Origin of the sequence: Paractinoplanes maris (assembly GCF_023544465.1) — a bacterium.
GTDB lineage: Bacteria > Actinomycetota > Actinomycetes > Mycobacteriales > Micromonosporaceae > Actinoplanes > Actinoplanes maris.
Map to the genome: position 1 here is coordinate 230,687 of NZ_JALPVL010000006.1, position 230,686 is coordinate 461,372.

Below are 230,686 nucleotides of genomic sequence, written 5' to 3' on the forward strand. Positions count from 1 at the left end.
CGCGCAGCGCCGCCGAAGGCATGCCGCTTCCTCCAGAGTTGTGGCAGCGGATCGAGTATCTGTTCGTGGCCGACAGAGGTTGATCAGGAAGCCACCGGTGGTGAACCGCCACGGAACCGACCGGCTTGATCAGCGGCGTCCATGGCACTTTCCAGCAGAGCGATGTTGTTCAAAGTCAGCTGGTCCCGGATCCGGTCCACCGCCGCACGCCACTGCTTGGTGAGTTGCGACCGGCTGTCCAACGACTCCCAGAGAGGCGAGAGCGCTGCTTCGATGCGGGCGCCGGGCATCCACAGATGCAGGAGGAAGTCGACCGCCGGATGCAGCTTCGCGAGCGCCCGGGCCCGGCTGACCGGCGCGTCGATGCTCCGGTCGAGCATCGACAGGACGGTGGTCAACAACCAGTCGTGCCGGGCCAGATCCGCACAGAACGCGAGCATGTCGTCGTTGGTGAACTCGCCGGCCGACTGGGCTCCGACGTGCAGTAACAAGGTGCGCACGGTTCTGGAGTCGATGCTGAACGTGGCGCTGTTCGTACCGTCCGGCGCGGGGAGAACCGCCCAGCGCAGTATCGTGCGGCTGCTGCGGAACGGCCGCTTCCGATCGAGCAGAGCCGAGGTCTGGATCTCGTCCAGCGCCCGGCCGCTGATCGCTCCCATGTCCAACGCGCCGGGCCGACGGGCACCGTCGAGGAATCCGTGGGCCACGTCGGCCAGGTCAGCCTTGCCGAGCAGCTCCAACTCGCCGGGGCGGGCGAGGTAGTGCGACCAGGGAAGGCGTTGCCCGTGCCGCTGCACCGGCGTGACGGTGACGTGGGCCGAGCCCTGAGCGAGGTGCCCACCGGTGACCGAGACGCGGTGGATGACCGTACCGATGCCCCGGGTGTTCCGCCGGGTGGCGGACGGCATCAGGCAATCCACGCCGGCCAGCTGATCCGGCGAGACGGCGTGCGCGATCGGACGCTCGAAGCGGCGCACACGCTCGCCAACGACAAGATCCAGAAGAGCGGAGACCGGCTCGCTCGACAGCGCGGTCGAGTTCTGCAGCAGTCCGGTGTGGATCTCGCCGAAGGTCAGCACGCCGGTCCGCACCGATGCGGCATTCGTAAGATCACCGATCCTCTCGCCGTCAGCCGTATCCGATTGCATCTCATTGCCGTGTTCTTCCACAACCACTACCCATGACTTGTCATCCTGGTGGCACCTTGCCGCCGGCCGTGCGGGCCACAACAATCTCGCCGTCCGGCCGTATCGCTGAAAGGGCGGGACCATGAGCACGAACTGGGACGCCTTCGAACCACATGCGTACTGGAAGCAGAACTATGCGTCCCTTCGAGGCGACGACCGCAGTCTTCTCAGCCTGACGAGGGACTTCTTCGGCTATGAGCAGACCCCGACGGACGGCCGGCGTCGTGGCATCGACGTCGGCACGGGCGCGAATCTCTACCCCGTCCTGGCGATGCTGCCGCTGTGCGACGAGATCACGCTTCTGGAGTACGGTGCCCGGAACTGCGAATGGCTCAGTGGCGAGATCCAGCGTTACTCGCCCGGCTGGGATCCCTACTGGCGAACGCTCTGCCAGCACCCGGCCTACTCACATTTCGGCTATGACGTCCGCCGGCGGGTCGCTCGCACGGCCAAGGTCGAGCGTGGCAGCGTCTACGAGCTCCCCGAGCAGAGATACCACGTCGGCACCATGTTCTTCGTGGCCGAGTCGATCACCACTGACATCGGGCAGTTCCATCAGGCGATCCACAAATTCGTCAACTGCCTGGTCCCCGGTGCGCCCTTCGCCGCGGCATTCATGCGGAACTCACGTGGCTACACGGTGGCCGGTCAGGACCTTCCCGCGCTCGCGGTCACCGAGGACCAGGTCGCTGACTGCCTGATCGATCGGACCTTGGATCTCGTCGTGTCGACGGTCGACTCCCGCGCCCAGTTCACCGATCGGGAGAACGCCGCGTCCATGCCCCTGAACAAGCAGTTGCGCTCGGGCTACGACGGCATGATCCTGGCTTGCGGCCGTTCGAAATAGGACGGTCACTCGGTCTGCCGGACGCCGCGCACCACGAGATCCGCGGCGAGCCGGCCCGGCCGCCGGAGCCCTGGTCAGTCTTCTCGACTGGTCGTCAGGACCATGCGATAGCGGGCGGCGCCGGTGAGCATGCGGTCGTAGGCGGACTGGACGTCGGCCAGCGGGCGCGTCTCGGTGCGGGGGCGGATGCCGGTGAGCGCGGCGAAACGCAGCGTCTCCTCGACGTCGCGGGCCGTGCCGGAGGGGTGGCCGTGGACCGTACGGGAAGTCGAGATGATCTGGAACGGGCTCACCTCGATCGGGGCCGGGTCGGCGCCGACGACGATCAGCTCGCCGTTCGCGGTCAGGCCGTCGATGGTGGCGCTCATCGCGGCCGAACTGCCGGCCGCGGCCAGCACGACCCGGGCGCCGCCCAGCGCCTGCAGCCGCGCCGCCACGTCACCGGCCTCGCTGTCCAGGTAGTGGTGGGCGCCCAGCTCGGCCGCGGCCGTCGCCTTGCCGGTGCCACGCGCCACCGCGACCGTCTCGAAGCCCATCTTGGCCGCGAACTGGACGGCCAGGTGCCCGAGGCCACCCAGTCCCAGCACCGCCACCAGGTCGCCCGGGCGGGCCGCCGATCGGCGCAGGCCGTTGAACGTGGCGACCCCCGCGCATCCCATCGGGGCGGCCTCGACCGCGCTGATCGCGTCGGGGATCCGGGCCAGCGCGGTCGCCGGCACGGTCAGCGCCTCGGCATAACCGCCCGGATAGGCCCATCCGGGGACCTGCACCCGTACGCAATGAATGAAGTCACCGGCCCGGCAGGGCACACAGACGCCGCAGTTGCCGCCGAACCAGCCGACGGCCACGCGATCGCTGGGCTGCCAGCCGGACACGTCGTCGCCGACGGCGTCCACCCGCCCGGCGATCTCGTGACCGGTGACGAGCGGGAAGGACACCGGGAACGCGGCGTCGACGAAGGCGGCGTCGGTCCGGCACACGCCGCAGGCCTCGACGGCGACGCGCACCTGGCCGCGGCCGGGGGCCGCCAGCTCACTTTCGACGATGCGGAACGGCGCGCCGGGGGCCGGGATCTGAGCGGAACGGAATGTTGTCATGACCGAATTCCACTCCGGCTGAGCCCTTGCCGAGCTGCCTAAACAGGTGCGGTTCAGCCTAGGAACAGCGGTACCAGCTTCAGCCCTGGACGCCCGCCCGCTCGCGCCGATACTTGGTGGCATGGCGCACAACGGTGACCTCAAGGAGTTCCTCCGCTCGCGGCGTGCGCGCCTGCGGCCCGAGGGCGACACCGCCGGCATCCGCCGGGTCCCGGGGTTGCGCCGTGAGGAGCTGGCCGCGCTCGCCGGGGTGAGCGTCGACTATTACGTCCGCCTCGAGCAGGGTCGCAATCTCAACCCCTCGGAGGCGGTGCTCGACGCGATCGCCCGCGCGCTGCGACTCGACGACACCGAGCGCGGTCACTTCTTCGAGCTGGCCCGGCCGCGGGCGGCCCGGCGCCGGCCGCCGCGCCGCCCGCAGCGGGTCGCCCCGGCGACCTATCAGTTGCTGGAGACGCTCGACGAGGCCGCGGCACCCGCCTTCATCGTGGGCCGGCGCATGGACGTGCTGGCGATCAACCACTCCGCGCGCGCCCTGATCTGCGACTTCAACGCGTTGCCGGCCCGCGAGCGCAATTACGCGCGGTTCATCTTCCTCGACGAGAACGCCCGCGATCTGCATCCCGACTGGGCCGTCATCGCGGCCGAGACCGTGGCCACGCTGCGGGTCGACGCCGGCCGGCATCCCGACGATCCCGACCTGTCCGCCCTGGTGGGCGAGCTCTCGGTGCGGAGCGAGGAGTTCCGGCGCTGGTGGGCCGACCACCAGGTGCTGGCCCGCACGAGCGGCACCAAGCGCTTCCGTCATCCGATCGTCGGCGACCTCACCATCACCTATCAGGCACTGGCCATGCCCGGTGACGCCGAGCAGACGATGTTCGTCTACACCGCACCGGCCGGCACGCCCGATCAGCACGCTCTGCGGCTGCTGCACCTGCGGGAGGGCGATCAAGCTCACCCTGATATGTCCGGGACGACGGGGTATCTGTCTGCTCAGGCAGGCAACGGGCACGGACGGGCGAGAGGATGACCATGAGCACTCTGGGCAGCAGCGGCATCGAGGTGTTCCCGCTCAATCTCGGCGGCAACGTCTTCGGCTGGACCAGCGACGAGGCGACCTCCCACCGGGTCCTGGACGCCTTCACCGGGGCCGGCGGCAACTTCATCGACACCGCGGACGGTTACTCGGCCTGGGTGCCGGGCAACTCGGGCGGCGAATCCGAGACGATCATCGGCCGGTGGCTGGCCGCGCGGGGCAACCGGGACCGCGTCGTCGTGGCCACCAAGGTCAGCCAGCACCCGCAGTTCCGGGGCCTGGCCGCCGCGAACGTCGCGGCCGCGGCGGACGCGTCCCTGGCCCGCCTCGGCACCGATTACATCGACCTCTACTACGCGCACTACGACGACGAGAGCACCCCGCTCGAGGAGACCGCGGGCGCCTTCGACGCGCTGGTCAAGGCGGGCAAGGTCCGCGCCGTCGGGGTCTCCAACTACACCGCCGGCCGCATCCGCGAGTGGTTCGAGGTCGCACGCCGCAACAACTTCGTGCTCCCCGTGGCTGTGCAGCCGCACTACAACCTGGTCGCCCGCAAGGCGTACGAGGGGAACATCGCCCCCGTGGCGGCCGAGGAAGGCCTGGCCGTGCTGCCCTACTACGCGCTGGCCAGCGGCTTCCTCACCGGCAAATACCGGACGACCGAGGACCTGGCCCGGGGGCCGCGCGGCGGTGGCGCCAAGACCTACCTCAACGAGGACGGCCTGGCCGTGATCAAGGTGCTGACCGACATCGCCGCCGGCCACGACGTCGAACCAGCCTCGGTGGCGCTCGCCTGGTTGCGCTCGCGGCCGCAGGTGGCCGCCCCGATCGCGAGCGCCCGCACCGTCGAGCAACTACCGGCCCTTCTGGCCTCGGCGACGCTCGAGCTGACCGCGGACGAGATCACCGCGCTCGACGAGGTCTCGGGCCGCGCTTTCTAAAGCTGGTAGGTCGCCACCGTGCTCTGCAGGTCGGCCGCCGTGCGGGCCAGGTCGGAGGCCGTCCGGCCTCATTGGCGCTGTTCGAGATCTCCCGGATCGAGAGGCCCATCTCCTCGGCCCCGGCGGCCACGGCCTGAACGCCCTCGGAGACCTGGCCGGCCGATTGCGACACCGTGGTGACCTGGGCCGACGTCTGTTCGGCGGAGGCGGCCAGCTGCGACGAGACCGATGACAGCTCCTCGGAGGCGGACGCCAGCAGGTCGGAGTTGGCGTGCACCCGCCCGACCGTGCCGGCCATGGCCTCGGCGGTCTGATTCAGCGTGCGCGCCATCTCGCCCACCTCGTCGGCGCTGTCCACCTGCACCCGTACGGTCAGATCGCCGGTGCCGACCCGCTTGAGCGCTCGCACGCAGCGCGAACGGGCCTCGGCGATGTGCTGCTGCGCGGCCGGGGACTGCACGGTGACCTCGGCCAGCCGGGCCAGCGGGATGCGCAGCGCGGCCATGGCATCGGTGACCGGGCCGCTTGTAGGGCCGCCCGGGCTTTGGTCCGCGCCGCATCGTCCACGGCCAATCCGCGATTCCGCCGACTCCAGCGAACATGAAACGGCTTTTCGCACCCGGGAAACCACAAAGACAAGTGCCGCCTTCCGGCGACACTTGTCTTCTGGAGCAGGGTTCAGCAGCTCAGGTTGTTACCGGTGGGCACGCCGAGAATGCCGGCGAAGCGGTTGTAGTTGTTGATCCGGCTCTGCACCTGGTCGGGGTGCGCGCCATTGCATTCGATGCTGTTGATGGCTTTGATCGTCGTGCCGAAGCCCTGCCCGCCGACCATCGCGTTGTGCGAGGTGGTGCCGGCGGCGCCGGTCCCGGTCATCCAATACCAGAGGCCGGTCTGCCACGAGATCGACGAGTTGGTGGCGACCAGGTTCGGGTTGTTCAGCAGGTCGACGCCGAGCGCGTTGCCGGCCGCGTAGTAATTGAAGTTCCAGCTCAGCTGAATCGGGCCGCGACCGTGATAGGCCGACTGACCGGCCGGGCACCCGTACGGCTGTGAATAGTCGCAGTAGTGCGGCCAGTTGGCCTGGTTGGTCTCGTCGATGAAGACCAGGCCGCCGGTCTCGTGTCCGACGTTGGCCAGGAAGGCCGCGGCTTCCTGCTTCTTCACGACGTCATCGCCGGAGGTGGCGAACGAGGGGAACTTCCTCATCGCGTCGGTGAGACCGGCGTACGTGTAGAAGCCGTTCCGCCCCGGGAACATCGCGTTGAACTGCGCCTCACTGACGACGAATCCGCCGGTGCTCCCGCCACCGTTGTTCCCGCCGCCGCCCCCACTGCAGGAGTAGGGCGACCAGTACCAGGTGCTGATGACCGGGTCGAAGCCCGGATTCTCATGCGATGCCTGGTAGTACTGCCCGTTCGTGTACCGCACGATGGCGCCGGCCGCGTAGTTCTGACCCGCCACCCAGTTCGGGTAGTTGCACGTGGTTCCACCGCCGGTGCCGCCACCACCGCTGTTGCCGTCACAGGCACCGTTGTCCTGCCAGACGTTCGAGCCGGCGGTGCTGGGCGCCTCGTTCTGCGTCCACCATTTCGCGGTCCAGTTCCGGCCGCTGTAGGACGCGGTCTGCCCACTGGTGTAGACCGCATTGTTGTTGTACGGGGTAACGCACGCGGCGGCCGCTTCCGAGGCCACCACCGGCACTACCGCGCCGACCACGCCCAGCCCGAGCGCAGCCAGCATCATCAGCAGACGTTTTGTTCTCATGGCGGACCTTTCGAGCGCCGAGGGGGATGAGCGCCGCGCAGCACATAGACCACACCAAATGTCTGCCTGATCCGTCAAGCAATCTGTAAACAAACTTTAGTCATTCTCTGAACCCTGCCTTTCCCACCCCGGCGGCGATCCCTTTCGCTCGGGGCCGGACCGTCACGCGGGTCCAGGGAAAGTGCCGGCCTGAACCGCGTCTCCGCGGTTCAGGCCGGCAATGTTCGGGTCAGGCGGCGTTCCGGGCCGGGACGCGCCACAGCCGGACCTTGTTGTCCGCGCCGGCGCTGATCACGCGCTTGCCGTCCGGGGTGATCCGCAGCGCCCAGACCGGCCGGTTGTGCCCGGTCAGCGGCGAGCCCTGGAGGTTCCCGGTCGTCGCGTTCCACACCCGTACGGTCCCGTCGTCACTGCCGGTGGCCAGGAGCTTCCCGTTCGGGCTGAACCGCATCGCGCGCACCGGGCCGGTGTGACCGGTCAGGGGTCCGGCGGCGGGCTGCCGGGTCGCCACGTTCCACAGCTGCACGGTGTTGTCGCCGCCGGACGAGGTGGCCAGCAGCTTTCCACCACGGCTGAACGTGATCGCGTACACCGGGCCGGAACTGGCGGTGAGCGGTTCGCCGGCCGGCCGGCCGGTGGCCGGGTCCCACAGCCGTACGGTGTTGCCGCCACCCGAGGTGGCCAGCAGCCGGCCGTTGGGGCTGAAAGTCATCGCGTACACCGGGCCGGGGCTCACGGTCAGGGCCGCGCCGACCGGCCGGCCGGTGCTGGTCTCCCACAGCCGGACGGTGTTGTCGTCGTCGGCGCCGGCGGTCACGAGGAGCTCGCCGTCCGGGCTGAACACGACGAAGCGTACGGCTCCGGTGTGACCGTTCAGGGTGCGCACCAGACGCCCGGTGGCGATGTTCCAGAGGCGGGCCGTGCCGTCGTCGCCCGCCGTGGCCATCAGCTGACCGGCCGGGCTGAACGCCACCGAGCGCACCGGTCCGACGTGTCCGGCCAGCGGATCACCGGACCGCTGCCCGGTGGTGGGATCCCACAGCGACACCTGACGGTCGCCGGCCACCGCCAGCAGCTTGCCGTCCGGGCTGAACCCGATGGAGTTGATCGGCCCGGCCTTGGCGGCGAGCGGCGGCCCAGCCCGGCGGCCGGTCGCCGTGTTCCACTGCCGGACCGTCGCGCGGCTGACGGTGGCGAAGACCTTGCCGTCCGGGCGCAGGGCGATGAGCCCGGCCATGCCGGGCAGAACGGTGCGGGCCCGCGCGGCGGCTCCGGTGGCGGTGTCCGCGATCCGGCTGTGCGCGACGAGTTCCCGGGGCGCGGAGAGCGTGGATTGCGGGTTGGCGCGCGCAGCGGTGATGGCGGTGAGCGCGAGCAGCCCGGTCAGGGCCACGGCAACGGCCCAACCGGCGCGACGACGTCGGCCACCGACCGTATAGTCACTGCTCGTGCCTTTACGATCTCTCTTGGTAGTCACTCCCGCACGGTAACGATCATGCGCGGGGCATTTCCGGGCTGTTGGCCGCGGTTCATCCGGCCGGGTTGCACCTCGCACAACGACCGCAGCGAGATCCACCGACGCCGGTGGATCCCGCCGCGGCAGTGATCAACCGATTCCGTACGCCCGGAAGACGGTGGCCTCGGTGTACGCGCCGCCGGCGACCGTGGCGCGAACCTTGAGCGCCACGGCGCTGGTCTTCGGGTTGGTGACGATCGCGTACCAGGTGCCGCCGACCTTCTGAACCGGGACGGTGCGCCACGTGTTGCCGCTGTCCGGCGACATCTGCGCGGTCATCTTGCTGACCTTCGGGTCGATGCCCCGCTTGGCGTCCGGGTCGACCGCGCCGCGGAGCAGCTTGATCGCGACCTTGGTGGTGGTGCCGGGCTTCGCCTTGTTCGTCATGCTGAGACCGGCCGGAGAAAGGTGCACGGAGTAGACCCCGGCCAGCGCACTGGCATTCGGCTTGGTCTGGAACCGGTACGTCACCCGGCTGGTCGTCGACAACATCCCGGACGGGAAGGTGATCTCCGGGTAGTAGCGGGTGGCGGTGTTCGTGAGCGTGTACCAGCCGGCCTTCTTGACCGTGTAATACATGTAGGTGCTTTCCGGCTCCCAGCCCTTGTCCTGCTTGACGGCGACTGCCTTCCCGCCGAAGCTCAGGGCGGCCGAGGCCTTGTCGCCCCCCTCGACCGAGCCGTCGCGGGGGAACGCCGGGTCGCTGAACATGTCGTTCAGGCCGAACTGGACCACGCCGCGGATCGTGACCGGCAGCTGCGCGCCCGGACCCCAGGCGGAGTTGAAGAAGCTCAGGTTGTACGTCTTCCCGGCGCTCACCGTGCGCTTCGCGAAGTAGCCGCCGATGTTCCAGGTCTCGCCGGACTTCGTGGCCGCCGACGAGTCGACCCGGACGTCCCAGGTGCCGGGCGAGACGAGCACGTTGCTGATGGTCGGCTTGTCGGTGCCGCCCAGGCCCGCGTACAGGCTGTCGCCGCACCCGCTGGTGACCGCCTGCATCGCCAGGCCGGAGTAGATGGAGCCGGACGGGCCGCGCTTCTGGACCACCCGCAGCGTGGCCAGCTGACCCCGGCTGAAGGTCCGCCCCAGTCCACCCGGCACGCCGTTGGCCTGGTGGAGCACCGTGTAGCTGGTGGAGGTGCCGGAGTTGTCACTCCACGAACCGAGCGCGGCGAAACCGAGATACTTCGAGGACTGCGGGACGACGTACAGCTTCGTACCGAAGGACCCGGACGCCTCGATCCCGTCACTCGCGCTGGTCCGGGTGCAGATGCGCATGCTGAGGGAGTGCTCGAGGCCCTTGGGGGCGGGGCTCAGCCCGAGCCCCACCGGCTTGCCCTGCCGGGCGTCGATCGTCAGCTTGGCCGAACCGGAGACGTTCACGGTCTTGCCGGACAGGGTGATCGTGTTACCGGTCGTCACGGAGGTGAGGACGGCGTACGTGCCCTTGGGCAGCTTCTTGGCGGTGCCGGAGCGCATCGAGTACGACGTGCTGCTCAGCACCTCGACCAGCTTCACGCCCGCGTTGACCTTGGCGCCGTTGCGGTTCACCACGGTGACGGTGAGCGTGTGAGTGGCGGCCACGGCGGCACCGCCCATGCCCAGCAGCAAAGCCGGGACCACGGCCAGGGCCAGCCCGCGGCCGAGGTGGGCGCGCTTGACGAAAGAGAGCATGGACGATCCCTCGCGGCGAAAGGAGAGGTATGGAGCCGCGATCATGCCATAGACGACGGTACGGTGTCGTCCCCTTGTCAGCGCTCAGAACAACTCGATGATCGGCGTATCGTCGGCCACGGCCGCCCCACCGCCGTGATCGCCGTGCGTGACCCGCTGCCGCGACATGACATGCCGGGCGCGCAGGTCGTCGACCGAGATGGCCCGTTCCCGCACGGTCTCCGCCGGCACCGAGCCTTCGGCGTAGCCGATCACATCTTCGGTCGCCTGTTTCACCTGGCCGACGGCGTCGCTGACGTGTTCCAGCAACTGCCGGGTGATGTCCTGGAACTGCACGTGCCCGACCGCTCCGGTGGTCTCCGCGGTGAGCGCGCCGGCGCTCTGCTCGACGTCGCGGAGCGCTTCCATCGTGTCGTGCAGGACTCCACTCACCATCTGCGACAACGCGCGCTGGGCATCGGCGATCCCGGTGAGCCGGCGGGTCATCGCGGTGTCCGCGCTCTCCACCGCGGCGCTCGTCGTGTCCTTCTCGAACGACGAGTCGTCAGACAACACCGTGTCGAGCCGGCCGGTCAGGTCGGCGATGCTGCTGCCGATGCCGTGCGCGGCCTTGGCCGAGCGGTCGGCCAGCTTGCGCACCTCGTCGGCGACGACCGCGAACCCCTCACCGGCGTCCCCGGCCCGCATCGCCTCGATCATGGCGTTCAACGCGAGGATGTTGGTGGCCCGGCTGACCTCCTCGATCTGGGCGACGTGCTGCTTGAGGCCGCGCATCTCGTCGACCAGCCCCCGGATCTGCTCATCGCGGTACAGGAAGTACCGCACCAGCCGATCCACCAGCTGGTCGTTCGACGAGGTGGCCTGACCCAGTTCGGATTCCGTACGCCCCAGCGTGCCGGCGAGCCGGGCGACGTCGGCCGCCGTCTGCTCGGCCAGCCCGTCGACCTTGATCATTTGCTCGACGATCGACTCGGCGGCCTCTCCGGTCTGCTCGATCACATCGCTGAGATGCGCGCCGACGACCTCGCAGCAGGCCGGCACGTCCTTCAGCCCGGTGGCCACAACGTCCGTCCGCACCCGCGAATCCATGGGTGCGGACGGCGCCGGCTGTCGGCGGAGAAGGCGGGACATCGGAACCTCCAGGAGGGCGCCGTCAGGCGCCGGGAACGACCTGCTTGATCACACCGAGGAGCTGGTCGGGCGCGACCGGCTTGACCAGCCAGCCGGTGGCGCCGGCGGTCTTGGCCTCGTTCCGCTTGGTCTGCTCGGACTCGGTGGTCAGCATCAGCATCGGGGTGAAACGCATCCCGGGCGCCTTGCGCGCCTCGCGGACGAACGTGATCCCGTCCATCTGCGGCATGTTGACGTCGCTGATGATCAGGTTGGGCTTGACGCCCTTGGCCAGCTTGTCCATGGCTTCCTTGCCGTGCCCGGCCGTCTCGACGGTGTAGCCGGCCTTGGTCAGGATCGACTTCAGGCTCATGAGCATGGTGGCGGAGTCGTCGACGAGCATCACAGTGGTCATGGAGGTTCACTCTCTGGTAGAACGGGCCCCCCACTGCTCCCCCTGAGCAGTGGCAGCACCTGCGTAGCCAAGAAGGCGTCCGTTGGTGACGAGGTAATCCTCGGCTGGAAAAGCAGCAGGGCCTGGAGCGCGCCGGTATGCAAATGGTTGCATCGCCGCAGATTGACCTTGGGTTTGATGGTGGTCCGGAGCCACGCCACCAGCGGCTCCACCTCGTCGACGGTCACGACGTCACTCAGGGTCGCGGTTGTCTCATTGAGCTCGAGCGGCAAGGCTGAGCACCTCCTTCATGTTGAGTACCAGGAGCACCAGACCGTCACCGAGCAGGGCCGTCCCGGAGAACTCGTCCGCGTAGGCGAGCAGTCCCTCCATCGGCTTGAGGATCACGTCGACCTCGCGGTGGAACTGCTCCACGAGCAGGCCGACGCGTTGGCCATGCATGCTGACGATGAGAATCGCGCGGTCGGCGGCCGGGTCGGCGGTCCACGGCATGTCGAGGGCCCGGGCCAGGTCGATGACCGGGACCACCTCGCCGCGGAGCACCACCACGTCCTGATGCAGCACCCGGCCGAGCTCCCCGGACGGCACCCGGACGGTTTCCACGACCAGGTCGACCGGAATCCCGAAGCGTTGCCCGGCGACGCTGACCACCATCACCTGGGTCACCGCCATCGAGAGGGGCAACCGCAGCCGGGTGGACGTTCCGCGCCCGAGCTGGGAACGCATGGTGACGGCGCCCCCCAGCTTCTCGACGCTGGCCCGCACCGCGTCCATGCCGACGCCACGGCCGGAGAGGTCGGACACCTGATCAGCGGTCGAGAAACCGGGCCGGAACACCAGGTCGACGGCGTCCGAGTCGGTGAGGGTCTCCAGCTCCTCCTCGCTGATCAGACCCTTCTCGTACGCCTTGCGCTTGACCTTGTCCGGGTCGATCCCCCGTCCGTCGTCGGCGATCTCGACGATCACGGCATCCCCGTCGGCCACCGCCGTGAGAGTGATCCGGGCGGCCGGCGCCTTACCGGCGGCCTGCCGGTCGGCGGAGGTCTCGATCCCGTGGTCGAGGCTGTTGCGCACCAGGTGGACGAGGGGGTCGCCGAGGGCCTCGATCACATCCTTGTCGGCCATCGTGTCCTCGCCCTCGGTGACCAGCTCGACGGTCTTCCCGAGCCGGCGGGAGAGGTCACGAATCAGGCGCGGGAACCGGGAGAACGCCACCGACAAGGGCAGCATGCGCACGTCCATCACGGCGGCCTGGAGTTCCTCCGCGATCCGGTGCAAGCCGGAGTACTGGTCCTTGATCCGGCGGCTGAGCACCCGGCTGCCGAACTCCTCCTCGGCCGCGTCGGCCAGGAAGGTCAGGCCGTTCTTGGCGACGTTGAGCTCGCCGACCAGCTCCATCAGGTGGTCGACCTTCTCCTGGTCGACCTTGAGGATGCGGGTGCCGACCTGGCCGCCGGGATCGTCGGCGCGGCCACGGTCGACGGGGGCCGCCCGCTCAACCGGCGGCGGGGGCGGCGGAGTCTCGTCGGGAGTGGGCCGAGCCTCGGTCAGCAGGCTGGTGAGCTGGGCGTTGAGCGTTTCGGCGTCCGGGTCGGCGGTCTCGACCGGAACGCCGAGCGCGGCCGCGGCGGCGGCGACCGAACGGGCCACCGCACTGAGCCGGACACCGGTCAGGGACTCGCCGAAGGTCAGCGAGCGCTGGGCGGCGGTGAGGATCGCGTACGCGTCGCGGGCGAGTTCGAGGTTCTCGGCTTGCGACTGCGCCGCGGCGGCGACCGCCGACTCGTCGGCCCGAGGCTCGGGCGGTTCCTCCCCGGTGAGGTGGCGGCGGATCGCGTCACCGTTCAGCTCGACGATCTCGATCTGGTCGGGAACGTACCGGAAGAGGTAGTCGAGTTCACCCCTCGCGGCCCGCGTCGCCAGCACGAAGCCGATCAGGCAGGCGTATTCGTCGTACTCCTCCGGTGGTGGCCACTCGAAAGGCTGGATCAGATCCAGCTGGGCCAGCGCCGGCACCTGGCTGACCAGGTGCAGCGGATCCTCGGCGCGGAAGAAGCAGCCCTGGTCGGGGGTGAACCGTATAAAACGCATCGTGGCCGAGGTCGAGCTCAGCCAGGTCGCACTCTTCTCCAGCCACTCCTCGTCGAACAGGGACAGCCAATCCGGCGCCCGGTCGATCACCGGTCCGGCGGGCACCGTGGCCGCGGACGGGTTCACCGTCGCCTGCTCACCGCCGAGCGGACCACGAAGCTTGACGATCAGGCTCTGCCCGGCCGGCCCGGCCGTCGCGGGCAGTCGCTCGTGGGTGGTCACGTACGCGAGCCAGCCGCGGATGAGATCGAACGCGGCCAGCAGATCGTCGGTCATGCCCGAGTCGAGCGAGAGCTTTCCGGAGCGTACGGCGTCGAGAAGGTCCTCGGCGGCGTGTGTGAGACGGGTCAGCTCCGGGAAGTCGAACAGGCCCGACGAACCCTTGAACGTGTGGGCCGCCCGGAACACCTCGTTGACCAATTCCGGGTCGCTCGGGTCGCGTTCGAGTTGCAGCAACCCCTCGTCGACCTGGCTGAGCAGATCGGCCGCCTCGGCGAGGAACTGGGCGAGAAGCGGGTTCATGCGGCGACGCCGGCCGTGAGCATCCGCGCGACCCGGGCCAGCCGTTCCGCGTTGACCGGCTTGACCAGGTAGAGATTCGCCCCGGCGGCGTACGCCCGGTCGGCGTCTCCCGGGCGGTCCTCGGTGCTGATCATCAAGACCGGTGCCGGTGTGCCCACCGTCTCCGACCGCAGGGTCTCGACGCAGGTGTAGCCGTTCATCTTCGGCATGTTGACATCGACCACGAACAGGTCGAAGGCGGTGGACAGGGCCGCCTCGACCGCCTCGAGCCCGTTGGCCGCCTCGGCGACCTCGAAGCCGGCCTCGTCCAGCAGCGTCCTGTGATAGAGCCGCACCGTCGCGGCGTCGTCGACCACCAGCACCTTGGGACGGTTGTCGGTCATCGGTTGGCTCCGATCGGTCGTTGATAGACGATGCCCTCGGGCAGGCGCGTCGGCGTGAAGATCGGCGAGATGCGGCTCATCGACTCGGAATGGCCGAGGAAGAGGTAACCGCCGGGGCGCATGGCGCCGTACAGGTTCTCGGCCGCCCGCCGGCTGGACAATTCGTCGAAGTAGATCAGCACGTTGCGGCAGAAGATCACGTCGAACTCCCGGAACGGCCGCATCGCGAGGGTGTCGCATATGTTGACCTGGTGCAGCGTGACAGCGCCACGGATACCTTCGTCGAGCTGAAAGCGACCCGCGCCGAGTGGGGTGAAGTACTTCTCGCGCCACTTCGCCGGCACCCGTTGCAGCGAGCGCTCACCGTAGCTGGCGTGCCGGGCGCGTGAGAGCACGTCGCTGTCGATGTCGGCGCCGTGGATCTCCACGTCGATCCGGTCGATCAGATCCCACTCCTCGAGCAACCGCAGAGCGATCGAATACGGCTCCTCACCGGTGGAGCACGGCAAGGAAAGGATCTTGAGTGGACCGACGATGCGGTTCGGCCCGCCTCGCAGCGCGAGCACGTCCGGCAGCACAGTTCGCAGCATCGAGTCGAACTGGTAGTCCTCCCGCAGGAAATACGTCTCGTTGACGGTGAGCTGGTTGATCAGTTCCTGCAGCAGGTCGGACCGGTCGTTGAGACGCAGCGCCGCGAACCAGGAGGTGAAGGTGTCGAACTGCGAATTGCGGATGCACGCGTCGATGCGCTTGTCGACGAAGTAGCGCTTGGCCGAGGTGAACTGGATCCCGGTGCGCTTGTAGAAGTAGTCCCGGAATTTCTCGAAGTCGGCCTGGCTCAGCCCGGCACCGGTCGTGGCCGCACTGGTCATCGCAGGGCCGCCTCGACCGTGAATCGCAGGAACGGGTCGTCCGGGAACCGCTGCACGGCGGCGCGCAGCAGGTCGTGGTGCTCGAGCTCGAGCGACGGGAGCAGCGCGTCGATCGCCGCGGTGACCACGTTCGGGTGGTCGTCCTCGGCGATCATCTGCGCCAGCCAGGTCTGCGACCCGGGATGCGGCAGGTCGGCCAGCACCATCGCGGTCATCACCCGGACGTCATGGTCGGGGTCGGCGAGCAGGCCCGGGATGATCGCCGGCACCGAGACCGGCATGGTGGCCAGGGCCTCGGCCGCGGCCGTCCGCAAACCGGCGTCATCGCTGGCCAGGTGTCCGCCGAGGCCGGTGGCGACCGCCGCGGTGTCGTGCGCCGCGAGGGTGGTCAGCACGGCGTCACGTACGAGGGGATCGGTCTCGGCGGCGACCCGGCGCAGCAGCGCGGGCACTGCCTCGGCGACACCTCCCAAACCGAGCGCCGCTTCGCGGCGGCAGTCCGGGTCGGCGTCGTCGAGCTGACGCATCAAGGTACCGGTGGTCGGCGGCGCGGCCGTCTCCTCGGGCGGTGGCGCGTTGCGGCGGACGAGTCCCACGGTGTCTCCCCTCTGTTCTTGTTGTCAGCGGACCCAGTCCGCGAGGCGCTCCGCGATGTCGTACGAGGGCAGGGTGACAGTCGCTCCGCCCCGCCGGTGCAGCTCGCCCGGCATGCCCCAGACCACGGCCGTCTCCTCGGACTCGGCGATCGTCCGGCCGCCACCGGCGTGCACCTCGGCCATCTCGGTCGCACCGTCGTCGCCCATGCCGGTCAGCAGGGTGCAGACCAGACGCTCGGCCGGCACGTGCCGCCGGGCCGAGCTGACCAGGCGGTCCACGCTCGGATGCCACCGATACTCGGCGCCGGCGGGCACGCTCTTGACGATCAGACCGTCCGTGCGCCGCGCCACGACCACGTCGTTGCTGCCCCGGCCCAGATAGATGTGGCCGCGTTCCACGTTCATGATCCGGTCGACTTCGTGCACCCGCAGCTGGCAGAGATCGTCCAGCCGGCGCGCCAGGGTGGCGGTGAACGACGCCGGGATGTGCTGCGCGACGACCACCGGGGCACCCAGGGTGGCCGGCAGTCGCGGCAACAGGTCGGCGAGCAGGTTGGGACCGCCGGTCGACGAGCCGATCAGCACCAGGTCGACCTCGCCCGCCTGGCCGGGCCGGGTTGCCGCCGGTCGTACGGGGGCGGACCGGAGCCGCTCGCGCAGGCCGCGGACCCGGCTGATCCGCGCCGTCGCCGCGGCGCGCACCTTGCTGACGATCTCGGCGGCGACCTCGTCGATGTTGAGCGAGACCGTGCCGCCCGGCTTGGCCACGTAATCGACCGCACCGAGCTCGAGCGCCTCGAACGTGATCAAGGCGTTCTTCTCGGTCAGCGACGACAGCATGACGACCGGGGTGGGCTGCTCCGCCATGATCTTGGCGAGGCAGGTCATGCCGTCCATCTCCGGCATGTTGATGTCGAGGGTCACGACATCCGGCCGTACGCGGGTCAGTTGCTCGAGGGCATCGACGCCGTTGCGGGCGGTGTGGACGTCGAAGCCGTCGTCCTCGAGGATGCCCTTGACCGCCCGGCGCATCAACGCCGAATCGTCGACGACCAGGACGGATGTGGTTGCCACGCGCATTCTCCGCTCAGACGGCGACAAGGTCGTCGATGGGAACGACTTCGGTCAGCGCGGCCTCCTCCAGGACCGCCGCCTGCTCGGCCGCCAGCAGCTGGTCGACCTGCACCAGCAGCAGCATCCGCTTCTGCTCGGGCAGGTTCGCGACCCGCGACACCAGGCGGGCCTGCTCGGCCGAGAGTTGCGGCGCCGGCTCCAGCACCTGCCGGCCGACCCGGGCCACCTCGGCCACCGAGTCCACGATGAAGCCGGTGCGCACCCCGCCGATGATCAGCACGACGATGCGCTGACGCTCGTCGCGCTCCCCGCGCGGCAGGCCCAGCCGGGTCCGCAGGTCGACCACCGGCAGAACCGTGCCGCGCAGGTTGACCAGGCCTTCCACGAAATCGAACGACTTCGGCACCCGGATCAGCGCCTCCGGGACCCGGATGATCTCCTGGACGGTGTCGACGTCGACGGCATACTCCTCGTCGTCCAACCGGAACACGACGAACAGCTCCTCGTCGCCCCTGCCGTCATCGGCCATGCCCTGCTCCTCACCCGTCTGTGGTGGGTCCTCGTGCCCCTGGTGCTCGGCGATCTCGTTGCGCACCTCCGGGGAATCGAACATCCGGTTGACGCTCAGCACGGACACCAGGCGCTTGCCGTCCTCGAGCCGGCAGACCGACTCCACCTCGCTCTTGCGGCCGTCGCCGGCCATGAACCCCGGCAGCGGCGCCACCAGCTGGTGCGGGACGCGGAGAACCTCGCGGACCGTGTCCATCACGACGCCGACCACGCCACCGTCGATCGAGACCACGACGATCCGGTTCTGCGGCTCCAGCGGCGTGACCGGCAGGCCGAACACCCGCCGCATGCTCACCACCGGCAACAGCCGTCCCCGTAGGTCGACCACACCGAGCACGCGGCTGCCGGCGTTCGGCACGTGGCTGATCGACTCGGGCGCCTGCACGATCTCCTGAACCTGGTCGATCGGCAGCGCGTACTCCTGACCCTGCACCGCGAAGCTGACCAGCTCGAGCGTGTCGTCCAGCTCGGCGTCCGCGTCGTCGCGCTCGCTCATCGGCCGGCTCACCGCCGCCTTGTCCGTGCCCCGGACTCGGGACTCCAGATGGGCGAACTGGCTGCCCACGAGACGGTCCACGTCGAGGATCGTCGTCATGTCGCCGCCGTCCGCCTTGATCACGCCGACCAGCACATCGGAGCGGACGGTGGACTGCACCGACTCGCCCGACTCCATCGCGGCCGGGTCGACGCTGATCACGCTGGCCACCCGGTCGACCACGAAACCGAGCGGCACGCCGCCGTCCACCACGATCACTCGGGTGGTCTCGTCGTGGGCCGCCTGCTCCATGTCGCAGCAGTCCCGCAGGCTCACCACCGGCAGCACACGGCCCCGCAGGTTGGCCAGGCCCTCCAGCGAGGGCGGGCCGAGCGGCACCTTCACCACGGCGGGCATCCGGATGATCTCCTGTACCCGGCTCATCGGGAAGGCGTACCGCTCCCCGGCCATGTCGAACGTGACGTAGCCGTTGTCGCCATCGATGGCTTCCTCGCCGGCTGTCAGATCGTCGTCGCTGCTCATCAGTGCGTCCCCTTGCCTAGGAGCCGACGTTCTGCAACTCGTCGGCGAGGGCGGCGATCTCCTCGACCGCGGCGGCCAGCTCCTCGGCGCCCTGCGCCTGCTCGCGGGCCGCGGTCGAAGCCTGCGCGGCCAGTTGCTCGGCCTCGCTGGCCGCCGTGGAGATCTGCTCGAGGCCGGTCTTCACCTCACCGAGCACGTCGGCGATCTGCTCGGCCGACTCCTTCACCTCCGAGTTCCCGGCCCGGACCTGCTGCATGTCACGTTCGATCTCCTCCAGCCGGGCCGTCGTGGCCTTGGCCGCCTCCGCCTCGGCCAACGCCTGGCGGCTGGTCTCCTCCAGGTCGCCCCGGACCTCGACGATCCGGTCCTGGACCGCCTTGACCAGGTCCTTGATGCGGTCCGCGTTGTCCGCGGAGTCCCGAGCCAGGTTGCGGATGTCCGTGGAGACCACCGCGAAGCCCTTGCCGAACTCGCCGGCCCGCGCCGACTCGACCGACCCGTTGACGGCCAGCATGTTGGTCTGGATGGACACGTTCGCGATGGCGTCCACGATCTTGTCGATCCGGCGGGAGATCTGCTCCAGCTCGCTGACCCGGCGGACGTTCTCGATGCCGTCCCGGGCCGCCGTCCCGATCGCCTCGATCATCGAGTCGACCGCTGACTTGTTCTCGCCGAGCGACTGGAGAATGATGTCCGACCGCTCGACCGCTGCGCCGCCGCGACGCGAGGAGAGCTGGGCACCCTGCTCGATCTGGTTGACCGCCTCAGCGGTCTGCTGACCCTTCTCGGCGGCCGTGCGGGCGCCCGTATTGATCTGGGTGATCGCCGTGTTGATCTGGGTGGCCGCGCGGTTGATCTCCTCGACCGCGGCTGACAGCTCCTCGGCCGCGGCCGCGACCTCCTCGGCGCTCTTGTTGATGTCGGTGCTGCTTCGCAGGCCCTCAGAGATCTCCGACAGCTCCTCCGCGGCCTGCTCGCTCTGCCGCAACGCCTGGGTCTGCTGGCCGACCGTCTGCAGGGACTCCTCGCACGCGGCGGACTGCTGTTCCGCCGCCGCCGCGATCTGCTCGGACAGGCTCTTCGCCATGCCCGCGGCGCGCCGTGACTCCTGCGCCGCGGTCGCCATCTCGGTGGCACCCGTCATGATCGTGCCCATGTCGGCCCGGATGCCCTCCAGCTGCGAGGTGATGGACTTGCCCTTCTCCACCTCGCCGCGGGACGTGTCGGCCGACTGCTGCACACCGGTAGCGATCGCGGTGACCCCCTCGCGGACCTCGTCGATGAGGTCCCGGATCTGCCGCGCGCTGCGCTCGCTGGTCTCGGCCAGAGTGCGCACCTCGTCCGCCACCACGGCGAAGCCCTTGCCGTGCTGACGCGCCCGAGCTGCCTCGATCGCGGCGTTCAGGGCGAGCAGATTCGTCTGGTCGGCGATGTGCGCGACCGTCTTGACGATCTCGCCGATCTCGTCCGCCTGCTTCTCCAGCTCGGTGATCGTCACGACGGAGGTGCTCTGGCGGGTGGCGGCACTGTCCACGTTAGCCAGCAGGCCGTTGATCCCCGTGCGGGTCTCGTTGAGCAGGTTCTGCAGCGCCTGACTGAGTTGGGCGATCTCCTGGGTGGTCTGCTCCTGGCGCCCGACCCGCTCCTCGACCTGATTCATCGCGGCGAGGCTCTGCTGAGTCGCGCCCGACGCCTCCTCGGCGCCGGCCGAGATCTGCTGCATCGACTCGGTGAGCTGGCGGGAGGCCTCGGCGGCCTCGGCGTTCTGGGCGGAGATCTCGGCGGTGGCGGCGGCGATCCGTTCGGCTGCCTGCTGTTGTTTCGCCACCGAACGGGCCTGGCGCCGGTTCGCGTCGGTGTCACCGCCGTGGGACGCCTTGGTCGCGACCGGCGCCGACGCGGGCCGGGTGGTTCGCGCGTGATCGGTGACCCGCCCGTTGGCGGAGCTCGTCGTCAATGGCATGGGGGTGGTCTCCCCTCTCTTGTAACTGCCGTACGCATACGCGTCATGGACATCCGGAGTCGGGGAAAAACCGCTGGTAGACGGGCCTTCCTCACCTACGGGAATCCTGGCATCGGCAGCCACCGGGGAGAGGCGATATAGAACTACTTCAACGGAAACCAGCTTCGGCCCAGCGACACACTTCTATTCCTGCCGATGGGCGCGGAATGTCGTGGTGTGGGCGAGCATTTCGTGGCGAGGAGCGACCAGGACGATCGCGCGACTCAGCACAAAAAGAGGCCGTGACCCGGGTATCCGTCGGTCACGGCCTTGGGGGAACGTGCGCCCGAGGGGACTCGAACGCCTAACTTCTTCTATCCGTGGTCCCGGGCGAAGCCCAACAGTCGTCCGGCGGCTCGACCGGGCCCCGGGCCGGTGACGACATGGTCGCCTGACCCGGGCCGACGTTGATCAGCTCTTGGCGCCGTAGTTCATGGTGTCGGGGTTTGCCCCCGTGCGTCCCTTGTCACCGCGGTCGAGGGCGGTGATGCTGCCCATCGCGCCGCCGTCGAGCTCGAAATCGAAGATCTCGAAATTCTCGCGGACCCGCTCGGCCGTCTTCGACTTCGGGAAGATGATGTCGCCGCGCTGGATGTGCCAGCGCAGCACTACCTGCGCCGGGCTCTTGCCGGCCTGGCGGGCGATCTCAGTGATCACCGGATCGGTGAGGACCTCGCCCTGGGCGATCGGGGAGTACGCCTCCGTCGCGATCTCGTTCTCCGTGTTGTACGTCCGGAGGGCGTCGTTGGTCAGGTACGGGTGCACCTCGATCTGGTTGACCGCCGGGCGGACCTGGGTCTCGGCGCGCAGCCGGCCCAGGTGGTGCTGGGTGAAGTTCGAGACGCCGATCGAGCGGGCCCGGCCCTCGCGGTAGAACTCCTCGAGGGTGTTCCAGGTCTGCACGAAGTCACCGCCGTAGCTGGCCGGCATAGGCCAGTGGATCAGGAACAGGTCGACGTAGTCGGTGCCGAGCGCCTTGAGGGTGTCGTCGAACGCGCTGCGGGCGTCGTCGGGCTCGTGGAAGCCGTTGTTGAGCTTGCTGGTGATGAAGAACTCGCTGCGGTCCAGGCCGGAGTTGTTCACGGCCTCGCCCACGCCGGCCTCGTTGCCGTACATCTGAGCGGTGTCGATGTGCCGGTAGCCGATCTCGATGGCCGTCTCGACCGCCGCGCGGGTCTCTTCCGGCGGCACCTGGAAGACGCCGAAGCCCAGCTGCGGGATGGTACGGCCGTCGTTGAGCGGAATGGTCGGTACTGCGGAACTCATGGTTCTCCTCGTGCTCGTCGAAGGTGCCGTACCCCCGACATACCCGCTGAGCGGGCCGATCCACCGGTTTCGCCGTGTGCGTCTCTGTGATCGACGGGACTCGAAACCGTGACGACATCCGATCGCCACCGGATCACCACGCGATCACATCACTCGGCACGGAACCGCAGACCAGCGCGACGCCCTCGCGGCCTCACTCACGACTCTCGCTACTTGAATCGTCATGGTTCCAGGGACGAGCGACCATGATCATGACGCCTTCGTTCGTCTTCCGTCCCCGCGCAGACCTTCCCCGCGCAAACCTCGCAGAAGGCTCCGCCCATCACCAAAGACCGGAAGGATGAAGATGACGTGGGCCAGGTAACACCAAGCCAAGGAACGGTCCAACGGTGAAAACCACAGTATGAGCCCGACGGCCAGACACGAGGCGGGGCCGGCGACCGCAACCCAGGCGACCTGACGTCCGGTCATCGTGCCGATAGGGATCACGGAGAATTTGAGGAAACTTCGATCGACTGCCACGTGAGTGACAGTGCTGATGCGCTTGAGGACGAGTGCATGTGCGGATTCATGCAGCACGAACGATGCGAGCAACCCGACGATGGCAAACTTGGACAGGCCCCAGGCGAGCGTCGCTGGACCGCTTGATCCGGAGACGGCGGACCAAACAAGCCCAGCGGCCAGGACGAGGCCGAAAAACAACAGCAGGAACCAGACCTGGGCGGCAACAGCAAATGCTACTGCCCGTACTGGACGGCCACTGCGGGCGTAAACCTTAAGCTGAGATATCGGACCGCTCCATCAGATGCGCACGGCGTTGCTTCAACGACCTGAAGACGACCTGCGTAGCGGCGATGAAGAGTGCGAGGACCAAGAAGACCAGGAAGAGCCTGAGGGGGCTTTCTACGCCTGCGGTCAGCCCTAGGCCACCATTTGACAACTTGTCGATCTCGACTACGACCGAGCCGAACAGGCCCTCCCGCCGAACTCCCTCGTCATCCGTCGAGAACATGAGGTAGAGCAACACTGCTACTGCGCTCACCGCGGTTAAAATTATGGCTCCGACTGCGGAGCTCACCGCCAACTTTACCTTTGACATTCCTTCTCCTCATCTCACTTTCCTTGATTGCGTACACGCCGTACCACACCAGAAGCAACAGGATTCCGGCGAAGCTGAACGCTATCGCGACTGGCGGCAGTTGAAGGAGCCCCACACTGATGACGGCCAAGGCAAGAAGCGCACCGACGAGCGACATGCCGACGAACACGGAGAAGGGATTGTCTTTCTCCGACGGGAAGATGATGCCGACGCAGGTAGTTATCAGGACGCCGCTCACGCATCCCAGCAAGGCTGTCGAGCCCTGGCCCAGGGCTTGCGCATCAACGATCCAGAGGATGGCGATTCCCGGCAGGGCGAACAGTGCGAGAAGGATGAGCTGCGCTCGAATCAAGAGGCCGTAGATGCGCCAGTGGGACGACGTGGTGCCGACGAGAACCCGGAGCGGCTGAGTGGCCGCGAACTGGTACAGGCCACCCACCGACAGGATGGCGAAGCTCCAAATCGGATTGATCTTCGAGTCGAAGAGCAGATAGACGAAGAGCACCAACGTGGTCGTCGCGTTGACCATCGTCTGAGAACTTCGGAGAAGGCACCAGTCATACGGGCCGAGCAATCGGCGCGCCCACCGGCCGGCGGGGACATCTATGTACCGGGAATGACGAATGTAGCGGCTCGGAGCCAGCCGGATCACGAGGAAGAACACGGCGATGGCGAGGGCCGTGGCGGCGCCGATCGCGGCAGGCGCCCCGTACTGATGGGCCACCCATGAGACGGCCGTCGCCCACGCGAATTTCTCGTCCTTGTTCAAATATGCTTGGCTTGCCTCGAGTACCAGTCCCTGCATCCTGCTCGAATAGAACACCAGGAGCACGAAGAGAGCCAGGATGAGGAGAACGTTCTCGATCGACCGCAGCCTGAGGAAGCCGACCACCCGGGCGAGGATCTGGTAGATCGCGCTCAACAGGAGATAGGCCAGGACCACGGGCAGGATGATGGAAACAAGCAACTGGGGAATCGCGGCCGGCCCGAGCACCAGCAGCGCGGCTACTGAGAAGGAGAAGGCTCCGAGGGCTACCACGATCCCGGTCATGCTTATTTCGTAGATCATGAAAGCAACCGAACGCTCCCGATTCGTGACCGGAAGCTGGAAGCTCAGTTCGAGTATCTCTTCGGAGTTCATGAAAAGGATCTTCACGATGAGGAATGCGATTTGCACCCAAAGGATGAGGGATACGGTGGAGACCTCGAAGAGAAAACGCCAGATCTCGGTATCGCCGCCCACATCCTTCAGGAAGGAATAAGCCACAGCAGCGCCCATCACCAGCAAGGCGACGAGGCCGACTGCGACCGCGAGCCGGACCGGAGCGGCCCGCAGGGCGCCCTTCCGCAGGACTCTGCGGCTGAAGAAGAGCATGAGCATCCGAGCCAGCGCGAGCGAGTGCTTCAGTCTCACGGGCATCGCACGTCCGATTCGAGATATTCGAACACCATAGTGGCGAGCGAACCGTGCTCGGCGACCAGATCCGCCGTGGGATCATCGAATACCATTTGGCCGTGATCCAGGAAGACGATGTGATCCGCGAGGCGCTCGAGAAGAGAGAAATCGTGGGTGCACAGGACGATTGACCGACCCTCGTCACGGATGCGCCGGAATTCTTTTTCTGCCAAGTAGAGCGCCTCCAGGTCGATCCCGTTGAGGGTCTCGTCGATCACTGTCAGCGGCCGGCGCATGAGAAGTGCTGAGACCAGCTGTGTCTTCTTACGCATGCCGTGCGAGTAGTTCTCGATGAGGTGGTCGTATCGACCCTCCATCGAGAACATGGTGAAGAGCTCAGCTGCTTTCGCGTGGTCGACGTTCACCTCGAACAGCTTGGCCATGAGGGCGACATACTCACGAGCGCTGAGGAACTCAGGAAGGTAATCGTTGCTCGCCAGGTAGATGGCTTGCTTCATCGCCTCCGGGGAGGTGTGTTCGTGCCCGCTGAGCCGAATGGAGCCCGACTGGAGCCGAAGCAGATCGAAAGTGTTCTTGATCAAGGTTGACTTACCCGAGCCGTTAGGGCCGATGAGTCCGACAATCGCACCTTGTTCGACCGTTAGTGAGACGTCTTCGACCACGTTGAAGCGACCGTCGTAAGAGTATCTCAGGTGCTCGATTTCCAGCGGCTTCATGATCATCTTAGTTTCTTCCGTGGTCGATGGTTGGCATAAGGGATCCAGCTGGTCCGGACCAGCCGGGCCCAGCTGGAAACCTTACGCCAGGCCAACCTCCGGGTTAGACCCGATTTAGACGCACTCGAGGCGGACCTTGAGGCCGAAGTTCTTGTACTGCCAGCTGCCCGTGAAGGACATTCCCTTCTTGACGAGGCAGTAGACAGCCATTCCCGCGAGCAGAGTCGCACCCAGAACGAGAATCACAGCGATAACGACGAGGAACCAGGCGTCGAACCGAACGAGTGCACGATCGATCTTGCTCTGAGCCATGGTGGTCACATAGCTGACCTCGGGAGAGTTCAGCAGCGGCTGTGACAGTGTGGCAATGGACATTTGTTCTCCTCGAACTGGAAGATGCGGCCGACCGGCCAAAAACCGGAACGTTTCCGCTCTGATATCGATGAGCGTAGCGATGCCCAATGAGCTTGTCGACCCCGCTACTTAACTGAATCGATCGACAAACAACATTCTCGATCTTGCTGCCTTCTCCATTGAGCCGTTTTCCAGCGGACTCGCAGCTCAGGGTGGGTGGGGGTGTCCACCGCGTTCTGCGGGCCGCTCGCTTCCGGAAAAGACAGCTACCGGTCGGCCGCCTGGACCAGCCGGCCCCAGCTGGAAACGTTACGCCAGGCCGAACTCCGGGTCAGACCCGATTTAGACGCACTCGAGGCGGACCTTGAGGCCGAAGTTCTTGTACTGCCAGCTTCCCGTGAAGGACATGCCCTTCTTGACGATGCAGTAGACAGCCATTCCGGCAAGCAGGGTCGCACCCAGAACGAGAATCACGGCAATAACGACGAGGAACCAGGCGTCGAACCGAACGAGTGCACGATCGATCTTGTTCTGAGCCATGGTGGTCACATAGCTGACCTCGGGAGAGTTCAGCAGCGGCTGTGACAGCGTGGCAATTGACATTTGTTCTCCTTGAACTAGAAAGATGCGGCCGATCGGCCAGAATCGGAACGCTTTGGCTCCGATATCGATGAGCGTAGCGACGCCTTATGGGCTTGTCGACCCCGCTACTTACCTATATCGATCGGCAAACAACATTCTCGATCCTGCTGCCTTCTCCATTGAGCCGATTTCAAGCGGGTTTGCAGCTCAGGGCGGGTGGAGATGTACACGGTGTTCTGGGCGCCGCCCACTTCCAGATAAGACAGCTGTCGGCCGGCCGGCAGTTTCCTTGGTGCTGACGGCGCGCACCGGCAGGCTATTGCCCCTCATCAGAGCGCACTGTAGTCCGCGGACGGCCAGAGCAAAAAGGCCAATTCCGCCCGGATTTTGCACACACTATTGCGTTCCGGAATGGCGACCGAGATCTGCCGGGCCCATATGAACGCCGTTTCACCGCCGCAGCGAGAGAGCCGCTCCGCTCTCGACGAGAGCCCCGTTCACCGGCGCACCTGATCACTATCCGCCGCGCTCGCTACTTCACCGCTCGATGGTCACGGTGGCCGGCCGACACCAGCACAGAACTGGGAACGAGCCACTTCCCGTGAAGATGCAGCAGATGAAGGGGCGGCAGCTGTGGTGACAGGTCACCGGACCTGTTCGAATGCGGCCCGCCTCCGCGGCCCCAGATGCGGTACGCGGGTCAGCGCCGGCACCATCAACCGTTCTCGCGAGCCGCTTGTCCCGCCGGCGGGACACGCGAGATCCCCGGTGACCTCACTGTTTCGTCGCGGTGGTCAGTCCCACCTGCGCGTATGAGGGGCGTGTATGCCGACCCGTATGTGACGGAACCTCTCTGGCTTCGTTCGCTCAGGTACCGCTCTGGCTTCGTTCACTCAGGTACCGCTCTGGCTTCGTTCACTCAGGTACCGCGACTGTGAGCCCTTCCTGCAGATCGGGGCCGGAGACCTCGGTCCGCGCCGCGGTGAAAAGACCCACCTCCACCGGAACGACACGGCGGTCCGTTCCCGTGATCAGTTCCAGTCCATACCCGCCCTCAGCGAGCGCGAGCAGAGCGGAAACTGGCACGGTCAGTACGTTCTTGCGCTCCTTGGCCACATAGCTGACGTCGATCCGGCCGAGCTCCACGTCGCGGAGCGCCGCCTGGTCAGCAACATCAACGGTGATCGTCACCGTCTCGGCACTGGCCTCAGCGTCATCAGACGCGGCCGACTCGGCCTCCGGCTCGGTCGGCGTGGCCTGCACCTTGCTGACCTTCCCCTTGGCGCTTCCACCGTCCGGGAGCGAGACCCGGACCCCTAAGCCTTTCTTCGCCCAGCTCGCCTTTTCCGCATTTGCCTCGACGACGACACGCCGGCGCTGGCCGGTGTAGGTCAGCACGTCCCCGCCTGCGGGTGAGCCCGGCCGCGCCAGGTGGGCCGCCACCCGGATCGGGCTGTGCAGGTAGACGACGGCCCCGGGCACGATCGACCCGGATTCCAGCGTCCCCATCCACCTCTGCCAGCGCTTGACCGCCTCGGCGGTGCTCGCTGTGTACTCCTCATCGACAGTGAACCCGCGGTACCCGAGCGCCCTGAGGTTCACCTCGAACTGTTCGACGTCGCGACCTTCGGTCCCCTCGGCCAGCGGCCGGTACATCGGTATCTCGCCGTACAAGAGCACCACGGGCTGGTCGTCAACCCGGAGCAGCGCCTGTCCACGGCGGACAGGAGCTCCCACTGACGGCAGCCAAGTGACCATTCCCGATCCCGGCGCGGTCACCGGTGCCGGCGCTCCGTAATCCAGGCGTCCGGCCACCACCACCTTCTCGGTCAGGGTCTCCCGCAGGATCGGAGTCGTCGTAACGGCCTTCGGCGTCGTGGCCGCCGGTTGCTTGTCGTTGAGACGCCACCAGGCCACCACGCCCGCGCCGCCAAGCACGAGGGCCACGAGCACCACAGCCAGCGCCTTCCTGGCCCGGCGAGGCCGGCGGACAGGTGCGAGGGTCTCCGACCACGAGTCCGGCGTCCTGGGGGACACAGCGGTGTCGGTCCCCTGAACAGTCTCGATTTTGTTCATACAGCCCTCCATGCCGCCGATCAAAACAGCGGACAACCCTCAGAGATACGCGCAGAAATGGTGACGGGCGCCCACCTTCACCGGTGGATCGCCCGTCACTTCTCACTTCGTCCGTAAATGCACTTCACGCCACGCGGCTCGCCATCGTCACCAAGCCGGCCTGCAAGCGAGAGTCCACATCGAGTTTGGCCAGAATGCGCCCGACGTGCGTTTTGACGGTGCGATCGGCAAGGTTCAACCGGCCCGCGATGGCGTGGTTTGACAAGCCGTCACCGATAAGGTTCAGCACTTCACGCTCTCGCGAGCTGAGCAGTGCCATCCGTTCTATCGGGTCTCGCCAGCGGGCATCAATTCTCGCCGCCCGGCTCTCGACTGACGTGGACGGATTCCCTGCGGCGGCGGCCCAGGGGCGGCCCGCGAGAACCGCGGTATCGATGACCACTACGTCTGGCGTGTGAGCGAGGAGGCTGTCGTGCCCCAGTCGCAGGTCCTCGGCCTCGCCGATCACCGTCACTGCAGCAGAACTCAGAGCCGCTGCGATGCCTTTGCGAACAATCGCTCTCTCCGCGATTACCGCCGCCCGGATCATAGGGCGTCTGAATTAGCCGTGGAGGTAGGTGTCGAATCGCAGTCCGGCCCTGACGACCGGTCCACCAACGGTGGGCCAGATGCAGTATAAGTGCACATTGAGTCATCCCCGCTGATCGTGAGAGCTCGACAATAATCGTATTAGCCGATTACTTCGTCAATCTTCGATATCGACCCTACAGGAACGATCGAACGTTTGGTGTCCCATACCGTGGGGCTCCACAGCGATACGGCGTCACGCCACCGGATGCGACACTCGATCATGGAGCGGTCAATGCCTCCGTCGGAGAAAGACGCGAGGCCCGGACCGCCGGATAGAGGCCGGCGACGACGCCGACGAGCCCGGTGCCGGCGACAGCGCTCAGCAACGCCCACGTGGGCACGACCGGTGGCCAGTCCCGGCTGAAGGCGTACGCCACCGTCAGGAGCCACCCCAGGGCGGCACCGGCCGCACCACCGAACAGCGAAAGCAGAAGGGACTCGCTCAGGAACTGGATCCTGATGTGCCCACGGGTCGCGCCCATCGAGCGGCGGAGACCGATCTCGGCTCGGCGCTCGAGCACCCCTACCACCATCGTGTTGGCCACACCGATACCTCCGACGAGCAGGGCCACTGCTCCGATGCCGACCAGCAGCCCGGAGAACGCCTGATCGGTCGCACGCTGGGCGGCCAACGCGTCCGACGGCCGGGAGACGAGTACCTCGTTGGGCGCCGCGGGATTCGCCGTACCGGCCAGCACCGACCGAACCGCCTCGACCTGACTCTCCTCCGAGCGGCAGTACAAGGTCGTCGGATGGCCGTCGAATCCGATGTCACGAGCGGCGTCCCAGCCGATCAGCACCGCCGAGTCCAGTTCCGGGGCCAACGGCACCGGAGCGAGGATCCCCGTGACGCTGAACCACCGCTGTCCCAGCCAGATCCGATTCCCGGCCCGTTCCAAGCCGAGTCGGCGGGCGGCGGCGCTCCCCAGCACGGCCGTCGGCAAACGTGCCGCCGCCGGGTTCAACCAGTCACCGGCATGGACCTGCCCGCCGACCGTGGCCGGAAGGTTCAGGTCAGCAGCCAGTACGGCGATGCCTCCGCTGAGCGCGGTCGGCACACGGTCGGTGCGGTAGACCTTCGCCGTGACCGCCCCGGTCGCGGCCGCCGCCGTCACCGGGCCGATCCGCCGGACCATGGCGGTGGCTTTCATCGGAAGTTCGGCGCGCTTCCCCGTCAGGTTCTGGCCGGGGCCAACCGTTAACAGGTTCGTGCCGAGCAACTGCAGCGTACGGTCTATTTCGGCCCGGCTCGACGCAGAGACGCCCATGACGGCCACCATCGCGGCGATACCGAGCGCGACCCCGAGGGCGGACAGGAATGCTCGCAGCGGTCGGGCCCGCATGCCGGTCACGGCGACGCGCGCCATGTCCGAGAGGCGCAGGCCGGCGGGCCGTAGCTGTACCGTCATGCCGGCACTCCGGTGTCGATCCGTCCGTCCAGCATCGATATCTGCCGGGGAAGACTCTCCGCGATCTCGCGGTCGTGGGTGATCACCACCACCGTCGTACCCCCCTGATGCAACTCGCGAAGCAGATGCATGACCTGGGCCCCGGAGACCGAGTCGAGATTTCCGGTCGGCTCGTCCGCCAGCAGCAATCTCGGGTTGCCGGCTACTGCCCGGGCGATGGCGACCCGTTGCCGTTCACCACCGGACAGCTCGTGCGGCCGGTGGTGAAGGCGATGACCAAGACCCACCCGGCGCAGTGCGATCCGGGCGCGTTCTTCCCGATCTCGGCGGGCCAGCCCCGAATAGAGCAGGCCGTCCGCCGCGTTGCGCAGGATCGGCACGTTCGGCGCAAGATGAAACTGCTGGAAGATGAATCCGATGGCGCTGGATCGCAACGCCGCCAAGCTCCGGTCGCTCAGGCGGGACACGTCATGGTTGGCGATCCGCACCGTTCCGGTCGACGGCCGGTCCAGCGTCCCGATCAGATGCAGCATCGTGGACTTGCCGGAGCCACTCGGCCCGACGATTGCCACGAACTCACCATGGTGGATGGTCAACGAGACGTCACGGAGCGCCGCGACGCCGCCGGCATAGACCTTCGAAACCCGGTCCATCTCCACGACGGATTCGGCGCTGTCGCGCATGCGAGTCTCCTGCCCGTCGGTCACTGCCATCCAGCGTGCCGCTGAAGCGTATGGGCCCAGCCGGAACAACGCCACAATGGAGACGTGCCCAGCGGCAGTTTCGTGCGTCGTCGACACCGCGGACGCCCAGTAATCGTACTTTCGGCATAGTGATGCCATCCTCGGTAGTCATTTAGTACCGGGTTGTTGACGGGGCCCGAGCAGGCTTGAATATTGACGTGCAGTCACGCCGCCCGACCGCGCCGCGACCCGCGGCCAAAAGCGCACTGCGCGGGAATACGGCGACTCACGGCGGAGGCCGCACGCGTCACCGGGCGCTGACGAAGGAGCGATAGTGCGTAGGTTCACCATTGTATTGTTGTCCACGGTGGCGCTGGTGCTCACCGGATGCGCGGCCGAAGACGCCGAGCCAGGTGTCGCCACGGCTGGTCGGCCGGCTTCCGCGGTGGCCTCTTCGGCCGGCGAGGCGAAAGGCGACCGGCAAAAGTTCGAGAAATGCATGTCCGAGTCCGGTGTGGACCGCAATAACGCCACTGAAGTCGACGACGCCGTCATCACGAAGGCGGCGGAGAAGTGCAATCAGTTCCTGCCCAACGGCGGTGAGCTGCCGAAATTGGACCCCCAGGACGTCGAAAAGATGCGGGGATTCTCGAAGTGCATGCGCGAGGCCGGATTCCCGGAGTTCCCCGATCCTGGACCGGACGGCAGCATTCCCGCCGACTACGCCCCGTCCCCGTCTGAACGAGAAAAGATGCGGCCGGCATACGAGACCTGCTCGAAAGAACTAACCGGCATCGCCAAATAGGCGACCAGCCCGCACACGGCAGAAGGAGCGACAATGCGCAAGGAAACACTGCAGGGCATGGCGGTGGCAGCGGCCGCGATCGGCGCCGGCCTGGCGTTCGCCGCAACTCCGGCGAACGCTGCCACCACCGCCGACGTGTTGCCGATGCCCTGGCAGCTGTCGTGGGGTGGTGCCAAGGCCAGCGGCACGTTCAGCACGACCCAGGCGCCACTCGGTCTCGGCCGTACCTACACGCTCAAAGGCGTCGTCCGGACCGTGACCGAACAGTGCCACTTCGTTCGGGCAACCGACACTCTGACCGGTAAGATTTACAACTCACCGGCCAGCTGCGGCTCAGCCGCGGCCACGTTCACCACCACGGCGACCCAGTCCCGCGCCGCCGCGATCACCGTGAAGCTGTGCCGTGGCAACGTCACCGCCACCGCATGCAGCCCCGCCATCACGCTGAACTGATCAGCTCTCACTGTCAGCGTCACTCGCGTATCCATATCGCCTGGTGAGTGACTCCACGCGCGTGCAGCCCGGCTCGGGCGTTCACGCGCTGAATGCGCATCGGTCGGCGGGTTGTGCTGAGCCCGCCCCGCCGACCGTCGACAGCTGGTGCGGCATCTGGCCGGGCTGGTCGCCTTGCGCAGCGAGCTGAAAGCCTCCTTGCATGGTGTGCGGGCCAACAAGGCCCGCACCCACAGATGACGGTCCGTTCGGCCTCGACGGCCGGCAATGGTTGAGGACGGTGCTTCGCCAGTCCGGCGCACCTGAGCTCGTGGTCCGAGTTGACGCCCGAGCATCGTGAGCCGACACCGACATGCGGCGCGGGCCCATCACCGAACAAGGCTCGATGCCGGTGCGGTGCGCCGCGGTCGAACCAGCCCCACGGCGCCCGCCCTTCAGACTCGTGCCTGCCACCGGGACCGGAGACGGGCTTGGACCCACCCATTCAAGATCGCGTGGGCGCTCATTTCCGCATCAGTGTTCTTCAAGGGCCTGCTCGCGATCGAAAGCCATCTCGGCCTGCCGGTCCAGGGATCCGACTATCCATTCCTGGAGCGTCACGCTGGAGTGCTCAGCGGCCTGGCGCCACCGCTCCAGCCGAATGTGATCTGCGGCCAGTCTGGGCAGGACAACCTTCTGCGATGCCTCTTGTTCGCCGTTCCGCGCCTCACGGATACTTTGGCGCAACCGGGTGCGCGACCAACCTTCGGCTTCCGCACGGCCGAGCCAGTAATCCTGTCGCTCATGTGGCATGGACGCGACCTCAGCATGATGTTGGAAGCTCAGGTTCGCTCGGCGCCGGTGGATCTCGATCTTCCGTGCCACCCAGGCGTAGTTGCGAATCGTCTGGTAGTCCAGACCGACCGCGTTGATACATTCCCGGTAACGATCTGCGTACCGGGTCTCGCCGTAATTGATCCAGTCACCTAAGCACCAGGAGGAGGACGAGGCGACTTCGGCTATCCGCCGACCGGCGTTCATCCACCGCTCCATAGTCAACCCCGGATCCATTTGGAGTCCCACTTGGGTGACCAATACCGCGCCTGAATCCCCTCGCTGGTTGCCCTTGGTTGCCAGCGCAAGAGGTGTTTCTGCCGAAACACCCATCTTGCTACCAGCGGAACCCTTCTCGGATCGCACCTCGGTCAGCCCTTCAGACATGAGAATCTCGCGTTTCACCTTGGCTTCTTCACACATGCCCGCAGCGGGCCCTCCTCGCGGACCGGACCAGCGCGACATATGGTGGAAGCGTCGAGTTGAAGCACAGAAAAGTAATCCGTTTGATGCTGTAGCTCAGCGCATCTCCGCCTTTCTGTCCCGCGATCCGCTCAGCCGAAGCGGATGTGCAGGAGCAGCCGGCGCTGACCACGCTTGAGCGAGAAATTCCGCGGACACATGTCCGGCCGTCCATTCCAGTGCCGGGCGGCAACCGGGTGGGAGCATCCTCGGTTGCAATTCAGGCCGGCGGCACCGGGAATGGCCATTGACGCGTCTCACGGGCGAGCGCGGGCCCGGCCGTCCCCCCGGAGGAGGTGGCGCTGAGCGCCATGACATGGTCGCGCCGGGAAGCCGGGCCAGCGAACTGCCCGCGTAGCGACGCTTGCCCAACTCCCTCGTTGGAGACGCCCGGTGGTGCTCCGGCCACGACGAAGCGGCGGCGTTGACGCTGATCTGTGACGCAATGATGTAGGGCTTCAGGTACCGCGGCAGATGCCGGATCCAGCTCCTGGCGATGCCGGCTACGGACCTTTCTACAGCCCAATGTTCGGCTTTCCTCAAGCTCACCTCCCCCGAGGTGATCCACCAGAGCCAGGGGGCTCCGACTCCGGTGGACACCCGCGTCCGGCAGACGATCCGCCGGGATGCGGCACTACTGTGTTGGTCGATCACCCAGACTTCACTACAGTGACGTCCTGCCGGAGTATAGATTTACAGGTACCGATAGCAACAGGGGCTCGCGAAATGTTGACCGCCGCCGCCGGACCCGGGGCATCTTCGGTCAGCCCGGCAACGGCTTCTGCGACGACGGCGCGGTAGCCGTGGCCTGGCCCGACGCAGAGATCTGCCCGACGGCATCGACATCGTGGAGCGCTTGATCGGCACCAGGCTGTCGCATCGCTGACAGCGAGGGGCAACGCTCGATGAGCGGCTGCCTACCTGGTCTCATCCCAAGGTCAACTGCTCAGCGTCGAGGGTTCCGGCCAACCTCGTCGGTGATCGCGTCTCGAGTGGTGTCGCGTTCCTTGTCGATCAGCAGCTCAACCAGGTGCGCGATCGCTTCAACTCCGTTGCTGCTCAGGTTGAGCATCCGGGTGGCCAGTTGCTCCACGTCAGCGCGCTGCATGGCGCGCTTCAGCTTCAGCATGCTGCGCAAGCGTTCCAGCTGCTGGTCGATGCGCTCGGCAGCGTCGTCATCGGCGGTGAAGTAGACGACCGGCACGCCGAAGAACTTCGCGAGTGCCTCAGCGTTCTGCAGGGTCGGATTGTCCCGTTCTCCCCTGATCAGATACCCGATGTACGACGGTGACAGACCAGTCCCGGCCGCCACCTCGGCGTTGGTGAAGCTGTCGCCACGTTCCGATTTGACCGTCTCCAGCAGGTACCGCAGCTTCTCCGCCAACGTGCGCGCCATCGGATCGGTTCCCCTCTCTCTGGAAGTCAGTATCACTGCGGCCATGCTGGTGGCGCCTCATCCCGAGGATCAATTGTTGGTGACAATCGGCATCGGCGGCAGGCATCACGTGTCGGCGCTCGGGAAGGAAAGCCCAACTCGATCTCGCAGCCAGGGGGCTGGGCAGGTGACACCGCGGTGCGCCACAACGAGATACGCCCTGAGTCGCTTACCCGACGGGAGCGAACTGCCTCCGCGTCATCTGCGGATCACGGACCGAGGTCGGGACGGGTATCCTCAGTGACCGATGTAGATGGCGATGCAGTCCACGTAAGAACGGGGGTCGACGTGGGCAAGCGAAGCATAATCCAGTGGCCGGGAGTGACCTCCTGGCCACCTCATCCTCAGCTCGCACAACGGCACATGTCCGGTGTCCGCCGCTGGTTCAAGCCGATGGCGGCGGGACCAGCCACGGAGCACCGCTTGCGGAGCCGTCGCTCGCCGGGGCGGAATCTCGGAGTCGACCGGGTGGTGGACGCCTCGGGTCGCACCTCACTCAGGCCGCAGTGGCCGGCTGTGATCGACCACGCGTCACCGTCGGAGCAGCGACCAAGGGCAACGCTGACAAGCACCCCGGTGCGATAGCGCCTGCCAGAGGCCATCCGGCGACGCCACGAGTAACTGAGCCGTTTCCCGACCGGACGCCACAGTTGCTCAAGCGGTTCTGGGGCCTGTTGACCTGCTCGCTCCACCCACCTCGCACGGCCGTCGATCCCCTTCCGGGTCCCGGCCTGCGCTCTTAACCCGGCGGCATGCGCGCCGGCGGCCTTCGCAGAGAACACGACACCAGGCTCTGTGTCGCCCGCCCGGCCGAGACGACGGTCCACGACGAGGAGTTGTAGGAGCCATGCGCCTGAAGGAAGTACGCCGCCGCTGCCGGAAAACCATCAGCAGGCTGGACATTCCGGAACCGTTCGACTTGCAGGAGCTCTGCCGCCGCATCGCGGCGAGCCGCGGGCGACCCATCGACCTGGTGCCAACGGTTATGCCGCTGCACGGCCCGACAGGCGTATGGATCGCGACCAGCGGACGCGACTACATCCTCTACGAGCAGAACACCGTGACCCTTCACCAGGAACACATCATCGTCCACGAACTCGGCCATCTTCTCGATGATCACGGAGGTACCGGCCTGCTGACCTCTGACATAGCGCGACTGTTGCTACCGGATCTCGATGGGCAAATGGTCAGCCGCGTCCTCGGCCGAACCGCATATTCCGACGAGCAGGAGCTCATAGCCGAGACGATTGCAACCATGATCTTGGAGGCGGTGAATCGGTGGAAACCGCTGTCCGAATGGGAAGCTCCGGCCAGCGGCGCCGGAGCGCGGCACCGAATTCACCTTACCGTCGAGCCCTCCACCGAGCGATGGCCACAGTGAGAGCTGCCATCTTCCTGCCCATGGCCGTCGGCTGCATGGCCTCCCTTGCCCTCCGGGTCGACAGCCTGCGGCGAGATCCACACAATCCGTTCCTCAGGTCCGTGTGCGTGGTGCTGGCGCTGACAACGACGGGGGCGATCGCCGGAATCCCAGCTGTCGCAACCCCACTGGAGACCTCGAGCGGAATAGTCGCGGTGTGGATCCTCGTCCCGGTCACAGCGGCCGGCGCCGCGGTCTGGTCAATGTTCTTGCTGTGGACGTACCCCTTGTCCCGGGCCGCCGGCAAAATACGCGCCGGCCTGGTCTTCTACGTGATCGCCATCGCCGTCATCATCGCGCTGACCGTCGAATCCCAGGGCAGCATCACTGCTGAGGAGATCATCCGCAACGAGGAGGAGCCCGAGTCGTTGTGGGCTGTCACTCCGTACGTCCGAGACGCTTATCTGATTTACACCGCCGTCACGGGTTTCATATGGGCTAATGCTGCCGTCAGCTCAGTACTCCTCGTTCGTCTCGTCGATCGACGCTGGCTACGGCGGGGGCTCTGGACGCTGTTCAGCGCCTACGTTCTTTTCTTCCTGCACGCCGCATCAGTGGCTGGCTACTTCATCAGTGTGCGAGTGGGGAGTGACATACCCGTACTGCGAGACGCCGGCCTGATTTGCGCCGGTCTCGCCGGCATCCTCAGCACAGCCGGGGTTGTACTACCAACCCTCGGCCCTCGCTGGGACCGCCTGTTGTGGTATCGACGCCTCGAGCCGCTGTGGTCAGCCATTTACGAAACCGTGCCCCACGTGGCCCTGGAAAGGCCGGGCACGACGAGGCTTGATGGTTGGAATCCCTGGGGGTCCGACTTCCGCGTTTACCGCCGGGTCATTGAGATCCGCGACGGAATCCTCGCGCTACGCGCCCACTTCGATCGCGAGGTGGGCGCCCTTGCCAGGCACCTCGGGCATGCAGCCGGCCAGACCGGGTCCGAACTCGACGCGACCGTCATGGCTGCCCAGCTGACAGCAGCGATCCGCGACAAACAGAACGGGCTTTCCCCTCATCGACAGGACATCACCGAAAATCCGCCGCGCTCAGGAGGTCACGACCTCGACTCAGAAATCGACCTCCTCCTCCCGCTCACCAAGGCGTTTTCCACATCGCAGATCGTCAGGACGGCAACAGCAGCCAGGCCCCGGCTGGGAGGGCCGGCATTGATGGCCGTCAACGATGAGGAAGACCAAGAAGCCGATGGCGCTGTGCCGGCCAGGTGAGCATCCCAGCGCCGTGCCGATCGACGTCCGGCCTGAGGTGTGAGTGGAGGGCGGGTCCCGGCCGCGACGATCTTCGATGTGTCCGACCCGCCGCGGCCGGTGAACCTTGGCCATAGTCGCTATGCTGTCCGGGTGGAGATTTCGCCGGTTCCCGAGCGTGAGTCCTTTCCCCACGATGATGGCGTGCCTACTGATGACGAGCGACAGAGCACTGTGGACACGCTGCAACATGCCGCCGGCGCGGGCCGGTTGACGTTGGCGGAGTTCACGGACCGGGTCGATGTCGCCTTGGCCGCCGAAACCCGCACGGAGATGCGGCAGGCGTTGCAAGGACTCCCCAAGGAATCGCCGATTGTCGGGGCCACCGCTTCGCCGCCGGCGTTCAGCCTTTTTGGCAACGTCCGAGCACGAGGCCGTTGGCGGCTTCACAGGCGCAATCGCGCGATCACCATCTTCGGTGACATCCAGTTCGACCTGAGAGACAGCGTCTGCAGTGAATCCGAGGTCTGGATCGAGGGACGGACCCTCTTCGGTAACGTCGAGGTCATCGTCCCGGAGGGCATCGAGGCGGAGCTGACGGGGTTCACGATCTTTGGTGACCGCCGGCTTGAGCTGGCTGCAGTGCCACGCAGCCCGCAGACGCCCACGGTCCACGTGCACGGTATGACGGTGTTCGGAGACCTGCGCATTCGCAGCCTCGCTCCGGGAGAGTCAGGTTCCGCCTGGCGCCGGATGTTGGACCGGTGGCGCGGCGCCCCACCATCGGCTAAACAACTGCCGCACCGTCCGCCCTCACCGGGCTCTGCCAAGAGTTCCGACTAGTTTTCGTCGCCGCCGCCATCACGGCGAGATCATCCAGCGTGATCCGCGTCGGCATCTGCGCACCCACGGCGCCCGCACGCGGAGACTTGACCAAAGCGCCGCAGGAGATCACCGTCGAGCCATAGGTTCGAGTGTTCCGCAGTCACACCGTGGTTCAGGACGTCTTGGTGCAGGAGCTGAAGGTCGCCGGCATCGTCCGGGTCATGGGTAGCGGCGCCGGACCAGCCCAGCGACCGGTCGAGCGTCACTGTCCCCCTGCGAGGGCCGCGTCGCTCTACTCTTCGCGACGGTCGAGTCGTCCGCGAATGACGATGGTGAACCTGAAAGCACTGGACAGCCCCGGCCCAGAGAAACGGCGGAGCGCCATCGGAGCACCACGGTCCCCTAAGCCGGGAAGCCTGCCACCGAATATGGGGCCGCAAAAGGCCGCCACCGGCGTTTCCGCTGGTGACGGCCTGGACAATGCTGTGCGCCCGAAGGGACTCGAACCCCTAACCTTCTGATCCGTAGTCAGATGCTCTATCCATTGAGCTACGGGCGCCCGGTGCTTTGCCAGCATACACACCGGCTCTGCACGCGGAGACTCCGGGATTCGAACCCGGGAGGGGCTATAAAACCCCAACCGCATTAGCAGTGCGGCGCCATAGACCGGACTAGGCGAAGTCTCCCCGGCAGCCCGTGAAGGCCGCCGACAGTTGAGGATACCGGACCGGCTCGGCACGACACAAAGGGGTTGCCATCCTGCGCCCGGCGGGCGGGTCGCAGGCGTCTCCAACAGGTGAAATGTCGTGACTGCGGCTAGGCTGCTGCGGCATGGAGGAGATCCCGCCCACCGAGCCCCGCAAGGATTCGCGCGCCCGTGCACCGCGCGCTCCGTTCAATGCGCCCGGTGAGACGCCGCCGGGCGGGTCACCCGAGGGAAGTACGCCGCGCCGGCCCCCGAAACCCGCGCCGCCGGTCACCTTCCAGCCTCCCAGTGCGGAAGGTCACCCGGAGGAGGGTGGGGCTTCGACCGAGGCTCGCCCTTCCCGCCGTACGGGCGTGAGGCGCCCCACAGACCCGGCCGGCCCTACGCCCGCCGAGCCCGCCGCGGCCGTCCCTCCCCGCAAAACCCCACCGCGCAAGCAGCGAGCCCAGAAGTCCACCGCAGCCGACGCGACCACACCGCCGGCAAAGGCAGCCGAGGCGACCACACCGCCGGCAAAGGCAGCCGAGGCGACGACAGCGCCGGCAAAGGCAGCACCACCGGCCAAGAAGACCGCCCCAGCCAAAAAGGCCAGCCCCGAGCCCCAGCCGACCGGCCGGCCAGACCAGCCCACCCCGGCCGAGGACGTGGCACCGGCAGCTCAAGCGACACCGACGAGCCGAGCGCGCCCGGCAAGGAAAGCCCCGCGCCCGACCCGCGCCACCCCACCAAGCACCAACACGCCGACCAGCCAGGCGGACCAGGCCCCGCCGGCTGCCTCGGCGAGCCCGGAAACGATGCCCAGCTCCGCGCGCCAAGCCACCCCAGCGCGTCAAGCCACGCCGGCTGGCCCGACGAGCCCGGCAACGATGCCCAGCCCAGCGGGCCCGGCAACCCCTGCGGGCCGGACCACGCCGGGTCGCCCGGCCAGTCCGGCGAGTCCGGCGAGTCCGGCGAAGAAAGCAGCCACAGCGAGCTCGGCCAGCCCTGAGGATCAGGCGGATTCGAGAGTTCAGGCTCCCGCGGCAAGCCGGGCCACACCTCCGACACAGGGCGTTCAGGCGGAAAGCGTCGCTCCGGCGGTAGCGACGCCTGCCCCGAGCAGCCGGAAGACTGATCAAGGGTCGAGGCCGCCAGTCGAGTCGTCCTCGCCCACCGCCCTGGAGAGGAACAAGGAGTCGAGTGCGGAGACGGCTACCGCGACGCCCTCGACCAGTGCGACATCCCCGGCGAGCATGGGCCCCGCGATAAGCACGGCGGCCGAACCCGCTGAACCAGCCCAAGTAGCCAAGCCAAGCGAAGCGGCCAACCCAGCCGAAGCAGCCCAGCCGACCGAAGCGGCAGAAGGGGCTGAAGTAGCCGTGGGAACGTCGGGGAACGTCGACACCGCTGTTCCGGGGGCCGATGGGCTCATTCCGGACCGGTGGGCCAAGCTCATCTCGGACCCGGCGCATGCCCCCGAGTTGCTCGCTCTGGCGGCCGTCGAGACGATCGGGCCGCGCGCTCGGGAATGGGCCGCCGCCACCAGCGCCGCCTATCCCACGGCTACTCCGCAGGCACTCGGCCGGCTGGCGGCCCGGCAGTTCGGGCGTTTCGGTGCTGTTGCCAGCGTCTTCGGGGCGGTCGCCGGGTCGTACGCCGCTCTGGCCCTTGTGGCCACCCGGGCGCTGACCGATGCCGAGCTGATCCTGCACCTTGCGGCGGCCCATGGGATCGACCCGACGGACCCGCGGCGCGCGATCGACCTGCTGGTGATCACCCGGGTGCATGAGACGGCGGCCGAGGCGGAGGCGGCTCTGGCTGCCGTGCGCGGTGACCTTCCGGCCGACGGCAGCGGCGATGCTCTCTGGCGGCTGGGCCGCATGATCGCGCCTCAGGTCGTGGCCTGGACGGCACTTCGGTCTCTCAACCGCGCCTATCCCGGCGCGAGTCTGCTGGCGGCCGTTCTCACCAGTGCCACCGCGGCTCAGGGCACCGCGGCCCGCGCCACGACCTATTACCGGAACAGTTGAATCCGTCGGCCGGTCCCGGACCCGGGACCGGCATCGCGGACCCGTTCGTCATGGCACCGACGAGGTTCGCGGAAGCGCTGTCGGTGTTGACGCGAGCAATTCAGGCGTGTTCGGGACGTCTGCCGAGCGAGGCACGCGGTCGGAGCGAGGCACATAGCTCGGAGGGCTGGCAAGGGACGCGCGAGAACTAGACCCAGTTGAGCCAGGAGTCGGGCAGCGCGGTGTAGCCGACGAAGGCGACCACGTCGAGCAGCGTGTGCGCCACGATCAAGGGCATCACCCGCTTGTAGCGCAGGAAGAACAGCGCGAACACCACGCCCATCACCGCATTGCCGACGAAGGCACCGAAGCCCTGGTAGAGGTGGTAGGACCCGCGTAGCAGCGCCGAGCAGGCGATGATCGCGACGGTCGACATCCCCCACTGGCGCAGGCGGGTCATCAGGTAGCCGACGACGATCACTTCTTCGAGCACGGCGTTCTTGACCGCGGCCAGGATGAGCACCGGCACCGCCCACCAGACCGGCTGCAGGGCGGCCGGCACGATGTCCGCGTTGATGCCGAGCAGCTTGGCCACGTACACCAGAAGCAGCCCGGGAATCCCGATGCCCGCGGCCAGCAACGCACCCCAGCCCCAGTCGAAGCCGGGGCGATCGGCCGACAGGCCGAGCTCGCGCCGCGGCGAGATGCGATCACGCAGCAGCAGATAGAGCACCAGCACGACCGGCATCAGATCGAAAGCGATGCCCAGCAGCTGGTAGGTGAGGTCGAGGTAGGGCCGCGGCGAGCGGGACGCGTTGAGGACCGCCGCCTGCTGCGACAGCGGCTGGTCGGCCGTCAGCTTGGCGATGATCGAGACCACCGAATAGATCGCACTCTGCCCGAGCGACAACAGCAGCACGATGACGATCTCGGCGGTGAGGATCGGCCGGGTGGCCTGCTGGCGCTCTAAAGTCACGCGCCAACTCTAAGGCGGTCACCCGGTTGAGGCTGCAGCCGTGAATCTAAACGGACTTATCGGGGCAAGCGTCACGGGATGAATTGAGATGAGTCGCACGGCCCGTGCGTCGCCTATCCGACTCTGCTGAGCACCCTGAAGACATGGGAGACCTCGGACGCATGCTCAAGGAGAGCTGGAGCCTCGTCGAGGAGCATCAGGACAAGGTGGCCGGCTATTTCTACGCCCGCATGTTCCTGTCCCACCCGGATCTGCGAGACCTCTTCCCGGTGCACATGGACGTGCAGCGCGCGCGGCTGCTCAACGCGATCGTGACGGCCGTGCAGACTCTCGAGGACCCGGAGAAGTTCGAGGAGTGGCTGCGCGCGCTCGGCCGGGACCACCGCAAGTTCCACGTGGAACCAGAACACTACGAGGTCGTGGGGGGCGCCTTGATCGAGGCGATGCGGACCTACGCCGGCGAGCAGTGGAGTGTCGAGTACGACCAGGCCTGGGCGGACGCCTACGCGAAGATCGCCTCGGTGATGCTGAAGGGCGCGGAGGCCGACACCAATCCGCCCTACTGGTATGCCGAGGTGGTCGGGCACGAACGGCGGGCCAGCGACATCGCGGTGTTCACGGTGCAGCCGATGCAGCCGCTGGACTTCCGCGCCGGACAGTACGTCAGCATCGAGTGCCCCCGAATACAGCCGCGACTGTGGCGCACCTATTCGATCGCGAACGCGCCGCGGCGGGACAACACCCTCGAGTTCCACGTGCGGTCGGTCGGCGCCGGCTGGGTATCCAGTGCCCTCGTACGCCGTCTGGAGGTCGGCGACATGGTCCGGGTGGCCTCGCCGATGGGCACCATGAACCTCGACCGGCGCTCCACCCGGGACACCGTCTTCGTCGCCGGTGGCACCGGTCTGGCGCCGATCAAGTCACTGCTCGAGGAGCTCACCCGATACAACCGCACCCGCTGGGTGCACGTCTTCTTCGGCGCCCGCACCCGCGAGGACCTCTACGACCTGGCCGAGCTGAACCGGCTGGCCGCGCGGTACCCGTGGCTGTCGGTGGTCACGGCGTGCAGCGACGACCCCACCTATCCGGGTGAGCAGGGCAACATCTCGGACGTGGTCGCCCGGTACGGCCCGTGGAGTGAGCACGACTTCTTCGTCTCGGGGTCGGGCCCGATGGTCAAGGACACCCTCAAGACCCTGGCCGAGCTGCAGGTGCCGTCGATCCGCGTGAAGTACGACAGCTTCTCGGACTTCTAGTACAGCCAGGGCCGCCCGCTCTGCCGGTAGTCCGGGACGAGGCTGGACTCGGCGTTCATCCGGTCGACGTAGAGCCGGCCCTCCAGGTGGTCGATCTCGTGCGCCACCAGCCGGGCCAAGGCGCGCTCGAACGTCGTGATCACCCGCGTGCCGTCGTACCGGGCGTGCTCGACCGCGAGGCTGAGCGGCCGTTGCACCAGCCCGCGGTAGTCGAAGAACGACAGACAGCCCTCGTACTGCTCGTCGCGTCGCCCCGACTCGCGGACCACTCGCGGGTTGATGAGCACCTGCGGCTGGGCCCCCGGGTCGGCCGAGCGCACCACGGCGACCGCGACCGACCGGCCGATCTGCGGCGCTGACAACCCCACTCCCTTGGTGAAGTCGTGCACCTGCTCCAACCGGGTCAGCGCCGCGTGCAGCGCCGCCACGACCTCGCGGGCCTCGGCTTCCTCCCGCGGCAGCTGGAAGTGCCGGGCCCGCTGCCGCAGCAACTCGGAACCGCGCTGCACGATCCCGATGCCGCGCATCTGGCCCGACGCCCGGGGCTGGCCGTTGCCGTTCACCGGTGGCGCGAGCGACGGGAAGGGCGGAGCCCCGATGCCCCGGAACCGCCACTCCAACCGGTAGCGCGCGTTCAGCTGCGGTGTGTCGGTCGACCACTCGAAGACCGCCCGGCCGTCGTCGTCGTGCCGCTCCATCGGGGTGCGCACCGGCACCTCGGCCGCGAGCGACGTCTCGACCCCCCAGACCTGCGGGTCGAACGAGGCCGGGAAGTCGAGCCGGACGGTGAGCCGGCGGGTGGGCAGCCGGACCGCGCGCTGGAACCACTGGCCCCACTTCTCCACGCCGACCGTGTATTCGTACTCGATGGTGGTCCGCTCGCCCGGATAGAGCGCGAACTGGCCGCCGTCGTTCGCGAACAGCAGCCAGACCTCCTTGGACGCGTCCCGGTCGAGCTTGATCCGCCAGTCCATCGGCTCGACCGCGTCACCCTCGCCGGCGCACGCGGTGAACGTCATCTCCTCGAAGCTCAGCGGGTGCTCACGATGGTGCAGGTTGGAGCCGGTCGGGTCGTTCGGGTAGCGGTCGACGGCGATCTTCACGAGGTAGCGGGTCACGGGCTCGGAGCCGGCGTTGTAGAGAGCTCGGCTCACCCGGCAGCGATAGGAACCGTCGGCATACCGCAGCTCGGCGACCTCACGCTCCACGATCAGTCCGGTGCCGGGCGGCAGCCACTGCACGGGTACGGGGGGATCGCGGTGCAGGGCCGTGCTGCGCGCATGCCGCAGTTCGTCGTACTCCTGGAAGCGCTGCCAGATCACCCCGCCCGCACCGAGGACGGCCTCGGCGCGGCGCGCGAAGTCCTCGGTGGGCTTGTGCCGTCGTCCCTCGACATGACTGACGTACGAGGGATCGAATCCCATACGCGCGGCGAGCTGCTTCTTGCTCATGCCGCGTTCGACCCGCCAGTGCGCCAGCGCTGTCACGAATTGGTCAGCGGCCCGCTCGACGGGCGAGGTGGTCATCATCGATGTCCCCTTCGCGACGAGAATTTCAGTGTCGCCGCCGCTCGTGTCCGGTTGGTGCTAGTAGCGAGTACACGACAGATACCTTGACGAACCAGGCAACGCTCGCGCTGTGGGTCAGGTAACCCTTGCGGAGGGTATTCGTCCGAAAGTTCTGCTTGGTTAGCCTACCCTTAGAGGTGTACGGTGGGTCGTCGTCACGGCGGCGTTTCGACCACCGTGAAACCGTTCTATTCGGCGAGGTGAATGCGGTGACCCAGCTCACGACGGCACCGCAGGGTGGATACGTCCAGTGACCACTGCCCTCGACCGCGCAGCGACACGCACCGTCACCTCGCCCCAGCCGCTGGGCCCGGTCACGGCGACCCTGCGAGCGATGTTCGGCACCAGCACCGAGCTCCCCGGCGTCGCCCCCGACCTCCTCGTCCACGACCAGGCCGGCTGGCTCCCCGCCCGCGCCCTGACCGGCGACCACCTGGACACCCTCCTCGACTCGGCCGGCCGCCGCTGGAACGCCCAGCCCCACGCCGCGGCCGCCCTGGCGTGGAAGGCCTACACGTACTGGCTGGCGCTTCCGGCCGTGCTCGGCTGGGCCTCGGCCCGCCGCGTCCCGCTGCTCACCGCCGACGACGTCCTCGTGCACTTCACCGATCCGCGCCCGCTGGTCACCCTGGGCCTGCGCGCCGACATCCCGGTCGCGGTCCTGCCCGGCGACCCGATCGCGCTGGCCGGCCACTCCCAGGTCCGCGTCGTCGCCGACGAGGCCGCACTGCTGGCCGAGCTGCGCCGTTCCCTGCTCGACGACCACCTGACCCCGCTGCTCGACGCCATCCACGACCGCGTACGCCTGGGCAAGCGCACCCTGCTGGGCTCCCTGTCCTCCGGAGTGGCCTACGGCGTCCTGCGCTCGGCCGACGTCCTGCCCGGCCCCTCCGCCGCAACGATCGCCCAGCTGCTGGGCGCCCTCGACGTCGACGACCTGATCGAGCTGGTCCCCGGCCCCACCGGCAAACTCGACGTCCAGCGCAAGACCTGCTGCCTGGCCTTCACCCTCCCCCAGCCCAAGGTCTGCCAGGGCTGCTGCATCAAGTCCTGAAACGCGGTTCAGCCGGGTGCATCCCGCCACGGCAGCGGGTGCGGGATGCGACGCCACCACCACTCGCCGCTCGTTAGAGCTCCGGTCGCGGTGGCCAGGGCCCGCCCGGCATCATCGTCGGTCAGCCCGACGATGCGCGCGTCGACCGCGGCCAGGGCCCCGACGGCCTCGTCCCGGACGGCGTCCGGCAGCGTCCCGACGACGGCCTCCAGGTCGTCGCGAACCTGAAGGTCCTCGCGGTAGTACTCGGCGGGATACCAGCCGTCCGGTGGCCAGCCCCGGGCAAGCCGGCTCGCCATCCCTTCCCAGGCGCCGAGCCACATGACGAAGTCCCGCACGGCCGGATCTCCGAGCCAGGGCTGAAATCGCTCGTCCAGCCGATCACGAGCCGGCGTCGGCATGCGATATTCGGGATCACCTCAGGAATCGCCGCCACGGGCAGGTCCGGAAGGGCGGCCAGGGAATGCTCGACGGCATCGATCCGGAACGCGGCGGGGCTGTCAGCATCCTGATAAATCCGAGCCCGCGTACGGATACCGTCGGGACCGACCAGATAGAAGGCGCTGGGCGGTGCGGGCAGTGCCTGATAGGCCACGACCGTACGCAGCCGCCCGGCGAGCCAGCCCGCAGCGACCGGCTCACGGCTCATACGTCCCGTCGTGGACGGCCTTGGCTTTTGCCACCGCTTCAGGGTTGGCGGTGAAACGTGGATTCCTGCACCCGCCACCAGCGCCGCCTGGGCGAGCCCTCCGAGGGTGGCCCGTGCGGCCGCGACTTAGCCATGGCGAGCGCCGTCCCGACGTCCGGAAGCAGAAATCGTCACCGTATCGACAACTGTCGACTCCCAGGAGTCGCGGAAGGAAAACCCTTCCCGCCGTACGGTCTCCGGCCGACCGATCGATGCCGATCATCAGTCGGCGGTGACAAACTCTCGCCCAGGCGGCGGGAGGAGCAGGCGATGGGGTTGGGAGCGACTGCCCTCGTGGTGTCGTTGATCGGGGCGACCGCCACATTTGTCGTCGGGCTGCTCAACTATCGGCGGCAGGGACAGACCATCGCGCTGCAGCAGGAATATCAGGTGCGGCAGGTCGAGCTGCTTTATTCGGCGCAGGTCGCCGATCGGTTCAACCGGGCCGTGGCCCACCTCGGCAGCGACAATCTGCACCTGCGGCTGGGCGGCATCTACGCCCTGGAGTGGATCGCCCGGGATTCGCCCGAGCACCGGCAATATGTCGCGGCCACGCTGGCTGCCTTCATCCGTACGTCGTTGCCGACCGACAAGATCGGTGTCGGCGGGGCCGTGCCGATTTTGCGGCTCCACAAGGCGGATGCCCAGGCTGCGCTCACCGTCGTCTGCCGCTCTCCCGTGGCTGACGCGGGACCAGTCGATTTGTCGCGCACTGATCTGCGGAGGGCCTACCTCCGCGACGCCCTTCTGGAGGGCGCTGATCTGTATGCGTCCCGGCTGGAGGGTTCCGACCTGCGCGGAGCACGCCTGGTCGGGAGCAGCCTCAAGGAGGCGAACGTCGGCCGGGTCGATTCCGGCAATCCGGCCTTCCGCAAAGGCACCGATCTGCGGGGGGCCGACCTGACCGGGGCGGAATTCGGCCGTCTCTACAACGCGGATCAAGCAGTCACCGACGCGACGACCCGGGGCTGGCCCTAGGCGTCGTGGAAGGGCGACGGCTCGGCCGGGATCTGCTGGGACATCAGGCAGAACTCGTTGCCCTCCGGATCTTGCAGGACGATCCAGGAGCCGCTGGCCGTGATTGTTGAGGGTCGCGCGCCCAGGGTGAGGAGGCGGTCGAGCTCGTCGGACTGGGTGCGGTCGGTGGGGCAGATGTCGAAGTGCAGGCGGTTCTTGGCCGGCTTGGGCTCGGGGACCCGGATGAAGAGGATGTCGGGGCTGGTGGTGGCGCCGCGGATGGCTACGCCGGTCTCGTCGCGGGCGAAGATGCGGTAGTTCAGCGCTTCGCTCCAGAAGGCGGCCATCAGCTCCGGATCCGCACAGTCGATGACCATGTCCCCGATCCGGCTCGCCATTCCGGGAAGCCTAAGGCGTCATGCCACGAGGGGTGGCATGACGCCGTCGGAACGGTCAGCCGATGTCGGGGCCGGTGAGCACCGCGGTGGGGTCGTCGACCAGGGGGCGGACGTCCCAGACCCAGGCGCCGCCGGTCCACGTCGGCTGGAAGCCCAGCAGGCCGGTCATGGCGCGCAGCATTTCGATGTCCCGCACCTGGGGGGTCAGGACCACAGCGCCGGCTTTCCAGTAGCGCAGGTCGGCCAGGGTCATCTCGCGGCGGGTGTCGTTGATCTCGGGGATCGGGTTGCCCTGGCGGATCGAGGCCATCAGGCCGCTGGTCGGGCGCCACGGCGGTGAGAACAGCGCCGTGCGGTCGCTCGGGTTCAGCGGGTTCTGGTTGGGGAGCAGGGCGTACGCGCCGGCGATGCGCATGTCCTGGCCGGTGGTGGCCGTCCAGCGCAGCGGGTCGGGGTAGCTCGAGTCGGGCAGCGGCAGCGTGACGACGGTGTGGTTGTCGTCGACGAACTGCTTCCAGGCGCCGGACGTCACGAACTCGGGGACCGGCGCCATCGGCGCGGTCTTCAACTGCACCGGTACGAGCGGGACGAGCGCCATGGCGATCGCCGTGATCATGGCGACGCGGACCGGCCCGCGGGCGGCCGGCTGCGAGCGCACCAGGTCGATGGCCCGCTGGACGCCCAGCGCGAGCAGGATGCCGACGACCGGCGCGATGGCCATCGCCCAGCGGGTCGGCACCGCCGAGTTGAGCACCGGAACACTGTGCAGAACCGCCCAGATGCCGGGGATGCCGGTGTTGATGCCGTTGAGGAAAATTCGCGGTCCGAGTGACATCGCCGCGAAGAGCAGGGCCAGCGACCCGAGCGCGAGAACCGTCACCGAGCGGCGCATCCAGACCAGCAGCCCGACGAAGAGAATCACCAGACCCCAGCCGAAGAATGCGTTCTCCTCGGCCGGGTTTTGCGCGAGCCGCTCGGCGGTCATCGTATTGCCGGCGACCGAGTGGCTCGAATACGCGGTGAACGAGGCGAGGTCGGCGCCGAAGTTCCGGACGAACTGCGGCAGGCCGTGATAGCTCTGCGGGCCGAAGAACTGCACCGACAGCGGGTAGGCCAGCACGGCCAGTGTCACGATGCCGGCGACGGCCAGGCCCTGGAGGAAACGCCGGGCCTCACCGCGGTGGGCCCTACGCCGCGCGACGGCCATGACCAGGCAGAACACGCCCAGCCCGACCGCGGTCATGAAGAGGACCTCGAGATTGATGAACGCCTGCCAGATCAGCAGGGCGGCCATGATCAGCCCGTTGCGGACGGCCCGGCCGGGCTGACGCAGCCGCAGCGTGCGCCAGATGATCAGCGGGACCAGGAATTGCGAGACGATGTTGGGGTGACCACCGGCGTGCGACACCATGCTCGGCGCGAAGGTGCAGAAGAGCGCACCGATCCAGGCCGCGAGTCGCGACGATACGAACTGGCGGGAGAGCACGAAATACCACGAGATACCGGTGAGTGCCAACGCCAGAGTGAGAAATACGTTGAATGACACATGGGGGCCGAAGAGCAGAGTGACCGGCGTCATCGGCAGCGATATGGCCAGCACCGAGGTGTTGGCCATCATGTTCACCCCATCGGGGTAATTCATGCGATCGGAGAAGAACGGATATGCGCCATCGGTGAGCACGCGAGCACCATGCGCCAGCATCCACTCAAAGAAAGCCTGATCCTGTGGATCGTCTCGCAACTGCTGATCGAGATTGAGCCACAACGGCGCGGTGAGGTAGAGCGCGACAACGACGAACGTCACTGCCGCCAGGACGTCGCGCCAGTCCGGCCGGCGCCTCCACCACCGCGTTGACGGCTTCCCGACCTGCTCAGGGGCGGCCTCGACGTCGGGTATGACGGTCGTCGGAGCGGTCGTCGTGGTGTCTGTCCCGAGCGCTATCAGCTCGGCCTCGAGATCCTCGGCCTCGGTCACTTGACCGGGCGGCAGCACGTTCCCGCCGGCCGACTGGCCTGTCGAGTCAATACCCGTAATCGTCATAGCGAGGGCGAGCTTAACCGAGGTTGGTAACAGCGCAGTGACGAGCGGCCCATGCGTGATCGACCCGATATGAACGGTGTATTAGGGCCCCGCAAGAGAAGCAACCCGCCCGGGTACCCGTCGTACTATGTCTCAATCAGGCAAATAAAGAGGGCCCGGCACCGCCTCAACTTTCGGTTGGGCAGCAGAGATGGTTAACTCTTCCGGTCCCGCTGTCAGCTCGGATCGGCAAGACGAGGGAACCTTACATATGGCAGACATCACTGGAGACCAGCGGATCCAGTCCGAAGTGCTCGAGGGCCTCGCCATGGCCGTGAACCACCGCCGGTGGTTCGTCGAGCTCGCTCTTCCGTACCTCGGGGACAACCCGATCGAGGTCGGCAGCGGCCTCGGCGATTACGCGATCGAGTGGGCGGAACACCTTCCGCGGTTCACGGCGACCGAAGCCGACCCGGACCGGCTCGTGCTGCTCAAGGAGCGCATGGCCGACTACCCGAACATCGACGTGCGGCAGATGCTGCTCCCGTCGCCCGACGCCAACGGTGAGTACAGCGCCGCGGTGTCGTACAACGTGCTCGAGCACATCGAGGACCACGTCGGCGCGCTGCGGAGCATGGCCGACCTGGTGCGCCCGGGCGGTCGAGTGATCATCATCGTGCCGGCGTTCATGTTCGCGATGAGCAACGTCGACATCGCGACCGGCCACATCCGGCGCTACACGAAGAAGACGATGCGCGCCGCGATGGAGGGCGCCGGTCTGCAGATCGAGAAGATGCATTACGCGAACGCGCTCGGCCTGATCGGCTACTACGGCGCGACCAGCATCTTCAAGCTCGCCCCGAAGGAGGGCCCGATGGTCAAGGTGTACGACTCGATCGTGCTGCCGGTGACCAAGGCCGCCGAGAGCATCGTGAAGCCGCCGTTCGGCCAGTCGGTCTTCGTCGTGGCGCGCACGCCGGCCGCCTGACCCAGACAGCAGAAAGGGCCGCCGGGTGATCCGGCGGCCCTTTTTTCGTCCGGCAGTCAGCCCTTGACCTGGAAGGTCGGCCGGATCGTGGCCCGGGCCAGCGTGTGGAACGCCAGGTTGAAGCCGACGTAGGCGGGCGACGCCTCCGGCGGGACCTCGAGCTTGTCGACGTCGATCGCGTGCACCGCGAAGACGTAGCGGTGCGGGCGGTCGCCGGGCGGCGGCGCGGACCCGCCGTAGTTGCTCTCGCCGTAGTCGTTGCGCACGCAGAACGCGTCAGCCGGCAGCGGGTCGACGCCGCGCGGCAGCTCGGTCGTGCCGACCGGCAGGTTGACCAGCACCCAGTGCCAGAACCCGCTGCCGGTGGGTGCGTCGGGATCGAAGCACGTCACCACGAAGCCGCGTGTCTCGTCGGGGAAACCCGACCACGCGAGCTGCGGCGACAGGTTCTTACCGCCCACGCTGGTGTGGGCGAACAACTCGTCGAGCGGCCGGCCGTCGGTCACGTCCGTGCTGGTCACCGTGAAGGACGGGACCGGGGGCAGGAGATCGTACGGATCCGGGGCGACGGCGCGTTCGAGACTCATCGTGATGTCCTCCGGCGGGAAACGGACCTTCTCCGCACGAAGAGTAGTCCGTTCCCGTATCGCCCGCCTTTCGCTCGGGTGACGTGCGCTGTCACCCGATCGGGCGGACGCACAGCCGGTGCGTATACCAACGCGGCGGCCGGGTGATGATTCTGTCCGACATCCGACCGGGTGCGCGTGGCCGAGATCCCCGTGCCTGGTGGTGATAGGTCGCTGAGGACGCGACAAGCGACCGGCAAGTCGGCACCCGCCTCGAGGCGGGTGCCGACTGCTGTCCGGGCAGAACGCAGTAGCGGTCCAAGGATTCCGGCCATATCGGTCGCCGCGGGTGAGACGATCGACGGATGAGGGCGCCTTTGCCTCCCGACGAGGTGGGCCGGCTCGCGGCCCTGCACGACGCTCAGGTGCTCGACACCGGGCCGGAGGAGGATTTCGACGACATCGCCCTGCTCGCCTCGCAGATCTGCGGGACGCCGGTGGGTCTGGTGAGCCTCGTCGACCGCGACCGCCAGTGGCTCAAGGCCAAGGTCGGCACCGAGCTCGACGGGGTGCCGCGCGACCTTTCCTTCTGCGCGCACACGATCATGTCGCACGACCTGCTCGAGGTACCGGACTCGGCCGCCGACGCCCGGTTCGCCGACAACCCGGGGGCCCAGTCGCTGGGCATCCGGTTCTACGCCGCGGCGCCGGTGGTGCTCGACGCGACGTACGCGGTCGGCACAGTCTGTGTCATCGACCACGAGCCGCGGGTGCTCACCGCCGCGCAGAGGCGGGCCCTGCGCAGCCTGGCCCGGCACGCGTCGGTGCAGCTGGAGCTGCGGCGCTATGCCCGGCACGCGGCGGAGATCGCCGACCAGATGCGCCAGGTCGACCGGATGAAGGACTCGTTCCTGGCCACGGTCAGCCACGAGCTGCGGACGCCGCTGTCGACCATCCGCGGCTATCTGGAGATGCTGCTCGAGGACGACTTCGACGCCGAGACCTCGCGCCGGTTCCTGTCGGTCATGTCCCGCAATTCCGACCGGCTGCTCCGGCTCATCGACGAGCTGCTGATGGTGGCCAAGATGACCGACAACCGGATTCAGCTCGACGTGGCCGAGGTCGACCTGGCCGACCTGGCCCACCAGGCGGTCGCGGCGTGCCGGGGACTGGCCGACCTTCGCGGGGTCAAGCTGAGCGACCGCACCCTGCGCCCGGCGCCGGCCCGGGGCGACGCCAAGCGGCTGGCCCAGGTGCTCAACCACCTGCTGGTCAACGCGATCAAGTTCACCCACCCGGACGGTGAGATCACGGTCGACTCGACCGCCGAGGGCGAGCCGGAGCTGATCATCACCGACAACGGGGTGGGCATCGCGGCCGAGGAACTGCCGCATGTCTTCGACCGGTTCTATCGGTGCGCCGCGGCCGAGGTGATGGCGGCCCAGGGGCCGGGGCTCGGCCTGGCCATCGTCAAGTCGATCGTCGACGCCCACCACGGCAGCGTGCACCTGGAGAGCGAGCCCGGCCGGGGTACGAGCGTGCGGCTGACCCTGCCGCGCTGAGAGAGCGCGGCAGGGTCGATCCGCTATCGGGCGAGCCGGGCGACCCGGAGGCCGCCGTACACCTTGCGGTAGACCACACCCGTACGGTGGTTTCCCGCGTCGATCATCATGCCGCGGCCCATGTAGATGCCCACGTGCCCGGGACCGACGACCAGGTCGCCGGGACGGGCCTGCGACCGCGAGACCGACCGGGACCGGGCGGCCTGCGCTCCGGACGAGTGCGGCAGCCGGATGCCGGCCATCGCGTACGCCCGCTTGGTGAACCCGGAGCAGTCGAAACCACCCGGACCCAGGCCACCGGTGACATACCGCTTGCCGACCTGCGAGCGGGCGAACGCGATGACCGCGGTCATCCCGTTGCCCAGCGGCATGACCCGCTGGCCGCGCTTGACGGTCGCGTGCTTGACGGCGACCGACCGCCGGTGGCGCGGTGCGACCCGGTCGTACGTCCGGTCCGAGCTCCGGTCGTCCATGCGGTCCGAGCTCCGGTCGTCCGTCCGGTCCCAGCTCCGGTCGTACGTCGAGGTGTCCGTCTGCGGGCTCCCGGTGGCGATCGCAGCGGTTCGCTGCGCCTCCCGGAGGGCGCGCAGCTTGGCCTTGCGGATCTGCAAGGCCCGGCGGGCGGCCAGCTCGCGAGCGGTCTTCTCAGCCGCGGCGAGCAGGGCCTCGTTGCCGTCCACGACCTCGCCGGGCAGGACGTCGTCCAGCTCGGCCGGGTCGCCCCGCAACTGGTCGCGTACCTCGACCGCGGCCAGCGTCTCGACGGTGCGCAACGCCTCCCGCTCGTCGACGACGGCCAGTTCCACGGCTGCCCGCAGGGCTTGGCCGCCGTCCGGGAGGGCGAACGGATTGGTCAGGGCCCGGGCCGCGGGAGCGGCGTGACGGGCCAGGGAGAAGCGCCGGGGGGCGGCGCGGGAAGCAGGCTCGGCTGTGGTGCTGCGCTCCTCGATCCTCAGATTCTCGGCGGTATCGGGACCGACCGGGTTGGCAGGGGGCACGGCCTCGGCAACGTGCTCGACAGGGTCTAGAGCCGGTGAGATGACGGCCAGCGCGATAGCGCCGGCGGTGAGTGCCCGGCTCGGGGACGGACAGTGCAGTGTTGCCTCCGACATCGGTCCGGGGCACTCGCGCGAATCCCTTCGACGTGGCAATAGCGTGCGCCACGCCGTCGCCGCCCTATGACGGACAGCAATGGGAACCCGGACTACTCGTTAATTCCGTCGACCATGCCAACACAGAACAGGAATGTTTCGGGGCCGAAATCGCACAATCACCCTCGCCCATCGGCAGAAAGAATGCGATTCACGCACTCGATCGGTGATCGTGGATCTCGAAATATGCCTGGGATCAGGACAACGACACCCGGACGCCCGCACTGTGTGGCGACTTGTGCAGCTGGAAGGCTGCCAGCCGGATCCCCTTCGGCACGTCGAACGGGACCACGCCGTGCCGGGTCGCGCCCGGCGGGATCTCGTCGAGAAGCGACGGATCCTGGTCGTTCATCAGCACTGCGGCCTGTTCGGCCACCCTATGGGAACGGCCGTGCTCGTCGACCGCGCGCTGGGCGCCCGGATCGAGCAGGCGAGGCTCCTTCCCGGTGTTCTGCACAGTCATCGTGACCAGGCAGAACTCACCTTCGGCGGGGAGCGGGAGGTCGGCCGGGCCAACCTCCGTCACCCCGCACTCGGTCTTGCTGATGGAAATCGCGAGAGTTCCCTCGGAGGCCGTGACCGCCGCCTGAGCCGGGACAGCATCCCGCGTCACCGCGGCGATGTCGCCGGCCGTGGCGGTGAGCGTCGGCGGGACCCGAGATTCAGCCGGTGTCCGGTACGCGAAATATGTCCCTACCCCGGCCAGCAGCAGCACAAACGCTCCACCCGCAACCCACGGCACTTTCCCGCGCCGGGGTGTTCGCGGGGCCGGCGCTCGAGGCGCAGCCCGCGCGGGACGCAGCGGCGTATTGGTCACGAGACCTCCCGGTGTTGCCCGGCCGATCGCTCGGCCGGAGTCACACCATGCTGGGCAGTCCGCCGACGCAAACCGTGTCGCCGCGCCGCAAAAAAGCGGACAAAGTCGCAGTAACCTCCTTTTTATTCACTCCAAAGCGTGAGTTTGAATCACGGAGTCAGGAGAATTTTGCCCAGATGGTCGCTCGACTCCATCAGTTTGTGCGCCTCGGCCGCGTCGGCCAGCGGCATCGTGGTCTCGATGATCGGCCGGATCGCCCCGGCCTCGATCAGCGGCCAGACCGCGCGGGTCACCCCGGCGACGATCCGCGCCTTGTCGGCCGGTGGTCGGGCCCGCAGGCTGGTCGACGAGACGGATCCGCGCTTGGCCATCAGCGCGCCCAGGTCGAGCTCAGCCTGGCGGCCGCCCTGCATGCCGATCACCGAGAGCCGGCCGTCCGGGGCGAGCGCCTCGATGTTGCGGCTCAGGTATTTCGCCCCGACGATGTCGAGGATCACGTCGGCCCCCCGGCCGTTGAAGTCGCGGGTGGCCGCCACGAAGTCGTCGGTGGTGTAGTCGATCACCAGGTCGGCCCCCAGACGGCGCAGGACGTCGTGCTTGCTCGCCCGGGCGGTTGTGACCACCGAGGCCCCGAGGGCGTGGCCGAGCTGGATCGCGAACGTGCCGATCCCGCTGCCCCCGCCGTGCACCAGCAGCGTCTGCCCCTTGCGGAGACGGTCCCGGTCGACCACGTTCGACCACACTGTGCAGGCGACCTCGGGCAGCGCGGCCGTCTCGGTCAGCGAGAGCCCGGCCGGCACCGGCAGCAGCTGCCCGGCCGGCACCGCGACCCGCTCGGCGTAACCACCGCCGGCGAGCAGCGCGCCGACCCGCTCACCGACGTGCCGGCCGGTCACCCCCGGGCCGACCGCACTGATCACCCCGGCGCACTCGAGACCCGGATAGGGCGAGGAGCCGGGCGGTGGCGGATAGTGGCCCTGACGCTGGGCGACGTCGGCCCGGTTGACCCCCGCGGCGGTGACGTCGACGACGACCTCGCCCGCCCCGGCCTCGGGGTCGGGCACCTCACGCGGAACCAGCTGCTTGTCCTCGATCACGATCGCTTGCATGGGTCCAGCTTGCCCGACCGGTACGACGAAAAGCGGCGGAGCGCGAAGGCTCCGCCGTTTCCCTCATCGAACGATCAGGGTGTCGCCCACTTCTGGTTCGCGGCCCCGGTGCAGGTCCAGAGCTGCAGTTTCGCGCCGTTGGCGCTGCTGTTGTCCTTGACGTCGAGGCACTTGCCCGAGGCGGTGTTCACGATGTCCCGCGCCGCGGTCACCGTCCACTTCTGACTGGCCACCGAGCCGATGCAGTCCCATTGATGGACCACCGCGCTGTCGGCCGTCGAGTTGCCGGCCACGTCGAGGCACTTGCCCAGGCCGCGGATCGTGCCGTCGGTGCTTACCGTCCACTGCTGGTTGGTGTTGCCCGCGGTGCAGTCCCACAGCTGCGGCAGGGTGCCGTTGGTGGTCGAGCCGCCGGTCACGTCGAGGCACTTGCCGCCCAGACCGGTGATCGTGCCGGTCCGGCCGCTGCCCCCGCCGCCGGTGCCCGACTGGGAGCCGCTCCACGTGAAGGTGGCCGAGGTGCGCGCGGGCAGGTTGTGGACGAACGACTGCCCGCCCCAGTTGACCTTCACGCTCTGCGCGCTCCCACTGCTGTTGTACGCGATCAGGGCCTTCGATCCATCGGTGTTCCGGAAGGCCACGTTGGGCACCGTGCCGTTCGCGCTCGAGTCGATGCGTACGGCTCCCGGGCGCACGAACTTGGTCAGGTGACCCATCGTGTAGTACTCGATGGTGTAGTCGACCTGCCCGTTCCGGCTACCACCGCGATGCACGGTCACCAGCCCGGTGCAGGTGCCGCAGCCGCCGTTGTGCGGACCCATGTTCTGGTCCACGGCGAGCGACCACTTCGTCCACGCGCGGCCCCAGTTGCGGAAGTACTCGATGAGGTCGCCCATGTCCTCGGCGTGCTGGTCGGTCACCCAGGTGCCGCCGGAGTGCTCGGTCATGTACATGTTCACCGACGGGAACTGGTTGTGCACCGTCGAAGCGGTCGACGGGTTGCCGCCGTAGTCGTGCCAGGCGATGCCGCCGAAGTTCGGGTGGTTGCGGATCGCGCTGTCGTTCACGAGCGGGGCGACCCACTGGTCGTACGTGTCGAAGTTCCAGTCTCCGATGAGGAGCTTGGTGGTGAGCCCGGCGCCCTGCAGAGCCGGCATCAGGTCGTTCTTGGCGAACGACTGCAGACCCGAGACCGGCCACTGCATCGACGGGTAGCCGGGGCAGCAGCCCGGCTCGTTCTGCGAGGTGACATACCGGATCGGCACGCCCTGGGCCTGGTAACCCTGGATGTAGCGGACGAAGTACTGGGCGTACGCCTTGTAGTACTGCGCCTGCAGATAGCCCTGGCTGTAGGCGTTGTTGTCCTTCATCCAGGGCGGGGCCGACCACGGCGAGGCCATCACGAAGCCGGCCGGGTTGAGGCCGACCGCCTGCTTGGTCAGCGCCATGACGTCGGCGTCGCGGGTCAGCGAGAAGTCGTTCAGGTCGCAGCACGTCGTGTCGTACGAGAAGTTGTTCTGCGCCAGGTCGGACGAGCCGATGACGTTGCGGATCGCACTCACCCCGATGCCGGCGGTGGGGCTGAACAACTTGGTCATCACGTCGTTCTGGGTGGCCGCGGAGAGCGCGCCGCTACCCCGGATGTTGAAGGCCGCGGTGTCGGTGATCGACGCCCCGGCCCCCTCGAACTGCTGGTAGGTGCTGTTCTCGTTGACCGTGATGGTCTGGTTGGCCGACCCGCTGCTGCTCGCGAACGCGATCGGGGACTGCTGCTGGAGACCGCGGGTGACGGTGCGGCCGCCGCTGTCGCTGGTCGTTGTCAGATAGACGTTCACCGACTCGTTGGCGGCGAACGCCGCGGGTGCGCTCAGGACGGTCGACGACACGACCGCGGCCGCTGTCGCGACCCACCCGATCTTTCTGGGGATGGACATGACGGGGGACTCCCTTGCCGGAGGTGGGGGCCTTGGCCGGGATGGGTTAAGGCTCTGAACCATAAACACGAACATCGATGTTGTGTCAACGCCTGTAAATGTTCCAGAGAGCGCGTTCCAGCAGCTCATAGCCCTGTTAAGAGTCTTAATACAAGTTTCCTCGCGGCTCCTCGCCGACGTGCTCATGCCGTCTGGCAGACTATGAACGCACCATCAGGAGGGCTCGCCTAGTGGCCGATGGCGCCGGTCTTGAAAACCGGTAAGGGGAAACTCTTCGTGGGTTCGAATCCCACGCCCTCCGCTCAAGCACGGAAAAGGGCCCCGCTGACCTGCGACTACGCTCGTTTGCGCAGCACCATCACGGCGATCGCCAAGATCCACCAGACCGCGGCGGTGAAGAGTCCGAGGCGCAGCGAGTCGGCGCCGTGAAACAACGGGCTGGCGTAGCCGCCGCCGACCGCGTTGTTGGTGGCGTGCAGCAGCATGGCGATGAGTACGCTCTGCCGCGCCGACTGGAAGACGCCGGCGATGACGACGCTGGCCGCGATGATCGTCAGGACGTCCGTGAACAGGATCTGCCCGGCCAGGAACAGCGGCAGGTGCCAGGCCACCCAGAACGCGCCGAGCAGCAACGGGCCGGCGAAGATGCCGAAGCGGCGTTCGAGCCGGGGTAGCGCATAACCGCGGAAGCCGGGTTCCTCCCAGGCGCCGCCGATTCCGGGGATGAGCAGGATGAGCACCAAGGTCGCCGGGATCGCCGTCCAGTCTGCCGCCGCCGCGGCGTCCGGGCTGCCGCCGGTCATGATGACGGCGGCGATCGCGGCGCCACTGGCCAGGGCGGGCACGCCGAGCGCGGCCGCGTATGCCCACGGCGACACCCGCCAGCGCACCATGCTGCGCAGCAGCCGGCCGATCCCGGCCCGCCCCTCGGTCCACCCGAGCACGGCCAGCGCGGCCAGGAACGGGCCGAACCCGGCGATCGGCAGCGACGACCACCCGGCCATGTAGAGCAGGCCGGGCCACCAGGACAGCGCGCAGGCCAGGACGAAGAAGGTCAGCAACGGGCGGCGGCGGGCGAAGAGCCGGACGGAGCCGGGCTCAGCGGTAGGCCTCAATACGGTCATGGCCCCACGATCGCCGGGACCGGCCGGCTCGTCGTCGGTCCCCGGACCCGCGCTTCTCCTCCTCGAGACCATGCCTCATCTCGTTCTGCAGACCGACGTTTGCGGTGCCTGCCCGGCACTACGGTGAACGCGCCGGCCGAGTGAGGGAGGGAGTCAGGATGTCCGTCGTCACGACCCGGGCCCAGCGCGGCTGGGATCTCGTCATCGCGCTCGGCTGCGCGGTGGCGGCGGTGGCGATCCACGTCACCGGCATCGACGCGGTGCCGGCCAATCGCGCTCCGGACGTGGTGTCGGTGCTGCTCACCGTGGCCGCGGTGGTCCCGCTGGCCGTACGCCGGCGGGCGCCGCTGGTCGCCCTGGCGGCGTGCTTTCCCGGGTTCCTCGGCCTGATCGGCGCCCGGTATTCCGTGGGGGCGGTGCCGATCGGCGTGCTCGTCGCCTTCTACACCGTCGTCGCCTGGGACACCCGCCGCGCGGCCCGGCTCGCCGTCGCCCTCGCCCTCGTGGGGTATGCGCTGGCCCTGGCGCTGCGCCCGATCGACCTCAGCGTCGAGGGCGCGGTGGTCCAGCTCGCCCTGCTCGTCGCCGGCGGCGTGATCGGCACCGGCGTCCGGGAGCGGCGTGAGTCGCACGCGGCGCAGGCGGCCGAGTCCGGCCGCCAGCTCGATCTGGCCCGGGAACGAGCGGCGCACGCCGCCACCGAGGAACGGTTGCGGATCAGCCGGGAGCTGCACGACATTCTCGGCCACGCCTTCAGCGTCATGGTCGTGCAGGCCGGGGTGGCCGAGCACCTGATCGACAGCAGCCCCGCCGACGCGCGTCAGGCCCTGGCAGAGCTGCGCGGCACCGGGCGCACCTCCCTCGCCGAGATGCGACGGCTGCTGAACGTGCTCCGGGAGGCCGACGGCACCGCCTCGGAGCGGGAACCGGCGCCGGCCCTGGCCGACCTGCCCGCGCTCGTGGCCCGCGTCGAGGCCGCGGGCCTGCCGGTCGAGCTGCGGGTGAGCGGCACGCCGGCGGCCGTGTCGGCCGGCCTGGAACTGGCCGCGTACCGGGTCGTCCAGGAGGCCCTGACCAACACGATCAAACACGCGGACGCGCGGCGGGCCCGGGTGCTGCTCACCTACGCACCCGGGAGGCTGGCGATCGAGGTCAGCGATGACGGCCGGGCGAGGCCGGCGGGCGGGGCGCCGCCGGCAGGCCACGGCCTGACCGGCATGCGGGAACGGGTCGCGATGTACGGCGGCGAGTTCACCGCCGGGCCGACACCGGCCGGCTACCTGGTCACCGCCACGCTCGTGATCGAGCCGCTCGAGGCGTGGACGGGAACCCCGTGATCCGGGTCCTGGTCGCCGACGACCAGCCCCTGCTGCGCAGCGGCTTCTCGTTGATCCTCAACTCCGACCCGGACATCGAGGTGGCCGGCCAGGCCGCGGACGGCGTACAGGCCCTGGCCGCGGCCCGGGTGCTGCGGCCCGACCTGGTGCTGATGGACATCCGGATGCCGGAGATGGACGGCATCGAGGCGACCCGGCACCTGACCACCAGCCCGCAGACGGCCGGCGTCCGGGTGCTGGTGCTCACCACATTCGACACCGACGAGTACGTCTATCACGCGCTACGGGCCGGTGCGAGCGGCTTCCTGCTCAAGGACGTCGCGCCGGTCGACCTGATCGCCGCGGTCAAGACGGTGGCTCGCGGCGAGGCGTTGCTGTCACCGCACCTGACCCGCCGGCTCATCGAGCACTACGTCGGCCGCGATCCCGGCACACCGCAGAACGAGCGCCCGGCATCGCCGACGTTGCCCGGGCTGACCCAGCGAGAGCTGGACGTGCTGGCCGCCGTCGCCCGCGGACTGTCCAACATGGAGATCTCCGCGGAGATGTACGTCAGCTATTCCACCGTGAAGACCCACGTAAGCCACCTGCTGACCAAGCTGGGCGCCCGGGACCGCGCGCAACTCGTGATGCTCGCCTACCGCTCCGGGCTGATCCGCCCCTGACCGGACCCGTCCGGTCGCCGTCGCCGCCCGTACCGGTCCGGCCCTCAGCCGGCCGGATCGAGCAGGATCCGCGCTCCCGGGCCGTCGCCGGCCAGGCGGTCGTCCGGGTTGATCAGTTTGCACCGGTGCAGGGACAGGCAGCCGCAGCCGATGCAGCCGGAGAGATCGTCGCGCAGGCGCTGCATCAGGGCGATCTTCTCCTCGAGCCGGTGCCGCCACCGGTCCGACAGCCGGGCCCAGTCGGCCCGGGTCGGCGTGCGGTTCTCGGGCAGCTCGGCCAGCGCGGCGCGGATCTCGTCGAGCGAGACGCCGACCTGCTGGGCGATCCGGATGAACGCGACCCGCCGCAGCTCGGTCCGCTCGTACCGTCGCTGGTTGCCCGACGTGCGGGCCGAGCGGATCAGGCCTTCACGCTCGTAATATCGCAAAGCAGACGGCGCCACCCCGCTGCGAGCCGCGAAGTCACCTATGGTGAGCGTCTCCATCGTTTCCCTTGAGTTGAAGTGAACTTCAACTTGCAGCCTATCTCCATGACAGCGACAGCAGTGCAATCCGGCCTCGGTCCCCTGCTGCACAGGCTGACCGGGGACGAGAAACACGCACCGAGCGCGCACTCGACGCTGGACGTGCTCTGGGTGCTCTACGACCGCGTCCTGCGGGTCAGCCCGGAGACCGCCGACGCGCCCGGCCGCGACCGGTTCCTGCTCTCCAAAGGGCACGGCCCGGCCGCCTACTACGCCGTACTGGCCGCGAAGGGCTTCTTTCCCGAGCAGTGGCTGGACGACCTCGGTGGCTGGGACAGCCCGCTGGGCCATCATCCCGACCGGGTGCGCATCCCCGGGGTCGAGGCCGGCACGGGATCGCTCGGGCACGGTCTCGGGCTGAGCATCGGCGTCGCGCTCGGCCTGCGGGCCCAGGGCTTCACCCGGACGAGGACCTTCGTGCTCCTGGGCGATGCCGAGCTCGACGAGGGTTCCAACCACGAGGGCATCGCGTACGCCGCCGCGACGCGCCTGCCCATCACGGCGATCGTCATCGACAACCAGTCGTCGACGCACGGCTGGCCCGGCGGGATCGCCGCCCGGTTCCCCGGCTGGGACGTCTCCGTCGTGGGTGGACGCGATCGCGACCGGCTGGAACACGCGCTGAAGCCCCGCCACAACCGCCCCAATCTGATCGTCGCCACCGTCGAACGCAAGGGGAGCTGAGCCCGATGATGCGGGAGAGTTTCATCGCCACCACGACCGAGCTGCTCGACGACGACCCGCGGACGGCCCTGGTGCTGGCCGACATCTCGGCCGAACCGTTCGCCCCGGCCCGAAGCCGGCATCCGGAGCGGGTGCTCAACGTGGGCATCCGCGAGCAGCTGATGGCGAGCGTCGCGGGCGGGCTCGCGCTCACCGGGATGCGGCCCTATCTGCACTCGTATGCGCCGTTCGCCGTCGACCGGGCCTACGAGCAGCTCAAGCTCGACCTGGGACACCAGGACGTGGGCGCGGTCGTGGTCACCATCGGCGGGTCGTACGACGCCTCGGCCGAGGGCTACACGCATCAGTCACCGGGTGACGTCGCGCTGCTCGACACGCTGGAGGGCTGGACTGTCCACGTGCCCGGGCACCATGACGAGGTGCCGGCGATGCTGCGCGAGGCGGCCCGGCACGACGACCGGGTCTATGTGCGCCTGGGGCTGCAGGAGAACGACCGCGCCCACCCGGACGCCGGGCGGCTGGTCGTGTTGCGCCGCGGCGGGCCCCTCGTGGTCGCGGTCGGGCCGATGCTCGACCCGGTGCTCGAGGCGACGACCGGGCTCGACGTGACGGTGGCCTACACCAACCGGCCGCGCCCGTTCGACGCCGAGGGGCTGCGGGCGCTCACCGGGGGCGAAGTGGTCGTCGTCGAGCCGTATCTGGCCGGCACATCCGCGGCCGCGGTCAGCGCCGCTCTGGAAGGCGTGCCGCATCGGGCCCTGCACCTGGGTGTCGGCCGTCGTGAGGTCCGGCGGTACGGCTCGTGGCGCGACCACGCGCGCGAGCACGGCCTCGACGCCCCGGGCCTCCGAGCGTCGATCATGGACTTCTTGAGCTGAGCTACGCCGCGAGCGCGTGCTTGGTGTGGAAGACCTCACGCAGCAGGCCGTCCATGTGCCAGACGGTCTCAGGGTTGCCGAGCCGCATCCGGAACCGCTCGCGCACCCCGTCGACCGCGGTCGCCGCGATGTCCAGCGCCGTCCGGGAGGTGGTCGGGCTCCACGTGACGTTGCTCAGGTGCCGCAGGTTGGCGTTGAGATGCAGCCGCAGCCGGTGCAGCACCTTGGTCTCCTGGGTGACCACGAGCCGGCGATGCGTGAGCACCAGCATGAATTCGCCGGCCAGCGGCGCTTCGGGGCGCAGACATCGCCCGACCAGCACGGTGGTCTCGTCGGACTCGACGCAGCGGCGCACGACGGGCAGGTGCCGGCTGACGGTCGGGAGGGCGACACCGGCCTCGGCGGCAGCGGGAAGGAACGTACGGGAGAACACGTCCATGTGGCGTTTAACGGTGGCCTCCCGGGGAAGACGCTGCCGCCGGGTGATGAATGTCGAGTTACAAAGCTTCGACGATCGTCGCATTGGCCATGCCTGCCCCCTCACACATGGTTTGCAGGCCATATCGCACGCCGGACTGTCGCATGTGGTGCAGCATCGTCGTCATGATGCGGGCGCCGGATGCCCCGAGCGGGTGACCGAGGGCGATCGCCCCACCGCGCGGGTTCAGCCGGGCGCGGTCGGCCCCGGTCTCGGCCAGCCAGGCCAGCGGCACCGGCGCGAACGCCTCGTTCACCTCGTAGACGCCGAGGTCGTCGATCGACAACCCCGACCGGGCGAGGGCCTTGGCCGTGGCGGGCATGGGGGCGGTCAGCACGATCACCGGATCGGCGGCGGCGATGACGGCGGTGTGCACCCGGGCCAGCGGCCGGAGCCCGTGCGCGGCGGCCCACTCCGAGGTGGTGACGGCCAGGGCCGCGGCGCCGTCCGAGATCTGGGAGGCGGTGCCGGCGGTGATCCGGCCGTCGGTCTTGAACGGTGTCCGCAGCGTGGCCAGCTTCTCCGAGGTCGTGTCGCGGCGGATGCCCTCGTCCTGCTTCACCCCCGCGATCGGCTCGATCTCGGCGTCGAACTCGCCGGAATCCTGCGCGCGGGCGGCCGCGGCATGGCTGGACAGCGCGAACTCCTCCAGCTGGGCCCGCGAGAAGCCCCAGCGCTCGGCGACCATCTCGGCGCCCACACCCTGGTCGAACGAGTCGACGCCGTATCTCGTGCGCACACTTTCGCCGTACGGGTCGGCGCCCTGCCCGCTCGAGCCCATCGGCACCCGGGTCATCGACTCGACCCCGCCCGCCACCACCAGGTCGGCCTGGCCCGAGATGACCGTCGCGGCGGCGAAGTGCAGCGCCTGCTGGCTGGAGCCGCACTGCCGGTCGATGGTCGTGCCCGGGACCGACTCGGGCCACCCGGCCGCCAGCACGGCGTTACGCCCGATGTTCCAGGACTGCTCGGCGACCTGGGACACGCAGCCCCAGTGCACGTCGTCGACGTCGGCCGGCTCGAATCCGCTGCGCTCGGCCAGCGCCCGCAGGACGTGGGCCGACAACTCCACCGGGTGCACACCGGCCAGACCACCGCCCCGCCGGCCGATCGGGGTCCGCACCGCTCCGACGATCACCGCATCACGCATGGATCGACGGTAACTCGCGCTGCCATAGTGAGGGGTATGCAGTGGCGTATCAAGCCGGTTCTGCCGGTCAGCAAGCTCATCGGGGTGGTCGCCGTCGTCGTGCTGGCGTTCGCGTTCGCCGGGCGGGACCCGGTGCGCTGGGTGCTCGCCGCCGCGGTCGTGGCTGGGCTGCTCGGCTGGGCGCTGCGCGACCTGCTGCGGCCGGTCCGCCTGGCGGCGGACGCCGAGGGCGTCACGGTCGTGACCGGCTTCGCGGGTCGCCGGCGGCTGGCCTGGGAGCAGATCGAGCGCGTACGGGTCGATCGCCGCACCCACCGGGGCCTGCGCAGCGAGACGCTCGAGCTCGACGCGGGCGACGCCATCTATTTGTTCAGCGCGAACGATCTGGGCGCCCTGCCCGACGACGTGGCCGCCGCCCTGGCCGACCTGCGGGTGTCAGCCCAGTAAGGCCTGGGTTCTGATCACCGCGGCGATCAGCAGGACCACGAAGACGGCCGCGCAGCCGAGTCCCTGGATCAGGCTACGTCGCTGACTCGGGGCGTAGGCCAGGACGAAGGCGACGATGCCGCCGAAGACCAGCCCGCCGATGTGACCGGCGACCGACACGTTGGGCACGCTGAACGTGAAGAGCAGGTTGATCACCAGCAGCGGGATCAGCTGGCTGATGTCGAGCCGCAGCCGCCGGTTGACGATGATCATCGCCAGCACCAGGCCGAAGATCGAGGTCGAGGCGCCGGCCGCCTGGGCGTTGGGGGCGGTGAAGATGTACGCCGCCACGTTGCCGCCGATGCCGGCCAGCAGATAGAGCCCGGCGAAGCGCAGCGGGCCCAGCTTCTCCTCGAGATAGCGGCCCAGCTGCCAGAGCAGCCACATGTTGAGCAGCAGGTGCAGGGCGCCGTAGTGCAGGAACATGGCCGTCACCAGGCGATACCACTCGCCGGCGGCGATGCCGTGCGGCTCGCCCCCGGCCACGTAGGGCGCATAGCCCAGCACCGAGCCCCAGCGGGTGACCGAGGTGCCCTCGCCCATCAGGCCGAACCAGCCGCCGGCACCGGCGATCGCCCGGCCGCCGCCGACGGCCGCCGACACGGCGAAGAAGGCCACGTTGATGGCGATCAACGCCTTGGTCACGTAACCCGCCTGGCCGGCGGTGCTGCCGCCGAAGGCGGTGCGGGCCTGACGCTGGGTGCGGCGTCCCTCGGCGACGCACTCCGGGCACTGGTGACCGACCGAGGCCTCATTCATGCAGTCAGGGCAGATCGGCCGGTCACACCGTGTGCACCGGATGTAGGTCTCCTTGGACGGATGGCGGTAGCAGACCGGAGCCGTCGACGGAGCCTCACTCATACGTCAAAGGTACTTCAGTCGTTCACGCGCTCGATTTCCACGCGCTCGATGACGACGTCCTCGCGCGGGCGGTCGCCCGGGCCGGTCGGCGTGGTGGCGATCGAGTCGACGACCTTGGCCGACTGCTCGTCGGCGACCTGGCCGAAGATCGTGTGCCGCCGGTTGAGGTGCGGGGTCGGCGCCACCGTGACGAAGAACTGCGAGCCGTTGGTGCCCGGCCCGGCGTTCGCCATGGCCAGCAGGTACGGCCGGTCGAAGGCCAGCTCCGGGTGGAACTCGTCGGCGAACTGGAAGCCCGGGCCGCCGCGGCCGGTGCCGGTCGGGTCGCCCAGCTGGATCATGAAGCCGGCGATGACGCGGTGCGAGATGGTGCCGTCGTAGTAGGGACCACTGCCCTTCTGCCCGGTGCGCGGGTCGGTGTAGTCCTTCGTGCCCTCAGCGAGCTCCACGAAGTTACGCACGGTCGCCGGGGCGTGATCCGGGAAGAGCTGGAGCCGGATCGGGCCGTGGTTGGTGTGCAGGGTGGCGTAAAGCTTCTCGGCCACGGGTACTCCTGTCTGTGTCGCGGTCGCCCCGCGGGTACCACTCGTGGGGGCGATTGGACAGTTCATTGCAGTTCGGATCCTCCCCCATGTGTCTGAAGCAGCAGCGCGGGGGTACCGATAGAAGGCACCATGACGTGACACAGACTCAGGAGGTGGGCACCGGTGATCGCAACTTTGCGCCGTAAGAGCCGTAGCCAGCGGATGAAGAACGAGCTCGGTCAGAGCGTCGACCACTTCAAGCGCGCGGCATCCCTCGCGGCCGCGGAGACCAGCGCGACTGTGGGGCCGACGCTGAACGCTGCGGTCGACCGGGTGCAGCCGGCCGCGGTGAAGGCGAAGGACGTGGCGTCAAGCGGCTGGGAGAGCGCTGTGGCGACTATCACTCCGCTCGTCGCGTCCGCGAGCGAGACGGCGCGCCAGGCCGGCAAGGTGAGCAAGCGCTCGGCCAAGAAGGCGGCCAAGGACAGCGAGAAGGCCGCCAAGGAGAACCGGAAGGCGGCTGAGAAGCTGCAGAAGCGGGCGAGCAAGTCGGTCGGCCGCAAGAAGCAGCGGGGCCGTGGTTCCAAGCTGTTCGGCTTCGCGCTGCTCGGTGCCGCGATCGGCATCGGTGCGGCGTACGCGGCGAAGCGCCGCCAGGCCGCGCAGTGGGACGAGTACGACCCGGCCGCCCCGATCACCTCGACGACGGCGCCGCTCGGTGCCGACGACGCGGCGTTCGAGCCGGAGACGGTCGAGCCGGAGAACCGTCAGGCTCTCGGTTCGCAGAACGGCACGGTGCCCAACACCGCGCCGAACACCCCTCGGTAAGCATCCAACGCCCGATCGGGTGGGTCGTCGTCCTGGACGACCCGCCCTATTGGGGTGCCGTCTGGCGGGCCTTCGCCGGATCGAGCGGGGGTCCGGCCGGCATGAGCGAGATCAGCTCGGACGGGATCTGCTGCAGCTTGACGTTGCCGTAGCCGAGCTTGGTCACCAGGTCCCGGCTCGCCAGCGGGTATTGCCGACCGGTGTCGGTGACCACGCTGACCGTGCCGGTGCCGGCCGGTGCGCGCGGCGAGGCGGCCGAGACGGTGACCGCGCCACGACCGCGCGCCACGTGCACCAGATCGGCCTGCACGGTGCCGGTCGCCCGGCCGCCGACGCCGGCGACCGCCTCACCGGCCGGAATCGTCGGATCGATCCGGATGCCATCCCCCGCCTTGTCGACCGGGAGGGTGATGCAGGCCCGTGTCGGAGCGCCGTCGATCAGTTGCGGCACCACCGGCGGCAGGCCCTGGGCGTCGCCCGCGTCGCTGATCCGGGTCTGCGACGTCGGCAGGCCGATGAAATCGTTCCCGATGTCGGCCGGCCGCTCCACGCCCTGGACGGTGCGCATCAGCCGGGCCTGCATGTCGGTCAGCGCCGCCTTGCCGTCGGCCAGGATCACCGCGACCTGCTGACCGTCGGTCACCAACTGCCCCACCCGCAGGTTGCCGGCCACCGACTCCCGGCCGAGGCCGGGGATCGACGGGGGCACCAGGTCGGGCCCGGCCGGCACCGCGTTGAACCAGGCCAGGGAGACCGGCCAGGGCCGGCTGCTGCTGTAACCGAGTGCGGTCAGCGTGGCGTCGTTGCGTGAGATCGGGATGGCGAAGCGCCGGTTGCCGACCACCAGGGCGTTGCGGCCGTTGGGGTCGCGGATCAGCAGGGCCCGACCGGCCTTGGCCAGGACCGCGCCGTCGGTGAGCCGGTCACCCACCAGCAACGTGCTGCGTGCGGTGCTGTTCGCCCCCTGGTTGTCGGTGCAGACCGACCAGCGGTCGGTGAGCAGCGCACCCTTGGCCGGCAGCGAGTCGGGGGCGTCGGGGATGCCGAGCGGATCACCGAGCGGCACCGCGGCCAGTTTGCCGGCCGACACGCTCTTGAGCGACGGGGTCGGGGCCGAGGCGAGCAGCAGGCCGGAGGTGAAGTTGAGCACCGGGTGCAGCCGGCCGTCGGACTCGAGATAGACGAACCGGGCGCCGGTGCCCTTCTCCTGAAAGACCACATTCGGATCGCGCGGGTTGGCGCTGCTGTTGCCGGTGAGCAGGCCGTAGATCGCCGCGGCGGCCACCAGCAGGCTGGCCACCAGCAGGCTGACCAGGGCGGTCATCCCGGCCCGGCGCAGCGGCGACCGCTGCGGATCGGGGTCGTGCGTGACCAGCGCGGCCACCACCCGCTGAAGCGAGTACTGGTACGAGTGGAGCTGATCCTGACGCGACGGCACCTAAGTCACTGTAGGGGCCACCGTCGATGCCCGGGGGACGCCCTCGTCACAGCCAGCCGCTGCGCCGGAACACCCGGTAGAGCAGCACCGAGACGATCAAGATGATCAGCCACCACGACGCGTAGCCGTACTTCCAGGTCAGCTCGGGCATGAAGCTGAAGTTCATGCCGTAGATGCCGGCGCCCGCCGTCCACACCGTGGCGATGGCCGCCCACGCCGCGATCTTGCGCATGTCGTTGTTCTGGTCGACCGTGACCTGCGCGAGCCGGGCCTGCAGGATCGAGTTGAGCAGGTCGTCGAAGGACGAGACCTGCTCGACCGTCCGGGTGAGGTGGTCCTGCACGTCGCGGAAGTATTTGCCGATCCGCTTGGGCACGATGGCCACGATCATCGCCAGCGGGCGCTGCAGGGGCACCACTGCCCGCCGGAATTCCACCAGCTCCCGCTTCATCTGATAGATCGCCGGGATCGGGCTGGCGTGGTCGCGCGAGAAGACGCCCTCCTCGATCAGGTCGAGATCGGACTCCACCTGGTCGGCCACCCCGACGTAGTGGTCGACCACCCGGTCGGTCACCGCGTAGGCCACCGCCCACGGGCCCTGCTCGATCAGATCGGCCCGCTGGGCCTCCAGGTCGGCCCGCACCGACCCCAGCTCGGACGCGTCGCCGTGGCGCACGGTGATCACGAACTGCTCACCGACAAAGATCATCATCTGGCCGGTCTCGACCACCTGCGAGCTCTCGGTGATCTCGCGGTGCGGCACGTAGCGGGCGGTGCGCATGGCCAGGAAGTGCACCGAGCCGAACTGCTCGAGCTTGGGCCGCTGCTCGGCCTTCACCGCGTCCTCCACGGCCAGCTCGTGCAGGCCGTAGGTATGGGCGATGGCGGTCATCTCCTCCTCGCCCGGCTCGTGCAGGCCGAGCCAGACGAACGCGTCGTCGCGCGCGCACGCGGTCTTCAGCGCCTCGTCGGGGGAGAAGTCGCCGGGCAGCCGATGACCGGCGGCGTAGACCGCGCAGTCGACGACGCCGCTGCCGGCCCGCCGGGGGCCGGCATCCGGGCTGCCGTCGGTCGTGCCGAGGATGCGGTTCATCGCTCGGACCGGCGCGGCGAGGGCTCGCGACAACGGCCGGTGCCTGTTCCGATCGCTCACCATGACCTCCTCGCCGGACGAGCAAACCGCCCGAGGCTACTGCACTCGAAAAGCCGGCGCCGGACAGGCGGTCGTCTACCCGTCCGGCGCCGTCTCACTGCTGTGGCGTCAGCCGCGTACCTCTTCGATCGCCTCGGCGAGGCGGCGCACGCCCTCGTCGATCTGCTCGACGGTGACCGCCGAGTAGGCGAGCCGGACCGAGCTGTGACCGCCCTCGAGCAGGAAGTCGCTGCCCTTGACGACAGCCACGCCCTTTTTCATCGCGGCCGGGAAGAGCTTGTCGACGTCGACGTCGGCGGGCAGGTCGACCCAGAGGAAGTAGCCGCCGTCGGGCTCGGTGAAGGTGGCACCCGGAATGTGCTTGCGCAGCGACTCACCCAGCACCCGGGCACGCTCGCCGAGCGCGGCACTCACGGTCGCGACCGAGCGGTCGATGTCACCGGAGACGCAGAACTGGTGCACGATCGCCTCGGAGACCATACCGGGCGAGATGTAGAGGTTCGTGGCCTTCTTGGCGATCGCGTCGATCAGCGCGGCCGGACCGACCAGGTAACCGACCCGCACGCCCGGGCAGACCGTCTTGGTGAAGCTGGAGGCGTGGACGACCAGGTTGTCCGAGTCCATCGACAGCATCGAGGGCAGGGCGTCGCCGCGGAACCGGATGTCCACGTACGGGTCGTCCTCGAAGATCGTGAACTCGTACTGAGCGGCGAGCTCGAGCAGCACCCGGCGCTTCTCGACGGACAGCGTGATGCCGGCCGGGTTCTGATAGTTCGGGATGATGTGGGCGAGCTTGGGACGGACGCCCGACTCGAGCAGCGCGCGCAGCTCATCGACGTCGATGCCGTCGGGCCGCAGCGTGACCTGGTGCACCTTGGCCCCGAGGTTCTGCAGGCTGAGCAGCGTGCGGTCGTACGTCGGCTTCTCGACCACCACGTCGTCACCGGGGTGCACGAGGTGGTTGAAGAGGAACGCGTCGGCCTGCAGCGAGCCGTTCGTCACAATGACCTGGTCGGCCGACACGCCGTGCTTCCCGGCGATCCACTTGCGCAGCGGGACGTAACCGACGGAAGTACCGTAGGCGGTCACACCAGCCGGATCGGCGTCGAAGGCGCGCGTGGCGGCGGCCTTGAGGCCCTCGACGTCGATGATGTCCAGCGACGGAGCGCCCCGGGCGAAAGAGATCAGCTGCTCAGCGGTCATGGCCACCAGCTTACGAGCCGCCTCCATTCGATTTTCGTCTGCCTCGTCCGGTCCGGGCTGTGGGACACCACCCGTTATTCTCGCGGAGTTCACCTATTAGATGGAGAGACCCCGATGATCGGTCTGATACTCGCCGCCGGAGCCGGACGCAGGCTTCGTCCGTACACGGACACCCTGCCCAAGGCTCTCGTCCCGGTCGACGGGGAGACCACGATCATGGACATCTCCCTGCGCAACCTGGCCGCGGCCGGGCTGACCGACGTGACCATCGTGGTGGGCTACCGGGCCGGCGCGGTCGAGGAGCGCCAGGCCGGGTTCGAGAGCAAGTACGGCGTCAAGATCTCCCTGGTGCACAACGACAAGGCCGAGGAGTGGAACAACGCGTATTCGCTCTGGCTGGCCCGTGACCACTTCGCGCAGGGAGCGTTGATGGTCAATGGCGACACGGTGCACCCGGTCAGCGTCGAGGAGACCCTTCTCGCCCAGCGCGGCCCGAGCATCCTGCTGGCCATCGACAACGTGAAGAAGCTGGCCGAGGAGGAGATGAAGACGGTCTTCGGCGACGACGGCCAGCTCACCCGGATCACGAAGCTGATGGATCCGGCCGACGCCTTCGGCGAGTACATCGGCGCCAACATCATCGAGGCCTCGGCCGCCGCCGGCCTGGCCGACGCGCTCAAGACGACCTGGGAGCGCAACCCCGACCTGTACTACGAGGACGGCTTCGGAGAGTACGCCAACCGGGGTGGCCAGGTGCGGGCGGCGACCATCGGCGAAGTCGACTGGGTCGAGGTCGACAACCACGACGACCTGGCCAAGGCGCGGGACATCGCATGCCGCTACTAGCCCGCAGCGTCCAGGCGCCGCTGCACATCCACGTCCGCCGGGGCGCGGTGGCCGACCTGGGCCGGATCCTGGCCGATGGGCGGATCTCGGCCGGTGGCGACGTGGCGGTGGTGGTCGGGCCCGGGCTGGGCGAGCGGATCGCCGAGCTGATCCGGCCCTCACTGTCCACGGCCGACGTCTTCACCACGACCGGCGGCACCCTCGACGCGGCGCTGGAGCTGGCCGACAAGCTGCGATCCCGGCCGTACGACGCGGTGGTCGGCATCGGTGGCGGCACGACGGTCGACGCGGCGAAGTACGCGGCCAGCCGCTGGGGCCTGCCGATGATCTCGGTCGCCACCAGCCTGGCCAACGACGGTTTCGCCTCCCCGGTGGCCAGCCTGATCAACCAGGGGGTCAAGGGCTCGTACGGGGTGCACATCCCGTTCGGGGTGATCGTCGACCTCGATTTTGTCGAGACCGGCCCCGACCGGGTCAACCGCGGGGGCATCGGCGACGCCATCAGCAACATCAGCGCGCTGGCCGACTGGGAGCTCGCTCGCCAGATGCGCAACGAGCCGGTCGACGGCCTGGCCGCCTCGCTGGCCCGGATGGGCGCCGAGGCGGTCCTCACCATGCCCGGTGACCTGCACGACGACGCCTTCGTCACGGTCCTGGCCGAGGCGCTGATCTCCAGTGGCCTGGCCATGGCGGTGTGCGGCAGCAGTCGCCCGGCCAGTGGCGGCTGCCACGAGATCATGCACGCGATCGACTCGCTCTATCCCGGCACCGCCTCGCACGGTGAGCTGGCCGGGCTGGGCGCGCTGTTCTGCACGTTCCTGCGGGGCGACGAGCGCCGCTTCGCCCAGATGGCCGACTGCCTGGCCCGGCACCAGCTGCCCCGCCTGCCGTCGGATGTCGGGCTCAGCGCCGAGCAGTTCGTCGAGGCCGTCGATTTCGCGCCGCGGACCCGGCCCGACCGCTTCACGATCCTCGAGCACCTCGCGATGACCCCTGACGAGATCAACGGAAAGCTGGCGCACTATGTCGACGCCGTCGCCGGCCGCTGACCCCCGCACCGCGCCCAGCGCGGCCGACTATTACGCGGTCAACCGTGGTGGTGGCCTGTTCAGCGAGGCGATCAGCCAGCGGATCGGCGCGCGCATCGCGGTCAGCGCCCACAAGCACCGGCTCGCACCGACCGTCCTGACCGTGTTCAACCTGGGCATCGGCGGTCTGGTCTCGATCGTGGTCATCGGGGCCGCCGAGCCGATCGCCGACGGCCGCGTCTGGGCCTGGCCGATCGGTCTGCTCGCGCTGGTCGGCTGGCAGCTGGCGTACGCGTTCGACTGCGCCGACGGTCAGCTGGCCCGGGTCACCGGGCAGACCAGCGCGGCCGGCGCCCGCCTCGACGTGCTGTGTGACGTGGCCGTCCAGATCTCGCTGGTGGCCGCCCTGGCCGCGACGGCCGAGGCGCAGGTGCCGGACACCCCGGCCTGGCTGCTGGCCGCGTTCGCCGGCACCTGGATGGTCAACCTGGTGACCTCGGTGATGCAGACGGGCGACAAGGGGGCCAGCATGGTGACCAGCCGCTCGCTGCCGGTGCGACTGGTCAAGCTGGTCCGCGACTACGGCGCGGTGATCGCGCTGGCCGGCGTGGTGCTCACGGTCATGCCGGAGTGGACGATCTGGTTCATCGGGCTCTTCACCCTGGTCAACGCGGCCTTCCTCGCGGCCAGCGTGATGTTCTCGGCCCGCGAGGCCCTGCGCGACTGAGAGCGGCCCGGCTCAGGTCTTGAGGCCGCGGTCGATGAAGTCGATCAGCCACTCGAAACTCTTGTCGACGTCGGTGTCCATCTCGAAGCCGCCTGCCGCCTCGATCGTGGCGAAGCCGTGGAACAGGCTGCGCAGCAGTCTCAGGGCGTGCACGGTGTCGGCCGGGTCGATGTCGTAGCCGGCCAGCACGGCCGCGAGCGAGTCGAGCACCCGCGCTCCCCCGATGGCGATCGGGTCGTCCGGACCCTGCGGGTTGAGCGGCAGGGTGGCCGAGTATCGCCCGGGGTGCTCGACGACGTACGACCGCAGCGTGCGGGCCGCCGCGGCCAGCGCGTCCCGCCCGGCCCGTCCCTGCAGCGCGTCGCGCAGGGCGTCACCCACCTCGGCCAGGGCCAGCGCGGCGATCCGGCGGTTGAGGTCGGCCTGCCCGGTGACGTGCTTGTAGAGCGACGGCGTGCGGACCCCGAGCCGCTCGGCGACCAGCCCCATGGTCACGTTGGCCAGCCCGATCTCGTCGGCCAGCCCGGCGGCCGCCGCGGTGACCGCCGCCGGGTCGAGCCCCGCCCTAGGCACGGGCGTGCGCCTTCAGGAACGGCAGCAGCGCGGCGACGGTCTCGCCCGGGAACTGGGTGTGCGGGTAGTGCCCGGCGCCCTCGATCACCTCGAGCGTGCCCAGCCCGGCCGGCAGCGCGGCCACGATCGCCTCACCCTCGGCGCGCGGGTTGCCCCAGTCGGGGTCGAGCGAGCCCTCGATGATGAGCACCGGGCAGCGGACGTTGGCCAGCTGGGCGCCGGCGTCGGTGGCGGGTGTCTGCCCCATCTTCTGCAGCGCCTTCATCCGGCCCGGCTCGGCCAGGCTCTCGGCGTTGCGCCGCAGCTGGTCGTCCCAGTCGGCCGGCTTGCGCCCGGGGAACGCGCCGTCGAGGTATTTGTGCCACCACTTCACGCTGCCCAGCATGGCCATCATCAGCAGCCGCACCATGCCGGCCCGGTAACTGCTGGCCTTGAGGTCGCCCATCGAGATGGCCAGTTTCCGGGTGAACGGCGCGATCTCGATGATGCCCTCGACCAGGTCGGGAGCCTGCGCGGCGGCGATGGTGACCGCGCCGCCCGAGATCGACTGCCCGACCAGCACGGCCGGGCCGCCGAGGTGGCGCACCACCGCGAGCAGGTCGCCGGCGATGTCGGTGCGGGTGTAGGACGGCCACACCGCGCTCGACTCACCGCAGCCACGGAGGTCGACGCTGGCGACGCGATAGCCGGCCGCGACCAGCTGCGGCACGACGAACCGGTAGGACTCGCGGGTGTCACCCATGCCGTGGGCCAGGACGACCAGCGGGCCGCTGCCGGTCACCTCGTAGGCGATGGTGCCACCGTCGACGGTGAGGAACTCGGTCATGACTGCCTCCAGGCTTTGGCTAATTCCGTTAGCTAAAAGCTAATGGAGTTAGCCAGCCATGTCAACAGGGCTGCGTCACACCCGTACCGGAATCGCCGACGAGGCGCCGAGGACCTTTCCGCTCGCGTCCAGAGCCTCGGCCACGACGTACTCCGGAGTGCCGGAGATGGTCAGCGTCGTCTCGAAGCCGGACCGGGCCTCCTCGACCGCGCCGCCGGCCAGCGCCCCCGGCTGGGTGCCCCAGCGGGCCCGCCACCGCGCGACTCTCGTCGCGCCGTTCCAGCTGGCCGACACGATCACGTTGCCGCCGTCGACGCGCAGGCCGAGGGCGGGCTGATCGGGCGGTGTGCCCGTCCACTCGGCCTTGTAGGCGCGGTAGGACTGGTTGTCGAGCGGCAGATGCCCGGCCAGCCGCACCGAGCCGTCGGCGTTGTGCTCGGTGAAGTGCGGCATCTGTCCCCAGCCGACGAACGAGCCGCCGTCGGCCAGCTCCCGGAAGCTGCCCTGGGTCGGCGCCGACAGCCGCTCGGGATGCAGATACTCCGCGACAAAGGTGGTCGTCCGCGCCGCCTCGTCCACCTTGAACACGACGCCCCGCGAGTAGTCACGCTCCTTGGTCACCCCGGCGCCGTTGTCGAAGAGGCCGTACGAGCCGTCGCGCCGTTGCCGGAAATCGTGCTGCCAGGAGAAGGACGTCCGCTCGTCGACCCGGAAGTCGGACTTCTTGCCACCGATCCGCCAGCGGACGTCGCCGCTCCTCCGATCGATCTTGTAGACCGTCCAGGTGTGGCGCGCGGACGCGATGAGGTGACCGTCGGCCGACAGCCCGATCGAGTTGGCGTGGAAGTAGTCGTACGGAAGGTGGGCCGAATCCCCCACCGGGAGCGGCGCGTACGACTCGTCCAGGCCCACGTGGTCGCTCGAGCGCCACTCGAACACCCGCCGCCCGGTCGCGATGTCGATCTCCTGGATGACGCCCTCGTGCAGCACCCCGTCCTTCGGACCGCCGACCGGGCTCAGGTCGTACGGGATCGGGTCGTAGACCCAGAAGAGCGCGGTGTTCCGCGGCGTGATCACCAGGTCGTGCTGGTCGGCCTGCTCGGTGCCGGCCGCGCGGACCCGGGCGATCTCCCGGTACGACCGGTCGGCGATCACGAACTCGCCCTGGCCGACACCCTGCCCGCCGGTGCCGCCGATGGTCCCCTCCCACCAGGTGAGGACCGGCTGGCCACGGTAGGTCTGGGCCTTCAGGTCGATGGCCACGGTGGCCGGGTCGGGCACCTTCTTGAACCACACCGGTGACCCCTGCTCATCGACGACCAGGGGACCCCACAGGCCCGTACCGGAAGCCGGGGTCAGAAAGATCGAGCCGGCCACCGTGCCGTTGGCCGGCGTCGTGATCGTGACGTCGGGCAGCGTGCGCAGGTCGGGCCGGGAGCGGTATTTCGGATCAGCGGCCGGCGCGGCGACCGGATCCGTGGGCCCGGCCGGCTCGTCGCGGCGGCCGATCGCATAGCCGGCACCGCCACCGGCGACACCGGTCAGCACGGCACCGCCGACACCGAACAGAACATTTCTGCGGGAGAGACTCACTTTCCGAGCCTTCCCCGGTACGGAGAAATCTATCTAGGTAAGTGATCAGAGTTGGCTGTGAGCCCGGCGTAGATCTCGATCAGCCGGGGGGTGAGCACGTCCGGATGGAAATGCTCCAGATATCGCGCCCGGGCGGCCGGCGCGCGAACGGCGGCCTCGGCCCGGGCCACCGGCAGGGCCGCGGCCAGCGCCGCCGGATCGGGCTCGACAACCCAGCCCGCGTCGTCACCGACCAGGTAGGGGATGCCGCCCACGGCCGTGCCGAGCACCGGCCGGCCCGAGGCCATGGCCTCCAGGATCACCGTGGGCAGGACGTCGTTCCAGGTCGGCACGGCGATCACCACGGACGACGCGTCCCGGACCTCGCGCATCCCCTCGCGATCGAGGACGCCGAGGTAGTGCACGTCGGAACGCTCCGCCGCGGCCGCCTCGGCCAGCGGGCGCAACTCGCCGTCGCCGGCGATCCGGAGCGGGCCGAGAGACCCGTCCGGGTGCCGCCGCCAGGCGTCGAGCAGCAGGCCCAGGCCCTTCTCGGGGGAGAGCCGGGCGCCGTACAGGAAGCCGTCACCCAGCGGAAGAGGCTCGCCCGGGTCGGGCAGGCCGTTGGGCTTGACCACGATCCGCTCGTCCGGGATGCCGTAATCGCGCAGGTGGGCGGCTATCCGGTCGGTGAGCGCGATGAACCGGTCGACCGAGCGCCAGGTGGGCCGGTGCACGGCCAGCGTGGTCGCCATCAGGGCGCTCTGGGCGGCCGAGCCGCGGTAGCACTTGTGCTGCACGGCCGGCCACCCGATCAGCTTGCCGCGGCAGTCCTGGCAGTTGTGGCCGTCGCGGAAATAGAGACCCGACGAGCAGACCTGCCGGTAGTTGTGCACGGTCTGCACCACCGGGACGTTGTGCTTGTGGGCGGTCCGCACGACCCAGGGCGAGAGCAACGGGTACGGGTTGTGCAGGTGCAGCACATCCGGGCGCTCGGCCTCGAGCAGCTGGGACAGGTCCCGCTGGGCCGCCCGGCCATAGATCGGGGAGAGCGGCAGCAGCGCCTTCTCGGCCAGGGGCAACTCGCCGATCGAGTCGGAGCTGCGCTGGAACGGCAGCACCTCGACCCCGGCCGCGCGCAGCTGGATGATCTCGGTATCCACGATGACGTTCTCGCCGGAGGGGATCGCTTCCCGGTACCGGTTGTGCGCAACGACGACCTTCACGCCGTTGAACGCTACCGTTGACACCGTGCCCGAACTTCCCGAGGTCGAGGCGCTCGCGGCCTACCTGCGCGAGCGTGCGGTCGGCCACACCGTCGAGCGCTTCGAGGTGTCCTCGTTCAGCGCGCTCAAGACCTTCGACCCGCCGCCCACCGCCGTCAACGGCCAGGTCGTCACCTCGGCCGGCCGGCACGGCAAGTTCCTCGACGTCGGCCTCGGCGCCGACCTCCACCTGGTGGTCCACCTGGCCCGCGCCGGCTGGCTGCACTACCGCGACGCGTTCAAGTCGCCGGCCCCGCTCAAGCCGGGCAGCGGGCCGATCGCCATCCGGGTGCGCCTCGACGACGGCTCGGGGTTCGACCTGACCGAGGCCGGCACCCAGAAATCGCTGGCCGCCTACCTGGTCCGGGACCCGGCCACCGTGCCCGGCGTCTCCCGGCTCGGGCCGGACGCGCTGGCCGTGTCCCGCGACGAGTTCGCCGAGCGGCTCAAGGGCCGCAACGGGCAGGTCAAGGGCGTCCTGGTCGACCAGGAGGTGCTGGCCGGCATCGGCAACGCCTACTCCGACGAGATCCTGCACGTGGCCAAGCTCTCCCCGTTCGCGCTCACCGGCAAGCTGACCGACGAGCAGATCGACACCCTCTACGCCGCGATGCGGGAGGTCGAGACCGACGCCGTCGCCCGGTCGGTGGGTCAGCGAGCGGCCGAGCTCAAGGGTGAGAAGCGGGCCGGCATGCGGGTACACGCTCGGACCGGCCTGCCCTGCCCGGTCTGCGGCGACACTGTGCGTGAGGTGTCGTTCGCCGACAAGAGCCTGCAATATTGCGCGACCTGTCAGACCGGGGGCAAGCCGCTGGCCGATCGACGCCTGTCCAAGTTGATCCGATAGCGGCGTTCCGATCACGGTAAGTACACAGTCGGGAAAGCGGCTAGTACGTCCGCTTCTTTCCTCCCGATCCATCGGTATAGTGGCCCGGTCCCAAGGTTTTCGCGACGCGGTCCACACCCGGCCTCGTGGCGGTGCGTAATCTTTTCCGGATGCGGGAGGACGTAGGCGAGGTGACAGCTAGCCTGCATCGCCCGGCTACCGACAGCAGCCGGAGCAGACCCGTGCCCTACGACAGCTTCGAGTGGCAGCAAGAGCCGCCACCGAGTAACGGCGTCCCCCGATCCGCGTGGAACAGGCAGCACAAGCGCATCTCGCGCTGGCACCGGCCGTACACCCTGGCTCTGCTCGTCCTCGACCTGATCTCGGCCGTCGCCGCGAGCCACCTGGCCGCCACCGTTCTCGAGAAATCGCGGTCCGGGTTCGCCGGCAAGAGCCTCGGCTTCCTCCACAACGAGGCGCTCTTCGTCTTCTTCGCCTACTTCGTGCTCCCGGTCGGCTGGCTGGTGCTGCTGTGGGCGGGCGGCGCCTACGACCGCCGCTACCTGGGCCTGGGCAGCGAAGAGTTCAAACGCATCGTGCGCACCTCGGTCACCGTGGTCGCCTGTGTGTCGCTGCTCGCGTTCGCCACCAAGACCGGCCTCTCCCGCGGCACGGTCGCCCTGGTCTCGCTGAGCGCCCTGGCGTTCCTGCTCTGCGGTCGCGTGCTGGCCCGCCAGGTGCTGCATTTCACCCGCCGCAAGACCGGTCACGGCGCGCACCGCATGATCCTGGTCGGCACGCTGCCCGAGGCGCTCGAGGTCTACACCGCGGTCACCCGCAGCCCGGCCGCCGGCCTGATCCCGGTGGCCATCCACATCACCGACGGATACGCGGCGGCTCGCGGCATCGAGACGCCGGTGCCGGTCTACGCGGCCCGCGACGTGCTCGCGCTGGTGCGCGAGGTCGGCGCCGACACGATCGCGGTCTGCGGCTCGGCCAGCGCCGAGCCGGGCGAGCTGCGCCGCCTGGCCTGGCAGCTCGAGGGCACCGGGGTCGACCTGGTCGTCGCTCCCCAGCTCACCGACATCGCCGGCCCCCGGGTCCACATCCGTCCGATCGAGGGCCTCCCGCTGCTGCACGTCGAGGAGCCCACCCTCTCCGGCCCCGGCTGGCTGGTGAAAAACCTGATCGACCGGGTCGCCGCCGGCCTCGGCCTGCTGCTGATCAGCCCGATCCTGCTGGCCATCGCGCTGGGCATCCGCCTCTCCGACCCCGGCCCGGTGTTCTTCCGCCAGCCGCGCGTCGGCCACGAGGGCCGCACGTTCCGGGTGTGGAAATTCCGGACGATGTATGTGGATGCCGAGGAGCGCAAGCGCACGCTGGAGGAGCTCAACGAGTCCGACGGCATGCTCTTCAAGATGAAGAACGACCCGCGGATCTTCTCGTTCGGCGCCAAGCTGCGGGCCACCTCGCTCGACGAGCTGCCTCAGCTGATCAACGTGCTCAAGGGCGAGATGTCGCTGGTCGGCCCGCGGCCGCTGCCCGCCGACGACGGCGACTACCTGGGCGACGTGCGCCGGCGGCTGCTGGTCCGGCCGGGCATCACGGGTCTGTGGCAGGTCTCGGGCCGGTCCGACCTGTCGTGGGACGAGGCCGTGCGGCTCGACCTCTACTACGTCGACAACTGGTCGCTGACCTACGACCTGAGCATCCTGTGGCGCACGATCTGGGTCGTCCTGAGGCGCAAGGGCGCCTACTGACCCGCGGCGCCCGGCAGACCGGACGCCGCGTGCTCAGTACGGGAGAAGCTCAGGAGTGCGGGCAGGTGTCGCGGTATTCCTGGATCGCCGAGCCCGAGGGCGCCGGGCACAGGAACTGCTCGTAGCGGGTGTCGTTGTCGATGAAGCGCTTGAGCCAGCTGATGCTGTATTTCGCCACGGTCACGTTGGTCGAGGTCGGGGCCGAGTGCGAGGCGTTGTTGAGCTCGAGGTACGCCTTGTCGAGGGTGCCGGGCAGGCTGGTGTAGAACGGCTCGGAGTGCGACGACACCGGCGCCACGGTGTCGCTCTCGGCGCCGATGATCAGGGTCGGCACCCGGTCCGACGACCAGCTCTTGGTGCCGTGCCAGGGCGTCAGCGGGATGGCCGCCTGCAGTGACGGCCGGCTGACCGAGGCCGACAGGCTGCCGCCGCCGCCCATCGAGTGACCCATGACGCCCAGCCGGGTGGCGTCGATGCGGGTGCGCACGCTGCTCGTCCGGGTCAGGTAGTCGAGCGCGGCCAGCAGCTGGGAGCCGCGCGAGGCGGGCTGGTCGAGGGTGCTCAGCGTGTCGATCGTGATGATCACGAAGCCCTGCGAGGCGAGGCGGGGGCCCAGCCACGAGACGCTGGACTGGGAGGCGGTGAAGCCGGGCGAGATCGCGATCGCGCCGAACGTGCCCGCCGTCGTGCTGGTCGGGTAGTAGATCGTGCCGCCGCCGAAGCCGCGGACCGCGGACCGGGCGACGGTCGTCTGGGCGAACGCGAACGAGCCGCGGGACGCCTCGATGCTGCTGGTGGTGGGGGCGGGGCCGCGCTCGTACGGGTTGGCGGCGAGGGCCCGGCCGGCGGCGAGGACGGGATCGGCCGCGAGAGCCGGCGCGGCGGGGGCGGCCGCGACGAGGGTGACGGTCGCGGCGATCGCGGCCAGGCCGGTGCGGATTCTGGAGACGGACATGGGGCGCTCCCTGGGGTATGGGTGAGCCTTGTATCGACTTAAGTCAATCTTTGATCCACTCGTTACCGGCCGGTAATCCCAATTGGCACCCTGCCAATACGGTATGACGGCTGGACGGCGGCCCTCGCAGCGACCACTATCTGCTGCGTGGCGGGACAGGTGGGCAGCGTGCTGGCGGTCGTCGCGGTCCTGGCCGCGCTGGCCGCCGCGGTCGTGGCCGTGGTGCGCCTCCGTGCCCGCCGCGGCATCGCCACGGCCATGCAACGAGCCACGTACGACGTTCTGCACACCGCCGCCCTCGCCGCCGACCCGCTCCGGGCCGGCCTGAGCCCCAGCACCGCCGCCAAGGCCGCCCGGCACCTTCGCACGCTGGTCGGGGCGGCCGGCCTCACCATCGCCGACGCCGAGCGGTGCCTGGCCTTCGACGGCCGCGGCGGCCACCACAGCGAGCAGTTCACCGCGGCGGCCGCCCGGGCCATCGACACGCACCGCTCGATCGTGCTCACCGCCAAGGACCTGCCCTGCGACCGGGTCGACTGCGTCGTCCGCGGCGCCGTCGTCGCGCCCCTCTCCGGCCGGGCCACGGCGGCCCTGGTGGCGATCGCCGACGATCAGCCCGCCCCGGGCCTGGTGCAGGCGACGCTGGAGACCGCCCGCTGGGCCGGATCGCAGGTGGCGCTGGCCGAGCTCGACTCCTCCCGCGAGCGGCTGGCCCGGGCCGAGGTGCGCGCGTTGCGGGCCCAGATCAGTCCGCACTTCATCTACAACGCGCTGACCGCGATCGCCTCGTTCGTGCGCACCGACCCCGAGCGGGCCCGCGAGCTGATCCTCGAGTTCGCCGAGTTCACCCGGTACTCGTTCCGCGCACACGGCGACTTCACGACCCTCGCCGAGGAGCTGCGGTCGATCGACCGCTATCTGACCATCGAGCGCGCCCGGTTCGGCGACCGCCTTCAGGTACGCCTGCAGATCGCCCCCGAGGTGCTGCCGGTCGGCCTGCCCTTCCTGTGCCTGCAGCCGCTGGTCGAGAACGCCGTCCGGCACGGACTCTCCCGGAAACCCGGCGTCGGTATGGTGAGCATCGAGGCCCGGGACGCGGGCGCCGAGTGCCACATCTCGGTCGAGGACGACGGGGTCGGCATGGACCCGGCACTGTTCGCGGCCGGGATGTCCGAGACCGACGACGGGCAACACGTGGGCCTGGCGAATGTGGACGAGCGGCTGCGCTCGGTCTTCGGCGACCACTTCGGCCTGGTCGTCGAGACAGCGCCCGGCGCCGGGACGAAGGTGAGCATGCGAGTGCCGAAATTCCACCCGGGGGTCCGGGCATGACGAGCCTGGTCGTGCTGGCTGTGGACGACGAGCCGCCCGCCCTCGACGAGCTGGCCTACCTGCTCAACGCGGACGGCCGGGTCGCCCACGTGCACCGGGCCGGCGACGCGACCGAGGCGTTGCGGGTGCTGCGCGACACCGAGGTCGACGCGGTCTTCCTGGACATCCGGATGCCCGGCCTCGACGGCATGGAGCTGGCCCGCATCCTGCGGCGGTTCGCCCGGCCGCCGGCGATCGTCTTCGTGACCGCGTACGACGACGGGGCCGTGGACGCCTTCGACCTGGGCGTCACCGACTACGTCCGCAAGCCGGTGCGCGCCGAGCGCCTGGGTGAGTCGCTGCGCCGGGTGGCCGGCACCCGTCCGGTCCCGGCGGCAGTCCCGGCCCAGCCGGCCGACGAGCCCGCCATCCCGGTCGAGCTGGCCGGCACCACCCGCATGCTGCCGCGCTCCTCGGTGCGCTGGGTGGAGGCCCAGGGCGACTACGCCCGCCTGCACACCGCTGACGCTTCCCATCTCGTCCGGGTCTCGCTGGCCACCCTGGCCGAACGCTGGGCCGACGCCGGCTTCGTCCGCATTCACCGCTCCTACCTGGTGCAGATCCGCCTGATCGCCGAGCTCCGCCTGACCAATTCCGGCTACGTGGTCTCGGTCGACGGCATCGAGCTCCCGGTCAGCCGCCGCCACACCCGTGAACTGAAGGATCGCCTGATCAGAGCAGCCAAACACGACTGGACCCGGTGACCCCCAGCCCCACCCGTCCACACAGTTGTCCACAGCCTCACAGCCTTTTCCACAGAGTTATCCACAGGCCCCCCGCTTCCTGTTGATCCCGCCCTGGGCTCCTACCGTCAACCCGGAAACCGAGGTCGGCGGCCCAAGACAAGATCGACGAAACCGTACGATGCCGTTTCGTGGGAACCGATATCTACGGTGCGATCGAGGTCTGTGACCGGATCCGCGTCGCGGCACTCGACGATCTGCTCGGCATCGCCTCTTCGGATGAGGAGCCGTGGACGCACGGCATCGATCTCCATCCGCTCTATCCCGGTGGCGACTACTCGCCGCTGGGCTGCCTGTTCGGCATCCGCAACTGGAACGGTTGGGAGCCTGTCGCCGAAGGCCGTGGGCTACCGCCCGACGTGTCGGAGGCCGTTCGCCAGAACTACGAGCACCTCGCGCAAGTCGATGCGGCGATCGGCCGCAGCACCTGGGTGTCCTGGCCTGAACTGCGCGACCTCGACATGACCATCACGCCATTGGCACGGGGGGTGCTCGACGTCAACAAGAACGGATCCAGCCTCCACCACTGCTACCGCGTCGAGGACGAGTGGCCGGCCGAGGTCGTCGCCGAGTTCGGGCCGCTCCCGGTCGGCGAGTCCCCGGTCAGTGCCGCATATGGCACTTGGCAGCACGGCACCACCACGCTCGTCTACAAACAAGTGACCCGCAACGACGTGCTCGGACCCGGAACGGGCTGGGAACACGTCTTCGCCGTCATGCGAGTCCTGGCACAACGCTTCGGAGAAGAAGGCGTACGACTCGTCGCCTGGTTCGACTGACAACGCTCGCCCCGGCGCCGCCAGGCGGGTGATCTCCACAAGTCGTTCACAAAGTCAGCGCCGGGGCTGCACCGGTGGTCAATAGGCTGCGGCTCGAAGGCCGGTGGCCACGGGGGTGCACCGGCACCGGGTGGGGTCGGCGCGGGAGGTGTGGCGTGGAGACAGAACGGCGCGTTCTCGTGGTCGAGGATGAGCGGACCATCGCGGAGGCGGTGGCGGCTCGGCTGCGGGCCGAGGGGTTCACGGTGGAGGTCGCCGGGGACGGGCCGTCGGCGGTCGCGGCCGCGAAACGGACGCCGCCGGACGCGGTGGTGCTCGACGTGATGCTGCCGGGGTTCGACGGTCTCGAGGTGTGCCGGCGGCTGCAGGCCGAGCGGCCGGTGCCGATCCTCATGCTCACCGCCCGCGACGACGAGACCGATCTGCTCGTCGGGCTCGCGGTCGGGGCCGACGACTACATGGTGAAGCCGTTCTCGATGCGCGAGCTGGCCGCCCGCGTGCATGCCCTGTTGCGCCGAGCGGCCAAGGTCGCCGTCGTACCGAGCGGGCCGCCGACGCTGCGGTTCGGGGATCTGGAGATCAACCAGGCCGAGCGGCGGGTGCTGCGGGCCGGCATCGAGGCTCAGCTGACGCCGACCGAGTTCGACCTGCTGGTTCACCTGGCCGCCCACCCGCGCACGGTCCTGCCGCGGGAGAGGCTGCTGGCCGACGTCTGGGGCTGGGCCGACGCCTCCGGCACGCGCACGGTCGACAGCCACATCAAGGGCCTGCGCCGCAAGCTCGGGGCCGACCTGATCCGTACGGTCCACGGCGTCGGTTATGCCCTGGAGGTCGAGCGATGAGGGAGCGCGTCGCCCGGGCGCTCGCCTGGCTGCCGCGCCCGCTCGATCCGGTGCGGTCGATCAAGATGAAGATCATCATGGTGCTGCTGGCCGGTGGCGGCAGCGGGCTGATCTGGTTCTACCTCTGGCTGGGCTGGTTCCCGTTCTGGACCGGGGTCACGGCCACGGTCATCGGGGTGACCATCGTCCAGTTCCTGGCCCGCGGCATGACCTCGCCGCTGCGGGAGATGACCGCGGCCGCCCGCGACATGGCCCAGGGTGACTACACCCGGCGCGTCCGGGCCACCTCGGCCGACGAGGTCGGCGAGCTGGCCGTCGCCTTCAACCAGATGGCCGGCGACCTGGCCGCGGCCGACCGGCAGCGGCGCGAGCTGATCGCCAATGTCTCGCACGAATTGCGTACGCCGATCACGGCCCTCCAGGGCCTGCTGGAGAACATCGTCGACGGGGTCGCCGCGGCCGAACCGGCGATGATGCAGACCGCCCTGGCCCAGACCGAACGTCTCGGCCGCCTGGTCACCGAGCTGCTCGACCTCTCCCGCATCGAGGCCGGGGTCGCCCCGCTGATCCGCCGGCCGATCGACGTGCCGTCCTTTCTGGACGACGTCGTCCGCGAGGCCGAGGTCAACGCGGCCGGATCGGGCCGTGATGTCCGGTTCAAGGTCGCCTGTCCGCACGTCGTCGTCATCGGCGACCGGGAGCGGCTGCATCAGGTCTTCGCCAACCTGCTCGACAACGCGGCCCGGCACAGCCCGCCCGGCGGCACGGTCGAGGTGCGGGCCGGGCGCCGGGACGACCACCTGCTCATCGCCGTCTCCGACGAGGGCGAGGGCATCCCGCCGGCCGAGCGTCACCGGGTGTTCGAGCGGTTCACCCGCGGCGAGCGGCCCGGTGGTGGCGGCACCGGCCTGGGCCTGGCCATCGCCCGCTGGGTCGTCCAGCTCCACAAGGGCACGATCGCCGCGGTCGACCCCGAGCCCCGCGGCTGCCTCATCCACGTCACCCTGCCGCTGACCAGCCCTGAACCACGCCAACCGGCCGCTCACAAGGCCTGAACCACGACATCCGCCGCTCCCCGGAGCTGAGCCTCGCCACCTTGCCGCTCACCAGAGCCTGACCACGCCAGATCGCCGCTGACCAAGCATTCCCTCGCGGGCCGCCGAGCAACGACGGCCCAGTCGACCCTGCCCTCCGGAGGTGTTTCCGTGTCCATAGCACCGCCTCAGAAACCCGGCACCACCCAGCGCCCGCTCCCGATCCTGCACGGACCGTGGCCGTCCACCGCACCCTGGTCGAGGCACTGGCCCGGCCCGGTCCGGCCGGCCTCGGCCATCACCGTCACGGCGGTCGCGGGGGCCGCCGTGGTCGCCGCTCTCAGCCTGCCGCTCGACCAGACCGGCGTGGGCTGGCTGATCACCACCCTGGCCGGCCTGGTCGCGGTGATCGCGGCCGGACCGGTGCCTCCACTCGGCGGCCCGCCCCCGCTGGTGGTCCGCCCCCGATACCGGCCGGGCCCGGAACGGCTCGCCTGGGGTGTGGCCTCGGTCGCCCTGGTCGCCGTCGGCACGTTCCGCTCGGCCGGCTGGCTCTTCGCGCTCTGCCTGGTGACAGCCACCCTCACCGGCGCGCTGGCCCTGGCCGGCGGCCGCTCGATGCGCAGCATCGCCGCCGGTTACCCGATGCCGTTCATCGGCGCCTTCCGCTCGGTGCCGTGGCTGACCCGCGGCCTGCGGAGGATCAGCCGGCCCGCCGGCGGCACCGGGGTCCGGGTCGCGGCCACCGCCGGCGTCTCGATCGTGCTGCTCACCGCGTTCGGGGCACTGCTCGCCTCGGCTGATCTCCACTTCGCCATCGCGCTCGAGAGCCTCGTACCCGATCTGGGGGTCGACACGGTCTTCCGCTGGGTCTTCGTCGGCGGGTTCACCGCGATGGCCGTCGGTTCCGCGGCCTACCTGCGCTCGGCGCCGCCCGATCTGTCCACGCTGGACGCGACCGAGGGCCGCAAGGTGCACCGCTGGGAGTGGGCCGTCCCGCTCGGCCTGCTGGTTCTGTTGTTCGCGGCGTTCGGGATCGTGCAGGCCCGCGTCCTGGTCCGCGGGGACGAGCCCGTGCGCGCCTTCGCCGACGAGGCCCGGCAGGGATTCTGGCAGCTCAGCTTCGTCGTCGGCCTGACCCTGCTGGTGCTGGCCGGTGCGGCCCGCTGGGCCCCGCGCGACAAGCCCGCCGACCGGCTGCTGATCCGCGTCATCCTGGGCACCCTGACCGTCCTCACCCTGGTCATCGCCGCGACCGCGCTGCACCGCATCAACCTCTACACCGACGAGTACGGCCTGACCCGCCTGCGTCTGCTGGTGTTCTGCTGCGAGCTGTGGTTCGTCTTCGTGCTGCTGCTGATCCTGATCGCCGGCCGGAACCTGCGGGCACCGTGGCTGCCCCGGGTCGCGATCGCGGCCGGGGTCCTCGCGTTGATCGGTCTGGCCGTGGCCAACCCCGACGGGGTGATCGCCGAGCACAACATGCAGCCCCGCAACCACCCGATCGACCTGGTCTATCTGGGCAACCTCTCGCCCGACGCGATTCCGGCTCTGACCGGTCTGCCGCCGGCGCAGCGCGGCTGCGTGCTCGGCCACATCGGGCTCGACCTCGGCCGGGAGCCCGCCGACTGGCGCGCCTGGAACCTGGGCCGCGAGCGGGCCCGCGCGATCATCGGCAGCCAATCGGACCTCCGATCGTGGCGGTGTGACTAGCCGGACTTGACTTCTGGTCGTCGGCGGTCAGAATCCCGGCATGGCCGCCGACGACCCGATCGAGCCGAGCTCCGCCGACGGCGGTGCCGCTCCCCGGCGTACGCGGGTCGTCCTGGGCGAGGCCGCGGCCCGTCGCCGCCCCGCCGACCGGGCCCGGGCCGACCTCGCGGAGCAGACGCCCGTCGGTGAGGCGCTGGTCAAGGGCCTGGTCCGCGCCCAGCTGGCGCTCGCCCTGCGGCTGGCGCTGGTCGTCGTGATCGCGCTCGGCGCTCTGCCGCTGCTCTTCGCGGTCGCCCCGGGTGTGGCCGGCGTCAAGGTCCTGGGCGTCTATCTGCCCTGGCTCCTGCTCGGTCTGCTGTCGTTCCCGTTCCTGATCGGCGTCGGCTGGGCCTATGTGCGCTGGGCGGAACGCAACGAGCAGGACTTCATCGCGTTGATCCGCCGGCCCGAGCAGTGAACCCCTACCTCGTCCCGGGTCTGATCGTCGTGATCCTGGTGACCGTCGGCATCGGCGTGTACGGCCTGCGGTTCGCCCGCACCACCTCGGACTTCCTGGTCGCCTCGCGGTCGGTGAGCCCGGCCTGGAACGCGGCGGCGATCAGCGGCGAATACCTCTCGGCCGCCTCGTTCCTGGGCGTCGCCGGGCTGATCCTGCGTTACGGCGTCGACGTGCTCTGGTATCCGGTCGGCTTCGCCGCGGGTTACCTGGCTCTGCTGCTCTTCGTGGCCGCCCCGCTGCGCCGCTCGGGGGCCTTCACGCTGCCCGATTTCTGCCAGGTCCGCCTCGGCTCACCCCTGCTGCGCGGTCTGGCCAGCGTCTTCGTCGTCTTCATCGGCTGTCTCTACCTGGTGCCCCAGTTGCAGGGGGCCGGCCTGACCTTCACCACGGTCACCGGCGGCTCCTACGCGTGGGGTGCCCTGCTGGTCGGCGTGGTGGTGACCGCGAACGTCGCCCTCGGCGGCATGCGCGCGATCACTTTTGTGCAGGCGTTCCAGTACTGGCTCAAGCTGACCGCGCTGGCTGTGCCGGTGATCTTCCTGGCGCTGCAGTGGCAGTCGGACGGCCGCCCGCCCGTCACTCCCGAGGCCGGGGCCACGTTCCAGGTGGCCACCACGGTGGTGATCGAGCAGGACGCGACGGTCGACGGCATCCCGGTCGAGAAGGGTCAGCAGCTCACCTTCGCCGCGGGCGACCCGGTGCCGCCGGTCAGCACGGTGGACGCCCGGTTCAGCGCCGACTGGCTGCTGCCGGGCGACGACGGCACCCTCTTCGCGACGTACTCCCTGATCCTCGCGACCTTCCTCGGCACCATGGGTCTGCCCCATGTGCTCGTGCGCTTCTACACCAATCCGGATGGCGCGTCGGCCCGGCGCACGACCCTGGTGGTTCTCGGGCTGGTCGGCACCTTTTATCTGTTACCGACGCTCTATGGCGTGCTCGGACGGATATATACCCCGCAACTGCTGATGACCGGACGGACCGACGCCGTCGTCCTGTTGCTGCCCGAGGCCGCGCTCGGTGGTGGTCATCTCGGCCGGCTGCTGGGCGCCCTGGTCACCGCGGGCGCGCTGGCCGCCTTCCTGTCCACCTCGTCGGGCCTGCTCACCAGCGTCGCCGGGGTGGTCTTCACCGACGTGCTGCGGGCCGGCCGCAGCGGCTCGATCCGCGATTTCCGGCTGGCCACCGTGCTCGCCGCGTGTCTTCCGGTGCTGCTCTCGCTGTATGTCTCCAACATGGACGTCTCGCGCGTGGTCGGCCTGGCGTTCGCGGTCGCCGCGTCCAGCTTCTGCCCGCTGCTGGTGCTGGGCATCTGGTGGCGCCGGCTGACCGACGTCGGCGCGATCGCCGGGGTCCTGGCCGGGGGTGGCGCCTCGATGGCGGCGGTGCTGATCACGGTGCTCGGGCCGCCGCTGCACGGCTGGCCGGCCGACGCCGTGGGACAGCCCGCCGCCTGGACCGTCCCGCTCGCCTTCCTGGTGATGGTCGTCGGCTCGCTGCTGACCAGCCGGCGGGTGCCGGCCGACGTCGGCGCGACCATGTTGCGGCTGCACGCGCCGGAAGCGCTGCGCGTTTGAACGTGCTGGTCAGGCGGGGCACCAGCCGTTAGGTTCGGACCCATGACGGTGCCGGCGCCACGCGAGGGGGATCAGGCCGCGGCGATGTCGCTGCGCGGGCTGGTCAAGCAATTCGACACGAAGCTCGCGGTCTCGCAGGTGAGCCTCGAGGTGCCGGCCGGCTCCTTCTACGGCCTGCTCGGCCCCAACGGGGCCGGCAAGACCACGACCCTCTCGATGGCCGTCGGCCTGCTGCGGCCCGACGCGGGTCAGGCTTTCCTGCTGGGGTACGACGTGTGGGCCGACCCGGCCGCGGCCAAGTCCCGCCTCGGCGTGCTTCCCGACGGCGTACGTCTTTTCGACCGCCTCACCGGCCCGGAGCTCCTGGCCTATCACGGCCTGTTGCGCGGCATGGACGCCGCCACCGTCGACCAGCGGTCCCGCGAACTGCTCGACGTGCTCGAGCTCGGCACCGGCAACCGCACCCTGGTCGTCGACTACTCGGCCGGCATGCGCAAGAAGATCGGGCTGGCCTGCGCGCTGCTGCACGCGCCCCGGCTGCTGGTGCTGGACGAGCCGTTCGAGGCGGTCGACCCGGTCTCGGCCGCCCGCATCCGCGAGATCCTCCAGCGCTACGTCGCCGGCGGCGGCACGGTCGTCTTCTCCAGCCACGTGATGGAGGTCGTCGAGCGCCTCTGCTCGCACGTCGCGATCATCTCCGACGGTGTGCTGCGCGTCCACGGCACACTCGCTGCCGTCCGCGGTGACCGCTCGCTGGAGGACGTTTTCGTCCAGGTGGTCGGCGGCCGGGTCAGCACCGGCTCGGAGCTCGCGTGGCTCTGACCGTCGTCCAGCGGCCGCCCCGCTCCCCGTGGCCGTTCGTCAAGCTCAAGCTGCGCCTGATCGCCGGCGGTCTGCGCGGCCGCCCGTCCCGGATCACCCTGTTCGTCCTCGGGGTGGTGATGGCCGGCATCTTCGCGGTCACCGGTTACGCCGTCTTCGCGGTCCCCGGCGTGGTCGGCGACGATCGCGCGGCCGGCATGTTGTTCCAGCTCGGCGGGTCGGCGCTGGTGCTGGGCTGGGTGGTGCTCCCCCTGCTCTTCTTCGGGGTGGACGAGTCGCTCGACCCGGCCCGTTTCGCGTTGCTGCCACTGCCGCGCCGCACGCTGATCGTCGGCCTGTTCGCCGCCGCGCTGGCCGGGTTGCCCGCATTGTCCACATTGGCGGCCACGGCGGGCATGGTGAGCACGGCGGCCGATCTCGGCGGGACCGGGGCGGCGGTGGCGCAGCTCGGCGGCATCGTCGGCGGCCTGCTGATCTGTGTGGCGGTGAGCCGCGCGGTGACCAGTGCGTTCGCCACCGGGCTGCGGTCGCGCCGATCGCGTGACCTGGCCGTGGTGCTGTTCGCGGTGCTGGCCGCGCTGCTCGGGCCGCTGCAGCTCGCTTTACTGGCCGGGGCCGAGCGCGCCGACTGGGACGCGTTCGCGGTGCTGGCCGACGTGCTCGGCTGGACGCCGCTGGCCGCCCCGTGGTCGCTGGGCCTCGACGTGGCCGACGGGCGCCTGTGGGCCGTACCGGTAAAGCTCTTGATCGTCGCCGGCACCCTGGTCGGTCTGCTCTGGTGGTGGAGCGCGACGCTGGAGCGGGCGATGCTCGGCGCCGCCTCGACCGGGTCGAAGGCCGGGCACAAGGACGTCGGCTCACCCACCGGCCTGCTGCTCGGGCGCCGGCTGCCCCGCACCCGCTTCGGCGCGCTGGTCGCCCGCGAGGCCCGGTACTGGTGGCGGGAGACCCGGCGGCGGGCCGCGCTGATCACCTTCACCGTCGCCGGATTGTTCCTGCCCCTCTCGATCTCGATCAGCGGCGGGTCGGCCGGGCCGGTGGCCGCGTTCGTCGGGCTGATCGCGGTGATCGCGCTGGCCAACCAGTTCGGCTACGAGGGCAACGCCTACGCGGCCAACATCACCGCCGGTGTCCCGGGCCGGGTCGAGATCCACTCCCGGGTCGTGGCGCACGCCCTCTTCGTGCTGCCGCTCCTGCTGGTCATCGCCGTCGTGTCGGGGCTGGTCGCGGGCCGGTCCGAGCACATCCCGGGCAACCTCGGCCTGATGATCGCGACCTACGGCGTGGGTCTCGGGCTGGTGCTGCCGGTGTCGGTCCGGGCCGCCTTCGCGTTGCCCGAGTCGACCAGTCCGTTCGCCATGTCGTCGGGCGGCGGGATGGCCAAGGGTCTGCTCACCGTCGGGGTCATGCTCGGCACCCTGATCGCGAGCGTGCCCCTGCAGATCCTGGCCTTCGTGCTCGGCGACGTGTGGCTGTGGATCGGACTGCCGGTGGGTGCGGCGTACGGCTGCGCGGCCTACCTGATCGGTTCCGGGGTGGCCGGCGACTGGCTCGACCGGCGCATGCCCGAGGTGCTGGCCGCGGTCAGCCCCGGCCGTTGACGGCGGCCGTGCGCAACCCGTCACGGCGGACGAAGACACGCCGGCGCTGCATCGCGACGCCGGTCGCGCTGAGCACATAGCCCTCGAGCCACAGCCAGCCGTCATAGGTGCTGCGCGCGTCGACCCGGATCAGCCGGAAGGTCAACGCCCTGGCGCCCGCGAACTGCACGCTGGCCTCGCCGTCGATGTGCAGCACCTCACCGGGGTTCAGCCGCACTTGCGGATGCACGGGACCTCCTTCCGGAACGAAGATAGTTCCTGATCAATGCGGCGACCAGAGTCGTGCACCATCTGCGCGGAAAGCGAGAATGGACTGGTGACCATTCACTCCACCGATCCCTTCGCCACTCCGGACGAGGAGAAGTCGGCCGTGCGCCGGCTGCGCGGGCGACTCGCCTCCCCGGTCACGCTCTGGACCACGGCCGGGCCGGCCGGGCTCACGGTGTCGTCGACGGTGGTGGCCGACGGCGATCCCGGCCGCGTGCTCGGGCTGATCGACGACGAGAGCGACTTCTGGGCGGCGCTCGAGGCCAGTGGGCGCTTCGCGGTGGTCACCCTCACGCCGGCCGACCGGCAGCTGGCCGACCGCTTCGCCGGCCTGATGCCCGCGCCGGGCGGGCTGTTCGCCGGCGACGGCTGGACCGAGACCGAGTACGGCCCGGTGCCGGTCGGCGGGGACACCTGGGCCGGCTGCCGGCTCGAGTCCTCCCGGGTGCTGGGCTGGGCACTTCTGGTCGAGGCGGTGATCGAGACGGTGGAGCTGGGGCCGTCGCCGCGACCGCTTCTCCACTATCGCGGTCGATATCACGTACTGGAGTAGCAGGCCCCGCCCCGCTCAGCGCAGTCAGACCACCACTCGGCGCACGGGCCGACCGGTCGCCCTCGGGCGGCCTCTGGTCTTCGTACGTTGCCGGAAAGTCCGCCCCACCCCGAAGGTGGTGAACTCCGGTGACAACCGAAGTGCCCTCGTCCTCCACCGAGAGGTATCGGGCCGTCCAAGATTCCGAGGAATTCGGCCGGCTGCGCCGCACGGTGCGCAGTTTCGTCTTCCCGATGACGGTCGCGTTCTTCCTCTGGTATGCGCTCTATGTCCTTCTCTCCGCCTATGCGCGCGGCTTCATGGGCGCCAAGATCATCGGCAACATCAATGTCGCGCTGATCTTCGGTCTGCTCCAGTTCGTCACGACGTTCCTGATCGCCTGGTACTACTCGCGCTACGCGGCCCAGAAGATCGACCCGCTGGCCGACGCGGTCCACGCCGAGCTCACGGCGGGCGACACCCCCGCTTCCCCGGCCGGCACCGACGCCTCCGCTGACAAGAAGAGCGAGGACTGATGGAACCCCACTTCCTTGCGGCCGAGGTATCGACCTCGACGTCGCGCGGTCTGACGATCACGCTCTTCCTGGTCTTCGTGGCCATCACGCTGGCCATCACGATCTGGGCCAGCCGGCAGACCAAGACGGCCACCGACTTCTACGCCGGCGGCCGCCAGTTCTCCGGCTTCCAGAACGGCATGGCGATCGGCGGCGACTACATGTCGGCGGCGTCGTTCCTGGGCATCGCCGGCCTGATCGCGCTCTACGGCTACGACGGCTTCCTCTACTCGATCGGCTTCCTGGTCGCCTGGCTGGTCGCGCTGCTGCTGGTCGCCGAATACCTGCGGAACGCGGGCCGTTACACGATGGCCGACGTGCTGGCCTTCCGGATGCGCCAGCGTCCGGTGCGCACCGCGGCCAGCGTCTCCACCATCGTGGTCTCGATCTTCTATCTGATCGCCCAGATGGTCGGCGCGGGCGCCCTGGTCTCGCTGCTGCTGGGCATCAAGCCGGGCACCACGTTCCTCGGCATGGGTGCGGACACCGCGAAGATCGCCACCATCATCATGGTCGGCGCTCTGATGATCGTCTACGTGATCGTCGGCGGCATGAAGGGCACCACCTACGTCCAGATCGTCAAGGCGTTCATGCTCATGACCGGCGCCCTGCTGATGACGATCCTGGTGCTGGCCCACTACAAGTTCAACCTCTCCCAGCTGCTCGGTGACGCGGCCGCCCAGTCGGGCAAGGGGGACGCCTTCCTCGAGCCCGGGCTGCGCTACGGCGTCGAGTCGGCGAGCGCGTCGGCCACCTTCTACAGCAAGATGGACCTGCTCTCGCTGGGTATCGCTCTGGTGCTCGGCACGGCCGGCCTGCCGCACATCCTGACCCGGTTCTACACGGTGCCGACCAGCAAGATCGCCCGCAAGAGCGTGCTCTGGGCGATCGGCATCATCGGCACGTTCTACCTGTTCACCCTGGCCCTCGGCTTCGGCGCGGCGGCTCTGGTGGGCGGCGCGAACATCACCGCGCAGGACAAGGCCGGCAACACGGCCGCGCCGCAGCTGGCCCAGGCCCTCGGGGTCGACTACTTCGGCGGTGAGACCGGCGGCGCGGTGCTGCTGGCCATCATCGCCGCCGTCGCCTTCGCCACGATCCTCGCGGTGGTGGCGGGTCTGACCCTGGCGTCGTCGTCGAGCGTGGCGCACGACTTCTACGCCAACGTCATGCGCCGCGGCACCGCGTCGGAGCGCGACGAGGTGCGGGTCGCCCGCATCTCGGCTCTGGTCATCGGTGCGGTGGCGATCGCCCTGTCGATCTTCGCGCAGAGCCTCAACGTGGCCTTCCTGGTCGCGCTGGCCTTCGCGGTGGCCGCCTCGGCCAACCTGCCGGCGATCCTCTACAGCCTGTTCTGGAAGCGGTTCAACACCTCCGGCGCGCTGTGGTCGATCTACGGCGGTCTGGTCGCCGCCGTGGTCCTGGTGTTCTTCTCGCCGGTGGTGTCCGGTTCGGCGACCGCCATGTTCCCGGACCACGACTGGCACTTCTTCCCGCTCTCCAACCCGGGCATCATCTCGATCCCGATCGGCTTCCTGTGCGGCTGGATCGGCACGGTGATCTCGAAGGAGGACGACACCGCCAAGTACGCCGAACTCGAGGTCCGGTCGCTGACCGGACACGGCGCGCACTAAGTCTGGATTAATTCGACATGCGGGGCCGGCCACCGCCGGCCCCGCATTTTCCCTGCTGGGGGTTCTCCCCACTTCGTGCCGTGTCGGTTTGATGGCAGGGAGTTGGTGCGCCGGGTACGTAATCTTGTTTTCATGTCAGCGCCCACGTCCCCCCACGGGGGTTCCGGTTCCGGTCGAGCCTCTGTCCCGTCGTCGGGCCGGGCGTCGGCCCGCCCCTCTGGTGCCTACCGCGGCTCGTCGTCAGCACAGCGCGACGACTGGCCGGCCCGCGGAAGTGGATCCGGGGGCGGTGGCGGATACGGTGGTGGCCCCGGCGGTCCCGGTGGCCCCGGCGGTCCGGGCCGCGGCAATTCCTACCGCGGGCGCCGGCCCAAGCCGCGCTGGGGCCGCATCGCCCTGCTGGCCGGCCTGTCCGTCCTGATCATCGCGATCATCGCCGGCATCTCGCTCTACGGATACGCCTCGGGTCTCGACAAGGACCTCAAGCGCACCGACGCCTTCTCCGGCATCAACGCCGACCGGCCGGCCAAGGCCATCGAGGGCGCGCAGAACATCCTGCTCGTGGGCAGCGACTCGCGCGATCCCGACGCCCAGGACGACGGGGCCGGCAAGTGGCGCGCCGACACGCTGATCCTCATGCACGTCCCCGAGGACCACAAGAGCGCCCAGCTGATCTCGATCCCGCGTGACCTGTGGGTCGTCATCCCGCGCAGCAACGAGGCGGAGTGCGGCGACGGCAGCCGAGCCAAGATCAACGCGGCCTTCGCCTTCGGTGGCCTGCCCCGCGCGGTGCACACGGTCGAGTGCCTGACCGACGTCAAGGTCGACCACGTCATGGCGATCGACTTCGGCGGCTTCAAGGAGGTCACCGACGCGCTCGGCGGTGTCGACCTGCCGGTGGAGAAGACGGTCAAGTCGATCCACAAGCCGTTCCGCACGTTCACCAAGGGCACCATGCACATGAACGGGGCCGAGGCGCTCGACTGGGTTCGCCAGCGCAAGCAGTTCGCCCGGGGCGACTTCGCCCGCATGCAGCACCAGCAGGACTTCCTCAAGGCGCTGATGAACAAGGCGGCGAGCAGCGGCACGATCACCAACCCGGCCAAGCTCAACTCGTTCCTCAAGGCGGTCACCGCCGCGGTCACCGTCGACAACGACTTCTCGCTGACCGACATGGCGAGCGAGCTGCGCGGCGTCCGGGGCAACAACCTGACCTTCATCACCAGCCCCAACAAGGGCAGCGACACCATCGACGGCCAGTCCGTGGTGGTCTCGGACAAGGAGAAGGCCCTGGCCCTCTTCAAGGCGGTGGCGGCCGACGAGATGGACACCTGGATGGCGGCCAACCTCAAGAAGGGGTCGGCCGCCGCGGCCGGCAACTGACCGTCGTACGCTGGTGGTCGTGTTCGGACCCCAGGTACCCAGCGTGACCCCCGCCGAGGTCGGCGACGACGCCTATCTGCTCGACGTGCGCGAGCCTGACGAGTGGACGGCCGGGCACGCCCCCGGCGCGCACCACGTGCCGATGATGGAGATCCCGGCCCGCATGGCTGAGGTGCCGGCAGACGCCGAGGTGGTTGTCGTCTGCCGGTCCGGCGGCCGGTCCGGCCAGGTCGTGTCCTACCTGATGGGCAACGGCTGGGACAACGTCCGCAATCTCGACGGCGGCATGCAGACCTGGGCCGCCTCGGGCCGTGAAGTCGTCAGTGAGAACGGGCAACCGGCGCGGGTGCTGTAGGCAGCAGGCCCGGTGAGTACCTACCGTCCCTTGGTGTTCGCGCATCGTGGTGGCGCGGACGCACTCCCCGAGCACACGCTCGGCGCCTACCTCCGCGCGCTGGAGGACGGCGTCGACGGGCTCGAGTGCGATGTCCGGCTCACCCGCGACGGCCACCTGGTCTGCGTGCACGACCGCCGGCTGAACCGCACGAGCAACGGCCGCGGCCGGGTCAGCACCAAGACCCTGGCCGAGCTGGACTCACTGGATTACGGCTCCTGGCACCCCCGCTATCCGGGGGACGAGGAGCCGTTGCCGGAGCTCTCCCGGCTGCTGACCCTCGACCGGCTGCTCGGAGCGGTGTGTGACAGCGGCCGGCCCGTTCGGTTACTGATCGAGACCAAGCACCCGACACGGTACGGCGCCGAGGTCGAGCGGCGGCTGATCCGGACGCTGCAGCGCTTCGGGCTGGCCGATCCCCGGCCGGAGAGCCCGGTCCAGGTCACCGTGATGTCGTTCGCGGCGCTCGCGCTGCGCCGGGTCCGGGTCCAGGCGCCGGCGATCCCGACGGTCTACCTGGTCGAGCTGCTGCCGCCCGGGGTGGGCCGGGGCAAGCTGCCGTTCGGCGCGCGGATCGCCGGACCCGGGGTGGGGCTGGTGCGGGCCCGGCCCGGGCTGATCCCGGCGATCCGGGCCGCGGGGCATCAGGCGTACGTCTGGACCGTCAACGACAAGGCCGATCTCGACCTGGTCCTGGAGAATCAGGTGGACGGGGTCATCACCGACCGGCCGCGCTTCGTGCTCGACCACCTTGCCGCCCTGTGACGTGAGTCACTATCTACGTCACGGGAAGCGAGGCAGACTCGCACCATGGCCGACCGTCCCGACTATGCCGCGCTGACCCGGGGGCAGATCGCGATCCTCGACCGGATCAATGCCGGCGAGGCGGGACTCCCCGTGCTCCAGCACGTCGTCCGCCTGGCTCAGGAGACACTGGGCGGCCGCGGGGCCGGCTTCGCCGAGTATGCGGCCGACCACGGCCGCATCATCGCCGCCACCGGCGTCTGCAGCGCCGCGATCGGCCGCCGGGTCGACCGCTCCGACACCCGCCTGCGCGACGGCCGTACCCTGCTCATCCCGCTCGACTCGGTCAACGACGAGTTCGCCAAGCAGGTCGAGGGCGGCGACGTGCGGCGCATGCTCGGTGCCCGCTGCGAGGTCGGCGACACGATCGTCGGCTCGCTGCACGTCTATTTCGGCGACGGCGACGGTGAGCCCGGCCCCGAGCACCACGCCGTCCTGGAGCTGCTGGCCGGGCACGTCGGGCGGCTCTACGCCGCCCGCGCCGGCCTGCCTGCCCACAGCGCCCGCCGCCTGGACGGCCGGGACCTCTGGGTGGCCGTCACGAGCCACGAGCTGCGCACCCCGGTCACGGTGATCAAGGGGTATGCCGACACGCTGACCAACCACTGGGAGTCGCTCGGCGACACCGGCCGGCACGAGGCCGTGCACATCATCGGCACCCGCGCGGGCGAGCTGGCCCGGCTGGTCGACCGCCTGCTCTCGGCGGCCACCGAGGACGGTGAGATCGGCGCGACCCCGGCCGGCCCGTTCGACCTGGCCGAGACGCTGCGGACCGCCGTCGAGGAGCTGCCGGCCGACCTGCGCCGCCGCATCGTGCTGGAAAACCTGCCCGGTGAGCTGCCGAAGGCGTTCGGCGAGCGGGACTCGATCCCCACCATCCTGACCGAGCTGGCCACCAACGCCGAGAAACACTCACCGCCCGGCTCGATGGTCGAGCTGTGCGCCGGGGCCGACGCCGAGACGCTGCGGTTCCGGCTCTCCGACCGCGGGGTGGGGATCCGGCCCGAGCACGTCGAGCGGGCTTTCGAGCGTTACTGGCAGGCCGAGGGCGGCGACCAGCGGCACCATCCGGGGGCCGGGCTGGGGCTCTACCTGGTGCGCCGGCTGGTCGAACGACAGCACGGCTGGGTGTCGCTGCGCCCCCGCGAGGGTGGCGGCACGACCGCCGAGGTCCGCCTTCCCCGCGCCTGAGTGGCTCACCCGTCAGTCCTCTCGAGGGTGGCGGGTGGGGGCGGTCGGAAGGTCGACACGGCGACGGGGTTGTCCCTTTCGGGCGGTCAGCGCCTAGGCTGTCTCGCCGTGAGCAAGCGTCGTAACCAACGCCCGTCCGCACCCAAGCGCGAAAAGGTGCGGGACATCTTCGTGGCCCGCCCCTTCGAGGGCCTGGCCGACGAACCGGAGTGGATCGCGCTGCGCGAGCTGGTGCCCGCGGCCAGCGCGCCGCTCACGCTCCGGCCCGAGATCGTCGAGGAGTACGGGGACCGTCCGGTCACCCTTTCGACAGTGCTGCCGATGGCCTGGCCGGCTATGACCCGCAAGGACGGCCGGGTGTTCATCGGCCTCCAGCGGCACGTGCAGTCGGGCGACGTCTCGCGCGACCTCGCGGTGGCGATCCTGAGCGCCCTGCGCACCGACCCGGGCGACACGGTCTCGGTGCCCGCGCTGCCCGGCGAGGGCCCGCGCCTGCAGGACGTGCTGGTCGACGGCCCGCTCGACATCACCATGCACAAGGGCTTCGAATACTGGCTCGACGCCGAGCAGGCCGAGGACCCGACCGTGAAGGCGTCACTCGAACGAGCGAACGCCTCGATCTATCCGACCGTGCGGCTGGCCGCGGGCCGGGCGGCGTACTGGTGCCGGGTGGCGCCGGACAAGGGTCACGTGCGCTGGGTGCTCCCGGACACCGAGGACCGCGCTCTCGACACGCTGGCCCGCCTGTCGGCCGGGCACGATCTGCGGCTGGGCGAGCAGACCAAGTTCGCCGGCATGTTCCGCGCGCACGGCCTGCTGGTGCCGGTCTGGGACATCCCCGGCGAGTCCGAGGCAGCCGAGTGGGAGGCGCCGCTGGCCGATTTCGCCAAGCGCTACGCCGACACGCTGGCCGAGACCGGCCCGCTCGACGCCGACGCCCGCCGCGCCAAGCAGGGCCTGATCGGCCGCCAGCTCACGCTCCGATGACGGCCACGCCTCCGCTCGGGGGGCCTGGCGGGTGGGCGGCGGTGGCCGGAGCCGGCGCATGATCCTCGACGAGCGGTTCGACCACGAGCTCGACCGCTCCGTCTGGGTGCCGTGGTATCTGCCGCAGTGGAGTTCGCGCGCCGCGTCCGAGGCGACCTACGAGGTGGGCGGCGGGGAACTGCGCCTGAGCATCCCCGCCGACCAGCCGCTGTGGGCCGAGGGGGTGCACGAGACGCCGCTGCGGGTGTCGGGCATCCAGAGCGCCAACTTCTCCGGCCCGGTCGGCAGCACGATCGGCGGACAGCCCTTCCGGCCCGGTCAGCGGGTGCGCGAGGAGCAGGGCGAGTTCTGGGGTTACACGCCGCTCTACGGCGACCTCGAGATTCGTCTGCGAGGCACGATCACGCCCCGGTCGATGATCGCGTTCTGGCTCGCCGGCCTCGAGGATGTGCCCGAGCGGTCCGGCGAGATCTGCGTGATGGAGGTCTTCGGCACCGATCCCCAGGCGATCGGGATGGGGTTGCACCGCTTCCGCGACCCGCGCCTCACCGAGCAGTGGTCGGCGGTCACCCTCCCGATCGACGTTTCCGCTTTTCACACGTACGGCGTGAGCTGGCGCCCCGATTCACTCGTGTTCACCGTCGACGGCGAGGCCGTCCAGCGCGTCGGCCAGGCCCCGGACTACCCCGTCCAGCTGCAGCTCGCGGTCTTCGACTTCCCCGACCGGGCGCACCTGGTCGACGGCGCGGTGCCCGTCCCCGAGCTGATCGTCTCGCACGTGACCGGTCACCCGGCCGCGTGAATCGCGCCTTCACGCGGGGAGCGGCTCGCGCTCGATCGGGCAGCTCATGCAGCGCGGACCGCCGCGGCCGCTGCCGAGCTCGGAACCGCTGATCCGGACGACCTCGATGCCGGCCCGCTCGAGCTGGGCGTTGGTCTCCACGTTGCGCTCGTAGGCCACGCACAGCCGCGGCCCGATGGCCAGCGTGTTGTTGCCGTCGTCCCACTGCTCACGCTCGGCGGTGACCGGGTCGAGACCGGTGTCGATGATCCGCAGCCGGTCGATCCGCATCGCCTCGGCGGCCGCGTCGAGGAACGGCCGCGGCGCGGAGGCCCGGGGCTCCCCGTCGGCGTCGGCGACCACCGTGTAGGCCTGCAGCGTGTCGGCGATGTTGGGATACATCACCACCGCGTCGACGTCGACCATCGTGCACACGGTGTCCAGGTGCATGGTGGCGCGTTCCTGGGCGATCGGCACGGCCAGGATCGTGCGGGCCAGCCCGGCCGCGAAGACCCGGCGGGCCAGCCGCTCGGCCCCGGCCGGGGTGGTGCGCTCGCCCACCCCGATGGCCAGCACCTCGGGCGCCAGCACGAGCACGTCGCCGCCCTCGAGGCGCTCCAGACCCGGGTCGTAGAGCAGCGGGGAGCCGGCGAAGCGTGGGTGATGGCTGTAGATGGCCCGGGTCAGCGTCGTCTCGCGGCTGCGGGCCGGCATGGCCAGGCTGGTCACCGCCACCTGGTCGCGCACCCAGACCGACGAGTCGCGGGTGAACAACAGGTTGGGCAACGGGTCGATCACGAAGTCGAGGCGGTTCATCATCTCGTAGACCAGGCCGCCCGGGCCCGGCTTGAGCTCCTCGTGGGCCAGCCCGGCCATCAGCACCTCGGCCAGGCGCCGCGGATCCTGGTCGGCCAGGTAGCGCCCGACGCTGTCGCGCAAGGTGTCGCCCAGCCGGCGGTCGGCCAGCACGGTCTCGGTCAGCTCGGCCCGTGCCTCGGCCACGGCCAGCGTCTCGGCCAGCAGCTCACCGAGATAGAGCACCTCGACGCCGCGGTCGCGCAGGGCGGCCGCGAAGGCGTCGTGCTCCTCCTGGGCCCGGCTCACCCACGGAATGCCGTCGAAGAGCAGGCTGTCGTTGTTTCTCGGGGTCAGCCTGGCCAATTCGGCACCGGGACGATGCAGCAGCACAGTGCGCAGCCGTCCCACTTCACTGTCGACGTAGTGCACCACCTGCCGACCGTAGCCCACTCGTCGATCTCTCGGCACCCGTCGGGCACACCGAGCGATCGGTCGATGACGTTCTGCCTAGATCATGAGACATCTGTGCACAAGCGCGACGGGCCGACTAGCTTTGTCCGTGGAAACTGTCGAACAGGGGAACAGGCGCCGAGATGCACCATCCGCAAGAAGTCGCGATGCGTGAATGCGGCATTCATCCCCTCTCATTCCACTTTCTTTCCACCCCGGTGTCTTGCTTCCGTATGGGGTCGAGCACTTACGGTAGTGAAAAGAGAGCCCGAAGGACCTTTTGCCGGAGGTCGCAGTGACTGTCTTCCCAGCACGCCCCGCTCTACCGTCCACCGCGAAGCCGTCGACCGCGAGACCCGCCCCCTCCACCAGTCAGCGGATCGACCGTCGCCTGGGCAGCCCCGCCGCTCTCGAGGCCCCGCCCCGTGGCGTCGGACCCGCCGAGTGGGCTCGCCGCCGCCGCGCCGATCGGGACGCCCGCCGCCTCGAGGCTGCCGGTGCCCGTGCGCTGACCCGCCTCGACCGCCTCGGACCCAACTGGCACATCGTGGACTGGCCGCGCACCGACGCGCTGGGCTACTACGAGCCCGACCCCGCCGACGACCGCGCCGGGTTCCTGGCGATCGGCCCCGGTGGCGTCTATGCGGTGACCGTGGCCGACCACGGGCGGGCCCGCGTGCTCATCGCCGGTGACGTGGTGCAGATCAATGGCAAGCGTCCGCAATACATCGCCGAGGCCCGCCGTGAGGCCCGCCGGGCGAGCAAGGCCCTGTCCGCCGCGGTCGGCCTCAGCGTGCCGGTGACGCCCGTCCTGACCTTCGTCGGTTCCGGCGTCATCAGCGTCCACGGCCTCCCCAAAGAGGTGCTCGTCGCCACCGACAAGGAGCTTGACAGGCTCCTGATCGCGGGGGGCGCACGCATCTCGCCGGCCACCGCGGGCAAGCTCTCGTCCGTGGCCAACCACCCCGCCACCTGGGCCAACGCCCCTTATCGGCCGGCCGGCGACTACCGGTGGCACGCTGACGGACAAACGGCCGCTGACAAGCGGACAGCACGCCGGTAACGTTCCTTCCGGTTGTAGTCGACGGCTTCACCGCCGCGGCCGCCGCCCGGGAGACCGGGCCCGGTCGCGGCGAGCCGTCGATCCGCAGGAGCGAGGAGGATCGGGTGGCTCACGTCGAACTCTCACTCTCGGGAGCGTTCGTGCCGCAGGCGCGCACTCCGTCCGAGGCCGAGTTCGTTCCGAGTCTCGATCGGTGGACGTCGACCGTCGCCTCGGCCGCGGAGCCCTGCCTGATCATCGACACGACGACCGCGATCGTCGCCGTCTCGGTCTCGTGCGGCGAGCTGCTCGGCCTGGGCAAGCCGCCCGAGGTGATCGGCAAGCCGCTCGGCTCGGTGCTCCACCTGATCGACTTCACGGCCGGCGCGGCCGAGCTCGAGGAGTCCGACGCCGACAAGATCCCGCCGCTGCTGGCACTGCGCAGCGAGCGCCTGGCCCGCGGACTGCTGCGGGTCGTGCCCGAGCCCGGTTCGACACCCCTGACCATCGACGCGATCGCCACGCCGCTGTTCGACAACGAGCACGTGGCCGGCGCGATGACCTTCTTCTCCGCGGTCCGCTACTGAGCCGGCCCCGTTACGGTGGCGTGTCCGGGCTGTGGCGTTTGCCGCACCCCCGGGGCATTGGGCAACCCTGATCTCGAACCGTAGTCTGCCCTCATGCTCGATCTAGATCTCCTGCCTGCGGAGTACGCGGTGTGCCGGCTGCCGGCCGGTTCCCCGATCCCGGCTTCGCTGACCGTGGGTTCGGACGAGAAAAGCGTGATCTCGCTCAGCTGGGACGCCGACGAGTTCTCGATCATCTGCCCGGCCGAGCGGGTGCCCGAGGGCGCCGAGGTCGACACCGCGTGGCGCTGCCTGCGCGTGGTCGGGCCGCTCGATCTCGCGCTGACCGGCGTGCTGGCCTCGCTGATCGGGCCGCTGGCCAACGCCCGGGTCAACATCGTCACCTTCTCGACGTATTCGACCGATTATCTGCTGGTGCCGACCGTGCGGCTCAACGAGGCGATCGACACCCTGCGCGCGGCGGGTCATCGCATCGCGTCCTGAGACTGGTCACCTCGCGACCGGCGGGACATAGCATGGCCGCGTGTCCCCCCGCACACGTCTTGTTCCGCTGGTGCTTGCCACCGCCCTCGCCGGCGCCTGTGGCGAGCCACCGCAGCCGCTGCCCACCTCACCGCCGTACGTGTCACCCAGCGCCGCCCCGATCTCGCTGGGCCCATCGCCCGGCCTGCCACTGCCGACGGTGACCGCCGCGCCCCTGCCGACCAGCACAACCACCCTCCCGACGGTGCCGGCCTATCCCACCGGCCGCCCGGCACCGACGGTGACCGTGACGACGACGGCGCCCGAGACGGTGCCGGCGACCTCCCGGCCGCCGCACGCGGCCAAGTGCACCGGGCAACCGGCCAAGGCCCAGATCCTGGCGCTCATCAAGGGCCGGCCGGGTGTCCCGGACAAGCCGTTGCGGGTCCACGAGGGCCCGTACTGCTCGGGCACCTGGTCGTTCGCCACGGTCGAGGTGACCGGCGAGAGCGCCGACGACCTCGAGCCGTTGATGGTGGTCGCGACCGGCACCGGCACGACGCTCACTTTGATCGCGGCCGGGTCGGACGTCTGCATCGACCGGGTGCAGACCTCGGCCCCACCCGGCATCAGAGTGCTGGCCTGTGGTTTCTGAGGCTTCCGTAGACTGCCCCCATGCCGGGAACGCCGCCCACGCGCTTTGTCTACCTCGGTCCGGAGGGCACCTTCACCGAGGCCGCGCTGCGCACCATTTCCGCGGCCGAGCACGGCCTGCGCACGCCCGCCCGCAGCGTGCCCGAGGCGCTCGAGGCCGTCCGGGCCGGTGAGGCCGACGCCGCCCTCGTGCCCCTGGAGAACTCGGTGGGCGGGGCCGTCCCGGTCACGCTCGACGAGCTGGTCACCGGCAGCCCGCTGATCATCACGCGCGAGGTCGTGCTGCCGGTCGAGTTCGTGCTGGCCGCCCGCACGCTCACCCCGCTGGCCGGGATCCGGTCGATCGCCGCCCACCCGCAGGCGTCGGCCCAGTGCCGCAACTGGCTGCTGGCCAATGTGCCCGACGCGGTGGTCGTCGACGTCCTGTCCAACGCGGCCGCCGCGATCAGCGCGGCCCAGGGCGAGCACGACGCGGCGCTGTGCGCGCCGATCGGGGTCGGTCGTAACGGGCTGACCGTGCTGGCCGGCAAGGTGGCCGATCACGCCGACGCGGTGACCCGCTTCGCCCTGCTGACCCGCCCCGGGCCGCCGGCCGAGCCGACCGGCGACGACGTCACCTCGCTGGCCGTCTCGATCCGCCACGACCAGGTCGGCGCGCTGCTGTCGGTGCTGACCGAGCTGGCGGTCCGCGGCATCAACCTGTCCCGCATCGAGTCCCGGCCGACCGGCGAGCAGCTGGGGACGTACGTCTTCTTCCTGGACTGCACCGGCCACGTCGCCGAGCCCCGGTTCGGCGAGGCTCTGCAGGGCCTGCGGCGGATCTGTGCCGACGTGCGTTTCCTGGGCAGTTATCCGCGCCACCGGCTCCAGCCGGAGGCCCCGGTCGCGTCCCCCCGAGGCCTCTCCACCACCGATTTCGCCGACTCGGCAGCCTGGCTCGCCCGCATCCGATCCGGCGATTTCTCGTAGCTAGTTGCCGAAGATGTTGCCGAGGATGCCGCCCTCTTGCTGCTGACCGCCGGCCGCACCGGCGAGACCCCCGGGCGGCTCCTCGGAGGGCTGCACGACCACGAAGCCCTGACCGGCGAAGCTCATCGTGAACCGCTCACCGGTCGTCCGGCCCATCAGCGTGCTCAGACCCATCTGCTCCGCGCGGTGGTAGCCGGTCTGCAGGTTCGCCGACCAGCAGATCGCGGCCTGCGGGTCGACATAGGTGGGCTGGTCGACGCTGAGCACCACGGGGGTGCCCTTGGTGGTGACGGCGATCCGGCCGTGACCGGAGAAGACGCAGTTGAACAGGCCGGCGTTGGACATCATGCCCGCGCCCTGCACCATCTTGATGTCGTACTGCAGCGTCGAGTCGAAGGCGAGCACGTTGGCGCCGTTGATCGAGAGTGCGTCGCCCGGCTCGAGGTCGATCAGGTGGATGTCGGCGGCGTTCTCGGCGAGGAAGACGTCTCCCTGACCGCGGACGCGCATCAGCGGGACACCCTCACCGGTGAGCTTCTGCTTGAGGAACTTGCCGATGCCGCCGGAGCCCAGCGCCTCGAACCGCACCTGTCCCTGGTAGGCGACCATCGAGCCGACCCGCGCCATGAAGTCGCCGTTCAGCTCGACCTTGAGCAGCTTCGAGTTCTGCAGCCGGAGGCCGGGTTGCGCCGACTCCTTCTCGAGGTTGTCGGCGGAAAAGAGCTCGCTGCGCATGCACGCCTCCTGCTTGATGATGTGCACTCAGCGTAGGAGGAGCCGACAACCCGCGTACGGTCCTTCAGCCCCAGCCCAGCTCGTGCAAACGGTGGTCGTCGATGCCGAAGTGGTGCGCGATCTCGTGGACCACGGTGATCGCCACCTCGTCGATGACATCCGTCTCGGTGTCACACACCCGCAGCGTGGGGTTGCGATAGATGGTGATGCGGTCGGGCAGCACCCCGGCGTAATCCCAGCCGCGGTCGGTGAGCGCCGTGCCCTCGTAAAGGCCGAGCAGGTCCTCGCCGCCGGGTGGATCGTCCTCGACGACGATGACCACGTTGTCCATGACCTTCAGGAGCTCGGCGGGCACCTCGTCGAGGGCCTCACCGACAAATTCCTCGAAGCGTTCCCGACTCATCTCGACCGGCACAGATGCCATTGTGCCCCGGACGCTCACAAGCGGCCGGGGCACGGACGGCGTGAATCAGGCGAGCTTGGCGCTCAGGGTGATCTCGGCGCCCGGGGAGAGCAGCCGCGAGATCGGGCAGTTCGCCTTGGCGTCCTCGGCGATCTTCTGGAACGTGCCGTCGTCGACACCCGGGACGTCACCCTGGGTCTCGAGGTCGATGCGGGTGACGCTGAATCCGGCGTCGGTCTTGTCCATGTGGACCTTGGCCACGGTGTCGACCGAGGTCGGCGTGAAGCCGGCGTCGGACAGCGCCTTCGAGAAGGCCATCGAGTAGCAGCCGGCGTGTGCGGCGCCGATCAGCTCCTCGGGGTTCGTCCCCTCGCCCTCCTCGAAACGGGACTTGAACGAGTAGTTCCCCTGGATTCCGCCCTTGCCGGTCTTGATGGTGCCGGAGCCCTCAGTGAGGTTCCCCTGCCAGCGAGCGGTTGCGGTGCGAATAGGCATGACCAGAACGCTAGTCCATGCGGCGTCTGCTGGCCGCTCGACCTGGCACAGGGCACCATGGTTCCCATGCCCGCGCCGCACCAGCCGCCGCCGCCGCTCGAGATCGACGTGACCCCGCCCGAGGCGGTGGTCGAGTTCGGCTCCGAGCCCGCTCCCCGCCGGTCGCGCTTCACCACCTCCGGTCTCGGCCGTGACCTGCTGGCCGACCGGCGCACGGTGCCGCTCGCGGCGGCTCTGGCCGCGCTGGCCGGGCTGGTCTCGCTGATCTCCGAGTGGCAGGTCACCACGCTCAACGCGAGCGCCCTCGGCCCCGGTGGGGGCGAGCGGGTGCTACCCAGCGGCATCGACGATCTCGGCGCGCTCGGCATCGGCTTCGTGCTGAGTGTCTTCCTCGTGGTGCCGGCCGTGGTGCTGACCCTGTTCGGCCCGTCCACCGGCCGTCGCTACGCGCGCCTGGCCGGTCTCAGCGTGGCCGGCACCCAGCTCGCCCTGCTCTTCGCCGTGGCCACCACGCTGGGCACCGAGAGCTACGTGATCAACCCGATCTTCCGGGTCAACCTCGACGAGGGGGAGACCACGATCGCGTACGGGCGAGGGCTCTGGTGCGCCTTCGCCGGGGTGCTCCTGGTCCTGGCCGCGCTCTACCTGGCCGGTCGCCACCTGCCGGCCGGCCCGCCGCCGGTCACCGGGGCCGGTCCGGCGACGGTCGACGACGAATCGGATCCGGTGTGGTCCTGGCGGCGCCCCCAGGCCCGCGAGGCCGACCGTTCCGAGGACGAGCCGCTCGACCTCACCGTCGCGCCCTCCCAGCCGTTCACGTCGCTGCACGACGACCGCGACCGCCCGAACTGACCACCTCGGGGATATCCGTGTGCTGAGCGGGTGCCACCGCCGGTAGGCTCGACACTCGTGATTGACCTGCGTCTGCTTCGCGAAGACCCCGACCGGATCCGCGCCAGCCAGCGAGTGCGCGGCGAGTCCACCGAAGTGGTGGACGATCTGCTGCGCGCCGACGAGTCGCGCCGCGCCAGCACGCAGCGGTTCGAGGCACTTCGGGCTGAGCAGAAATCGCTGAGCAAGCAGGTGCCCAAGGCCTCCGGCGACGAGCGGCCGGCACTGCTCGCCCGCACCAAGGAGCTCGCGGCCGAGGTCAAGGAGGCCGAGGCCGAGACGAAGAACGCCGACGAGGTGCTGAAGAAGGCCCACCTCGCGGTGCCCAACCTGGTGCAGGACGGCGTGCCGCCCGGCGGCGAGGACGACTTCGTCGTGCTGCGCGAGGTCGGCGACATCCCCGCGATCGACAACCCCATGGACCACCTCGAGATCGGTGAGGCGCTGCGGGCGATCGACACCGAGCGCGGCGCCAAGGTGTCGGGCTCGCGGTTCTACTTCCTCACCGGCGTCGGCGCGCTGTTGCAGCTGGGCCTGCTCCAGATGGCCATCGCCCAGGCGGTCGAGCACGGCTTCATCCCGTCGATCACGCCTTCGCTGGTCAAGCCGGAGTCGATGGAGGGCACCGGCTTCCTCGGCGCCCACGCCAGTGAGATCTACCGCCTCGAGGCCGACGACCTCTATCTGGTCGGCACGTCCGAGGTGCCCCTGGCGGCGTACCACTCCAACGAGATCCTCGATCTCGAAGCCGGACCGGAGCGCTTCGCCGGCTGGTCCTCCTGCTATCGGCGGGAGGCCGGGTCGTACGGCAAGGACGTGCGCGGCATCCTGCGGGTCCACCAGTTCGACAAGGTGGAGATGTTCTCATTCTGCAAGCCCGAGGACGCGGCCGAGGAGCACCTGCGCCTGCTCGCGATGGAGGAGGAGATGCTGGCCAAGGTCGAGATCCCCTACCGGGTGATCGACGTGGCCGGTGGCGACCTCGGCTCCAGCGCGGCCCGCAAGTTCGACTGCGAGGCGTGGGTGCCGTCGCAGAGCCGTTACCGCGAGGTGACCTCGACGTCGAACTGCACGACGTTCCAGGCGCGGCGGCTCAACATCCGATACCGCGACGCCGACGGCAAACCGCAGACCGCGGCGACGCTGAACGGCACCCTCGCGACCACGCGGTGGCTGATTCCGATCCTCGAGAACCACCAGCAGCCCGACGGTTCTGTCCGGGTTCCGAAGGCGCTGCAACCGTACGTTGGCGGCCGCGACATCTTGGAGCCCGCGCGCTAACTGTCAATACACCCGTCGGCTACCAATAGTCATAGCCGCTGGTAGCCGCACGGGTGTACCGTTCTCCTTCCGCCCTCCGCGGGGGTTTGCAACCCTCGGAGGTTTCAGATGACCAAGCCTGGACTCCCCAAGCTCATCGCGACCGACCTCGACGGCACGCTCGTCCGCAGCGACGACACGGTGTCCGCCTATACCCACGAGGTGCTCGGCCGGGTCCGGGCGGCCGGCATCCGCGTCGTCGGCGCCACCGGCCGCGGCCCGCGGCTGACCACCCTCACTCGCAACGACATCCGCGACGCCGACTTCCTGGTGATGGCCCAGGGCGGCTGGGTGCTCGACCAGGCGGAGTCCACCTATCTGCTGCGGTCGCGGTTGCCCGGCGCGATGCTGGCCCGCGTGCTCAGCGAGCTCGAGGCCGAGGTCGGCGAGCTCTCCGTCATGGTCGAGGCGCTCGAGCACGACGACTCACCTCTCTGGGGCGACTACGACCCGACCTGGCGCTACCCGGTGACTCTCGAGCGGCGGAGCCGGGCCGAGTGCTGCACCGGTGACGTGATCAAGGCGTTCGCCCGGTCCTTCGCCTACGACGTGGACGAGTTGCTGGCCGTGGCCCGCCGGATCGTCCCGGCCGAGGTGGCTTCGGTCACCCAGGCCGGTCTGAACTACATCGAGATCTGCCCGGCGAACGTGGACAAAGGCACCGGTCTGGCGGTGGTCGCGCAGGCCGTCGGGGTCGACCCGGCCGACGTCCTGGTCTTCGGCGACATGCCCAATGACCTGCCCATGTTTGCCTGGGCCGGGTGGGGCCGGGTGGCCGTGGGCAACGCGCACGCCGAGTTGCGGGCGGTCGCCGACGAGGTGACGCTGACCAACGACGAGGACGGCGTGGCGGTCTATCTCGACCGGCTACTGTCGAGGTGATGTCCTCGCCATTCCAGCTCGTCGCCAGCGATATCGACGGCACCCTCATCCACACCAACGGCACCCTCAGCAAGCGCACCATCGAGGTGCTCGACGCGTTGCCCGTGCCCTTCGTGGTCGTGACCGGGCGGCCGGTCCGCTGGCTCCGGCAGCTCTTCGACCAGATGGCCGCGCCGGTGCCGGCGATCTGCGCGAACGGCGCGGTGATCTATGACGCCGAGCGCGACGAGGTGCTCCGGGCCGACCCGCTCTCGGCCGACCTGCTGCTCGACGTGAGCAAGAAGCTGCGCGAGGCCGTGCCCGACATCGCCCTGGCGGTCGAGGTCGAGGACGGGCGGGCTTTCTGGTACGAGGAGGCCTGGCCCGTGCGGTGGGACGACGACAAGCGGTCCGTCCGCGTGCTCTCCACCCCCGAGGAGCTGATCTCGGCGCCGGCCGTGAAACTGCTGGCCCGCTCGGCCACCCACGGCGCCGACGACTTCTACGAGCTGGTGAGCCGGACGCTGGGCGACATCGCCACGACGACCCACTCGTCGTCGAGCGCGCTGGTCGAGATCAGCGCGGCCGGGGTGACCAAGGCGGCCGGGCTGGCCTGGCACTGCGAGCAGTACGGCGTCGACAAGTCCCAGGTGGTCGCCTTCGGTGACATGCCCAACGACATCCCCATGCTGACCTGGGTCGGGCACGGGGTCGCCATGGGCAACGCGCACCCCGCCGTCAAGGAGGTGGCCGACGAGATCGGCCTCACCAACGACGAGGACGGGGTCGCGCGGTACCTGGCGGACGCCTTCGCCCTCTGATCAGAGGTATTGCCCGGTGCGGCCGTCGCCGGCCTCGCGCGGGCCGGGCTGGCCGGGCATGCCGGGCAGCGACCCCATCGGCAGGGCGGGCCGGCCGTGGCCGCCGCGCATCTGCTCGAGCTGAAGCCGGGCCGCCATCTGCTGCGCCACGAGCGCGGCCTGGATGCCGTGGAAGAGGCCCTCGAGCCAGCCGACCAGCTGGGCCTGGGCGATGCGCAGTTCGGACTCGCTGGGCGGCGTCTCCCCCTCGAACGGCAACGACAGACGCTCGAGCTCCTCCCGCAGCTCAGGGGCCAGGCCGTCCTCGAGCTCGGTGATCGAGCGGTGGTGGATCTCGCGGAGCCGGCTGCGGCTGGCCTCGTCGAGCGGAGCGGCGCGCACCTCCTCGAGAAGCTGCTTGATCATGCTGCCGATGCGCATGACCTTGGCCGGCTGCTCGATCAGGTTGCCCGGCTCCTCAGGGTTGACCGTCCCGTCGGCGTCCATGGTCCCCAGCGGACGCCCATCCGGGCCGACCACGATGACGGAACCGTCGTCCTGCTTCTCCACGGTGCGCTGTTCGTCGGTCATGCGTTCCATCTTCCCGCACGGTCGCCGGTCATCCGCCAGCACCCATGCTTTGTTTCCCGGTGTCCGAGATCACTGCCTCAGCTCGGCTACGACGCATTTCACACTGCCGCCGCCCCGCTTGAGCTCGGACAGGTCGACGTGCACGGGTTGGTAGCCGGCGGCGCGGACCTTGTCGCCCATCGCCGTCGCGTCGGTATTGAGGATCACGTGGCGGCCGTCGCTGACCAGGTTGAGCCCGAACGCCTCGGCGTCGGCCCGGTCGGCCAGCACGGCGTCCGGGAAGAGCTGGGCGAGCACCCGCTGCGAAGCCGGTGAGAACGCGCCGGGGTAGTAGGTGACGTGGCGGTCGTCGAGGACGGCGAGCGCGGTGTCCAGGTGATAGAAGGCCGGGTCGACCAGGCGGAGCGAGACCACCGGGCGGCCGAGCACCTCCTGGGCCTCGGCGTGCGCGGCCGGGTCGGTGCGGAAGCCGTAGCCGGCCAGGACCAGTCCGCCGTACGCCCCGGGCAGGTAGGCGAAGTCGCCCTCACCCTCGTTGACGTGCAGCGGTCCGGCGTAGTTCCAGCCCTCGACGGTGTAGAACTCGCGGTGGGCGTCCGCCTCGGCGCCGCGCTGCGGGTAGCGGAAGCGGGCGCCGTAGACGACACCGTCGACCGAGAACGCGCCGTTGGCCGCATAGACCATGTCGGGCAGACCGGGCACCGCGTCGAGCAGGTGCACCCGGTGCCCGAGGTCGCCGAGGGTGTCGCGCAGGGCCTCCCACTGCTTGAGGGCCAGCGTGGCGTCGACCGGGACGGTCGTGTCCATCCACGGGTTGATCCGGTATTCGACCGTGAAGTGCCGCGGCGGGCACATGAGATATGTCCGGTTCCGCGGCTGGCGCTCCGTGTGGTTCATGAGCTAGAGCGTAGGTAGGCTGCGATGCACGAAACAGCTAGAAACCTTGTCTGTTGGGGGCGAATCGTTGCAACTGGACGCCGTGGATCAGCGAATCATTGCGTTGCTGGTGGCTGACGCACGTTCGTCGTACGCCGAGATCGGGGCGAAGGTCTCGCTGTCGGCGCCCGCGGTCAAGCGACGGGTCGACCGGCTTCGATCGACTGGAGTGATCAAGGGCTTCACCACCGTCGTCGAACCGTCCGCCGTGGGGTGGACGACCGAGGCGTTCGTCGAGCTGTTCTGCACGGGGCGCACCACCCCGGCCCAGATCACCGTGGCCACCCGGCGGCATCCCGAGGTGGTCGGCGCCTACACGGTCTCGGGCGAGGCCGACGCCCTGGTGCACCTGCGGGCGGCCGACATCGGGCACCTGGAACAGGTGCTGGAACGACTGCGGGCCGAGCCGTTCGTCACCTCCACGCGCAGCATGATCGTCCTGTCCCGGCTGGTCGAGACTCCGACGGCCGTTCCCGCCCCGCAGTGACCGGGGGAACCCGCTCGGCGGCGGGCGCGTCCAACCCGACATGTCGCGTCGATCCTGGCTCCTGGCCGCACTGGCCGTCGTACCGCTCGCCGGTTGCACGTCGTCCGCCCCGGCCACCAAGTCGCCGCCGGCCCCCGCCCCGGCCCTGAAGCTCGTCGCCTTCGACTCCTGCGCCCAGCTCGAGAAGGAGCTGCGGGCGGCCGCCGAGAAGAATCACGTCGCGTCGCCGCCCATGCTCGACAACGCCCGCGCGACAGGCGCCGAGGGCGCACCCTCGTCATCGGGCACCAACGTGCACGAGGCGGGAGTCGACGAACCCGACATCGTGAAGACCGACGGCCGGCGCATCGTGACGATCTCGGGTGGCGTGCTGCGCGTGATCGACACGACGACCCGCCGGCAGACCGGGCGGATCGACCTCGGTGTGGAGGCGTTCGGCGAGCCGGAGCTGCTGCTGACCGGCGACCGCGCGCTGGTGCTGGCCGACGGCGGGGCCGGCTCCCGGTTGCGCGACGACACCCGCATGATCCGGCCCACCAACGGCCGCTCCGAGGTGCTGCTGATCGACCTGGCCGGCGGGACTCCGCGGCTGCTCAGCCGCTACCGGGGGGACGGCCGGATCGTCGACGCGCGACAGCACGGCAGCGTGGCCCGGGTCGTGCTCAGCAGCAGCCCGCAGATCCAGTTCCCGTTCCGGGGCGACCCCGTGCCCGAGAACGTGATGCAGGACGACCGGGACGCCATCGCGACGGCCCCGCTCGACGCGTGGCTGCCGGACTGGGAGATCACCACCGGTGGGCAGACCGTCAAGGGGCAGCTCGACTGCGCCACGGTGAGCCGGCCGGAGTCGTATTCGGGCCTGTCGATGCTGCGAGTGCTGTCGTTCGACCTGACCGCGACCGCGCTGGGTGACGGCGAACCGGTCGCGGTGGTCGCCGATGGGGACGCCGTCTACAGCAGTACCGACGGGCTCTACATCGCGAACACGCAGCGCCGGTCGATGGTTGTCGCCGCCACGGACGACGTCGGGCGGGCGGCGAGGCCGGACAGCACCGACATCTACCGGTTCAGCCTGCCGGCGACCGGCCGGCCGGTCTACGTGGCCTCGGGCAAGGTGCCGGGGCGGTTGCTCAATCAATACTCGATGTCCGAATGGGACGGTCACCTGCGGGTGGCCACGACCAGCTGGAAGGACGAAGCCTCGGCGGTGCGGGTGCTGCGCGAGAAGGCCGGGGCGCTGGTCGAGGTGGGTGCGGCCGAGGGGCTCGGCCGGGGTGAGGACATCTATTCCGTACGGTTCATCGGGCCCCGCGGCTACGTGGTGACCTTCCGCCAGACCGACCCGCTCTACAGCCTCGACCTCACCGTGCCGGAGAAGCCGCGCGTGACCGGGGAACTGAAGATCACCGGCTACTCGTCCCACCTGCAGCCGGTCGGCGAGGACAGGCTGATCGGCATCGGCCAGGAGGCGGACGCCCGAGGGGTGCCGAGCGGCCTGCAGGTCTCTCTCTTCGACGTCGCCGACCCGGCCGGCCCGAAGCGTCTGGACCAGCAGATCGTCACCGGTGGCTCGTCGGAGGCCGAGTCGGACCCGCACGCCATCCTCTGGTGGCCGGCGACGGGCCTGCTGGTGCTGCCGGTCGCGGACGCCAAGGCCGACGGCGCGCTCGCCCTGCGGGTGACCGGTGACCGGCTCGAGCGGGCCACCCGGCTGGCGCCGGCGACGAAGGACGCCGGCCCGATGCGCCGGGCCGTCATGGTCGGCGACGTGCTGTGGTCGATCACCGACCGCGGCGCCCTCGCCTCGGACGCGTCCACCCTGGACCAGGTCGCCTGGGTCGGCCTGACCTGACTGGGGCTTGTCCTGCCCGGCCCGCACCTCAGCCCCGCGGGCCGGCAGGGCAAGCCCCGCTTCCGCTTCAGCCCAGCTCGCCGTGCAGGCCCCGTTGCGGTCCGGCAGGGCGAGCCCCGTTTCGGCCCGGCAGGACGAGCCCCCGTTTCGGCCCGGCAGGACGAGCCCCCGTTTCGGCCCGGCAGGACGAGCCCCCGTTTCGGCCTGGCAGGACGAGCCCCCGTTTCGGCTCGGTTGCCGGCGGGGCTGACCCGTTCTCCGCTACAGGTACATGCCGGTGCGGTGGTCCTCGACCGGCTCCTTGGCGGGGGCCGGCTTGTCGCCCTCGCCGAAGAAGCGCTTGCCACCGAACTCGCCGTGCAACCGGTCGTCGAGCTCGTCGGCCAGGCCGGTCATCACCTGCACGGCCAGCATCAGGTGGGTGGCCTGGAAGTTGCGCCCGAAGACCGGGATCGACGCCCACACCGTGTCCTGGGCGCAGTAGAGCCGGCCGATCGGCATCCGGTTGGTGAGCTCGGAGAGCTTCACATAGAGCACCTCGGTCGGCTCGACCTCGGTGAGGATCGGCGAGAACACGTCGACGAGCGGCGGGTTGTCGCGCACCCGGACGAAGACCATGGCCGAGCCGGCCCGGATGCCGATGTCACCGTCGGCGTCGACCTGCAGCTGGTCGACCGTGGTCTTGGACATGGTGGCGACGACGGTGCGGACCCGCTCGTCGAGGGGAACGACCTCATCGGCCGCGTCGGCCAGCGCGGCCGCCAGCACGCCGTCCTCGGCCAGGTCGTCGAGGCTCAGCTCGTCGTCGATGCTGGGCTCGTGCCGGGCGGTGGCCAGCGGCACGGTGTCGATGGGCTCGTCGTTCTCGTCATGCACCAGATAGACCAGGAAGGCCGGGTGCGGAGCGCCGTAGACGTCGCGCAGCGTGCGGGCCACGACGGTGGCGAGCCGGTTGGCATTGTCCTGAGTGGAGCTCAAGCCGAACGAGTCACCCGAGCCCGGCAGCACGCCCGGCGGCGACCAACCGAGCGCGACCAGGTCGGCGATCGAGGCCCGATCCATCCGGTAGCCCTCGGGCAACCCCGCGTTGCCGATCGCCAGCGCCTCGACCACGCCGCCCTCACGCACCCGCATGCTCACCGAATAGACGGCGATGCCGGTGCCGGACGCTGTCGGGTCGAGCGTCAGATCGACGTGCGCCCCTGGAGCCAGCGTCGGGAGCAACCCGGCCAGCGCCCGCGCGAACTCCCGCCACGCCTCGCCGACCTTCGCTCGCAAGTCGGCCGTGGTGGGCTCGTCGAGGAGCACACCGTCGCTGGAATCGCCGCCCTCGGCGCTCTGTGCCGTCATGATCGTCACCTCCGCTCCCGCCACCCTATCGAGCGGCGGCCGCGCCCTCGCCCCCCTCTCAGGGGATGGGCGGTTTCCCCTGGTCACCGGAGGCCCTGTCCGAGCCGCCGGACGGCGCGGCGGGCGGCGTCCAGGACAGGGCGAGGTCACTGAGCCGGTCGGCCACCTCGGCCGGGTCGGCGCCGCGGCCCACGGCCAGCCCGAGGAGATAGGCCGTCACGGGAGCACCGGGCCGGATCACGCCATGTGCCACGTCGCGAGCCAGATCAAGGATGAGCCGGGTCGGGATCTCGCCCGGATCGACTCCGGCCTCCCGGCCGGCCGCGACGAGCCACGCGTCCAGGTCGTTCACGGCGCCGGCACCCCGCCCCGGCCGGACCGGATCACCGCGCCCACTCCTCGGCGGTGCGCAGGTCGTCGTCGGTGTCGCAGTCGAACCACGGGGGCGGGCCCGACCGGCGCCAGGAGACCTCGGCCACCCGCAGGTGGTTCATCAGCTCGCGGACCGAGGCGCCGTCGAGGCTGCCCCGCTCCTCGGCCAGCTGGTTGATCGCCTCGCGCAACGCGGCCGTCCGCCACACGCCGCACAGCATCTGCCGCCGGCCCTCGGCGTCGCGGTAGACCGCGCCCTGCATCGGCGCCGACTCGGCGGTCAGCCGCAGCACGTCGATCGCCTCCCCGGTGAGCAGAGGCAGGTCGGCGGCGAGCAAAGCCGTGTAGGTCACGTCCTCGGGGACCAGGGCCAGCCCCGCCGCGGTGGCCGCCACCGGGCCGCTGCCCGGCGGATCCTCCCTGGTGGAGTGCACCTGGACGGGCAGATCGGGCGGCACCCGGCCGACCACCACACGCGGGTCGGCGTCGTGCACCGCGGCGAGCACACGGGTCAGCATGGACTGCCCGGCCACGGTCAGCGTCGGCTTGTCCGCACCGCCCATCCGCCGCGCAGCTCCGCCGGCCAGCACCACCGCCGCATATCCCCCCACGTACGTACCGTATCCCGACCGCGTGTCGAGCGTGACCGCGCGCTCAGTTACCAGTCGTGGATCACTCCGTGTCGTGGCGGTGTCCGGACCGGTGGCGGCCGGGGTTCTCCCGGTGCCCGGGCCCGGCGGCGACAGACGCCCGGCGATGGCCGGCCCCCGCGGTGACGAGCCGGATGCCGGTGAGCGGCCTACGCTCGACCCATGGCGAGGACGATGACCCGGCGGCCGGTCGTAAAGATCAATCTCGACGCGACCGGTGACCCCCGGCGCCGGCCGGACGATCTCGCCGCCGAGGAGCCGCTGGAGATCCGGGTGCGCAAGGCGCCGCTCGCGGTCACGATGCGCACCCCGGGGCACGACATCGACCTGGCGATGGGATTCCTGCTCACCGAGGGGATCATCGGCAGCGCCGGCGACGTGGTGACCGCCCAGCTCTGTGCGGGCACCGACACCCCGAACACCTACAACGTGGTCGACGTCGTGCTCGGGGACGAGGTGCCGCCGCCGGTCACCGACCCGAGCCGCAATTTCTACACCACCAGCTCGTGCGGCGTGTGCGGCAAGGCCAGCATCGACGCGGTGCGCACCCGCTCGCGGTTCGACGTCTCGGCCGACCCGCTGAGCATCCCGGCGGCCACCCTGGCCGAGCTGCCCGACCGGCTGCGGGCGGCCCAGCGCACCTTCGACCGCACGGGCGGGCTGCACGCGGCCGGGCTCTTCACCGCGGCCGGTGAGCTGCTGGCGCTGCGGGAGGACGTGGGCCGGCACAACGCCGTCGACAAGGTGATCGGCTGGGCGCTCCGCGAGGGACGGCTGCCGCTGACCGGGCACGTGCTGCTGGTGTCGGGCCGGGCCAGCTTCGAGCTCACCCAGAAGGCCTGGATGGCCGGGATCCCGATGCTCGCGGCGGTGTCGGCGCCGAGCACGCTGGCCGCCGAGCTGGCCGACGAGGCCGGGCTGACACTGGTCGGCTTCCTCCGCGGGCGGAGCATGAACGTCTACACCTCCCCGGAGCGCGTGACCGTCGAGCACCCGGCCCTGCGCACCGAGGACGGCTCGCACGGTTAGCTCGTACATCTGAGAGCCGCAGGCACCGCTCACCGGGACCGGCCCCGCAGGGTGGCGGTCGGCGAGACGAAGTCCTCGACGGCCTCGTGGCCGATGCCGGCGGCCAGCAACCCGTCGAGAACCCGGGCGAACTGGTGGCCCGGATCGAGCCGTAGTGCCCGGTCGACCGCCACCCGGGCCAGCGGGCCCAGGCCGGCCCGCCAGGCCGCATAGCCCAGGAGGGCGGCCGGCCCGGGAACGAACGGGGTCTCGACCCGGCGCGTCATCTCGGCCCACTGGGTGATCCGCCACGGCTCGCCGGAGATGCGGTCGACCGCGTAGTCGAACACCGGCCGGCCGGCCAGCAGGGCTCCGAGCCAGGCCGTCTCGGGGAAGGTCAGCGACCGGCCGGCCGCGTGACGCCGCTCCCCGGCTCGCACCGCGGACCGCCCGGCCTCGTCCAGCAACACCCCGGGATCACCGCCGGAGCGGAAGACGCGGCCGAACCGGATGCCCAGATCGGCCGTCGCGGCCGCCATCCGCCGGCGATCCTCGCCGTCGACGCTCGCCACCTGGGCGACCAGCGTCCGCCGGTCGGGGAGGGCGACCTGCCCCTGAAAGACCGCGGCGGCGGCGACCGGACTGCTCGGCGAGGGAACGGGGTGGCCCTCAGGAGGACAACAGCCGTGCTCGGCGCAGTCACGCGACCACCAGCGCCCGCCGGTGATCCGCAGCCTGTCCCGGATCTGGAGACCGCTGCGGGCGAGAGCGGTGCCGAGGGTGTCGAGGGTGCGGTCGACCGGGTCGGGTGGGCCGAAGCCGAGAACCGCGATGGCCTGCGCGCCCTGACGGGCGACCAGCGGCGCCATCCAGCCGGCACCGTCGGAGCCGGGCGGGGGCAGATCGTGCCGCCCGGCGAAGCTCACCCGGCGGCCCACCGTGCCGATCACGACGATGCTGTCGGTCGGGTGGAAGCCCAGCAGATAAGGCGTGACCGCGATGAGGTCGGCGGCGGTGCGGACGACGATCGTGCACTCGGGGTTCATGCCGGGCAGCGTGGCCCGCCGGGCACCCTGCGCGAGTGCCAAGTGCTCAGCCTGTGGACGACACGCGGGTTATCCACCGGCCTCGTTCGGAGAAGCCCAGCTCACGCCTCAGGAGCGGAACGGCAGCTCGTGCAGCTCGAGGCCTTCCTGCTGCCACTCGTGCGCCGACTTGCTCAGGTCGAGGGTCAGCTCGAACGACGAGACCACGTCGTAGCCGGCGGCGTGCAGGCTGCGGATCGCCTCCACGTTGCGCGACTCGGGGGAGATCGTCAGCGCGGTCATGTTCCGGCGGCGGGCCTCGCCGGCCACGTGGCGCAGCAGCTTGCGACCCACTCCCTTGTGCCGGTGGGAGGCGGTGACCACGACCGGCTCGACCTCGCCGGCCAGGCCGCGGAGCACCAGCCCGACCAGTCCGATCACCCCGTCGTCGGCATGGTCGGCCACCCACAGCCCGCCGAGATCGAGCCGGGTCAGGTATTCCTCGAAGCCCTCGCCGGCGTCCTCGTCCGGCACGCCGTACATCTGGTTGTGCTGGTTGGTCAGCTCGGACCACAGGCGACGGCCCGCGGAGTGGTCACTCGGCCGGTACGAACGCACTGTGACAGGGCTCATGGCGACATTTTGACTCCGATTTCAGGCAGGCGTAAGCCGAAGCGGAAGATAAGGCGGTGGATCAGGCGTACTTGCGCGCGCACCCCCAGCACCTCCCGACATTTCTCACCCACCAGCGCATCCGGGAGACGCCGGTGGGTGGCGGGAGCGTGTCCAGCGCCAGCCGGCTCACGCTCGACGACGGCACGTCCGTCTTCGCCAAGACCTGGCCCGCCGGTGAGGCACCGGAGGGCTTCTTCACCGCCGAAGCGTCCGGTTTGACGTGGTTGCGCGAGGCGGGGGCGCCGGTGCCCGAGGTGATCGTGGCGCTTCCCTCAATGATCGCCACCGAATGGATCGAGCCCGGCGAGCCGACGCGTGAGGCGGCCGAGCAGCTCGGGCGTGATCTGGCCGGCCTGCATCGTTCCGGGGCGGACGCGTTCGGGGCGGCCTGGGCCGGTTACATCGGTCCGCTCGGCCTCGACAACACTCCTTCGACCGGAGAGTGGGGGCCGTGGTTCGCCGAGCGCCGGCTCCTCCCGTACCTCAAGATCTCGGCCGATCGGGGCGCACTCTCCGACGTCGAGGTGGCGCTGGTCGAGCGTGTTCTTCAGGGTCTCGAGACGTACGCCGTGGGGGAGCCGCCCAGTCGCACGCACGGCGATCTGTGGCCGGGGAACCTCCTGTGGGCCGACGGTCGGGCCTGGCTCATCGACCCGGCCGCTCACGGGGCTCATCGCGAGACCGATCTGGCAGAACTGGCGCTCTTCGGCGGCGCTCCGCACCTGTCGTCGATTCTCGGGGCCTACAACGAGGTCTACCCCCTCGCCGAGGGATGGGCGGAGCGGGTTCCCCTGCACCAGTTGCACCTTCTGCTGGTGCACACGGCGGCGTTCGGCGAGAGCTACCGCGCCTCCGTGCGCTCGGCCGCGGAAGCCGCGCGGCACGCACTGTGACTGAGTCGGCTGTCCACAGCCGAATTCTGCGGAGGTCATCGGCGCGGGAAGCGGATAGATTCAATCTGTGAGCATGCGTGGAAGATCAGTGATCGCTCGGGGCGCTCCGTGATCCCGCTCGCCGACCGGTTCGGACGGGTGGCGACCGATCTGCGCGTCTCTCTGACCGATCGCTGCAATTTGCGCTGCACCTACTGCATGCCCGAGGAGGGCCTGGCCTGGCTTCCTCGAGAGCAGCAGCTGACCGACGACGAGGTCAACCGGCTCATCCGGATCTCGGTCGAGACGCTCGGCATCGAGGACGTCCGGTTCACCGGTGGTGAGCCGCTGCTCCGGCGCGGTCTGGTCGGCATCGTGCGGGCCGCGGCTCAGCTCGAGCCCCGTCCCCGGCTCATGCTCACGACGAACGGCATCGGGCTCGAACGCCTCGCCGGCCCACTGCGCGAGGCGGGGCTCGACCGGGTCAACGTCTCGCTCGACACGCTGGATCCGGCGCGGTTCACGGCGCTGACCCGGCGCGACCGGCTGGCCGACGTGCTCCGCGGGTTGGAAGCGGCGGCGGCGGCCGGCCTCACCCCGGTCAAGATCAATACGGTGCTCATGCGCGGCATCAACGACGACGAGGCTCCCGCGCTGCTGCGATTCGCGCTCGACCACGGCTACCAGCTGCGCTTCATCGAGCAGATGCCGCTCGACGCCCAGCACCAGTGGGACAGGCACACGATGGTCACGGCCGACGAGATCCTGGCCGACCTCGAGCCGTACGGTCTTCTTCCCGATCCGGTTTCACGTGGAACAGCGCCGGCCGAGACCTGGCTGGTGCCCGGCCACGTCGATGCCGCCGGCGAACCGGCCCGGGTCGGTGTGATCGGCAGTGTGACCCGGCCTTTCTGTGGCGACTGCGACCGCACCCGGCTGACCGCCGACGGCCAGGTGCGCAACTGCCTGTTCGCCACCGCGGAGAGTGACCTGCGCAAACTGCTGCGCGAGGGCGCGAGCGATGACCAGCTGGCCGAGGCCTGGCGGGTCGCGATGAGCGGCAAGCGAGCCGGCCACGGCATCGACGACCCGGCGTTCCTCCAGCCGGCCCGCCCGATGTCCGCCATCGGGGGGTGACGTGACCACGCTGACCGTCCGCTATTTCGCCGGGGCGCGAGCCGCCGCGAAAGGCACCCGCAGCGAGACGGCCGAGGCGGCCACGCTGGAGGAGCTGAAGCAACTGCTGACCGACCGGCACGGCGAGCGGCTGGGAGTGGTGCTCAAGGCGGCCAGCTTCCTGGTGGACGGTCTGAGCTGCCACGACCAGTCCGCGGCCTTGCCCGAGGGTGCCACGATCGACGTGCTTCCGCCCTTCGCCGGGGGCTGATCTGCTCGTCGCCGGGGTGACCGCGCTGCATGGGTTGGGGCTCCGATGACTGCCAAGATCGAGCGGCTCGTCCGCGCCTCGCCTTCGGCACGTCGACCCTCCACGTGACCGACCGCTGCTGTCCTCGGCCAGGCTGGATCACGCCGCGGGCCGGCCTTCCACGACACGCCGGGTGAAGATGGCGTCGGAACGGGAGGATGCAGATGGCGTCGGAACGGGAGATCGCGCGGCAGCGGGCCACGGCCGTGGCGGAGGCTTTCGGGCTGCGGTCCGGCGGTGTGCTCGTGCCGGTCAGCTTTCGCAGCTCCCAGACGTGGCGGCTGGAGACGACAGACGGAGCCGTCCTGGTGAAGCACGTCCCGGCCGAGGGGTGGCTCGAGGACTTCGAGCGAGCGATGGATTTCGAGCGGCGGGCGATCGGCGCCGGCATCTCGATGGCCCGGCCCCTCGAACCCGCTGGCGGAGGCGAGCAACCCGGAATGGGGAACCCGGCCGGCGGAGGCCAACAACCCGGAGAGGGGAACCCAGCTGGTGAAGGCCAACAACCCGGAGGGGGGAACCCAGCTCGCGAAGGCCAACAACCTGGAGTGGGGAACCTAGCTCGCGGTGGCGGACAGCCTGGGGTGGTGAAGCGAGCTGGCGGCTTCGCGGTGCGGATCGACGGGCTGGGCTGGGTCCGCGCCTATGAATGGGTGGACGGGCGGCCGTTGGCTGACACGGATGACGTGGCCACGTGGCTCGGCGAAACGCTGGCTCGGCTCCACGGGCTGGCGCCCGGGGCCGACGGACGGCGGGCGCCGGAGTGGTATCGGCAGGATGCGGCGCTGTGGCAAGGGTGGCTGGAGGCCGGGCTGGGCGCGGGACGAAGCTGGGCGCCTCTGTTGCGACTGCATCTGCGCGACGTCCTGGACGCGGCCGAGTGGGTGGCGCGCAGTTTCGCGGCGGCCGGCGACTACGTGATGGCTCACCGGGATGTCGAGCCGTGGAACGTGCTCATGACCGCCGGCGGTCCGGTGCTGATCGACTGGGATGTGGCGGGGCCGGACAGCGCGAGCCTCGAGGCGGCGCACGCGACGCTGGAGTTTTCGCGGCGGGGCCGGGCGAATCCTGATCCGGCCGCTGTGCGGAAGACCTTCGAGGCGTACGTCGGTGCGGGTGGCACGCCCTTCGGTGGGCCCGATGTGCTGGCCCGCCGGGCGGGACTGCGACTCGGGCGGCTCGCGGAACGGCTGCGGATCTCGCTCGGCGAACAGGCACTGGGCCCCCGCGACCGGGAAGCGCTCGAGCGCCAGACCGCCGAGCGGATCGTCGGGATGCCGGCCTTCGTCGCCTCGCTCCGCGATTACCGGCTCTGACGACGCGGGCGCGAACGCGGCAACGCCGTTGGGGTTGAACCGCGCGCTGCCGGTGGCTGGCTACGGTCACGCGCGTCGGGCTCCGGCCCCGGGCCACGCGCCAGCGGCGGCCAGATGTGGCAGGTCGCGGGCGTACGGGTCCTCGACGCGGCCGCCTCGTCCGGCGCCCCGCACGGGGCGTGGGACGGCGCGGACAAGGGCGGCGCGGACAGGGCGGCCGGCGCGGACGGCGCGGACAAGGGCGGCGCGGACAGAGGCGGCCGGCGTGGACAAGGACGCGCGGACAAGGGCGGCGCGGACGGCGCGGACGGCGCGGTCGGCGCGGTCGGATCCAGGGGTTCGTCAGTGTGCTCTCAGGAATGACCAGGAGACTGGGCTGGGAAAGTTTCTGGGGAGGAAATCTTGGTGGTCTTCGTCGGGCTGATCTTCGTGGTCATCGGCCTGATTCACTTTTATCTGTGGAAGCGGCTCGTCAAGGATCCGCTGCCCGGCAAGCGCGCCCGGCGGATCGGGGCGGGGATCGTCATCGCGCTGGCGGTGCTGGCGCCGGCGACGCTCATCGGGGTGCGGTCGGGGGCTGTTCCGTGGCTGGCCTGGCCGGGTTACCTGTGGATCGCGCTCATGTTCTATCTGCTGGTCACGCTGGCCGTGCTCGAGATTCCGCGGCTCGCCCTGGTGCTGGCGTGGCGCGCTCGACGGCGTACGGGGAAGGAAACCGCGACCGCCACCGCCGAGAGCGACCCGGGCGAGCCCGCCGCAGGCGAGGCCCGGACCGAGAGCTCACCGGTGCTGACCGCCGAGAAGCCGCCGCCACCCGACGGCATCGACCGGCGGCTCGTCCTCGCCCGTGGCGCCGCGATCTTCGCGGGTCTCACCGCGGCCGGCGTCACCGGATACGGCGTGCGGACCGCGCTCGGCGGGCCGCGCATCGACCGCGTGCAGATCCCGCTGGCCAAGCTGCCCCGGGCCATGGACGGCACCCGGCTGGCCGTCGTCTCCGACATCCACCTCGGGCCGCTGACCGGCATGAATCACGCCCGGCGCATCGTCGACGTGATCAATTCGGTGCAGGCGGACATCGTGTGTGTCGTCGGTGACCTGGTGGACGGCAGCGTGGCCGAGCTGGGGCGGTTCGCGGCGCCGCTGGCCGACATCCAGTCGCGGCAGGGGGCGTATTTCGTGACCGGCAACCATGAGTACTACTCGGGCTTCCAGGAGTGGGTCGACGAGGTCGCGCGGCTCGACGTGCGGCCGCTGCGCAACGAGCGCCTCGAGCTCGGCGGTCTCGATCTGGCCGGCGTCAACGATCTGGGGGGCGCCGAGGAGGGTGACCCGGCCGACTTCGCGAAGGCGCTCGGCGACCGCGACCCGGCCCGGCCTGTCGTATTGATGGCCCACCAGCCCCTCGCGGCCCGGGATGCGGCCCCGTTCGGGGTTGATCTTCAAGTTTCCGGCCATACCCACGGCGGCCAGATGGCACCCTTCAACCTGCTGGTCAAGCTCGAGCAACCGGTCGTCTCCGGGCTCGGCCGGGTCGACGGTGTGCCGGTCTATGTCACCAATGGTGCCGGTTTCTGGGGCCCGCCGGTTCGAGTCGGCGCTCCGCCGCAGGTGAGTGTGATCGAACTGCGGGCTCAGTAAAGGCATCAAGATCCGTAAGTTCGTCAAGCGTGGCGATTCGTGTGAGCACCGGAGGGCGTGACAGGATGCAGCGCGTGCCCTCGGACAACACAGGTAGTGCCGCGGACACGTACGTCGCGGATCTCCACATCCACTCGCGTTTCTCGCGGGCCTGCAGCCGTGATCTGACCCTGCCCACGCTGGCCTGGTGGGCCCGGCGCAAGGGCATCGCCCTGCTGGGCACGGGCGACTTCACCCATCCGGCGTGGTTCGATCACCTGCGCGAAAACCTCGTCGACGACGGCCCCGGCCTGTTCCGCTATGCCGGTGAGGCCGACGTCACCCAGCGCCTGCCGGGCTCGCTCCAGACGAGCCCGGCGGCGCGCTTCATGCTCAGCGTCGAGATCTCCACGATCTACAAGCGCGACGACCGCACCCGCAAGGTGCACCACCTGATCTACATGCCGGACTTCGCGGCGGCGGCCCGGTTCAACACGGCGCTGGGCCGCATCGGCAACCTGACCGCCGACGGCCGGCCCATCCTCGGCCTCGACTCGCGCGACCTGCTCGAGATCGCGCTGGAGTCGGGTGGCTATCTGGTCCCGGCGCACATCTGGACCCCGTGGTTCTCGGCGCTGGGCTCCAAGTCGGGCTTCGACGCGATCGCCGACTGCTACGCCGACCTGGCCGAGCACATCACCGCGGTGGAGACCGGTCTCTCCTCCGACCCTGAGATGAACTGGCGGGTTTCCAGCCTCGACCGCTATCGCCTGGTGTCGAATTCGGACGCCCACTCGCCCGCTGCCCTGGCCCGCGAGGCGACGCTCTTCACGGGCGAGCCCGACTACGCCGCCGTGCGCGACGGAGCCGGTCTGGCCGGGACGCTCGAGTTCTTCCCCGAGGAGGGCAAGTATCACGCCGACGGCCACCGGGCCTGCGGTGTGAACTGGGAGCCGCAGCGCACCCGCGAGCACGGCGGCCGCTGCCCTGAGTGCGGCAAGCCGCTCACCGTCGGGGTGCTGAGCCGGGTCGAGGACCTCGCCGACCGCCCCACCGGCGCCCACCGCGACGGTCACGTGGAGCACCTGATCCAGCTCCACGAGATCCTGGGCGAGATCAACGGCGTCGGCCCCAAGTCCAAGACGGTCGAGGGCCAGCTCAACCACCTGGTCGCCACGCTCGGCGCCGAGCTCGACATCCTGCGCAAGGTGCCGCTCGACGCGATCGGCCAGGCCGGCGGCGACGAGCTGCGCGAGGGCATCGACCGGCTCCGCCGCGGCGACGTGCGCCGGGTGGCCGGTTACGACGGCGAGTACGGCGTGATCACCCTCTTCGAGCCGGGCGAGCTGCGCCATCGCACCGGCGCGCCGCAGCTGGAGACGCTGTTCGACGTCCCGCAGCAGCGCAAGCCCGAGCCGGCCGTGAAACCGAAGCCGGTCAAGGTGGCCAAGGAGCCCAAGAAGGCGCCGCCGCTGCCGCCCCCGCCGAGCCCGCACGAGCCGTTCGAGCCGATGCTGGCCGGCATGGAGGAGGTCGGCACCGGGCTGCTCGACCGCCTCGACGCGATGCAGCGGGTCGCAGCCTCGGCCCCCGGTGGCCCGCTGCTGATCGTGGCCGGTCCGGGCACGGGCAAGACCCGTACGCTGACTCACCGCATCGCCTACCTCTGCGCCGAGCTCGGCGTCTTCCCGGAGCGCTGCCTGGCCATCACCTTTACCCGGCGCGCCGCCGGTGAGCTGCGGGAACGCCTGGACGCGCTGCTCGGTAAGGACGGCGAGGACATCACGGTGGGCACGTTCCACTCGGTGGGTCTGGCCATCCTCCAGGAGAACGCGCGCGCCGCGGGCCTGGGCGCGCACTGGCGGATCGCCGACGAGGCCGAACGGGCCGAGGCCCGGGAGCAGGCCGGCGACGACGATCACGCGTACGCCAAACTGCTGCGCCAGCAGGACCTGGTCGACCTGGACGAGCTGATCACCATGCCGGTCGCCCTGCTGCGTGATGAGCCGGCCCTGGTCGAGAAGTACCGCCGGCGCTGGCAATGGATCTTCGTGGACGAGTACCAGGACGTCGACGACACCCAGTACGAGCTGTTGCGCCTGCTCAGCCCGGCCGACGGCAACCTGTGCGCGATCGGCGACCCCGACCAGGCGATCTATTCGTTCCGCGGCGCCGACGTGAGGTACTTCCTGCGGTTCAACGAGGACTTCGTGGACGCCCGGCTGGTCCGGCTGACCCGCAACTACCGGTCGTCGGCGCCCATCCTGGCCGCCGCGGTGCAGGCGATCGCCCCGTCGTCGCTGGTCAACGGCCGCCGGCTCGACCCGGCCCGGCTCGACCCGGAGGCGCCGCTGGTCGGCCGCTACCCCGCGGCGAGCGTCGCCGACGAGGCCGACTTCGTCGTGCGTACGATCGACGACCTGGTCGGCGGTCTCTCGCACCGCTCGCTGGACTCGGGCCGGGTCGACTCCCGGTCGGTCGCGGCCGGCAACCTGTCCTTCTCGGACATCGCCGTGCTCTACCGCACCGACGCCCAGTCCGGTGCGATCGTCGAGGCGCTGTCCCGGGCCGGCGTGCCGGTCCAGAAGCGCTCGCACAACCGGTTGCGCGACCGGCCCGGCGTCCAGCAGATCGCCCGCGAGCTGCGGCACGCCGACGGTCCGGGCGGCTCGCTGGTGGCCCGGCTCAAGCTGACCGCGCAGGGACTGGCCCAGCGTTTCGCCGCGCCGACCCTGGACGGCGAGCAGCTCGCCCCCGACGACATCTGGACCGCGGCCGACCTTCTGCGCCCGCTGGCCCAGCGGGTCGGCGACGATCTGCCGCGCTTCCTGCAGGAGATCGCGACCGGCGCCGAGGTGGACGCGCTCGACCCGCGGGCCGAGGCGGTCAACCTGCTCACCCTGCACGCCGCCAAGGGCCTCGAATTCCCGGTGGTCTTCCTGGTCGGCTGCGAGGACGGCCTGGTGCCGCTGCGCTGGCCCGGCGGTCGCCCGTCGGACGAGGACATCGCCGAGGAGCGGCGCTTGTTCTTTGTGGGTCTGACCCGGGCCCAGGACAGGCTTTTCGTCACCAGCGCGGCCCGCCGGTTCCGGCACGGCAGCGAGCGGGAGCAGCAGCCGAGCCCGTTCCTCGACGTGATCGACGCGGGACTGTTCGAGCGGCTCGGCGACACCGTGCCCTCCCGGCCCAAGGATCGCCAGCTCAGGCTGTTGTAACGGCGATCAGCGCGCCGGCCAGCAGCGCCGGTCCGAACGGGAGCGGGCGACCGCGTCCGCGGAGCAGCAGGGCCAGCGCGATCGGCCCGTTGATCAGGTGCGGCACGACCAGCCCGGTCACGACGGCCGGCCAGCCGGCGAAGCCCAGGATCGTGGCCAGCACGGCGGCGAGCTTGACGTCGCCCAGACCCAGGCCGCCGCCGGGGAGCAGCGCGATCATCAGGTACGCCGCGAACACGACGAGGCCGGCGAGCAGGGCGGGCACGAGCCGGTCCGGCCGCAGCAGGGCCAGCGGCAGCGCGGTGACGCCCAGCCCGGCGACCAGCGGATCCGGCAGTCGCAGGCAGCGCAGGTCGATCAGGGCGAGCAGCAGACCGGGCACGACCGCCAGCAGGTGCACCGGCAACTGGGGGGACGGGCCGAGGGTCACGGCCAGCAAGACGCTCACCGACGCTCCCACCAGCACCGTCAGCCCGTACGCCGGGAAACCGGAACAGGAAGCACCCACCCGGACCCACCCGCCCGGCCCGGTTGCGAAGCTCCGGCCGCAGAGCGCGCACGCCGAACGGGCCGGATCTCCGAAGGGGACGGCCAGCCGATGGGCGACGCGGGGAAGGAAGGCAGCCGTGGAGGCGCCGAAAACGGCAGCGAGAATCACCAGGGGTACGGACACGACTCGGCACCGTAGTGGCCGGACGAGCGATCCGCGGGTCGTGTTGCCGACACCGGCGGCGATTCCGTCCGGGTATGCGTCGGCCTCGCACGCTACGGTGGCACCAGCGTAATCGCTTCCGGAGGAAATCCTGATGTCGCAGAACGGCCCGTACTCCGGCCCGCCGTGGTCGCACGGGAACTCCGACGAGCCGTACGCGGAGCCGGCCGACCCCTGGGGTGATCACGGCGCACCCGTCGCGTCGGAGCAGCCCTCCTGGGGTGGTCATCCGCCGTCGATCCCGCAGCAGCCGGTGAGTTATCACTCGGCGCCGATGAGCCCGGTGCCCAACGAGCCGTCGTGGGACCGGCCGGCGTCGCCTCCGCCGAAGCGCAACACGCCGATCATCGCCCTGGTGGTGACGCTGGGCCTGCTCATCGTGGTCGGTCTCGGCGCGACCGCGTGGCTGCTCAAGGAGCGCAGCAACCAGAGCGATCAGGCTTCCCCGACCGCGTCGGCGACCACTCCGGTCGCCGGACCCGCGCCGCAGGGCAGCGAGGACGCCCGCTTCTATGTCAAAAAGGGCGACTGCGTCGTCAACGAGGGCACCGACGAGGAGCCCAACATGCGGGCCACGGCCTGCACGACCGGCACCTACGAGGTGCTCGATCGCGTCAAGGGCAAGACCACGGGGGAGAAGGACGCGGAGCGCAAGTGCTCCAAGGTCACCGGCTATACGAAGTGGTTCTTCTACGACAGCCCGCTCGACGATCTCGACTTCGTGCTCTGCCTCAAGGAACATAAGGCGCTCTAGGTCGATCTAGCTTTAAAGCTAGATACGGCTAGACCATCCTCGACACGCTCGTCAGGTCTTGCTAGCGAACTCTAGCTATTTCACTAGACGACCCGATACGGTGCAATGCGTGGATCCGGTGAGGAACCCGTACGCTCCCGGCGCCGGCCAGCGCCCACCCGAGCTGGCCGGTCGTGACCGCGAGCTCGACGCGTTCGACGTGGTGCTCGAGCGCATCGCCCGGGGCCGGCCCGAGCGCAGCCTCGTCCTCACCGGCCTGCGCGGTGTCGGCAAGACCGTCCTGCTCAACACGCTGCGCTCGGCCGCGATCGGTCGCCTGTGGGGCACCGGCAAGATCGAGGCCCGGCCCGACCAGTCGCTGCGACGACCGGTGTCGGCCGCTCTGCACATGGCGATCCGCGAGCTCGCGCCCCACCACCGCGACCCCGACCGGGTCGACGACGTCCTCGCGGTGCTCAAGGCGTTCGCCCTGCGGGCCAACGACAGTTCGGCCAAACTGCGCGACCGCTGGGCGCCCGGCATCGATGTGCCGCCGGCCCGGGGCCGGGCCGACTCCGGCGACATCGAGATCGACCTGGTCGAGCTGTTCACCGACGCCGCCTCGCTGGCCACCGACGTCGGCACCGGCATCGCGCTGTTCATCGACGAGATGCAGGATCTGGGCCCGGCCGACGTCTCCGCGCTCTGCGCCGCCTGCCACGAGCTGTCCCAGCTGGGTGCGCCGCTGATCGTGGTCGGGGCCGGTCTGCCGCACCTGCCGGCCGTGCTGTCCGCCGCGAAGTCGTATTCCGAGCGCCTCTTCCGCTACCAGCGCATCGACCGGCTCGACCGGGTCGCGGCCGACCTCGCGCTGTGTGCCCCGGCCGCCCGGGAAGAGGTGGAGTACGAGGCGAAGGCACTCGACCTGCTCTACGAGAAGTCCGGCGGCTATCCCTACTTCGTGCAGGCGTACGGGAAGGCGACCTGGGACCACGCACCGCAGACCCCGGTGACCGACGCCGACGTGCGGGTGGCCGCCCCCGAGGCCGAGGCCGAGCTGGCCGTGGGCTTCTTCGGCTCCCGGTTCGAGCGAGCCACGCCGGCCGAGCGCGACTACATGCGGGCGATGGCCACGCTGTCGGGTGACCCCGGCAACGACATGGACGCAGCCGTCCCCACGTCCGAGATCGCCATCGCCCTGGGCCGCAAACCGGCCAGCCTCTCGCCGGCTCGCGACGCGTTGATCAAGAAAGGCCTGATCTACTCGGGCGAGCGCGGCACGGTCGCGTTCACCGTGCCGCATTTCGGCCGGTACCTGCGCACGCAGCCGGTGTGATCCGCCTCCGGCGGGTATAACCAGTTCATGAAGCCCGTACGCACTGCCGCCCGCGCGATGCTCGCGTCGATCTTCGTCATCCAGGGCGTCCGGTCGATCGTGAAACCCGACGCCACCTCGGAGACGGCCGCCCTGGTCACCGACCGGGTGAAGCCCCTCCTCGAGAAGGCGGATCCGCGCATCCCGACCGACGCCCGCACGCTGGTGCAGATCAAGGGGGTGAGCGACACGATCGCCGGCCTCGCGCTGGCCACCGGCCACTTCACCCGGCCCGCCGCTCTCGTGCTCGCGGCCGGTCTGGTGCCGACGACCGTTGCCGGGCACCCGTTCTGGGACCGGTCGCGGCCCGACGCCAAGGTGCAGCAGACCCAGTTCCTCAAGAACCTGGGACTGCTCGGCGGCCTGCTGCTGGCCGCCGTCGACACCGAGGGCCGCCCGGGGCTGGGCTACCGCACGAGCCACGCGGTCGACCGCTCCCAGCGGTCGGTCAAGCGCTCTCAGCGCTCGGTCAAGCGAGCCCTGCGCACCGCCAAGCGGGAAGCCAAGATCGCCGCTGTGAGCGCGACGGCCGCGCGCAAACTGCCTGGCTAACAACCTCCCGGCGATCTCCCCCGTTAAGTCCGACAAGGGGCTGCGGCCCCGCCATGACGCCGCTCGCCGGCTTTGTGGCCGGCATGGCTCCGCCGTGCCCGGAGGACGAGAGCGACGGGGGTCGCGCCATGCCGGCGTGGGGACAGCACGAGCGGAGTTCGAGGTCGGTCGTGGCCGGGCTCGGGTGCCTGGCGGCACTCTGGGCGATCGGTCACTTCCTTCGAGCGTACGGGGTGGAGGACCCCGCGATGACGCCGGCGGAGGCGTGGCTGCTCGCCCTGGCCGGGCTGGTCGCCCTGGTCCTGTCGGCGTTCGCGCTGGCCGGTCCGGTGGCCCGCCGCTACGGACGTCCCCGGGGCGCCGCCGTCCTGACGGCGGCCGCCCTGGCGCTGATGGCCGAGCCGGTGCGCGCGGCCCTCGGTCTCGGCCACCTCGACCTGCTGTTGTTCGGCCTGGTCACCGCGGACGTGGTGGCGCTGCGCCGGTCGGCCTGGGCCGGTCGGCGAGCGGCCTGGTGGCCCGGTCCGCCGGCCTCGCGGGCCCCCGGCGGGCGCCTCGACGCACTCCGGCGGTGCTGGGCGACCGGGTCGTGGGCCGGGGTCGGCATCGGCGTCGCGTCGGCGCTGGCCGTCGGTCCGGCGTTGTTCATCCTCTATCTGATCGTCACCCGGCGCTGGCGGCCCGCGCTGCTCGCGACCGTTACGGCGGCGATCGTCACGCTCGCGGGTACCCGCGACCGGCCGGACCTGATCGACCGGGCCGGGCCGATCGGGGACGCGGCCAACCAGTCGCTCGCCGGATTGCTGGCCCGCCTCTACGACTCGTCGAGCACGCCGGTGCTGGTCTGGCTCTCGTTCGCGGCGCTGCTGCTCGCCGTCGGGCTGATCCGCGCGCGGGCCGCGCACGCCGACGGTGACGAGATCACCGCGTTCACCCTGGTCGGCCTGACCGGGGCGACGATCGCACCGGTGACGACCACGTCCGAGCTGATCTGGATGGTGCCGGCGGTGCTGATCCTGGTGGACGCGGCGGCCCGGCTGCGGGTCGGCCGGCGGCCCCGGACCGGGCGTCTGACCGGGCTCGGCTACGCGACGGCGGCGCTGCTGACCTATCTGCTGCTGGCCCTGCCTCCGGAGTGGACGGTGGGCTGGAACGCGTACGGCTTCGCGGTGATCGTGCTGATGAACGCGCTGCCGTGGCGGCCCGGAGTGGCTCCGGCGACCCCCGTCGTCCGCCGGCCGGTCGTGCCGGTCCGGGTGCCGGCCATCCCCGGGCCTAGGGGCAGTTGACCCACTCCTCGGTGCCGTCGGCGAAGACCTGCCTCTTCCAGATCGGCAGCCGCGCCTTGGCCTCGTCGACCAGGCGGGCGCAGGCCGCGAACGCCGCCGCCCGGTGGGCCGTGCTGACCGAGGCGACCAGCGCGACATCGCCGATCGCCAGCGTGCCGACCCGGTGCGAGACCGCGACCGCGTAGACGTCGGGGTCGGCCTCGATCTCGGCGGCGACCTCGCGCAGCACCTCGGCCGCGCTGGGGTGACCCTCGTATTCGAGCAGGGTCACGCCGCGCCCGTCATCGTGATCGCGCACCACGCCCTGGAACGAGACCACGGCACCGGCCCGCGGGTCGGTCACCGCCTTCTCATGGGCGGCCAGGTCGAGCGGGGAGTCCAGCACCTCGGCGATGGCGATCATGGGCGCTCTCCGATCACCAGCGGCAATGGCAGGAAGGGGACCAGGTCACCGGGGGCGGCCTCGGTGCCCGGGCGGACGACGACGAAGCCGTGCGCGTTGGACAGGCCGCGCAGCATCGCCGAGCCGACGTGGCCGACCGGGGTGGCCGACCGTCCATCGTGGTCGAGCCGGGCCAGCGCCAGATGCGTGTCGGCGCCCCGGCCGCGCACCTTTCCGGCGACCTCGACGGTGGGCAGCGTGGGAGCTGGGCGGCCCTGCAGGCCGGCCAGCAGCGGGGCGACCAGCGTGATCAGCGCGATGACGGCGGACTGGGGGTTGCCGGGCAGGCCGGCCAGGAAGCGCGGCCGGCCGTCGGGCCCGGGCACGCGGGCCAGCAGCATCGGGAAGCCGGGGCGGACCGCCACCGTGTTGACGATGTAGTCGGCCCCGAGCTCGGTCAGGGCCGGGTGCAGATGGTCGACCGGCCCGTGCATCGTGCCGCCGGTGGTGCAGACGAGCTCGGCGCCGGCCAGAGCGCCGCGGACAGCGGTGAGGTGGGCCTCGAGCGTGTCCTGGACCGGGCCGGCGACCGCGGCCGGGGCGATGCTCGCGCCGTACCGTCGCAGCCAGCCCGGCACCTGCGGGCCGAGCGAGTCACGCACCCGCCCGGCACCCGGGGTGCCGCCGGTGAGCAGCTCGTCGCCGAAGACGAGCAGGCCCGCCCGGGGCCGCCGATAGACGCTGAGCGACTCGTAGCCGCAGGTGGCGGCGATGCCGATCACGGCCGGGTCGACCGCCGTCCCGACCGGCAGCAGTTCCTCGTCCTTGCTCGCCTCCTCGCCCGGCAGGCGCCACTCGGGCACATAGCCGTCGCGCGGCTCACCGCTGACCAGGCCGGCACCGTCGCGAGTGGACGCCTCGACCCGGACCACCGCCTCGGCCCCGGCCGGCACCATCGCGCCGGTGGCGATCTCGACGCAGGTGCCGTCCTCGGTCAGCGGCGGGGCGACACCACCGGCCAGCACCCGGCCCACCGGCCGCCACGGCTGGGGCCCGCGCACGGCCCAGCCGTCGATGCTCGAGGTCGGGAACGCGGGCAGGTCGGTCAGCGCCCGCAGCGGCTCGGCCAGCGTGCGCCCGTCAGCCTCGGACAGCGCGACCGGCTCCGCCGGGCCGGCCGCCGCGCGACCCGCTTCGTAGGCCAGCCGTCGGGCCTCTTCCCAGTCGACGCTCACGGGACGAGCCTATCCAGCCGCGCCGGACGAAGGGTGGTCACCGCCGTGTATCTGGTCGACGGTGTGCCGCAGCAGGGGGCCGAGCACGGCGAGGCCGTCCTTGGCGCCGCCGGTCGAGCCGGGCAGGTTGACGATCAACGTGCGTCCGGACACACCGGCCAGCCCGCGGGACAGCGCCGCGGCGGGCACCTTGTCACGGCTGTAGGCCCGGATCGCCTCGGCGATGCCGGGGATCTCGAAGTCGAGCAGGCCGCGAGTCGCCTCGGGGGTGCGGTCGGTCGGGGTGACGCCGGTGCCGCCGCTGGTCAGCACGACGTCGACACCGTCGGCGACGGCCAGCCGGAGCGCGTCGGTCACCGGCTCGCCGTCCGGCACGACCACCGGATCGCCGACCGTGCAGCCCAGCTCACGCAGGCCGGCGACGAGCCGCGGGCCACTGGTGTCGGCGTAGACCCCGGCCGCGGCCCGGTTGCTGGCCACGATGACGCGGGCCGAGATGGTCACGGCCGGTCCTCCGGGCGGACCCAATCGCCGGTCTTGCCGCCCTCTTTGCGCAGGACCCGCACCGACTCGATGCTGGCCGCGGGGTCGACCGCCTTGATCATGTCGATCATGGTGAGCCCGGCCGTGGCCACCGCGGTGAGCGCCTCCATCTCGACGCCCGTGCGGTCGGCCGTCTTGGTGGTGGCGGTGATCTCGACCGTGGTGCCGGTCAGCTCGAGATCGACGACCACGCCGTGCAGACCGATCGGATGGCACAGCGGGATGAGGTCGGGCGTGCGCTTGGCTCCCATGATCCCGGCCAACCGGGCCACCGCGAGCGCGTCGCCTTTCGGGAGCGCGTCGCCACGCAACAAGGCGACCACTTCCGCAGTGGTCACCACCCGCCCGGCGGCGACCGCACGGCGGGCGCTCACCGCCTTGGCGGAGACGTCGACCATGCGCGCGGCGCCGGTCTCATCGACGTGAGTAAGCAGGGATTCGTCGGGCATACCGGGAGTTTATAGAAGCCTTGCGGGGAAAAGTGTTCGCGTAATAGTGGCTACCGCCTCACGATTCGGCCAGGTCAAATGTTGGCGATCTATGCGCAGGTCAGGGACCATGTGGCGGGCTGGAAAACCGGGAACCTTCAGACAGACTTTATCAATCCGGAGCGTCAGACAAACGGCACGCTCTGCGATATGGACACTGCGCCCCAAAACGACGGCGCGGGTCGCTGAGAGTCGTATACCCGAGACGGCGTGTAACCAAATCCTTCCCTGTTATCATTTTCTGCGCAATACGACATGAATCGGTATCAACATCGCTTTCAATTGCATATTGTTCCTCTCGTCGCGACGGACTTGATCCCGAACATCCCGACCCCGGGCCCCTGGCCCGCATCGCGAGGAGAAAACAATGAACGTGCACGACTGGACCTGAGGTTGGTGCGCAAACGCGCACGCGTGCCTACGCTGGAGCCCGGACACGTCTCCGATGCGCTCCGCGACTGGACGACCACATTGCGAAAAGCTCATAGCTCCAACGACGACGCGACCGGTCAGCAGCTATCGCTGCTCATCGGTCTCGTCGTCGTTCTGGCGCTGGGAGTCGGGGCGGCTGACATCTGGCATGCCGTCACCCACCCGCAGCCGGTTCCCCACCCCGGGATCCTGGCGCTGGTCATCATCGGCGCCGCCGTGGCCAATTCGGTCAAGGTCCTGGTCCGGGTGCGGTCCAACCACAACCGCACCACCTGGGGCGAGATCCCGATCCTGGTCGGGCTGGCCTTCCTGCCGCACGTGTGGGTCGTGCTCTGCTCGGTGATCGGCATCGCCGTCATCAAGATCGTGACGCGGGTCGCGCTCCAGCGGGCGGTCTTCTCGCTGGCCAAAGAGGTGCTGATCGTCAGCGCCGCGGGTCTCGTCCTGACCCTGGCCGGAGCCCCGCCGATCTCCCACTCGCCGGTCGCCGCCGGCGTCGCCGTCACGCTGGCCTACGTGGCGATGTCGCTGGTCGACGAGATCGTGTTCATGCCGGTCTTCGCCGTCGCCTCACACACCACGGTCCTGCAGGCGATGCGCAAAGACCTGAGCGACCGGTTGATCGCCCACGTCTTCCGGCTGGCCACGGTCGTCTACATCATCGTGATCCTCGCCGTCGAGGCCAGCCCGTTGCTGCTCGGCTTCGTGCCGCTGCTCGTCCTCTGCCTGCATCTGTGGCACTCGCGGCAGCTGCGCACCAACGAGGAGAGGCGCTCCTGGCGCGAGCTGGCCAAGACGACCGACGAGCTCAGCTCGGTCGAGCTCACCCACGTGCTGCACGTGGCCGCGGCCCAGGGGGCCCGGGTGTTCTCCTCCGACGAGGTCGAGATCGACCTGACCGCGAGCGGCGTCGACCGGGTGGTCCGCGCCCGCGGCAGCGACGTGGTCCACGACGGACCCCGCCCGAGCCGCGACGCCTACGTCACCGAGATCACGGCCGACCTCGAGACCGGCGACCACAGCTACCGCGCCGGGTTGCTGACCCTCGGCTTCCACGGCCCGATCAAGCTCACCGAGTTCGAGCAGTACAAGCTCAAGACCTTCGCCGCCGCCCTCTGCACGGCCATCCGCAACGCCACGGCGTACGCCGAGCTGCAGCGGCTCAACGAGCAGAACGCGTACAACGCCGCCCACGACCCGCTGACCGGTCTGGCCAACCGCCGCGAGCTCTACGAACACGCCGGTCGGCACTTCCCGGGCCGCCCCGGGGACGGTGTGGCGGCGCTGCTGCTGATCGACCTCAACCACTTCAAAGAGGTCAACGACACGCTCGGCCACGCCGCCGGTGACGCCGTGCTGCGCGAGGTGGCCCGGCGGCTGGCCGACGCCGCGGCGCCGGGCGACCTGGTGGCCCGGCTCGGCGGCGACGAGTTCGCGGTGCTGCTCACCGATCTGCCCACCCCCGCGCTGGCCGCCCACCGGGCCAAGTCGATGCTCGCCACCCTCGAGGAAAGCGTGACAGTCGAGGGCATGCAGATCACCGTCGAGGCCGCGGGCGGCATCGCGCTCGCCCCCGGCAGCGGTGGCGTCAACGAGCTGATGCGGCGGGCCGACATCGCGATGTACCAGGCCAAACGCGCCGGTCGGCAGGTGGCGACCTATGCCCACGCCCAGGACACAGCCGACGTCAGCCGCCTCGCGCTGGGCGGCGAGCTGCAGCGCGCGGTCGCCGAGCACGAGTTCGTGGTCGACTTCCAGCCGATCGTCGACCTGGGCAGCGGCGAGGTGACCGGGGCCGAGGCGCTGGCCCGGTGGCACCACCCCGAGCACGGCTACCTCACACCGGTGGAGTTCCTCGAGACGGTGGAGCGCTCGGGCCGGCTGCCGGCGTTCGCCGACGCGGTGCTCGACCAGGCGCTGGAGGCGGCCGATCAGTGGCGCGAGGCCGGTTTCGACCTGCCGGTGGCGGTGAACGTGTCGCCCCGCAGCCTGCTCGACCCCAGCTTCCCCGAGACGGTGCTGGCCCGCCTGAGCCGGCACGCGGTCCCGGCCGACCGGCTGGTCTTCGAGCTCGCCGAGACGCTGACCCTCAGCCAGCTCGACGTGGTCGGGCGCGCGCTGACCGAGCTGAGCGAGGCGGGCGTCCGGCTGGCCCTCGACGACTTCGGCACCGGCGTCACACCGCTGTCGGTGCTGTCCCACATCCCGGTCCACCAGCTGAAGATCGACCGCGAGTTCGTGGGGGGCGTCCAGACGTCGTCCGAGGCCGCGGCGGTGATCCGCTCGACGGTCGACCTGGCTCGCAGCCTGCACCTCACGGTGATCGCCGAAGGGGTGGAGAGCGAGCCGCAGAGACACGCGCTGTGGGGTCTGGGCTGCGTGGCCGGGCAGGGGCACCTGTTCGCCCGGCCGATGTCGGCGACCCGGCTGCTGGCCACGCTGCAGCGCGGCACGGCGGGCCGGCCAGGGGTGCTGGCCGCGCCGCTGCACGACGGGGCCGCGGTGGTCCGCATGTCGCGGCGGCGGTCCGGGGGTACGGGAAGATCCGCTCTGCCACACTTGCCCGCGTGACCGAACCAGGGCAGACGACGAGCAAACCCGCAGCTGAGGGCCCCGCCGCCGACCCAGCCACAAACGCGGCGGCCGGCGATCCCCCCACCCGGGGCGACGCCGTCCCCGCCGCCGCCGACCTCCCTTCCCCCGGTACGCCGGAGGACAGCACCCCTCCCGAGCCGGCCACAGAGGACTCGTCCCCACCGGCCGGCGCCGAAGCTCCCGCCGATCAGCCCAGCGCGGATGATCAGCCGGACGCCGACGCGGAGGGCGTAACCGAGCACGCCGTCGACGGCGACGGTCGGGACGACGGCCGTCCGGCGAAGGGCGACGCCGCCGAGCCCGCGGCACTACCTGCCGGCGCCTCGATCGGCATGTACGTCGTCATCAGCGAACTGCCCATCACGGCCCCTGCAGCAAAGACCGCCAAAACGACCCGCGTTGATCCGAAAGCTCCGCCATCCGAGCCGGCACCCGCTTCGCAGCCCCTCAAGGACGACGAGCCCTCGGCCCCCGAAGATGCGACATCCGATCCAAAGGTCGCGAAGGTGGCACCCGAAGCGGAAGCCGCGCAGGTGGCGGCCGAAGCGGCACTCGCAATCCCATCTCCTCTGGACAAAAAGGATGAGACAGGGGCGGCATCCGACCTGGAAGACGTCGATGCGGCATCCGCAGCAGATCAGGGAGGACCCCGCACCAAGGTCGGCCGGTTCTTCGCCCGCATGGATCAGGCAGCCGGCGGTTATCCGGCCGACTTGGTCCTCTACGCCCTGTCAGCCGCCTTCGCCCTGGTCACCGCCCTGACTTCGACGCTGGTGCCGCACCGGGCGTGGGGCTCCATAGCCGTCTGGTCCTACGCCGCCGCCTTCCTCCTGGCCGGCCTCCAGTTCGCCGGTCACCTGCTCGTGCGACGCGGGACCCTCCCCGCCCTCCGGCGTTTCGTCGGCAACGGCGCCCGCGCCGCCGTCACCGGGACCGTGTGGGCCGCCGCGGCCCTCCTGCCCCTGGTCGTCCAGGCGATCCAGCGCGCCGACGGCCGCACCGACCGCGCCCAGGAGGAGGTCCTGGTGGTGGAGCACATGGGCGAACGCCTCCTCAACGACGGCACCCCGTACCTCTCCCGCGACGCGATCGCCGCCCTGCCCGCCGACGAGCGCCTGCTGGGCTACAGCCCCTACCAGCCCGGAATGTCCATCTTCGGCATTCCCCGCGCCCTCTTCGGCGACGTGTGGTGGACCGACGCCCGCGTCTGGTTCGCCCTGTTCACCGCCCTGATCCTCATTGCCGCCGTGGGACTGTTGCACCCCCGCTTCACCCGCAGGCCCTCGACCGCGCGCTCGTTCGCGACCGTCCGGGCCCTGCAAGCCGTCACCGTGCTCCCGATCTGCGCGCTGACCTTGGCCACCGGCGGCGACGACATCCCAGTGCTCGCGTTCTGTCTTCTCGCGCTCACCCTCGCCGCTACCGATCGTTACGGCTGGGCCGGTGTAGCGATCGGGGCGGCCGCGGCCTGCAAGCTCTTCGCGCTCCCGGTGGTGGCCGTCCTGGCCGTCCTGGCCATGGCCGTCGCACGGGGCGGGCGGTTCTTGCCCGGCGCCCTCGGACTGCCGATCCTGGTCCTGGTCCCGCCGTTCCAGGTCGACCAGGACGGCTTTCTCGAGAACGTCATCCGCTTCCCCCTGGGGCACGGCCTGGTCACCAGTCCGGCGCAGTCGCCGTTCCCCGGCTACCTGCTAGCCCAGCACGTCCCGAACGGCCGCTACCTCGCCCTGGGTTTGCTGCTCGCGGTGGCGGCCGTCATCACCGTACGGATTCTCTGGTGGCCTCCGCGCCATGCCGACTCGGCCTCGTTGATCTGTGGCTGGGGCCTGCTCGCGGCCATCCTGCTCATGCCGACCACCCGATTCGGCTATCTGCTCTACCCGCTCGCGTTCTTCGTCTGGGCGGCCGCCCTGCGCCCACCTCTGGGGAAGCACAAGCCCGGCCCGGCACTCAGCAACCACACAGCCACAAGCCGCCCATTGGATGACACAGCCTTGTACCGTCTGTGAGATGCAGATGACCTGTCCGAAGTGTCACGGCGACATGCGAGTGTACGAGCGCAGCGGCGTCACGGTCGATCAGTGCACCGAGTGCCGAGGGATCTTCCTTGACCGCGGTGAGCTCGAGAAACTGTTCGAGGCCGAGTCGAGCTTCAACACTCGCCAGGCTCCGCCCCAGTCGGCACCGCCGCGTCCGGCTGCGGCCCCGCCGGCGCCGGGTTACGGCCCGCCCCAGCCCGGTGGTTACGCGCCGCCGCCGCCTCCGCCCGCGCCGGGCTACGGCCAGCCGACCCACGGCTACCCGCCGGCCGCCGCCCCGGGCCACTACGCCCCCGCGCCCGCCGCCTACGGTCACCACGGCCACTACCGCCAGGGTCACCACGGCCACTACAACCGTCGCAAGAGCTTCCTGCACAACCTGTTCGACTGAGGTTCGCGGGCGAACCCACCGCCGGCCCCGTGCGGGCGGGCGGTGGGTGACCCGCGTGCTCACCACGACCCGTCGTCGCGGATCCGTCGCGCCGGCCCGTCGCCCGTGAGCAGTCCGGTCAGCGCCTCGTCGAGCGTGCTGCCGACAAACCACTCGCCGGCCTGGTCGAGGACGAAGACCCGGCCCAGCTCGTCGATCGCCACCACCGCGTCGCCGCCCTCGGTCCCGATGGGGAAGAGCGGCACCCCGATGACCTCGGCGAACTCGTCCAGCGCGGCCCACGCATAGGCTCCCGGCTCCGGGTCGAGCCGCAGGAGCCGGATGGCCCGCCGCAGCCCGGGTCCGCGCCGCGCGCACCGGACCCCCGGGAAATCCGCCACCGCGACCCGCGCCGCCTCGAACGGCCGCAGCCGTCCACCGGAGGCCGCCACCGCACGCTCGATCGCCGCCCCACCGAGTGATCCGGTCCCCGGGCCGATCCATCCGCCACCGGCCAGCGCGCGCGCCACCTCGTGCGGGAAACGCCCGGCCACCGGGATCCGGTCCGAGCCGTGTTTCCACTCACTGGTGAACGCCCGGTCCGACCACGGCAGCACCGCGAGATCCACGAGCACGCTGATGCAGGTCTCACACGGGCGGAACTCCTGCCCACCCACGGGGTCGCCCTGGTCCCGTACGAGAAAAGCGGCGAAAGCGGCCCCGGCCAGCCAGGCCCTCGCCTCGTCGAGGTCGATCTCGTGCCCGCGGGCGCGCGACGCCTCATGCAGCGCGTCGGAAAGCGCGATCACCTCGGCGTGCCGCTCGGCCCCGCGCACCCGAGCCTGCGCACCCACCATCTCGAGGCGCTCGGCCACCAGCGGATGGTGGTGGATGCCCTGGTCACCCTTCGCACCCTGGGCGCGATACAGCCGATCACCCACGGTGAGATGGGCAACGGTCGTCGGCGCGGGCCGGCGCCGGGTCAGCCGGAGCAACGAGATGGCCGGATCCACCGTGCCCGGCGGGGTCGGACGGCGATCGCGATAGATCGTGGCGATCTCCTCCGGCGGCACGCTGGGCCAGGTGGAGAGCACACCCGTCTCGCGATCGATCACCGTGCGTGCGCCATCGCCGGGCACGGAGAGCACCGTGGACGGCTGGCGCGTCCAGACCACGTAGCCGAGATCGAACTCGGCCAGCATCGGCTCACACCCGTATCCGCGCTGCTCGGACTCGTTGAGCGCCCAGCGCGCGGCGATCTCCTCGGCCTCCGCCCGTGTGATCACCGTGACCGTCCCCTCTCGAAGCGTGAACCCGATCGCCCGTGGCGACGTTCGCAGATTGAAGTTAACCGAACACGCAAAGTCCCGACACGGACGAGGGGTGTGGCCCGGTGGCTGTTACGGCGAACCGCGACACGAACCGCGAACTGCGCGACCGGCTCGCGGAGGTGCACGAGCGATATACCCGTCTGCGGTCCGATCTGGACGACCTTCAGCGTCGTCTGGACGCCGTCCGCATCACCGTTGTCTCGGCGGACGGACTGGTCCGGGTGACAGTGGGCCCGCGCGGCGAACTGATCGACTTGAAGCTGATCCGCCGGGCCACCCGGAACATGGACAGCGAATACGTCTCCCGGACCATCGTCTCGACCGTCCACACTGCATCCCAGCGCGCCGCGGAACGCGTTCAGGCTTTGATGGGCGACTATCTCCCGGCTGATTCCGGAGCCCTTCGCTATCTCCGCGACAACAACTTCGGCTCGCTGTTCGGACGGTCCGACGAGATCGTCCAGGATCTGGCCGGCCGTCATGAATGACGCCCGGCTGCGGCTCGACGCCGAGGAGGCTCTCGCGGGGTCGCACGCTCTCAGCGCGGCCGCCGAGGACCTCGGCGCGCGCCGCAACCGGGCCGGGGCCGAGATCGCCGCCGCCAGCTCCGCGACACCGTGGGGCCGCGACGAGTACGGCCAGTCCTTCGACAAGCACTACCGCCCGTTCGAGCAGCAGGTTCTCGACGCCTGGCAGCAGCTTGCGGCCTACCTGTCGGGGCTCAGCGACGCGGCGGCGCAATCCGTGCGCGACAACCTCGAGGCGGATGCCGACGCGGCGCGGCGCGTCCACTCCGCGTACCGGAGCCGGTCATGAGCGTGCTGCCCAGCCCCGTCCCCCACCCGCTCGAGTTCAGCCCGTTCGACGTCCCGGCCTGGGCCTACGAGGCGCTCGAGTGGGTGGTCGGCTTCGACTGGCCGGCCGGCAACGAGGTCGCCACCTGGGACGTCGCCGACCGCTGGTTCCTGCTCGCTACGTCGCTGGCCGAACCCAACGAGGCCGCGATGTCGGCCGCCCATCGCTTCCTCTCCGGCTACGGCGGCGCGGGCATCACCGCCGACGGCTTCGAGAACGCCTGGCACCTGGTCGCGGGCGACGAGAACGCCCCACTGCACGACCTGCTGCGGGTGTCCGGCGAGCTCGGCAAGCTGGTCGAGGGCTGCGGCGCCGACATCGAGGCCGCGAAGCTCGAGGCCTGGATCGAGATCGGCATCTTCCTCATCGAACTCGTCGGTATGGCCGTCACCGTCGCCTTCACGCTCGGCGCGGCGTCCCCAGCGGCGGGCGGCCTGATCGTCGCCACCCGGCTCGCCATTCAGCAGATCTTCAAACGCCTCGTCGAGCAGCTGGGCACAAAGGCGCTCAAGCAGACTGCCGGTCGCACGGTCAAGCAGCTGGCCGCCCGGGAAGGACGGCGGAAGCTGGCCCGGCAGGCGCTCGGCGAGGGCTTCGACGAGGCCCGCGAGGAGATCGCGACCAACGGCGGCATCCAGCTCTACCAGCAGTCGACCGGTCGCTCGGACGGTTTCGACGCCGACAACCTGGGGCGGGCGGCGCTGGCCGGGTTCGCCGGCGGGGCGGCATCGAGCGGGTCGCAGATCGGGTCGCACGGCCACGGCGGCGTCCTGCGCGGGGCCGGCGGCGAGGTCATGGCCGAATTCGGGGCGGCCGCCACCTTCGGTCAACTGCCCGATGCCGCGGGGCTCGCCAAATCGGCTACTTCGGGCGCGGCCGGCTCGGCCGTACACGGGCTCTCCACCGTCGACGTCAGTCACCTTTCGCAGCTCGACGGCGATTTGGTCGCGCTGGGCGGGGGTTCGGCATTTGGGAGTACGACGGTAGGGGTCGACCTGTTCGGCGGAGGAGCCGTGGACATCGGGTCACCCGCGAGTACCGCGCCTTTCCCGAACGCAGACGAAGCTGCATCACTCCCCACGGCCGCCCCGACCGATCCCGTCGATGCCCCGGTTCAGCCGACACAGGCTCCAACCGCCCACTCGCCCTCCATCCCCGCAGAGTCACCGTCACCCTCTGGTCTGTCGCCGTCGTCTCCCACTGACTCCCCGGCACAGCCATCGCCACGCGACTCCCTAACCACGCCACCGCCAACCGACTCCCTGGCCACGCCATCACCGGCCGACTCCACAGTGCAGTCGTCACCGGCCGGCTCCCCAGCTCCGTCGTCGCCCGTCGATTCCCCAGCCACTTCGCAGACCTCGGCACCCAGCGCGACCTCTCCATCAACCCCCTCGCCTGCGCCCGCCCCGGCACCACTACCGCAGGCCCCACTCAACTCGTCGGACGGATCGAGCGTCCTGGCCTCCACCGCGACGGTCGGTTTCGCCGATTCCCTCACCACCGCTGCCACTGCGGCGCCGCCTCAGGTCGCCTCACCCATCACCCCCACCACCAGTGATCCACCCACGCCCGGCATCAACCCGGCCGGCCTGGTCACGCCACGAATGAAGTCACCCGCTTCTCCGGCGACGAGTTCGCGGTCTCCAGCCCCAGGTTCGCTTCCTCCAGCTAGAGGCTCGCGGTCTCCAGCTCCAGGCTCGCCGTTCCTAGCTTCGGCCCCAGGCGCACGCTCTACCGCTGCCAGCTCGCCGTTTCCAGCTTCGGCCCCAGGTTCGCGGTCGCCGGCTCCGGGTGCGCGCCGCAGCTCACTGTCCGATCTGGAGCGCATCGCCGACGCCCTCGGCCCACGGACAGTTCCGCGCCAGCCGGCCCGCCGATATTGCGACCCAGCCGTCCCCGACACCACCGCCCCGCCTCGCCGCACCAACGCTCCCCGCCACGCCTCCGCGCCGTCCCCCCAGCCGGAGGTCCGCGACGAGCGGGCCTACTTCGGCTACGTCGAGCACGCCCGGCAGACCCACGAGCAGAACCGGCGCGACGAGTACGCCACCTATCTGAATGCCATCGCCGAGGACAACCGCTCGAAGATCGTCGACCTGGGCTTCCGCGCCGACGACGCCGCCCGGCTCGGCTTCACACTGCGTGAAGCGCAGTACCGGCGCCAGGCGCGCGAACTCAGCGAGATCGTCGCCGAACTCGACGACCAGGTCACCCAGGTCCGGTCGGGCGAGTTGGCGCCGGCCCGCGTCGAGGTCGACCCACCCGAGTGGGCCCGCATCAACGCCGACGTCGGCAACCTGGCCCCCGGCGGCGTCCGCACCGGCGAAGGCTCCGCGCTGGACGGCTTCACCGGCCGCCCCCCGATCGACCGCACCCGCCACTACAACGTGGTCGGCGGCCTCCGCCCCCCGCTGGCCGTACACCAGATCGACATCGAGAACGCCGTCCCCCGCGACCACAGCGGCAACGTCTCCCGCCTACCCGACCCCCGCGAAGGCACCTGGTTCCGCCTGGCCAACGACGGCGGCCCCGCAGCCGACCCCACCCGGGGCCTGAACTGCGTAGACGGTGTCCTGGCCCTGTTCGACACGTACATCCACGGCCGCCCGCGGGTGTCCGCCCCCCGAACCTTCGACGTCTACGCCAACGGCAACCCCGACCGCCCCTTGGGCGGCGAGACGCAAGGCATCCAGCGAATCCGAGTAGCCACCGGCGGCGACTTCCAGAGCCTCTGCCCCCACCTGGGCGGCTCCGACCCAGCCCAGTCCCAACCCGCGATGGACCTGGCCGTACAGAACCTGACCAACCACCTGCTCAACACAGGCCATGGCGCCTACGCCTTCTTGGTAACCGACCTGGAGGGCGGCGGAAGCCACTCGTGGGCAGCCCTCAACCACCACGGCACCGTGCTCTTCGTAGACCCCCAAATAGGCCGAATAACCGAAAACACCCCCCTGTACCGCCACCACGGAGTCCCCACCCCCATCAACATCGTCTCCCTGGAAGCCCTGGTAGTAGACGCCGCCGGCACCCCCACCCCCCTCCCACACCACGGCCCCGGCACCTGGTCAGCCATCCCCACCGGGGCCGATCACGGCGGAACTCAACCAGCGTTCGCAACGCTGACCACCGATCAGCAGGAGACTCTCCTCGCTTCCACCGCTGAGTCCCACCGCGTCGCCGCCCGCGTTTCCAGCGACCTTCACGCCGTGACGAGCGCTGTCAATCAACGGACGCGACTGGTGGATGAGCAGAACAGGGTGAAATCGGCTGAAAGTTTGAGCCGGAAGTTCTTGGAAGCGTTCGAAACGGAGAACGTCGATCTGGACGAGTTCATCCGACGAGTGAAGGACCGCGTTCGCTTCTCGGTCGAGACGCCGGAAGACGACTACGGAGCAACAGTTGTCCAGGTACTGGCGAAGCTAGATGAGCTCGGGTATCGAAGAACAGGCGCCGCAAGCTTCTGGTCGGATCGAGGAAGGCACAACGGGCTCAACGTCTGGCTCACCACGCCCAGCGGCTTCCGGATCGAAGTCCAGTTCCCCACGCCGCTCTCGCACACGGTAGGAAAGAAGACGCACCACAGTTACGAGGTCCTACGCCTCGGCCATAGCGCTGCCTACGAACGAGTCAACGCCTTCCTCGAAATCCTGGCGATCAACAAGCGCTTCGATATCTACGCTCACCAGCCCGTTGACCTGCATCTGATTACTGGAGTCAAGACAAAGGAGAGCACGTTGGCTGCTTGGTTCCGTGCGGATCCGGCAACATTGGCTCAGTACAAAAAGGACCTTCGCACCCGCGGCATCTCGCTCAACGACGATCTCCAGCGGCACGGCCTCGGGTCGGATGACGTACCCGGCCTCGACGAGATGGGCCTGAGCGCATGACAGAGACATTCGCCTACAAAGCGATTCTGAGAAGCGACGACCGGTCGACCATCACGAGCTTGATCGCCTACCAACCCGGCGAGCAAGCTCTCCGTGCGGTGCTCTGGAGTGTTCCACGCCAGCAATGGATCTACGCACCGCATATCGCCGCACCGATCCTCTACGACGATCAAGAACAGGACCGTGGTCGCCCGGTTGATCGCCGGACAGCCGAGCAGATCTCACAGGACGTCCTTCAGACTGAACTACCCAGTGAGAGCGAACTGACCGAGATGTCCGAAGAGGGCGAACGCAACGGCTGGAACTACGGACCTCCTCGATCGTGAGTCGTCAGACGATGGCCATGTCGACGAAGCGGGACAGGTGCAGCTGGGCCGCCACCGTCACCGTGTCGGTGGGGCCGTTGCGGTGTTTGGCGATGATGAAGTCGGCCTCGCCCGCGCGCGGCGACTCCTTGTCGTAGTAGTCGTCTCGGTGCAGCAGGATGACCACGTCGGCGTCCTGCTCGATCGAGCCGGACTCACGCAGATCGGACAGCTGTGGCCGCTTGTCGGTGCGCTGCTCGGGACCACGGTTCAGCTGGGACACCGCGATCACCGGGCACTCGATCTCCTTGGCCAGCAGCTTGAGACCACGGGACAGCTCGGAGACCTCCTGCTGCCGGCTCTCGGTCTTTTTCGGCGAGGACATCAGCTGGAGATAGTCGATCACCAGGAGCTTGAGGTTGTGGCGCTGCTTGAGGCGGCGCGCCTTGGCCCGGATCTCCATCAGGTTCATGTTCGGGGTGTCGTCGACGAAGATCGGGGACTCGCTGATCTCGCCCATGCGCCGGGCCAGCTTGCTCCAGTCGTCGTCGGTCAGCTGGCCGGAGCGCAGCACGTGCAGCGGCACCCGAGCCTCGGCCGAGAGCAGGCGCATGACCATCTCGATCTTGCTCATTTCGAGCGAGAAGATGGCACTGGCACAGTTGGCCCGGATCGCCGCGTTGCGGGCGAAGTCCATGCTCACGGTCGACTTACCGAGACCGGGGCGCCCGGCCACGATGATCAGCTGGCCGGCGTGCAATCCGTTCAGCAGCCGGTCGAGGTCGGAGAAGCCGGTCGGCACGCCGGTCATCATGCCGCCGGAGGCACCGACCGCTTCGATCTCGTCGAGGGTGGGCTGCAGCATGTCACCCAGGGCGGCGAAGTCTTCGCTCACCCGCTTCTCGGTGACGTCGTAGATGGCCTGCTGGGCGAGGTCGACGATGTCGTCGACGTCACGACCGCCGTTGCCGTTCGCCCCGTAGCCGAGCTGGACGATCTTGGTGCCGGCCTCGACGAGGCGGCGGAGGATGGCCCGCTCGCTGACGATGCGCGCGTAGTAGGACGCGTTGGCCGCGGTGGGCACGCTTTCGATCAGGGTGTGCACGTAGGGCACGCCGCCGATGCGTTGCAGATCACCGGAGTCGGCCAGGGCGGCGGCCACGGTCAGCGCGTCGGCCGGCTCACCACGCCCGTACAGATCGAGGATGACGTCGTAGATCGTGCTGTGGACCGGGCGGTAGAAGTCGTGCGTCTTCAGAATCTCGACGACGTCGGCGATCGCGTCCTTGGAGAGCAGCATGCCGCCGAGCACGCCCTGCTCAGCGGCCACATCCTGCGGCGGGGACTTGTCGAAGGAGCCGCCGCCCCCGGACGGCCCACCGCCCCCGGGCCCGCCACCCGACGGTCCCCCGCCGGAAGGTTTGGCCGGTGGCCGTGTCTCGTCGGTGATCGACACCGGACCTCCTCCGCTCGCCGTCGTGCATGCCCTGATCAAACAGCTTGGGTATGACACTTTCGGCTGATCCCCGCCATGATCAGGAAAAACTCCCGATCAAGCCCGCGCCTGGCGGCGGCACCACTGTACGAACCTGGCCGCGACCTGCCCAACCGCACCGGTGGACGAGCCTCGGGACAACCTGTGGACATCCCGCCCGTTCCTGTGGGCAGCCCTGTGCACAGCCTGTGTAAAACTCCTGGGGACGGTCCGCCTCAACCTTCCCGAGCAGGCATTACGCAGTCCGCGCCTGTGGAGGGCAGAAAAACTCCTGCACAAGTGCGAAAAGGTGCCTCGCGTGAGCAAGCCGTCGCGCGGAGGCGTTGCGGTTCGGACGCGCGGAAGGCACGCTTTCCACGTGGACCAACGGGAGTGGGACTACGGCGCCCGCATGTCGCGAGAGCGACGCGCCGCCGACACCTGGTCCCCCCGTGTCTCGGATGCGCCCGATTTCGCCGATCCTGAGGAGAATCGTTCCTCTCTGACCGACACCGGCAGCCTGCGGCCCAGCGCCGAGGCGCTCGACTGGCAGCGCCGGGCCGACGCGTGGGCCCAGCAGGCCGAGTCCGACCCGCACCAGTCCGTCGAGCCGGCCAGTCGCTGGTCCGACGCGGCTTCCACCGGCCGGCCCACGTTCCCGGCCGACGGTGTCGGCTGGCGCACCGAGACGGCCGAGTGGCGCGCGACCGGCGCCCGCTGGCGGCAGACCACCGAGTGGCGCTCCACCACCGGCACCCACGTCTGGCGGTCGACCACCGAGGCGTGGCAGACCGACGGCAACAGCTCCTACCCCGCGGTGGCCGAGACCCCGATGTCCCAGCCGGCGCTGTCCGACACGGCGTGGTCCGAGCAGCCCGAGGAGGAGACCCGCCCGGCCTGGCAGCAGTTCACCGAGCCCGAGACGCCGAGCCGGCAGCAGGCGGGCACGGCGTCCGGCCGGTCGGGCGAGTCGGCCGTTCCGAGCTGGCAGCAGCCGTCGCCGCGCACTCCCGCCGAGAGCTCCCCGTCGTGGCAGCAGCTGGTCGAGCCCGGTCAGCAGCAGTCCTGGAATTCCCGCCCGTCCTGGCAGCGGGACGCCATCGAGGGCTCGGCGACCTGGACGGATCTCACCGACCAGCGCTCGGCCGCCCCCGCCGACTCCAGCTCGACCTGGCTGCGCTCGGAGGAGCCGCGCGACGACGGCCGTCACCTGGTCCGCGAGGACGACCGCGCCGCATGGCGACGCGACGCCGGCGGTGGGTCACCCTCGGTGGGGCGCCGTCGCGCTCCCGAGCCTGGTTCCGCTCCTTCCGGCGGTACGGGTTGGTCCGGCGCACGCTCCGACCCGGAGAACGGTGAGAACACCGACAGCTGGGCCCGGCACACCGACACGGGTGGCATCCAGCTGTACGGGGACACGCCCGCCCAGCCCTCGTCGACCTGGGGCACCGGCTTCGGCTCCCGCAACGTCAACCGCCGCGACGAGAGCGCCCGTCAGGCGCCCGGGGCCTACCCGGATGGTCCCGGCTACGAGATGCCGCCCGCGACGCCGTACGAGCCACCCCGGCGCCCGCCCCGCCGCGACGACACCTCCGGCGCCCGCGCTCTCCCACCCGGCGGCTACGACGAGACCCCGCGCTCGCGCTACACCCCTCAGGACGAGCCGCCCCGCTACGCCGACGAAGCCCCCCGTTACGCCGACGAGGCGCCGGGCGGCCGCGGCCGTCGCGGTCACCGCTACGCCGACGAGCCGGATGCCCGCCGCTACGCCGACGAGCCGGACGCTCCCCGCCGCGCCGAGGAGCCGGACTCTCCCCGCCGCGCCGACACCGGTTCCTTTTCGCCGCCCGAGCCGCGCGCACCCCGCCGCGCCCGTTCCGAGGCCGACGAGACGGCCACCTTCAGCGCCGTCCCGATGCCGGCCCCGCAGCCGTCCGTCGCCCAGCGCAGCGCCATCCCGATGCCGGCTCCACCGCCCACCTCGGCGCCGCGCAGCAGCGCCGCACCGCCGACCGCCGCTCCGCGCAGCGCCCCACCGCCCACTGCGGCACCACGCAGCGCACCGCCGCCCTCAGCCGCCCGGAGCGCCCGGCCGCCCGCCTCGGCGCCCCGCAGTGCTGTCCCTATGCCGACGTCGCCGCCGTCCTCCGCGCCCCGCAGCGGGCCGCCCAAGGGGCGCGCCCGATACAACGCGGGTGGCAGCGACTGGCGGGAGCAGACCGGTTCCTGGGAGGCGGAGCCCGACACCAGCAGCTGGGTCCGTGACCCCGACACCGGCCAGTGGAGCCGTTCCGAGGACGACCCGCGCATCCTCGCGTGGCGCCGCGAGGCCGACCGCCGCGAGGCGATGGGCGCGGGCCCGCGCGCGCTGCCGCCACCGCCGCTCGCCGCCGATCCCGAAACCGGCCCCCGCCAACCGGAGCAGCAACAGCCCACCGGCTGGCGCACCACGCCTCCACAGCCCTTGCCCCCGGGTCCGACACCGCGCAGCGCGGCTCCCTGGGGCGGTGGCCCGGCCCCCACCAGCTCAATCCCCGCCCGCGACCCGTACGGCGCCGCGCCCACGGGTCCGGTCACCGACCGCGACCCCTACGGCGCCGCGCCCACCAGCGCGCTGCCCGCCCGCGACCCGTACGGCGAGCCCCGCGGCTACAGCACCACACCATCCAGCTCGGTGCCGGCGCGCGACCCGTACGACCAGCCCCGTGCCTACGGCGCCACGCCGGCCACCGGCGACTCTCCCGGTTACGGCGCCACGCCCACCAGCTCCGTGCCCACCCGCGAGCCGCAGGGCTACGGCGAGCCCCGCAGCTACGGCGCCACCCCCGACCCATACGGCGAGCCCCGCAATTACGGCGCCGCACCGACGAGCTCCGTGCCGGCCCGCGACCCGTACGGCTACGGCGCCACACCCGCCGACGCCGGCCCCTACGGCGAGCGCCGCAACTACGGCGCCACACCCACCAGCTCCGGGCCGGCCCGCGACCCGTACGACGAGCCCCGCGGTTACAGCGCCACACCCACGAGCTCAGTCCCCGCCCGAGACCCATACGGCACCGGCACCACACCGACGAGCTCAGTCCCCGCCCGCGACCCTTACGGCTACGGCGCCGCGCCCGCAAGCTCGGTCCCGTACGACCAGCCCCGCGGCTACGGCAGCGCACCCACCAGCTCGGGCCCCGCCCGCAACCCGTACGGCGACGACAGCCCCCCACCGCGGCGCGGCTATCGTGACGAGCCCGGCAACGCACCGCGCAGCGGCACGGCATACAGCGGTCAGCCCGCCCTGCCGAGCGCCCCGCGCAGCGCCCCCGGCTACGGCGCCGAGGCTCCGACCGGCGTGCCCGGCGGTCCGCTCAACTATTCCGGGTCCGCTCCGGTCAGCGCTCCGCGTGGCACCTCCGGCTATGCGGGCGCCGCATCGGTCCCGGGGCCGGCCAGCGGCGTCCCGCAATACAACCCGCAGGAGCAGCCGCCTCGCTCCGGCCGCCGGCGCGCCGGGGACGATGAACCGACCTCCCGGCGCGGCGCCCCCGACCCGAGCGCGTACGCCGCGGAGCCGGTGAACCCCGAATCGTGGCGACCCGATTCCGCTCCGCCCGATCGCCCACGCCCCGACGACATCCCGCCGTGGTCACGCGGCGAGCAGACCGACGCCCGGCCACCCACCGATCCGGCCCAGTGGCACCTCGACGAACGCCGCGAGCGAGCCCGCGGCAGCGCGGTCTACCGCGACGGCGGCGGCGCCGACTGGCGACGCGATCTGGCCGACCAGGCCGATCTCGCCGAAGGCGAGTCCCGACGATTCGGCACCTCGGATTACGTGCCCTTTCGGTCGAGCGGCTCAGCCGCGGTCTCGGGACAATCCAACTTATCCACCACGTCGACCTCGCTGATCTCGCCGGTTCCGCGCGAGGCCGGTGCGCCGGCCTCCTCACGACGGGCCGCCGCGAGCTGGAACGGTCCCTCCGGGGCGTACGAGCGCCGGCCGGTCACCGGCGCCTATCCGACCGGCCGGAAGAGCGATCTGCTCGATCCGGACGACGAGGAGGACGACCAGGAGTCCGGCAGCCCGCTCGCCGCCGTCGGTTACACCGTGATCTGGTATGGCGTTCCCGTCGTTCTCTTCGTCGCCTACATGCTGGTGGTCGGCTCCGGCGCACAGGGCCACGCTCTGGGAACGCTGGCCAAGGCGGCCCCGCAGTTCTTGATCTCACTGGTGCTCAGCGTGCTCGTCGCGCTCGGTCTGCGCTTCGTGAGTCACTCGTGGAAGGCGGTCAGCGTCGGCCTGGCCGCCGCCGTGGTCGGCGGCGGACTCGCCACCGTCCTGACCTCGGCCATCACCGGCAACAGCCTCAGCTGACCTCGCCCGCCAACCAGTCCGGTCGACCGGGCGCAAGGCGGCGCCGGGAGCGGACCGGGACACACAAACGGCGCGCCGAGATCCGTGGATCTCGACGCGCCGTCCGAACGCGCGAGGCGGTCTTACTTGGCGGCGACGACGTTCACCGGGAACGTCGCGGTCACCTCGGGGTGGAGCTTGACCTGGACGTTGTAGGCGCCCGTGGTCTTGATGTGGCTGGGCAGCTCGAGGCGGCGCCGGTCGAGCGACGGACCGCCGGCGGCCTTGACCGCGTCGACGATCTCAGCCGAGGTGATCGAGCCGAACAGCCGGCCACCGTTGCCGGAGCGGGCGGTCAGCGTCACCTTGAGACCGGAGAGCTGGCCCTTGACCTCGTTGGCCTGGCCCAGGTCACGGATCTCCCGGGCGTCACGCGCCCGGCGGATGACCGCGACCTGCTTCTCCCCGCCCTTGGTCCACTGGATCGCGAACCCCTGCGGGAGCAGGTAGTTACGGCCGTAGCCGTTCTTGACCTCGACGACATCGCCGGGGGTGCCGAGGCCCGACACCTCCTGGGTGAGGATGATCTTCATATTCGTGACCCTCCTCAGCGCGCCGTCGCCGTGTACGGCAGAAGCGCCATCTCACGAGCGTTCTTGACAGCGCGGGCGATCTGACGCTGCTGCTGGGAGGTCACCCCGGTGACCCGGCGGGCACGGATCTTGCCCCGGTCGGAGATGAACTTCCGCAGCAGCGCGGTGTCCTTGTAGTCGATGTAGGTGATCCCGTCCTTGTCGAGCGGGTTCACCTTCTTCTTCGGCTTGCGAAGCGCCGCAGCCTTAGCCATTGCTCTTACTCCTGAACTCGGTAAGCCCGGACTGGGGTGGACCCAGCGGGCTAGAAGGGAGGCTCGTCGTCGAACGAGGAGTTGCTGCCACCGCCGGAGGTGCTGCCACCGGAACGGCCGCCGCCACTGGAGGCCGGAGCCGCCGTCGCCCACGGGTCGTCGAAGTTGTTGTTGCTTCCTCCGCCGCCACCGCTGGGCTGCCGGTTGCCACCGCCACCGCCACCACCGGAGGCGCCGAAGCCGCCGCCTGAAGTGCCGCCCGAGCCACCGCCGGAGCGGTTCATGCGCTGCACCTTCGCCGTGGCATACCGCAGCGACGGGCCGATCTCGTCGACCTCGAGCTCGTAGACGGTGCGCTTCTCGCCCTCGCGGGTCTCGTAAGACCGCTGGCGCAACCGGCCCTGCACGATCACCCGTGAGCCGCGCTGAAGCGACTCGGCGACGTGCTCGGCGGCGTCACGCCAGATGTTGCACGCGAGGAAGAGTGGCTCGCCGTCTTTCCACTCGCCCGACTGCCGGTCCAAGGTCCGCGGCGTCGAAGCGATGCGGAACTTGGCAACCGCCGCACCCGAAGGGGTGAAGCGCAGCTCGGGGTCGTCGGTCAAGTTCCCGACGACCGTGATGGTGGTTTCTCCTGCCATGATCTTCTCCTCGCCGCTTCGCTCGTTCGTTGGAGGCTCTCAGAACCCCCTGACAAAAACGAGGCTCCGCGGATTTAACCCCTGCCCGGGCGGCAAAGCCGCCTGGAGCAACTCAGCGGGTCTCGGGCCGGATGACCTTGGTGCGGAGGATGGACTCGTTGAGCCGGAGCTGACGGTCCAGCTCAGCCACGGCCTCGGGCGTCGCCTGCAGGTCGACGACCGCGTAGATGCCTTCGGCCTTCTTGTTGATCTCGAACGAGAGCCGGCGACGGCCCCAGACGTCGAGCTTCTCCACCGAGCCACCCGCGGTCCTGATGACGTTCAGGTACTGATCGAGCGACGGGGCGACGGTGCGCTCCTCGAGCGAGGGGTCGAGGATCACCATGAGTTCGTAATGACGCAAGACTTTCTCACCTCCTGTGGGCTTGGCGGCCACGGTCTCTCCGTGGCAGGAGGTCTTGTGTCGCTCGCAGTCAGCAAGAAACCGTGGGACCCGCCCACGGCAACCGCACTGCGAACCGAGCAATCATACCCATGACCGGCGCGCGACCAAAAAGAAGGACCCCGTCGGTCGACGGGGTCCTTCCTGGTGGAGCCGCGGGGCGTCCGATCCGCATTCGTTGGGTGGGACCTGGGGAGGAACGACCACACCGATGAGGTTGGACGCGGCCGCCCCGCGGAGCTCGTGGCAAAAGACTAAGCGATCTCGGCCCGATTTGCACGTTGCGACACGAATGCCCGAATTGCCGCAACTGTTACTCCGACCACACACACCGCCGCGGTCAGGGCGAGCAGGCCCAGCGGTCCGCCCTCCCGGATCGGCTCCATCGTCGCCACGGGCTCGGCCGCGGCGATCTCCGTGGGGGTCGGGGTGGCTGCGGCCGGTTCGGCGTCGATCGTCATCGGGTCGACATCCAGGCCCGGTACGCCCGGGAGAAGCGCCGGGGACTCGCTGGGCGGCATGCCGTCGAGGGCGGGCGCGGCGCTCGCCGGCGTACGGGGAACGGTCTTGGTCTTGACGGGACGCGAAGTGGCCGCGCTGTGCGGCAGGGACTGGGCCGCGGTGGTGGCCGCGTGAGCCGCGCCCCGGGGACGCCGATCGGCCTGCCGGTGGGCGTCGGGACGACTTCTCGCGGGCTTGACCCGGGTGGGACGCTCGGCCGGCGAGGCCGCCCACGGTGCCGACGATCCGGCCGAGCCGTCGCCGTCGCCGTCGCCGGCCGGCGCCAGGGACATCGGCGTCGCATCGTCCGCGGTGGGCGCCGGATCGGGGTCGGGCCGGCTCGCCGCCGCGTCGGACGGCGAGGCGGTGACCATGACCGGGGTGACGTCGTCGCCCACCGGACAGCTCGGCTTGAGCAGCACCGACGTCGTGCCGCGGCGGAAGATCACGTCGGTCGACGCATCGTTCGGCACCGTGCCCTTGCGGTCGCCCCCGAGCATCAGCTCCGCCGCGTATCCGGTCTGGTTGACCACCCGGATCGTGCTCTGCGCCGGGACAGTCATCGACTCCACGCTGGGGCGCGAGTTGCAGGAGATGCCGAACATCCCACTGCCGGAGAAGGTCACCGCAAGGGTGCCCTCGGGAATCGGTTGCGCGCTGGCCGAGCCGATCGCCAGCATGGGCGCACCGAAGACCAGACCCCCCAGCACGATCGCCGTCACCCGCTGTCGGACCTGCCGAGACATGCACCATCTCCCACGTCGCCCCGGCCCGTGGGCCGGTATCGGTCAAATGTGATCAATGGAGCTAACGAGACCCGGCAAGGCGCGGTGACGCGCGGCGGAAACTGTCGGACGCGCGTCGTAGTCTCGTCCCATGCGCATCGGAGCCCATGTCGATCCCGCCGCACCGCTGGAGGAGGCCATCGCCCGCGGAGCCGAGGCGGTGCAGTTCTTCCTCACCGACCCGCAGGGTTACAAAACGCCCAAACCGCGCGAGGACGCCGCGGCGTTGCGAGAGTCCGAGGTGGACATCTACATCCACGCGCCCTACATCGTGAATGTCGCCTCGCCCAACAACCGCATTCGCATCCCCAGCCGCAAGCTGCTGATGGCACACGCCAAGGCCGCCGCCGAGCTGGGTGCCAAGGGGCTGATCGTGCACGGCGGCCACGTCGGCCAGGGCGCCGACATCGCGACCGGCTTCGAGAATTGGCGTAAGGCCTTCGAGTACGCGGAATCCGACGGCGGCCTGCCGCTGCCGATCCTGATCGAGAACACGGCCGGCGGCGACAACGCGTGCGCCCGCCGGTTCGACGACCTGGCCCGGCTGTGGGAGGCGGTGGGTTCGTTCGGCGCCGGCTTCTGCCTGGACACCTGCCACGCCTTCGCGGGTGGGGAAGACCTGGTCGGCATCGTCGACCGGGTCAAGGCGATCACCGGGCGCATCGACCTGGTCCACGCCAACGACTCCAAGGGCGGCTTCGACTCCGGGCAGGACAGGCACGACAACCTCGGCAATGGCAAGATCGACCCGGAGCTCATCGTGGCCGCCATCCGAGCCGCCGGTGCGCCGGCCGTCGTCGAGACGCCGGGCGGCGCCGAAGGACAGACGGCCGACATCACGCTCCTGCGGGAGCGGACGGGCCGGTGACACGCCGCACGGGGAGAGGGTCATGACCACCGAGCAGCCGAGGCAGTCCCCCGCCCCGCCGGCTCAGCGTCCCGCCGACTCGCTACGCCCGGCTGCCCCCGGCGAGAGTTGCACAACCGACAAGCGCCCCACCGGGCCCAGCACCCCCGCGCCCACCACGACCGGCACCGCAGCAGCGACCGGCACCAGCGTCGCGACCAGCTCACCGGCAGCCGGCGTCAGCGCGCCCGCCGCCGGCACTGCTCCCGCTGCCCCCAGCGCCGGGAGCGGAGCCTCGACCGGAACCGGCGGGTTCGTGGACAAGGCTGAGCGACGACGGGGCTGGCTACGCCGACGCCGGGGTCCCGCGTCCGCGACACCGAGCACCACCACTGCGGGTCCGGGCGGCAGCAAGTCGCCCACCATCCCCGCTCAGGCCGGCCCCCCGGCCCAGGAGAGCACGCCGCCGGCGTCAACGCCCGGCCAGGCCGAGCAGACACCAGCTGGGCCATCGGCGTTGGGCTCGACCAAGACCGACCTACCCAAGATCGAGAGTCCACAGCAGACCGCGAAGCGCGCCGACCCCCTGCCGACCGAGCGGCCGCCGGGCACTCCGCCCGATCCGTGGACGGCATTCGCCGCCACCACCGAGCGACCGCCCGGCTGGTTCCGGCGTACCACCCGCCGGTTCCTGCGCTCGCTGATCCACGAGTACGCGCTGGTCGTCTATGTCGGCCTGCTCCTGGCCGCCGCGCTCACCTGGCCCACCCTGCGCTACCCGCTCCACACGCTCCCGCAGGACATCTGGGACCCGTCCCGCCAGGCCTGGCAGGTCGCTTGGATCGGCCACGCCCTGCTGACCGACCCGACCCGCCTCTGGCAGTCCAATGCCTTCTACCCCCTGAGCGACAGCTTCGCGTTCGGCAACTCCCTGCTCGGCTACGCACCGTTCGGCATGATCGGCGAGGGCCCGCCGGCTGCCGTGCTCCGCTACAACATCCTCTTCGTGCTGGCCCACGCCCTGCTCGCCATCGGCGGTTACGCCCTGGTCCGGCAGCTCGGCGCCGGCCGCACCGGCGCCGCGGTGGCCGCCGTCGCGTTCGCCTACGCACCCTGGCGCCTCGCCCAGGAGGGTCACCTCGACATCATCTCGGCCGGCGGCATCCCGCTGGCCCTGGCGATGCTGGCCCGCGGCCACGGCTGGTCGCTGCGCCGGGGCCTGCGTCTCGAGCGACGCAGCGCCGCATGGGCCGCGGCCGGTTGGCTCGTGGCCACCTGGCAGATCAGCCTCGGCTATTCACTGGGCGTTCCCTTCCTCTACGTGCTCGGCCTCATCCTGGTCGTGCTCGTCATCGGCGTGCCGATCCGCTGGCTCCGCCGACCGGCCGAGCGGCCGATCCTCGGCCCGCGCCTGCTGGTCGTCGACACGTTCGGCCCCCTCTTCCTGGCCGCGTTCAGCGGCCTCAACGCCATTCCGTATTTCCGGGTCCCCGACTCCGGACCCGCCGGCACCGAGATCGCCTTCTTCTCACCGCCGTTGCGCAGCCTGCTGATCGGCCCGGCCGAGTCGCGCATCTGGGGCGTCCCGCACGAGGTGCCGCGCTCGTCGCTCGGCTGGCCGGCCGAGATGGGACTGCTACCCGGTTTTGTCCTCTATGCCCTCGCGCTGGCCGGCCTGGCGTTCTCGATCTGGACCCTGCGGCAGCGCCTCCTCCTGCTCGCCGCCCTGACCGTCACGATCATCCTGACGCTGGGCACGAACTTCTACGAGGGCCGCTGGAGTTACCTCCCCCTTTTCGGCCACCTCCCCGGGTCGTTGGGTCTGCGCATCCCGGGCCGGCTCATGGTCTGGGCCACGCTCTTGCTGGCGATCCTGGCCGCGGGCGCGGTGGCCGAATTCGTCCGCCGCGCCGAGCATCTCTCCGAGCAACGGATCCCGCCCTGGCCCGGCCCCTGGTTGCGGCTGGCCACCTTTGTGCCGCTGCTGCTGGTGCTGGCCGAGGGCTGGAACGCGACCGCGCACCCGGTGGCACCGGCGCAGCCCGCCGCGATGCGCACGGTCAGCGGCCCGATGCTGGTCTTGCCGACCACGGCCCTGACCGACCAGACCGTCATGCTCTGGTCGACCACCCGGTTCCAGCCCATGGCCAATGGCGCCGGCGGCTTCGGCGCGGCTCGCCAGGCCGAGTTGCGGGCCCGGGTCCGGACTTTCCCCGACGTCGCCAGCATCGAGTACCTGCGCTCTCTTCGCATCGACCGGGTCCTGCTGCTCCGCAGTGAGGCGGCCGGCACCCCGTGGGAACGCGCCGGCGACATTCCGGTGGACGCTCTGGGTATCCGCCGCGAAGACCTGGATGACGCGGTCGTCTTCCACCTTCGGTGAGGTCATCGATGGTGCGAAGCGGTGTGCCATGATCGCAGGCATGTCGGACGTGGAGCGAGACATCGACGTGTTCGAACGGCTGCGAGCCTCTTGGCTGAGTCACCGGTCGCCCATCGTGGACCACCTGCGGGCCGGGTTGACCACGGAGGAACTGGACGCTGTCGAGGCGTCCAGCGGCCTGGTCCTGCCGGTCGAGATGCGACTGTGGTGGGGCTGGCACAACGGTGTGGAGCCGGACGTCCCCGGCACTCGATTGGGGGCCGGGCCCTGGGATCTGCTGTCGCTGGCGGACGCGCTGAAGTACCGGGCGCGGTTGATCACGCTGACCGAGGAGTTCGAGGAGGACGACGAAGTCCGCTGGCTGCCGGAGTGGCTCCCGGTGGTGCGCTACGACAGCTCTTACCTGTTCGTCACGTGCGGGGAACCCCGGACCGGCCACTCGGAGGTCCGCCGCTGGGACGACGTGCCGGACGATCCGTACACCGTTCAATCGCCGTCCTGGACTGCCGCGGTGACGGTCTTCGCCGAACAGCTGGAAAGCGGCGACTACACCTACTCGACTGAGGAAAGTCGCTGGTACGGCCCGGCCCGCCGACCGGCCGGCGTCGCCCGGCTGCTGTGACCGCCGGGCGGCCGGAGTTGCCTCCGGCCGCCCGAACCCGGATCAGCAGACGTAGAAGGTCTTGTTGGTCTTCTGGACGTCAGCCACCAGGGGAATCGTCAGCCACGGGGTGCCGTTCTTGCTCAGTTCGGGGGTGAATCCCGACTGCACCGGCCGCACGTCCCAGACGGCGGTGGTGAAGTTGCACCCCGCCTTCCGGTACATACCACCGAGCAGCGCACCTTCTTGACCGTTCTCCCCAGCGTCGATCAGCCTCAGCTGAGTGCTGATCGGCTGATTCTCGCCTCCCGTGTAGTGCGCCCATGAGACGCCCTGCTCGGCGGAGTAGAACGGGAACTCGTCACATTCCTGATCCTCGCCGTTCGGCCCCTTGGGCCGGGGCTTCGGGCAAGCAGTCTGCCCGAAGCGCGCCTCCTCCAGCCATCCGCGCGTCCAGCTCTTATCCTTCTCCTCGTTGCTGGCGTAGTTCTGGACAACCCACGCCGGGTAACGCTTGAGGCCCGCGTCATCGTTGCGAGCCGCACTGGCGGCGTCGGCCAGCGAGGGAAAGAAGAGGGCGATGTTCATGCACGGATCGTCGAACATGCCGCCGCGCCGGGTCAGGTCGAGGCAACGCTGGGCGGCATCGTCGGCCTGGGCGTCGGTGATGGTCCAGCGCTCGCCCTTGCGCGTGTCGACGTAATTGATGATCCGTTGTTTGATCGCCGAGCGTGAACTGTCGCCCCGCAGCACCGAGTTGACCATGGATGCGAGCTGCCGCTGCCCGACGTCGTTCGGGTGCCACGAGCCGGAACCCGGGTCGGAGTCACCGCTGCCGTCCTCGGACTTGCCGAGCACCGCCTCGCTCCATCGGGTGTCGTCCGTTCCGTCGAGGACGTTCTGGCAGGCCCAGTGCTTGCCGCCGTCGCTGATCAGCCGCCACTTCAGCGTCGAGTTGACGTATCGGATGTCCATGCCCTCGTCGTGCACCTCGGAGACCGCCTTCATGGTGGCGGCGGTGAGGTGGTGGGTCAGCTCGTTCAGGAAGATCTGGGTCGGACCGCTCATCTTCCAGCACGTGCCGTTCGGCTCCTCGTCCGGACGCATCTGCGGATAACCGACCACGACGATCTTCGCGTTCGGTGCTCGCGTGTGAATCGCCCGGTATGTCGCCTTGAGCTTGGCGGGAAGCCAGTCCCGGATCAGCTTGGTCTCGTATGTGCGAAGCGGCTCCGGGTCGACTTTGTTGTTGCTGCGGGTCAGCTTGTAGTCATTGAGCTCGCAGCCGTCGGCGAAAGTCAGAATGCAGCCGCGAAGGACCTCGGCGAACCGGGCGTCGTTGCCACCGATGGAGATCGTCACGTGGGTGGTGTCCACGTCCAGGTATCCCTGATCGACCTGGGTCAGCTCGCCGTGCTGGAAGCTCCTCGACCCCCAGTCGGTGTGCCCGCCGGTGTCGCTGGCCGCGGGCGGGTTGTTGACCGCTTCGGTGGCGACGCCGGTGGTCCGGGCACCGGAGCAGGCGATCAGAGCGAACGACGCCTGACCCTTCGCCGCCTGCTGCTCGATCGTGTCGGCCGCGCCGGGGAGCTTGACCAGACGCGGGTAGGCGCCGTTGGTCGACCGGTGGCAGGCATTGCTGTCGGTCGGGCCTCCGTTGGTCCGCTTCAGGTCACTGTTGCGGTCGTACGGAGCAGTCCCCTCACCGGAGGAGTACGAGTCGCCGAGCGCCACGAACTGGGCCGCGGGCTTGGACGTCGGGGTGAACGCCACCGCGTCGAAGATGATGCTGTCACTGCCCGTCCCGTCCGCGGTCTCGTTGGTCAGCGACACGCTGGCCCGGCCGTTGAGCGGGAAGACGCCGAGGTCGATCCAGCGGTTCTGTTGCCATGCCTGGTTCACCACCCGGTACCGCGTCTGCCCGTTGCCCAGGTTGATCACGTATTTCGCCTGGGCGCTCCAAGCACCGTGGTCGGGGACGGAGACCTGGATCCGGGTCCAGCCGGTCCTGGCCGCAGCCAGCTTCCACGTGCCGGTGACCTTCAACTTTCCACCGAGATGGCCGGGCTCGCGGGTGTGGGCTCGCCACATGTGTGCCCCGAGTCCCGCGCCGATCTGATGGACGTCGACCTTCGATGGGTAGAGCCCCTTGGCATCGGATGCGAAGTCGAAGGAGAAGTCGCCGCCCTCCGTCCAGTCCCGGGCACAGGGACGGACGTCCGGAACCGACTTCTTGATGTTGTCGATGACCAGGGCGCCGGACAGCAGGCCGGCCGTGTCGCACTTCGGCGGGAAGCTGACTCCGTCCTCCTGGTAGGCGTACCCGGGGTCGAAGCGCAGGATCTCGTAACCGCAGGTGGTACAGGGCTTGCCGACCGTCCCCTTCCAGGCCACCGGCTCGTGGTACCAGCACCTCAGGTCGTACAGGCCCTTGTCGTTCTTGTGCAGGCACGGCCCGGCCGGCTCGTTGGCGACGTCCGGGTCGTCAGGCTTGACCGACGCGTTCGGGTCGCAGTTGTTCGACGCGTTGCAGAACGTGGCCCGGTCCGGCTTGACCCGGATCCGGTCGTCGGTGGCCGTCCACCAGGCGGGGCGGTAACCGGCCACATCCGTGGTCGGCGACTCGGTCGCGGTGATCGGATGCCCGGCCCAGCCGAGCACCTTCTCGGGGTACGGCCATTTCTGCGGTGTCCGGGCGTCGTCGTAGGTGTACTCGAGGAACGCCCGGCGTTGCGGGTCGAACCGCGGGTTGATCGGGTTGTTCAGCCAGCCGACGCCCCACGGCGATCCGTCAGCCTTGTTGGGATACATCCCGGAGTTGTAGGCCCAGAGAGCAAAGAACCAGTTCTCCAGGTGCCCCGGATCGGCGTTGTGCACGCGCAGGCCGGCGTTGTAGGTCTGGTTCCACTTGTCCTGGATGATCCGCGCACCGGCCGCGACGTTGGCCGCGAAGTCCAGGGCGATCGCGCGCTGGATGTTGTAGTCCAGCGACGTCTCGACCTTGTTGCCGGCATCGTCGGTCTTCTCCCGGCCGGCCAGGCGCATCCCGTCGGTGACCTGAGTGAGGCCGTAACCGCAGTCGGCGTCCGCCCAGATGATGTCCCAGTCGTCGCCCTCGTCGCTGTTGTAGATGTCGCGACCGTAGAAGTTGCCGATCAACGGATTGGCCGTCACTCCGGGCAGCGCGTAACGGGCCGCCTGCCACATGTTGGACTCCTGAGCGATGATGCCGAGCAGGATCTGCGGCGGCACCTTCCCTCCGGTGACCAGCTCCACGCGCGGGAAGTACTGCCGCAACGTGTACTCGGGCATGCCGAGGTTCTTCCAGTTCGCCGGCCGCTTGAAGTCCAGCGCGCCGGTGACCACCTGGTCGACCGCCCATTCCACCTGACGGGGCTTCGGCTGGATCGCCTGGTTCTTGGGGTCGTTGCGCGGAACCGAGCAGTATCGCTCGTCGGTTCCCTCGGACACCTCGGACGGTGAGCCGGCCGCCGCGGCCACCCGCGCTCGCGGTGCCGCATTCCCCAGCGCGGGGCTCGGATCACGACCGTCGCCCGGGGCGGTTCCGGTCTCGTCGGCGACGACGTCGAACTGCACTGCCGATCCGGTCGCCGGCACCTTCGCGTCGATGCGTACGGTCTCGGCGGCCGCCGGATCGGCCGGACGCAGCCGGGGATCCTCGGCGCCGGCCGAGCGCACCCGGGTCAGTGCCAGCTCGCCGGTGGCCGAGATCTCGCTGTTCGCAGGCACCTCGATGCGGCGCACCGCGGAGGGCAGGGGAGCGATGTCGGTGACCGTGCCGGTCAGGAACGACCGGCCCCCGGATCCGCGGGCCAGGCCGAGATCGGCCGGTGCGCCTTCGGCAAGGCGGGCCGGCTGCGCGCCGCTTCGCCGTGGCAGCCGCTTGACCCGTACGCGATCCTTGGTGCTGTCTATGAAGGTCACGTTTCCGGAACCGTCGGGGACGAGCCGGAACGGAACACCATCGGTGTCCGCCAGTCGTTTGACCGTGGCCGGTGATTTGGCCTTGCGGGCGACCTCGACCAGACCGCTGCCACCGGCCGCGACAATCTTGTCGCCGACCGGGACCGGCGAGCTGAGCTCGGTGTCGAGCTGGATCGGTTCGGACAGCTTGCCCTTCGCCGCGTCGAGCGTGTACATCCGGCTCTGCACCGGCTTGCTCGGGTCGTCGACGCGCTCGCCCCCGTACTGGCTGAGGACCGCGGTCTCACCGGCCCCGCATCCCGGGTTGTAGTAGGCGAGGGACGTCTGCACGTTCAGTTTCGTGACAGCGCCGGTCTTGAGGTCGACCGTGGCGGTGAACCCGCCCCGGTCGAACAGGTCGGCCTTGTTGGTGAACGTGCGAGGCGCATAGACGACGACCAGCCGCCGGCCGGAGCCGGTGAGGCAGGCGTTGCCGATCCAGGCGTCGGCCTCGAACCCCGGTTCGGCCAGAGTGGCGATGTTTTCCCAGCTGTAGCCGCTGCGGGCGGTTGCCGCCAGGACGTGGAACCCGTCCGCGTCGCCGTTGACGGTCCAGGCGACGTCCGCGGACTTGCGCCAACCCGCGGGCAATACCTTGTCGCGTCGGCGGGGGTCCACGGTGTGTCTGTCCGGATCCCCGGCCTGGTCAACTGCCAGAGCAGGGTCGGGCGGGGCGGTGGGATTGGCGGGTGGCGCGGCAGAGGCGGGGGGAACAGTGAGAACGGTTCCGATCAGGCTTAGTGCCAGTGCGGTGATCGCCGCACGGCGTAGCCGCCCCGTGTGATTGGGATGCATGGATCCTTCCAGGGTCGCCAGGACGTGCCGGCCGCACGTCCGAGGTAGTCGGCTCGCTGCGATCGGAACGGCGTCGATCAGCCCTGACGCGCGCAAAAACCCTATTCATGCGAGACGATGTGGATGGTCGTATCGCGAAGAGCCGAAGCACAATAGATTTAAGGCACCGCTTAATCTTTGGGTGCGAATGCCTTCATCAGCGGGGATATCGGCCGCACCATAGTGCCATTCACCTGCGGCAATACCCAGCGACCCGCACGGGAGGCCGGCACCGGCGCGCGGGCCAGGTGAGAGCGGTATAGCGCCGGTGGGGCCGGTCATGTATGGTCCGTTTGCGCAGACGGTCGGCGAGATCGACGGCGCGCAGAAATCGCTTATCCGGCGAGAGCTATGGCCGGGGCGCTTCTTTTCAATTCATTCTTTCGTCGAAGCCAATGGCGGCTGAAACGCCGCTGCGGCCGCATGCCCGAATACTTATTGATGGCAGATGGGATTGTAATGATCAACATCAAGAAGAGGTCAACTGTCGTGATGGCCGGCGCCGTGACGGCCCTGCTCGGGTCGGCACTGTTCGCCGGCCCGGCGGCCGCGGCGGCCGGTGGATGCGGCTCCGTCTGCGACGGCAAGAACCCTCAGAACTACGTCTACCAGGGCCCGGGCGGTCCGTCCCAGTGGGTGACCTGTCAGGCCGACGCGTACACCAAGTACACCGCCGGGAAGTCCGGGCACGCGGGTTACGTCGAACTCCGCTACAGCCCGGCCTGCCGGACCGCGTGGGCGAAGACGAACACGCTGAACACCGTGATCCACGTCTACAGCTACAACAGCAACGGTTCCGAGCGCCGGCACGAAGACCAGGTGACCAACAGCTCGGTGAAGTACACCGTCATGGTCAACGACGCCGGCTACACCGCCAAGGCCTGCGCGACCGTACCCGCCTCCGGTGGCGACATGCTGTGCACGAAGAAGTTCTGATCACGGCCGCGTAGCCGGCCATCCCGTTCAGCGGCTACCGACCGGCGCTTCGGCGTCCGGCGAGCTTACGGCGGCGGTGGCCGGCCCGGCTGCCAGGCGAACCCGGCGGCGCAAGCGCCCGATCCACGGCGCGTCCGGTCCGTTCAGCGGGCCGCCGTCGGGGTCGTCGCTGTAGTTCTGGCGGACCGGATCCAGCTCGGGCCGCCAGATCTCGCGGATCACCAGCCCGCACAGCACCGCGACCGTGACGAGGCGCAGGGTCGAGGCCAGCACGAAGGTGCCCTCGGGGATCACCGGCTTGCCCCCGGCCCCCATCAGCTCGGCATAGAACGCTGTGAAGTATCCGAACTCGGCGACCGTCCAGGCCATGATCGCTCCCCAGCGGGGACGCGCCAGCACGATCAACGGCAGCAGCCACAACACGTACTGCTGGGACCACACCTTGCTGGTGATCAGGAACGCCGCGACCACGAGGAAGGCGAGCTGGGCGACCCGCGGCCGGCGCGGCGCCAGCCAGGCCAGCAGACCGATGCCCGCACAGGCCAGGCCGAACAACGCGTACGAGACCAGGTTGAGCGTCGGCACATGGTCACTCAGCCATTGGAAGGGTCCCTGGTCACCGGCGGCGCCGGAGTTCCACTTGCCGTCCAGGTAACGCCCGATGTACCAGAGCGTCCCCCAGTCGATCGGCCGCTCACTGTTGAGCCGGAAGAACCGCAGCCAACTCTCGTGGTACCAGAAGAAGACCGGGAAGTTGACCACCGCCCAGCTCACCGCGGCCGTGGCCATCGCCGCCCCCCACGAGCGCATGGCTTTCGACCGCAACGCCAGCACCAGCAGCGGACCGAGGATGAACAGCGGCCACAGTTTCGCCGCGCCGCCCAGCCCCAGGAACACCCCGGCCCAGGCCGGATGCTTCTTGGCCCACAGGTAGAGCCCGATGGCGGCCAGCCCGATGGCCAGGAAGTCCCAGTTGACCGTCGCGGTGAAGAAGATGATCGGCGAGACCGCGAAGATGGCCGCGTCCCACGGCCGGCGCCGCCGCAACGCCAGGATGATCGCCGCGGTCGCCACGGCCAGTGCCGAGAGCACGATCACGTTGATGTTGTAGAACCAGGTGCCCTGGTTGATCTCCGGATGCGACTCGCCGTACGCGTGCACCGGCAGACCCAGTGCGCCCATGAAGTAACCCGTCACCACCGGGTATTCGACCGGCCAGTCCTTGTAGGGGACCGCACCCTCGTTGAGGTGCTCGGCGTAGTACAGCGCCAGCACGTCGGTGTAGCAGAACCGCGTGTATTGCACGTTCTGCTGCCAGTCGCCGCTCTGGCAGGGCGATTTCTGCACCCATGAGAAGGCGAGCGTCATGCAGGTCAGCGCGAGGATGATCCGCGTCGCCGTCCAGAACCGGCCCGGCCGGGCGTCGGGCCGCACCGCGTGCGAACCGAGCGGCCCACCGATCGACTCGGACAGGCCGCGCACGAATCCGTCGGACGTCGCCGGCGCACTGGGCTTGTCGGGGCGGTCGACGTCCTCGGACGGTTGCGTGCTCATGTCATGGCATCATGCCGTACTGCGTACCGGAGGCTCGGAACGACCTACGCAGAAAAAGAGCCGGCGCGCAGACCCCGGGGAGTCGCGCCCCCGAAACGGGGCGACGGCGGGGTGCGGGGGGGCGCGCACCCCCCTCCTAAAAAAATGCGCCGGCCCCCCCCCGGGGGGGCGGCGCCCCGGCTCATCGGTCAGTCGCCTGTGTCCGGTGGCGCGAAGGTCGGCTGGGTCGGTTGTTCCTCGGGAGTTCCGCCACCCCCGTCGTTGTCGCCGCCGCCGTCATCGCCGCCGCCGTCGTCACCGCCGTTGTTGTCGCCGTTCCCGCCGCCGTTGTTGTTACCGCCGCCGTTGTTCTCGCCGTTCCCGCCCCCGTTGTTGTTACCGCCACCGTTGTTGTTGTTCTGGTTGCAGTCGGGTCCGATGAAGCCGAGCACGCAGTCGCCGTCGTCCGACGGGTTCTGCGGGGGCGGCGGGGCCGCCTGGCCGTTCGCGAAGGGGCTGTCCGGATTTCCGGTCTCGACCCGCTCGGGGAAGTCCTCGCGTTCCAGATCCTTCGCCTTGATCACGGCGTCCAGGAACTTCTTCCAGATCTTCGAAGGCGTGCCGGCGCCGAACATGTCCCGGCCGTTGGACTCCTTCAGCTCGACCTTGTTCTTGGCGCCTCCCACCCAGACCGTGGCGGCGAGCTGCGGCATGCCACCGACGAACCAGGTGTCACCGCTGCCCTCGTTGAATTCCCAGGTACCGGACTTGGCAATGCCTTCCTGGCCGTTGCGCAGATCGCGGTCGTCGACCTCGACGATCTCCTTCAACACGGACTGGAGGTTCGACATCTGGTCGGCGTTGAAGACCGGCTTCCCGTCGATCTTCTCGCTGCCGACGATCGACTTCGTGCCGGTGTCGGGGTCCACCCGCGACACCGATCGGATGAAGTGGGCGTCATGGTGGACGCCGTTGCCGACGATCGTGGCGACACCCTCGGCGTGCTCGAGCGGCACGACGCGGTACTGGCCGAAGGCGACCTCGTTGTCGAAGTAGCCGGGCTGCTTCCAGACGGAGGCGTCGGTCTTGGTCAGGTCGACCAGCTTGCCGTTGGGGAACTGCTTGTTGCCGTCGGTGTACATGTGCTGGATGCCGGCGTCACGGGCGGCGGCGATGACCTTCTCTCGGCCGATGCCCTCGGCGATCCAGTAGAACGGGAAGTTGTACGACTTGATCGTCGCCGTCTCGAGGTCACAGCGCTTGATCTGACCGCGGCAGACGGCTCCGGGATCGGCGCCCGCATTGCTGATCTCCCGGCCGTTCGGACGCAGCTTGGTGCCGTCCCAGCGCGTCTTGAAGGAGATGTCCTCCTTCAGGGCGGCGGCCAGCGTATAGATCTTGAAGGTCGAGCCGGGCGACTGACCACCGTCGATCTTGAGGGTGTCGCTGCGCATGTAGCCGCCGTAGTCGATGCCCGTCGGGTCGTCACCGCCGTAGTAGCCGAGCACCCGCCCCGTCTTCGGGTCGATGCCGATCACCGCGGCCTGGTACGACGCCGGCTTGTCGTTCATCGGGGAGCTCTCGCTCTTACGCGAGCCCGCCTCTTCGGCCGCCTTCTGCACCACCGGGTCGATCGTCGTGGTGACCGTCAGACCGCCCTTGTCGAACTCCTGCTGGCTGATGCCCATCCCGGCGAGCTCGGCCCGGACGTGCCGCATGATCATGTCGACCGGCTTGGCGGTCGTGCCCTTGCTGGCCGTGCTCTTGGACGTCTTCTTGACCTTGGGATAGACCCGCTTGTTGTAGACGTCCTGGGAGATCCAGCCCATTTCGAGCATGTTCGCCATCGTGTACTCCCACCGCGCCTTGGCGTCGACGGGGTTGATGTTGGGGTCGTAGCCCTTGTGCGTGGCCGTGGGCTCCGGCTGCTTGATGATCGAGGCGAGCACCGCGGCCTCGTACGGCGTGATGGCGTTCTTCTGCCCGGCCGGCGTGGTCACCGACTTGCCGAAGTAGCCCTGCGCCGCGGCCTGGATGCCGTACCGGCCGTTGCCCAGGTAGATGTAGTTCAAGTACATGCCCATGATCTGGTCTTTGTTGTACTTGCCCTCCATCTTGCGGGCGATCACCGCCTCGCGGAGCTTGCGGTTGTAGCTGATCTCCTTGAGGTCGGCCGCGTGCCGGGCGTACTGCTGGGTGATCGTCGACGCACCCTGCTGGTCGCCACCGGTGAAGTTGTTGTACGCGGCGCGGACGATGCCTTTCATGTCGATGCCGTGGTGCTTGTAGAAGTTCTTGTCCTCGGCCGCCGCGACCGCGTGCTCGACGACCTTGTTGATCTGTGCCTCGGGAACCACCGTGCGGTTCTGCTCGCCCAGCTTGGCCAGGACCGTGCCCTTGGTGTCGAGGATCACGTTCGACTGGTCCTCGCTGACCGGCGAGGGCAGGTCGACATCGTCGAAGAAGTATGTGCCGCCGACCACACCGGCGCCGAGCAGAATGACCAGCACCGCCGCCGCGGCGGTCAGGATGTTGGTGCGGCGGCGACGCTTGGCCGCCTTCGACTTGTCCTTGCCGCCGCCCGACCCCGAGCGGCCGCCGCCGAGGCTTCCCTCGTCACCGAGGCCGGCGCCGGGGCGCACGGCGGCTCGCGCGACCGTCCCGGTGCCGCGCACCGGGGCCGCGGCGCCGACCGAGGCCCGCGCACCGACGCGCGCCGACCCCACCGAGGCGCTGCCCACGGAAGCACTGCCCACCGAGGCGCTGCCCACCGAGGCACTGCCGACGGGGGCGCTGCCCACCGAGGCCCGCCCGGCCGGGGCCGGCCCCGCCGGCGGCCGGCCGGGGTTGACCGACGCGCGCCCACCGGCGCCCCGGCGGTAAGCGTCGGGCGCCGGCCGAGCCGATGCCGAGTAGGAAGATGGCTGGTCGTCGTCAGGCGCGGAGCTCGAGGACCCGGGCACACGGGCCCGGGCACGCGAGGACTGCGGTTCGCCGTACGAGTTCATGCGGTCACACCTCGGTCGCGGTGACGAGCGCGGGGATGACCCTGGAGGGGCCTTCACCTGCGACGACACGCGCGGACGATTCGGGCTGCATACCGGCAGCCGCCCTGACGGATGTCATGAATGACCGGCTGTGGCGCTGGATGCGCGAGCCGGTCGGGGTCGTGTCAACGGTAGCGAGATAGATCCACGTCATCGGCGGGCATCCCACCCGTGTGACGACAACCCGGTTTCGCGGTGGCGGCCCGCGGCGGACGAGGCGGCCAGCGCCTCGACCCGATCGAGTTCGTCGGCGGTGAGCGCGTCCCGTCCGAGCAGGTACTGCTCGGCCAGGTGATTCCACGCGCAGGACTGGCACACCTCCACGACGAACACCTGGAACTCACGCAGTGTCATCGCCAGCACAGGAAGCTCGGAGAGCTTGCGAGCCTGCCCGGCGGACTGCTTGAGCTCATCGCCATAGATGTAGTGCACGAGTGTCAGGTTGTCGCGGCGGCAGATCGGGCACCGGTCCTCGGTCGGCTCCCCATGGAATCGAGCAGCGCTTTTGAGGTAGGGCGAGGCATCACAGACCTCGAGCGTCCCGATCTTGCCGTTGTGCACGTCACGCAGCACTGCTCGCTTCTGTAGCGAGTAGTCGACCACCTGCCGCTGCGTTCGCATGGCGAAGAGACTACGCGGTCCAACGTCGAGCGGCGACAGTCATCACTCAGCGTGGCGGACGTGTAGCTCCCTCATGAACAGCTTGCGCACGTGCGGCAACGGATCTACGGTTGCGATGTATCGGGCCGATACATCGGAGCGAGGCAAGGAGGGTGGCCGATGCTGGAACTGGCGATTCTCGGCCTCCTCCAGGAGACCCCGATGCACGGCTACGAGCTGCGCAAGGAGCTCGTCACCAAACTGGGCACGTTCCGCGCCGCGATCAGCTACGGCACCCTCTATCCGACTCTCAAGCGGCTGCAGACAGCCGGTTGGATCACCGAATCCGAGTCGGATCCGACGATGATCCCCCCGATGACCAGCAAACGGGGCCGGGTTGTTTACAAGATCACTGCCGATGGCAAGGAGCGGTTCGCGGAGCTGCTGGCCCAGGCCGGCCCGGAGACCTACGACGACGCCGGCTTCGGTGTTCACTTCGCGTTCTTCTCCCGGACCGACCGCGCCACCCGGCTGCGCATCCTGGAGGGCCGCCGCCGGCGCATCGAGGAGCGGCGGGAGGGCCTGCGCGACGTGCTGTCCCGGGCCGCCGGCCGCCTCGACGCCTACACGCTCGAACTGCAGCGCCACGGGCTCGACGCCTGTGAGCGCGAAGTCCGCTGGCTGGAGGAGCTCATCACCAACGAGCGCTCCGGCCGCGCCCCGGCAGGCTCTGCCGGGACGATCGACATCCCCGTCGCCGAGCTGCCACAGGAGCCGGCGACCGGGGACGCACCCCCCGAACCCCCGCGTCCACACCTGGACCGGCCGTGATGAACAAGGAGGCAAACGCGATGGGCTCCGTCCGCGTCGCCATCGTCGGTGTGGGTAACTGCGCCTCGTCCCTCGTGCAGGGCGTGGAGTATTACAAGAACGCCGACCCCAACGACCGCGTCCCGGGTCTCATGCACGTGACCTTCGGCGACTACCACGTATCTGACGTGAAGTTCGTCGCGGCGTTCGATGTGGACGCCAAGAAGGTCGGCATGGACCTCAGTGAGGCGATCGTTGCCAGCGAGAACAACACGATCAAGCTGACCGACGTGCCGCCGACCGGCGTCAGCGTCCAGCGCGGACCGACGTTCGACGGTCTGGGCACCTACTACCGCGAGATCATCGAGGAGTCGGCAGCCGAGGTTGTCGACGTCGTGCAGGCACTGCGCGACGCCGAGGTCGACGTGGTCGTCTCCTACCTGCCGGTGGGCTCCGAGCAGGCCGACAAGTTCTACGCCCAGGCCGCGATCGACGCGGGCTGTGCCTTCGTCAACGCGCTGCCGGTCTTCATCGCCTCCGACCCGGCGTGGGCCCAGAAGTTCACCGACGCCGGCCTGCCGATCGTCGGCGACGACATCAAGAGCCAGGTCGGTGCGACGATCGTGCACCGCGCGCTGGCCAAGCTGTTCGAGGACCGCGGGGTCGAGCTGCTGCGCACCTACCAGCTCAACTTCGGCGGCAACATGGACTTCATGAACATGTTGGAGCGCACCCGCCTGGTCTCCAAGAAGATCTCGAAGACCCAGTCGGTGACCTCCCAGATCCCGCACGAGATGATCAAGAGTGACGTGCACATCGGCCCGTCGGACCACGTGCCGTGGCTCGACGACCGCAAGTGGGCCTACATCCGGCTCGAGGGCCGCTCGTTCGGCGACACCCCGCTGATGGCCGAGCTGAAGCTCGAGGTGTGGGACTCGCCGAACTCGGCCGGTGTGATCATCGACGCCGTCCGCGCGGCGAAGATCGCCAAGGACCGCGGCATCGGTGGCCCGATCCTGTCGGCCTCGTCCTACTTCATGAAGTCCCCGCCGGTGCAGTACAACGACCACGACGCCAAGGAAAGCGTCGAGGCGTTCATCCGCGGCGACATCGAGCGCTGAACCAGCCAGCAGGAGGGCCGGGCCGTTGGGCTCGGCCCTTTCGCTATGACCAGGCCTTGGCCAGCGCGACCCGAGCCTCCAGCTCGAGCAGCTTCCTCTTCCGGTCGAGCCCGCCGCCGAAGCCGACCATCTTGCCCCCGGCACCGACCACCCGGTGACACGGCACGATCACCGGTATCGGGTTGTGGTTGCAGGCCGTGCCGACCGCGCGCGCCGCACCGGGGTCACCCAGGGCGGTCGCGATCGCGCCATAGGTGACCATCTCGCCGTACGGAATCTTGGCTATCTCGCCCCACACGGCCCGCTCGAACTCCGACCCACCGGGCATGGCCACCGGCACCGTGAAATCGGTGAGCTCGCCCTCGAAATAGGCCTCGAGCTCCCGGACGGCGGGATGGGAGCCGGACGGCCCGGGGCGCGCCGCGAAGCGGACACCCACCACCGTGTCGCCCTCGACGGCGACACCGAGCGGCCCGATGGCCGAGTCAACGACGAACATCCCCCGATTCTGCTCCGTGGGTACGACAGTTCGCTCCCGAGGTCCGCCCCGCTCTCCTCGGCTTGACCTGAGCAATGATCGCGTCGACGACCGGAACCACCATCGCCAACGGGACGGCGACGATCAACGCCAGGATCCCGTTGACGACCAACAGATCAGCCATTTCCGAGGTGTGCGGCATACCCCGGCCCCATTGATCGCCACTCTCGCCCATCCCGCCGTACTGCAACGGGACCGGGCCAGTGACATCAGGCCTCAGCTGGGCGCCGAGCAGGAGAGACACGACCGACCCGGCAACCGAGAGAAGGGCGAACCACAGCCGTACGGTTTGAGTGCCGCGCCAGCACAGCATGATCCACGTGAGAACGAGCGCGGCCGGAAGAATCCACGCTTGCCAGAACAGGTCGGCGAGCAGTCCCACGCGGCGACCCTAGCGGCAGCCCGCAACGAAACCGATCTAAGAGGGCAGGTGCCCGTTGTCGCGGGCCCACTTGAAGAGGTGGGCCTCAGCCTCGTCCCGGGTCAGCGGACCGTGGTCGAGGCGCAGCTCCTTGAGGAAGCGCCACGCCTGGCCGACGACCGGGCCGGGCGGCACCCCGAGCAGCTCCATGATCGCGTTGCCGTCCAGGTCCGGGCGGACCCGGGCCAGGTCCTCCTCGGCCGCGAGCCGGGCGATCCGCTCCTCGAGCGCGTCGTAGTCGGCGGCCAGGTTGGCCGCCTTGCGCTTGTTGCGGGTGGTGACGTCCGAGCGGGTCAGCTTGTGCAGGCGGGTCAGCAGCGGCCCGGCGTCGGTCACGTAGCGGCGCACCGCCGAGTCGGTCCACTCACCCCGGCCGTACCCGTAGAAGCGCAGATGCAGACCGACCAGCTCGACCACCTCGGAGGTGACGTCCTTGGGGTATTTCATGGCCTTCATGCGCTGCTTGGTCATGCGGGCGCCGACCACCTCGTGGTGGTGGAAGCTGACCCGGCCGTCACGCCCGACCGCCTTGGTGGCCGGCTTGCCGATGTCGTGCAGCAGCGCCGCCATCCGCAGGACGAAGTCGGGTCCGTCGTCGCCCTCGAGCCGCATCGCGTTCTGCACGACGATCAGCGTGTGCTCGTAGACGTCCTTGTGCTGGGCGTGCTCGTCGATCTCGAGCTTGAGCCCGGAGATCTCGGGGATGAAATGGTCGGCCAGACCGGTGTCGACCAGCAGGCGCAGGCCGGTGATCGGGTCGGCGCCGCACAGCAGCTTGGTGAACTCGTCCCGGATCCGTTCCGCGGTGATGCGTTCCAGATCGGCGGCCATGTCGCGCATGGCCGTGACGACCGCCGGATCCACAGTGAACTGCAGCTTGGACGCGAACCGGGCGGCCCGGAGCATCCGAAGTGGATCATCGCCGAACGACTGGGCGGGGGCGGCCGGGGTGCGAATCAGCTGAGCCGAGAGGTCGTCCAGTCCCCCGTACGGGTCGGTGAAGACATGCCCGGGCAGGGACACCGCCATCGCGTTGATCGTGAAGTCGCGCCGTTCCAGGTCGTCCAGCAACGAGGTGCCGTACTCGACCACGGGGTTGCGGGTGACACCGTCGTACGCCTCGGCCCGGAACGTGGTGATCTCGAGCCGCAGACCGTTCTTCTGCAGGCCGATCGTGCCGAACTCGCGACCGGTCTCCCAGATCGCGTCGGCCCAGCTCCGGACGACCTCGAGGGTCTGCTCGGGGCGGGCGTCGGTGCAGAAGTCGAGGTCGTCGCCGAGCCGGCCGAGCAGCGCGTCCCGCACCGACCCGCCGACCAGGTGCAGCTCATGGCCGGCGGCGCCGAACCGGCGCCCCAGCTCATCGGCGACGGGGGAGACCCGCAGCAACTCGGCGACCGCGTTTCGCTGGGCGGTGTTCAACACAGACATGGGGTCACCAGGGTATCTGCCTTTAGTCGAGTCTAGGGCGGCGGGTGGGGCGGTTGGATGGCTGCCCTTATTCGAGTCAAGGGCGGCGGGCGGGGCGGTGGGATGGCCCGCGTGGCAGGGCCCGTACGCAGCGGGCAGGATGGGCGGGTGCCCGTTCCCGAGGCGCTGCTCCGCCTGATCGAGAATCCCGCGTTCTGGGCGGGCGAAGGCAGCGTGACCAGCGATGACCCCACGTCCGAGCTACGTGTGGCCTTTCCGATCATCGGTGGCTACGCGCTCGTGCTCGATCTCGATCTCGCCACCGGCGAGCGCACCCTCGGTCTGCGCGGCCCGGCCCACAGCGAGCCGATCCAGCTGGCCTGGACGCCGCCCGGCGGTCCGGCACCGGCCGCCCTGCGCTGGTGGGAGCTCGACCTCTTCGCCCGGGTGATCGCCTGGGAGGATCCCACGCTGCCGCATCCGGGCCTGGTCGTCGCCCTGCTGTCCCCGTTCGCGCCGGCCACGCCGGAGGACGACGAGCCGTCGATCGCCGCGATGCGCGAGGCGGCCTACCGGTCGTTGCGCCGCGAGGTGCCGCCCGCCGAGCCGTCCGGTCCCGAGCAGGCGCCGTTGCCGCTGTTCACGGGGGACGACTGGTGGCCCACCCCGGCGCAGCCCTCTCCCCACGTGCTCGACGAGGCATCGATCGCCGAGCTCAGCCGTCCGGAGCGCTCGTTCTCGGAGGTCCGCGGCGGGTCGCGCTTCCCGCGCGAGTTGCTGGCCGATCTCGTACGCCGGTCGACCGCACACCTCGAGGCCGTCTCCAGCGAGCAGTGGTACACCGACACGCGCCCGATCGCCCGGCACATCCTGGACACCGGTGATCTTCGGCCTATTCCGGCCCTGCTCGGTGCGCTGACCGAGGCCGGCTGCGATCATCCCACCGTGCTCGACGCGCTGAGCGAGCCGCTGGTGCCGGCCGAGGCCTGCTGGATGGTCGAGACGCTGGCCGGGGCCGAACCAGGCACGCTCCTGCGCCACCGTCTGTGACGACACCTCTATGGTGGCTGAAGTTCCGCACGACGCTCGGGAGGTTCGGTGAACGGCGGTATCTACCGCAGCGCGAACGCCGCGCCGGACGGTGAGCCACCGCGGCGGGAGGACGGGGTGACCCTCATCTCGGTCGACGCCGAGGTGTCGGGGGTGGCCGTGGTCGAGGATCAGGCCCTGCCACCGGAGCAGCTGCCCGCTCCGCAGGAGCAGAGCACCACCGCGGCCAGCGCGATGATGGCGGTGGCCAGCTTCGTCAGCCGGATCATCGGCTTCGTCCGCAACGCCCTGATCGGCATGACGCTCGGCTCGTACATCGGCAGCGCCTTCACCAGCGCCCAGTTCCTGCCCGGTCAGATCTACGAGTTGCTGCTCGGCGGCATTCTGAGCAGTGTGCTCGTGCCGCTGCTGGTGCGGCGGCGCAAGAATGATCCGGACGGCGGTCTCGAGTTCACCCGCCGGCTCCTCACCTTCGCGGTGGTGACGCTCGGCATCGCGACCGTGCTGGTCGTGATCGCGGCTCCGGCCATCACCTGGATCCAGGCAAGTGACGACAACACCGCCGCCTACCGCTCGCTCGTCACCGACTTCGCCTTCTGGATCTTGCCGATCATCTTCTTCACCGGCCTCTCCGCGATGATCGGCGCGGTGCTCAACACGCGGGGTCACTTCGCCGCGCCGACCTGGGCACCGATTCTCAACAGCCTCGTGGTGATCGCCGCCTGCGGCGTCTTCATCGTCTCCTTCGGCACGGCCGGGCGTCTCCAGCCTGAGGACGTGTCGGGCGCACAGATCGCCGTGATGGGTGGCGGCATGCTGCTCGGCATGGTGGCGCAGGCGGTCGGGCTGCTGCCGGCGTTGCGCAAGGTGGGCTTCAGCTGGAAGTGGCGCTGGAACCCGCGCTCGCTGGGTCTGGGCGAGATCGGCCGGCTGGCCGGCTGGATGCTCTGCTATGTCGCCGCCAACCAGGTCGCCGTCTTCGTCGTCGTGCGCATCCTCAACCGGGTCGCCGGCAACAGCGCCAGTGTCCTGGCCTTCAACAACGTCTTCCTGCTGGTCACCATGGCGCACGGCATCATCGGTGTCTCGGTGATGACGGCACTGCTGCCCAAAATGAGCGCGGCGGCTGCCGACGGCCGCTACGCCGAGGTGAGCGCCGACCTGAGCCGGGCCATCCGGCTGGTCACCGTCGCCCTGGCGCCGATCTCGGTCGTCTACGGCGTCCTGGGCGCCCCCATCTCGGTCATGCTCTTCCAGGGCGGCTCCTTCGGCAACGGTGACGCGCTGGCCACCGGCAAGGTACTCGTGGTGGCGGCGTTCGCGGTGATCCCGCTGTCGATCAGCTACCTGTGCACCTACACCTTCTATTCTCTGCAGGGCAACCGGACGGCCGCGCTCATCAACCTGCCGGTCGTGGCCGTCCGCATCGCGGCCTATTTTGTGCTCGCCGAGGTGCTCAAGGCCTCGCTGCTGGCGGCCGGCATGACGGCCGCCAACGCGATCTCCTACGCCGTCTCCGCGCTGATCTCGCTGGCCGTTCTGCGCCGGCGGATCGGCCGGCTCAACCTGGGGTCGGTCGCCGCTTCGCTGATCAAGGTGGTGATCGCGGCGGCCATCGCCGCCGGCCTGGGGCTGCTGGTGGTGCGCCTGCTGCCCGGGGCCGGAGCGCCGTCGGGACGCGGCGAGGCGATCCTGCAACTGCTCGCCGGCGGCGCCGTGATCCTGGTTGCCTACCTGGGCGCGGCCCTCGCTCTGCGCGTCTCCGAGGTCAGCCAGGTGATCGGGATGGTGCGCCGCAAACTCGGTCGCTGACCAGCGATTTCCCATCTACCGAGGGTCACGCGGGCGCTACCCGGCGAGGCGGTTGAGGTTGCCGCGCCGGGGGGACGACCTGCCGCGGGATGGCCCCGTACGGGTATGGTCGGTGTCGGCATGTGCGCTACGCACGTTGCCGTGAGCACGCAGCACGGCACTTACCCAGCAGGGCGATCACTCACACGGCGATCACCCGGCAGGGCACGTAGGCAACACGCCAGTACGGGCGATACAGCAATAAGGCAGCACAGCAGTAAGGCAGCACAGCAGCACGGCAATGGCGGCTGACGGCATCCGCAGCCAGCAGCATCTGCACCTAGCACGGGCAACCGTGCGTGGAGCACCGAGGAGGACTGGTGACCCAGGTCGGCGAAGGCCACGAGACCGCGGCCGATGCGGACGGACCGGTCATGACTTTCGGTGCACCCACCGTCGGTGAGGTCCTGGCCGAGCGTTATCAGCTCGAGGAGCACGTCAACGACGACAGCGCCGGCCGGCAGGTCTGGCGCGGCATCGACGTCATCCTCCGCCGCCCGGTGGCGGTCGTGCTGCGATACCCCGGCGGCGAGCCGGCAGCCGAGATGCTGCAGGCCGCGGTCGACGCGAGCCGGGTGATACACCCCAATCTGGTCGGCGTCTACGACGCGATCGACGAGGGCAGCCGGTCCTACGTGGTGCGGGAGTGGGTCGACGGCGAGTCGTTGCGAGAGCTCGTCGCGACCGACGGTCCGCTCGACCCGGCCCGGGCCACCGCCATCGGCCACTCGATCGCCGATGCCCTGGCCGCCGTGCACGCCACCGGCATGGTCCACGGCAACGTCCACCCCGGCACGGTGCTGATCGCCGACGACGGCCGCGTCGTGCTGGCCGACGCGCGCGCCGACTCGGCCGACTCCGTCGAGAGCGACATCCGCTCGGTCGGCGGCATCCTCTACTTCGCGCTGACCGGCCACTGGCCGCACACCGAGGTGCACCCCTCCGCGCTGCCCGACGCCAACCGGGACGCGAGCGGCAACCCGGCCGCGCCCCGGCAGATCCGCGCCGGTGTCCCGGCCTATCTCGACGACCTGACGATGGACCTGCTCGACACCCGGGTCGCCGCACCCGAGGCCGACGCACTGACCGCCGAGCTGGCCCGGCTCGACGCCGCCGAGGACGACTACGAGGACGCCGGTCCGCTGCGGTTCACGCAGAGTGCCGCGGCCGAGCCGGCCCGCAGCACCTCCAAGATCGCCATCGGGGTCGCCGCGCTGGTCGTCATCGCGATCGTCGGCCTGGTCTTCGGCATCCGGGCGATCAGCAGCTCGGGTGAGGCCACCCCGACGACCACCACCCAGGCCGGGACGAACGCCGGCGCCGACGCCGCCAACCCGAGCGACGAGCAGACGCCCGCCCCCTCGCCCAAGAAGATCCCGCTGACCGCCGACATGGTCCGCCTGGTCGACCCGCCGCAGGGCGACCGCCGGCAGGTCGGCGAGGCGAAATACACCGTCGACGACGACCCCGACACCGTGTGGAGCACCGAGCACTTCAACCAGGCCAAGTTCGGCAATCGGAAGAAGGGCATGGGCGTGCTGATCAACCTCGGCACCCCGCGGCGTCTCTCCGAGGTCACCGTCGAGACGTCCAGCCCCAACGTGGCGATGGACATCCGCACCGGCCCCTCCGACCCCGGCGACAGCTCGGCCGGCGACAAGAAGGTCGTCGACACGTACAAGAAGCTCGGGGACGGCGACACCGAGAAGACCGAGGGCACGCGTGAGGTGTTCTCGGGCTTCGATCCCAATCAGAAATATCAGTACGTCCTGGTCTTCCTGACCGAGCTGCCCAAGGCCGACAACGGCCGCTACCAGGTCGACGTCGAGAAGATCGAGGTCACCGGCTACTGATCCGGGGCGGGTCGGGCCACCGGGTCCCTCGCCATCGCGAGTTATTCGTTAGCGTGTCAGCGTGAATACCGTCGACAGCGTGGGGCCGAGCGACGCCGACCTCCTGCGCGCCCATGTCGACGGTGATCGCGACGCGTTCGGCGAGCTGGTCCGGCGTCACCGTGACCGCCTGTGGGCGGTCGCCCTGCGCACGATCGGCGATCGCGAGGAAGCGGCCGACGCGGTGCAGGACGCGCTGCTCTCGGCCCATCGCAACGCCGCCCGGTTCCGGGGCGACTCGGCCGTCACCACGTGGCTGCACCGCATCGTGGTGAACGCCTCGCTCGACCGGATCCGGCGCCGACAGGCCCATCCGACCGTGCCGCTGCCCGACGGCAGCCGCTCCGACGACCGTCCGTCCGGTGTGGAGCCGGCCGCGCCGGCCGCCGACCACGACACCGCCCTGGTGGTCCGGCAGGCGCTGGCCGCCCTGCCGGCTGATCAGCGGGCCGCGATCGTGCTGGTCGACATCCAGGGTTATCCGGTCGCCGAGGCGGCCGAGATCCTGGAGGTGGCCGTCGGCACCATCAAGAGCCGCTGCGCCCGCGGCCGGGCCCGGATGGCGCTGGCCCTCGGTGATCTGCGGGGGAGAGACCACGGTCACCCCCCGGCCGGGAACCAGGACGCCGCCGAAACCGTCCCATCCGGACCGGGTACACCTCAGCCGTTACCCGGGCCGCACGACCGGAGGGATCAGAAGTGACCGGGGCCGAGTTCAGCGAGGTCGACATCGACCTCCTGGCGGATTACATCGGCGGCGCCCTCGAGGGCACGCCGGAGGAGTCCGCGGTGGCCACGCTGATCGCCGAGAACCCGGGCTGGCGCGAGGCCTACGAGAGGCTCGGCGGTGGCGTCGCCCTGGTGCGGGCCGAGCTGGGCCGTTTCGAGCCCGAGCCGATGCCGTCCGATCTGGCCGCCCGGCTCGACGGCATGTTCAGCGCCCCCGCGTTGACCCTGGTCAAAGGGGACGCCGCAGCCGAGAGGCCGGGGAGCCGCCGGCGCTGGACCACGCCGATCGCCATCGCCGCCGGGTTCATCGCGTTTGTCGGTTTCGGCGCCGACTATCTGTCCGGTCGCAACGCCTCGCACGACGACTCCGCCAGTTCCGTCGCCGGCACCAGCGAGCAGGCCGCCCCCGCGGCGGGCACCACCATTCTCTCCACGGGCACCGACTACACCCGTTCCACGCTCGCCTCGGGACCACCTCAGCCCCTGGCCGCGGGCGACAACGCGTCCGCCTCGACCTTCGGGGAGAATTCGGTTCCCAACCAGTCCCGGACCTCGGCCAAAGATCCCGCGCTGGCCCGCCTGACCGCGTCGGCCGCGCTCCAGGAGTGCTTCGAAGCCATCGAGCGGGAAAACGCGGGTGGCCCGATCGGGGTCCTGACCGCGGATTACGCCCGTTTCGATGGCGTTCCGGCCTTGATCGTCCGGTTCACGGCGGAGAACGGCGACTGGGTCTGGGCGACCGGCGCTGACTGCGGCACGCCCGTTGCCGGCGCGGACGCGATCGACAAAGTGCCGGTACGCTGAACCACACCCCTGGACCACCCGCGTGAGGTCGGCCACGACCGCGTACGCGGGAATGGTGTGTGCCTAGCATGGCGTTCTAGCGTGCAGTGTCGCCGAGCGGATATCCCGGCGAAGAGCAGACTGAGGAGTCGGCAGTGGACGAGGTCCGTAATCTGATCATCATCGGTTCGGGACCGTCCGGTTACACCGCGGCGCTGTATGCCGCCCGGGCGAACCTCAAGCCGCTGGTGATCGAGGGCGTCCAGTCCGGTGGCGCCCTGATGACCACCACCGACGTCGAGAATTTCCCCGGATTCCGCGACGGGATCATGGGCCCCGAGCTGATGGACAACATGCGCGCCCAGGCCGAGCGGTTCGGCGCCGAGTTCATCACCGACGACGTCACCCGGGTCGAGCTGGGCGACAAGCCCACCGAGGCCGGCACCGAGGGCCTCAAAACCGTCTGGGTCGGCGACAAGCAGTATTTCTCCCGCGCTGTCATCCTCTCCACCGGCTCCGCCTGGCGGCCGCTGGGCGTCCCCGGCGAGCAGGAACTGCTCGGCCACGGCGTCTCCTCGTGTGCCACCTGTGACGGCTTCTTCTTCCGCAACCACCACATCGTGGTGGTCGGCGGCGGCGACTCCGCGATGGAGGAGGCGACCTTCCTCACCCGGTTCGCCGAGACGGTGACGATCGTGCACCGGCGCGACTCGTTCCGGGCCAGCAAGGTGATGCAGCTGCGCGCGCTCAACAACGAGAAGATCAAGGTCGAGTGGAACTCCAAGGTCGAGGAGATCCTGGGTCACGACGGCAAGGTCTCCGGCGTACGCCTGCAGAACGTCCAGACCGGCGAGGAGAAGGTCCTCGACGTGACCGGCGTGTTCGTGGCGATCGGCCACGACCCGCGCAGTGAGCTCTTCAAGGGCCAGGTCGAGACCGATGACGAGGGCTACGTCAAGGTCGACGCGCCCAGCACGCGCACCAACGTCCCCGGCGTGTTCGCCGCTGGTGACCTGGTCGACCACACCTACCGGCAGGCCATCACCGCCTCCGGCACCGGTTGTGCCGCCGCGCTCGACGCCGAGCGGTTCATCGCCTCATTCGTCGAGCTGTAGAAGCTGTAAGACGCTGTCGGACCAGGAGGGTTCTAGTGGGAGTAGCAGGTAAGGCGGTCACCGACGCCACGTTCGTGAGCGACGTGCTGCAGTCGGACAAGCCGGTGCTGGTCGATTTCTGGGCGGAGTGGTGCGCGCCCTGCAAGAAGGTCGACCCGCTGCTGGCCGAGATCGCCAAGGAGATGGGCGACAAGGTCGAGATCGTCCAGGTGAACATCGACGAGAACCCCGAGACCACGCGGGCCTACCGGGTGATGTCGGTCCCCACCCTGACGATCTTCAAGGGCGGCGAGCCGGTCAGCTCCGTGACCGGTGCCAAGCCCAAGAGCGCCCTGGTCAACTTCATCGAATCGGCCCTCTGACACTCACCGCCGACGCCCCGCGCCCCTCGAGGATGCGGGGCGTCGGCGCGTGCGGAGTACTCTGCCCAGAGTCGTTCTTAGTTCCTAGGGAGTCGCGCGTGCGTTCCATCCGACGTGGAGACAGCGGCCCGGCCGTTGCCGAGATCCGATCGATCCTGGTCGGTCTGGAGCTGCTGGAGTCTGCGGGAGACGTCTTCGACGACGCCATGGATGAGGCGGTGCGCGCCTTCCAGCAGGGCCGCGGGCTGGGTGTCGACGGTCTGGTCGGCGACGAGACGTGGGGCGCCCTCGACGCGTCCCGGTGGCGGCTCGGCGCGCGCACGCTGTTTCACTCGGTGCCCGACGCCCTGGTCGGCGAGGACGTTCGCACGCTGCAGGAGCGCCTGCTCGAGATGGGCTTCGACACCGGTCGCGCCGACTCGATCTACGGTCCGCGCACGGCCCGCGCGGTGGCCCAGTTCCAGCGCGAGGTCGGCCTCACCTCCGACGGCTCGTGCGGCCCGCAGACCATGAAGGCCTTGCGCCGGCTCGGCCGCAAGGTGGTCGGTGGCCGCCCGCAGTGGCTGCGCGAGGCCGAGGCGTTCCGCCAGGCCGGCACCAACCTGGTCGGCAAGACCATCGTGATCGACGCCGGGCACGGCGGTGGTGACGACACCGGCGTGGTGGTGCCCGACGGCCCGCTGCGCTGGAGTGAGGCCGACCTGGTCTACGACCTCGCCTCCCGGCTCGAGGGCCGGTTGGCCGCGGCCGGCATGCGGGTGCACCTGACCCGTGGCCCGCACCCCGCCGCGCCGATGAGCAGCTCCGAGCGGGCCACCCTGGCCAACAGCCTCGGTGCCGACCTGTTGATCTCGCTGCACCTCGACGGCCACGACAACGAGGCGGCCGACGGTGTGGCCACCTACCACTACGGCACGGGCAGCGGCCTGAGCTCGACGGTGGGGGAGCGGCTGGCCAATCTGGTGCAGCGCGAGATCGTCGTGCGCACCGGCATGCGTGACTGCCGGATCCACGCCAAGACGTGGGAGTTGCTGCGGCTGACCCGCATGCCCACCGTACGGGTCGATCTGGGTTATCTCACGTCCCCGCTCGACCGTGACCGGCTGATCAACCCGCTTTTCCGCGAGCAGATCGTCGAGGCCATCCTGGCCGCGGTGCAGCGCATGTATTACCCGGTCGAGGCCGACGTGCCCACCGGGTCGATCGACGTGCGCCAGCTGCGGATGGCGCTCTCCAACCGCGGTTAGCCCTCGGCGCTGCGGGTGGCTGTGGCCGGGCGCACCGGCCGCAGCAGTGTCTCGGGGCTCATCGAGCCGAGCAGTTTCTCGAGCGCGTATTCGACGTCGGACTTCCACGACAGCGCCGTGCGCAGCTCGAGCCGCAGCCGGGGGAAGCGCGGATGCGGCCGGACGGTCTTGAAGCCGACCGACAGGAAGAAGTCGACCGGGGCGACGCAGCCGGGCTGCTTCTCGTCGTCGGCCTCACCGAATTTCGCGTCGCCGAACGCCTCGATCGCCTTGACCCCGCGCTTGGTCAGATCACGCGCCACGCCCTGCACGAGCATGCGGCCCAGCCCGCCCCCGGCGAACGAGGCCACCACGTGCGCCGTCATCAGCAGGGCCGCGTCGGCGCTGACCGGCGAGGTCGGGAAGGCCATCGAACGGGGGACATAGGCCGGCGGGGCGTACATCACAAAACCGGCGGGCATGCCGTCGACGTAGGCCAGCTTGCCGCACGAACCCCACTCGAGCAGGGTCTGCGAAACCCACGCTTCCTTCTCGAGGCCGGGGTCGCCTGAAGCGCAGGCCCGCTCGGCCGCGACCGGGTCCAATTCCCAGTACACGCACTGGCTGCAGGGCCGGGGGAGGTCTCCGAGCGTGTCCAGCGTGAGGTTGACCAGGCGTCGCGACACTGCTTCCCCCTCGGCGTCATCGGGCCCAGCGCCCCGGGTGGGATCCTACGCCGCAATAGTCATGAACGGGACCAGCTCGGGCAAGGTGACTGGTTAACCGAGAGCCGCCGTCGCCGTGCACCGCTACGATCGGACATCGGCACCCGGTCCTTCCTACTGGCGAGGTGAAGCCGCATGACCGGCACTACCCAGGACGACTACACCGATCGGTACGCGCGACGTGTGCGGGGCATGACCACCTCGGAGATCCGCGCACTTTTCGCCGTCGCCAGTCGTCCCGAGGTCGTGTCGCTCGCAGGCGGCTCGCCCTACATCGCCGCCCTGCCACTCGACGCGGTCGGCGAGATGCTCAACCAGCTCGCCGCCGAGCAGGGCGCCAGCAGTCTTCAGTACGGCATCGGCCAGGGCACGGTCGAGCTGCGCGAGCGCATCTGCGAGGTGATGGCGCTCTCCGGCATCCACGGCGCGTCGCCCGACGACGTCGTGGTCACCGTCGGCGGTCAGCAGGCGCTCGACCTGCTCGCCCGCCTCTTCCTCGACCCGGGCGACGTGGTGCTGGCCGAGGGGCCGAGCTACGTCGGCGCCCTCGGCGTCTTCCAGGCCGCCCAGGCTCAGGTCAAACACATCCAGATGGACGACGAGGGGCTGATCCCGGCCGCGCTGGAGGAGGCGATCGCCGCTGTCGCGCGGTCCGGGCGCAAGGCGAAATTCCTCTACACGATCCCGACCTTCCAGAACCCGGCCGGTGTCACCCTCTCGGAGGAGCGGCGCGAGCAGGTGCTCGACATCTGTGAGCGGGCCGGCCTGCTGGTGGTGGAGGACGACCCGTACGGGATGTTGTCCTTCGAGACCGAGGCGCCGCTGCCGTTGCGAGCCCGTCGGCGCGAGGGTGTCTTCTATGTGAGCACGTTCTCCAAGACGTTCGCCCCGGGGCTCCGGGTCGGCTGGATTCTCACGCCTCACGCCGTACGGGAAAAGCTCGTGATGATGAGCGAAGCCAACATCCTGTGCCCGAGCGCGTTCGCCCAGGGTGCCGTGACGCAATATCTGTCGACGATGCCGTGGCGGGAGCAGATCAAGGTCTATCGCGAGATCTACCGCGAGCGCCGCGACGCCATGCTCGGCTCGCTGCGCGACCTCATGCCGCCCGGCACCAGCTGGACGCACCCGACCGGCGGCCTGTTCGTCTGGACCACCCTGCCCGAGGGCCTCGACTCCAAGGCGATGATGCCGCGGGCCATCGCCGCCCGCGTGGCGTACGTGCCGGGCACCGGTTTCTACGCCGACGGCACCGGCACGAGCAACATGCGGCTCAACTTCTCGTTCTCCTCGCCCGAGCGCATCCGCGAGGGCATCCGCCGTCTGTCCGGCGTGATGGAGCAGGAGCTCGCCATGCGGGCCGTCTTCGGGCCGGCCGCCGGCACCGCTCACGGCCGCCGCCGGGGCATGGCCGCCGCCGACGCTCCCGGCCCCGACTTGGCATGATCTCCTCCATGGGTACGGGTGACGATGTGCGCGTGATGGTTCTGGCCGGTGGCCTCTCCTACGAACGGGACGTGTCGCTGCGCTCGGGTCGCCGCGTCCTCGACGCGCTGCGCGCCGCGGGCCTGAGCGCCGAGATGCGGGACGCCGATGTGTCGCTGCTGCCGTCGCTGCAAGAGGATCCGCCCGACGCGGTGGTGATCGCTCTGCACGGTGCCACCGGCGAGGACGGTTCGTTGCGCGGCGTGCTCGATCTCTGCGGGGTGCCCTATGTGGGGTGTGACGCGCGGGCGGCCCGCCTGGCCTGGGACAAACCGTCGGCGAAGTCGATGCTGCGCGAGGCCGGCATCCCGACGCCCGACTGGGTGGCGCTGCCGCACGACCGCTTCTCCGAGCTGGGGGCGGTGGCCGTCCTCGACCGCATCGTCGACCGGCTGGGCCTGCCGTTGATGGTCAAGCCGGCGCAGGGCGGCTCGGGTCTGGGGGCCGCGGTCGTCCGTGAGGAAAGTGCGCTGCCGCCGGCGATGGTCGGCTGCTTCGCGTACGACTCGACGGCCCTGGTGGAGAAATTCGTTCCCGGCAAGGACGTGGCGGTCTCCATCGTCGACCTGGGCTCCGGCCCCGAGGCGCTGCCGATCGTCGAAATCGTCCCGCGCGACGGTGTGTACGACTACGCCGCGCGCTACACGGCCGGTCTGACCACCTGGCACACACCGGCTCGCCTGGCCCCCGAGGTGGCGGCTCACGTGGCCGAGACCGCGCTGGCCGCCCACAAGGCGCTGGGTCTGCGCGACCTGTCCCGAGTCGACCTGATCGTCGCCGACGACGGTTCGCCGCAGGTGTTGGGCATCAATGTGTCGCCCGGCATGACCGAGACGTCGCTGCTGCCGCTGGCTGTGCAGGCTGCGGGTCAAGACCTGGGCCACATCCTCAAGACGCTGGTCGAGCGCGCTGTCGCTCGCTCAGCTCCCTGACCTCTCCCGACGCTCCCCGCCGATCACCCCATAACGGGAAAGCGCATCGGCGGGGCCGGGTGACCTGAGGCTGGTCGCTCTCGCCACCACTGCTCTCGCCCTCGCCTCGGCAGCGCACTCGCCCTCGCCACCGCCACCACTCTTGCCGCCGCCACCGCCGCTGCTCTCGCCCTCACCGCCGCCGCCACCGCCGCCGCCACCGCCGCTGCCGCTGCTCTCGCCCTCACCGCCGCCGCCGCTCTCGCCGCCACCGCCGCTGACCTTGCCGTCGCCGCTGACCTTGCCGTCGCCGCTGACCTTGCCGTCGCCGCCGCCGCTGACCTTGTCATCGCGCTGACCTTGCCGTCGCCGCTGACCTTGCGCTCCCGCTTGGACATCCGCCGCCATCAACACTTCGGCTACGGTTTCGACCTTGTGCTGCCGTGTCGAGGATCTCGATCGCCACTTCGACGGCCAGGCCGGTCATCTCGCTGTCGGCGACGGCGAAATGGCCGGCGTCCCGCTGATGGGCCGAAGCTAGGCCCGCGCCAGTGCGGCAATCCAGGCATCAAGGTTCTCGGCGAATACGTGCAGTCGTTTCCGGGTGGCCGCGACCTCGGCCCGGCCAATCTCCACGCCGCCCCGATGATCGGCGTTGTAGTCAAGCCACCCACCCAGCGCCATCACCCAACCCCCGAAGACCCACGGCTCGGCGTCGATGACCAACCCACTGGACCGCCGATAGACAGCGACAGCCGCGGCGAAGTCGTCGTAATCGTCGCCGGCCCAGTCGAGTGCGACCGCAACCGCTTCGTGCGCCGCGCCGGTGGGGCCGGCTGCGTCCCAGTCCAATGCGAGAAGCCTCCCGTCCGCACCACGAAGCGCGTTCTTACGGTCAAGGTCGCGATGGCTGTCGACAATCAACATCTGTCCCGGGTGCTGCTGAACTCGCTCAGCCAACCCGCCGATCTCAGCACTCCACCGCCGGCCGTCCCAAGCGTCGTCCGGCGTAGCCGCCCACCGCGGCCTGCCCACCGCATGGATGCCGGCCAACAGCGTGGCCGCCTCCTCAACTTCGCCCGCGGTCCTCGGTCCTCGCGCCTTCCCGTCCTCCACCGCACGCCCGGAGACCCACCGATGCACCCGGAAGAGCTCGCCATCGATCCGCACCAGGGCCCGCCCGCTGCCCGGCTCAGCAATCGGCTCCGGCATGCCGACACCAGCCGCCCACGCACGTTGTTCCACGAGAAACGCGCCCTCAACGTTCTCCACGAACTCGGGCAGCCCGGCGTTGACAACCATGCGCTTGACCGCGTAAGCCCCCGCCGAGGTAGCCACCCGCCACATCTCGTTGGACAGTCCTCCGGCCACCTTCACGGGAGCAGCGACCAACGACCCCAGCCCAAACCGACCCACAACCTGCTCGACCGTCATCGCCAGATCCTGACGGCCGGCACCGTGTCTCTCCATCGATTTACGAACTCGCCCGTTGCCGTTCTCCCGACCAACGGCACCGCCCTACGGCAAACGCCGCTGCAAATCAGCACACGGCGATGATCAGGTCGGCCCGGGCGGGGACGTTGGCGCGGGTGCTGACCTTGGCAGCACGTCGCCTAGTCACCTCGACGGGCCTCCTGCCATGCCGTCGACGACCGCCACTCGCGACACCAACAGGTGCGAGCAAACTGCACACGGTCAGCCGACCAGACACCGTTCCGGCCGTGACCGCGGACCGAAGCGCAAGACCACATCGCACGGCGCCTGCACCACACTCGGCCTTTCCGCGCCGGCCCTTCAACGACATCGCCTTCATTCCTACGGCGGACGCCACCGGAACCTATAAGAGCGGTCGAGTGAAGTTGGTCAGCCCCGGCCAGACACCGTTCTTGTTCGTGGTGCAGGGCTGTCGCAGACGAGGTGTGCGCTGCGGCTGGGACGTGCCATGACAACACTTCTGGTCGCCGCCACGTCGGTGCGGGTTGGCCCGGCCGGCATGCGCACCCGCTTCGCGGTGACCGCTCCGGGCATCGACAACAGTCGGACAGACGCCCCTCGGGGAACAGGCGTTGCCGGCCAGTCTTGAATCGACTAAGGCGCCGTCATCCCCACGGCAACCGTCTTGGTCGCCGTGGCGTTCGACATCGACGGAGAAATCAGTACGGCGTCGATACCTGAGCCGGCGCAACGGGAGAAGTCCCCGGCGCGGAGGTATCTGGTTCTTCAGTGCCGACCCTTTGGGCGGGGATATCGGCGATCAGGTCGCCGGATGTGTGGCGGGTCGGGGCATCGGGCAGCCGGGCGGAATCAGCGGGCTGGTCCGAAGACGTGTCCTTCTGATCGCCGCCGTAGTTGATGGTGGACGGGGACTCCCACTGGATGTGCGGCGGCTCGGCGATCGCCTGGCCGCCGAACTCGGCCAGCCACGCGGCGACCATGGCCAGATTCTCGCGCCACTGCTGCTCGGGAATGGCCGGAAGGATGTCATCCCACAGAGTCAAGAACGTGCCGCGCAGTTGTAGCCGGCCCTGAGGCCGGGCGAGGAACCACATGTGCAAGTGAGCCGAACCGTCACCCCACCGGTTCACATGAACTCGCGCGACGCCATCGAGGGACCGGATAGCGCGCTCGAGTCGGACTGTCATGACCCCGAGCTCGGCGGCCAGCAGGTTCGGAAGGTCGCCGATATCGAGGTGGGACCGGCATTCGAGGATGACCACCATCGGCAGGCCGGTAGGCCGGTCCATCGCCCGGACCCGCCAACGCTCACTGATCCAGATGTACTCGTCGTCCGGGGTATTGCAGGCGACGCAATCAGCGGCGTCCTCACCGCTGCGAGGAGGCTCGACGTCGACCGGAGCGGCCAGGGGTTTGACCCTCATGTCGCCCTCGAACGGGAACGACGGCCAGCGCGTGAAGTCGGGCAGCGGGGGGTTGTTGTCGGCCACGACGGGAACCTTAGTCGAGGTCGGACCGGCTGTCCTGAGTCAATTTCGCGGCAGTTGCACGGCCCGCTGCGCCGCACCCACAAGGCCTGAACGTAGATCATCGTCACGGTCCGTGGAAACTCGCACACTCCAAAAGTTATCCACAGAAGTTATCCACAGGCTCACCCGTTTCACGTGAAACACGACGTCGCAGGCCTGCACACCCTGTGGATACAGCGGCGAACCGGGTACCCCACATCAACGCCGTTTCACGTGAAACAGTGCCCGCAGGATTATCAACAGCCGTTGCACACAGGCTGTGGATAACTATTCGTCCCGCTGACCCTTACCCCGAACCATCCGAACGGCATCGCACCCCAGCCCGCGCCGTACGCACGCCTCCACGATCGTGACGAAGACCAGGCTCCACGTCCGACAACATCCATCGAACTGCCCCATCGACCGAACGACAGCGAGCCGGTCGTTGGCCACCCACCCATTCGTTGGCGATGACGATCGACAGCTCGACACGTCCTTCAACGCTCTAACACTCAGCTGGTCGACCAACCTCCCGTGCAAGCCACTCGACTACCTCAGCCCGGTCGCTTCACACCGCATCAGTTCGGTCAGGCCACGTCTTCAGAACTAGTGGCTCTATTGGTCAAGTCGCTCCGGTGCAGCGCTCAACGCATCAGTGGACGATCCCCGCGCCGCATGACGTGCGCGGTTGCTCGCCAGAACTACGGTCGATCCGGAACTTCGCAACGGCGGTTTCACAAGCGAACCGCACATGCCGCAGCCAACCTTCCGAGGTGCCGCTGGTACCGACGAAGCGCACTCGGCCGAGCTGGTGCCGCCTAGCGAGAGGATCTGTTCACGCGAGCTAACCCGGCGGTCGCGCGCGGCGGAACTCAAGCAGTGACCCGCTGACGGCTCGCATCTACTTCGCTGACGCCCCGGTCAGGTCGGTTAGACATGACGCAGGCTTTCGAGCCTTGGCGCACTCCCGCGTCATGCCTCGCGAGCCGGCTCCCGTTTTTCAGACCGATGTAACGGTGGTGCTCCGTCGCGGCAGAGCGTCATGTCGGCTGACGCTGAGTCGGTGATCTTTCTAAACTGACGCAGTGGTATTGGCGCCAACGGCGAGGTGTTGCCCTGAGGGCTAGCGACCCGATCCAATGCGTCGCCAGCGTCGTTAGAAACGAGGCCCTCTGCTACACATGCCTCGTCACGTCCAGCGATGCAGCAGCGCTGTCCGGACTTCCGTCAGGTACGACCTCGTAGATGCTGCCGGATCTCTTACAGGTGTAATCGAGGATCCGGCTGTCATGACTCGAACGCCACTAGCGCGCCTTCAGCCTCGTCTGGGTTGGAACTCACTTACCTACACGCTGAGAGTCTTCATCGGAGTCCGTTCGAGGCCACATCTCAACGACCGCCTGACACACCTGAGCACGCGTCATACCGCCCGCAGCTCTAGACGCGGCCACTCGATCCCGACCACCCGTCCAGCCAGCAGCCGTAGCAGACGGCCATTGTCTTTGCCGCCGTCACCGAGGCGGCCCAAGCCTCGATCACGAGCTCGGCCCGACCTCGCCGGGCCAGGGATGATTGCATGGTTGCGTCCGCGACGGTTGTCAGCCCTTTCGGGCCAAGACAAGATGCTTCAGCGCCTCGTCAAATCCGGCTAGCGCCGCGTGCTTCCCAGTACGAACGGTGCAACCGCGATCTCAACCAAGCCACCCGCGCCTCAATTCACACTGCTCCTTATGACAGCTGTGCGGGGCCGTCATGACGACGGTGTATGAACTCGTGGCAACCCGATGGGCAGCCGCCGAACGCGGTTGCGACCGGACTCGCCAAGCCGCCGTCGCCACCGGGTCCGCCGCCGCGCACCGGCCATCGAAAACCACCCTGGATCACCACTGGCTCCACCACTTCTGAATCGCGACTTCGAGATGAGATCGGTCCGCCCCCGATGCCGCCCGGGCCCGGAAGGGGACTCGCCTGCCGTAGGCAGCTGCAAGCCAGCTCGCCAACGTCACACGCCTCTGTGATGCCCAAGTACTCCTGAAGCCGCTCGAATCTCTGTTGCCGTCTGCCGATGAACGCCGAGGCACAGTGAAGGCCAGTTGTAACTTCCCTCCAGGGAGCTGCGGTCGGCAGCTTGCCGGTCGCCGACTCCACAAGTTGAACGTTGGCGGCCTGTCACGGAACTCGCGGCACGAGTATTCCAAGAGCACTGGTTGCGGCCCCGACGACTTATCGAATCCTCAGCACTGCCAGCCCGCGAGCCGATGCCGTGTGATCCTCTGCCACGAAGTCCACTGCGTAAGGCGCGGTCGACACTTCCCGGGTTGGAGCAGGAAGCGTCAGCGTGGAGCCCGGTGGCAAAGCCGAGGCATCTCCGACGCTTTCCGGAAGGCGGTGTTTCACGTGAAACCCGGGGCGGCCTCTGCACATACTCGTCATATCCGCCCGCGAGGAGAGGCGTGGCATAGCCGATGCGAGACGGTCACCATGGTCAGTCTGGCGCCCGCCAACGCAACTAAACTCCCACGCAAATATGGCTGGACGTCGTTTCAGTCGAGGCGGCCGAGTCCGCTTCGTACACGCGATAAGCGCGGCCCGTCCGGAGCGGCGTTCCGCCAATCCCCGAGGGCCGGGCTAGTCAGCGACGGCGAGACAGTATCGGCGCGCACGCGATGGCTCACCCTCCCTTGCAGCTTCTCAAGGGGGCAGAGCAAGCTGTCTCTTGCCACGGCGGTTCACGTGAAACTGACGCACGGGCGTGTCGACGCACGCGATGGCTCACCCTCCCTGTGCAGCTTCTCAAGGAGAGGAGCACGCTGCCCCCCTTGCCAACGGGTTCACGTGAAACTGACGCAGGAGCATGGCTCGAAGTTGCGGTCGCCGGCTAGTGCTGCACCCACGCGTGCGGCAATCGTCGCGTGACCTGGCGGGGCCCCTCGTCCGCAGCCACCTAGTCGGCCGCTCGAACGGCCCATGTATCGCACCTGCTCATGACTCGGACTCTCTGATGAGCGCGAGCGGAGTTCGGCTTACGGAGCTTCGCGCATCGCTCGCCGACTCCGCCTAACGGTGACCACCTTGGTCAACCAACAGCCCTACCTGAAAGGGCGCCAACAGCCGGCCGTCACGGTGGACCAACAGCCAGAGCCTCTGCCTCAAGCCACCTCCTCCCAGTCAGCGACCAGCTGCCAGCGGCACCCTGGCTATGTTCCTGAGCCGCTGCCTTCAGGCCGACGCAACGAGACAGCTTCTCTTGCTATCCAGACCCGCCGCGGGCACCTCCACCACATAGGGCGCCGCAGCGCTGTTTCACGTGAAACGAGTGACCCCCAAGCCCTACAGCCAGCCGTGCTCAACATTGGGTCGCAAGACCAACAGGACACCCGTCGCACCTAACGCGGCACCTCCACCGTGCATCCCAGCGCCGGAATGTTGCACAGACTTGGGAGTCAGCGATTGCCCCGACGTGCGGAGGCGTGTCGTGCCTAATGAGTGAAGGGGTTGAGACGAAGAAACTGACCGTGCCCGAGTGAGATCAAGACACAAGCCCTGAGCGCAGATCCGGAGCAGGGCGCGCCCGGCGCCGACGAGCGCAGACCCACGCAGAACGGAACTGCGGTTGGGCGCCCAGAAGAGGCGGCAAATCGAGTGGAGAACGTGGCGGCGCGAAGTGAGACCGAAAGGGGCAGGCGCTGGACGCCGCTTTCCACAGGTACTTGCATCGTTAAGAGCGCTAGCCGCCCGCATGTCGCTGAGGAGCACACGATCAGGACCACTGGCCGGCTCGTGGCAGCCAAGATCTTGGTGTTCGTATACGTCGGCAATGTCCGACGCCAACGCGATCAGGCTCGCGCCCACTGTTGACGTGGGATCCCGAGAGAGCGGGACGCGTGTCCGAGAGAGCGGTACGAGAAGCCGGCAACCGAGCCACTCAGGGATTCCGGATCACGACTAACCACACCTGAAAAAGCGTCTGTGACATGCCAGAACCAGAACGCAGGCGCAGGACGCAGAACCCGGGATATAGGGCGCTGAGCCCAGGACTAAGACGCGGAACCCAGGCGGCGGAACCTAGACGGCGGAACCCACGAGGCGGATCCCAGAGCGCAGGACCCGATCCCGGAGCCACTACGCAGGACCACCCCAGGACCAGGAACCCAGGACGTGGGATGCGATGCTGCGCTTCATGAGGCGCAGAACCGACAGCGCGGAGCGTGACGCAGCACAACTGGCGCCGGCTTAGGACGCACGATGCGAGACGAAACATCGCCTCGTCTCGCATCGGGTCAGCACGAGGTGCTCACCGACGGGTTAAACAACTCGGCCGCCCATGCGTAGTCTGCAGCGCACGACCGCAGAAGCATGGCGTTTGGCAACTTGACCCGTCGAGACGCTTGGGCTGGGGACGCGGAAACGGTGCGGGTCGTGGGTAGTGGGTCTGTGGCTGCGGTAGCAAGCCGTGGGTCGCTAGCAGAAGGTCGCGGTCGCGCGTCGCTGCCGCAGGCCGCAGGCCGCCGGTCGTTGCCGTGGCTTACTGGCCGCAGGTCGCGGGCCGCCGCCGTTGCCGTTGCCGTTGCCGTTGCCGTTGCTTACTGGCCGCTGGCCGCGGCGCAGGCCGCAGTCGCCGGCCGCGAGCCGCAGGTCGCTGATCGCCCGCCGCCGTCGCTGCCACGAGTCGCCGACCGCTGGCCGCGGGTCGCTGATCGCCCGTCGTCGGTTACTGCCACGGGTCGCCGTCCGGTGGTCGCTGGCCGCGGGTCGCGGGTTGCTGACCGCTGGCCGTGGGCCGCATGCAGCTGATCGCCCGTCGCCGGTCGCTGTCACGGGTCGCTGGCCGCGGTCCGCTGGCCGCGGTTCGCAGTCACCGATCGCCGGTCGCTGCCAGCGGTCCCGGGTCGCGGGCGCAGGTCGCGGGTCGCGGGGCGGTCGCAGGTCGCGGGTCACGGGCCCGGGCGCAGGTCCCAAGTTGCGGGCGCAGGCCGCGGGTCGCGGGTCGCGGGCGGAGGTCGCGGGTCGCGGGTCGGTCGCAGGTCGCGGGTCACGGGCGCGCGCGCAGGTCCCAAGTTGCGGGCGCAAGTCGCGGGTCTCGGGCGCAGGTCGCGGGCGCAGGTCCCGGGATGCGGGCGCAGAGCGCGGGAGACAAGAGGCCAGCGGCATGCGAATTTGCAGCGGAGCGTGGCCCGCGCGACTCGGGAGCACTACGCACACGGTAGGTCGAGACGTGCGAAGGAGAGCACAACAGCGGAACGCGGGACGCACGAGCGAAGAGCGCACAGCGAGAAGTCGCGGGATGCGGGGCCCGCAGCGCGCAAGTCAGAGCTCGGGACTCAGAGCGCATCAGCACGGCGTGGACGTCGCAAAGAGCACGAGGCGTGGATGTGGAACCTAAGGCTTAGGGGACGCCTGGCTGCGGGTGTGTTGGTGCCTACGGGGGGCAGCAGGCTGCAGCGTTAGACATGGAACGTCGGCTCGGTCGGCGCATGAGGGTTGTCTGGTGAAGGACAGGGATCGGAACAGGGCAACCGGGGCTTGAAGTCGCGGTGGGACGTAGCTGGTCGCGTGATACGGATGGTCCACTGGCGTGAGGGTGCTGGAACTCCCGTCGCGCTTCCTTAGGTCCCTAGGTGCGTCAGCGAGTGCGTTTCACGTGAAACACCCCGCGAGCTCGTCGGCCCACGGTAGACGGGGTTCGACTTCGCCGATCGTTGCACTTGCCAGCATGCGGGTAGTGCATCTGTTGAACGGGGAGGTGTTGGCTCTGGTTATCGGCTGAATCCCAGGGAGGGGAAGGAGCCCTCAACGTCCATCAGGCCGGATCGGCCAGGCGCGATGATGGGGCATGCTCTCTCTGGCATGGTCGGCTAAGCGTTAACGCCAGCCAGCGCCGGGCCATCGTTGCGAAGCACATCGCACCCTCAATTGCGGTCGGGACGGGCCGTAGGTTCTTCCGCGTGAGACCCAGGCACACAACGATCGACATTGGGATGCCTGTTGAGCGCACACGACTCGGCACGCTTTGGGACTGGTGCAGGCGGCGGGTTAAGACGACCGAACCTCTGGAGTTCTGTTTCACGTGAAACGGGCCGCCGCTGGCGTCGGCCGGCTGACTGACTGACTGACTGACTGACTGACAAGCGTGAAGCGGCTAACCCGGTGGAGGAAGCAGACTGAGTGTGGAGTTCTGCTGACGTCAAGCAGGGGAGCGGCTATGAACATTGAGCTGGCCCTGCGGGCGAACCAGTCTTCCGGGGATGGCTCCGAAGCGGCTGGCCGTGTCGGCGTAGACCACAAATCAGCCCTCGTTCACTCGCCGAGTGATCCCCTCGTGGAGATTGCGATCGGCGCCGGTGGACACGACGTTCCTTCCGATGTCAGTCGGGGGCAGGTGTCCGGTTTGAAGCGCAGCGGCGGGATAGGCCGGGTCGCGAGTACGTCCTAAGGACGAGGTAGGCCGCAGCCCGTGTACCGGAGGATGAGCGCGTGCCCGGGTGATCGCCGGGTGGATGTGGCGCGTCGAGGGATGGGGTCTCGAGCTCGGATCAAGATGGAGCGTTCCGCCCCTTCCCAAGCAGTTAGCGGCTACGCCAGCCATGCGAAACGTGGCGACCTTAACTTGTCGATCTGCGGCGGGCCCAACGTTGCCGAGGTAGAACGATGTCGACGGCGCACGGGCGAAGACGAGTTGGACCTAAGGGTCAGTGCGTCTTCCTTGTGGCAGTGGCAGCGCGATCAGGTGCTCAACGTTCTGCAGCCGGGAGACTGGTCTGAGGGCCGAACGACTCCATCAAGCCTCCTCCACGGCCAGTCCGGCAACTCTCTCTCCAAGGCCCCAACCCGATGCCATAGAACGACAACGAACGGGTGAAGCAGCCCTCTGGTGCCGCTGTCACTTATCAACACTTCGGCTCGCTCGGCACAGTGGCGTGAGGTTGATGTCGGCTCACAGGCATCGGGCCAGAGGGTAGAAGATCGCGGCGTAGTCGAACCGTTTCTGCGCCTCGACGCTCAACTGATCGCCGGCATCACCGATGCATGCACTGGAGGTGACGCTGCCGTTCCGGCCGTTTTCTGGAACGTCACAGATTGCTGTGCATGACGCCACGCCCGAACGGCGACCGACGACGGAACAAGGCCGCCCGACAGCAAGCGACGGCGGAAGCAATGTAGGAACGTCATACATGAACTAGATCATGACTGCTTCGCCGACGCTCCAGCCTCTTCATGCGATGTCCGCAGACCGTCGGGAGCCGCCTTGCCGACGAGATCACTGGGGCTAGCGTCATATCGGGCAATCCGGGCGTTGATTTTCGTCCTGAGTGGTGATCGGCACGGTTCAGAAATCCCAGGAGAATGGCTCTGACAGAACTGGTTTCTGCCCTTTGCCACGGCGCTTTTGTGATATGACGAGACTCGTCAATGCCATTCCGCGACCCGGCTTGCTCGTATGTGTTGGAGAACGAGAACGGGATGCACGATTACTCGCGCATCCCGATTTCTGAAGTGAGTCCGGCGGAGTTAATCGTCGCTGCCGCCGGCGCCTTCCTCGTCCACACCGATCATGCCTACTATCCGTTCGAGGTCGTCCACCGTGGCGAACTCGATCGTTATCTTGCCCTTGTTGCGGCCGATGTCGACCTTCACCCGGGTGTCGAAGCGGTCCGAGAGCCGTTCGGCCAGATCGTTCAGAGCCGGCGCGTGGACGCGCGGGCGTCGTGCGGGGGCGGCCTTCTTGGCCGGTCCGTCGGCGATCGCGAGTGAGACGAGTTCTTCTGTCGCCCGTACGGAAAGACCCTCCGCGACGATCCGGAGCGCCAGCTTCTCCTGGGCCTCGCCGTCGTCCAGGCCGAGGAGCGCGCGAGCGTGGCCGGCCGAGAGGACACCGGCGGCAACCCGGCGTTGCACGGGCGCCGGCAGGTTGAGCAGACGGATCGTGTTGGAGATCTGTGGGCGACTCCGCCCGATCCGCTTGGCCAGCTCCTCGTGGGTTGCGCCGAACTCCTCGAGCAGCTGCTGATAGGCAGCGGCTTCTTCCAGAGGGTTCAGGTTGGCTCGGTGGATGTTCTCGAGCAGGGCGTCGCGCAGCATCGCGTCGTCGCGTGTCTCGCGGATGATCGCCGGGATCGTCTCGCGTCCGACCGCCTGGGCGGCGCGCCAACGACGCTCACCCATGACCAGCTCGTAGCGACCGTCGCCGATCTCGCGGACGACGATCGGCTGCAGGAAACCGACCTCTTGGATCGAGGTCTTGAGTTCGTCGAGTGCTTCCTCGTCGAAGACGTGACGGGGCTGCTTCGAGTTCGGCTCGATCGCGGTGACGGCGAGCTCAGCAAAGCGGGCACCCGGCACCGGCGCGAGACCATCGATGTCGGCTGGTGCTGGATCAGGCTCGGCCGAGGAAGCAGGCTCGGCGGCGGGAGGCGCAACGGGCTCCACCGATGACGGGGAAACCGCAGCGGCCGGCGGCGGCGAGGCAGGCGGAGGTGAAGCAGGCGCGGGAGCCGGCGCTGACACCGCGGCGGGGGCCTCGACCGGAGCCGGCGCCGTCGGGATCAGAGCGCCGAGGCCACGGCCCAGTCCGCCCCGAGGGCCTTTCTTCATGCCGTGCCTCCCGTGTTGACCCCACGCATCGCGATCTCCAGGGCGGCCTCGAAGTAGCTGGTCGCGCCCCGTGAACCCGGATCGTAGGTCATCACGGACTGCCCATAGCTCGGAGCCTCCGAAACACGCACGTTTCGGGGGATGACGGCGTTGAGGACCTTGGTTCCGAAGTGGTTCCGCACGTCCTGCTCAACCGCGTCGGCCAGCCGCGTACGACGGTCGTACATGGTCAAGAGGATCGTGGAGACGTCCAGCGTCGGGTTCAGGTGCTGCCGGACCAGGTTGATGTTGTTGATCAACTGGTTCAGCCCTTCCAGCGCGTAGTACTCGCACTGGATCGGGATGAGCACTTCCTGCGCGGCGCAGAGCGCGTTGACCGTCAGCAGCCCCAGTGACGGTGGGCAGTCGATGAAGACGTAGTCGAACTGTTCCGGGTGCGCCGCGATGGCTCGAGCCAAGCGGGACTCTCGCGCCACGACCGACACCAGCTCGATCTCAGCGCCCGCCAGGTCGATCGTCGCCGGCACACACCACAAATTCGGGATGCCTTCGACCGCCTGTGCGACCTCGGACAGAGGCACGTTGTCGATCAGGCAGTCGTATACGTCGGGCACGCCTGCGTGGTGCGGCACGTTGAGGCCGGTGGACGCGTTCCCCTGGGGGTCGAGATCGACGACCAGTACGCGGTTACCGTGCAGGGCCAGAGCCACGGCAAGGTTCACGGTGGTAGTGGTCTTGCCGACGCCGCCCTTCTGGTTCGCGACGCAGAGCACCCTCGGGTGGTCCGGACGCGGCATGGTGATCTCGCCGCTCGGGTTGAGGATCTGCACAGCTCGCAACGCTTCCATGGCTAGCGGCGGATCGTCTTCATCCCGCACCGGCGTTTCACGTGAAACGTGCTCGTCCGCGCTCAAAGGAGCCTCGGCGGGAGACGCCGGGCTACTCGGAACGGGCGCGGCAGACACCGGTACGGCAGAGACGGGCACGGGTGAGGGGGTCACGGCCGGCGGCCCTGACCGAGGAGAGGGAGCGGGGCGACGGGACTCGTCGGAGCTCGGCTGCGCCGCCGGACTTCCGTAGATCTGACCGCCCGGAGTGTAGTTGTTGACAGCACGAGGGGCAGGTACACCTTGCTCGCCGGTGTTGGATGCGCCACCGTGAGCGCTCACGCCCGTCCCCGACGCGTGATTGCGGTCGAGAGATGACTCGGTTTCACGTGAAACACCGTACTCATGCACCGTTTTATCCCTGTTGGTGAGGAACGGGTCGGGCGGCGACACGTGCGTTCCGGCGGCAGAAGACCGGTCCACACTATCGACGCTCGGCCAGCCTACGGTGGTCGGGCGAGCCTTGCCATGGCCGACCGCTTGATGATGCGCCTGCATCGTAGACGGTTTTCCGTCAGCCGACGCCTCCAGCACCGTCGCGCTCGACACAACTCCCGCTGCGGTGCCTCCAGCGTCCTCGGCCTCAGCCACCAATTCGGATGTAACGGCACCAAAGTCGCCGGCCGCAGTTGATCCATCCGCTGCGTGCGGCGCTTCTGCTTGGCCGGCGGTGAGACCCATTCCCGTACGCCGGGGGGCTGCGGACAAACGCAAAGCCCCAGCTCCCGAAGCCTCGTCATCGTCTGCTTGAACCACTTTGTCTGGCCCCGGCGAGTCACCTGTTCGTGGGTCCCCAGACGGGACGGCTGTCACCTCGTCGTGAGCGGCGCAAGACACCAGTGAGGGAGGGGTCGAGGACGGGCTGGACGCCGGCGACGGCGGGACGAACGTCATCCCCGTCGCGGTGATGGCGAATGTGCTGCGAGATCCCACCGGGGCCGAAGAGAACGTAATGGTCATGCCGATCGGACCAGTCGAGGCGGGGCTGGCTGCCAAGTCGCCCCGACCGGGTCGTGGGCCAGACGCGTTGCTGGGGTCGCCTGGGGGCAACGCTGCGGGGTGGGGCGTCCCGGCGTGTCCGGCCGACGGGTTTCCCTGGTCGGGGCGCCTTGCCTTCGTGGTTCGTTTCCGCGCGCCCCGCCTGGACATCTATCCCCTCCGCGATCGTCCTCGCCCGGAGTCACGACCGCCGGATCGTCGGCCCGCGTCGCGCCCGGAGCCGGCTGCCCGGGTGGGCGGCTTCGGCCTCGTCTGCACGACGACCTCGATCACTGTCGTGGGCGGGTCGATCAGACCCTCGCCACACAGCCGGATGACCGGTGCGGCACCGCCGAGGGCGGCCACCGCGTCCCGGTGCTCCGCCACCTCGTCGGCCGCCGTGGCGCCCTTGAGCGCCAGCAACCTGCCGCCGACCTTGGCCAGAGGCAGGCACCAACCGGCGAGCCGGTCGAGCGGGGCGACCGCCCGCGCGGTGACGATGTCGGCGCCGGCGGGGGGCCCGTCGACAACATCCTCGGCGCGGCCCCGGACGACCGTGACGGTCGATTCGAGACCCAGAGCGGCCACCGCCTCCGACAGGAACGCGGTGCGTCGTGCCAGCGGCTCGACCAGGGTGATACTCAGATCCGGCCGGGCCACTGCCAGCACGATACCGGGCAAACCGGCGCCAGAGCCTACGTCGACGACGGAAGCCCCGATAGGGATGATCTCGGACACCACGGCACAATTCACCAAGTGCCGATCCCAGATGCGTGGCGCCTCCCGAGGTCCGATGAGTCCCCGCACCACGCCGTCGGTGACAAGCAGCCGGGCATAGTCGACCGCTAGCCCCAGCCGGTTCCCGAAGACCTTCGCCGCCACTGCGGCGATCTCCGCCGGTGGCTCGGCGTTGGCGACATCGCCCTCCCGTCCCGGAGTGGGCGAGCTCGACGACGCACGGATGGCGTCCGAAGACGAAGAACCGGACCGAGGGGCTCCAGCTCCAGCTTCGGCGTCAGGTGCCGCCCGGGTTGACCGCAACCGGGGTGGTGCGGCCGGGGCTGGTGCTTCGGAACCAAGCTGGCCGGACTCGGACCGATCGGATTCGGGTCTCGACGGCTCGGATGAGGCGCCGGAAGACGGTTCCGCTGCCGGCGGCAGGAAAGGGTCGGACAGAAACGCGGGCTCACCAGGAGTTCGGGCAACCGGCGAGTCAGAAAGTGCAAACTCCGGCTGATCCGGTGACGGCGCGATGGTCGTCGGGGGAGACAGAGCCGACGAGGTTGAAGCGGCCGCCGGCGCATTCGATGAAGACGAGCCTGACCTGGCTGCGGTAGCCGTCTGCTCAGCCGACGACGCCGAGGCCGACGAGGATCCGGGGTCCGCCTGCTCACCCGACGACGGTGAGGCTGACAAGGTTCCGGGGTCCGCCTGCTCACCCGACGACGGTGAAGCCGACGACGGTGAAGCCGACGACGGTGAAGCCGACGACGGTGAGGCTGATGAGGGGGAGGCCGATGGCGGGCGGGGCGGGGACGACTTCTGCGGCCGCCCCGGGAAAGCCAACGGACGGCGTACGCCTCGTCCTCGGTTTTTGCCCGGGAAAGACGCCGGCCCGGGCGATTCCTCACCCGGGCCGGCGTCTCCCGCGCCGAAGCGTGGGTCAGTCATCTCAGTCCGCCGCACGCACCACGATGCGCCGGTTGGGCTCGACGCCCTCCGACTCGCTCTGCACGCCGGAGATCGCGTTCACCACGTCGTGCACGCACTTGCGCTCGAAGGCCGACATCGGCTCGAGCCGCACCGGGTCGCCGTGCTCCTTGACCTTCTCGACCGCGTTGCGCGCGACCGCGGCCAGTTCCTTGCGGCGCGAGGCGCGGTAGCCGCCGATGTCGAGCAGCAGCCGCGACGGCGAGCCGGTGGCCCGGAAGATCGCCAGCCGGGTCAGCTCCTGCAGCGCCTCCAGCGTGGCACCGCGCTGGCCGACCAGCGGCTGCAGCCGGCCGCCGACCACCTCGACCATCGGCCGGCCCGCCGAGACGAGCTCGTCGATGTCGCCGTCGTAGTCGAGGATGTCCAGCAGACCCTCGACGTAGTCGGCGGCGATCTCACTCTGGCGGAACAGGTCCCCGTCGGAGGCGACGGTCTCCGACGTCTTGGTCTCCTCGGCCGTCGCGGTCGAGGCTTCAGCCTCGGACGACGCGGAGACCGACGATTCGGGCGTGCTGGTGTCGGTCACGGTCTCATCTCCGTACTCAATCGGGCCGGACCCGCTCGGTCCGCTGTTTCCCGCGGCAGCGTCGGCAATGGCCGGGCCGCGGGGAGGTATAGGCAAGGGGAGCGCCCGGGCATCCGCTGACGGACGCCCGGGCAGCGATCATCCCTTGGGTTTGCTCGCCGGTCGGGCGCCCTTCTTGGGATTCACCGGTTTGGCACCGGGTTTGGGCGCCAGGGCCTTGGTGTCCACGACCGGGGCCGGCGGCTCGGGCTGCGGCTTCTTGCCGAACAGGCCACCGCTGCGGCCGGGCTGGACCGGGCTCTTGGGGGCGGCACCACCGGCGGGCTTCTTGACCGGCGGGCCGGACGGGCGGGCCGGGGCAGCGGCGCCGGGCTTCTTGGCCATCGGCGGCGGCGGGAACTTGCGGAGCACCCACTGCTGCTGACCCAGGGTGAACAGGTTGTTGGTGACCCAGTAGATGATGACGCCGATGGGGAACAGGGCACCCGAGACGAGCAGCGACAGCGGGATGCCGTAGAGCATCAGGCGCTGGATCATCTTCTGCTGCGGGTCCTCGGCCCAGCCGGTCTTGAGGATCATCTGGCGGCTGGTCAGGTAGGTCGTCGACATCATGATCAGCACCAGGATGCCGGCGATGATCTTGACTGTCGTGCCGTTGGCCTGCAGAGCGGTGAGCTCCTCGGCGGTGGAGCCGAATTTGCCGGCGAGCGGCGCGGTGAACAGCGACGCGTGGGTGGCACTCTCGAACTGCTCGACCGTCCAGCCGTACAGGGTCTTGCCCGAGTTGTCGGGGTTGAGCCGCCGGAGGACGTGGAACAGGCCGAGGAAGACGGGGATCTGCAAGAACATCGGAAGGCAGCCCATGAGCGGGTTCGCCTTCTCGACCTTGTAGAGCTCCATCATTTCCTTCTGGAGCGTCTCCCGGTCACCCTTGTGCTTCTCCTGCAGCTCCTTGACCTTGGGCTGCAGCGCCTGCATGGCCCGCTGGCTCTTGATCTGCTTGACGAAGACGGGGAAGAGGATGACCCGGACGGTCACCACCAGGAAGACGATCGCCAGCACCCATGACCAGTTCGATCCGAGGAACCGGCCTTCGGGCACCCCGATGAAGTCCCAGAGGGAATGCCAGCGCAGAAGGATCCACGAAATGGCGTAGTAGATCCAGTCGAGACTCAATTCAGGCTCCAGTCACATCGGCAGGACGGTGACGGATCGGGTCAGGTACCGGGTCGTACCCGCCGGGGTGGAAGGGGTGACAGCGCAGGAGCCGCCAAACCGCAAGACCCGTCCCCTTCACAGCGCCGTGTCGCGCCAGCGCCTCCTGGGCGTATGCGCTGCATGAGGGATAGAACCGACAGCGGGCCGGCAGCACCGGACTCACATAACGACGGTACGCGACCACCATCGCCGTCAGCACACGGGCAAGCAGGCTCATCGCGGCCGCCTCGGTTTGCGCGCCGCCGCGATCGCGGCGGACAGATCGGTGCCCAGAGTCGCGTACATCGCCTCGGCCGCAGCCGGAAGCGCGCGCACGACCAAGGTCGATCCGGCGGGGAGCTCGCCGAGCAGCGGGCGAACCAGGTGCCGCAGACGGCGGCGAACCTTGTTACGAACCACCGCGTTGCCGACGGCTTTGGATACGACGAAGCCGGCGCGCGCCGTGGAGGCTTGCACCGGCTCCTCGAGAAGCAGATGAACGACAACCGTGCCCCGGCCGACGCGACGACCACCGCGAATCGTCGCGGCGAAGTCGGCGCTACGTCGCAGTCGCTGCGCCGCGGCCAGCACGTTTACCTGGGCCCGGGCCCGACAACCGCCGGCTCAGGCCGACAGCTTGTCGCGGCCCTTGGTGCGGCGCGACGCCAGGATGGCCCGCCCGGCCCGGGTGCGCATGCGCAGCCGGAAGCCGTGGGTCTTGGCACGCCGGCGGTTGTTCGGCTGGTAAGTGCGCTTGCTCACGTCAAAACTCCGTCTTCGGACAACATCCAGGGGGGCATCAAAGCTGCAAGACGCCACTTTAGCAGAGCGCGGCGGAGCAACCGCTCGACCCTACGCAGGGCGCACACGCCGGTCAACCATAGCCTGGTCCGGCACGCCGCCGCCCCCCCACCCGGACGGACCGGCACGTCTTTCTACACAGGTAGTGAATCTTTTCCCGCGAGCGGCCCCTCGCCGGGCGACGGCAGAGTTGATGGTTCGGCGAGATCGCTGTTAGCGTGCCCGTTTGCTGGTCAGCAGCAACGCTGTCCGCATACCACGACGGGTCGGCCAGAACCAGACAAGCAGGTGAATCGTTCGCCACGAGGAGCCTGATCGAACCGCGCCGTACCAGGCTCCGGAAGTCTGCCGACCACCCGGCCGGGGAGTGTCCTCCGGGCGTGCACAGGTTGTGGATAACCTGTGGATAGCCGGTGGCGCCAAGCGACTTCAGCACGTTAAATGTGGTGCTGGGTTGGGGGAACCGTCGCGTGCCGCAAGGGCACCGACGGGCAAGGCGGTAGCCGGACAGAGGTCCACCGGGGGTCGGTGGCGATGGGGGTGGCGCGGCGGTGGCCGATCAGGTCGACCTGAGCGGTGTGTGGAAGGCAACGCTGGACGAACTGGCAGACGAGATCTCGTCGCGCCAGCAGCGTGCCTACCTGCAGCTGACTCAGCTCCGCGCCATAGTTGAGGACACTGCGCTCCTCGCTGTCCCCGACGCCTTCACCCGCGACGTCATCGAGTCGCGCCTGCGACCAGCGATCACCGAGGCCTTGAGCCGCCGACTGAACCGTCCGATCCAGGTCGCGGTCACGGTCAAGCCGTCGGAGGACGGTTCCGGTCTGCCCGGCACGGTCTACGGCACCCCGATCGAGCCGCCGGCCGAGCAGGCGATCGAGCCACAGCCCCGCCACTACGCCGAGGCTCCGCGCCAGCCCGAGCCCCCGGCCTACGACGGATATCCGACCGGGTCGGCCCAGCAGCCTTCGTATCCGCGCGGGGTCCCGACGGCCCGCGGCGGCCAGGAGGCTCTCTTCGGCGACCCGATGCCTCCGCAGCAGGCTCCGGCCGGCCACGGCGGCAACCCGGTCCCGCACCCCCCCGACCGAGCCGACGCCAACGACGCGCCCGTGCACCGCATGGCGTCCGACCCGTCGCAGCTGCGTGACAACCAGCGCCGTCCCGACGACCGTTCCTCGATGCACGGCGACCCGCGCGACGACACCCTGCCGATGCGCGGCGACAACGGCCCGGGCCGATCACCGCACGACATGCGCCCGAGCAGCAACCCGCGCGGCACGAACGACGGCAACCGGCTCAACCCGAAATACATGTTCGAGACGTTCGTCATCGGCTCGTCCAACCGCTTCGCGCACGCGGCCGCCGTCGCCGTCGCCGAGTCACCGGCCAAGGCGTACAACCCGCTGTTCATCTACGGCAGCTCCGGGCTGGGCAAGACCCACCTGCTGCACGCGATCGGTCACTACGCGACCACGCTCGGCCATGCCCGAAGTGTTCGCTATGTCTCCACTGAGGAATTCACCAACGACTTCATCAACAGCCTGCGTGACGACAAGACGCAGGCCTTCCAGCGCCGTTACCGCGACGTCGACATCCTGCTGATCGACGACATCCAGTTCCTGGAGAACCGCGAGCGGACGCAGGAGGAGTTCTTCCACACCTTCAACACGCTGCACAACGCCAACAAGCAGATCGTGATCAGCTCCGACCGCTCGCCCCGGCAACTGGCCACATTGGAAGATCGCATGCGCACCCGCTTCGAGTGGGGCCTGCTCGCCGACATCCAGCCGCCCGACCTCGAGACACGTATCGCGATCCTGCAGAAGAAGGCCGCCCAGGAGCGCATGTACGCCCCGGCCGACGTCCTCGAGTTCATCGCGTCGCGCGTCTCCAATTCGATCCGCGAGCTCGAGGGCGCCCTGATCCGGGTCACCGCGTTCGCCAGCCTGACCCGCTCCCAGGTCCAGCTCTCGCTGGCCGAGGAGGTCCTGCGCGACTTCATGCCCGACGGCGCCGGCCCCGAGATCACGGCCGACCAGATCATGGTCTCGACCGCCGACTACTTCGGTGTCTCCCTCGAGGACCTGCGCGGACACTCCCGCTCCCGGGTGCTGGTCAACGCCCGCCAGGTGGCCATGTATCTGTGCCGTGAACTGACTGAGCTCTCCCTCCCGCGCATCGGCCAGGCCTTCGGAGGCCGCGACCACACCACGGTCATGCACGCCGACCGCAAGATCCGCCAGCACATGGCCGAGCGCCGGTCGCTCTACAACCAGATCGCCGAGCTGACCAACCGCATCAAACAAAACACCTGACGGCATCAAACAAAAGACACGACCCCACCTCCAGTACGCGGTCGCGCACTTCTCCACCACACTCGGGGCACTGCCGTCCCCGCACCCGCCGCCCAGAGCCGAAACACCCCCGCGCCGGGCCACCAGCACCCACTGCCGCCGGACCAGCCCGACAACCAGATCGTCGAACAGCGAACCCGGCCACCCACCACCCTCGACGGCGATCAACACCCGGGCCCGCAACCGCCAGATGAACCAGCCCCACCAGCCCACACCCCCACAAACGCGGGTCCGTGACAGCCGGCATCTGCGCAGCCAAACCACCACCGCACCTCAACGAAGCGTCGGCGGCAATCAACAAATCCGACCGTCTCGCTCGTCGAGGCAGCCGTCCCTGCACCGAGCATCGTGGTCCCTTCTGGACCAGTTCACGCCGACACACCTCACAAAACCTGCCCATGCAACTGCGGGGACGCTCCGGACTCCGCTCACGGCGGGCTCAGCCAGGCAAACTCCGAAAGCCGACGCACACCGCCCAAACCGGACGCGCGCCAGCCAAACCCGACGCACGCCCTCCCGAACCAGCGCAGCCCGCCACCGCCGGCTCGGCCTTGGCTCAGCACGGCTCGATCCCCGACGATCGCCGTCGCCTCCACCCGCCGGCTCGGCCCCGGCCCAGCACGACTCGATCCCCGACGATCGCCGTCGCCTCCACCCGCCGGCTCGGCCCCGGCCCAGCACGACTCGATCCCCGACGATCGCCGTCGCCTCCACCCGCCGGCTCGGCCCTGGCCCAGCACGGCTCGATCCCCGACGATCGCCGTCGCCTCCACCTGCCGTCGGCTCGGCCCCGGCCCAGCCCAACTTGATCTCGGCGATCGTCGCCTCCGCCTGCCGGCTGACCGCCGGCCACGCCGGGCGCGTGCGCGAGGAAGAGACCCTCACCAGCTGAGGTGTGGCCCTCAACCGCCCACCGACACCCCCGAGCTGGAACACGCTGGCGGATTGTTGCGCTCGCAATAGCCGGCGCACGCCTGGCGAGTTGACGCGCGCCGGGTCGTTCCAGGTCTGGGCCGTCTAAGAACCCGGCTTTCTACGCGCCGCCGACCACCCGCCCGGCGAGAGTCACACGCACAGAAGCTGACGCCGACACCAGCCAGCATTTTCCGCAGGCGGACGCGGGCGCCAACAGCCGACCTGTACCAGCCGTCGGCGGCGTCCTCTCCACAAGCCGACGCGCACCCCACAGCCCGCACGGCCAGTCGGTGACCTTCCCCGGGCCGACGCGCGAGCCATAAGTCGGCACACTCCGGACGGCGGCGGCGCAAGAACAACGGCTGCACCATCGGCTCACCTGGCGGGAGACACCGGGCCATCACCAGGGTCAGCACCGGATCGCCGCCCCCAAGCTGGGTGCCATTCCACGGCGCGTAAGAGCCGAACACAGCCTGTGGACAACTTTGCACTGCACAGCGACAGTCGGCCGTCCACAGGCCGTTTGCGCAGGTAGCAGCGGTCACCCGGCCCGGGCCGACGAGTTGTCCACAGGCTGTGCGGTGTGTGGCTGACGGCCGCACTGGGCGCTGCGATCCCACAGACACGCCAAAGCGATGATCGGCACGACGCCGGCTGGCTCATTCCAGGGGGCGCCGGATTCCGCGCCGAGCGCTCGGGCCTCCCGGATGCCTCGTAACGGGGCACTGTCCACACGGCTGAGCGTCACTCTGATGGCGTAATTATTCCGGTTCTGCCGCATTTGTCCACAGCTTGTGCACAGTACTGAGCACTTAAGCCCACTAGTTATCCACAGGTCCGCGACTCGCATGACCCACAACACGACCCGATCGGGTTCGGGATGACGCTCATCCCCAGGCGGTGTTTGTCAACGCCGGGACGGAACGGTTTCGTGCCAACGTTTTCCACACTAATCCACAGGAGTTCACAGGCTTTGTCCCCAGCGGTGGACAACCGGCTCACGCTTCCTCCACAGATGTGGATGAAGCCTGGGGAAATCGATGTGGACAGACACGGAGAGTCACTCAGATTTCCACCGCCTGTGGAAGCGTGTGGATTTCCTGTTGAAGAAACTGGGGACGACGGGCCGGAAGCGTCCCGACGTTGTCCACATGCCGGGGGACAAACCCCGTGGATATCCGGTGGATAGCCGGTGGACAACGGTGGACAACCCTCGGCCGAGCCGGCGGCTGTGGACCCAGGAGGGGGTTTATACCCTGGTTACCCACATGTGAATCACCGGTGGATAACCCTCTGAGCTGCGGAAACACGAGTTCTCCACAGAGTGCACAGGACCGATGAAGACGACTAGTTATCTCTCTAATAGAAAACAAAAAGCAATCAACGGCGTTGTGGATGGTGTGGATCGGTCCTCTGACGGCTCGTCAGCGGTCCCGCTCCTCAAGAGCGCACCGAGAACCAGGGGCCCGGGATCCAGGACCTCCGGCACTTGGCCCAGATCGAGACCAGCGGAAGCGCGAGGGCCAGGAGCCTCCTCGAACGCCAGGACTCGAAGCACTGGACTCGAAGCACTGCAGGACGAGGGCACGGCACGGAGACGGCACGGCACGGAGACGGCACTGCACGGAGACGGCACTGCGGGACGACGGCACGGCATGGCACGGAGACGGCACCGCATGACGACGGCACGCCCCGCCGAGAGGACGACACGAGGCACGGGACGACGGCTGACGCGACGACGTCGAGATAGGCACCGGGTGGCACCCCGGGAGACGTACGGGAAGAGTCGGCACGCTCCGGGACAGCGAGGGCGCCTAGTCAGCGGTCACGATGGTGGACGACACTGATTAGGTCACGATCGGCCCGACGAATAAGGTTCGTGGGGGTCGACGACGCCCCGACGAAAGAAAGCGACGCGGAGGACAGCATGAAGTTCCGGGTGGAGCGAGACGCACTCGCCGACGCCGTGGCGTGGACGGCGAAGAGCCTGCCCAGCCGGCCCTCGGTGCCGGTTCTCGCCGGCGTCATGCTGCGCGTCACCGACGGCCGTCTCCAGGTCTCCGGCTTCGACTACGAGGTCTCCAGCCAGGTCACCGTCGAGGTGCAGGCCGACGCCGACGGCGCCGCGCTCGTCTCCGGCCGCCTGCTCGCCGAGATCACCAAGGCGCTGCCGGCCAAGCCGGTGGACATCGCCGCGGTCGGCTCCCACCTCGAGCTGGTCTGCGGCAGCGCCCGCTTCACGCTGCCGACCATGCCGGTCGAGGATTACCCGAGCCTGCCCGAGATGCCGTCCAGCGCCGGCACGGTCGACGCCGCCACCTTCGCCGCCGCGGTCGCCCAGGTGGCCATCGCCGCCGGCCGCGACGAGACGCTGCCGATGATGACCGGTGTGCGCATCGAGCTCAACGGGTCGAACATGGCGATGCTGGCCACCGACCGCTACCGGCTGGCCATGCGCGAGCTGGAGTGGAACCCGGACGACTCCGAGATCAGCCTCAACGCTCTGGTCCCGGCCAAGACGCTGAACGACACCGCCAAGACGCTCGGCCCGCTCGGCGGCTCGGTGGTGCTCGCGCTGGCTCAGGGCAACGCCGGTGAGGGCATGATCGGCTTCGCCGGTGGCACCCGTCGCACCACGAGCCGCCTGCTCGACGGCGCCAACTACCCGCCGGTCCGCTCGCTCTTCCCGGCCACCAGCAACGCGGAGGCCCGGGTCGGCGTGGCGGCGCTGGTCGAGGTTGTCCGACGGGTCGCGCTGGTCGCCGAGCGCACCACCCCGGTGCTGCTGAGCTTCAGCGAGGACGGTCTGGTCGTCGAGGCCGGTGGGACGGAGGAGGCGCGGGCCAGCGAGGCGATGGAGGCCACCTTCACGGGTGAGCCGCTGACGATCGGCTTCAACCCGCAGTACCTGATCGACGGCCTGCAGAACCTGGGCGCCCCGACCGCGGTGTTCGCCTTCGTCGACGCGTTCAAGCCTGCTGTGATCTCCCCCTCAGGCGAAAACGGCGAAATCGTGCCCGGTTACCGCTATCTGATCATGCCGATCCGGGTAACCCGCTGATACTGGGCTCGAGAGAATCGCTCATCTAGGGGGAACACCATGCAGCTCGGCCTTATCGGTCTCGGCCGAATGGGTGGCAACATGCGCGACCGTATCCGCGCAGCGGGGCACGAAGTGGTCGGATACGACCACCACCCGGAGAACAGCGACGTGGCCAACCTGGCCGAGCTGGTCTCGAAGCTTGCCGCCCCGCGAGTCGTCTGGACCATGGTCCCGGCGGGCAAGATCACCGAGGACGCCATCAACGAGCTCGCCGGCCTGCTCGAGCCGGGCGACATCATCGTCGACGGCGGCAACTCCAAGTTCACCGACGACGGCCCGCGGGCCGAGCGTCTCAAGCCCCAGGGCATCAAGTACCTCGACGTCGGCGTCTCCGGCGGCGTCTGGGGCAAGGACAACGGGTACGCCCTGATGGTCGGCGGTGACGCCGAGGACGTGGCCAAGGTCCAGCCGATCTTCGACGCGCTCAAGCCGGCCGGCGAGTTCGGCTTCGCGCACGCCGGCACGCACGGCGCCGGTCACTACGCCAAGATGATCCACAACGGCATCGAGTACGGGATGATGCAGGCGTACGGCGAGGGCTACGAGATCCTCATCGCCTCCGAGCTCGTCCACAACGTGCCCGCCGTCATCAAGAGCTGGCGCGAGGGCAGCGTCGTCAAGTCGTGGCTGCTCGACCTGCTCGACCGGGCGCTCGACGAGGACCCGACGCTCTCCGGCCTCAAGGGCTACGTCGACGACACCGGCGAGGGCCGCTGGACGGTCGACGAGGCCATCCGGCTCGCCGTGCCCGCCCACGTCCTGGCGGCGTCGATCTTCAACCGCTTCGAGTCGCGTCAGGACGACTCGCCCGCGATGAAGGCCGTCGCCGCGCTGCGCCAGCAGTTCGGCGGCCACGCCGTCAAGCGCTGAGGCCCACGTGTACGTACGCCGGGTCGAGCTGGCCGACTTCCGCTCCTACGAGCGGGTGGCGGTCGATCTCGATCCCGGCGTGTCCGTGCTGGTCGGGCAGAACGGCATGGGCAAGACCAACCTGATCGAAGCGCTGGGTTACGTGGCCACTCTGGACAGTCACCGGGTGGCCACCGACGCCCCGCTGGTGCGGGCCGGAGCCGCGTCGGCGGTGATCCGCTGCGCGATCGTCCATGAGGGACGGGAATTGCTGGTCGAGCTGGAGATCGTGCCCGGCAAGGCCAACCGGGCCCGGCTCAACCGGTCGCCGGTGCGTCGCCCGCGCGAAGTGCTGGGCGCGCTGCGGATGGTGTTGTTCGCGCCCGAGGATCTCGAGCTGGTGCGCGGTGACCCGTCCGAGCGCCGCCGCTATCTCGACGACCTGCTGGTGGCGCGCCAGCCCCGGTACGCCGGGGTGCGCTCCGACTACGACCGGGTCGTCAAGCAGCGCAACGCCCTGCTGCGCACGGCCTACCTGACCCGCAAGGTCGGCGGCAACCGCGGTCAGGATCTCTCGACGCTCGCCGTCTGGGATCAGCATCTGGCTCACCACGGCGCCGAGCTGCTCGCCGGCCGGCTCGAGCTCACCGCGGCCCTCGGGCCGCATCTGACCAAGGCCTACGACGCGGTGGCGGCCGGGCGGACGTCGGCGGCGATCGCGTACGCGGCCAAGCTCGGTGACGGCCTCACGCCGGACCGCCCGGCCCTGGAGCAGGCCCTGCTGGCCTCGCTGGAGGAGCGGCGCCCGGCCGAGATCGAGCGGGGCGTCACCCTGGTCGGCCCGCACCGCGACGACCTGACGTTGACGCTGGGCGACCTGCCGGCCAAGGGTTACGCGAGTCACGGCGAGTCCTGGTCGTTCGCGCTGGCGCTGCGGCTGGCCGCCTACGACCTGCTGCGCTCGGACGGGATCGAGCCGGTGCTGGTGCTCGACGACGTCTTCGCCGAGCTCGACGGCGGCCGCCGGGACCGGCTCGCCGCCCTGGTCTCCGACGCCGCCCAGCTGTTGGTCACCTGCGCCGTCCCCGAGGATGTGCCGGCCGCCCTGCGCGGCGCCCGCTTCGACGTCTCCACCGGATCGGTGACCCGTGCCGTCTGACGATCAGCCCCAGAGCCCCGACGCGGCCCGCGCCCGCCGCGAGCTGCACGACGAGCTCGTCCGGGAACGCCACGAGGGGCTCGCCCGCGAGCGCCGCGCCGACCTGTCCCGCGGGGAGCGCGACGACCTGGTCCGGGAGCACCGCCCACCGTCCACCGCCGAGCGGTTCTATCCACAGGCCGATCCACAGGGCGTGGCCCGCGAGGAGCTGGGCGACGTCGACGACGGCTGGTATTCCGCCGATTCGGCCGACGGCTCGTCCTGGCCGGCGGGCGCGGTGGCCCGTGATCGCTTCGAGAGCCGCTCTGCGGCCGCAACGAATGTCGACCATGGTCCAGACCAGCCCGGTGACGCCCCATGGCCGCAGAGAGCCGCTGAGGCCGCGCGGGGTGGGGCGAGGAGCGCCGCGGAAGGCCCGTCGGTCGGCGCACTGGGAGACACGCCGGGTAACGCCGGAGGCACGCCGGGTGGTGCCGCGGCAGGCGCCACAGGAGGAACCTCGGGCGGCCCCGCAGGAAGAACGTCAGGTGGCGCCGCGGGAAGAGCCTCAGGTGGCGCCGCGCGAAGAACCTCCGGTAGCGCCGCGGGAGGAACCTCCGGTAGCGCCGCGGGAGGAACCTCGGGTGGCGCCGCGGGAGGAACCTCGGGTGGCGCCGCGGGAGGAACCTCGGACGGTGGCGCAGGAGGAACCTCGGACGGTGGCGCAGGAGGAACCTCGGACGGTGCCTTGGGAGGAACCTCCAGCGGTGCCGTGGGAGGAACGTCGGATGGCGCCACGGGAGGCGCGGCGGGTGACGGTGGGGAGGGTGGTGAGGCCGCTGCCGGGCCGCAGCTCGCCCGGGCGGTGCTCGACGCCGCGCTCGCCCGTCGCCAGGCGGCCGCCCGCATGCCCCGGCGGCGTCCCGGCTCCGGTGAGGGCAGTGGCAAGCGCCTCCGGGGTTATTCGGGCCCCGGACCCGACCCGCGCGATCCTCAGCTGTTCGGTGACATGCTGCAGCGCCTGATGAAAGCCCGGGGCTGGGAGCGCCCGAAAGCCGAGGCCACCGTCTTCGGCGCCTGGGAGAAGGTCGTCGGCCCGGACATCGCCGAGCACTGCCGCCCGGTCAAGCTCGACGCCGGCGTGCTGACCGTCGAGGCCGAGTCCACCGCGTGGGCCACCCAGCTCCGCCTCCTGGCCGCCAAGCTGCTCCGCAACATCGCCGGCGAGGTCGGCCACAACGTCGTCACCAAGCTCAACATCCACGGCCCGGCCGCCCCGTCCTGGAACAAGGGTCCCCGCCGGGTGCAGGGCCGCGGCCCCCGCGACACCTACGGCTGAAAGATCCGCGCGATCGGCAGCGCCGGGTTGGCCGCGGCGTGTTCGGCCAGGTCGGGGTCGTCGAGCAGCGCGAGGATGCGCGCCTCGGGCAACCGAGGGCTAGAGGCCATGGCTTCCCGTACGACGCGGGACGGATCACCGAGGAGCCGCTCGACCACCTCGGGGCCGGCTTGTGGATCGTCCGCGACCAGCCGCCGCACCGCGGGATCCTCGTCGCCCGCGAACAGGGCGCGCCCCTCGGCCGGAAACCGTGGATGCGTCCCGAGCAACTCGCGTCCGCGGCCGGTGCGTTCACGGAAGCAGCGCAGCAGCAGCTCCGGCGGCGCCGCCGGGTGATGCAGGGCGGTGAGCAGCCGTACGCCGGGATCGGGGTCGTCGACGAGCGGAACCGGGAGGTCGCCGTTGCGGGCCGCCCGCCGCCGCAGCAGCGGGTTCACCGACTGCGACCAGCGCCGGGCGTCGTCCAGCGACGGCGGCGGGTCGTCGCCGTACCGGGTGGAACGCCGGCCCGTCGCGACGAGCTCCTGGTCGGGCGCCGGCACGTCGATGTCGATGGCCGCCCGGCGGTCCTCGGTCAGGCCGGGATGAACGGACACCGCCGTCCGCACTCCCGCATCGGCATCGGCGGCCAGCCGGAGCAGCAAGTCCTCGGTGAGGCCAGGATGATGGGACACCGCCCTGCGCACTCCCGCGTCGGCATCGGCGGCCAGCCGGAGCAGCTGGTCCCCGGTGAGATCGGCGCGCCCGGTCAGGCGCTGCCGCACCTCGGCCGACGGGTGCCGCAGCAGGGCCTCCACCACGTCCGGTGGGGTGGTCGGGTTGGGGCCGACGAAGAAGAGCGCCTGGTCGTCGGACAGCACCCGGTCGATCAGGGCGCGGGACAGTGGCCGCTGCAGCACCGACCAGTACGCGTGGCAGTGGTGTGGCGGCAGGTCGGCCGGTTCCATGATCCGTCTGTCCTCGGCGAGGGCGCGCTCGGCGGTCAGCCGGATCTCGGCCACGGGGTCGGTGAGCAACCGCGGCAGATGCTCGGTGACCCGCACGGCGAAGATCCGGATCCGGGGATCGGGGTGGATCGCGGCCAGGGCATAGAGCCGTGGGTCGTAGCGGGTCACCTCGTGCAGCTCGTCCAGGATCTCGCCCCGGGTCAGCAGGGAGCCGGGTCCGGCGCCGGCCGCGTCGGTCAGCAGGCCGGTGAGGTCCTCGTCGGTCAGTGGCAGGTGGGCGGCCAGGCGCAGCCGCATCCGCCAGTCCGGATCGGCCAGCAGGCGGTATCGCAGGTCGCGGTCGACGGCCCGGTGCTCGGCGAGCGCGAGGACCAGACGGCGGTACGGGCCCCCGTCCGAGGCGCCGGAGTTGTCCACCGGGCCGGCGGCGATGATCGCTTCCTGCACGGGCCGCGGCACGTGGGCGCGGTGCCGGAGAGCTCTGCGGAGCACATCCGGTGCGGTGGTCAGCAGCTCGAGCAGCAGCTCGACCGGCGCCGCGGGATTGCGGGCCAGTCCGCGCAGCACCGCCGGGGTGGGTCTGGGCGCGACCATTTACGCACGTCGCCCGGGTGGGCGGAGCGCTTTGGACGCGCCAGCGGCCAGCTCGGCCCGCCCGGGCCCTCGGCGTGAGCGACGGTCCGTATCACCCACCCCGCTACGACCTCCCGCCCTTGACCTTGATCAGTAGTCCGCGAATACCGCGAATCCGCGCTCGCCGCAGCGACGATAGAACCCGCCCAGGACCGCCAGCTCGGAGCGGGCGAAGGTCCAGTGCGGCGGGTTCCCGGCCTCGTCGCGCAGGGCGGCCAGGCGCTGATCGAGCCAGCGCAACTGCTGCTCGGCGAGTCGTCCGGCGGCGACCGCGTTCCGCATCACCGCGGCCACCGAGTCGAAGGTGACCAGGTCGCCGTAACTCTCGTGGCCCTCGACGAAGCGCTCCAGACCGCCGGCGATCCACGCGCAGCCGTCCGGATCGATCACCGGGTCCTCGTCCTCGGCCGCGGCGTCGGTGGCGTAGAGCACGCCACCGAGACCCAGCAGAAGATCGACGAGCTCGGTGTACGCCGTGGCGCGCACCGTGCCGGTCTTGGCGATGTGCAGCGCCAGAGCCCCGGTGGGCGCGGCGATGTCGGGCGCGTCGGCGATCGCCCCGAAGTCCACGAACTCGGCGGGAGCCACCGGGTCGTAGTACTGATTCGTCCGCGGCCAGTGCACCGCGACGTTGTCCAGCCCCTTGTCGTGCGCCATGTGGGGCCACCCCTCCTCGACCTGCGTCGCGGCCGTCCGGCCCTCACCGGCCCGCGCGGGGCAGAGGTTACGACACGAACCCCCACCGTCGGGAGGCAGTGTCGCAGTGCGTGGCGGCGACCGGTGGCAGGCGCGCCCCGGCGACGGGCCGCCGAATCACTTGCCGTTGCGCGGGGCCCCCGCTCCGTGTAGGGGGAGACGTGGGAGCGGCCCCCGATCCGGCTACGGCAATCTGAGGCACCCGGAAGGGGTGCCGGACCCTCGCCAACTGGCTTCGGCGGAGTAGAATCGATGAAGACCGGGAAAACCTCTGCGTAATGACCGCGGTTCCGCTCCGTCGAGGACGAAACGGACTGCTCCCGTCACGCTACGCGGTTTTTCCAGCCGATCACGATCCGCGGGCCTGCCGCGGCGACCGGCGAGCACGGTTCCACCGGTGGTCCGCTCCTGCCTGCGGGTTGTCATCTGTGGCTCACCCTGCCCGCCGTACGCCGGCACGCCCGCCCTCCCCGTGCGGGGCCCCACCAGGGCCCGGTGCGAGAAAGTGGCCGAGGGTGGCAGAGAACAAGCAGGAGTACGGCGCCGAGTCGATTACCGTTCTGGAGGGGCTCGAGGCTGTCCGTAAGCGCCCGGGCATGTACATCGGCTCCACCGGCGAGCGGGGTCTGCACCACCTGGTCTGGGAGGTTGTCGACAACGCGGTCGACGAGGCCCTGGCCGGCTACTGCGACACGATCGACGTGGTGCTGATGGCCGACGGCGGCGTCTCGGTCACCGACAACGGCCGTGGGTTCCCGGTCGACCTGCACCCCAAGCTCAAGAAGCCCGGCGTCGAGGTGGCACTGACCGTGCTGCACGCGGGCGGCAAGTTCGACAACAAGGCCTACGCGGTCTCCGGCGGCCTGCACGGCGTCGGCGTGTCCGTCGTGAACGCGCTCTCCCGCAAGATGTTCGTCGAGATCAACAAGTCCGGCAACGTCTGGCGGCAGCACTACACCGCCTCCAAGCCGGGTCCGCTGGAAAAGGGCGAGATCACCGACAAGACCGGTTCGATGGTGCAGTTCTGGCCCGATCCGACGATCTTCGAGACGGTCGAGTTCGACTGGCAGACGATCTATCGCCGCCTGCAGGAGATGGCCTTCCTCAACCGGGGCCTGACCATCAAGCTCACCGACCGGCGGGCCGACTTCGCCGACGAGAACGGCGAGCCCCGCGCGGTCACCTTCATGTACGAGAACGGCATCGCCGACTTCGTGCGTCACCTCAACGCCACCAAGAGCCCGATCCACAAGACCGTGGTCGAGTTCCAGGCCGAGGACAACGAGGCCCGCATGGCGGTCGAGGTCGCCATGCAGTGGAACGAGTCCTACGGCGAGTCGGTCTACACCTTCGCCAACCGCATCAACACCCACGAGGGTGGCACCCACGAGGAGGGCTTCCGCGCCGCGCTGACCGGCATCGTCAACCGGTACGGCAAGGAGAAGAAGCTGCTCAAGGGCGACCAGAACCTCTCCGGTGAGGACATCCGCGAGGGTCTCGCCGCGATCATCTCGGTGACCCTGGCCAACCCGCAGTTCGAGGGTCAGACCAAGACGAAGCTCGGCAACACCGACATGAAGAGCTTCGTCCAGCGGGTGGCCAACGAGCAGCTCGCCGACTGGTTCGACCGCAACCCGGCCGAGGCCAAGTCGATCATCACCAAGGCCGACCAGGCGGCCCGGGCCCGCATCGCCGCGCAGCAGGCGCGCAAGCTGGCCCGGCGCAAGTCGCTGCTCGAGTCGGGCTCGATGCCGGGCAAGCTGGCCGACTGCCAGTCCACCGACCCGCGCGAGTCCGAGCTGTTCATCGTCGAGGGTGACTCGGCCGGCGGCTCGGCCAAGCAGGGGCGCAACAGCCGCATCCAGGCCATCCTGCCGATCCGCGGCAAGATCCTGAACGTGGAGAAGGCCCGCATCGACCGGGTGCTGAAGAACAACGAGGTCCAGGCGCTGATCACCGCGCTCGGCACCGGCATCCACGAGGACTTCGACGTCGCCAAGCTGCGCTATCACAAGATCGTGCTGATGGCCGACGCCGACGTGGACGGCCAGCACATCCAGACGCTGCTGCTGACCCTGCTGTTCCGCTTCATGCGGCCGCTGGTCGAGATGGGCCACGTCTACCTGGCCGCCCCGCCGCTCTACAAGATCAAGTGGAACAAGCGAGGCGACGACGCGCAATACGCCTACTCCGACCGCGAGCGTGACGGGCTGATCGCCCTGCGTCAGCAGAAGAAGGCGAACGCGAAGCCGGACGACATCCAGCGGTTCAAGGGTCTGGGCGAGATGAACTTCCAGGAGCTGTGGGACACGACGATGGACCCGGCCACCCGGACGCTACGCCAGGTGACGCTCGACGACGCCGCGGTGGCCGACGAGCTCTTCAGCGTGCTGATGGGTGAGGACGTGGAGGCGCGGCGCTCGTTCATCCAGCGCAACGCCAAGGACGTGCGGTTCCTCGATATTTAGTGACGTCGTGGGGTCACGGTATCCACAGCGTGACCCCACTTTCCACAGTGTTATCCACAGCAGAATGCGGCCTTTCGCCGTACTTGTCTGTTTTTACCTTGAGTAAGGGTTAACAGTGACTGACACTCCCGAAGCGCCCACCGGCGACGAGGTTCCCGACACCGGCGGCGTGGCCCAGCGGGTCGAGCCCGTCGGCCTCGAGGTCGAGATGCAGCGGTCATACCTCGACTACGCGATGAGCGTGATCGTGGGCCGCGCGCTGCCCGACGTCCGTGACGGCCTCAAGCCCGTCCACCGCAAGATCCTCTATGCGATGTACGACTCGGGCTTCCGGCCGGACCGCGGCTACGTCAAGTGCGCCCGTGTCGTCGGCGACGTGATGGGCAACTACCACCCGCACGGTGACTCGTCGATCTACGACGCCCTGGTGCGCATGGGCCAGCCCTGGTCGCTGCGCTACCGGCTGATCGACGGCAACGGCAACTTCGGCTCGCCGGGCAACGACCCGCCGGCGGCCATGCGGTACACCGAGTCGAAGCTCTCGCCGCTCGCCATGGAGATGCTGCGGGACATCGACGAGGACACCGTCGACATGCAGGACAACTACGACGGGCGTACGCAGGAGCCGACGATCCTGCCCGCTCGGTTCCCCAACCTGCTGGTCAACGGGTCCGAGGGCATCGCCGTCGGCATGGCCACCAAGATCCCGCCGCACAACCTGCGCGAGATCGCCGCCGCCGTGCAGTGGGTGCTCGACAACCCGGAGGCCGACGAGCCCACCGTCCTCGAGGCGCTGCTCGGGATCGTCAAGGGGCCGGACTTCCCGACCTACGGGCTGATCGTCGGTCAGCAGGCGATCCAGGACGCGTACCGGACGGGCCGCGGCTCGATCCGGATGCGGGCCGTGGTCGAGGTCGAGGAGGACGCCCGGGGGCGCCCCTGCCTCGTGGTCACCGAGCTGCCCTACCAGGTCAACCCGGACAACCTCGCCGAACGTGTGGCCGAGCTGGTCAAGGAGGGCAAGCTCACCGGGATCGCCGACATCCGCGACGAGTCCTCCGGTCGTACCGGAATGCGGTTGATCCTCGTCCTCAAGCGGGACGCGGTCGCCAAGGTCGTGCTGAACAACCTCTACAAGCACACCCAGCTGCAGGAGACCTTCGGCGCCAACATGCTGGCGCTGGTCGACGGCGTGCCCCGCACGCTCAACCTGGCCCAGTTCATCCTCTACTACGTCGAGCACCAGATCGAGGTCATCCGCCGGCGCACCGCCTACCGCCTGCGCAAGGCCGAGGAGCGCGCGCACATCCTGCGCGGTCTGGTCAAGGCGCTCGACGCGCTCGACGAGGTGATCGCCCTGATCCGGCGCTCGCCGACGGTCGAGGACGCCCGGTCCGGCTTGATCCAGCTGCTCGACATCGACGAGATCCAGGCCGGCGCGATCCTCGACATGCAGCTCCGCCGTCTGGCCGCCCTCGAGCGGCAGCGGATCGTCGACGAGCTGGCCAAGATCGAGATCGAGATCGCCGACCTCAAGGACATCCTGGCCAAGCCGGAGCGGCAGCGGGCGATCGTCTCCGAGGAACTGGCCGAGATCGTGCAGAAGTTCGGCGACGACCGGCGCACCCAGATCATCCCGTTCGATGGTGAAGTCTCCATGGAGGACCTCATCACGCGCGAGGACGTTGTGGTGACGATCACACGGACCGGTTACGCCAAGCGGACGAAGGTCGACCTCTACCGCTCGCAGCGGCGCGGTGGCAAGGGTGTCAGCGGCGCCACGCTGCGGCAGGACGACATCGTGTCGCACTTCTTCGTGATCTCGACCCACGACTGGATGCTGTTCTTCACCAACAAGGGGCGGGTCTATCGGGCCAAGGCGTACGAGCTGCCCGAGGCGGCCCGGGTGGCCAAGGGTCAGCACGTCGCGAACCTGCTGGCGTTCCAGCCCGACGAGCACATCGCCCAGGTCATCCAGATCCCGAATTACCAGGTGGAGCCCTACCTTGTGCTCGCCACCAAGAATGGGCTCGTGAAGAAGACCCGGCTCGAGGAATTTGACTCCAACCGCAGCGGTGGCATCATCGCCATCAACCTGCGGGAGGACGACGAGTTGGTGGGCGCGGCCCTGGTGTCTTCGGAGAACGACCTCCTCATGGTCTCCAAGCACGCCCAGGCGATCCGATTCAACGCAACCGACGAGGCGCTGCGTCCTATGGGCAGGGCCACCTCGGGTGTCATCGGCATGCGCTTCACCGGCGAGGACGAGCTCCTGGCCATGGAGGTGGTGCGCGATGGGATGGATGTGTTGGTCGCCACCAACGGTGGGTATGCGAAACGCACGCCGATCGAGGAGTATCCCGTGCAGGGCAGGGGCGGCAAGGGCGTGCTCACCGCGAAGATCACGGAGCGTCGTGGTGGTCTCGTGGGGGCCCTCGTGATCAGTCCCGAGGATGAACTATTTGCCATCACCAGCAATGGTGGTGTCATCCGGACTCCCGTGAAGCCTGTACGGCGCACACGGGATCGGAACACAATGGGGGTCAAGCTGATGGACCTCCCAGAAGGTGTAACCATCGTGGCGCTTGCTCGCAATGCCGACGAGCCTGACGAACAGGACTAGTTGATGCCGGAGACACAGGCGAAGTCGGGGGCCACGGGGAGCTCAGCGACTCCGAACGAGGCGGGCAAGGACAAAGCCGCCCCGAACGGACGCGACGCCGCGGCTCGTTCCGCCGCCCCCGCCGAAGCCCCGTCCCCGCCGAAGTTCACCCGGGCGCCGGGCATGGCCCCGCCGCCCGGTGAGCCCGCCGACAGTGACGGCTCCGACTCCAAGCGGCCGGGAGCGGCCGTGAAGGGTTCGGCCAGCGTGCCGACCGTCACCAAAGGCAAGGGTGCGGCTCCCGGCAGCAGCTCGGGCCGGGTCAGCGTGCCGCCGGCTGGGAAGCCCGGCACCGGCCCGCAGCAGCGCCCCGGTGGCGCCCCCGGCGGCACCACGGGCAACGTCAAGGCAGCGCGCCCAGCCGGCGGCCCCGGTGCCCCCGGGGCCCCCGGTGGCCAGGCCGCGGCCAGCGGTTCGGCCGCGGTCGGCGCGGCGCGGGTGACCGAGGTGGTCCGCTCGGCGCGGTCCGGCGTCTCGTCGGCCGCCACGCGCGGACCCCGGCGGGCCCGGCTCAACCTCAAGCGGATCGACCCCTGGTCCGTGATGAAGTTCTCGTTCGCCGTGTCGGTCGTGCTCTTCATCGTCGTGGTCGTGGCGACGTCGGTGCTCTACCTCGCGCTGGACGCCATGGGCGTGTGGGGCGAGGTCAACACCAGCCTCAAGGAACTCGTCAGCGCCAGCGGTGGCGACGACGCGTCGGCCAGCGGTGGTTTCCAGATCACTGCCTGGGGCGTGATCGGCACGTCGATGCTGATCGGAGCGGTCAACGTGGTGCTGTTCACCGCGCTGGCGACGCTCGGAGCATTCATCTACAACGTGTGCGCCGACCTGGTCGGTGGGGTCGAACTGACCCTCGCCGAGCGCGACTGAGAAACGTCGGGGATGGGGGCCACCCCCGTTTTGGTGGCTCCCGACCCGGTGCGGTAACCTTCGGTGTCGCACTTGAGGGGCTATAGCTCAGTCGGTTAGAGCGCAGAGCTGATAACTCTGAGGTCGCTGGTTCGATTCCAGCTAGCCCCACGGGAAACGGTGTTCCCTGTCCGCAAGACGCGCGGACCTGGGTTTCCCGTCATTCCTGCTCCGGGGGCCGAGCCCCGGAAACCCCACGGTGCGGTGGTGCGCCTGGCTTGACGGTCACGGTCGCGGGGTGGGGTTCGTGGCCTTCGGCCACATCGGAACGGTGGGGTTCGTGGCCTTCGGCCACATCGGAACGGCTGAAGCAGCGTCTGATTCGCCTTTGCTGGTGGCTTGATGGGAGAGCTGGGATGGTTAAGAAGCTCCTGATTGTTGCCGGGGTTGTCGGGGCGGCGGCGCTTGTTTTCAAGAGGGTCAAGGCTTCCAGCGATGAGCGGGCGCTTTGGCACGAGGCGACTACGGCGCCTGATCTCCGGTAGGTTTCGGGGAATCGGGGGGCCCTAGCTCAACTGGCAGAGCACCGCCTTTGCAAGGCGGGGGTTAGGGGTTCAAGTCCCCTGGGCTCCACAGAAAAATGATCCCTCCGGACTGGGTCCGGGGGGATTTTGCGTTTCCGGGGGGCGGCTGCGTGTGTGGTGGCCGGAGACTGGGTTCAGCCTTCTTCGCCGGCTCCGGGTCGAACAGGCCCGGGCGCTTCTCTACGACGCCGAACCCCATCACGCGGTGATGCTGGCCTGCGACCTACTGGTGGCCGGCGTCAACGGCGACGCCGTGGTGGCGCTGGCGGCGGAGTCGGTTCGGACGCTGCCGGTGCAGGACGCGAACCGGTGCCTGGCGGCGGTCACCGCCGAACTCAGCCTCGCTGAACCAAGCCTGGCGACTGCGGTGGAGCTGATCACGGCCGACACCTGCGAGCGGATCCTCGACCGGAGCATCCCGGCCGAGGTGGGAACCCACCGTCTGTATGTGGTGGGACATGAGGGCAGCCCGCTGGACGACCTGCTCCCGGCGGTCGCCGCACTGGCCGGACGTCTCGAAGACGACCTCGGTGGACGCGCCGACGACGACCTGCGATCCCGGCTCGACGCGCTGGCCCGGACCATCCTGAGCCGCTTGGCGCGCCAGTGAGCATCCCCCTGGAGCCGTAGCCCTGGCCGACCGGCAAGCTGACCGCCCTGCGTCTCGGACGACGGTTGGGGGTGCGGGGAGGGGGCGGCATTTGATCTACTGGGCGCCGTGCGGCGGCGGATGGTGTTTGGGCTGGTAGTGGGCGGGCTTCTGGGCGGGTGTGGGTCGGGGGGCGAGAAAGCGGGGACCGCGTCGTCCGGCGTAGCCGTGGGAACGTCTTCGTCCCCGTCGGCGTCTGCTTCTCCGGTGAGCTCGTCGTCCGCGGTCGCGGGGGACTACGGGTGGTTTCGTGAAGTGGGGGACCTGAGTAAGGGGTTCTGTTTCGTCTGGGTTCGCCGGGTGCGGGCGTCGGCGGTGGTCCGGCGGATGGGAGCCAAGGAGCTCGAGCGCATCGGGTGGCAGCAGATGGTCGGAGCGGGGGACGGGCAGAGCGGGGGCACCAGCAGCAGCGGGAAGCTGTACTTCGGGGTGGCTCGGCTGGACGACGACTGGTCGCTTGTAGTCGAGGACAACGGCGGGCTCGGGGTCGAGGACGGGCTGCTGCGGCCGCTGTCCGACGGGACTGTCGTCGTCTGCCTGTATCGGGCGGCGGACGGCAGCGGGCGGTTCGCCGTAATGGAGGACGGCCGGGTCTCTTTGGAGTTCGACCCGACGGTGGATTCGCCGGCCGTGGGCACCCGGGTCGGGGAGTTCGCCGGGGCGATGAAAGCGGCGGGCGTGGGCGTGGTGCGGGCGCCCCAGGAGCGCATCGCGGCGGGGTTTGCGCTGGCCGAGCGCGTTACCGGGGTGCCGTTGAGCCTTTCCGGGTTGCAGGAGCGGACCTATCTGTTCAGTGTGGTGCCAACCGGTCAGTGAAAGAGTCAATGGCCGTTCGGTTGTTGCCTGAGGCGTGCGGCCAGGCCAACATCCACGTGTGACGATGCGCACCACCGAACTGCTCACCATTGGTGAGGCCGCGATCCTTCTCCGGTTCTCGCGGCGCCGCGTGCTCGACCTCTGTGCGCGCGGGCTTCTGCCGTACGTCAGCCTCGGACCGCAGAGACGGGTGCGCCGAGCCGATGTGGAGGCGCTGATCCACCCCGTGCTGACGCGCACCGAGCTGGAGCAGTTGTGGCTGCACCAGGCGATCGCGGCGCGATTCATGGCTCGGCCGGCGGCTGTGCTGGCCCTCACCGAGATCAACCTGCGCCGGCTGCGACGCCTGCACGCGGGCGGCCCCGAATGGGAGTCGCTGGAGCGGTGGGACGCGCTGCTCGGTGGTGAGCCCGAGGCCGTGATCGAGGCGCTCACCTCGCCCGCGCAGTACGCGGTGCGACTGCGTTCCACGTCACCCTTCGCCGGAGTACTGTCCGAAAGGGAGCGTCGGTCGGTGCTCGACGCACTGACCGAAAGTCGTTGTGACCAGGCACGACCTTTGCGACCGGCCAGCCTCGAGCGGGTCATGCGCGCTGTGTGAGTCCTCGATCACAAAACTAGAAAAGAGCCTTATGTAACTTGCCGCGTCGGGCGGATAGTGAATCGGTTCCATGATTCGGTCGCGCGATGCTGCGCCCGGGAGGTTCCGATGCCGACCACCATCCCCCACACCACTACCGCTGCGAAGCTCCAAGGCGTCCTGGAAGCGATGCTCCAGATGCCCCTGCCCATCCGCATCCGAGCCTGGGACGGCTCGACGGCCGGCCCGGCTGACGCCCCGACGCTGGTCATCCGGCATCGCCGCGCGTTGCGCAGGCTGATGTGGCAGCCCAACGACGTCGGCCTCGCTCGCGCCTACGTCGCCGGCGAGATCGAGCTCGAAGGCGATCTCTACGACGCCCTCAACCGCCTGGCCGCCCTGCTCTGGCGCGCGCCCGATCTCCGGGACGTGCCGCTGCGACATGTCGCCGGCGATCTCGTACGCCTCGGCGTGCTCGGCACCCAGCCCAAGCCCCCGCCGGAGGAAATGGTCGTCACCGGCACCCGGCACAGCAAGCGCCGGGACCGGCAGGCGATCAGCCACCACTACGACGTCGGCAACGACTTCTACCGCCTCGTGCTCGGGCCGAGCATGGTCTATTCGTGCGCCTACTGGATGTCGGACGCGCCCGGATACGGCCTGGCCGACGCGCAGCGCGACAAGCTCGACCTGATCTGCCGCAAGCTCGGGCTGCGACCCGGTCAGCGGCTGCTCGACGTGGGCTGCGGCTGGGGCAGCCTGGCCATCCACGCCGCCCGCGAATACGGCGTCCAGGTCGTCGGCATCACCCTGTCGACCGAGCAGGCCGAGTATGCCCGCAAGCAGGTCGCCGAGGCCGGGCTCACCGGCCAGGTCGAGATCCGCGTCGAGGACTACCGCGATCTCGAGGACGGACCGTACGACGCGATCTCCAGCGTGGGCATGGCCGAGCACGTCGGCACCGAGCCCTACGCGGAGTACGCGGCCATCCTCTACAACAACCTCAAGCCCGGCGGCCGGCTGCTCAACCACCAGATCTCCCGTCTGCACCTGCCGCCGAAGCAGCCGCACCAGGCGCGCACCTTCATCGACGCCTACGTCTTCCCGGACGGCGAGCTGGTTCCGGTGGGCACCACTGTCACGTTGCTCGAGCAGGCCGGCTTCGAGGTTCGCGACGTGCACGCGCTGCGCGAGCACTACGGGCGCACCCTGCGGGCCTGGGTCGCCAACCTCGAGTCGGAGTGGTCGAGCGCGGTGAGCCTGACCAGCCCGGGACGGGCACGGGTGTGGCGGCTCTACATGGCGGCATCGGCGCTCGCCTTCGAGCAGTCGCGTATCGGGGTCAATCAGGTGCTCGCGGTGAAGGATCACCGGGGGGGAGCGGCGGACATGCCACCCACTCGAAAGGCTTACGCGGCCTGATCGGTTTCGGTCAGCATTTTGTCCTATTTGGTGGGTGCCGAAACCCTTGCGGGCAAACGCATGGCGAGGTTGTCCACAGGCGTCGAGGTTGTCATGCGGAACGGGTACGGGGCCGGTTAGCCTGCGTCACGTGGACAAACGAAAACGGGCCGCCGCCGTGATCGTGCGGGACGGACGTGTATTGATGGTGCACGAACGCAGCCGACGATCCGGTGGCGGTGAGTGGTGGACCTTGCCGGGCGGCGGCCTGGAGCCCGGCGAGACCGCCGAGGAGGCCGTGCGGCGCGAGGTGTTCGAGGAGACCGGGCTGGTGGTGAGCGACGCCCGATACGTCCTCGAGATGCCGTATCCGTCGGGCATGACGTCGGTGTTCTCGGTGACCGTGGCCGATGGTGAGCCGCGCATCGGGCTCGACGACGGCATCGGACCCGAGATGCTCGGGCTCGACTGGCTGCCCGCCCCGGAGCTTCCGACCGAGACGAACGGCGGCGTCCCCGTGCCACCGATCATCGTGGTGCTGCCGGCGTAGACAGCGGTCGGAGCAGCCCAGCCCGCGTCGAAAGCGGTCGGAGTTCCTCGGCCGGCAGAGCGGTCGGAGTAGTTCAGCCGGCGTCGAAAGCGGTCGGAGTTCCTCGGCCCGTAGAGCGGCGGAGCGGCCTCAGCCGGCGTGGTCGGCGAAGCTGCCGGCTGTCGGGGCGTGACCGGAGTGGCCCGGGTGGCGGCGCTGGGGAAAGCCGGCGTCGATGACGTCCATCTCCACCGTCGTCGGAGCGCGCTCGGTGACAGCGACAGCGACCACCTCGTCCTGGACGGGAGTGGCGGCGGCGATCGTGCGGCGGCGCTCAGTCACGAAATATCCGCAGGCCGCGCCGTAGGCCACCGCGAGGGCCAGCCCGACGGCCCGCGTCGGCGTCGTGCCGACTACCAGGATGGTCATCAGCAACGCGAGTTCGGCCCAGACGCCGAGGAGCACCGCATTGGTGGTGTCCTCCCGGGTCCAGCCGTTCGAGGTGCGCCGCGCCTGACGCTTGATCTCCTCGATGAGTGAGTGCCCGAGGCCGATGGTCAGTGTGCCGAGCAGCAGCGTCGCCGACAGCGACTGGTGGTCTCCGCCGACGCACGCGGCCAGGGCGGTTCCGCCGGCCAGCAAGGCCAGCCCACTGACGGTTCCAACCCGTCCTTCGCGTCTCTCCCTCACACCCTCTGACGGTCGGCAGCCGCGGTCGCATTCTGAGGAAGACGCCATGACTGCGTCGGCCCAGTCGGCCCAATGGCGGCGCGAGGGGAAGGCGGCGGATGGTTCAGGCCACGGCCACGGCCACGGCTACGGCTACGGCTACGGCCACGGCCACGGCCACGGCTGCGGGGGCAGGCGATGCGGGTCGACGCTCGACCACCACCGCGACACCGACGGGCACCCGGACGGGGGAGGACTACCTGGCGGCGGGGTATTGAGCGAGGATGGCGGGTGTGATGGGAAGTCTGAAGCTCGAACCCGCCCAGTCCCGCCCCGACCTGCTGGCCGATCCGGTCGCCAAGGCGCTGACCGTCTGGCCCGAGGACGCCCCGATCGACGCCGACCAGGTGCTGGTGGCCCCGATCGACCCCGGACTGGCCGACACGGCCGCGTTCTGCGAGGCGTACGACGTGGGTCTGGAGGTCTCGGCGAACTGTGTGATCGTCGCCGGCAAGCGGGGCGAGACTGTCCGGTATGCGGCGTGCATCGTCCTCGCCACCACCCGCGCCGACGTGAACGGTGCCGTCCGCAAGCGCCTCGACGTGCGCAAGTGCAGCTTCGCGCCGATGGACGAGGCGGTGCGCCTGACCGGCATGGAATACGGCGGCATCACCCCGATCGGCTTGCCCGCCGACTGGCCGATCCTGGTCGACGCGCGCGTCGCGGCCACGCCGCATGTGATCGTCGGTTCCGGGGTGCGGCACAGCAAGATCGCCATCGCCGGTCCAGCCCTCGGCGCCCTTCCCGGCGCCGAGGTGATCGAGGATCTGGCCAAGCCGGTGGGATAAGCAGTCACGCTGGTCGATGAGGTTTCACGTGAAACACCGAGTGGAAAGCCCAGTGGACATCACGTGCGATGTCATCGACCGGCCTCGACCGCCTCCCGCCGCGCGATCTCCTCGAACGCGGTGACCAGCACCGCCACTTCCTGGGCGCCCTGGACGGCGTACTTCCCGTCGACGACGAAGAACGGGACGCTCGAGATCCCGAGTTCTCGGGCCTCGGCCAGGTCGGTCCTCACCGCTGACGCACCGGCCTCGGACGCGAGGTAGGCCGCCGCGGCGGCCTCGTCGAGACCGGCCCACCCGGCCACCGAGGCCAGCACCGCGGGCGATCCGAGGTCGAGGCTGTGGCTGAAGTAGGCCTGCTGCAACGCCTCCAGCATCTCGGCCTGACGGCCCTGACCGGCGGCCCAGGCGATCAGCCGGTGGCTGTCGAACGTATT

At 69.5% G+C, this 230,686-nt stretch carries 204 protein-coding genes, 5 tRNA genes and 2 pseudogenes (2 of these 211 cut by a window edge); 109 read left to right on the top strand and 102 right to left on the bottom strand.

What is annotated here, in order from left to right:
• Window positions 1-83 carry the 3' portion of an SCO2522 family protein gene (locus tag NAG42_RS18970; RefSeq protein WP_250031701.1) on the top strand. It extends 889 nt beyond the left edge of the window, so only the last 83 of its 972 coding nucleotides appear in the window; the start codon falls outside the window, past its left edge; the stop codon is at window positions 81-83.
• On the opposite strand, the gene NAG42_RS18975 is transcribed toward NAG42_RS18970, so the two are convergent.
• The gene (locus tag NAG42_RS18975) at window positions 84-1,271 is read right to left on the bottom strand and encodes an SCO2521 family protein (protein WP_250032126.1); all 1,188 of its coding nucleotides are present in this window, start codon (window positions 1,269-1,271) and stop codon (window positions 84-86) included. It abuts the gene before it with no gap.
• Between NAG42_RS18975 and NAG42_RS18980 the strand changes: the two genes are divergently transcribed.
• A complete protein-coding gene (locus NAG42_RS18980; RefSeq protein WP_250031702.1) occupies window positions 1,270-2,034 on the top strand; it encodes an SCO2525 family SAM-dependent methyltransferase in 765 nt (254 codons plus the stop codon). The two genes, NAG42_RS18975 and NAG42_RS18980, sit on opposite strands and share 2 nt — an antisense overlap.
• Window positions 2,035-2,108: 74 nt before the next feature.
• Here the strand turns inward: NAG42_RS18980 and NAG42_RS44155 are convergent, their stop codons facing one another.
• On the bottom strand, window positions 2,109-3,131 hold the full coding sequence (locus tag NAG42_RS44155) for an alcohol dehydrogenase catalytic domain-containing protein (RefSeq protein ID WP_284045535.1): 1,023 nt from the start codon (window positions 3,129-3,131) through the stop codon (window positions 2,109-2,111).
• Window positions 3,132-3,252: 121 nt separating this feature from the next.
• On the opposite strand from NAG42_RS44155, the gene NAG42_RS18995 reads away from it, so the two are divergent.
• Both NAG42_RS18995 and NAG42_RS19000 read left to right on the top strand, forming a co-directional pair.
• On the top strand, window positions 3,253-4,161 hold the full coding sequence (locus NAG42_RS18995; RefSeq protein WP_250031703.1) for a helix-turn-helix domain-containing protein: 909 nt from the start codon (window positions 3,253-3,255) through the stop codon (window positions 4,159-4,161).
• A complete protein-coding gene (locus tag NAG42_RS19000) occupies window positions 4,158-5,108 on the top strand; it encodes an aldo/keto reductase (protein ID WP_250031704.1) in 951 nt (316 codons plus the stop codon). Before NAG42_RS18995 ends, NAG42_RS19000 begins: the two co-directional genes overlap by 4 nt.
• Here NAG42_RS19000 and NAG42_RS19005 read toward each other — a convergent pair.
• The 23 genes and pseudogenes from NAG42_RS19005 to NAG42_RS19110 form a co-directional block, all read right to left on the bottom strand.
• Entirely contained in the window at window positions 5,071-5,613 is a 543-nt protein-coding gene (locus NAG42_RS19005; protein WP_250031705.1) for a HAMP domain-containing protein, read from the bottom strand. The two genes, NAG42_RS19000 and NAG42_RS19005, sit on opposite strands and share 38 nt — an antisense overlap.
• Window positions 5,614-5,786: 173 nt before the next feature.
• Complete coding sequence (locus tag NAG42_RS19010) at window positions 5,787-6,875, bottom strand: glycoside hydrolase family 19 protein (protein WP_250031706.1); 1,089 nt, start codon at window positions 6,873-6,875, stop codon at window positions 5,787-5,789.
• Between the two features lie 229 nt (window positions 6,876-7,104).
• Window positions 7,105-8,268: a WD40 repeat domain-containing protein gene (locus NAG42_RS19015; protein WP_250031707.1), complete on the bottom strand. Its 1,164-nt coding sequence runs from the start codon at window positions 8,266-8,268 to the stop codon at window positions 7,105-7,107.
• A gap of 213 nt (window positions 8,269-8,481) precedes the next feature.
• The gene (locus tag NAG42_RS19020; RefSeq protein ID WP_250031708.1) at window positions 8,482-10,065 is read right to left on the bottom strand and encodes a hypothetical protein; all 1,584 of its coding nucleotides are present in this window, start codon (window positions 10,063-10,065) and stop codon (window positions 8,482-8,484) included.
• 84 nt (window positions 10,066-10,149) lie between these two features.
• Entirely contained in the window at window positions 10,150-11,142 is a 993-nt protein-coding gene (locus tag NAG42_RS44160; RefSeq protein WP_308201160.1) for a methyl-accepting chemotaxis protein, read from the bottom strand.
• Between the two features lie 76 nt (window positions 11,143-11,218).
• The gene (locus NAG42_RS19030) at window positions 11,219-11,590 is read right to left on the bottom strand and encodes a response regulator (RefSeq protein WP_250031709.1); all 372 of its coding nucleotides are present in this window, start codon (window positions 11,588-11,590) and stop codon (window positions 11,219-11,221) included.
• A 252-nt stretch (window positions 11,591-11,842) separates the two neighbouring features.
• Window positions 11,843-14,203: a chemotaxis protein CheA gene (locus NAG42_RS19035; RefSeq protein ID WP_250031710.1), complete on the bottom strand. Its 2,361-nt coding sequence runs from the start codon at window positions 14,201-14,203 to the stop codon at window positions 11,843-11,845.
• The gene (locus tag NAG42_RS19040; protein ID WP_250031711.1) at window positions 14,200-14,586 is read right to left on the bottom strand and encodes a response regulator; all 387 of its coding nucleotides are present in this window, start codon (window positions 14,584-14,586) and stop codon (window positions 14,200-14,202) included. The genes NAG42_RS19035 and NAG42_RS19040 overlap by 4 nt, the downstream gene beginning before the upstream one ends.
• Window positions 14,583-15,458 (bottom strand): CheR family methyltransferase, encoded by an 876-nt coding sequence (locus tag NAG42_RS19045; protein WP_250031712.1) that lies wholly within the window; start codon window positions 15,456-15,458, stop codon window positions 14,583-14,585. Before NAG42_RS19045 ends, NAG42_RS19040 begins: the two co-directional genes overlap by 4 nt.
• On the bottom strand, window positions 15,455-16,054 hold the full coding sequence (locus NAG42_RS19050) for a HEAT repeat domain-containing protein (protein WP_250031713.1): 600 nt from the start codon (window positions 16,052-16,054) through the stop codon (window positions 15,455-15,457). The genes NAG42_RS19045 and NAG42_RS19050 overlap by 4 nt, the downstream gene beginning before the upstream one ends.
• A 24-nt stretch (window positions 16,055-16,078) precedes the next feature.
• Window positions 16,079-17,128 carry a chemotaxis-specific protein-glutamate methyltransferase CheB gene (gene cheB / locus NAG42_RS19055; protein ID WP_250031714.1) on the bottom strand — a complete coding sequence of 350 codons (1,050 nt, stop codon included), beginning with the start codon at window positions 17,126-17,128 and terminating at the stop codon, window positions 16,079-16,081.
• A 13-nt stretch (window positions 17,129-17,141) separates the two neighbouring features.
• On the bottom strand, window positions 17,142-18,716 hold the full coding sequence (locus NAG42_RS19060; RefSeq protein ID WP_250031715.1) for a chemotaxis protein CheW: 1,575 nt from the start codon (window positions 18,714-18,716) through the stop codon (window positions 17,142-17,144).
• A gap of 16 nt (window positions 18,717-18,732) precedes the next feature.
• Window positions 18,733-19,872, bottom strand: a complete 1,140-nt coding sequence (locus NAG42_RS45510) for a methyl-accepting chemotaxis protein (RefSeq protein ID WP_438872424.1) — start codon at window positions 19,870-19,872, stop codon at window positions 18,733-18,735.
• A pseudogene (locus NAG42_RS45515) lies at window positions 19,870-20,679 on the bottom strand (methyl-accepting chemotaxis protein); the annotation flags it as partial. The pseudogene NAG42_RS45515 and the gene NAG42_RS45510, both read right to left, overlap by 3 nt.
• A gap of 450 nt (window positions 20,680-21,129) precedes the next feature.
• Window positions 21,130-21,984: an aldo/keto reductase gene (locus NAG42_RS19070; RefSeq protein ID WP_250031717.1), complete on the bottom strand. Its 855-nt coding sequence runs from the start codon at window positions 21,982-21,984 to the stop codon at window positions 21,130-21,132.
• A 995-nt stretch (window positions 21,985-22,979) separates the two neighbouring features.
• Window positions 22,980-24,497: a hypothetical protein gene (locus tag NAG42_RS19075; protein ID WP_250031718.1), complete on the bottom strand. Its 1,518-nt coding sequence runs from the start codon at window positions 24,495-24,497 to the stop codon at window positions 22,980-22,982.
• The gene (locus NAG42_RS19080) at window positions 24,494-25,222 is read right to left on the bottom strand and encodes an ABC transporter ATP-binding protein (protein ID WP_250031719.1); all 729 of its coding nucleotides are present in this window, start codon (window positions 25,220-25,222) and stop codon (window positions 24,494-24,496) included. The genes NAG42_RS19075 and NAG42_RS19080 overlap by 4 nt, the downstream gene beginning before the upstream one ends.
• Before the next feature lie 108 nt (window positions 25,223-25,330).
• Window positions 25,331-25,591 (bottom strand): hypothetical protein, encoded by a 261-nt coding sequence (locus NAG42_RS19085; RefSeq protein ID WP_250031720.1) that lies wholly within the window; start codon window positions 25,589-25,591, stop codon window positions 25,331-25,333.
• 321 nt (window positions 25,592-25,912) lie between these two features.
• Window positions 25,913-26,173 (bottom strand): hypothetical protein, encoded by a 261-nt coding sequence (locus NAG42_RS19090; protein WP_250031721.1) that lies wholly within the window; start codon window positions 26,171-26,173, stop codon window positions 25,913-25,915.
• A gap of 894 nt (window positions 26,174-27,067) precedes the next feature.
• Window positions 27,068-28,228, bottom strand: a complete 1,161-nt coding sequence (locus tag NAG42_RS19095; protein ID WP_250031722.1) for a peptidoglycan-binding protein — start codon at window positions 28,226-28,228, stop codon at window positions 27,068-27,070.
• A gap of 124 nt (window positions 28,229-28,352) precedes the next feature.
• Window positions 28,353-28,817 (bottom strand): response regulator transcription factor, encoded by a 465-nt coding sequence (locus tag NAG42_RS44920; RefSeq protein WP_308201161.1) that lies wholly within the window; start codon window positions 28,815-28,817, stop codon window positions 28,353-28,355.
• A gap of 259 nt (window positions 28,818-29,076) precedes the next feature.
• Window positions 29,077-30,267: an ABC transporter permease gene (locus NAG42_RS19105; RefSeq protein ID WP_250031723.1), complete on the bottom strand. Its 1,191-nt coding sequence runs from the start codon at window positions 30,265-30,267 to the stop codon at window positions 29,077-29,079.
• The gene (locus NAG42_RS19110) at window positions 30,264-30,950 is read right to left on the bottom strand and encodes an ABC transporter ATP-binding protein (RefSeq protein WP_250031724.1); all 687 of its coding nucleotides are present in this window, start codon (window positions 30,948-30,950) and stop codon (window positions 30,264-30,266) included. The genes NAG42_RS19105 and NAG42_RS19110 overlap by 4 nt, the downstream gene beginning before the upstream one ends.
• A 367-nt stretch (window positions 30,951-31,317) precedes the next feature.
• Between NAG42_RS19110 and NAG42_RS19115 the strand changes: the two genes are divergently transcribed.
• Both NAG42_RS19115 and NAG42_RS19120 read left to right on the top strand, forming a co-directional pair.
• A complete protein-coding gene (locus NAG42_RS19115; protein WP_250031725.1) occupies window positions 31,318-31,755 on the top strand; it encodes a hypothetical protein in 438 nt (145 codons plus the stop codon).
• Between the two features lie 57 nt (window positions 31,756-31,812).
• Entirely contained in the window at window positions 31,813-32,208 is a 396-nt protein-coding gene (locus NAG42_RS19120) for a hypothetical protein (RefSeq protein WP_250031726.1), read from the top strand.
• Window positions 32,209-32,721: 513 nt separating this feature from the next.
• Here the strand turns inward: NAG42_RS19120 and NAG42_RS19125 are convergent.
• Both NAG42_RS19125 and NAG42_RS19130 read right to left on the bottom strand, forming a co-directional pair.
• On the bottom strand, window positions 32,722-33,426 hold the full coding sequence (locus NAG42_RS19125) for an LmbU family transcriptional regulator (RefSeq protein ID WP_250031727.1): 705 nt from the start codon (window positions 33,424-33,426) through the stop codon (window positions 32,722-32,724).
• 1,003 nt (window positions 33,427-34,429) lie between these two features.
• Window positions 34,430-34,879, bottom strand: a complete 450-nt coding sequence (locus NAG42_RS19130; RefSeq protein WP_250031728.1) for a helix-turn-helix domain-containing protein — start codon at window positions 34,877-34,879, stop codon at window positions 34,430-34,432.
• An 886-nt stretch (window positions 34,880-35,765) separates the two neighbouring features.
• Between NAG42_RS19130 and NAG42_RS19135 the strand changes: the two genes are divergently transcribed.
• From NAG42_RS19135 to NAG42_RS19145, 3 genes are all read left to right on the top strand, one after another.
• Window positions 35,766-36,299, top strand: a complete 534-nt coding sequence (locus tag NAG42_RS19135) for a hypothetical protein (RefSeq protein ID WP_250031729.1) — start codon at window positions 35,766-35,768, stop codon at window positions 36,297-36,299.
• Window positions 36,296-37,561, top strand: a complete 1,266-nt coding sequence (locus tag NAG42_RS19140; protein WP_250031730.1) for an MAB_1171c family putative transporter — start codon at window positions 36,296-36,298, stop codon at window positions 37,559-37,561. The genes NAG42_RS19135 and NAG42_RS19140 overlap by 4 nt, the downstream gene beginning before the upstream one ends.
• A 132-nt stretch (window positions 37,562-37,693) precedes the next feature.
• Window positions 37,694-38,383: a DUF1707 SHOCT-like domain-containing protein gene (locus NAG42_RS19145; RefSeq protein ID WP_250031731.1), complete on the top strand. Its 690-nt coding sequence runs from the start codon at window positions 37,694-37,696 to the stop codon at window positions 38,381-38,383.
• Window positions 38,384-38,851: 468 nt separating this feature from the next.
• On the opposite strand, the gene NAG42_RS19150 is transcribed toward NAG42_RS19145, so the two are convergent.
• Both NAG42_RS19150 and NAG42_RS19155 read right to left on the bottom strand, forming a co-directional pair.
• Window positions 38,852-38,924, bottom strand: a tRNA-Arg gene (locus NAG42_RS19150).
• 36 nt (window positions 38,925-38,960) lie between these two features.
• A tRNA-Ser gene (locus NAG42_RS19155) sits at window positions 38,961-39,051 on the bottom strand.
• Between the two features lie 1,378 nt (window positions 39,052-40,429).
• Between NAG42_RS19155 and NAG42_RS19160 the strand changes: the two genes are divergently transcribed.
• The gene (locus NAG42_RS19160) at window positions 40,430-41,080 is read left to right on the top strand and encodes a hypothetical protein (RefSeq protein WP_250031732.1); all 651 of its coding nucleotides are present in this window, start codon (window positions 40,430-40,432) and stop codon (window positions 41,078-41,080) included.
• Between the two features lie 187 nt (window positions 41,081-41,267).
• Here the strand turns inward: NAG42_RS19160 and NAG42_RS19165 are convergent, their stop codons facing one another.
• The gene (locus NAG42_RS19165) at window positions 41,268-42,035 is read right to left on the bottom strand and encodes a CPBP family intramembrane glutamic endopeptidase (RefSeq protein ID WP_250031733.1); all 768 of its coding nucleotides are present in this window, start codon (window positions 42,033-42,035) and stop codon (window positions 41,268-41,270) included.
• Between the two features lie 143 nt (window positions 42,036-42,178).
• Between NAG42_RS19165 and NAG42_RS19170 the strand changes: the two genes are divergently transcribed.
• Window positions 42,179-43,291, top strand: a complete 1,113-nt coding sequence (locus NAG42_RS19170) for a globin domain-containing protein (protein WP_250031734.1) — start codon at window positions 42,179-42,181, stop codon at window positions 43,289-43,291.
• Here the strand turns inward: NAG42_RS19170 and NAG42_RS19175 are convergent.
• Entirely contained in the window at window positions 43,288-44,817 is a 1,530-nt protein-coding gene (locus NAG42_RS19175) for a peptide deformylase (RefSeq protein WP_250031735.1), read from the bottom strand. The two genes, NAG42_RS19170 and NAG42_RS19175, sit on opposite strands and share 4 nt — an antisense overlap.
• Before the next feature lie 376 nt (window positions 44,818-45,193).
• On the opposite strand from NAG42_RS19175, the gene NAG42_RS19180 reads away from it, so the two are divergent.
• On the top strand, window positions 45,194-45,913 hold the full coding sequence (locus NAG42_RS19180) for an IucA/IucC family C-terminal-domain containing protein (protein WP_250032129.1): 720 nt from the start codon (window positions 45,194-45,196) through the stop codon (window positions 45,911-45,913).
• Window positions 45,914-45,921: 8 nt separating this feature from the next.
• On the opposite strand, the gene NAG42_RS19185 is transcribed toward NAG42_RS19180, so the two are convergent.
• A complete protein-coding gene (locus NAG42_RS19185) occupies window positions 45,922-46,251 on the bottom strand; it encodes a hypothetical protein (RefSeq protein WP_250031736.1) in 330 nt (109 codons plus the stop codon).
• A 620-nt stretch (window positions 46,252-46,871) separates the two neighbouring features.
• Between NAG42_RS19185 and NAG42_RS19190 the strand changes: the two genes are divergently transcribed.
• Window positions 46,872-47,579, top strand: a complete 708-nt coding sequence (locus tag NAG42_RS19190; RefSeq protein ID WP_250031737.1) for a pentapeptide repeat-containing protein — start codon at window positions 46,872-46,874, stop codon at window positions 47,577-47,579.
• Here the strand turns inward: NAG42_RS19190 and NAG42_RS19195 are convergent.
• Together NAG42_RS19195 and NAG42_RS19200 are read right to left on the bottom strand one after the other, a co-directional pair.
• On the bottom strand, window positions 47,576-47,956 hold the full coding sequence (locus tag NAG42_RS19195; RefSeq protein WP_250031738.1) for a VOC family protein: 381 nt from the start codon (window positions 47,954-47,956) through the stop codon (window positions 47,576-47,578). The two genes, NAG42_RS19190 and NAG42_RS19195, sit on opposite strands and share 4 nt — an antisense overlap.
• 55 nt (window positions 47,957-48,011) lie before the next feature.
• Complete coding sequence (locus NAG42_RS19200) at window positions 48,012-49,997, bottom strand: DUF6311 domain-containing protein (protein WP_250031739.1); 1,986 nt, start codon at window positions 49,995-49,997, stop codon at window positions 48,012-48,014.
• A gap of 250 nt (window positions 49,998-50,247) precedes the next feature.
• Between NAG42_RS19200 and NAG42_RS19205 the strand changes: the two genes are divergently transcribed.
• Window positions 50,248-50,964, top strand: coding sequence for a class I SAM-dependent methyltransferase (locus NAG42_RS19205; RefSeq protein WP_250031740.1), 717 nt, complete (start codon window positions 50,248-50,250; stop codon window positions 50,962-50,964).
• A gap of 56 nt (window positions 50,965-51,020) precedes the next feature.
• Here NAG42_RS19205 and NAG42_RS19210 read toward each other — a convergent pair whose 3' ends face one another.
• Window positions 51,021-51,551 carry a YbhB/YbcL family Raf kinase inhibitor-like protein gene (locus NAG42_RS19210; RefSeq protein ID WP_250031741.1) on the bottom strand — a complete coding sequence of 177 codons (531 nt, stop codon included), beginning with the start codon at window positions 51,549-51,551 and terminating at the stop codon, window positions 51,021-51,023.
• Window positions 51,552-51,895: 344 nt separating this feature from the next.
• Here NAG42_RS19210 and NAG42_RS19215 point away from each other — a divergent pair, with 344 nt between their 5' ends.
• Complete coding sequence (locus NAG42_RS19215; protein ID WP_250031742.1) at window positions 51,896-53,092, top strand: GAF domain-containing sensor histidine kinase; 1,197 nt, start codon at window positions 51,896-51,898, stop codon at window positions 53,090-53,092.
• A 23-nt stretch (window positions 53,093-53,115) separates the two neighbouring features.
• Here NAG42_RS19215 and NAG42_RS44925 read toward each other — a convergent pair whose 3' ends face one another.
• The 4 genes from NAG42_RS44925 to NAG42_RS19235 form a co-directional block, all read right to left on the bottom strand.
• The gene (locus tag NAG42_RS44925; RefSeq protein WP_250031743.1) at window positions 53,116-54,090 is read right to left on the bottom strand and encodes a C40 family peptidase; all 975 of its coding nucleotides are present in this window, start codon (window positions 54,088-54,090) and stop codon (window positions 53,116-53,118) included.
• A gap of 349 nt (window positions 54,091-54,439) precedes the next feature.
• On the bottom strand, window positions 54,440-54,958 hold the full coding sequence (locus tag NAG42_RS19225) for a DUF4352 domain-containing protein (protein ID WP_250031744.1): 519 nt from the start codon (window positions 54,956-54,958) through the stop codon (window positions 54,440-54,442).
• Between the two features lie 251 nt (window positions 54,959-55,209).
• Window positions 55,210-56,169 carry an NAD(P)H-quinone oxidoreductase gene (locus tag NAG42_RS19230; RefSeq protein ID WP_250031745.1) on the bottom strand — a complete coding sequence of 320 codons (960 nt, stop codon included), beginning with the start codon at window positions 56,167-56,169 and terminating at the stop codon, window positions 55,210-55,212.
• A gap of 74 nt (window positions 56,170-56,243) precedes the next feature.
• Window positions 56,244-58,103, bottom strand: coding sequence for an RICIN domain-containing protein (locus NAG42_RS19235; protein ID WP_250031746.1), 1,860 nt, complete (start codon window positions 58,101-58,103; stop codon window positions 56,244-56,246).
• A 216-nt stretch (window positions 58,104-58,319) separates the two neighbouring features.
• Between NAG42_RS19235 and NAG42_RS19240 the strand changes: the two genes are divergently transcribed.
• Window positions 58,320-58,404, top strand: a tRNA-Ser gene (locus NAG42_RS19240).
• A gap of 34 nt (window positions 58,405-58,438) precedes the next feature.
• Here the strand turns inward: NAG42_RS19240 and NAG42_RS19245 are convergent.
• Complete coding sequence (locus tag NAG42_RS19245; protein ID WP_250031747.1) at window positions 58,439-59,227, bottom strand: CPBP family intramembrane glutamic endopeptidase; 789 nt, start codon at window positions 59,225-59,227, stop codon at window positions 58,439-58,441.
• Between the two features lie 158 nt (window positions 59,228-59,385).
• Here NAG42_RS19245 and NAG42_RS19250 point away from each other — a divergent pair, with 158 nt between their 5' ends.
• Window positions 59,386-60,564, top strand: coding sequence for a sensor histidine kinase (locus NAG42_RS19250; RefSeq protein ID WP_250031748.1), 1,179 nt, complete (start codon window positions 59,386-59,388; stop codon window positions 60,562-60,564).
• Window positions 60,561-61,229, top strand: coding sequence for a response regulator (locus NAG42_RS19255; protein ID WP_250032130.1), 669 nt, complete (start codon window positions 60,561-60,563; stop codon window positions 61,227-61,229). Before NAG42_RS19250 ends, NAG42_RS19255 begins: the two co-directional genes overlap by 4 nt.
• 44 nt (window positions 61,230-61,273) lie before the next feature.
• On the opposite strand, the gene soxR is transcribed toward NAG42_RS19255, so the two are convergent.
• Window positions 61,274-61,714 (bottom strand): redox-sensitive transcriptional activator SoxR, encoded by a 441-nt coding sequence (soxR, locus tag NAG42_RS19260; protein ID WP_250031749.1) that lies wholly within the window; start codon window positions 61,712-61,714, stop codon window positions 61,274-61,276.
• Window positions 61,715-61,759: 45 nt separating this feature from the next.
• Between soxR and NAG42_RS19265 the strand changes: the two genes are divergently transcribed.
• Window positions 61,760-62,437 (top strand): thiamine pyrophosphate-binding protein, encoded by a 678-nt coding sequence (locus tag NAG42_RS19265; RefSeq protein ID WP_250031750.1) that lies wholly within the window; start codon window positions 61,760-61,762, stop codon window positions 62,435-62,437.
• A gap of 8 nt (window positions 62,438-62,445) precedes the next feature.
• A complete protein-coding gene (locus tag NAG42_RS19270; RefSeq protein WP_250032131.1) occupies window positions 62,446-63,315 on the top strand; it encodes a transketolase family protein in 870 nt (289 codons plus the stop codon).
• 1 nt (window position 63,316) lies between these two features.
• Here the strand turns inward: NAG42_RS19270 and NAG42_RS19275 are convergent, their stop codons facing one another.
• Together NAG42_RS19275 and NAG42_RS19280 are read right to left on the bottom strand one after the other, a co-directional pair.
• Entirely contained in the window at window positions 63,317-63,754 is a 438-nt protein-coding gene (locus NAG42_RS19275; RefSeq protein WP_250031751.1) for a hypothetical protein, read from the bottom strand.
• Window positions 63,755-63,812: 58 nt separating this feature from the next.
• A complete protein-coding gene (locus NAG42_RS19280) occupies window positions 63,813-64,943 on the bottom strand; it encodes an acetyl-CoA C-acyltransferase (protein WP_250031752.1) in 1,131 nt (376 codons plus the stop codon).
• Between the two features lie 36 nt (window positions 64,944-64,979).
• Between NAG42_RS19280 and NAG42_RS19285 the strand changes: the two genes are divergently transcribed.
• Complete coding sequence (locus tag NAG42_RS19285) at window positions 64,980-65,390, top strand: PH domain-containing protein (RefSeq protein ID WP_250031753.1); 411 nt, start codon at window positions 64,980-64,982, stop codon at window positions 65,388-65,390.
• On the opposite strand, the gene NAG42_RS19290 is transcribed toward NAG42_RS19285, so the two are convergent.
• Both NAG42_RS19290 and NAG42_RS19295 read right to left on the bottom strand, forming a co-directional pair.
• Window positions 65,379-66,290: a rhomboid family intramembrane serine protease gene (locus NAG42_RS19290; protein WP_250031754.1), complete on the bottom strand. Its 912-nt coding sequence runs from the start codon at window positions 66,288-66,290 to the stop codon at window positions 65,379-65,381. The two genes, NAG42_RS19285 and NAG42_RS19290, sit on opposite strands and share 12 nt — an antisense overlap.
• A 14-nt stretch (window positions 66,291-66,304) precedes the next feature.
• Entirely contained in the window at window positions 66,305-66,835 is a 531-nt protein-coding gene (locus tag NAG42_RS19295; RefSeq protein WP_250031755.1) for a peptidylprolyl isomerase, read from the bottom strand.
• 162 nt (window positions 66,836-66,997) lie between these two features.
• Here NAG42_RS19295 and NAG42_RS19300 point away from each other — a divergent pair, with 162 nt between their 5' ends.
• Window positions 66,998-67,642, top strand: a complete 645-nt coding sequence (locus NAG42_RS19300; RefSeq protein WP_250031756.1) for a hypothetical protein — start codon at window positions 66,998-67,000, stop codon at window positions 67,640-67,642.
• Between the two features lie 46 nt (window positions 67,643-67,688).
• On the opposite strand, the gene eccB is transcribed toward NAG42_RS19300, so the two are convergent.
• The 3 genes from eccB to NAG42_RS19315 all read right to left on the bottom strand — a co-directional run bounded on the left by eccB (window position 67,689) and on the right by NAG42_RS19315 (window position 71,436).
• The gene (gene eccB / locus NAG42_RS19305) at window positions 67,689-69,080 is read right to left on the bottom strand and encodes a type VII secretion protein EccB (protein ID WP_250031757.1); all 1,392 of its coding nucleotides are present in this window, start codon (window positions 69,078-69,080) and stop codon (window positions 67,689-67,691) included.
• 46 nt (window positions 69,081-69,126) lie between these two features.
• The gene (locus NAG42_RS19310; RefSeq protein ID WP_438872414.1) at window positions 69,127-70,233 is read right to left on the bottom strand and encodes a magnesium and cobalt transport protein CorA; all 1,107 of its coding nucleotides are present in this window, start codon (window positions 70,231-70,233) and stop codon (window positions 69,127-69,129) included.
• Between the two features lie 108 nt (window positions 70,234-70,341).
• The gene (locus tag NAG42_RS19315; RefSeq protein ID WP_250031759.1) at window positions 70,342-71,436 is read right to left on the bottom strand and encodes an aminotransferase-like domain-containing protein; all 1,095 of its coding nucleotides are present in this window, start codon (window positions 71,434-71,436) and stop codon (window positions 70,342-70,344) included.
• Between the two features lie 114 nt (window positions 71,437-71,550).
• Between NAG42_RS19315 and NAG42_RS19320 the strand changes: the two genes are divergently transcribed.
• From NAG42_RS19320 to NAG42_RS19330, 3 genes are read left to right on the top strand one after another with little or no spacing between them, the layout of a single operon-like run.
• Window positions 71,551-72,282, top strand: coding sequence for a phosphocholine cytidylyltransferase family protein (locus tag NAG42_RS19320; protein ID WP_250031760.1), 732 nt, complete (start codon window positions 71,551-71,553; stop codon window positions 72,280-72,282).
• Complete coding sequence (locus tag NAG42_RS19325) at window positions 72,270-73,331, top strand: iron-containing alcohol dehydrogenase family protein (protein WP_250031761.1); 1,062 nt, start codon at window positions 72,270-72,272, stop codon at window positions 73,329-73,331. The genes NAG42_RS19320 and NAG42_RS19325 overlap by 13 nt, the downstream gene beginning before the upstream one ends.
• Window positions 73,306-74,037, top strand: coding sequence for a CDP-alcohol phosphatidyltransferase family protein (locus NAG42_RS19330; protein ID WP_250031762.1), 732 nt, complete (start codon window positions 73,306-73,308; stop codon window positions 74,035-74,037). Before NAG42_RS19325 ends, NAG42_RS19330 begins: the two co-directional genes overlap by 26 nt.
• 12 nt (window positions 74,038-74,049) lie before the next feature.
• On the opposite strand, the gene NAG42_RS19335 is transcribed toward NAG42_RS19330, so the two are convergent.
• The 4 genes from NAG42_RS19335 to NAG42_RS19350 all read right to left on the bottom strand — a co-directional run bounded on the left by NAG42_RS19335 (window position 74,050) and on the right by NAG42_RS19350 (window position 78,234).
• Entirely contained in the window at window positions 74,050-74,610 is a 561-nt protein-coding gene (locus tag NAG42_RS19335; protein ID WP_250031763.1) for a TetR/AcrR family transcriptional regulator, read from the bottom strand.
• Window positions 74,603-75,436 carry an alpha/beta fold hydrolase gene (locus tag NAG42_RS19340; protein WP_250031764.1) on the bottom strand — a complete coding sequence of 278 codons (834 nt, stop codon included), beginning with the start codon at window positions 75,434-75,436 and terminating at the stop codon, window positions 74,603-74,605. Before NAG42_RS19340 ends, NAG42_RS19335 begins: the two co-directional genes overlap by 8 nt.
• A gap of 75 nt (window positions 75,437-75,511) precedes the next feature.
• Window positions 75,512-77,029 (bottom strand): arylsulfotransferase family protein, encoded by a 1,518-nt coding sequence (locus NAG42_RS19345; RefSeq protein WP_250031765.1) that lies wholly within the window; start codon window positions 77,027-77,029, stop codon window positions 75,512-75,514.
• Between the two features lie 29 nt (window positions 77,030-77,058).
• Window positions 77,059-78,234: a glycosyltransferase family 4 protein gene (locus NAG42_RS19350; protein WP_250031766.1), complete on the bottom strand. Its 1,176-nt coding sequence runs from the start codon at window positions 78,232-78,234 to the stop codon at window positions 77,059-77,061.
• 25 nt (window positions 78,235-78,259) lie between these two features.
• Here NAG42_RS19350 and NAG42_RS19355 point away from each other — a divergent pair, with 25 nt between their 5' ends.
• A complete protein-coding gene (locus NAG42_RS19355) occupies window positions 78,260-79,120 on the top strand; it encodes an Fpg/Nei family DNA glycosylase (RefSeq protein WP_250031767.1) in 861 nt (286 codons plus the stop codon).
• Window positions 79,121-79,269: 149 nt separating this feature from the next.
• Window positions 79,270-80,859: a sugar transferase gene (locus NAG42_RS19360; RefSeq protein ID WP_250031768.1), complete on the top strand. Its 1,590-nt coding sequence runs from the start codon at window positions 79,270-79,272 to the stop codon at window positions 80,857-80,859.
• Window positions 80,860-80,908: 49 nt separating this feature from the next.
• Here NAG42_RS19360 and NAG42_RS19365 read toward each other — a convergent pair whose 3' ends face one another.
• On the bottom strand, window positions 80,909-81,814 hold the full coding sequence (locus NAG42_RS19365) for a poly(ethylene terephthalate) hydrolase family protein (RefSeq protein WP_250031769.1): 906 nt from the start codon (window positions 81,812-81,814) through the stop codon (window positions 80,909-80,911).
• 147 nt (window positions 81,815-81,961) lie between these two features.
• Between NAG42_RS19365 and NAG42_RS19370 the strand changes: the two genes are divergently transcribed.
• From NAG42_RS19370 to NAG42_RS19415, 10 genes are all read left to right on the top strand, one after another.
• Window positions 81,962-83,146: a sensor histidine kinase gene (locus NAG42_RS19370; RefSeq protein WP_250031770.1), complete on the top strand. Its 1,185-nt coding sequence runs from the start codon at window positions 81,962-81,964 to the stop codon at window positions 83,144-83,146.
• On the top strand, window positions 83,143-83,889 hold the full coding sequence (locus NAG42_RS19375) for a LytR/AlgR family response regulator transcription factor (RefSeq protein WP_250031771.1): 747 nt from the start codon (window positions 83,143-83,145) through the stop codon (window positions 83,887-83,889). Before NAG42_RS19370 ends, NAG42_RS19375 begins: the two co-directional genes overlap by 4 nt.
• Window positions 83,890-84,059: 170 nt before the next feature.
• Complete coding sequence (locus NAG42_RS19380; protein WP_250031772.1) at window positions 84,060-84,707, top strand: hypothetical protein; 648 nt, start codon at window positions 84,060-84,062, stop codon at window positions 84,705-84,707.
• Between the two features lie 155 nt (window positions 84,708-84,862).
• Window positions 84,863-85,549, top strand: a complete 687-nt coding sequence (locus tag NAG42_RS19385) for a response regulator transcription factor (RefSeq protein ID WP_250031773.1) — start codon at window positions 84,863-84,865, stop codon at window positions 85,547-85,549.
• Window positions 85,546-86,604, top strand: a complete 1,059-nt coding sequence (locus NAG42_RS19390) for a HAMP domain-containing sensor histidine kinase (protein ID WP_250031774.1) — start codon at window positions 85,546-85,548, stop codon at window positions 86,602-86,604. The genes NAG42_RS19385 and NAG42_RS19390 overlap by 4 nt, the downstream gene beginning before the upstream one ends.
• Before the next feature lie 150 nt (window positions 86,605-86,754).
• A complete protein-coding gene (locus NAG42_RS19395; RefSeq protein WP_250031775.1) occupies window positions 86,755-88,296 on the top strand; it encodes a DUF4153 domain-containing protein in 1,542 nt (513 codons plus the stop codon).
• A 40-nt stretch (window positions 88,297-88,336) separates the two neighbouring features.
• A complete protein-coding gene (locus tag NAG42_RS19400; RefSeq protein WP_250031776.1) occupies window positions 88,337-88,753 on the top strand; it encodes a DUF485 domain-containing protein in 417 nt (138 codons plus the stop codon).
• A complete protein-coding gene (locus NAG42_RS19405; RefSeq protein WP_250031777.1) occupies window positions 88,750-90,372 on the top strand; it encodes a sodium/solute symporter in 1,623 nt (540 codons plus the stop codon). The genes NAG42_RS19400 and NAG42_RS19405 overlap by 4 nt, the downstream gene beginning before the upstream one ends.
• Before the next feature lie 42 nt (window positions 90,373-90,414).
• On the top strand, window positions 90,415-91,194 hold the full coding sequence (locus tag NAG42_RS19410) for an ABC transporter ATP-binding protein (protein WP_250031778.1): 780 nt from the start codon (window positions 90,415-90,417) through the stop codon (window positions 91,192-91,194).
• Window positions 91,185-92,795 (top strand): ABC transporter permease, encoded by a 1,611-nt coding sequence (locus NAG42_RS19415; RefSeq protein ID WP_250031779.1) that lies wholly within the window; start codon window positions 91,185-91,187, stop codon window positions 92,793-92,795. The genes NAG42_RS19410 and NAG42_RS19415 overlap by 10 nt, the downstream gene beginning before the upstream one ends.
• Here NAG42_RS19415 and NAG42_RS19420 read toward each other — a convergent pair.
• Complete coding sequence (locus NAG42_RS19420; RefSeq protein ID WP_250031780.1) at window positions 92,779-93,024, bottom strand: hypothetical protein; 246 nt, start codon at window positions 93,022-93,024, stop codon at window positions 92,779-92,781. The two genes, NAG42_RS19415 and NAG42_RS19420, sit on opposite strands and share 17 nt — an antisense overlap.
• A gap of 87 nt (window positions 93,025-93,111) precedes the next feature.
• Here NAG42_RS19420 and NAG42_RS19425 point away from each other — a divergent pair, with 87 nt between their 5' ends.
• From NAG42_RS19425 to NAG42_RS19465, 9 genes are all read left to right on the top strand, one after another.
• On the top strand, window positions 93,112-93,615 hold the full coding sequence (locus NAG42_RS19425; protein ID WP_250031781.1) for a flavin reductase family protein: 504 nt from the start codon (window positions 93,112-93,114) through the stop codon (window positions 93,613-93,615).
• Between the two features lie 128 nt (window positions 93,616-93,743).
• Entirely contained in the window at window positions 93,744-94,130 is a 387-nt protein-coding gene (locus tag NAG42_RS19430; protein ID WP_250031782.1) for a DUF485 domain-containing protein, read from the top strand.
• On the top strand, window positions 94,130-95,803 hold the full coding sequence (locus tag NAG42_RS19435; RefSeq protein WP_250031783.1) for a monocarboxylic acid transporter: 1,674 nt from the start codon (window positions 94,130-94,132) through the stop codon (window positions 95,801-95,803). Before NAG42_RS19430 ends, NAG42_RS19435 begins: the two co-directional genes overlap by 1 nt.
• A gap of 132 nt (window positions 95,804-95,935) precedes the next feature.
• Window positions 95,936-97,186, top strand: coding sequence for an LCP family protein (locus tag NAG42_RS19440; protein ID WP_250031784.1), 1,251 nt, complete (start codon window positions 95,936-95,938; stop codon window positions 97,184-97,186).
• 19 nt (window positions 97,187-97,205) lie between these two features.
• The gene (locus tag NAG42_RS19445; RefSeq protein ID WP_250031785.1) at window positions 97,206-97,541 is read left to right on the top strand and encodes a rhodanese-like domain-containing protein; all 336 of its coding nucleotides are present in this window, start codon (window positions 97,206-97,208) and stop codon (window positions 97,539-97,541) included.
• A gap of 12 nt (window positions 97,542-97,553) precedes the next feature.
• Window positions 97,554-98,345: a glycerophosphodiester phosphodiesterase gene (locus NAG42_RS19450; RefSeq protein ID WP_250031786.1), complete on the top strand. Its 792-nt coding sequence runs from the start codon at window positions 97,554-97,556 to the stop codon at window positions 98,343-98,345.
• 45 nt (window positions 98,346-98,390) lie between these two features.
• Entirely contained in the window at window positions 98,391-99,575 is a 1,185-nt protein-coding gene (locus NAG42_RS19455; protein ID WP_250031787.1) for a sensor histidine kinase, read from the top strand.
• Window positions 99,576-99,683: 108 nt separating this feature from the next.
• On the top strand, window positions 99,684-100,562 hold the full coding sequence (locus tag NAG42_RS19460) for a DUF5926 family protein (protein ID WP_250031788.1): 879 nt from the start codon (window positions 99,684-99,686) through the stop codon (window positions 100,560-100,562).
• 58 nt (window positions 100,563-100,620) lie between these two features.
• Window positions 100,621-101,364 carry a glycoside hydrolase family 16 protein gene (locus NAG42_RS19465; protein ID WP_250031789.1) on the top strand — a complete coding sequence of 248 codons (744 nt, stop codon included), beginning with the start codon at window positions 100,621-100,623 and terminating at the stop codon, window positions 101,362-101,364.
• A gap of 9 nt (window positions 101,365-101,373) precedes the next feature.
• Here NAG42_RS19465 and NAG42_RS19470 read toward each other — a convergent pair whose 3' ends face one another.
• Window positions 101,374-102,573: an arginine deiminase gene (locus NAG42_RS19470; RefSeq protein WP_250031790.1), complete on the bottom strand. Its 1,200-nt coding sequence runs from the start codon at window positions 102,571-102,573 to the stop codon at window positions 101,374-101,376.
• 313 nt (window positions 102,574-102,886) lie between these two features.
• On the opposite strand from NAG42_RS19470, the gene NAG42_RS19475 reads away from it, so the two are divergent.
• The 5 genes from NAG42_RS19475 (at window position 102,887) to pheA (ending at window position 106,305) form a co-directional block, all read left to right on the top strand.
• Complete coding sequence (locus NAG42_RS19475) at window positions 102,887-103,654, top strand: hypothetical protein (RefSeq protein WP_250031791.1); 768 nt, start codon at window positions 102,887-102,889, stop codon at window positions 103,652-103,654.
• Window positions 103,655-103,758: 104 nt separating this feature from the next.
• Complete coding sequence (locus tag NAG42_RS19480) at window positions 103,759-104,220, top strand: PAS domain-containing protein (protein ID WP_250031792.1); 462 nt, start codon at window positions 103,759-103,761, stop codon at window positions 104,218-104,220.
• 93 nt (window positions 104,221-104,313) lie between these two features.
• Entirely contained in the window at window positions 104,314-104,703 is a 390-nt protein-coding gene (locus NAG42_RS19485; RefSeq protein ID WP_250031793.1) for an ACT domain-containing protein, read from the top strand.
• A gap of 40 nt (window positions 104,704-104,743) precedes the next feature.
• Window positions 104,744-105,337, top strand: coding sequence for a hypothetical protein (locus NAG42_RS19490; RefSeq protein ID WP_250031794.1), 594 nt, complete (start codon window positions 104,744-104,746; stop codon window positions 105,335-105,337).
• A 20-nt stretch (window positions 105,338-105,357) separates the two neighbouring features.
• The gene (pheA, locus tag NAG42_RS19495; RefSeq protein ID WP_250031795.1) at window positions 105,358-106,305 is read left to right on the top strand and encodes a prephenate dehydratase; all 948 of its coding nucleotides are present in this window, start codon (window positions 105,358-105,360) and stop codon (window positions 106,303-106,305) included.
• Here pheA and NAG42_RS19500 read toward each other — a convergent pair whose 3' ends face one another.
• The 3 genes from NAG42_RS19500 to NAG42_RS19510 all read right to left on the bottom strand — a co-directional run bounded on the left by NAG42_RS19500 (window position 106,306) and on the right by NAG42_RS19510 (window position 107,938).
• A complete protein-coding gene (locus tag NAG42_RS19500) occupies window positions 106,306-107,040 on the bottom strand; it encodes an AIM24 family protein (protein ID WP_250031796.1) in 735 nt (244 codons plus the stop codon).
• Between the two features lie 64 nt (window positions 107,041-107,104).
• Complete coding sequence (locus NAG42_RS19505; protein WP_250031797.1) at window positions 107,105-107,464, bottom strand: metallopeptidase family protein; 360 nt, start codon at window positions 107,462-107,464, stop codon at window positions 107,105-107,107.
• 45 nt (window positions 107,465-107,509) lie between these two features.
• Window positions 107,510-107,938 carry an OsmC family protein gene (locus NAG42_RS19510; RefSeq protein ID WP_250031798.1) on the bottom strand — a complete coding sequence of 143 codons (429 nt, stop codon included), beginning with the start codon at window positions 107,936-107,938 and terminating at the stop codon, window positions 107,510-107,512.
• A gap of 66 nt (window positions 107,939-108,004) precedes the next feature.
• Between NAG42_RS19510 and NAG42_RS19515 the strand changes: the two genes are divergently transcribed.
• The 4 genes from NAG42_RS19515 to NAG42_RS19530 all read left to right on the top strand — a co-directional run bounded on the left by NAG42_RS19515 (window position 108,005) and on the right by NAG42_RS19530 (window position 111,831).
• Window positions 108,005-108,790 carry a hypothetical protein gene (locus NAG42_RS19515; RefSeq protein ID WP_250031799.1) on the top strand — a complete coding sequence of 262 codons (786 nt, stop codon included), beginning with the start codon at window positions 108,005-108,007 and terminating at the stop codon, window positions 108,788-108,790.
• A gap of 57 nt (window positions 108,791-108,847) precedes the next feature.
• A complete protein-coding gene (gene serS / locus NAG42_RS19520; protein WP_250031800.1) occupies window positions 108,848-110,110 on the top strand; it encodes a serine--tRNA ligase in 1,263 nt (420 codons plus the stop codon).
• Between the two features lie 108 nt (window positions 110,111-110,218).
• Window positions 110,219-111,031: an HAD family hydrolase gene (locus NAG42_RS19525; RefSeq protein WP_250031801.1), complete on the top strand. Its 813-nt coding sequence runs from the start codon at window positions 110,219-110,221 to the stop codon at window positions 111,029-111,031.
• Entirely contained in the window at window positions 111,031-111,831 is an 801-nt protein-coding gene (locus NAG42_RS19530; protein ID WP_250031802.1) for an HAD family hydrolase, read from the top strand. Before NAG42_RS19525 ends, NAG42_RS19530 begins: the two co-directional genes overlap by 1 nt.
• On the opposite strand, the gene NAG42_RS19535 is transcribed toward NAG42_RS19530, so the two are convergent.
• Together NAG42_RS19535 and ddaH are read right to left on the bottom strand one after the other, a co-directional pair.
• Window positions 111,832-112,401, bottom strand: a complete 570-nt coding sequence (locus NAG42_RS19535; RefSeq protein WP_250031803.1) for a bacterial proteasome activator family protein — start codon at window positions 112,399-112,401, stop codon at window positions 111,832-111,834.
• A gap of 69 nt (window positions 112,402-112,470) precedes the next feature.
• The gene (gene ddaH / locus NAG42_RS19540; protein WP_250031804.1) at window positions 112,471-113,298 is read right to left on the bottom strand and encodes a dimethylargininase; all 828 of its coding nucleotides are present in this window, start codon (window positions 113,296-113,298) and stop codon (window positions 112,471-112,473) included.
• Window positions 113,299-113,365: 67 nt separating this feature from the next.
• Between ddaH and NAG42_RS19545 the strand changes: the two genes are divergently transcribed.
• Together NAG42_RS19545 and NAG42_RS19550 are read left to right on the top strand one after the other, a co-directional pair.
• Window positions 113,366-113,824 (top strand): Lrp/AsnC family transcriptional regulator, encoded by a 459-nt coding sequence (locus NAG42_RS19545; protein ID WP_250031805.1) that lies wholly within the window; start codon window positions 113,366-113,368, stop codon window positions 113,822-113,824.
• A gap of 40 nt (window positions 113,825-113,864) precedes the next feature.
• A complete protein-coding gene (locus NAG42_RS19550) occupies window positions 113,865-115,676 on the top strand; it encodes a beta-propeller domain-containing protein (protein ID WP_250031806.1) in 1,812 nt (603 codons plus the stop codon).
• Between the two features lie 261 nt (window positions 115,677-115,937).
• Here the strand turns inward: NAG42_RS19550 and NAG42_RS19555 are convergent, their stop codons facing one another.
• Genes NAG42_RS19555 through mobA form a run of 3 tightly spaced genes read right to left on the bottom strand, consistent with a single transcriptional unit; the run spans window position 115,938 to window position 118,009 of the window.
• The gene (locus NAG42_RS19555) at window positions 115,938-117,026 is read right to left on the bottom strand and encodes a T3SS (YopN, CesT) and YbjN peptide-binding chaperone 1 (RefSeq protein WP_250031807.1); all 1,089 of its coding nucleotides are present in this window, start codon (window positions 117,024-117,026) and stop codon (window positions 115,938-115,940) included.
• A 58-nt stretch (window positions 117,027-117,084) separates the two neighbouring features.
• Window positions 117,085-117,378: a DUF6457 domain-containing protein gene (locus NAG42_RS19560; RefSeq protein WP_250031808.1), complete on the bottom strand. Its 294-nt coding sequence runs from the start codon at window positions 117,376-117,378 to the stop codon at window positions 117,085-117,087.
• Window positions 117,379-117,409: 31 nt separating this feature from the next.
• Window positions 117,410-118,009: a molybdenum cofactor guanylyltransferase gene (gene mobA / locus NAG42_RS19565; RefSeq protein WP_250031809.1), complete on the bottom strand. Its 600-nt coding sequence runs from the start codon at window positions 118,007-118,009 to the stop codon at window positions 117,410-117,412.
• A gap of 201 nt (window positions 118,010-118,210) precedes the next feature.
• Here mobA and fdhD point away from each other — a divergent pair, with 201 nt between their 5' ends.
• Entirely contained in the window at window positions 118,211-119,077 is an 867-nt protein-coding gene (gene fdhD, locus NAG42_RS19570; protein ID WP_250031810.1) for a formate dehydrogenase accessory sulfurtransferase FdhD, read from the top strand.
• A gap of 29 nt (window positions 119,078-119,106) precedes the next feature.
• Here fdhD and NAG42_RS19575 read toward each other — a convergent pair whose 3' ends face one another.
• Window positions 119,107-120,144 carry a DUF4192 domain-containing protein gene (locus NAG42_RS19575; protein WP_250031811.1) on the bottom strand — a complete coding sequence of 346 codons (1,038 nt, stop codon included), beginning with the start codon at window positions 120,142-120,144 and terminating at the stop codon, window positions 119,107-119,109.
• Between the two features lie 66 nt (window positions 120,145-120,210).
• Window positions 120,211-120,714, bottom strand: coding sequence for a GNAT family N-acetyltransferase (locus NAG42_RS19580; RefSeq protein ID WP_250031812.1), 504 nt, complete (start codon window positions 120,712-120,714; stop codon window positions 120,211-120,213).
• Between the two features lie 56 nt (window positions 120,715-120,770).
• Here NAG42_RS19580 and NAG42_RS19585 point away from each other — a divergent pair, with 56 nt between their 5' ends.
• The 6 genes from NAG42_RS19585 (at window position 120,771) to NAG42_RS19610 (ending at window position 129,205) form a co-directional block, all read left to right on the top strand.
• Window positions 120,771-121,649, top strand: coding sequence for a fructosamine kinase family protein (locus NAG42_RS19585; RefSeq protein ID WP_250031813.1), 879 nt, complete (start codon window positions 120,771-120,773; stop codon window positions 121,647-121,649).
• 108 nt (window positions 121,650-121,757) lie between these two features.
• Window positions 121,758-122,765, top strand: coding sequence for a GTP 3',8-cyclase MoaA (gene moaA, locus NAG42_RS19590; RefSeq protein WP_250031814.1), 1,008 nt, complete (start codon window positions 121,758-121,760; stop codon window positions 122,763-122,765).
• Between the two features lies 1 nt (window position 122,766).
• On the top strand, window positions 122,767-123,015 hold the full coding sequence (locus tag NAG42_RS19595) for a MoaD/ThiS family protein (RefSeq protein WP_250031815.1): 249 nt from the start codon (window positions 122,767-122,769) through the stop codon (window positions 123,013-123,015).
• A 626-nt stretch (window positions 123,016-123,641) separates the two neighbouring features.
• Complete coding sequence (locus NAG42_RS19600; protein ID WP_250031816.1) at window positions 123,642-124,370, top strand: phosphotransferase; 729 nt, start codon at window positions 123,642-123,644, stop codon at window positions 124,368-124,370.
• A gap of 402 nt (window positions 124,371-124,772) precedes the next feature.
• Window positions 124,773-126,011: a metallophosphoesterase gene (locus NAG42_RS19605; RefSeq protein WP_284045541.1), complete on the top strand. Its 1,239-nt coding sequence runs from the start codon at window positions 124,773-124,775 to the stop codon at window positions 126,009-126,011.
• 65 nt (window positions 126,012-126,076) lie between these two features.
• The gene (locus NAG42_RS19610; protein WP_250031817.1) at window positions 126,077-129,205 is read left to right on the top strand and encodes a UvrD-helicase domain-containing protein; all 3,129 of its coding nucleotides are present in this window, start codon (window positions 126,077-126,079) and stop codon (window positions 129,203-129,205) included.
• Here NAG42_RS19610 and NAG42_RS19615 read toward each other — a convergent pair.
• Complete coding sequence (locus NAG42_RS19615; RefSeq protein WP_250031818.1) at window positions 129,192-129,653, bottom strand: prepilin peptidase; 462 nt, start codon at window positions 129,651-129,653, stop codon at window positions 129,192-129,194. The two genes, NAG42_RS19610 and NAG42_RS19615, sit on opposite strands and share 14 nt — an antisense overlap.
• A 358-nt stretch (window positions 129,654-130,011) precedes the next feature.
• Here NAG42_RS19615 and NAG42_RS19620 point away from each other — a divergent pair, with 358 nt between their 5' ends.
• The 4 genes from NAG42_RS19620 (at window position 130,012) to NAG42_RS19635 (ending at window position 133,866) form a co-directional block, all read left to right on the top strand.
• Entirely contained in the window at window positions 130,012-130,671 is a 660-nt protein-coding gene (locus NAG42_RS19620; RefSeq protein WP_250031819.1) for an LppU/SCO3897 family protein, read from the top strand.
• 109 nt (window positions 130,672-130,780) lie between these two features.
• A complete protein-coding gene (locus NAG42_RS19625; RefSeq protein ID WP_250031820.1) occupies window positions 130,781-131,986 on the top strand; it encodes a DUF8462 domain-containing protein in 1,206 nt (401 codons plus the stop codon).
• A gap of 27 nt (window positions 131,987-132,013) precedes the next feature.
• The gene (locus tag NAG42_RS19630) at window positions 132,014-132,577 is read left to right on the top strand and encodes a DoxX family protein (RefSeq protein WP_250031821.1); all 564 of its coding nucleotides are present in this window, start codon (window positions 132,014-132,016) and stop codon (window positions 132,575-132,577) included.
• Window positions 132,578-132,825: 248 nt separating this feature from the next.
• Entirely contained in the window at window positions 132,826-133,866 is a 1,041-nt protein-coding gene (locus tag NAG42_RS19635; RefSeq protein WP_250031822.1) for a glycosyltransferase 87 family protein, read from the top strand.
• On the opposite strand, the gene NAG42_RS19640 is transcribed toward NAG42_RS19635, so the two are convergent.
• Genes NAG42_RS19640 through moaC form a run of 4 tightly spaced genes read right to left on the bottom strand, consistent with a single transcriptional unit; the run spans window position 133,853 to window position 136,475 of the window.
• Window positions 133,853-134,269 carry a molybdenum cofactor biosynthesis protein MoaE gene (locus NAG42_RS19640; RefSeq protein ID WP_250031823.1) on the bottom strand — a complete coding sequence of 139 codons (417 nt, stop codon included), beginning with the start codon at window positions 134,267-134,269 and terminating at the stop codon, window positions 133,853-133,855. The genes NAG42_RS19635 and NAG42_RS19640 overlap by 14 nt on opposite strands.
• The gene (locus NAG42_RS19645) at window positions 134,266-135,483 is read right to left on the bottom strand and encodes a molybdopterin molybdotransferase MoeA (protein WP_250031824.1); all 1,218 of its coding nucleotides are present in this window, start codon (window positions 135,481-135,483) and stop codon (window positions 134,266-134,268) included. Before NAG42_RS19645 ends, NAG42_RS19640 begins: the two co-directional genes overlap by 4 nt.
• Window positions 135,484-135,492: 9 nt before the next feature.
• Complete coding sequence (locus NAG42_RS19650) at window positions 135,493-136,011, bottom strand: MogA/MoaB family molybdenum cofactor biosynthesis protein (protein WP_250031825.1); 519 nt, start codon at window positions 136,009-136,011, stop codon at window positions 135,493-135,495.
• Entirely contained in the window at window positions 135,984-136,475 is a 492-nt protein-coding gene (moaC, locus tag NAG42_RS19655; protein ID WP_250031826.1) for a cyclic pyranopterin monophosphate synthase MoaC, read from the bottom strand. Before moaC ends, NAG42_RS19650 begins: the two co-directional genes overlap by 28 nt.
• Before the next feature lie 510 nt (window positions 136,476-136,985).
• On the opposite strand from moaC, the gene NAG42_RS19660 reads away from it, so the two are divergent.
• The 3 genes from NAG42_RS19660 (at window position 136,986) to NAG42_RS19670 (ending at window position 141,971) form a co-directional block, all read left to right on the top strand.
• Window positions 136,986-139,517, top strand: a complete 2,532-nt coding sequence (locus NAG42_RS19660) for a putative bifunctional diguanylate cyclase/phosphodiesterase (RefSeq protein WP_250032134.1) — start codon at window positions 136,986-136,988, stop codon at window positions 139,515-139,517.
• A 704-nt stretch (window positions 139,518-140,221) separates the two neighbouring features.
• Entirely contained in the window at window positions 140,222-141,550 is a 1,329-nt protein-coding gene (locus NAG42_RS19665; RefSeq protein ID WP_250031827.1) for a glycosyltransferase 87 family protein, read from the top strand.
• A 1-nt stretch (window position 141,551) separates the two neighbouring features.
• Window positions 141,552-141,971, top strand: a complete 420-nt coding sequence (locus NAG42_RS19670; protein ID WP_438872415.1) for a TFIIB-type zinc ribbon-containing protein — start codon at window positions 141,552-141,554, stop codon at window positions 141,969-141,971.
• 59 nt (window positions 141,972-142,030) lie between these two features.
• Here NAG42_RS19670 and NAG42_RS19675 read toward each other — a convergent pair whose 3' ends face one another.
• On the bottom strand, window positions 142,031-143,236 hold the full coding sequence (locus tag NAG42_RS19675) for an SUKH-3 domain-containing protein (protein WP_250031828.1): 1,206 nt from the start codon (window positions 143,234-143,236) through the stop codon (window positions 142,031-142,033).
• Between the two features lie 107 nt (window positions 143,237-143,343).
• Here NAG42_RS19675 and NAG42_RS19680 point away from each other — a divergent pair, with 107 nt between their 5' ends.
• The 4 genes from NAG42_RS19680 to NAG42_RS19695 are packed head-to-tail and all read left to right on the top strand — an operon-like array spanning window position 143,344 to window position 148,355.
• Complete coding sequence (locus NAG42_RS19680; RefSeq protein ID WP_250031829.1) at window positions 143,344-143,769, top strand: YbaB/EbfC family nucleoid-associated protein; 426 nt, start codon at window positions 143,344-143,346, stop codon at window positions 143,767-143,769.
• A complete protein-coding gene (locus tag NAG42_RS19685; protein WP_250031830.1) occupies window positions 143,762-144,097 on the top strand; it encodes a hypothetical protein in 336 nt (111 codons plus the stop codon). Before NAG42_RS19680 ends, NAG42_RS19685 begins: the two co-directional genes overlap by 8 nt.
• Entirely contained in the window at window positions 144,094-148,029 is a 3,936-nt protein-coding gene (locus NAG42_RS19690) for a toxin glutamine deamidase domain-containing protein (protein WP_250031831.1), read from the top strand. Before NAG42_RS19685 ends, NAG42_RS19690 begins: the two co-directional genes overlap by 4 nt.
• Window positions 148,026-148,355, top strand: a complete 330-nt coding sequence (locus tag NAG42_RS19695; protein WP_250031832.1) for a hypothetical protein — start codon at window positions 148,026-148,028, stop codon at window positions 148,353-148,355. Before NAG42_RS19690 ends, NAG42_RS19695 begins: the two co-directional genes overlap by 4 nt.
• A 4-nt stretch (window positions 148,356-148,359) precedes the next feature.
• Here the strand turns inward: NAG42_RS19695 and dnaB are convergent, their stop codons facing one another.
• Window positions 148,360-149,790 (bottom strand): replicative DNA helicase, encoded by a 1,431-nt coding sequence (gene dnaB / locus NAG42_RS19700; protein WP_250031833.1) that lies wholly within the window; start codon window positions 149,788-149,790, stop codon window positions 148,360-148,362.
• Window positions 149,791-150,187: 397 nt separating this feature from the next.
• Here dnaB and NAG42_RS19705 point away from each other — a divergent pair, with 397 nt between their 5' ends.
• Window positions 150,188-154,171: a hypothetical protein gene (locus NAG42_RS19705; RefSeq protein ID WP_250031834.1), complete on the top strand. Its 3,984-nt coding sequence runs from the start codon at window positions 150,188-150,190 to the stop codon at window positions 154,169-154,171.
• Window positions 154,172-154,293: 122 nt separating this feature from the next.
• Here NAG42_RS19705 and rplI read toward each other — a convergent pair whose 3' ends face one another.
• The 5 genes from rplI to NAG42_RS19730 all read right to left on the bottom strand — a co-directional run bounded on the left by rplI (window position 154,294) and on the right by NAG42_RS19730 (window position 157,327).
• The gene (gene rplI / locus NAG42_RS19710) at window positions 154,294-154,743 is read right to left on the bottom strand and encodes a 50S ribosomal protein L9 (RefSeq protein ID WP_250031835.1); all 450 of its coding nucleotides are present in this window, start codon (window positions 154,741-154,743) and stop codon (window positions 154,294-154,296) included.
• 14 nt (window positions 154,744-154,757) lie between these two features.
• Entirely contained in the window at window positions 154,758-154,997 is a 240-nt protein-coding gene (gene rpsR / locus NAG42_RS19715) for a 30S ribosomal protein S18 (RefSeq protein ID WP_007073789.1), read from the bottom strand.
• A gap of 50 nt (window positions 154,998-155,047) precedes the next feature.
• Window positions 155,048-155,638, bottom strand: a complete 591-nt coding sequence (locus NAG42_RS19720) for a single-stranded DNA-binding protein (protein ID WP_250031836.1) — start codon at window positions 155,636-155,638, stop codon at window positions 155,048-155,050.
• A 112-nt stretch (window positions 155,639-155,750) separates the two neighbouring features.
• The gene (rpsF, locus tag NAG42_RS19725) at window positions 155,751-156,041 is read right to left on the bottom strand and encodes a 30S ribosomal protein S6 (RefSeq protein ID WP_014448192.1); all 291 of its coding nucleotides are present in this window, start codon (window positions 156,039-156,041) and stop codon (window positions 155,751-155,753) included.
• Between the two features lie 293 nt (window positions 156,042-156,334).
• Window positions 156,335-157,327: a hypothetical protein gene (locus NAG42_RS19730; protein WP_250031837.1), complete on the bottom strand. Its 993-nt coding sequence runs from the start codon at window positions 157,325-157,327 to the stop codon at window positions 156,335-156,337.
• 130 nt (window positions 157,328-157,457) lie between these two features.
• Here NAG42_RS19730 and NAG42_RS19735 point away from each other — a divergent pair, with 130 nt between their 5' ends.
• From NAG42_RS19735 to NAG42_RS19745, 3 genes are read left to right on the top strand one after another with little or no spacing between them, the layout of a single operon-like run.
• Window positions 157,458-158,234, top strand: coding sequence for a deoxyribonuclease IV (locus NAG42_RS19735; RefSeq protein WP_250031838.1), 777 nt, complete (start codon window positions 157,458-157,460; stop codon window positions 158,232-158,234).
• A gap of 22 nt (window positions 158,235-158,256) precedes the next feature.
• Window positions 158,257-160,596 (top strand): superantigen-like protein SSL4, encoded by a 2,340-nt coding sequence (locus NAG42_RS19740; protein ID WP_250031839.1) that lies wholly within the window; start codon window positions 158,257-158,259, stop codon window positions 160,594-160,596.
• Window positions 160,597-160,636: 40 nt separating this feature from the next.
• On the top strand, window positions 160,637-161,218 hold the full coding sequence (locus NAG42_RS19745; protein ID WP_250031840.1) for an SMI1/KNR4 family protein: 582 nt from the start codon (window positions 160,637-160,639) through the stop codon (window positions 161,216-161,218).
• Between the two features lie 42 nt (window positions 161,219-161,260).
• Here NAG42_RS19745 and NAG42_RS44930 read toward each other — a convergent pair whose 3' ends face one another.
• Entirely contained in the window at window positions 161,261-165,799 is a 4,539-nt protein-coding gene (locus NAG42_RS44930) for a golvesin C-terminal-like domain-containing protein (protein WP_250031841.1), read from the bottom strand.
• A gap of 675 nt (window positions 165,800-166,474) precedes the next feature.
• Here NAG42_RS44930 and NAG42_RS19755 point away from each other — a divergent pair.
• A complete protein-coding gene (locus NAG42_RS19755; RefSeq protein WP_250031842.1) occupies window positions 166,475-166,951 on the top strand; it encodes a DUF2690 domain-containing protein in 477 nt (158 codons plus the stop codon).
• A 27-nt stretch (window positions 166,952-166,978) separates the two neighbouring features.
• On the opposite strand, the gene NAG42_RS19760 is transcribed toward NAG42_RS19755, so the two are convergent.
• From NAG42_RS19760 to NAG42_RS19770, 3 genes are all read right to left on the bottom strand, one after another.
• Window positions 166,979-168,505 (bottom strand): glycosyltransferase family 87 protein, encoded by a 1,527-nt coding sequence (locus tag NAG42_RS19760; RefSeq protein WP_250031843.1) that lies wholly within the window; start codon window positions 168,503-168,505, stop codon window positions 166,979-166,981.
• A gap of 188 nt (window positions 168,506-168,693) precedes the next feature.
• On the bottom strand, window positions 168,694-171,285 hold the full coding sequence (locus tag NAG42_RS19765) for a transglycosylase domain-containing protein (protein WP_250031844.1): 2,592 nt from the start codon (window positions 171,283-171,285) through the stop codon (window positions 168,694-168,696).
• Between the two features lie 396 nt (window positions 171,286-171,681).
• Window positions 171,682-172,152, bottom strand: coding sequence for a DUF5318 domain-containing protein (locus NAG42_RS19770; RefSeq protein WP_250031845.1), 471 nt, complete (start codon window positions 172,150-172,152; stop codon window positions 171,682-171,684).
• Between the two features lie 159 nt (window positions 172,153-172,311).
• Here NAG42_RS19770 and NAG42_RS19775 point away from each other — a divergent pair, with 159 nt between their 5' ends.
• Together NAG42_RS19775 and NAG42_RS19780 are read left to right on the top strand one after the other, a co-directional pair.
• On the top strand, window positions 172,312-172,962 hold the full coding sequence (locus NAG42_RS19775; RefSeq protein WP_250031846.1) for a PadR family transcriptional regulator: 651 nt from the start codon (window positions 172,312-172,314) through the stop codon (window positions 172,960-172,962).
• 20 nt (window positions 172,963-172,982) lie between these two features.
• Entirely contained in the window at window positions 172,983-174,062 is a 1,080-nt protein-coding gene (locus tag NAG42_RS19780) for an inositol-3-phosphate synthase (protein WP_250031847.1), read from the top strand.
• A gap of 43 nt (window positions 174,063-174,105) precedes the next feature.
• On the opposite strand, the gene NAG42_RS19785 is transcribed toward NAG42_RS19780, so the two are convergent.
• The 3 genes from NAG42_RS19785 to NAG42_RS19795 are packed head-to-tail and all read right to left on the bottom strand — an operon-like array spanning window position 174,106 to window position 176,452.
• The gene (locus NAG42_RS19785) at window positions 174,106-174,561 is read right to left on the bottom strand and encodes a methylated-DNA--[protein]-cysteine S-methyltransferase (protein ID WP_250031848.1); all 456 of its coding nucleotides are present in this window, start codon (window positions 174,559-174,561) and stop codon (window positions 174,106-174,108) included.
• Window positions 174,548-174,982 (bottom strand): hypothetical protein, encoded by a 435-nt coding sequence (locus NAG42_RS19790; protein ID WP_250031849.1) that lies wholly within the window; start codon window positions 174,980-174,982, stop codon window positions 174,548-174,550. Before NAG42_RS19790 ends, NAG42_RS19785 begins: the two co-directional genes overlap by 14 nt.
• Before the next feature lie 36 nt (window positions 174,983-175,018).
• Window positions 175,019-176,452 (bottom strand): CCA tRNA nucleotidyltransferase, encoded by a 1,434-nt coding sequence (locus NAG42_RS19795; RefSeq protein WP_250031851.1) that lies wholly within the window; start codon window positions 176,450-176,452, stop codon window positions 175,019-175,021.
• A gap of 147 nt (window positions 176,453-176,599) precedes the next feature.
• Here NAG42_RS19795 and NAG42_RS19800 point away from each other — a divergent pair, with 147 nt between their 5' ends.
• Entirely contained in the window at window positions 176,600-177,481 is an 882-nt protein-coding gene (locus NAG42_RS19800) for a hypothetical protein (protein ID WP_250031852.1), read from the top strand.
• A gap of 48 nt (window positions 177,482-177,529) precedes the next feature.
• Window positions 177,530-179,293, top strand: a complete 1,764-nt coding sequence (murJ, locus tag NAG42_RS19805; RefSeq protein ID WP_250031854.1) for a murein biosynthesis integral membrane protein MurJ — start codon at window positions 177,530-177,532, stop codon at window positions 179,291-179,293.
• A gap of 181 nt (window positions 179,294-179,474) precedes the next feature.
• On the opposite strand, the gene NAG42_RS19810 is transcribed toward murJ, so the two are convergent.
• Entirely contained in the window at window positions 179,475-179,612 is a 138-nt protein-coding gene (locus NAG42_RS19810; protein WP_250031856.1) for a hypothetical protein, read from the bottom strand.
• Between the two features lie 40 nt (window positions 179,613-179,652).
• On the opposite strand from NAG42_RS19810, the gene NAG42_RS19815 reads away from it, so the two are divergent.
• The 6 genes from NAG42_RS19815 to NAG42_RS19840 all read left to right on the top strand — a co-directional run bounded on the left by NAG42_RS19815 (window position 179,653) and on the right by NAG42_RS19840 (window position 185,460).
• Entirely contained in the window at window positions 179,653-181,185 is a 1,533-nt protein-coding gene (locus NAG42_RS19815; protein ID WP_250031858.1) for a protein kinase family protein, read from the top strand.
• A 61-nt stretch (window positions 181,186-181,246) separates the two neighbouring features.
• Window positions 181,247-181,927, top strand: coding sequence for an RNA polymerase sigma factor SigM (gene sigM, locus NAG42_RS19820; RefSeq protein ID WP_250031861.1), 681 nt, complete (start codon window positions 181,247-181,249; stop codon window positions 181,925-181,927).
• Window positions 181,924-182,757 carry an RsmA family anti-sigma factor gene (locus tag NAG42_RS19825; protein WP_250031862.1) on the top strand — a complete coding sequence of 278 codons (834 nt, stop codon included), beginning with the start codon at window positions 181,924-181,926 and terminating at the stop codon, window positions 182,755-182,757. The genes sigM and NAG42_RS19825 overlap by 4 nt, the downstream gene beginning before the upstream one ends.
• Before the next feature lie 134 nt (window positions 182,758-182,891).
• The gene (gene trxB, locus NAG42_RS19830) at window positions 182,892-183,851 is read left to right on the top strand and encodes a thioredoxin-disulfide reductase (RefSeq protein ID WP_250031864.1); all 960 of its coding nucleotides are present in this window, start codon (window positions 182,892-182,894) and stop codon (window positions 183,849-183,851) included.
• A 35-nt stretch (window positions 183,852-183,886) separates the two neighbouring features.
• Complete coding sequence (gene trxA, locus NAG42_RS19835) at window positions 183,887-184,213, top strand: thioredoxin (RefSeq protein ID WP_221383357.1); 327 nt, start codon at window positions 183,887-183,889, stop codon at window positions 184,211-184,213.
• Window positions 184,214-184,311: 98 nt separating this feature from the next.
• On the top strand, window positions 184,312-185,460 hold the full coding sequence (locus tag NAG42_RS19840; protein ID WP_250031865.1) for an N-acetylmuramoyl-L-alanine amidase: 1,149 nt from the start codon (window positions 184,312-184,314) through the stop codon (window positions 185,458-185,460).
• On the opposite strand, the gene NAG42_RS19845 is transcribed toward NAG42_RS19840, so the two are convergent.
• Entirely contained in the window at window positions 185,457-186,125 is a 669-nt protein-coding gene (locus tag NAG42_RS19845) for a GNAT family N-acetyltransferase (RefSeq protein ID WP_250031867.1), read from the bottom strand. The genes NAG42_RS19840 and NAG42_RS19845 overlap by 4 nt on opposite strands.
• Before the next feature lie 174 nt (window positions 186,126-186,299).
• Here NAG42_RS19845 and NAG42_RS19850 point away from each other — a divergent pair, with 174 nt between their 5' ends.
• Both NAG42_RS19850 and NAG42_RS19855 read left to right on the top strand, forming a co-directional pair.
• Window positions 186,300-187,610 (top strand): aminotransferase-like domain-containing protein, encoded by a 1,311-nt coding sequence (locus NAG42_RS19850; RefSeq protein WP_250031869.1) that lies wholly within the window; start codon window positions 186,300-186,302, stop codon window positions 187,608-187,610.
• A gap of 8 nt (window positions 187,611-187,618) precedes the next feature.
• Window positions 187,619-188,581 carry a D-alanine--D-alanine ligase family protein gene (locus NAG42_RS19855; protein WP_438872416.1) on the top strand — a complete coding sequence of 321 codons (963 nt, stop codon included), beginning with the start codon at window positions 187,619-187,621 and terminating at the stop codon, window positions 188,579-188,581.
• Here the strand turns inward: NAG42_RS19855 and NAG42_RS19860 are convergent.
• The 12 genes from NAG42_RS19860 to rpmH all read right to left on the bottom strand — a co-directional run bounded on the left by NAG42_RS19860 (window position 188,570) and on the right by rpmH (window position 206,178).
• Window positions 188,570-188,968: a hypothetical protein gene (locus NAG42_RS19860; RefSeq protein WP_250031872.1), complete on the bottom strand. Its 399-nt coding sequence runs from the start codon at window positions 188,966-188,968 to the stop codon at window positions 188,570-188,572. The two genes, NAG42_RS19855 and NAG42_RS19860, sit on opposite strands and share 12 nt — an antisense overlap.
• A 129-nt stretch (window positions 188,969-189,097) precedes the next feature.
• Window positions 189,098-189,994 (bottom strand): phosphotransferase, encoded by an 897-nt coding sequence (locus NAG42_RS19865; protein WP_250031874.1) that lies wholly within the window; start codon window positions 189,992-189,994, stop codon window positions 189,098-189,100.
• Window positions 189,995-190,713: 719 nt separating this feature from the next.
• Window positions 190,714-191,505 carry a hypothetical protein gene (locus NAG42_RS19870; protein WP_250031875.1) on the bottom strand — a complete coding sequence of 264 codons (792 nt, stop codon included), beginning with the start codon at window positions 191,503-191,505 and terminating at the stop codon, window positions 190,714-190,716.
• Window positions 191,506-198,457: 6,952 nt separating this feature from the next.
• Window positions 198,458-198,697: a hypothetical protein gene (locus tag NAG42_RS19875; protein ID WP_250031876.1), complete on the bottom strand. Its 240-nt coding sequence runs from the start codon at window positions 198,695-198,697 to the stop codon at window positions 198,458-198,460.
• Window positions 198,698-199,032: 335 nt separating this feature from the next.
• Entirely contained in the window at window positions 199,033-200,115 is a 1,083-nt protein-coding gene (locus NAG42_RS19880) for a ParB/RepB/Spo0J family partition protein (protein WP_250031877.1), read from the bottom strand.
• Complete coding sequence (locus tag NAG42_RS19885; RefSeq protein WP_438872425.1) at window positions 200,112-201,080, bottom strand: ParA family protein; 969 nt, start codon at window positions 201,078-201,080, stop codon at window positions 200,112-200,114. The genes NAG42_RS19880 and NAG42_RS19885 overlap by 4 nt, the downstream gene beginning before the upstream one ends.
• Window positions 201,081-202,151: 1,071 nt before the next feature.
• Window positions 202,152-202,862: a 16S rRNA (guanine(527)-N(7))-methyltransferase RsmG gene (gene rsmG, locus NAG42_RS19890; protein ID WP_438872417.1), complete on the bottom strand. Its 711-nt coding sequence runs from the start codon at window positions 202,860-202,862 to the stop codon at window positions 202,152-202,154.
• Window positions 202,863-203,652: 790 nt separating this feature from the next.
• Window positions 203,653-204,219 (bottom strand): Jag family protein, encoded by a 567-nt coding sequence (locus NAG42_RS19895; protein ID WP_250031878.1) that lies wholly within the window; start codon window positions 204,217-204,219, stop codon window positions 203,653-203,655.
• 138 nt (window positions 204,220-204,357) lie between these two features.
• Window positions 204,358-205,395: a membrane protein insertase YidC gene (gene yidC, locus NAG42_RS19900; RefSeq protein ID WP_250031879.1), complete on the bottom strand. Its 1,038-nt coding sequence runs from the start codon at window positions 205,393-205,395 to the stop codon at window positions 204,358-204,360.
• 1 nt (window position 205,396) lies between these two features.
• Complete coding sequence (yidD, locus tag NAG42_RS19905; protein ID WP_215795203.1) at window positions 205,397-205,654, bottom strand: membrane protein insertion efficiency factor YidD; 258 nt, start codon at window positions 205,652-205,654, stop codon at window positions 205,397-205,399.
• On the bottom strand, window positions 205,651-206,007 hold the full coding sequence (rnpA, locus tag NAG42_RS19910) for a ribonuclease P protein component (RefSeq protein WP_250031880.1): 357 nt from the start codon (window positions 206,005-206,007) through the stop codon (window positions 205,651-205,653). The genes yidD and rnpA overlap by 4 nt, the downstream gene beginning before the upstream one ends.
• A gap of 33 nt (window positions 206,008-206,040) precedes the next feature.
• Window positions 206,041-206,178 carry a 50S ribosomal protein L34 gene (rpmH, locus tag NAG42_RS19915; RefSeq protein ID WP_221380940.1) on the bottom strand — a complete coding sequence of 46 codons (138 nt, stop codon included), beginning with the start codon at window positions 206,176-206,178 and terminating at the stop codon, window positions 206,041-206,043.
• A 590-nt stretch (window positions 206,179-206,768) separates the two neighbouring features.
• On the opposite strand from rpmH, the gene dnaA reads away from it, so the two are divergent.
• The 5 genes and pseudogenes from dnaA to NAG42_RS19940 all read left to right on the top strand — a co-directional run bounded on the left by dnaA (window position 206,769) and on the right by NAG42_RS19940 (window position 215,918).
• A complete protein-coding gene (gene dnaA / locus NAG42_RS19920) occupies window positions 206,769-208,535 on the top strand; it encodes a chromosomal replication initiator protein DnaA (RefSeq protein WP_250031881.1) in 1,767 nt (588 codons plus the stop codon).
• A 2,881-nt stretch (window positions 208,536-211,416) separates the two neighbouring features.
• A complete protein-coding gene (gene dnaN, locus NAG42_RS19925; RefSeq protein WP_250031887.1) occupies window positions 211,417-212,550 on the top strand; it encodes a DNA polymerase III subunit beta in 1,134 nt (377 codons plus the stop codon).
• 27 nt (window positions 212,551-212,577) lie between these two features.
• Window positions 212,578-213,462: pseudogene (gnd, locus tag NAG42_RS19930) on the top strand (phosphogluconate dehydrogenase (NAD(+)-dependent, decarboxylating)); the annotation flags it as partial.
• A gap of 7 nt (window positions 213,463-213,469) precedes the next feature.
• A complete protein-coding gene (recF, locus tag NAG42_RS19935) occupies window positions 213,470-214,600 on the top strand; it encodes a DNA replication/repair protein RecF (protein ID WP_250031891.1) in 1,131 nt (376 codons plus the stop codon).
• A gap of 751 nt (window positions 214,601-215,351) precedes the next feature.
• Window positions 215,352-215,918 carry a DciA family protein gene (locus NAG42_RS19940; RefSeq protein ID WP_250031893.1) on the top strand — a complete coding sequence of 189 codons (567 nt, stop codon included), beginning with the start codon at window positions 215,352-215,354 and terminating at the stop codon, window positions 215,916-215,918.
• Here NAG42_RS19940 and NAG42_RS19945 read toward each other — a convergent pair.
• Both NAG42_RS19945 and NAG42_RS19950 read right to left on the bottom strand, forming a co-directional pair.
• Complete coding sequence (locus tag NAG42_RS19945; RefSeq protein WP_250031895.1) at window positions 215,909-217,459, bottom strand: hypothetical protein; 1,551 nt, start codon at window positions 217,457-217,459, stop codon at window positions 215,909-215,911. The two genes, NAG42_RS19940 and NAG42_RS19945, sit on opposite strands and share 10 nt — an antisense overlap.
• A gap of 129 nt (window positions 217,460-217,588) precedes the next feature.
• Window positions 217,589-218,155 (bottom strand): hypothetical protein, encoded by a 567-nt coding sequence (locus NAG42_RS19950; protein ID WP_250031897.1) that lies wholly within the window; start codon window positions 218,153-218,155, stop codon window positions 217,589-217,591.
• A gap of 554 nt (window positions 218,156-218,709) precedes the next feature.
• Here NAG42_RS19950 and gyrB point away from each other — a divergent pair.
• The 11 genes from gyrB (at window position 218,710) to NAG42_RS20005 (ending at window position 228,753) form a co-directional block, all read left to right on the top strand.
• The gene (gene gyrB, locus NAG42_RS19955) at window positions 218,710-220,662 is read left to right on the top strand and encodes a DNA topoisomerase (ATP-hydrolyzing) subunit B (protein WP_250031899.1); all 1,953 of its coding nucleotides are present in this window, start codon (window positions 218,710-218,712) and stop codon (window positions 220,660-220,662) included.
• Between the two features lie 115 nt (window positions 220,663-220,777).
• Entirely contained in the window at window positions 220,778-223,285 is a 2,508-nt protein-coding gene (gene gyrA / locus NAG42_RS19960) for a DNA gyrase subunit A (protein ID WP_250031901.1), read from the top strand.
• A 3-nt stretch (window positions 223,286-223,288) separates the two neighbouring features.
• Entirely contained in the window at window positions 223,289-224,194 is a 906-nt protein-coding gene (locus NAG42_RS19965; RefSeq protein WP_250031903.1) for a DUF3566 domain-containing protein, read from the top strand.
• Between the two features lie 76 nt (window positions 224,195-224,270).
• A tRNA-Ile gene (locus NAG42_RS19970) sits at window positions 224,271-224,344 on the top strand.
• Between the two features lie 245 nt (window positions 224,345-224,589).
• The gene (locus NAG42_RS19975; protein ID WP_250031905.1) at window positions 224,590-224,718 is read left to right on the top strand and encodes a DLW-39 family protein; all 129 of its coding nucleotides are present in this window, start codon (window positions 224,590-224,592) and stop codon (window positions 224,716-224,718) included.
• Between the two features lie 15 nt (window positions 224,719-224,733).
• Window positions 224,734-224,806: transfer RNA gene (locus NAG42_RS19980), tRNA-Ala, on the top strand.
• Window positions 224,807-224,869: 63 nt separating this feature from the next.
• Window positions 224,870-225,367, top strand: coding sequence for a hypothetical protein (locus tag NAG42_RS19985; protein WP_250031907.1), 498 nt, complete (start codon window positions 224,870-224,872; stop codon window positions 225,365-225,367).
• Window positions 225,368-225,487: 120 nt separating this feature from the next.
• On the top strand, window positions 225,488-226,222 hold the full coding sequence (locus NAG42_RS19990) for a DUF6461 domain-containing protein (RefSeq protein ID WP_250032144.1): 735 nt from the start codon (window positions 225,488-225,490) through the stop codon (window positions 226,220-226,222).
• A gap of 64 nt (window positions 226,223-226,286) precedes the next feature.
• Entirely contained in the window at window positions 226,287-226,823 is a 537-nt protein-coding gene (locus NAG42_RS19995) for a helix-turn-helix domain-containing protein (protein ID WP_250032146.1), read from the top strand.
• A gap of 108 nt (window positions 226,824-226,931) precedes the next feature.
• Window positions 226,932-228,224 (top strand): class I SAM-dependent methyltransferase, encoded by a 1,293-nt coding sequence (locus tag NAG42_RS20000; protein WP_250031909.1) that lies wholly within the window; start codon window positions 226,932-226,934, stop codon window positions 228,222-228,224.
• Window positions 228,225-228,354: 130 nt separating this feature from the next.
• Window positions 228,355-228,753 carry an NUDIX domain-containing protein gene (locus tag NAG42_RS20005; protein ID WP_308201163.1) on the top strand — a complete coding sequence of 133 codons (399 nt, stop codon included), beginning with the start codon at window positions 228,355-228,357 and terminating at the stop codon, window positions 228,751-228,753.
• 129 nt (window positions 228,754-228,882) lie between these two features.
• Here the strand turns inward: NAG42_RS20005 and NAG42_RS20010 are convergent, their stop codons facing one another.
• Entirely contained in the window at window positions 228,883-229,422 is a 540-nt protein-coding gene (locus NAG42_RS20010) for a hypothetical protein (RefSeq protein WP_250031911.1), read from the bottom strand.
• Window positions 229,423-229,697: 275 nt separating this feature from the next.
• Between NAG42_RS20010 and NAG42_RS20015 the strand changes: the two genes are divergently transcribed.
• On the top strand, window positions 229,698-230,249 hold the full coding sequence (locus tag NAG42_RS20015) for a YbaK/EbsC family protein (protein ID WP_250031913.1): 552 nt from the start codon (window positions 229,698-229,700) through the stop codon (window positions 230,247-230,249).
• Window positions 230,250-230,320: 71 nt separating this feature from the next.
• Here the strand turns inward: NAG42_RS20015 and NAG42_RS20020 are convergent, their stop codons facing one another.
• Window positions 230,321-230,686, bottom strand: the 3' portion of a protein-coding gene (locus NAG42_RS20020; protein WP_250031914.1) for a DsbA family oxidoreductase. The gene runs 276 nt beyond the window's last position; 366 of the gene's 642 nt are visible here — the last part of the coding sequence; the start codon falls outside the window, past its right edge; its stop codon occupies window positions 230,321-230,323.

What these genes read in the sequence shown, in the direction of transcription:
- NAG42_RS19550 (WP_250031806.1), top strand. Translation starts at nt 113,865, where the DNA reads ATGTCGCGTCGATCCTGGCTCCTGGCCGCACTGGCCGTCGTACCGCTC.
- NAG42_RS19635 (WP_250031822.1), top strand. Translation starts at nt 132,826, where the DNA reads ATGACGCCGGCGGAGGCGTGGCTGCTCGCCCTGGCCGGGCTGGTCGCC.
- NAG42_RS19070 (WP_250031717.1), bottom strand. Translation starts at nt 21,984, where the DNA reads ATGAGTTCCGCAGTACCGACCATTCCGCTCAACGACGGCCGTACCATC.
- NAG42_RS19780 (WP_250031847.1), top strand. Translation starts at nt 172,983, where the DNA reads ATGGGCTCCGTCCGCGTCGCCATCGTCGGTGTGGGTAACTGCGCCTCG.
- NAG42_RS19035 (WP_250031710.1), bottom strand. Translation starts at nt 14,203, where the DNA reads ATGAACCCGCTTCTCGCCCAGTTCCTCGCCGAGGCGGCCGATCTGCTC.
- NAG42_RS19535 (WP_250031803.1), bottom strand. Translation starts at nt 112,401, where the DNA reads ATGACCGACGAACAGCGCACCGTGGAGAAGCAGGACGACGGTTCCGTC.
- NAG42_RS19230 (WP_250031745.1), bottom strand. Translation starts at nt 56,169, where the DNA reads ATGCAAGCGATCGTGATCGAGGACAAGCAGCTGGTTCCGCGTGAGGTG.
- NAG42_RS19775 (WP_250031846.1), top strand. Translation starts at nt 172,312, where the DNA reads ATGCTGGAACTGGCGATTCTCGGCCTCCTCCAGGAGACCCCGATGCAC.
- NAG42_RS19285 (WP_250031753.1), top strand. Translation starts at nt 64,980, where the DNA reads ATGCAGTGGCGTATCAAGCCGGTTCTGCCGGTCAGCAAGCTCATCGGG.
- NAG42_RS19455 (WP_250031787.1), top strand. Translation starts at nt 98,391, where the DNA reads ATGGCCGACCGTCCCGACTATGCCGCGCTGACCCGGGGGCAGATCGCG.
- NAG42_RS19745 (WP_250031840.1), top strand. Translation starts at nt 160,637, where the DNA reads ATGTCGGACGTGGAGCGAGACATCGACGTGTTCGAACGGCTGCGAGCC.
- NAG42_RS19175 (WP_250031735.1), bottom strand. Translation starts at nt 44,817, where the DNA reads ATGACCACCTCGCCCGTCGAGCGGGCCGCTGACCAATTCGTGACAGCG.
- NAG42_RS19290 (WP_250031754.1), bottom strand. Translation starts at nt 66,290, where the DNA reads ATGAGTGAGGCTCCGTCGACGGCTCCGGTCTGCTACCGCCATCCGTCC.
- NAG42_RS19170 (WP_250031734.1), top strand. Translation starts at nt 42,179, where the DNA reads ATGGGAGACCTCGGACGCATGCTCAAGGAGAGCTGGAGCCTCGTCGAG.
- NAG42_RS19365 (WP_250031769.1), bottom strand. Translation starts at nt 81,814, where the DNA reads ATGTCCGTCTCCAGAATCCGCACCGGCCTGGCCGCGATCGCCGCGACC.
- NAG42_RS19610 (WP_250031817.1), top strand. Translation starts at nt 126,077, where the DNA reads ATGCAGCGCGTGCCCTCGGACAACACAGGTAGTGCCGCGGACACGTAC.
- NAG42_RS19670 (WP_438872415.1), top strand. Translation starts at nt 141,552, where the DNA reads ATGCAGATGACCTGTCCGAAGTGTCACGGCGACATGCGAGTGTACGAG.
- NAG42_RS19785 (WP_250031848.1), bottom strand. Translation starts at nt 174,561, where the DNA reads ATGTTCGTCGTTGACTCGGCCATCGGGCCGCTCGGTGTCGCCGTCGAG.
- NAG42_RS20000 (WP_250031909.1), top strand. Translation starts at nt 226,932, where the DNA reads ATGCCGACCACCATCCCCCACACCACTACCGCTGCGAAGCTCCAAGGC.
- NAG42_RS19500 (WP_250031796.1), bottom strand. Translation starts at nt 107,040, where the DNA reads ATGCGCAGCGAGCTCTTTTCCGCCGACAACCTCGAGAAGGAGTCGGCG.
- NAG42_RS19265 (WP_250031750.1), top strand. Translation starts at nt 61,760, where the DNA reads ATGACAGCGACAGCAGTGCAATCCGGCCTCGGTCCCCTGCTGCACAGG.
- pheA (WP_250031795.1), top strand. Translation starts at nt 105,358, where the DNA reads ATGCCGGGAACGCCGCCCACGCGCTTTGTCTACCTCGGTCCGGAGGGC.
- rpsR (WP_007073789.1), bottom strand. Translation starts at nt 154,997, where the DNA reads ATGGCTAAGGCTGCGGCGCTTCGCAAGCCGAAGAAGAAGGTGAACCCG.
- NAG42_RS19005 (WP_250031705.1), bottom strand. Translation starts at nt 5,613, where the DNA reads ATGGCCGCGCTGCGCATCCCGCTGGCCCGGCTGGCCGAGGTCACCGTG.
- NAG42_RS19135 (WP_250031729.1), top strand. Translation starts at nt 35,766, where the DNA reads ATGCGCCTGAAGGAAGTACGCCGCCGCTGCCGGAAAACCATCAGCAGG.
- NAG42_RS19735 (WP_250031838.1), top strand. Translation starts at nt 157,458, where the DNA reads ATGCGCATCGGAGCCCATGTCGATCCCGCCGCACCGCTGGAGGAGGCC.
- NAG42_RS19855 (WP_438872416.1), top strand. Translation starts at nt 187,619, where the DNA reads ATGGGTACGGGTGACGATGTGCGCGTGATGGTTCTGGCCGGTGGCCTC.
- NAG42_RS45510 (WP_438872424.1), bottom strand. Translation starts at nt 19,872, where the DNA reads ATGGGCACGATCATGACGGGTGCCACCGAGATGGCGACCGCGGCGCAG.
- NAG42_RS19245 (WP_250031747.1), bottom strand. Translation starts at nt 59,227, where the DNA reads ATGACCGTATTGAGGCCTACCGCTGAGCCCGGCTCCGTCCGGCTCTTC.
- NAG42_RS19510 (WP_250031798.1), bottom strand. Translation starts at nt 107,938, where the DNA reads ATGCCTATTCGCACCGCAACCGCTCGCTGGCAGGGGAACCTCACTGAG.
- soxR (WP_250031749.1), bottom strand. Translation starts at nt 61,714, where the DNA reads ATGGAGACGCTCACCATAGGTGACTTCGCGGCTCGCAGCGGGGTGGCG.
- fdhD (WP_250031810.1), top strand. Translation starts at nt 118,211, where the DNA reads ATGGCGAGGACGATGACCCGGCGGCCGGTCGTAAAGATCAATCTCGAC.
- NAG42_RS19690 (WP_250031831.1), top strand. Translation starts at nt 144,094, where the DNA reads ATGAGCGTGCTGCCCAGCCCCGTCCCCCACCCGCTCGAGTTCAGCCCG.
- NAG42_RS19665 (WP_250031827.1), top strand. Translation starts at nt 140,222, where the DNA reads ATGGATCAGGCAGCCGGCGGTTATCCGGCCGACTTGGTCCTCTACGCC.
- NAG42_RS19760 (WP_250031843.1), bottom strand. Translation starts at nt 168,505, where the DNA reads ATGAGCACGCAACCGTCCGAGGACGTCGACCGCCCCGACAAGCCCAGT.
- NAG42_RS19950 (WP_250031897.1), bottom strand. Translation starts at nt 218,155, where the DNA reads ATGGCGCACGACAAGGGGCTGGACAACGTCGCGGTGCACTGGCCGCGG.
- NAG42_RS19040 (WP_250031711.1), bottom strand. Translation starts at nt 14,586, where the DNA reads ATGACCGACAACCGTCCCAAGGTGCTGGTGGTCGACGACGCCGCGACG.
- NAG42_RS19695 (WP_250031832.1), top strand. Translation starts at nt 148,026, where the DNA reads ATGACAGAGACATTCGCCTACAAAGCGATTCTGAGAAGCGACGACCGG.
- NAG42_RS19080 (WP_250031719.1), bottom strand. Translation starts at nt 25,222, where the DNA reads ATGATCATGAAGCCGCTGGAAATCGAGCACCTGAGATACTCTTACGAC.
- NAG42_RS44155 (WP_284045535.1), bottom strand. Translation starts at nt 3,131, where the DNA reads ATGACAACATTCCGTTCCGCTCAGATCCCGGCCCCCGGCGCGCCGTTC.
- NAG42_RS19250 (WP_250031748.1), top strand. Translation starts at nt 59,386, where the DNA reads ATGTCCGTCGTCACGACCCGGGCCCAGCGCGGCTGGGATCTCGTCATC.
- NAG42_RS19210 (WP_250031741.1), bottom strand. Translation starts at nt 51,551, where the DNA reads ATGAGTCTCGAACGCGCCGTCGCCCCGGATCCGTACGATCTCCTGCCC.
- NAG42_RS19105 (WP_250031723.1), bottom strand. Translation starts at nt 30,267, where the DNA reads ATGACGGTACAGCTACGGCCCGCCGGCCTGCGCCTCTCGGACATGGCG.
- NAG42_RS19755 (WP_250031842.1), top strand. Translation starts at nt 166,475, where the DNA reads ATGATCAACATCAAGAAGAGGTCAACTGTCGTGATGGCCGGCGCCGTG.
- NAG42_RS19130 (WP_250031728.1), bottom strand. Translation starts at nt 34,879, where the DNA reads ATGGCGCGCACGTTGGCGGAGAAGCTGCGGTACCTGCTGGAGACGGTC.
- NAG42_RS19770 (WP_250031845.1), bottom strand. Translation starts at nt 172,152, where the DNA reads ATGCGAACGCAGCGGCAGGTGGTCGACTACTCGCTACAGAAGCGAGCA.
- NAG42_RS19515 (WP_250031799.1), top strand. Translation starts at nt 108,005, where the DNA reads ATGCCCGCGCCGCACCAGCCGCCGCCGCCGCTCGAGATCGACGTGACC.
- NAG42_RS19995 (WP_250032146.1), top strand. Translation starts at nt 226,287, where the DNA reads ATGCGCACCACCGAACTGCTCACCATTGGTGAGGCCGCGATCCTTCTC.
- NAG42_RS19440 (WP_250031784.1), top strand. Translation starts at nt 95,936, where the DNA reads ATGTCAGCGCCCACGTCCCCCCACGGGGGTTCCGGTTCCGGTCGAGCC.
- NAG42_RS19555 (WP_250031807.1), bottom strand. Translation starts at nt 117,026, where the DNA reads ATGACGGCACAGAGCGCCGAGGGCGGCGATTCCAGCGACGGTGTGCTC.
- NAG42_RS19275 (WP_250031751.1), bottom strand. Translation starts at nt 63,754, where the DNA reads ATGGACGTGTTCTCCCGTACGTTCCTTCCCGCTGCCGCCGAGGCCGGT.
- NAG42_RS19525 (WP_250031801.1), top strand. Translation starts at nt 110,219, where the DNA reads ATGACCAAGCCTGGACTCCCCAAGCTCATCGCGACCGACCTCGACGGC.
- NAG42_RS19580 (WP_250031812.1), bottom strand. Translation starts at nt 120,714, where the DNA reads ATGAGCCCTGTCACAGTGCGTTCGTACCGGCCGAGTGACCACTCCGCG.
- NAG42_RS19325 (WP_250031761.1), top strand. Translation starts at nt 72,270, where the DNA reads ATGCCGCTACTAGCCCGCAGCGTCCAGGCGCCGCTGCACATCCACGTC.
- NAG42_RS19630 (WP_250031821.1), top strand. Translation starts at nt 132,014, where the DNA reads ATGAAGCCCGTACGCACTGCCGCCCGCGCGATGCTCGCGTCGATCTTC.
- NAG42_RS18995 (WP_250031703.1), top strand. Translation starts at nt 3,253, where the DNA reads ATGGCGCACAACGGTGACCTCAAGGAGTTCCTCCGCTCGCGGCGTGCG.
- NAG42_RS19465 (WP_250031789.1), top strand. Translation starts at nt 100,621, where the DNA reads ATGATCCTCGACGAGCGGTTCGACCACGAGCTCGACCGCTCCGTCTGG.
- NAG42_RS19030 (WP_250031709.1), bottom strand. Translation starts at nt 11,590, where the DNA reads ATGACCACTGTGATGCTCGTCGACGACTCCGCCACCATGCTCATGAGC.
- NAG42_RS19180 (WP_250032129.1), top strand. Translation starts at nt 45,194, where the DNA reads ATGTTCGGCACCAGCACCGAGCTCCCCGGCGTCGCCCCCGACCTCCTC.
- NAG42_RS19505 (WP_250031797.1), bottom strand. Translation starts at nt 107,464, where the DNA reads ATGGCATCTGTGCCGGTCGAGATGAGTCGGGAACGCTTCGAGGAATTT.
- NAG42_RS19340 (WP_250031764.1), bottom strand. Translation starts at nt 75,436, where the DNA reads ATGACCGAGTTCCTCACCGTCGACGGTGGCACCATCGCCTACGAGGTG.
- NAG42_RS19975 (WP_250031905.1), top strand. Translation starts at nt 224,590, where the DNA reads ATGGTTAAGAAGCTCCTGATTGTTGCCGGGGTTGTCGGGGCGGCGGCG.
- NAG42_RS19435 (WP_250031783.1), top strand. Translation starts at nt 94,130, where the DNA reads ATGGAACCCCACTTCCTTGCGGCCGAGGTATCGACCTCGACGTCGCGC.
- moaC (WP_250031826.1), bottom strand. Translation starts at nt 136,475, where the DNA reads ATGCCCGACGAATCCCTGCTTACTCACGTCGATGAGACCGGCGCCGCG.
- NAG42_RS19850 (WP_250031869.1), top strand. Translation starts at nt 186,300, where the DNA reads ATGACCGGCACTACCCAGGACGACTACACCGATCGGTACGCGCGACGT.
- NAG42_RS19045 (WP_250031712.1), bottom strand. Translation starts at nt 15,458, where the DNA reads ATGACCAGTGCGGCCACGACCGGTGCCGGGCTGAGCCAGGCCGACTTC.
- NAG42_RS19215 (WP_250031742.1), top strand. Translation starts at nt 51,896, where the DNA reads ATGAGGGCGCCTTTGCCTCCCGACGAGGTGGGCCGGCTCGCGGCCCTG.
- NAG42_RS19945 (WP_250031895.1), bottom strand. Translation starts at nt 217,459, where the DNA reads ATGGTCGCGCCCAGACCCACCCCGGCGGTGCTGCGCGGACTGGCCCGC.
- NAG42_RS19320 (WP_250031760.1), top strand. Translation starts at nt 71,551, where the DNA reads ATGATCGGTCTGATACTCGCCGCCGGAGCCGGACGCAGGCTTCGTCCG.
- NAG42_RS19485 (WP_250031793.1), top strand. Translation starts at nt 104,314, where the DNA reads ATGCTCGATCTAGATCTCCTGCCTGCGGAGTACGCGGTGTGCCGGCTG.
- NAG42_RS18975 (WP_250032126.1), bottom strand. Translation starts at nt 1,271, where the DNA reads ATGGTCCCGCCCTTTCAGCGATACGGCCGGACGGCGAGATTGTTGTGG.
- NAG42_RS19400 (WP_250031776.1), top strand. Translation starts at nt 88,337, where the DNA reads ATGGCCGCCGACGACCCGATCGAGCCGAGCTCCGCCGACGGCGGTGCC.
- NAG42_RS19270 (WP_250032131.1), top strand. Translation starts at nt 62,446, where the DNA reads ATGCGGGAGAGTTTCATCGCCACCACGACCGAGCTGCTCGACGACGAC.
- NAG42_RS19530 (WP_250031802.1), top strand. Translation starts at nt 111,031, where the DNA reads ATGTCCTCGCCATTCCAGCTCGTCGCCAGCGATATCGACGGCACCCTC.
- NAG42_RS19190 (WP_250031737.1), top strand. Translation starts at nt 46,872, where the DNA reads ATGGGGTTGGGAGCGACTGCCCTCGTGGTGTCGTTGATCGGGGCGACC.
- NAG42_RS19120 (WP_250031726.1), top strand. Translation starts at nt 31,813, where the DNA reads ATGGCGGTGGCAGCGGCCGCGATCGGCGCCGGCCTGGCGTTCGCCGCA.
- NAG42_RS19010 (WP_250031706.1), bottom strand. Translation starts at nt 6,875, where the DNA reads ATGAGAACAAAACGTCTGCTGATGATGCTGGCTGCGCTCGGGCTGGGC.
- NAG42_RS19375 (WP_250031771.1), top strand. Translation starts at nt 83,143, where the DNA reads ATGACGAGCCTGGTCGTGCTGGCTGTGGACGACGAGCCGCCCGCCCTC.
- NAG42_RS18980 (WP_250031702.1), top strand. Translation starts at nt 1,270, where the DNA reads ATGAGCACGAACTGGGACGCCTTCGAACCACATGCGTACTGGAAGCAG.
- NAG42_RS19090 (WP_250031721.1), bottom strand. Translation starts at nt 26,173, where the DNA reads ATGTCAATTGCCACGCTGTCACAGCCGCTGCTGAACTCTCCCGAGGTC.
- NAG42_RS19330 (WP_250031762.1), top strand. Translation starts at nt 73,306, where the DNA reads ATGTCGACGCCGTCGCCGGCCGCTGACCCCCGCACCGCGCCCAGCGCG.
- NAG42_RS19685 (WP_250031830.1), top strand. Translation starts at nt 143,762, where the DNA reads ATGAATGACGCCCGGCTGCGGCTCGACGCCGAGGAGGCTCTCGCGGGG.
- NAG42_RS19315 (WP_250031759.1), bottom strand. Translation starts at nt 71,436, where the DNA reads ATGACCGCTGAGCAGCTGATCTCTTTCGCCCGGGGCGCTCCGTCGCTG.
- yidD (WP_215795203.1), bottom strand. Translation starts at nt 205,654, where the DNA reads ATGAGCCTGCTTGCCCGTGTGCTGACGGCGATGGTGGTCGCGTACCGT.
- NAG42_RS19640 (WP_250031823.1), bottom strand. Translation starts at nt 134,269, where the DNA reads ATGATCGCCATCGCCGAGGTGCTGGACTCCCCGCTCGACCTGGCCGCC.
- NAG42_RS19410 (WP_250031778.1), top strand. Translation starts at nt 90,415, where the DNA reads ATGACGGTGCCGGCGCCACGCGAGGGGGATCAGGCCGCGGCGATGTCG.
- ddaH (WP_250031804.1), bottom strand. Translation starts at nt 113,298, where the DNA reads ATGAACCACACGGAGCGCCAGCCGCGGAACCGGACATATCTCATGTGC.
- NAG42_RS19095 (WP_250031722.1), bottom strand. Translation starts at nt 28,228, where the DNA reads ATGAACAAAATCGAGACTGTTCAGGGGACCGACACCGCTGTGTCCCCC.
- rplI (WP_250031835.1), bottom strand. Translation starts at nt 154,743, where the DNA reads ATGAAGATCATCCTCACCCAGGAGGTGTCGGGCCTCGGCACCCCCGGC.
- NAG42_RS44920 (WP_308201161.1), bottom strand. Translation starts at nt 28,817, where the DNA reads ATGATCCGGGCGGCGGTAATCGCGGAGAGAGCGATTGTTCGCAAAGGC.
- NAG42_RS19965 (WP_250031903.1), top strand. Translation starts at nt 223,289, where the DNA reads ATGCCGGAGACACAGGCGAAGTCGGGGGCCACGGGGAGCTCAGCGACT.
- NAG42_RS19280 (WP_250031752.1), bottom strand. Translation starts at nt 64,943, where the DNA reads ATGCGTGATGCGGTGATCGTCGGAGCGGTGCGGACCCCGATCGGCCGG.
- dnaN (WP_250031887.1), top strand. Translation starts at nt 211,417, where the DNA reads ATGAAGTTCCGGGTGGAGCGAGACGCACTCGCCGACGCCGTGGCGTGG.
- NAG42_RS19110 (WP_250031724.1), bottom strand. Translation starts at nt 30,950, where the DNA reads ATGCGCGACAGCGCCGAATCCGTCGTGGAGATGGACCGGGTTTCGAAG.
- NAG42_RS19020 (WP_250031708.1), bottom strand. Translation starts at nt 10,065, where the DNA reads ATGCTCTCTTTCGTCAAGCGCGCCCACCTCGGCCGCGGGCTGGCCCTG.
- NAG42_RS19990 (WP_250032144.1), top strand. Translation starts at nt 225,488, where the DNA reads ATGGTGTTTGGGCTGGTAGTGGGCGGGCTTCTGGGCGGGTGTGGGTCG.
- NAG42_RS19875 (WP_250031876.1), bottom strand. Translation starts at nt 198,697, where the DNA reads ATGTATGACGTTCCTACATTGCTTCCGCCGTCGCTTGCTGTCGGGCGG.
- NAG42_RS19235 (WP_250031746.1), bottom strand. Translation starts at nt 58,103, where the DNA reads ATGTCCATCCCCAGAAAGATCGGGTGGGTCGCGACAGCGGCCGCGGTC.
- NAG42_RS19085 (WP_250031720.1), bottom strand. Translation starts at nt 25,591, where the DNA reads ATGTCCATTGCCACACTGTCACAGCCGCTGCTGAACTCTCCCGAGGTC.
- NAG42_RS19795 (WP_250031851.1), bottom strand. Translation starts at nt 176,452, where the DNA reads ATGTCTGTGTTGAACACCGCCCAGCGAAACGCGGTCGCCGAGTTGCTG.
- NAG42_RS19880 (WP_250031877.1), bottom strand. Translation starts at nt 200,115, where the DNA reads ATGAAGAAAGGCCCTCGGGGCGGACTGGGCCGTGGCCTCGGCGCTCTG.
- NAG42_RS19200 (WP_250031739.1), bottom strand. Translation starts at nt 49,997, where the DNA reads ATGACGATTACGGGTATTGACTCGACAGGCCAGTCGGCCGGCGGGAAC.
- NAG42_RS19205 (WP_250031740.1), top strand. Translation starts at nt 50,248, where the DNA reads ATGGCAGACATCACTGGAGACCAGCGGATCCAGTCCGAAGTGCTCGAG.
- NAG42_RS19720 (WP_250031836.1), bottom strand. Translation starts at nt 155,638, where the DNA reads ATGGCAGGAGAAACCACCATCACGGTCGTCGGGAACTTGACCGACGAC.
- NAG42_RS19730 (WP_250031837.1), bottom strand. Translation starts at nt 157,327, where the DNA reads ATGTCTCGGCAGGTCCGACAGCGGGTGACGGCGATCGTGCTGGGGGGT.
- NAG42_RS19000 (WP_250031704.1), top strand. Translation starts at nt 4,158, where the DNA reads ATGACCATGAGCACTCTGGGCAGCAGCGGCATCGAGGTGTTCCCGCTC.
- NAG42_RS19860 (WP_250031872.1), bottom strand. Translation starts at nt 188,968, where the DNA reads ATGGCGGCGGATGTCCAAGCGGGAGCGCAAGGTCAGCGGCGACGGCAA.
- NAG42_RS19740 (WP_250031839.1), top strand. Translation starts at nt 158,257, where the DNA reads ATGACCACCGAGCAGCCGAGGCAGTCCCCCGCCCCGCCGGCTCAGCGT.
- NAG42_RS19060 (WP_250031715.1), bottom strand. Translation starts at nt 18,716, where the DNA reads ATGAGCAGCGACGACGATCTGACAGCCGGCGAGGAAGCCATCGATGGC.
- NAG42_RS19620 (WP_250031819.1), top strand. Translation starts at nt 130,012, where the DNA reads ATGTCGCAGAACGGCCCGTACTCCGGCCCGCCGTGGTCGCACGGGAAC.
- NAG42_RS20015 (WP_250031913.1), top strand. Translation starts at nt 229,698, where the DNA reads ATGGGAAGTCTGAAGCTCGAACCCGCCCAGTCCCGCCCCGACCTGCTG.
- NAG42_RS19390 (WP_250031774.1), top strand. Translation starts at nt 85,546, where the DNA reads ATGAGGGAGCGCGTCGCCCGGGCGCTCGCCTGGCTGCCGCGCCCGCTC.
- NAG42_RS19195 (WP_250031738.1), bottom strand. Translation starts at nt 47,956, where the DNA reads ATGGCGAGCCGGATCGGGGACATGGTCATCGACTGTGCGGATCCGGAG.
- NAG42_RS19865 (WP_250031874.1), bottom strand. Translation starts at nt 189,994, where the DNA reads ATGACGGTCGAGCAGGTTGTGGGTCGGTTTGGGCTGGGGTCGTTGGTC.
- NAG42_RS19360 (WP_250031768.1), top strand. Translation starts at nt 79,270, where the DNA reads ATGCGGGAGGACGTAGGCGAGGTGACAGCTAGCCTGCATCGCCCGGCT.